The 222361-nt window shown below is 66.5% G+C and carries 214 protein-coding genes, 4 tRNA genes and 1 pseudogene (2 of these 219 running past the window's edge); 92 read left to right on the top strand and 127 right to left on the bottom strand.

Going from position 1 to position 222361, the window contains the following annotated elements; translation table 11 throughout:
- Positions 1 to 199: the final stretch of an SRPBCC family protein gene (locus tag ACSC1Y_RS06395; protein WP_435333864.1), read on the top strand. The gene continues 332 nt to the left of window position 1, outside the view; the window shows 199 of its 531 coding nt (coding positions 333-531); the start codon falls outside the window, past its left edge; it ends in the stop codon at positions 197 to 199.
- Here ACSC1Y_RS06395 and ACSC1Y_RS06400 read toward each other — a convergent pair.
- Complete coding sequence (locus ACSC1Y_RS06400; RefSeq protein ID WP_435333865.1) at positions 166 to 552, bottom strand: VanZ family protein; 387 nt, start codon at positions 550 to 552, stop codon at positions 166 to 168. The genes ACSC1Y_RS06395 and ACSC1Y_RS06400 overlap by 34 nt on opposite strands.
- 175 nt (positions 553 to 727) lie before the next feature.
- Here ACSC1Y_RS06400 and ACSC1Y_RS06405 point away from each other — a divergent pair, with 175 nt between their 5' ends.
- Complete coding sequence (locus tag ACSC1Y_RS06405) at positions 728 to 2662, top strand: aldehyde ferredoxin oxidoreductase family protein (RefSeq protein ID WP_435333866.1); 1935 nt, start codon at positions 728 to 730, stop codon at positions 2660 to 2662.
- 178 nt (positions 2663 to 2840) lie between these two features.
- Positions 2841 to 4508 carry a vanadium-dependent haloperoxidase gene (locus ACSC1Y_RS06410; protein ID WP_435333867.1) on the top strand — a complete coding sequence of 556 codons (1668 nt, stop codon included), beginning with the start codon at positions 2841 to 2843 and terminating at the stop codon, positions 4506 to 4508.
- Between the two features lie 33 nt (positions 4509 to 4541).
- Here ACSC1Y_RS06410 and ACSC1Y_RS06415 read toward each other — a convergent pair whose 3' ends face one another.
- Genes ACSC1Y_RS06415 through ACSC1Y_RS06425 form a run of 3 tightly spaced genes read right to left on the bottom strand, consistent with a single transcriptional unit; the run spans position 4542 to position 5453 of the window.
- Entirely contained in the window at positions 4542 to 4913 is a 372-nt protein-coding gene (locus ACSC1Y_RS06415; protein ID WP_435333868.1) for a DUF8048 family protein, read from the bottom strand.
- 1 nt (position 4914) lies between these two features.
- Positions 4915 to 5172, bottom strand: a complete 258-nt coding sequence (locus ACSC1Y_RS06420) for a MoaD-like domain-containing protein (RefSeq protein WP_435333869.1) — start codon at positions 5170 to 5172, stop codon at positions 4915 to 4917.
- On the bottom strand, positions 5169 to 5453 hold the full coding sequence (locus tag ACSC1Y_RS06425; RefSeq protein WP_435333870.1) for a ubiquitin-like small modifier protein 1: 285 nt from the start codon (positions 5451 to 5453) through the stop codon (positions 5169 to 5171). Before ACSC1Y_RS06425 ends, ACSC1Y_RS06420 begins: the two co-directional genes overlap by 4 nt.
- Before the next feature lie 110 nt (positions 5454 to 5563).
- On the opposite strand from ACSC1Y_RS06425, the gene ACSC1Y_RS06430 reads away from it, so the two are divergent.
- Positions 5564 to 6154, top strand: coding sequence for a riboflavin synthase (locus ACSC1Y_RS06430; protein ID WP_435333871.1), 591 nt, complete (start codon positions 5564 to 5566; stop codon positions 6152 to 6154).
- Between the two features lie 16 nt (positions 6155 to 6170).
- Here the strand turns inward: ACSC1Y_RS06430 and ACSC1Y_RS06435 are convergent, their stop codons facing one another.
- The 9 genes and pseudogenes from ACSC1Y_RS06435 to ACSC1Y_RS06475 all read right to left on the bottom strand — a co-directional run.
- Positions 6171 to 6557 carry a DUF7971 family protein gene (locus ACSC1Y_RS06435; protein ID WP_435333872.1) on the bottom strand — a complete coding sequence of 129 codons (387 nt, stop codon included), beginning with the start codon at positions 6555 to 6557 and terminating at the stop codon, positions 6171 to 6173.
- A 61-nt stretch (positions 6558 to 6618) separates the two neighbouring features.
- On the bottom strand, positions 6619 to 8370 hold the full coding sequence (arcS, locus tag ACSC1Y_RS06440; protein WP_435333873.1) for an archaeosine synthase subunit alpha: 1752 nt from the start codon (positions 8368 to 8370) through the stop codon (positions 6619 to 6621).
- A 316-nt stretch (positions 8371 to 8686) separates the two neighbouring features.
- Complete coding sequence (gene tgtA, locus ACSC1Y_RS06445; RefSeq protein ID WP_435333874.1) at positions 8687 to 10171, bottom strand: tRNA guanosine(15) transglycosylase TgtA; 1485 nt, start codon at positions 10169 to 10171, stop codon at positions 8687 to 8689.
- Positions 10172 to 10251: 80 nt separating this feature from the next.
- Positions 10252 to 10440: a hypothetical protein gene (locus ACSC1Y_RS06450; protein WP_435333875.1), complete on the bottom strand. Its 189-nt coding sequence runs from the start codon at positions 10438 to 10440 to the stop codon at positions 10252 to 10254.
- A gap of 518 nt (positions 10441 to 10958) precedes the next feature.
- A complete protein-coding gene (locus ACSC1Y_RS06455; protein ID WP_435333876.1) occupies positions 10959 to 11552 on the bottom strand; it encodes an NUDIX hydrolase in 594 nt (197 codons plus the stop codon).
- Positions 11553 to 11590: 38 nt separating this feature from the next.
- A complete protein-coding gene (locus ACSC1Y_RS06460; RefSeq protein WP_435333877.1) occupies positions 11591 to 11746 on the bottom strand; it encodes a C2H2-type zinc finger protein in 156 nt (51 codons plus the stop codon).
- A 24-nt stretch (positions 11747 to 11770) separates the two neighbouring features.
- Positions 11771 to 12664: an alpha/beta fold hydrolase gene (locus ACSC1Y_RS06465; RefSeq protein ID WP_435333878.1), complete on the bottom strand. Its 894-nt coding sequence runs from the start codon at positions 12662 to 12664 to the stop codon at positions 11771 to 11773.
- A 77-nt stretch (positions 12665 to 12741) separates the two neighbouring features.
- Positions 12742 to 13539: an ABC transporter permease gene (locus ACSC1Y_RS06470; RefSeq protein ID WP_435333880.1), complete on the bottom strand. Its 798-nt coding sequence runs from the start codon at positions 13537 to 13539 to the stop codon at positions 12742 to 12744.
- Positions 13540 to 13550: 11 nt separating this feature from the next.
- A pseudogene (locus tag ACSC1Y_RS06475) lies at positions 13551 to 14462 on the bottom strand (ABC transporter ATP-binding protein); the annotation flags it as partial.
- Between the two features lie 234 nt (positions 14463 to 14696).
- Between ACSC1Y_RS06475 and ACSC1Y_RS06480 the strand changes: the two are divergent.
- On the top strand, positions 14697 to 14945 hold the full coding sequence (locus ACSC1Y_RS06480) for a hypothetical protein (RefSeq protein WP_435333882.1): 249 nt from the start codon (positions 14697 to 14699) through the stop codon (positions 14943 to 14945).
- A 183-nt stretch (positions 14946 to 15128) separates the two neighbouring features.
- Positions 15129 to 15815, top strand: coding sequence for a hypothetical protein (locus ACSC1Y_RS06485; RefSeq protein WP_435333883.1), 687 nt, complete (start codon positions 15129 to 15131; stop codon positions 15813 to 15815).
- 165 nt (positions 15816 to 15980) lie between these two features.
- Here ACSC1Y_RS06485 and ACSC1Y_RS06490 read toward each other — a convergent pair whose 3' ends face one another.
- From ACSC1Y_RS06490 to trmY, 6 genes are all read right to left on the bottom strand, one after another.
- A complete protein-coding gene (locus tag ACSC1Y_RS06490; RefSeq protein WP_435333884.1) occupies positions 15981 to 16493 on the bottom strand; it encodes a P-loop nucleotide/nucleoside kinase family protein in 513 nt (170 codons plus the stop codon).
- 166 nt (positions 16494 to 16659) lie between these two features.
- On the bottom strand, positions 16660 to 17397 hold the full coding sequence (locus tag ACSC1Y_RS06495; protein WP_435333885.1) for a profilin-fold protein: 738 nt from the start codon (positions 17395 to 17397) through the stop codon (positions 16660 to 16662).
- A 78-nt stretch (positions 17398 to 17475) separates the two neighbouring features.
- Positions 17476 to 18258, bottom strand: coding sequence for a helix-turn-helix transcriptional regulator (locus ACSC1Y_RS06500; protein WP_435333886.1), 783 nt, complete (start codon positions 18256 to 18258; stop codon positions 17476 to 17478).
- A gap of 366 nt (positions 18259 to 18624) precedes the next feature.
- A tRNA-Pro gene (locus ACSC1Y_RS06505) sits at positions 18625 to 18697 on the bottom strand.
- Positions 18698 to 18767: 70 nt separating this feature from the next.
- Positions 18768 to 19571 (bottom strand): hypothetical protein, encoded by an 804-nt coding sequence (locus tag ACSC1Y_RS06510; RefSeq protein WP_435333887.1) that lies wholly within the window; start codon positions 19569 to 19571, stop codon positions 18768 to 18770.
- 49 nt (positions 19572 to 19620) lie between these two features.
- On the bottom strand, positions 19621 to 20217 hold the full coding sequence (trmY, locus tag ACSC1Y_RS06515; RefSeq protein ID WP_435333888.1) for a tRNA (pseudouridine(54)-N(1))-methyltransferase TrmY: 597 nt from the start codon (positions 20215 to 20217) through the stop codon (positions 19621 to 19623).
- A gap of 106 nt (positions 20218 to 20323) precedes the next feature.
- Here trmY and ACSC1Y_RS06520 point away from each other — a divergent pair, with 106 nt between their 5' ends.
- Together ACSC1Y_RS06520 and rnhB are read left to right on the top strand one after the other, a co-directional pair.
- On the top strand, positions 20324 to 21649 hold the full coding sequence (locus ACSC1Y_RS06520) for a tRNA pseudouridine(54/55) synthase Pus10 (RefSeq protein WP_435333889.1): 1326 nt from the start codon (positions 20324 to 20326) through the stop codon (positions 21647 to 21649).
- A 320-nt stretch (positions 21650 to 21969) separates the two neighbouring features.
- Positions 21970 to 22668 (top strand): ribonuclease HII, encoded by a 699-nt coding sequence (gene rnhB / locus ACSC1Y_RS06525; protein WP_435333890.1) that lies wholly within the window; start codon positions 21970 to 21972, stop codon positions 22666 to 22668.
- A gap of 15 nt (positions 22669 to 22683) precedes the next feature.
- Here rnhB and ACSC1Y_RS06530 read toward each other — a convergent pair whose 3' ends face one another.
- The 3 genes from ACSC1Y_RS06530 to secF form a co-directional block, all read right to left on the bottom strand.
- On the bottom strand, positions 22684 to 23082 hold the full coding sequence (locus ACSC1Y_RS06530; RefSeq protein WP_435333891.1) for a hypothetical protein: 399 nt from the start codon (positions 23080 to 23082) through the stop codon (positions 22684 to 22686).
- Between the two features lie 83 nt (positions 23083 to 23165).
- Complete coding sequence (locus ACSC1Y_RS06535; RefSeq protein WP_435333892.1) at positions 23166 to 24719, bottom strand: preprotein translocase subunit SecD; 1554 nt, start codon at positions 24717 to 24719, stop codon at positions 23166 to 23168.
- Positions 24716 to 25612, bottom strand: coding sequence for a protein translocase subunit SecF (gene secF, locus ACSC1Y_RS06540; RefSeq protein WP_435333893.1), 897 nt, complete (start codon positions 25610 to 25612; stop codon positions 24716 to 24718). The genes ACSC1Y_RS06535 and secF overlap by 4 nt, the downstream gene beginning before the upstream one ends.
- A gap of 118 nt (positions 25613 to 25730) precedes the next feature.
- Between secF and ACSC1Y_RS06545 the strand changes: the two genes are divergently transcribed.
- On the top strand, positions 25731 to 26045 hold the full coding sequence (locus ACSC1Y_RS06545) for a DUF7968 family protein (protein WP_435333894.1): 315 nt from the start codon (positions 25731 to 25733) through the stop codon (positions 26043 to 26045).
- Positions 26046 to 26088: 43 nt separating this feature from the next.
- On the opposite strand, the gene ACSC1Y_RS06550 is transcribed toward ACSC1Y_RS06545, so the two are convergent.
- Together ACSC1Y_RS06550 and ACSC1Y_RS06555 are read right to left on the bottom strand one after the other, a co-directional pair.
- The gene (locus ACSC1Y_RS06550; RefSeq protein WP_435333895.1) at positions 26089 to 26562 is read right to left on the bottom strand and encodes a DUF5812 family protein; all 474 of its coding nucleotides are present in this window, start codon (positions 26560 to 26562) and stop codon (positions 26089 to 26091) included.
- 16 nt (positions 26563 to 26578) lie between these two features.
- Positions 26579 to 27133 carry a DUF8056 family protein gene (locus tag ACSC1Y_RS06555; protein WP_435333896.1) on the bottom strand — a complete coding sequence of 185 codons (555 nt, stop codon included), beginning with the start codon at positions 27131 to 27133 and terminating at the stop codon, positions 26579 to 26581.
- Positions 27134 to 27249: 116 nt separating this feature from the next.
- On the opposite strand from ACSC1Y_RS06555, the gene ACSC1Y_RS06560 reads away from it, so the two are divergent.
- The 3 genes from ACSC1Y_RS06560 to ACSC1Y_RS06570 all read left to right on the top strand — a co-directional run bounded on the left by ACSC1Y_RS06560 (position 27250) and on the right by ACSC1Y_RS06570 (position 29715).
- Positions 27250 to 28542 carry a phosphoglucose isomerase-related protein gene (locus ACSC1Y_RS06560; protein WP_435333897.1) on the top strand — a complete coding sequence of 431 codons (1293 nt, stop codon included), beginning with the start codon at positions 27250 to 27252 and terminating at the stop codon, positions 28540 to 28542.
- 155 nt (positions 28543 to 28697) lie between these two features.
- Positions 28698 to 29516 carry a CPBP family intramembrane glutamic endopeptidase gene (locus ACSC1Y_RS06565; RefSeq protein WP_435333899.1) on the top strand — a complete coding sequence of 273 codons (819 nt, stop codon included), beginning with the start codon at positions 28698 to 28700 and terminating at the stop codon, positions 29514 to 29516.
- Positions 29517 to 29577: 61 nt separating this feature from the next.
- On the top strand, positions 29578 to 29715 hold the full coding sequence (locus ACSC1Y_RS06570) for a CopG family transcriptional regulator (protein ID WP_435333900.1): 138 nt from the start codon (positions 29578 to 29580) through the stop codon (positions 29713 to 29715).
- 6 nt (positions 29716 to 29721) lie between these two features.
- Here the strand turns inward: ACSC1Y_RS06570 and ACSC1Y_RS06575 are convergent, their stop codons facing one another.
- Positions 29722 to 30183: an NOB1 family endonuclease gene (locus ACSC1Y_RS06575; RefSeq protein WP_435333901.1), complete on the bottom strand. Its 462-nt coding sequence runs from the start codon at positions 30181 to 30183 to the stop codon at positions 29722 to 29724.
- A 5-nt stretch (positions 30184 to 30188) separates the two neighbouring features.
- Positions 30189 to 30434, bottom strand: a complete 246-nt coding sequence (locus ACSC1Y_RS06580) for a PRC-barrel domain-containing protein (protein WP_435333902.1) — start codon at positions 30432 to 30434, stop codon at positions 30189 to 30191.
- Between the two features lie 177 nt (positions 30435 to 30611).
- Here ACSC1Y_RS06580 and infB point away from each other — a divergent pair, with 177 nt between their 5' ends.
- Both infB and ACSC1Y_RS06590 read left to right on the top strand, forming a co-directional pair.
- Positions 30612 to 32423, top strand: a complete 1812-nt coding sequence (gene infB, locus ACSC1Y_RS06585) for a translation initiation factor IF-2 (RefSeq protein WP_435333903.1) — start codon at positions 30612 to 30614, stop codon at positions 32421 to 32423.
- Positions 32424 to 32636: 213 nt separating this feature from the next.
- A complete protein-coding gene (locus tag ACSC1Y_RS06590; protein WP_435333905.1) occupies positions 32637 to 33506 on the top strand; it encodes a hypothetical protein in 870 nt (289 codons plus the stop codon).
- A 364-nt stretch (positions 33507 to 33870) separates the two neighbouring features.
- On the opposite strand, the gene ACSC1Y_RS06595 is transcribed toward ACSC1Y_RS06590, so the two are convergent.
- The 7 genes from ACSC1Y_RS06595 to ACSC1Y_RS06625 form a co-directional block, all read right to left on the bottom strand.
- Positions 33871 to 36192: a CPBP family glutamic-type intramembrane protease gene (locus ACSC1Y_RS06595; RefSeq protein WP_435333907.1), complete on the bottom strand. Its 2322-nt coding sequence runs from the start codon at positions 36190 to 36192 to the stop codon at positions 33871 to 33873.
- Entirely contained in the window at positions 36189 to 36989 is an 801-nt protein-coding gene (locus tag ACSC1Y_RS06600) for an ABC transporter ATP-binding protein (protein WP_435333908.1), read from the bottom strand. Before ACSC1Y_RS06600 ends, ACSC1Y_RS06595 begins: the two co-directional genes overlap by 4 nt.
- A 97-nt stretch (positions 36990 to 37086) precedes the next feature.
- Positions 37087 to 37482, bottom strand: a complete 396-nt coding sequence (locus ACSC1Y_RS06605) for a DUF5811 family protein (RefSeq protein WP_435333909.1) — start codon at positions 37480 to 37482, stop codon at positions 37087 to 37089.
- 155 nt (positions 37483 to 37637) lie between these two features.
- The gene (locus ACSC1Y_RS06610; protein WP_435333910.1) at positions 37638 to 38111 is read right to left on the bottom strand and encodes a pyruvoyl-dependent arginine decarboxylase; all 474 of its coding nucleotides are present in this window, start codon (positions 38109 to 38111) and stop codon (positions 37638 to 37640) included.
- A 76-nt stretch (positions 38112 to 38187) separates the two neighbouring features.
- Positions 38188 to 39432, bottom strand: coding sequence for a proteasome-activating nucleotidase Pan2 (pan2, locus tag ACSC1Y_RS06615; RefSeq protein WP_435333911.1), 1245 nt, complete (start codon positions 39430 to 39432; stop codon positions 38188 to 38190).
- 130 nt (positions 39433 to 39562) lie between these two features.
- Positions 39563 to 41356 carry an oligoendopeptidase F gene (gene pepF / locus ACSC1Y_RS06620; protein WP_435333912.1) on the bottom strand — a complete coding sequence of 598 codons (1794 nt, stop codon included), beginning with the start codon at positions 41354 to 41356 and terminating at the stop codon, positions 39563 to 39565.
- A 265-nt stretch (positions 41357 to 41621) separates the two neighbouring features.
- Positions 41622 to 41810 carry an FmdB family zinc ribbon protein gene (locus tag ACSC1Y_RS06625; RefSeq protein WP_435333913.1) on the bottom strand — a complete coding sequence of 63 codons (189 nt, stop codon included), beginning with the start codon at positions 41808 to 41810 and terminating at the stop codon, positions 41622 to 41624.
- A gap of 227 nt (positions 41811 to 42037) precedes the next feature.
- On the opposite strand from ACSC1Y_RS06625, the gene ACSC1Y_RS06630 reads away from it, so the two are divergent.
- The gene (locus ACSC1Y_RS06630; RefSeq protein ID WP_435333915.1) at positions 42038 to 43357 is read left to right on the top strand and encodes a M28 family peptidase; all 1320 of its coding nucleotides are present in this window, start codon (positions 42038 to 42040) and stop codon (positions 43355 to 43357) included.
- Positions 43358 to 43622: 265 nt separating this feature from the next.
- Positions 43623 to 44723, top strand: coding sequence for a spondin domain-containing protein (locus tag ACSC1Y_RS06635; protein WP_435333916.1), 1101 nt, complete (start codon positions 43623 to 43625; stop codon positions 44721 to 44723).
- A gap of 211 nt (positions 44724 to 44934) precedes the next feature.
- On the opposite strand, the gene truA is transcribed toward ACSC1Y_RS06635, so the two are convergent.
- On the bottom strand, positions 44935 to 45744 hold the full coding sequence (truA, locus tag ACSC1Y_RS06640; RefSeq protein ID WP_435333917.1) for a tRNA pseudouridine(38-40) synthase TruA: 810 nt from the start codon (positions 45742 to 45744) through the stop codon (positions 44935 to 44937).
- Positions 45745 to 45861: 117 nt separating this feature from the next.
- Here truA and ACSC1Y_RS06645 point away from each other — a divergent pair, with 117 nt between their 5' ends.
- Positions 45862 to 46293, top strand: a complete 432-nt coding sequence (locus ACSC1Y_RS06645; RefSeq protein WP_435333918.1) for a hypothetical protein — start codon at positions 45862 to 45864, stop codon at positions 46291 to 46293.
- A gap of 94 nt (positions 46294 to 46387) precedes the next feature.
- On the opposite strand, the gene ACSC1Y_RS06650 is transcribed toward ACSC1Y_RS06645, so the two are convergent.
- The 6 genes from ACSC1Y_RS06650 to ACSC1Y_RS06675 all read right to left on the bottom strand — a co-directional run bounded on the left by ACSC1Y_RS06650 (position 46388) and on the right by ACSC1Y_RS06675 (position 50799).
- The gene (locus ACSC1Y_RS06650) at positions 46388 to 46726 is read right to left on the bottom strand and encodes a putative quinol monooxygenase (RefSeq protein WP_435333919.1); all 339 of its coding nucleotides are present in this window, start codon (positions 46724 to 46726) and stop codon (positions 46388 to 46390) included.
- Positions 46727 to 46777: 51 nt separating this feature from the next.
- Positions 46778 to 48088 carry a histidine--tRNA ligase gene (gene hisS, locus ACSC1Y_RS06655; RefSeq protein ID WP_435333920.1) on the bottom strand — a complete coding sequence of 437 codons (1311 nt, stop codon included), beginning with the start codon at positions 48086 to 48088 and terminating at the stop codon, positions 46778 to 46780.
- 96 nt (positions 48089 to 48184) lie between these two features.
- The gene (locus ACSC1Y_RS06660; RefSeq protein WP_435333921.1) at positions 48185 to 48775 is read right to left on the bottom strand and encodes a DUF7411 family protein; all 591 of its coding nucleotides are present in this window, start codon (positions 48773 to 48775) and stop codon (positions 48185 to 48187) included.
- On the bottom strand, positions 48775 to 49122 hold the full coding sequence (locus ACSC1Y_RS06665; RefSeq protein ID WP_435333922.1) for a DNA-binding protein: 348 nt from the start codon (positions 49120 to 49122) through the stop codon (positions 48775 to 48777). Before ACSC1Y_RS06665 ends, ACSC1Y_RS06660 begins: the two co-directional genes overlap by 1 nt.
- A 91-nt stretch (positions 49123 to 49213) precedes the next feature.
- Entirely contained in the window at positions 49214 to 49669 is a 456-nt protein-coding gene (locus tag ACSC1Y_RS06670; RefSeq protein ID WP_435333923.1) for a 30S ribosomal protein S19e, read from the bottom strand.
- A 98-nt stretch (positions 49670 to 49767) separates the two neighbouring features.
- Entirely contained in the window at positions 49768 to 50799 is a 1032-nt protein-coding gene (locus ACSC1Y_RS06675) for a lysylphosphatidylglycerol synthase transmembrane domain-containing protein (RefSeq protein WP_435333924.1), read from the bottom strand.
- Positions 50800 to 50917: 118 nt separating this feature from the next.
- On the opposite strand from ACSC1Y_RS06675, the gene thiL reads away from it, so the two are divergent.
- Positions 50918 to 51793, top strand: a complete 876-nt coding sequence (gene thiL, locus ACSC1Y_RS06680; protein ID WP_435333926.1) for a thiamine-phosphate kinase — start codon at positions 50918 to 50920, stop codon at positions 51791 to 51793.
- A gap of 271 nt (positions 51794 to 52064) precedes the next feature.
- Here the strand turns inward: thiL and ACSC1Y_RS06685 are convergent, their stop codons facing one another.
- Positions 52065 to 52721 (bottom strand): potassium channel family protein, encoded by a 657-nt coding sequence (locus tag ACSC1Y_RS06685; RefSeq protein ID WP_435333927.1) that lies wholly within the window; start codon positions 52719 to 52721, stop codon positions 52065 to 52067.
- 133 nt (positions 52722 to 52854) lie between these two features.
- Here ACSC1Y_RS06685 and ACSC1Y_RS06690 point away from each other — a divergent pair, with 133 nt between their 5' ends.
- On the top strand, positions 52855 to 53361 hold the full coding sequence (locus ACSC1Y_RS06690; RefSeq protein ID WP_435333928.1) for an LUD domain-containing protein: 507 nt from the start codon (positions 52855 to 52857) through the stop codon (positions 53359 to 53361).
- The gene (locus ACSC1Y_RS06695; RefSeq protein WP_435333929.1) at positions 53358 to 55562 is read left to right on the top strand and encodes an LUD domain-containing protein; all 2205 of its coding nucleotides are present in this window, start codon (positions 53358 to 53360) and stop codon (positions 55560 to 55562) included. The genes ACSC1Y_RS06690 and ACSC1Y_RS06695 overlap by 4 nt, the downstream gene beginning before the upstream one ends.
- Here ACSC1Y_RS06695 and ACSC1Y_RS06700 read toward each other — a convergent pair.
- The 5 genes from ACSC1Y_RS06700 to ACSC1Y_RS06720 all read right to left on the bottom strand — a co-directional run bounded on the left by ACSC1Y_RS06700 (position 55535) and on the right by ACSC1Y_RS06720 (position 60585).
- Positions 55535 to 57079 (bottom strand): Hvo_1808 family surface protein, encoded by a 1545-nt coding sequence (locus tag ACSC1Y_RS06700; protein WP_435333930.1) that lies wholly within the window; start codon positions 57077 to 57079, stop codon positions 55535 to 55537. The genes ACSC1Y_RS06695 and ACSC1Y_RS06700 overlap by 28 nt on opposite strands.
- A 101-nt stretch (positions 57080 to 57180) precedes the next feature.
- The gene (locus tag ACSC1Y_RS06705; protein ID WP_435333931.1) at positions 57181 to 58218 is read right to left on the bottom strand and encodes an NAD-dependent epimerase/dehydratase family protein; all 1038 of its coding nucleotides are present in this window, start codon (positions 58216 to 58218) and stop codon (positions 57181 to 57183) included.
- Between the two features lie 80 nt (positions 58219 to 58298).
- On the bottom strand, positions 58299 to 59699 hold the full coding sequence (locus tag ACSC1Y_RS06710) for an MFS transporter (RefSeq protein ID WP_435333932.1): 1401 nt from the start codon (positions 59697 to 59699) through the stop codon (positions 58299 to 58301).
- Positions 59700 to 59786: 87 nt separating this feature from the next.
- A tRNA-Thr gene (locus tag ACSC1Y_RS06715) sits at positions 59787 to 59858 on the bottom strand.
- Positions 59859 to 59922: 64 nt separating this feature from the next.
- Positions 59923 to 60585, bottom strand: coding sequence for a DUF7114 family protein (locus ACSC1Y_RS06720; RefSeq protein ID WP_435333934.1), 663 nt, complete (start codon positions 60583 to 60585; stop codon positions 59923 to 59925).
- A gap of 60 nt (positions 60586 to 60645) precedes the next feature.
- Here ACSC1Y_RS06720 and ACSC1Y_RS06725 point away from each other — a divergent pair, with 60 nt between their 5' ends.
- Positions 60646 to 61335: an enoyl-CoA hydratase/isomerase family protein gene (locus ACSC1Y_RS06725; protein WP_435333936.1), complete on the top strand. Its 690-nt coding sequence runs from the start codon at positions 60646 to 60648 to the stop codon at positions 61333 to 61335.
- Positions 61336 to 61396: 61 nt separating this feature from the next.
- Here the strand turns inward: ACSC1Y_RS06725 and ACSC1Y_RS06730 are convergent, their stop codons facing one another.
- Positions 61397 to 62194 (bottom strand): NAD+ synthase, encoded by a 798-nt coding sequence (locus ACSC1Y_RS06730; RefSeq protein ID WP_435333938.1) that lies wholly within the window; start codon positions 62192 to 62194, stop codon positions 61397 to 61399.
- A gap of 276 nt (positions 62195 to 62470) precedes the next feature.
- On the opposite strand from ACSC1Y_RS06730, the gene ACSC1Y_RS06735 reads away from it, so the two are divergent.
- From ACSC1Y_RS06735 to ACSC1Y_RS06750, 4 genes are all read left to right on the top strand, one after another.
- Positions 62471 to 62541 (top strand) — tRNA-Gly (locus ACSC1Y_RS06735).
- 160 nt (positions 62542 to 62701) lie between these two features.
- The gene (locus tag ACSC1Y_RS06740; protein WP_435333940.1) at positions 62702 to 63007 is read left to right on the top strand and encodes a hypothetical protein; all 306 of its coding nucleotides are present in this window, start codon (positions 62702 to 62704) and stop codon (positions 63005 to 63007) included.
- A gap of 17 nt (positions 63008 to 63024) precedes the next feature.
- Positions 63025 to 63189, top strand: coding sequence for a hypothetical protein (locus tag ACSC1Y_RS06745; protein WP_435333941.1), 165 nt, complete (start codon positions 63025 to 63027; stop codon positions 63187 to 63189).
- Between the two features lie 22 nt (positions 63190 to 63211).
- Complete coding sequence (locus ACSC1Y_RS06750; RefSeq protein WP_435333943.1) at positions 63212 to 63730, top strand: cupin domain-containing protein; 519 nt, start codon at positions 63212 to 63214, stop codon at positions 63728 to 63730.
- Here the strand turns inward: ACSC1Y_RS06750 and ACSC1Y_RS06755 are convergent.
- Together ACSC1Y_RS06755 and ACSC1Y_RS06760 are read right to left on the bottom strand one after the other, a co-directional pair.
- Positions 63706 to 63861, bottom strand: a complete 156-nt coding sequence (locus tag ACSC1Y_RS06755; RefSeq protein ID WP_435333945.1) for a DUF7331 family protein — start codon at positions 63859 to 63861, stop codon at positions 63706 to 63708. The genes ACSC1Y_RS06750 and ACSC1Y_RS06755 overlap by 25 nt on opposite strands.
- A 94-nt stretch (positions 63862 to 63955) precedes the next feature.
- Complete coding sequence (locus ACSC1Y_RS06760) at positions 63956 to 64240, bottom strand: DUF7577 domain-containing protein (protein WP_435333947.1); 285 nt, start codon at positions 64238 to 64240, stop codon at positions 63956 to 63958.
- A gap of 104 nt (positions 64241 to 64344) precedes the next feature.
- Here ACSC1Y_RS06760 and ACSC1Y_RS06765 point away from each other — a divergent pair, with 104 nt between their 5' ends.
- Positions 64345 to 65640 (top strand): aryl-sulfate sulfotransferase, encoded by a 1296-nt coding sequence (locus tag ACSC1Y_RS06765; RefSeq protein ID WP_435333949.1) that lies wholly within the window; start codon positions 64345 to 64347, stop codon positions 65638 to 65640.
- Positions 65641 to 65723: 83 nt separating this feature from the next.
- On the opposite strand, the gene ACSC1Y_RS06770 is transcribed toward ACSC1Y_RS06765, so the two are convergent.
- Both ACSC1Y_RS06770 and ACSC1Y_RS06775 read right to left on the bottom strand, forming a co-directional pair.
- Positions 65724 to 66809 carry a PQQ-dependent sugar dehydrogenase gene (locus tag ACSC1Y_RS06770; RefSeq protein WP_435333951.1) on the bottom strand — a complete coding sequence of 362 codons (1086 nt, stop codon included), beginning with the start codon at positions 66807 to 66809 and terminating at the stop codon, positions 65724 to 65726.
- 35 nt (positions 66810 to 66844) lie between these two features.
- Entirely contained in the window at positions 66845 to 67744 is a 900-nt protein-coding gene (locus ACSC1Y_RS06775; protein WP_435333953.1) for an acyltransferase, read from the bottom strand.
- 103 nt (positions 67745 to 67847) lie between these two features.
- Here ACSC1Y_RS06775 and ACSC1Y_RS06780 point away from each other — a divergent pair, with 103 nt between their 5' ends.
- Entirely contained in the window at positions 67848 to 69164 is a 1317-nt protein-coding gene (locus ACSC1Y_RS06780; RefSeq protein ID WP_435333955.1) for a glycoside hydrolase family 68 protein, read from the top strand.
- Positions 69165 to 69247: 83 nt separating this feature from the next.
- Here the strand turns inward: ACSC1Y_RS06780 and ACSC1Y_RS06785 are convergent, their stop codons facing one another.
- Together ACSC1Y_RS06785 and ACSC1Y_RS06790 are read right to left on the bottom strand one after the other, a co-directional pair.
- Positions 69248 to 71389: a GH32 C-terminal domain-containing protein gene (locus ACSC1Y_RS06785; protein ID WP_435333956.1), complete on the bottom strand. Its 2142-nt coding sequence runs from the start codon at positions 71387 to 71389 to the stop codon at positions 69248 to 69250.
- Between the two features lie 91 nt (positions 71390 to 71480).
- Positions 71481 to 72335, bottom strand: coding sequence for a hypothetical protein (locus ACSC1Y_RS06790; RefSeq protein ID WP_435333958.1), 855 nt, complete (start codon positions 72333 to 72335; stop codon positions 71481 to 71483).
- 199 nt (positions 72336 to 72534) lie between these two features.
- Between ACSC1Y_RS06790 and ACSC1Y_RS06795 the strand changes: the two genes are divergently transcribed.
- A complete protein-coding gene (locus ACSC1Y_RS06795; protein WP_435333960.1) occupies positions 72535 to 73587 on the top strand; it encodes an aldo/keto reductase in 1053 nt (350 codons plus the stop codon).
- A gap of 642 nt (positions 73588 to 74229) precedes the next feature.
- Here the strand turns inward: ACSC1Y_RS06795 and ACSC1Y_RS06800 are convergent.
- Positions 74230 to 75702, bottom strand: coding sequence for a heme-binding protein (locus ACSC1Y_RS06800; protein ID WP_435333962.1), 1473 nt, complete (start codon positions 75700 to 75702; stop codon positions 74230 to 74232).
- A 350-nt stretch (positions 75703 to 76052) separates the two neighbouring features.
- On the opposite strand from ACSC1Y_RS06800, the gene ACSC1Y_RS06805 reads away from it, so the two are divergent.
- Positions 76053 to 76580: a PadR family transcriptional regulator gene (locus ACSC1Y_RS06805; protein ID WP_435333964.1), complete on the top strand. Its 528-nt coding sequence runs from the start codon at positions 76053 to 76055 to the stop codon at positions 76578 to 76580.
- A 51-nt stretch (positions 76581 to 76631) separates the two neighbouring features.
- Here ACSC1Y_RS06805 and ACSC1Y_RS06810 read toward each other — a convergent pair whose 3' ends face one another.
- Positions 76632 to 78428 (bottom strand): site-2 protease family protein, encoded by a 1797-nt coding sequence (locus tag ACSC1Y_RS06810; protein ID WP_435333966.1) that lies wholly within the window; start codon positions 78426 to 78428, stop codon positions 76632 to 76634.
- Positions 78429 to 78557: 129 nt separating this feature from the next.
- Here ACSC1Y_RS06810 and ACSC1Y_RS06815 point away from each other — a divergent pair, with 129 nt between their 5' ends.
- Entirely contained in the window at positions 78558 to 78824 is a 267-nt protein-coding gene (locus tag ACSC1Y_RS06815) for a hypothetical protein (RefSeq protein ID WP_435333968.1), read from the top strand.
- Between the two features lie 257 nt (positions 78825 to 79081).
- Here ACSC1Y_RS06815 and lysS read toward each other — a convergent pair whose 3' ends face one another.
- Positions 79082 to 80740, bottom strand: coding sequence for a lysine--tRNA ligase (gene lysS, locus ACSC1Y_RS06820; protein ID WP_435333970.1), 1659 nt, complete (start codon positions 80738 to 80740; stop codon positions 79082 to 79084).
- 132 nt (positions 80741 to 80872) lie between these two features.
- Positions 80873 to 81589 carry a UMP kinase gene (gene pyrH / locus ACSC1Y_RS06825; RefSeq protein ID WP_435333972.1) on the bottom strand — a complete coding sequence of 239 codons (717 nt, stop codon included), beginning with the start codon at positions 81587 to 81589 and terminating at the stop codon, positions 80873 to 80875.
- A gap of 174 nt (positions 81590 to 81763) precedes the next feature.
- Here pyrH and ACSC1Y_RS06830 point away from each other — a divergent pair, with 174 nt between their 5' ends.
- The 5 genes from ACSC1Y_RS06830 (at position 81764) to ACSC1Y_RS06850 (ending at position 85941) form a co-directional block, all read left to right on the top strand.
- Positions 81764 to 82051: a hypothetical protein gene (locus tag ACSC1Y_RS06830; protein WP_435333974.1), complete on the top strand. Its 288-nt coding sequence runs from the start codon at positions 81764 to 81766 to the stop codon at positions 82049 to 82051.
- Between the two features lie 101 nt (positions 82052 to 82152).
- Positions 82153 to 82980, top strand: coding sequence for a molybdopterin synthase (locus tag ACSC1Y_RS06835; RefSeq protein ID WP_435333976.1), 828 nt, complete (start codon positions 82153 to 82155; stop codon positions 82978 to 82980).
- A 278-nt stretch (positions 82981 to 83258) separates the two neighbouring features.
- Positions 83259 to 83510, top strand: a complete 252-nt coding sequence (locus ACSC1Y_RS06840; protein ID WP_435333978.1) for a DUF7123 family protein — start codon at positions 83259 to 83261, stop codon at positions 83508 to 83510.
- Between the two features lie 361 nt (positions 83511 to 83871).
- Positions 83872 to 84999: a site-2 protease family protein gene (locus tag ACSC1Y_RS06845; RefSeq protein ID WP_435333980.1), complete on the top strand. Its 1128-nt coding sequence runs from the start codon at positions 83872 to 83874 to the stop codon at positions 84997 to 84999.
- 78 nt (positions 85000 to 85077) lie between these two features.
- Positions 85078 to 85941 carry a dihydrodipicolinate synthase family protein gene (locus ACSC1Y_RS06850; RefSeq protein WP_435333982.1) on the top strand — a complete coding sequence of 288 codons (864 nt, stop codon included), beginning with the start codon at positions 85078 to 85080 and terminating at the stop codon, positions 85939 to 85941.
- Here ACSC1Y_RS06850 and ACSC1Y_RS06855 read toward each other — a convergent pair.
- Entirely contained in the window at positions 85918 to 86661 is a 744-nt protein-coding gene (locus tag ACSC1Y_RS06855) for a TOBE domain-containing protein (protein WP_435333984.1), read from the bottom strand. The two genes, ACSC1Y_RS06850 and ACSC1Y_RS06855, sit on opposite strands and share 24 nt — an antisense overlap.
- Positions 86662 to 86725: 64 nt before the next feature.
- Between ACSC1Y_RS06855 and ACSC1Y_RS06860 the strand changes: the two genes are divergently transcribed.
- From ACSC1Y_RS06860 to ACSC1Y_RS06875, 4 genes are all read left to right on the top strand, one after another.
- Positions 86726 to 87745, top strand: a complete 1020-nt coding sequence (locus ACSC1Y_RS06860) for a substrate-binding domain-containing protein (protein WP_435333986.1) — start codon at positions 86726 to 86728, stop codon at positions 87743 to 87745.
- 37 nt (positions 87746 to 87782) lie between these two features.
- Positions 87783 to 88763: an ABC transporter permease gene (locus ACSC1Y_RS06865; protein WP_435333988.1), complete on the top strand. Its 981-nt coding sequence runs from the start codon at positions 87783 to 87785 to the stop codon at positions 88761 to 88763.
- A complete protein-coding gene (locus ACSC1Y_RS06870) occupies positions 88760 to 89713 on the top strand; it encodes an ABC transporter ATP-binding protein (protein ID WP_435333990.1) in 954 nt (317 codons plus the stop codon). Before ACSC1Y_RS06865 ends, ACSC1Y_RS06870 begins: the two co-directional genes overlap by 4 nt.
- 144 nt (positions 89714 to 89857) lie before the next feature.
- Complete coding sequence (locus ACSC1Y_RS06875) at positions 89858 to 90325, top strand: PIN domain-containing protein (protein WP_435333992.1); 468 nt, start codon at positions 89858 to 89860, stop codon at positions 90323 to 90325.
- A 30-nt stretch (positions 90326 to 90355) separates the two neighbouring features.
- Here ACSC1Y_RS06875 and ACSC1Y_RS06880 read toward each other — a convergent pair whose 3' ends face one another.
- The 6 genes from ACSC1Y_RS06880 to ACSC1Y_RS06905 all read right to left on the bottom strand — a co-directional run bounded on the left by ACSC1Y_RS06880 (position 90356) and on the right by ACSC1Y_RS06905 (position 94942).
- Positions 90356 to 91135, bottom strand: a complete 780-nt coding sequence (locus tag ACSC1Y_RS06880) for an SDR family NAD(P)-dependent oxidoreductase (RefSeq protein WP_435333993.1) — start codon at positions 91133 to 91135, stop codon at positions 90356 to 90358.
- Between the two features lie 429 nt (positions 91136 to 91564).
- Complete coding sequence (locus tag ACSC1Y_RS06885) at positions 91565 to 92128, bottom strand: XTP/dITP diphosphatase (protein WP_435333994.1); 564 nt, start codon at positions 92126 to 92128, stop codon at positions 91565 to 91567.
- Between the two features lie 127 nt (positions 92129 to 92255).
- Positions 92256 to 92528 carry a DUF5808 domain-containing protein gene (locus tag ACSC1Y_RS06890; protein WP_435333995.1) on the bottom strand — a complete coding sequence of 91 codons (273 nt, stop codon included), beginning with the start codon at positions 92526 to 92528 and terminating at the stop codon, positions 92256 to 92258.
- Positions 92529 to 92604: 76 nt separating this feature from the next.
- Entirely contained in the window at positions 92605 to 94242 is a 1638-nt protein-coding gene (locus tag ACSC1Y_RS06895; protein WP_435333996.1) for a bifunctional N(6)-L-threonylcarbamoyladenine synthase/serine/threonine protein kinase, read from the bottom strand.
- A gap of 261 nt (positions 94243 to 94503) precedes the next feature.
- Positions 94504 to 94638: a 30S ribosomal protein S27ae gene (locus ACSC1Y_RS06900; protein ID WP_435333997.1), complete on the bottom strand. Its 135-nt coding sequence runs from the start codon at positions 94636 to 94638 to the stop codon at positions 94504 to 94506.
- A gap of 1 nt (position 94639) precedes the next feature.
- Positions 94640 to 94942 carry a 30S ribosomal protein S24e gene (locus ACSC1Y_RS06905; RefSeq protein ID WP_435333998.1) on the bottom strand — a complete coding sequence of 101 codons (303 nt, stop codon included), beginning with the start codon at positions 94940 to 94942 and terminating at the stop codon, positions 94640 to 94642.
- 288 nt (positions 94943 to 95230) lie between these two features.
- On the opposite strand from ACSC1Y_RS06905, the gene ACSC1Y_RS06910 reads away from it, so the two are divergent.
- On the top strand, positions 95231 to 97834 hold the full coding sequence (locus ACSC1Y_RS06910) for a methyl-accepting chemotaxis protein (protein ID WP_435333999.1): 2604 nt from the start codon (positions 95231 to 95233) through the stop codon (positions 97832 to 97834).
- A 108-nt stretch (positions 97835 to 97942) separates the two neighbouring features.
- Here ACSC1Y_RS06910 and ACSC1Y_RS06915 read toward each other — a convergent pair whose 3' ends face one another.
- The 6 genes from ACSC1Y_RS06915 to ACSC1Y_RS06940 all read right to left on the bottom strand — a co-directional run bounded on the left by ACSC1Y_RS06915 (position 97943) and on the right by ACSC1Y_RS06940 (position 102881).
- Positions 97943 to 98488 carry a GTP-dependent dephospho-CoA kinase family protein gene (locus ACSC1Y_RS06915; protein WP_435334000.1) on the bottom strand — a complete coding sequence of 182 codons (546 nt, stop codon included), beginning with the start codon at positions 98486 to 98488 and terminating at the stop codon, positions 97943 to 97945.
- A 1-nt stretch (position 98489) separates the two neighbouring features.
- Positions 98490 to 98687 carry a transcription elongation factor subunit Spt4 gene (spt4, locus tag ACSC1Y_RS06920; RefSeq protein ID WP_435334001.1) on the bottom strand — a complete coding sequence of 66 codons (198 nt, stop codon included), beginning with the start codon at positions 98685 to 98687 and terminating at the stop codon, positions 98490 to 98492.
- A gap of 2 nt (positions 98688 to 98689) precedes the next feature.
- Positions 98690 to 99259 carry a DNA-directed RNA polymerase gene (locus tag ACSC1Y_RS06925; RefSeq protein ID WP_435334002.1) on the bottom strand — a complete coding sequence of 190 codons (570 nt, stop codon included), beginning with the start codon at positions 99257 to 99259 and terminating at the stop codon, positions 98690 to 98692.
- 3 nt (positions 99260 to 99262) lie between these two features.
- Complete coding sequence (locus ACSC1Y_RS06930) at positions 99263 to 99649, bottom strand: type II toxin-antitoxin system VapC family toxin (RefSeq protein ID WP_435334003.1); 387 nt, start codon at positions 99647 to 99649, stop codon at positions 99263 to 99265.
- The gene (locus ACSC1Y_RS06935) at positions 99650 to 100885 is read right to left on the bottom strand and encodes a translation initiation factor IF-2 subunit gamma (protein ID WP_435334004.1); all 1236 of its coding nucleotides are present in this window, start codon (positions 100883 to 100885) and stop codon (positions 99650 to 99652) included.
- A gap of 160 nt (positions 100886 to 101045) precedes the next feature.
- Complete coding sequence (locus ACSC1Y_RS06940) at positions 101046 to 102881, bottom strand: SLC13 family permease (protein WP_435334005.1); 1836 nt, start codon at positions 102879 to 102881, stop codon at positions 101046 to 101048.
- A 115-nt stretch (positions 102882 to 102996) separates the two neighbouring features.
- Between ACSC1Y_RS06940 and ACSC1Y_RS06945 the strand changes: the two genes are divergently transcribed.
- The gene (locus ACSC1Y_RS06945) at positions 102997 to 103881 is read left to right on the top strand and encodes a DUF7351 domain-containing protein (RefSeq protein ID WP_435334006.1); all 885 of its coding nucleotides are present in this window, start codon (positions 102997 to 102999) and stop codon (positions 103879 to 103881) included.
- A gap of 84 nt (positions 103882 to 103965) precedes the next feature.
- Positions 103966 to 104937 carry a DUF5787 family protein gene (locus tag ACSC1Y_RS06950; RefSeq protein WP_435334007.1) on the top strand — a complete coding sequence of 324 codons (972 nt, stop codon included), beginning with the start codon at positions 103966 to 103968 and terminating at the stop codon, positions 104935 to 104937.
- 176 nt (positions 104938 to 105113) lie between these two features.
- Here ACSC1Y_RS06950 and ACSC1Y_RS06955 read toward each other — a convergent pair whose 3' ends face one another.
- The 4 genes from ACSC1Y_RS06955 to ACSC1Y_RS06970 all read right to left on the bottom strand — a co-directional run bounded on the left by ACSC1Y_RS06955 (position 105114) and on the right by ACSC1Y_RS06970 (position 110865).
- Positions 105114 to 106040: a phosphorylase family protein gene (locus ACSC1Y_RS06955; protein WP_435334008.1), complete on the bottom strand. Its 927-nt coding sequence runs from the start codon at positions 106038 to 106040 to the stop codon at positions 105114 to 105116.
- Positions 106041 to 106173: 133 nt separating this feature from the next.
- Positions 106174 to 107001 (bottom strand): MBL fold metallo-hydrolase, encoded by an 828-nt coding sequence (locus tag ACSC1Y_RS06960; protein ID WP_435334009.1) that lies wholly within the window; start codon positions 106999 to 107001, stop codon positions 106174 to 106176.
- Positions 107002 to 107004: 3 nt separating this feature from the next.
- Positions 107005 to 108363, bottom strand: a complete 1359-nt coding sequence (locus ACSC1Y_RS06965; protein ID WP_435334010.1) for an ATP-binding protein — start codon at positions 108361 to 108363, stop codon at positions 107005 to 107007.
- Positions 108364 to 108549: 186 nt separating this feature from the next.
- Entirely contained in the window at positions 108550 to 110865 is a 2316-nt protein-coding gene (locus tag ACSC1Y_RS06970; protein WP_435334011.1) for a flippase activity-associated protein Agl23, read from the bottom strand.
- Between the two features lie 278 nt (positions 110866 to 111143).
- Here ACSC1Y_RS06970 and ACSC1Y_RS06975 point away from each other — a divergent pair, with 278 nt between their 5' ends.
- The 4 genes from ACSC1Y_RS06975 (at position 111144) to ACSC1Y_RS06990 (ending at position 115609) form a co-directional block, all read left to right on the top strand.
- Positions 111144 to 112289, top strand: coding sequence for a thiolase family protein (locus ACSC1Y_RS06975; RefSeq protein WP_435334012.1), 1146 nt, complete (start codon positions 111144 to 111146; stop codon positions 112287 to 112289).
- Between the two features lie 525 nt (positions 112290 to 112814).
- Positions 112815 to 113279, top strand: a complete 465-nt coding sequence (locus tag ACSC1Y_RS06980; RefSeq protein ID WP_435334013.1) for an HTH domain-containing protein — start codon at positions 112815 to 112817, stop codon at positions 113277 to 113279.
- 72 nt (positions 113280 to 113351) lie between these two features.
- Entirely contained in the window at positions 113352 to 114116 is a 765-nt protein-coding gene (locus tag ACSC1Y_RS06985) for an ABC transporter ATP-binding protein (RefSeq protein WP_435334014.1), read from the top strand.
- Positions 114113 to 115609, top strand: coding sequence for a hypothetical protein (locus ACSC1Y_RS06990; protein WP_435334015.1), 1497 nt, complete (start codon positions 114113 to 114115; stop codon positions 115607 to 115609). The genes ACSC1Y_RS06985 and ACSC1Y_RS06990 overlap by 4 nt, the downstream gene beginning before the upstream one ends.
- 26 nt (positions 115610 to 115635) lie before the next feature.
- On the opposite strand, the gene ACSC1Y_RS06995 is transcribed toward ACSC1Y_RS06990, so the two are convergent.
- Positions 115636 to 117318 (bottom strand): aldehyde ferredoxin oxidoreductase family protein, encoded by a 1683-nt coding sequence (locus ACSC1Y_RS06995; RefSeq protein ID WP_435334016.1) that lies wholly within the window; start codon positions 117316 to 117318, stop codon positions 115636 to 115638.
- Positions 117319 to 117454: 136 nt separating this feature from the next.
- On the opposite strand from ACSC1Y_RS06995, the gene ACSC1Y_RS07000 reads away from it, so the two are divergent.
- Positions 117455 to 117706, top strand: coding sequence for a hypothetical protein (locus ACSC1Y_RS07000; RefSeq protein ID WP_435334017.1), 252 nt, complete (start codon positions 117455 to 117457; stop codon positions 117704 to 117706).
- 18 nt (positions 117707 to 117724) lie between these two features.
- Here the strand turns inward: ACSC1Y_RS07000 and ACSC1Y_RS07005 are convergent, their stop codons facing one another.
- From ACSC1Y_RS07005 to ACSC1Y_RS07030, 6 genes are all read right to left on the bottom strand, one after another.
- Positions 117725 to 119662, bottom strand: a complete 1938-nt coding sequence (locus ACSC1Y_RS07005) for a cation:proton antiporter domain-containing protein (protein WP_435334018.1) — start codon at positions 119660 to 119662, stop codon at positions 117725 to 117727.
- A 114-nt stretch (positions 119663 to 119776) separates the two neighbouring features.
- The gene (locus ACSC1Y_RS07010) at positions 119777 to 121756 is read right to left on the bottom strand and encodes an AMP-dependent synthetase/ligase (RefSeq protein ID WP_435334019.1); all 1980 of its coding nucleotides are present in this window, start codon (positions 121754 to 121756) and stop codon (positions 119777 to 119779) included.
- 144 nt (positions 121757 to 121900) lie between these two features.
- The gene (locus ACSC1Y_RS07015; RefSeq protein ID WP_435334020.1) at positions 121901 to 123880 is read right to left on the bottom strand and encodes an AMP-dependent synthetase/ligase; all 1980 of its coding nucleotides are present in this window, start codon (positions 123878 to 123880) and stop codon (positions 121901 to 121903) included.
- A 162-nt stretch (positions 123881 to 124042) separates the two neighbouring features.
- Positions 124043 to 125986: an AMP-dependent synthetase/ligase gene (locus ACSC1Y_RS07020; RefSeq protein WP_435334021.1), complete on the bottom strand. Its 1944-nt coding sequence runs from the start codon at positions 125984 to 125986 to the stop codon at positions 124043 to 124045.
- A gap of 122 nt (positions 125987 to 126108) precedes the next feature.
- Positions 126109 to 127017: an MBL fold metallo-hydrolase gene (locus ACSC1Y_RS07025; protein WP_435334022.1), complete on the bottom strand. Its 909-nt coding sequence runs from the start codon at positions 127015 to 127017 to the stop codon at positions 126109 to 126111.
- 90 nt (positions 127018 to 127107) lie between these two features.
- Complete coding sequence (locus ACSC1Y_RS07030) at positions 127108 to 128205, bottom strand: outer membrane protein assembly factor BamB family protein (protein ID WP_435334024.1); 1098 nt, start codon at positions 128203 to 128205, stop codon at positions 127108 to 127110.
- 158 nt (positions 128206 to 128363) lie between these two features.
- Here ACSC1Y_RS07030 and serS point away from each other — a divergent pair, with 158 nt between their 5' ends.
- Together serS and ACSC1Y_RS07040 are read left to right on the top strand one after the other, a co-directional pair.
- Complete coding sequence (gene serS, locus ACSC1Y_RS07035) at positions 128364 to 129740, top strand: serine--tRNA ligase (protein ID WP_435334025.1); 1377 nt, start codon at positions 128364 to 128366, stop codon at positions 129738 to 129740.
- A gap of 63 nt (positions 129741 to 129803) precedes the next feature.
- Positions 129804 to 130070: an SHOCT domain-containing protein gene (locus tag ACSC1Y_RS07040; RefSeq protein WP_435334026.1), complete on the top strand. Its 267-nt coding sequence runs from the start codon at positions 129804 to 129806 to the stop codon at positions 130068 to 130070.
- A 50-nt stretch (positions 130071 to 130120) separates the two neighbouring features.
- Here ACSC1Y_RS07040 and ACSC1Y_RS07045 read toward each other — a convergent pair whose 3' ends face one another.
- Both ACSC1Y_RS07045 and ACSC1Y_RS07050 read right to left on the bottom strand, forming a co-directional pair.
- Positions 130121 to 130444 (bottom strand): nuclear transport factor 2 family protein, encoded by a 324-nt coding sequence (locus ACSC1Y_RS07045; RefSeq protein ID WP_435334027.1) that lies wholly within the window; start codon positions 130442 to 130444, stop codon positions 130121 to 130123.
- A 73-nt stretch (positions 130445 to 130517) separates the two neighbouring features.
- A complete protein-coding gene (locus tag ACSC1Y_RS07050) occupies positions 130518 to 131402 on the bottom strand; it encodes a redoxin domain-containing protein (RefSeq protein WP_435334028.1) in 885 nt (294 codons plus the stop codon).
- Between the two features lie 153 nt (positions 131403 to 131555).
- Between ACSC1Y_RS07050 and ACSC1Y_RS07055 the strand changes: the two genes are divergently transcribed.
- From ACSC1Y_RS07055 to ACSC1Y_RS07070, 4 genes are all read left to right on the top strand, one after another.
- The gene (locus ACSC1Y_RS07055) at positions 131556 to 133295 is read left to right on the top strand and encodes a Rieske (2Fe-2S) protein (protein ID WP_435334029.1); all 1740 of its coding nucleotides are present in this window, start codon (positions 131556 to 131558) and stop codon (positions 133293 to 133295) included.
- Positions 133296 to 133369: 74 nt separating this feature from the next.
- A complete protein-coding gene (locus ACSC1Y_RS07060; RefSeq protein ID WP_435334030.1) occupies positions 133370 to 133786 on the top strand; it encodes a hypothetical protein in 417 nt (138 codons plus the stop codon).
- Positions 133787 to 133853: 67 nt separating this feature from the next.
- Positions 133854 to 134351, top strand: coding sequence for a DUF367 family protein (locus tag ACSC1Y_RS07065; RefSeq protein ID WP_435334031.1), 498 nt, complete (start codon positions 133854 to 133856; stop codon positions 134349 to 134351).
- A gap of 239 nt (positions 134352 to 134590) precedes the next feature.
- Positions 134591 to 135544 carry a branched-chain amino acid transaminase gene (locus ACSC1Y_RS07070; RefSeq protein ID WP_435334032.1) on the top strand — a complete coding sequence of 318 codons (954 nt, stop codon included), beginning with the start codon at positions 134591 to 134593 and terminating at the stop codon, positions 135542 to 135544.
- 78 nt (positions 135545 to 135622) lie between these two features.
- Here ACSC1Y_RS07070 and ACSC1Y_RS07075 read toward each other — a convergent pair whose 3' ends face one another.
- Both ACSC1Y_RS07075 and ACSC1Y_RS07080 read right to left on the bottom strand, forming a co-directional pair.
- On the bottom strand, positions 135623 to 136285 hold the full coding sequence (locus tag ACSC1Y_RS07075) for a DUF502 domain-containing protein (RefSeq protein WP_435334033.1): 663 nt from the start codon (positions 136283 to 136285) through the stop codon (positions 135623 to 135625).
- Positions 136286 to 136338: 53 nt separating this feature from the next.
- Positions 136339 to 137178 (bottom strand): proline dehydrogenase family protein, encoded by an 840-nt coding sequence (locus ACSC1Y_RS07080; protein WP_435334034.1) that lies wholly within the window; start codon positions 137176 to 137178, stop codon positions 136339 to 136341.
- A gap of 154 nt (positions 137179 to 137332) precedes the next feature.
- Here ACSC1Y_RS07080 and ACSC1Y_RS07085 point away from each other — a divergent pair, with 154 nt between their 5' ends.
- From ACSC1Y_RS07085 to ACSC1Y_RS07100, 4 genes are all read left to right on the top strand, one after another.
- Entirely contained in the window at positions 137333 to 137878 is a 546-nt protein-coding gene (locus ACSC1Y_RS07085) for a CDP-2,3-bis-(O-geranylgeranyl)-sn-glycerol synthase (protein WP_435334035.1), read from the top strand.
- A gap of 115 nt (positions 137879 to 137993) precedes the next feature.
- Positions 137994 to 138524, top strand: coding sequence for an orotate phosphoribosyltransferase (gene pyrE, locus ACSC1Y_RS07090; RefSeq protein WP_435334036.1), 531 nt, complete (start codon positions 137994 to 137996; stop codon positions 138522 to 138524).
- Positions 138525 to 138797: 273 nt separating this feature from the next.
- Positions 138798 to 140732: a threonine--tRNA ligase gene (gene thrS, locus ACSC1Y_RS07095; protein ID WP_435334037.1), complete on the top strand. Its 1935-nt coding sequence runs from the start codon at positions 138798 to 138800 to the stop codon at positions 140730 to 140732.
- A gap of 157 nt (positions 140733 to 140889) precedes the next feature.
- The gene (locus ACSC1Y_RS07100; RefSeq protein ID WP_435334038.1) at positions 140890 to 141606 is read left to right on the top strand and encodes a phosphoribosyltransferase family protein; all 717 of its coding nucleotides are present in this window, start codon (positions 140890 to 140892) and stop codon (positions 141604 to 141606) included.
- Positions 141607 to 141661: 55 nt separating this feature from the next.
- Here ACSC1Y_RS07100 and ACSC1Y_RS07105 read toward each other — a convergent pair whose 3' ends face one another.
- Positions 141662 to 143584 (bottom strand): DEAD/DEAH box helicase, encoded by a 1923-nt coding sequence (locus tag ACSC1Y_RS07105; RefSeq protein WP_435334040.1) that lies wholly within the window; start codon positions 143582 to 143584, stop codon positions 141662 to 141664.
- A 381-nt stretch (positions 143585 to 143965) separates the two neighbouring features.
- Here ACSC1Y_RS07105 and ACSC1Y_RS07110 point away from each other — a divergent pair, with 381 nt between their 5' ends.
- Complete coding sequence (locus tag ACSC1Y_RS07110) at positions 143966 to 145414, top strand: NCS2 family permease (RefSeq protein ID WP_435334041.1); 1449 nt, start codon at positions 143966 to 143968, stop codon at positions 145412 to 145414.
- Between the two features lie 8 nt (positions 145415 to 145422).
- Here ACSC1Y_RS07110 and ACSC1Y_RS07115 read toward each other — a convergent pair whose 3' ends face one another.
- Positions 145423 to 147834 (bottom strand): DUF2298 domain-containing protein, encoded by a 2412-nt coding sequence (locus tag ACSC1Y_RS07115; RefSeq protein ID WP_435334042.1) that lies wholly within the window; start codon positions 147832 to 147834, stop codon positions 145423 to 145425.
- Between the two features lie 224 nt (positions 147835 to 148058).
- Here ACSC1Y_RS07115 and ACSC1Y_RS07120 point away from each other — a divergent pair, with 224 nt between their 5' ends.
- Both ACSC1Y_RS07120 and ACSC1Y_RS07125 read left to right on the top strand, forming a co-directional pair.
- Positions 148059 to 148319 (top strand): glutathione S-transferase N-terminal domain-containing protein, encoded by a 261-nt coding sequence (locus ACSC1Y_RS07120; protein WP_435334043.1) that lies wholly within the window; start codon positions 148059 to 148061, stop codon positions 148317 to 148319.
- 201 nt (positions 148320 to 148520) lie between these two features.
- Positions 148521 to 150173: a histidine kinase N-terminal 7TM domain-containing protein gene (locus ACSC1Y_RS07125; protein WP_435334045.1), complete on the top strand. Its 1653-nt coding sequence runs from the start codon at positions 148521 to 148523 to the stop codon at positions 150171 to 150173.
- A gap of 32 nt (positions 150174 to 150205) precedes the next feature.
- On the opposite strand, the gene ACSC1Y_RS07130 is transcribed toward ACSC1Y_RS07125, so the two are convergent.
- Entirely contained in the window at positions 150206 to 151207 is a 1002-nt protein-coding gene (locus tag ACSC1Y_RS07130) for a transcriptional regulator (RefSeq protein ID WP_435334046.1), read from the bottom strand.
- Between the two features lie 545 nt (positions 151208 to 151752).
- Here ACSC1Y_RS07130 and ACSC1Y_RS07135 point away from each other — a divergent pair.
- Entirely contained in the window at positions 151753 to 153021 is a 1269-nt protein-coding gene (locus ACSC1Y_RS07135) for a TiaS agmantine-binding domain-containing protein (RefSeq protein ID WP_435334047.1), read from the top strand.
- A gap of 40 nt (positions 153022 to 153061) precedes the next feature.
- On the opposite strand, the gene ACSC1Y_RS07140 is transcribed toward ACSC1Y_RS07135, so the two are convergent.
- The 4 genes from ACSC1Y_RS07140 to ACSC1Y_RS07155 form a co-directional block, all read right to left on the bottom strand.
- Positions 153062 to 153586, bottom strand: a complete 525-nt coding sequence (locus ACSC1Y_RS07140; protein WP_435334048.1) for an NUDIX domain-containing protein — start codon at positions 153584 to 153586, stop codon at positions 153062 to 153064.
- 11 nt (positions 153587 to 153597) lie between these two features.
- The gene (locus ACSC1Y_RS07145; protein WP_435334050.1) at positions 153598 to 154716 is read right to left on the bottom strand and encodes a pyridoxal-phosphate dependent enzyme; all 1119 of its coding nucleotides are present in this window, start codon (positions 154714 to 154716) and stop codon (positions 153598 to 153600) included.
- Between the two features lie 2 nt (positions 154717 to 154718).
- Positions 154719 to 155675: a succinylglutamate desuccinylase/aspartoacylase family protein gene (locus ACSC1Y_RS07150; RefSeq protein WP_435334051.1), complete on the bottom strand. Its 957-nt coding sequence runs from the start codon at positions 155673 to 155675 to the stop codon at positions 154719 to 154721.
- A gap of 66 nt (positions 155676 to 155741) precedes the next feature.
- On the bottom strand, positions 155742 to 156881 hold the full coding sequence (locus tag ACSC1Y_RS07155) for a hypothetical protein (protein WP_435334052.1): 1140 nt from the start codon (positions 156879 to 156881) through the stop codon (positions 155742 to 155744).
- Positions 156882 to 157044: 163 nt separating this feature from the next.
- On the opposite strand from ACSC1Y_RS07155, the gene ACSC1Y_RS07160 reads away from it, so the two are divergent.
- On the top strand, positions 157045 to 158406 hold the full coding sequence (locus ACSC1Y_RS07160; RefSeq protein WP_435334053.1) for an MFS transporter: 1362 nt from the start codon (positions 157045 to 157047) through the stop codon (positions 158404 to 158406).
- A gap of 67 nt (positions 158407 to 158473) precedes the next feature.
- Positions 158474 to 159442, top strand: a complete 969-nt coding sequence (locus ACSC1Y_RS07165) for a DUF7536 family protein (RefSeq protein ID WP_435334055.1) — start codon at positions 158474 to 158476, stop codon at positions 159440 to 159442.
- Between the two features lie 28 nt (positions 159443 to 159470).
- On the opposite strand, the gene ACSC1Y_RS07170 is transcribed toward ACSC1Y_RS07165, so the two are convergent.
- Positions 159471 to 160691: a potassium channel family protein gene (locus tag ACSC1Y_RS07170; RefSeq protein WP_435334057.1), complete on the bottom strand. Its 1221-nt coding sequence runs from the start codon at positions 160689 to 160691 to the stop codon at positions 159471 to 159473.
- Between the two features lie 263 nt (positions 160692 to 160954).
- Between ACSC1Y_RS07170 and citZ the strand changes: the two genes are divergently transcribed.
- Together citZ and ACSC1Y_RS07180 are read left to right on the top strand one after the other, a co-directional pair.
- Positions 160955 to 162091 (top strand): citrate synthase, encoded by a 1137-nt coding sequence (citZ, locus tag ACSC1Y_RS07175; RefSeq protein ID WP_435334059.1) that lies wholly within the window; start codon positions 160955 to 160957, stop codon positions 162089 to 162091.
- A 416-nt stretch (positions 162092 to 162507) separates the two neighbouring features.
- Entirely contained in the window at positions 162508 to 164766 is a 2259-nt protein-coding gene (locus tag ACSC1Y_RS07180; RefSeq protein WP_435334061.1) for a PAS domain S-box protein, read from the top strand.
- 44 nt (positions 164767 to 164810) lie between these two features.
- On the opposite strand, the gene ACSC1Y_RS07185 is transcribed toward ACSC1Y_RS07180, so the two are convergent.
- Positions 164811 to 166178 carry an MATE family efflux transporter gene (locus tag ACSC1Y_RS07185; protein WP_435334062.1) on the bottom strand — a complete coding sequence of 456 codons (1368 nt, stop codon included), beginning with the start codon at positions 166176 to 166178 and terminating at the stop codon, positions 164811 to 164813.
- A gap of 53 nt (positions 166179 to 166231) precedes the next feature.
- On the opposite strand from ACSC1Y_RS07185, the gene ACSC1Y_RS07190 reads away from it, so the two are divergent.
- Both ACSC1Y_RS07190 and ilvA read left to right on the top strand, forming a co-directional pair.
- Positions 166232 to 166687, top strand: coding sequence for a gamma-glutamylcyclotransferase family protein (locus tag ACSC1Y_RS07190; protein WP_435334063.1), 456 nt, complete (start codon positions 166232 to 166234; stop codon positions 166685 to 166687).
- A 224-nt stretch (positions 166688 to 166911) separates the two neighbouring features.
- Entirely contained in the window at positions 166912 to 168123 is a 1212-nt protein-coding gene (gene ilvA / locus ACSC1Y_RS07195) for a threonine ammonia-lyase (protein WP_435334064.1), read from the top strand.
- Here the strand turns inward: ilvA and ACSC1Y_RS07200 are convergent.
- Positions 168120 to 168443, bottom strand: a complete 324-nt coding sequence (locus ACSC1Y_RS07200) for a hypothetical protein (RefSeq protein ID WP_435334066.1) — start codon at positions 168441 to 168443, stop codon at positions 168120 to 168122. The genes ilvA and ACSC1Y_RS07200 overlap by 4 nt on opposite strands.
- Before the next feature lie 86 nt (positions 168444 to 168529).
- Positions 168530 to 169399: a hypothetical protein gene (locus ACSC1Y_RS07205; RefSeq protein WP_435334067.1), complete on the bottom strand. Its 870-nt coding sequence runs from the start codon at positions 169397 to 169399 to the stop codon at positions 168530 to 168532.
- A 79-nt stretch (positions 169400 to 169478) separates the two neighbouring features.
- On the opposite strand from ACSC1Y_RS07205, the gene ACSC1Y_RS07210 reads away from it, so the two are divergent.
- The 4 genes from ACSC1Y_RS07210 (at position 169479) to ACSC1Y_RS07225 (ending at position 170704) form a co-directional block, all read left to right on the top strand.
- Positions 169479 to 169910, top strand: a complete 432-nt coding sequence (locus ACSC1Y_RS07210) for a PaaI family thioesterase (protein WP_435334068.1) — start codon at positions 169479 to 169481, stop codon at positions 169908 to 169910.
- Positions 169911 to 169981: 71 nt separating this feature from the next.
- Positions 169982 to 170362 (top strand): Rid family detoxifying hydrolase, encoded by a 381-nt coding sequence (locus ACSC1Y_RS07215; RefSeq protein WP_435334069.1) that lies wholly within the window; start codon positions 169982 to 169984, stop codon positions 170360 to 170362.
- Positions 170359 to 170559, top strand: a complete 201-nt coding sequence (locus tag ACSC1Y_RS07220) for a DUF7981 family protein (protein WP_435334071.1) — start codon at positions 170359 to 170361, stop codon at positions 170557 to 170559. The genes ACSC1Y_RS07215 and ACSC1Y_RS07220 overlap by 4 nt, the downstream gene beginning before the upstream one ends.
- A gap of 63 nt (positions 170560 to 170622) precedes the next feature.
- A tRNA-Ser gene (locus ACSC1Y_RS07225) sits at positions 170623 to 170704 on the top strand.
- Positions 170705 to 171099: 395 nt separating this feature from the next.
- Here the strand turns inward: ACSC1Y_RS07225 and ACSC1Y_RS07230 are convergent.
- Entirely contained in the window at positions 171100 to 171375 is a 276-nt protein-coding gene (locus ACSC1Y_RS07230) for a BBE domain-containing protein (RefSeq protein WP_435334072.1), read from the bottom strand.
- Positions 171376 to 171635: 260 nt separating this feature from the next.
- On the opposite strand from ACSC1Y_RS07230, the gene ACSC1Y_RS07235 reads away from it, so the two are divergent.
- Both ACSC1Y_RS07235 and thsB read left to right on the top strand, forming a co-directional pair.
- Positions 171636 to 172361 carry an SOS response-associated peptidase gene (locus ACSC1Y_RS07235; RefSeq protein WP_435334073.1) on the top strand — a complete coding sequence of 242 codons (726 nt, stop codon included), beginning with the start codon at positions 171636 to 171638 and terminating at the stop codon, positions 172359 to 172361.
- A gap of 196 nt (positions 172362 to 172557) precedes the next feature.
- Entirely contained in the window at positions 172558 to 174201 is a 1644-nt protein-coding gene (gene thsB, locus ACSC1Y_RS07240) for a thermosome subunit beta (protein WP_435334074.1), read from the top strand.
- A 192-nt stretch (positions 174202 to 174393) separates the two neighbouring features.
- Here the strand turns inward: thsB and ACSC1Y_RS07245 are convergent, their stop codons facing one another.
- Positions 174394 to 174705, bottom strand: coding sequence for a thiamine-binding protein (locus ACSC1Y_RS07245; RefSeq protein ID WP_435334075.1), 312 nt, complete (start codon positions 174703 to 174705; stop codon positions 174394 to 174396).
- Positions 174706 to 175101: 396 nt separating this feature from the next.
- Positions 175102 to 175560, bottom strand: coding sequence for an HTH-type transcriptional regulator Lrp (gene lrp / locus ACSC1Y_RS07250; RefSeq protein ID WP_435334076.1), 459 nt, complete (start codon positions 175558 to 175560; stop codon positions 175102 to 175104).
- Positions 175561 to 175687: 127 nt separating this feature from the next.
- On the opposite strand from lrp, the gene glnA reads away from it, so the two are divergent.
- Positions 175688 to 177040: a type I glutamate--ammonia ligase gene (gene glnA / locus ACSC1Y_RS07255; protein WP_435334077.1), complete on the top strand. Its 1353-nt coding sequence runs from the start codon at positions 175688 to 175690 to the stop codon at positions 177038 to 177040.
- Between the two features lie 121 nt (positions 177041 to 177161).
- Here glnA and ACSC1Y_RS07260 read toward each other — a convergent pair whose 3' ends face one another.
- From ACSC1Y_RS07260 to ACSC1Y_RS07275, 4 genes are read right to left on the bottom strand one after another with little or no spacing between them, the layout of a single operon-like run.
- Positions 177162 to 178034, bottom strand: coding sequence for a phosphatase PAP2 family protein (locus ACSC1Y_RS07260; RefSeq protein WP_435334078.1), 873 nt, complete (start codon positions 178032 to 178034; stop codon positions 177162 to 177164).
- Between the two features lie 23 nt (positions 178035 to 178057).
- The gene (locus ACSC1Y_RS07265) at positions 178058 to 178669 is read right to left on the bottom strand and encodes a hypothetical protein (protein WP_435334079.1); all 612 of its coding nucleotides are present in this window, start codon (positions 178667 to 178669) and stop codon (positions 178058 to 178060) included.
- A complete protein-coding gene (locus ACSC1Y_RS07270; protein WP_435334080.1) occupies positions 178662 to 179543 on the bottom strand; it encodes a YihY/virulence factor BrkB family protein in 882 nt (293 codons plus the stop codon). The genes ACSC1Y_RS07265 and ACSC1Y_RS07270 overlap by 8 nt, the downstream gene beginning before the upstream one ends.
- Positions 179544 to 179597: 54 nt before the next feature.
- A complete protein-coding gene (locus ACSC1Y_RS07275) occupies positions 179598 to 180704 on the bottom strand; it encodes a tRNA (guanine(26)-N(2))-dimethyltransferase (protein ID WP_435334081.1) in 1107 nt (368 codons plus the stop codon).
- A gap of 85 nt (positions 180705 to 180789) precedes the next feature.
- Between ACSC1Y_RS07275 and ACSC1Y_RS07280 the strand changes: the two genes are divergently transcribed.
- The 3 genes from ACSC1Y_RS07280 to ACSC1Y_RS07290 all read left to right on the top strand — a co-directional run bounded on the left by ACSC1Y_RS07280 (position 180790) and on the right by ACSC1Y_RS07290 (position 182921).
- The gene (locus ACSC1Y_RS07280; protein ID WP_435334082.1) at positions 180790 to 182196 is read left to right on the top strand and encodes a PAS domain-containing protein; all 1407 of its coding nucleotides are present in this window, start codon (positions 180790 to 180792) and stop codon (positions 182194 to 182196) included.
- A 111-nt stretch (positions 182197 to 182307) separates the two neighbouring features.
- Positions 182308 to 182628 (top strand): hypothetical protein, encoded by a 321-nt coding sequence (locus tag ACSC1Y_RS07285; protein ID WP_435334645.1) that lies wholly within the window; start codon positions 182308 to 182310, stop codon positions 182626 to 182628.
- Complete coding sequence (locus ACSC1Y_RS07290) at positions 182625 to 182921, top strand: hypothetical protein (protein ID WP_435334083.1); 297 nt, start codon at positions 182625 to 182627, stop codon at positions 182919 to 182921. The genes ACSC1Y_RS07285 and ACSC1Y_RS07290 overlap by 4 nt, the downstream gene beginning before the upstream one ends.
- A 16-nt stretch (positions 182922 to 182937) precedes the next feature.
- Here ACSC1Y_RS07290 and hisH read toward each other — a convergent pair whose 3' ends face one another.
- A complete protein-coding gene (gene hisH, locus ACSC1Y_RS07295) occupies positions 182938 to 183603 on the bottom strand; it encodes an imidazole glycerol phosphate synthase subunit HisH (RefSeq protein WP_435334084.1) in 666 nt (221 codons plus the stop codon).
- 155 nt (positions 183604 to 183758) lie between these two features.
- Here hisH and ACSC1Y_RS07300 point away from each other — a divergent pair, with 155 nt between their 5' ends.
- From ACSC1Y_RS07300 to phnE, 4 genes are all read left to right on the top strand, one after another.
- Positions 183759 to 185789, top strand: a complete 2031-nt coding sequence (locus ACSC1Y_RS07300; RefSeq protein WP_435334085.1) for a DUF4350 domain-containing protein — start codon at positions 183759 to 183761, stop codon at positions 185787 to 185789.
- Positions 185790 to 185926: 137 nt separating this feature from the next.
- The gene (locus ACSC1Y_RS07305) at positions 185927 to 186952 is read left to right on the top strand and encodes a PhnD/SsuA/transferrin family substrate-binding protein (protein ID WP_435334086.1); all 1026 of its coding nucleotides are present in this window, start codon (positions 185927 to 185929) and stop codon (positions 186950 to 186952) included.
- Between the two features lie 82 nt (positions 186953 to 187034).
- Positions 187035 to 187793, top strand: coding sequence for a phosphonate ABC transporter ATP-binding protein (gene phnC / locus ACSC1Y_RS07310; protein WP_435334087.1), 759 nt, complete (start codon positions 187035 to 187037; stop codon positions 187791 to 187793).
- A gap of 161 nt (positions 187794 to 187954) precedes the next feature.
- Positions 187955 to 188869: a phosphonate ABC transporter, permease protein PhnE gene (phnE, locus tag ACSC1Y_RS07315; protein ID WP_435334646.1), complete on the top strand. Its 915-nt coding sequence runs from the start codon at positions 187955 to 187957 to the stop codon at positions 188867 to 188869.
- A gap of 4 nt (positions 188870 to 188873) precedes the next feature.
- Here phnE and ACSC1Y_RS07320 read toward each other — a convergent pair whose 3' ends face one another.
- Genes ACSC1Y_RS07320 through ACSC1Y_RS07330 form a run of 3 tightly spaced genes read right to left on the bottom strand, consistent with a single transcriptional unit; the run spans position 188874 to position 190272 of the window.
- Entirely contained in the window at positions 188874 to 189476 is a 603-nt protein-coding gene (locus ACSC1Y_RS07320; RefSeq protein WP_435334088.1) for a uracil-DNA glycosylase, read from the bottom strand.
- 60 nt (positions 189477 to 189536) lie between these two features.
- On the bottom strand, positions 189537 to 190091 hold the full coding sequence (locus ACSC1Y_RS07325) for an endonuclease dU (RefSeq protein ID WP_435334089.1): 555 nt from the start codon (positions 190089 to 190091) through the stop codon (positions 189537 to 189539).
- 7 nt (positions 190092 to 190098) lie between these two features.
- Entirely contained in the window at positions 190099 to 190272 is a 174-nt protein-coding gene (locus ACSC1Y_RS07330) for a DUF5786 family protein (protein WP_435334647.1), read from the bottom strand.
- A 117-nt stretch (positions 190273 to 190389) separates the two neighbouring features.
- On the opposite strand from ACSC1Y_RS07330, the gene ACSC1Y_RS07335 reads away from it, so the two are divergent.
- Positions 190390 to 191001 carry an MBL fold metallo-hydrolase gene (locus ACSC1Y_RS07335; protein WP_435334090.1) on the top strand — a complete coding sequence of 204 codons (612 nt, stop codon included), beginning with the start codon at positions 190390 to 190392 and terminating at the stop codon, positions 190999 to 191001.
- A gap of 72 nt (positions 191002 to 191073) precedes the next feature.
- On the opposite strand, the gene ACSC1Y_RS07340 is transcribed toward ACSC1Y_RS07335, so the two are convergent.
- The 4 genes from ACSC1Y_RS07340 to ACSC1Y_RS07355 form a co-directional block, all read right to left on the bottom strand.
- A complete protein-coding gene (locus ACSC1Y_RS07340) occupies positions 191074 to 191223 on the bottom strand; it encodes a 50S ribosomal protein L40e (protein ID WP_435334091.1) in 150 nt (49 codons plus the stop codon).
- Between the two features lie 83 nt (positions 191224 to 191306).
- Positions 191307 to 191663 (bottom strand): HVO_A0114 family putative DNA-binding protein, encoded by a 357-nt coding sequence (locus ACSC1Y_RS07345; protein ID WP_435334092.1) that lies wholly within the window; start codon positions 191661 to 191663, stop codon positions 191307 to 191309.
- Between the two features lie 145 nt (positions 191664 to 191808).
- Complete coding sequence (gene ribB / locus ACSC1Y_RS07350) at positions 191809 to 192504, bottom strand: 3,4-dihydroxy-2-butanone-4-phosphate synthase (protein ID WP_435334093.1); 696 nt, start codon at positions 192502 to 192504, stop codon at positions 191809 to 191811.
- On the bottom strand, positions 192505 to 193209 hold the full coding sequence (locus tag ACSC1Y_RS07355) for a DUF120 domain-containing protein (protein WP_435334094.1): 705 nt from the start codon (positions 193207 to 193209) through the stop codon (positions 192505 to 192507).
- A gap of 210 nt (positions 193210 to 193419) precedes the next feature.
- On the opposite strand from ACSC1Y_RS07355, the gene ACSC1Y_RS07360 reads away from it, so the two are divergent.
- Positions 193420 to 196530 (top strand): PAS domain S-box protein, encoded by a 3111-nt coding sequence (locus tag ACSC1Y_RS07360; RefSeq protein ID WP_435334095.1) that lies wholly within the window; start codon positions 193420 to 193422, stop codon positions 196528 to 196530.
- Between the two features lie 26 nt (positions 196531 to 196556).
- On the opposite strand, the gene twy1 is transcribed toward ACSC1Y_RS07360, so the two are convergent.
- A complete protein-coding gene (gene twy1, locus ACSC1Y_RS07365) occupies positions 196557 to 197546 on the bottom strand; it encodes a 4-demethylwyosine synthase TYW1 (RefSeq protein ID WP_435334096.1) in 990 nt (329 codons plus the stop codon).
- 114 nt (positions 197547 to 197660) lie between these two features.
- Positions 197661 to 198134: a hypothetical protein gene (locus tag ACSC1Y_RS07370; RefSeq protein WP_435334097.1), complete on the bottom strand. Its 474-nt coding sequence runs from the start codon at positions 198132 to 198134 to the stop codon at positions 197661 to 197663.
- 238 nt (positions 198135 to 198372) lie between these two features.
- On the opposite strand from ACSC1Y_RS07370, the gene argS reads away from it, so the two are divergent.
- On the top strand, positions 198373 to 200127 hold the full coding sequence (argS, locus tag ACSC1Y_RS07375; protein ID WP_435334098.1) for an arginine--tRNA ligase: 1755 nt from the start codon (positions 198373 to 198375) through the stop codon (positions 200125 to 200127).
- A gap of 115 nt (positions 200128 to 200242) precedes the next feature.
- Here argS and minD read toward each other — a convergent pair whose 3' ends face one another.
- The gene (gene minD, locus ACSC1Y_RS07380; RefSeq protein ID WP_435334099.1) at positions 200243 to 201160 is read right to left on the bottom strand and encodes a cell division ATPase MinD; all 918 of its coding nucleotides are present in this window, start codon (positions 201158 to 201160) and stop codon (positions 200243 to 200245) included.
- A gap of 350 nt (positions 201161 to 201510) precedes the next feature.
- Between minD and prf1 the strand changes: the two genes are divergently transcribed.
- Complete coding sequence (gene prf1, locus ACSC1Y_RS07385; RefSeq protein ID WP_435334100.1) at positions 201511 to 202752, top strand: peptide chain release factor aRF-1; 1242 nt, start codon at positions 201511 to 201513, stop codon at positions 202750 to 202752.
- Positions 202753 to 202774: 22 nt separating this feature from the next.
- On the opposite strand, the gene ACSC1Y_RS07390 is transcribed toward prf1, so the two are convergent.
- From ACSC1Y_RS07390 to ACSC1Y_RS07400, 3 genes are all read right to left on the bottom strand, one after another.
- A complete protein-coding gene (locus ACSC1Y_RS07390) occupies positions 202775 to 203191 on the bottom strand; it encodes a DUF6276 family protein (protein ID WP_435334101.1) in 417 nt (138 codons plus the stop codon).
- A gap of 56 nt (positions 203192 to 203247) precedes the next feature.
- Positions 203248 to 203937, bottom strand: a complete 690-nt coding sequence (locus ACSC1Y_RS07395; RefSeq protein ID WP_435334102.1) for a V-type ATP synthase subunit D — start codon at positions 203935 to 203937, stop codon at positions 203248 to 203250.
- 87 nt (positions 203938 to 204024) lie between these two features.
- Positions 204025 to 204240 (bottom strand): zinc ribbon domain-containing protein, encoded by a 216-nt coding sequence (locus tag ACSC1Y_RS07400; RefSeq protein WP_435334103.1) that lies wholly within the window; start codon positions 204238 to 204240, stop codon positions 204025 to 204027.
- Positions 204241 to 204298: 58 nt separating this feature from the next.
- On the opposite strand from ACSC1Y_RS07400, the gene ACSC1Y_RS07405 reads away from it, so the two are divergent.
- Positions 204299 to 204472, top strand: coding sequence for a DUF8143 family protein (locus ACSC1Y_RS07405; protein WP_435334104.1), 174 nt, complete (start codon positions 204299 to 204301; stop codon positions 204470 to 204472).
- A 38-nt stretch (positions 204473 to 204510) separates the two neighbouring features.
- On the opposite strand, the gene ACSC1Y_RS07410 is transcribed toward ACSC1Y_RS07405, so the two are convergent.
- The 8 genes from ACSC1Y_RS07410 to ahaH form a co-directional block, all read right to left on the bottom strand.
- Complete coding sequence (locus ACSC1Y_RS07410; RefSeq protein ID WP_435334105.1) at positions 204511 to 205923, bottom strand: ATP synthase subunit B; 1413 nt, start codon at positions 205921 to 205923, stop codon at positions 204511 to 204513.
- Positions 205924 to 205927: 4 nt separating this feature from the next.
- Positions 205928 to 207691: an ATP synthase subunit A gene (locus ACSC1Y_RS07415; protein ID WP_435334106.1), complete on the bottom strand. Its 1764-nt coding sequence runs from the start codon at positions 207689 to 207691 to the stop codon at positions 205928 to 205930.
- Positions 207692 to 207694: 3 nt separating this feature from the next.
- On the bottom strand, positions 207695 to 208018 hold the full coding sequence (locus ACSC1Y_RS07420) for a V-type ATP synthase subunit F (protein WP_435334107.1): 324 nt from the start codon (positions 208016 to 208018) through the stop codon (positions 207695 to 207697).
- Positions 208015 to 209076, bottom strand: coding sequence for a V-type ATP synthase subunit C (locus ACSC1Y_RS07425; protein WP_435334108.1), 1062 nt, complete (start codon positions 209074 to 209076; stop codon positions 208015 to 208017). Before ACSC1Y_RS07425 ends, ACSC1Y_RS07420 begins: the two co-directional genes overlap by 4 nt.
- Positions 209073 to 209657 (bottom strand): V-type ATP synthase subunit E, encoded by a 585-nt coding sequence (locus ACSC1Y_RS07430; protein ID WP_435334110.1) that lies wholly within the window; start codon positions 209655 to 209657, stop codon positions 209073 to 209075. Before ACSC1Y_RS07430 ends, ACSC1Y_RS07425 begins: the two co-directional genes overlap by 4 nt.
- A gap of 21 nt (positions 209658 to 209678) precedes the next feature.
- Positions 209679 to 209969, bottom strand: coding sequence for a hypothetical protein (locus ACSC1Y_RS07435; protein ID WP_435334111.1), 291 nt, complete (start codon positions 209967 to 209969; stop codon positions 209679 to 209681).
- A 201-nt stretch (positions 209970 to 210170) separates the two neighbouring features.
- Positions 210171 to 212375: a V-type ATP synthase subunit I gene (locus ACSC1Y_RS07440; RefSeq protein ID WP_435334112.1), complete on the bottom strand. Its 2205-nt coding sequence runs from the start codon at positions 212373 to 212375 to the stop codon at positions 210171 to 210173.
- Positions 212362 to 212694: an ATP synthase archaeal subunit H gene (gene ahaH, locus ACSC1Y_RS07445; protein ID WP_435334113.1), complete on the bottom strand. Its 333-nt coding sequence runs from the start codon at positions 212692 to 212694 to the stop codon at positions 212362 to 212364. The genes ACSC1Y_RS07440 and ahaH overlap by 14 nt, the downstream gene beginning before the upstream one ends.
- Positions 212695 to 212829: 135 nt before the next feature.
- Between ahaH and ACSC1Y_RS07450 the strand changes: the two genes are divergently transcribed.
- On the top strand, positions 212830 to 213525 hold the full coding sequence (locus ACSC1Y_RS07450; RefSeq protein WP_435334114.1) for a methyltransferase domain-containing protein: 696 nt from the start codon (positions 212830 to 212832) through the stop codon (positions 213523 to 213525).
- Here ACSC1Y_RS07450 and ACSC1Y_RS07455 read toward each other — a convergent pair.
- Both ACSC1Y_RS07455 and ACSC1Y_RS07460 read right to left on the bottom strand, forming a co-directional pair.
- Positions 213408 to 213980: a type IV pilin domain-containing protein gene (locus ACSC1Y_RS07455; protein WP_435334115.1), complete on the bottom strand. Its 573-nt coding sequence runs from the start codon at positions 213978 to 213980 to the stop codon at positions 213408 to 213410. The genes ACSC1Y_RS07450 and ACSC1Y_RS07455 overlap by 118 nt on opposite strands.
- 69 nt (positions 213981 to 214049) lie before the next feature.
- On the bottom strand, positions 214050 to 215273 hold the full coding sequence (locus ACSC1Y_RS07460) for a DUF7096 domain-containing protein (protein ID WP_435334116.1): 1224 nt from the start codon (positions 215271 to 215273) through the stop codon (positions 214050 to 214052).
- A gap of 152 nt (positions 215274 to 215425) precedes the next feature.
- Here ACSC1Y_RS07460 and ACSC1Y_RS07465 point away from each other — a divergent pair, with 152 nt between their 5' ends.
- The 5 genes from ACSC1Y_RS07465 to ACSC1Y_RS07485 form a co-directional block, all read left to right on the top strand.
- On the top strand, positions 215426 to 216775 hold the full coding sequence (locus tag ACSC1Y_RS07465) for a helix-turn-helix transcriptional regulator (RefSeq protein ID WP_435334117.1): 1350 nt from the start codon (positions 215426 to 215428) through the stop codon (positions 216773 to 216775).
- 89 nt (positions 216776 to 216864) lie between these two features.
- Entirely contained in the window at positions 216865 to 217662 is a 798-nt protein-coding gene (locus tag ACSC1Y_RS07470) for an electron transfer flavoprotein subunit beta/FixA family protein (protein WP_435334118.1), read from the top strand.
- Positions 217659 to 218615: an electron transfer flavoprotein subunit alpha/FixB family protein gene (locus ACSC1Y_RS07475; RefSeq protein ID WP_435334120.1), complete on the top strand. Its 957-nt coding sequence runs from the start codon at positions 217659 to 217661 to the stop codon at positions 218613 to 218615. The genes ACSC1Y_RS07470 and ACSC1Y_RS07475 overlap by 4 nt, the downstream gene beginning before the upstream one ends.
- Before the next feature lie 251 nt (positions 218616 to 218866).
- A complete protein-coding gene (locus tag ACSC1Y_RS07480) occupies positions 218867 to 219985 on the top strand; it encodes a BMP family lipoprotein (RefSeq protein WP_435334121.1) in 1119 nt (372 codons plus the stop codon).
- Position 219986: 1 nt separating this feature from the next.
- A protein-coding gene (locus tag ACSC1Y_RS07485) for a methyl-accepting chemotaxis protein (RefSeq protein WP_435334122.1) crosses the window boundary here: on the top strand, positions 219987 to 222361 show its 5' portion. It continues 55 nt past the right edge of the window; 2375 of the gene's 2430 nt are visible here — the first part of the coding sequence; the start codon lies at positions 219987 to 219989; its stop codon lies beyond the right edge, outside the window.

Raw genomic sequence — 222361 nt, forward strand, 5'->3', positions numbered from 1 at the left:
CGGCGACGGCTCGATGGGTTCGTTCGACGCGCAGGCCGGGATCACCCTGGAAGAAGACCCCGATGGCACCCGAGTCGAGTGGTCCGCGAGGGTCGACGTGGCCGGCCCCATCGCTGGTCTCGGCGAAGACGCCATCCGTCGCGTCGTCACCCACGTCGTCGAGTCCTACGTCGACCGGCTCGACGCGACCCTCGCGTAGACCGTCCACAGACCGGTCCCGAGCATCGCACCGACCGCGTTCACCACTCCATCGGTGGGGTCGAACGCCCGGGCTGGGATGGTGTACTGGACCAGTTCGATGCCGGCACCGAATCCGGCGACCAGGGCGACGACCGCAGCCGCCCGCTGCCACGTCCGGGGACGTGCAGCCCAGGCGACGACTCCTCCCAGTCCAGCGTAGCCGAGCAGGTGGTACCACTTGTCCACGCCCAGTAGCCCGAACGGACCGACACCCGCCGTGGCGTCGCCTGGTGGCGTGACCACCGATGCAGCGAGAATTGCCATCGCCATCGTTCCGGCGAGCAGCGAGCGTCCGCGGGATTCCCGCGTCATGCGCCGCGGTTCGTACGGGCGAGAGTTAGGTCCGTCGCCCTGGAGCGGGACCGTCGGCACACCCGTCTCCGGAGCCAATCCACCGCCAGACCGCGACGACGTAACCATTTATCATTACATCAGCCTCGCTAACAACCATCATGGTTCCGCCCCAATGTAATGGATAGACCTTACCATGACAGAGATTGGCGGTTTCCAGGACCACGTCGCTCGCGTCGACCTGTCGTCGGGGGACGTGAACTACGAAGGCATCGACGACGAGGACGCGAAGAAGTACATCGGGGCGCGCGGGCTCGGGGTGAAGTACGTCTTCGACCAGGGGCCGGACGTCGACCCGCTGGGGCCGGACAACCTGCTCGCGTTCATGAACGGCCCACTCACGGGCACGCAGGCCGTGATGAGCGGGCGAATCGCCGTCTGTACGAAGTCACCGCTCACGAACACGGTCACGGACAGCCACCACGGCGGCTGGTCCGGGGCACGGCTCAAGTGGGCCGGCTTCGACGGCCTCCTGTTCGAGGGCCAGGCAGACGAGCCGGTCTACGCCGTCGTCGAGGACGGCGAACTCGAACTCCACGACGCGAGCGACCTCTGGGGCAAGGGCGTCCACGAGACGCGCGATACGCTCGAAGAGCGCCACGAGGGCAGCTACGGGAAGAACATGTCCCTCATGGCCATCGGCGAAGGTGGCGAGAACGAGGTCCGCTACGCCTGCATCGTCAACGAGGACGACCGTGCTTCGGGCCGTGGCGGTACCGGCTGCGTGATGGGTAACAAAAAGCTCAAAGCCATCATCATCAAGTCCGGCACGAAGATGCCCAAGCCGAAAGACCCCGAGACGTTCCAGAAGGGCCACCAGCAGGCGATGCAGGTCATCCAGGAGTCCGACGTGACCGCCCCGAACGAGGGCGGCCTCTCGCTCTACGGGACGAACGTCCTGATGAACCTCACCGAGGAGATGGACGGGCTTCCGACGCGGAACGCGAAGTACACCTCGACCAGCTCCGAGGCCGAGGAGGACCCGAGCGAGCCGAACATCGACTCCGAGAAGGTCTCCGGCGAGAACGTCCGCGAGAACATCCTCGTCGACGAGCCGACCTGTCACTCCTGTCCCGTCGCCTGCAAGAAGGAGGTCGAGGTGACCTACACGCACAAGGGCAAGGACATGAACGTCCGCTCCGAGTCCTACGAGTACGAGTCGGCGTTCGCGCTCGGACCGAACTCGATGAACGACGACCGCGACTCCATCGCCGTGATGATCGACCGCTGTAACGACCACGGTCTCGACACCATCGAAGCCGGGAACATGATCGCGATGGCGATGGAGATGACCGAGGAGGGCAAGTTCGACGACATGGACACCGAGGGCGTCGAGTGGGGCGACCAGGAGGCGATGATCGACCTCCTGACCGCCATCGCCAACCGCGACGGCGAACTCGCCGACCTGCTCGCCGGCGGCGCGAACCACATCGCCGAGGAGATGGACGCCCACGACAACTCGCTCGCCGTCAAGGGCGAGACCATCCCGGCGTACGACCCGCGCTGCATGAAGGGCATGGGCATCGGCTACGCGACCTCGAACCGCGGCGCCTGCCACCTGCGCGGCTACACGCCGTCGGCGGAGATACTCGGCCTCCCGGAGAAGGTCGACCCCTACGAGTGGGAAGGCAAGGGACAGCTGACCGCGACCTTCCAGGACATGCACTGCATCTCCGACTCCTTCGACATCTGCAAGTTCAACGCCTTCGCGGAGGGCATCGAGGAGTACGTCCTGCAGTACAACGGCATGACCGGCCTCGACTGGTCCGAGGACGACCTGCTGACCGCCGGCGAACGCATCTACAACCTCGAACGCTACTACAACAACCTCGTCGGCTTCGACGGCGACGACGACTCGCTGCCGGACCGCTTCCTCGAGGACGGCGTCCGCGGCCAGGGCGCCAGCGAGGGCGAGTACTGCGAGCTCGAAGAGATGAAGGAGGAGTACTACGAGCACCGCGGCTGGGTCGACGGCGTCGTCCCGGACGAGAAGCTCGACGAACTCGGCATCGACTGCGGTCCCGGCACGGGCGTCAGCTCGGGCGACTCCGGCGCACCGGCCGACGACTGAACCGCGGCGACTCGAACGACACCTTCGCTTCTTTCGACCTCGCCCCGAACAGCCCTAGGGCAGCCTTCAACCGCCCGAACGACCAGTTATCGAACAGCTCAGCACACCGTAGTTATCCGCCGTAGCCGTGTAGATTGTTGCCTGAACCGGGCACGTTCGTCTGGTGAGGGGGAGTACAGTGAATCCCGATACGTGTGACGCTCGCGATGGCGTCGAGAGGAGGAGTGTACTGAAGGGGTTGGGCATACTCGGCGCACTGGCGACCGTCGGTTCGGTGAGTGCGACTCCGGGGGAACCCGACGAGAACACGGACGTGGGCGCAACGACCACACCGGTAATCGGTGACCGGAAGACACGAAAGCGACGTCGGAAGGCCGCGTACGAACAGCGCAAACACGCAGCACGGCACCAGCTGCTCGATGGACCGCTCGAAGCAGTAGTCACTAACGGCGACGAGGAGCGCTTCGGCGCGGTCGCAGCGTTCACGAAGGGAGTCACCAGCGACGCGCTGGGCGTCGCCACTCCCGCAGCATACGATGCGCTACTCGCCATGCTCGCTGGCGACGGTCCGCTCGACAGTGCGCACCTCGGTGGACCCCGGAAACTCGCGAACCCGACCGCTGCCCACTCGTTCGACGTCAGCGGTACCGACTCGCAGCTGACAGCGATGCCGCCGGCACCGGCGTTCGATAGCGACGAAACCGGCGCAGAGATGGTCGAACTGTACTGGCAGTCCTTGCTTCGAGACGTGGCGTTCGCCGACTACGCCACGCATCCGACCGCACTGCGAGCGGCGGCCGAACTCGATGAGCTGACGGGCTACACCGGCCCGAAGGGGCTCGTCGACGACCCGTCGCTCCTCTTCCGCGGAACGCTCGAGGACTGCGACGTCGGCCCGCACCTCTCGCAGTTCCTCTACCACCCCGTTCCGCGAGGGCTGGGGCACACACAGGAGCAGCGCTACACCGTCCCCACGGGAGGACCCGACTACGCGACCGGCGACGCCGACTGGCTGGCAGTTCAGCGGGGCTTCGTCCCCGACCGGACCGGACCGGTACCGACCGCGACTCGCTACCTAATCACGGGTCGCGATCTCGCGACCTACGTACACGCCGATTACGTCTACCAGGCGTACGAGGACGCGGCACTCATCCTGCTGGGCCTCGGTGTCCCACTCGACGCGAACCTGCCGACCTCGCCCGTCGAGGGCCACTTCGTCGACTTCGGCATCGCCGACGTGCTCGACGCCGTCACCGGCGTCAGCCGCCCCGCACTCCACGCGGCGTGGGTACAGAAGTGGCTGGTCAACCGGCGACTCCGGCCCGAGGCCTACGGCGGCCGAGTGCACCATCACCTGACCGGGAACGCCACGTACCCGCTTCCGACCACCCTGGTCGAATCCGACGCCCTGGCCGCCGTCTTCGATGCGCAGGGAACCTACCTGCTCTCGCAGGCGTACGCGGAGGGCTCGCCGATGCATCCGTCCTATCCCGCCGGCCACGCCGTAATCGCGGGGGCCTGCGTCACGGTGTTGAAAGCGTTCTTCGACGAAGACGCAGTGCTTCCGTCCGTCGACGACGCCGACTCACCGGGCTACACGACCGACACGCTCACCGCCCGGGGCGAACTGCACAAACTCGCGGAGAACATGTCGATCGGTCGGAACTGGGCGGGCATCCACTACCGGTCCGACGCGGCCGATGGCTACCGCCTCGGTGAAGCCGTCGCGCTGGCGTACCTCGTCGACCGGGCGCGCGCCTACGACGAGACCTACGGGTTCGACGGCTTCTCCCTGACGCGGTTCGACGACACCCCAGTCACGGTCACAGCCGACGGTGTCTACTGAGCCGTTCGACGGTCTCGCCTGCATCGACCGCCGCTACTCGCCCGCCCCTCGCGTACCGATGAAGACGCACTCTCGAATCTCCAGCGCCGCGTCGAACTCCTCGCGTCGGCCGGTCTGGCTCCCGACCCTGTACAGCTGTTCCTCGTGCGCCCGCCGGACCGCCTCGTAGGACTGCCTGTCGAACCCGAGCCGCCGCCCGATGCCAGCCCAGTGGCCCGACTCGACGAAGAAGACGACGTACTCGTCCGTCTCGTGGACGCACTCGTACTCGGCCCGGTAGTCGTCCACCCGCGACCGAAGGTCTTCCTGCACGAGGTCGACGAGTCCAGGCAGCTGGTCCGGCGGGACGCTCGCCTTCGCCGCGGCGACGAGGAGCACTTGCCCGTCGAGCGGGTAGCCGTCCATCTCAGCCGCCGGCTCGCATGGCTTTCTGGGCGAACCGCTCGACAACGTCGTCGAGGGTCTCGTCGTCGCCCTCGAACCGGACGGTCACCTCGGTGAGTTCGACCGTCGGCCCGATGGAGACCGTCTCCGAGGACAGTTCCGCCCGCCAGTCCTCGGCCTCGACGGTCTGGTCGTCGACGGCCTCTCCGCCGAGGTTCGTGAGGTAATGGCGCGCGAGCCGGACGGAGATTCCCCTGAACGACCGCTCCCGCGTCGTCATCGCGAGCCTCCCGCGACCGGCGGGAACACGGAGAGGGTGTCGCCGTCCTCGAGCGCGGTCCCGGTGCCGTTCATGTGGGTCACGTCGCGGCCGTTCTTGAGGACGCTGAGCTGTGGCCGTATCTCCTCACCGTCCAGGAGCTCCCCGTCGAGGCCGTCGAACTCCTCTTCGAGGGCGGTCAGAACGTGTGCGACGGTCACCTCGCCGTCGAACTCGCGTTCGATGGTCTTCTGGCCGACCGCCTCGCGGAAATTGGCGAAGAAACGCAGCTGCAGGTTCATTGGGCGACTAGAGCGGTGCCGGGGCAATAAAGGGAGGCGGCGACAGGACCGAGACCTCAAAATTGAGAACCATAACAGATTTTTCACAGAGGGGTGCGCTTTGAAACACGATGTATACTGGACTCGTCGTCGGCCGGGGAACGGTCAGCGCCGCCAACTCCGATTCAGAAGGCTACCTGTTACGAATAGAGACGAACGGTCACGTCCACCTTTCCCCCGGCGATAGCGTCGCTGTCTCGGGTATCTGCCTCACCGCAGAACGGACGGGGAACGGCTGGTTCGAAGCGTTCTGTACCGAGACGACTGTCGAGAAGACGGCCGTCGCGAGCTACGAAGCTGGCGACCATGTCAACCTCGAACCCCCGCTTCGGCTCGGCGAGACACTCGACGGGCACCTCGTCCGCGGGTGTGTCGAATCGACGAGCGAACTGCTTGCAGTCGACGACACGGGAACCGGCTGGCGGTTCCGGTTCGCCATACCGGACGGATTCGCAGGCTCGCTCGTCGAAGGAGGTGGCGTCACCCTCGATGGCGTGAGTCTGACGGTCGCCTCACTCGACGCGAACTCGTTCACCGTATCCGTGGTTCCTAAAACCTTCGAGCGGACCACCCTGCAGCACACCGGGCTGGGTGACCCCGTCAACTTCGAGCCGGACCTCGTCGCCAGCTACGTCGCACGGCAGCAGGCACTGGCTGACTGAGTCGGTTCCCGCCGCCCTACCTGTCGCTCAGCCGGATTCCGTCCTGTACGAGCCTGGCGTTTCGCTCGCGGTCCAGTCCGTCGGCGACCTGCTCGTACTCGTACAGCTGCTGGATGAGGTCCGCGTAGAGGTTCCGCCACGCGATGGCGTAGATTGGCGACTGGCCCCAGGCACGGAGCTCCGGAACGAAGTCGTCGAACCGTTCGACGCGGTCTTCCATCCGCTCGACCGCGTCCGCGACGAAGCCAGCGGCCTCGCGCTCCGTCTCCGACTCTGCGAGGGCGCGGTTGATGCGGTCCTCCCAGCTGGCGACGGCTCGTTGCATGTCGGCCTCGGCCGTCTGGCCGTCCTCGGGGAGCGACTCCAGGATCTGTCGAGGAACACCGAGCGAGATCTCGTCCATGTCCACGTGCTAGGGAGCGACGGTCAAAAAGGCACGTCGTCCTGTCCGGCCGCTGGTCCGACTACGTCTCCTCGACGTGACGCACCGACGTGGCCTCGCCGCGGGTGCTCTCTACCATCGCCTCGCCGTGCATCTGGGCGCGGCCGATACCGAACGCCTTCGGTCCCTGGATCACGACCTCGTCGCCGACGCGGATGTCCTCGTCGGCGTCGACGACGCCCGGCGCGAGGACGCTGCCGTGGGGGACGAAGCCGTCGATCTCGACGACCTTCGTCGGCACGTCCGAGTCGACCCAGCGCTTCGCCCCTTCGAGCGTGAGCGAGAGGGTCCCGTAGAGGGGCACCTGCGTGGCCAGCTGGGTGCCGTCCTGGTCGCGGACCTGTATCTTCGGATAGCGGCTCGTCGTCTGGAAGTCGCCGAAGACGGCGTCGCCAGCGTCCGGACCGAACTGATAGTCCGCGATGGCCCGGACCGTGTTGTGTTCGCGCTCGCGCTTCGAGTACTTCAGCTCGCCCGAGAGCGCCTCGCGGAGGTTCGCCAGACTCTCGTCGTCGGTCGGATGTTCGGCGACGGTGTACTCGATGGGGACGTCTACCTCGTCCTCGACTCGTTCGAGGATCGGACGGTAGTCCTCGGGCAGATGTGCGACGATTCGCGGATACTCGTTCCGTGCGAGGTAGCGTCGCAGGACCTCGCTGACGAACTCCAGTTCGCCAGCGGTCCAGCTCCCCGTCACGACCGAGTCGTAGTGCTGGGCCGGATAGGTCGTCTCCAGCTCCTGCGGGACGACGCCGATGGGCGAGGTCATCGAGACGACGTGTCCCCGGAACTGTATCGCGTCCATGTACTGCCGGTGGCTCTGGGACTCGCTGTAGGGTTTTCGCGCCGAACACGGGACCAGCACGAGGGGATGGCCGTCGAACCGGTTCCTGTACCGTGTAGTGATTCGCTCGGCGAACCGCTGAATCTCGACGCGGCGGAGGGTGTCCTCCGTCGTCGCGTCGAGGTCGGCCTCGCGGTAGACCGGCGTTCGCGACTCCAGGTAGCCGTACTGCTGGTCGAGTTCGCGGAACAGCGCGGTGAGCCACTGGTCCTGTCGGGCCTGTCCCTCGATGTAGTCGCGCAGACGGCCGTCGCGGATGCGACGGCGGACCCGCGAGAGTTCGGCCGCGAGCGCGTTCACGTTGTGCTCGGCACAGGCGGCGGTGTCGAACTCCTCACGCGGGACCTGACACGCCGGACAGGAGCAGGGTAGTTCGTCGAGGTCCTCGAGGAAGTACCGGTCGTCCGTCGTGAGGTACTCCCCTTCGAGCCCCTTGACACGAGCCTTGGCGGCGTCGAACAGGTCGACACCGGCGTAGGCGAGCGTCGCGACGTTCCGGGGCGTGGCGACGCCGGAGAGGAACAGTCCCGTGTCGTCCGGAATCGCGTCGCGGACGGTGAGGATGGCGTCTTTCATCCCGGCACCGTGGCCGACCGACCCCTGCGCGTCCGAGAGGACGTACGCGTCGGCACCGTAGTCCGCCGCGGTATCGGTCGATACGACGACCGCGCTCGGGTAGTCGACCTCGGGATAGTCCACGGCGAACGACTCCTGCACCTCGTCGGCGGTTCCTGCCGGGAGGCCGCGGTGGGGCAAGATCGTCAGGCGCGACTCGTCGCCGTCGGGCAGGTCGCGCTCTGCCGGCCAGAGGCTCCCCGCGTCGTCGACGACGTCGTCCACGAGCGCCGGGGTCGTCACCGGCTCCGACAGGCGGAGCTCCGCCCGTCGGGCCGCCCCGTCGCGCTCGTGTACCTCGAAGTACTGGGTCATGGACGCGTCTCGGTGGCCGACGCTCAAGGGTCTTGCTTTCCACCCCGACCTAAAGGACGGACATGTGAACGCAGAGAGTAATCGAGGTGTCACCCCAAGCGATGCGTGGGTGCAGGCGACGCACGGTGGCGACCCGTTCGACGGAGGCCACCGCGGCGAATGCGGTCCGGATGGCGACCGTCGGTCGACGGGACTACGGCGGCGCACGCTCGCACAGTGGCGCTGTGCACGTACAGGGTCGGTATCAGCCACCGATCCTCCCTCGGTTCTTTCCCCCCCTTTCGGCACTGACCCAGCGACAGGTGCGCCGTCGACGCTAGGGCAGCCGTTCGCTCCGTTCCGTGAGGTTCACGTGGTCTACCCCGTCCGGAACGAGCGCCAGCGCACTCTTCGGCCAGTCCGCGTGTGCTAACGTGAACGAGGTCTCTGGATTCAGTTCGGCGAGCCGTTTGACCCCCATCGCGGCCCGCTCGTAGGCGTCTCGGTCGAGCCGGTCCGGAAGTTCGGCAGTCAGCGGATAGGTGTTACGCAGCGCCTTCGGGAACGGCCCGAACGGCGGAACGACCTTCCACGACTCGTCGTACTCCTTGGAGTGCGAGCCCTCGGTCAGGAGGACCTCTCCCTCCGGCGAGAAGCGATCCAGCCGCTCCTGATGGCGCAGAACCTCCGGTCGGGCGGCACTCTCGTTCGAGAGATAGAAGAACGAACCCTTCGAGACCGGGTCCGTCTCCTCGAGCTGCGCCGAGTGCTGGACGAGCGCCCGGTAGCCGTCGAGCATCGCCGGGTGCGAACGGGCGCGCTCTTCGACGAGTTCGAGCAGGTTGCCCTGCCGGATGGCCTGCTTGATGCGGCGGATCTCCTCGAACGTGACGTGGAGGTTGTGCGCCGCCAGCTCCTCTTCCTGCTCGCGCTCGGACAGCTGGCGCAGCTCCGCCGGCTCGTACTCCGTACAGACCGGACAGGAGCACGGGAAGTAGTCGAGGTCGTCAAGATGTTCGGTCCCCCTGACCGTGAGGTAGCGGCCGTCACGGGCGTACAGCGCGTACGCAGCGCTGTCGAACAGGTCACAGCCCATCGCGACCGCGAGCGCGAACATCATCGGGTGGCCCGCGCCGAACAGGTGGACCGGACAGTCGTGGTCCAGTCCGCGCTTCGCCCCGGCGACCACGTCGACCATGTCGCCGTAGCGGTAGTCGTTCATCAGCGGGACGACCGCGCCGACCGGGAACACGTCGAGGTCGGTTTCGGCGGCGTGTGCCCCGGCCTCCTCGCGCAGGTCAGGGTAGGTCGAGCCCTGGACCGGCGCGTTGACCAGCATGTCGCCGACATCGATTCCCTCGGCGACCTCGAGCCGTTCCTTCGTCGTCGCGAGCTCCTCCTCGGCCCGCTCGCGGGAGACGTCCGGCGGCGTCGGGATGTCGACCGGCGTGCCGATGTCGCTCCCGATGTCGTGCTGGAACTGGAGTATCTCCTCCGTCGTCGTGTCTATCTTCCCGTACTCCGCGAGCTGGAAGCTCCCCGAGTCGGTCATGATGGCGCCGTCGAAGCCGAGCATCTCGTGCAGACCCTCCTCGAGCGCCTGCTCGCGGACGTCCTCGGTCGTCTTGATGATGTAGGAGTTCGTGATGAGGATCTCCGCGCCGAACTCCTCCGCGAGGCGCTCGGGCGGGATGGTGATGATGTTCGGGTTGATGACCGGCAACAGCGCCGGCGTCTCGACGGTGACGCCCGCGCGGGGGACCGTCAGCTCCCCGATGCGGCCACCTGCGTCGACGTCCCGAAGCTCGAAGTGGTCTCTCATTGGCCTCGGCTATCCGGGCAGCGCCGGTAAGCGTGTCGTTTGCCGGGACGGTTTGCGAGACGCGTCGCTCTCGGTGCGCCTCAGTCCTGGCGTGCGTTCCGCAAGAGCGCGAGCTCGAGCGGAAACGCGAGGAGGACGAGCCCGGCGACGAGCCAGCGGGTCGGGCCAGAAAGTGCGACGAGGACGTAGGCGAGGAGCGCCAACTCGCCGAGGAGGAGGATGCCGAGGGTCTGTCGGCTGGTCAGGCGGGACCCGTCGCTCGTGGGCATACCGGGAGTTCGACGTGGGCGACTATCAGCGTGGTGGCGATTGCGGAACCGAGATGACGTCGTCACTCCGTGATGGCGAACAGGCGGCCCTCGAACGGGTCGCCCTGCGGTGGGCCGCACACCCGCCGAGTTCGCAGGGCGTCTGTCGTTACAGGATGGGGGTTCTGGCCGCCTGTTCGTACTTGAAGTGTCGTGTGTTTTCGTGAGAGTGCGGTTGGAGAGTGGTGCGGAGGTTGGTTCAGGAAACGAATTCGGGAATCACGATAGCGACGAGAGACCGCAACAGCAACCGCACCGCCTCCACTACTCACGGCTCGCTGACGCTCGCCGCTCGCCACGAGGCGACTTCGTCGCCTCGCTTCCCTCCCCAGCCGATTCGCTCGACTCACTCCACTTCGTTCCGTTCCGTCTCACTCATCCCTCGCGCAGCTTCAGCTCGCGGCTCTCACTTCGTTCGAGCACGCTCGCCAGCGCGCGCCAGTTTGTCGTTTCAGAATTTGGTGCAACGAGAATTCGGCTCAAACGTCGTGCTGCTCGCGGAACAGCTCGTAGTACATGAGCCCGGTCACGGCCCGGCCATCCCGGATGTCGCCCGACTGGACGTCGGCGAGCAAGTCGTCGTACTCCGCCACGTCGACGCGGATGCTCTCGTTGAAGTCGAGGTCCTGTTCGTCCGCGTCCTCGCAGCCGTAGGCGACGAAGTGATGGTGGACCGAGTTAGCGATGCCGTTGGCCGGTTCGATGGTCGTCAGGTGTTCGACGCGGTCTGCGACGTAGCCGGTCTCCTCGGTGAGTTCGCGCTTCGCGGCGAGGGCGAGGTCGTCGTCCTCGGGTTCGACGGTACCGGCGGGGAGGCCGCGGTTGACGTGGCCGACGGCCTGCCGCCACTCCTCGATGACCACCACGTCGCCGCCAGTGGTGAACGGGAGGACGACCACGGCGTGGGGTTCGTCGACGTAGTCGAAATCGGTCTCGGTGCCGTCGGGCAGCGTCACCTCGTCGTGGACGACGTCGAACCCGGGGCACTCGTAGCCGACCCAGGAGTCGGTCGTCTCCCAGGCGAGCGGGTCGCGGTCTGCCGCCCCGTCGGCCGTATCGTCGGAGAGGTTCATATCGAAGCCGTGGCTCGCGGGGTAGAAAAGTCCGGCCGTCAGCGAGCTTCGAACTGGAGGTCTCGGCCGGGGTTCTCGGCGACGACCCACCAGTGGACGTCCTCTTTCGGGTGGCGTCGCGCGACGTGTTCCTTCAGGCTTCCCCCCTCGTCGAAGTCGCGGCCACAGATGTTGCAGCGGTTGTGTCGGGCCATGCAGAGAGTACGTTCCCTCGGCGCTTATCGGTGGTACTCCACGAAATCGAGGAGTTCTTCGGTGACCCGGTCGGGGGCGTCCAGCTGGACCCAGTGGCTCGCGTCGGAAATCCGGACGACGCGGCAGTCGGCTACCCACTCGTCCAGCCCTTCCGTCAGTTCCGGCACGAGCGCGGTGTCCGCCTCGCCCCAGAGGACGAGCGTGGGCACGTCGACCTGCTTCCTCGCGGTATCGCCCCGCATAAACGGGACCCGGTCCTTCACGTTCTCCCGGAACAGCGCCCGGTAGTAGTTGAGCGCCGAGGTGGCGGCTCCCGGGCGGGAGAAGGCGTGCCGGTAACGGGCGAGGTCCGCGTCGGTGAATGCGTCTTCACGTCGGGCTGCGTCACCGAACAGGTCCTCGAAGACGGCACAGTCCTTCCGCGTCAGGAACCACTCCGGGAGCCACGGCAGCTGGAAGAACGCCATGTACCACGAGCGGCGTCGCTGTTCCGGGTTGCCGCGAAGCTCCCGCTCGAACGGTCCGGGGTGCGGCGCGTTCATGATGGTGAGCGACTCGACCACGTCGGGGAACCGGGCCGCCACGTCCCAGGCGACGCCGCCACCCCAGTCGTGGCCGACAAGGTGAACCGACTCGTCGAACTGCCGGGCGAGTTCAGCGACGTCCATCGAGAGTTCCGAGATGCAGTAGGCGGCGACGCCGTGGGGCTTCTCCGAGCGGTTGTATCCCCGCATGTCGGGCGCGACGACGTGGTAGCCGGCCTCGGCGAGTTCCGGAATCTGCTCGTGCCAAGAGTACCAGAACTCGGGGAAGCCGTGGAGCAGAAGGACGGTCTCCGCCTCGGGGTCACCCGCCTCGACGTAGTGGAGGCGTACGTCGTTCACGATGGTCTGGCCGTGGGTCCAGCGCTCGGTCATACCGGTGGTTCAGGCGCGGGGGAGAAAGGACTACTCGTAGAGGGAGGGAAGGGGAGACGAGCAGTGGCGGAAGCCAGCTACTCCATCAACCCGTAGCCGCGCCTGATGAGTGCCACGTCGACGGCGAAGACGACGGCCGTGGCGACGACGAGCACGCCAAGGGAGAGCACCGGGTCGACCTCCGCGAAGTCGAGGAACCCGTACCGGACCGCGTTGACCATGTAGACCATCGGGTTGAGGAACGACAGGTCGTACCAGATGCCCGTTCCTTCGAGGGCCGAGAGCGGATAGAACACGCCGCCGAAGAAGACCAGCGGCCGGATGATGAACTGGTTGAGCACGGTCAGGTAGTCGAAGTCCCGCGCCCAGAGCCCGCCGAGTATCCCGAAGCAGGCGAACAGCGCGGCGACGAGCACGAGCGAGACGACGAGGTAGATGGGGTGGGCGACCGTCACGAGGCCGTACGCGGGGTTGAGCAGGGTGAACGAGACGCCGATAACGGCGATGATGACGGCGACGAGGACGCCCCGAAGGGTACTCGCGGCGACGTAGGCGAACGCCAGCTGGCGGTACGACAACGGCGACGTCAGCACCTCGTGGATGTACTCGTTCCACCGACCGTGGAAGATACTGAACGAGGCGTTCTCGAAGCCGTTCGAGACCGCGCCGAGGACGACGAGTCCGGGCAGGACGAACGTGATGTAGGGGATGCCGCCGGCGTACTCGCCGATGCGGCTCCCGAGGATGACGCCGAAGACGGCGAAGTAGAGCACGTTGTTGATGAACGGCGGCAGGAACGTGTTCCGGGGGCGGCGGACGTACCGGAGGATCTCCCGCTTCGTCAGCGCCCACGTGCCGGTCGAGAGCCCCATCATCGGCCGTCACCCGTCATCTCGACGAATATCTCTTCGAGCGAGGTCCGCGAGATGTCGAGGTCGAGTATCTCGTGTCCCATCGCCTCGAGTTCGTTCAGGAGCGCCGGGGCGACCGCCCCGCCCTCGGTGGCTCGAACGCGTAGCTGGTCGCCGTCGAGTTCGACGGACTCGACCCGGTCGAGCGTCCCGTTCAGCTCGGGTGCCACCGCGGGCGGGTCCCGCAGCGTGACCGTGATGATGTCCGTCCCGCGGCCCATCAGTTCGTCTGGCGTGGCGACCTCGACCTTCGAGCCCTCGTTGACGATGGCGACGCGGTCGCAGAGCCGCTCCGCCTCCTCGATGTAGTGGGTGGTGAGGAGGACGGTCGTCCCGCCCTCGTTCAGGTCGGAGACGACCTCCCACAGGTCGTGGCGTAGCTGGACATCGACGCCCGCGGTCGGCTCGTCCAGGATGAGCAGGTCCGGGTCGGTGACGAGGGCGCGGGCGAGCAGCAGCCGGCGCTTCATCCCACCCGAGAGCCAGTCGAAACGCTCCTCGCGCTTGTCGTAGATGCCGACGCGTTTCAGTGCCTCGTGCGCCCGGTCGAGCGCGTCGTCCTCCGGGATGCCGTGGTAGCCCGCCTTGTGGACGAGCACCTCCTCGATGGGGAAGAAGCGGTCGACGTTGAACTCCTGTGGCGCCAGGCCGATGGCGTCTCTGGCCTGCCGGTAGTCGTCGACCACGTCGTGACCGAACACCCGGGCCTCGCCGCCGGTCTTGCGCGTCAGACCGACGAGGATGTTGATGAACGTGGTCTTGCCGGCCCCGTTCGGACCGAGCAGACCGAAGAACTCGCCCGACTCGACCTGCAACGAGAGCTCGTCGAGCGCCCGGAGGTCCCCGTACTCCTTGACGAGGTCTGTCACCTCGATGGCGTAGGTCATTGTCGGTGCTCGGGCGAGTCGCTGGTTAAGGCCGTCGAATCCGGTTCAGGGCCTTTCAGCCGGTACTCCAGCAAAGTCCCCTTCTGGTACCTCAGCAGGGCTCCCATACCGGTACCCGAACGGCTCGTCCATCCCGCGACAACAGCCGGTTCGGGAGGGTGAAGCGACCCGTAGGTAAGCCCGGCGGCGAACAATCGTCAGCCGACCCACGGAGAGTCGAGCGGTGGACCGTCGGTGCCGCGACTGCCGGAGTCCGAGCGGCCGCACGAAACGGCCTCGAGTGACGTGACCGCGCTCGGTTCGGACGCGGATACCCGGTTCGGCGGCTTCTTCGTCGAGCAGGACGGGGATGGGACCTTCTCGTTCAACGACGAGCTCATCTCCCGCGGATACGCAACACCCGACGTCAACATCACGCAGACGGATTCGTTCGAGTTCGGGCTCGGGTTCAGCGTCGAACAGTGTCGTGGGAACGTGGCCTGAGCCACCGTTACGACACGTCCTCGAAAGGAACGAGCAGGTCGAGTCGGGCGACCGAACACATCACCGGGAACTCCTTCGAGCCTGGGGAATGGCGCAAATCAAGGGGAGCGTTATGCACGGAACTGGCGTACGTTACTCGCTAGTAACTGTCTCCACAGCGCTAGCCAGAGGAGTGGGGAGTATATGATACAAACCGACCCAACAGACACAGTACAGCCGACCCTGAACCGCCGCGTCTTCCTGACAGGACTCGGAGTCCTCGGCGCGACAGCCCTCGCCCTGCCGCTGGTGCGGGCTGGCGGTGACGACGAAGACACGGAAGGGGAGTACACGGACTTCACGCTCGTCACGGACGAGACCGGCGTCATCAGCGTCGAGGTGCCGACCGAGTGGGCACAGAAGTACTCACTCGGTGACGAGGAATCAGGACTGACCCTGATCGTCGCCCCGAACATGGAATCGTTCGCCTCGTCGTTCGAGACGGAGACCTCGCAAGTCGGCGGTGCGGGTGCGATCGTCATCTACAACCCGAACGCGACGGGTGACCCGATGCAGCTGGTCAAGTCGACGAAGGACCTGCCGAAGAGCTGCACTGCTGGTGAGGCCACCGAGTTCGAGAACGCCAACGGCCTGAAGGGCGCCCTCACCGTCCACGGTAACTGTGGCGGCGGCCAGGGCCTGCTCGTGAAGTACATCGCCACCGTCGAGGGTGCCGATGGCCTGGTCATGGCGATGATCGCCGTCAAAGACGAGAAGGACATCGCCGCTGCGGTCAACATCCTCAACACGCTCTCGGTCGAACCGACCGCGGACGAGGAGATGCCCGAAGAGGAGGAGAGCGAGAGCCCCTTCCCCGGTGGAACGCTCTGATCGAAGAGGAGCACCGCACCGGCCTCTTTTTGTCGACCGGGAGCACCGAACGAATGCAGTTCGATGTCTCAACCGGGGAACTTCATCACGTACCGGGCCGAGCACGAGGCTCACGATCCGCACGTCGGTAAATCGCTCGTCCCTTCCCGGATGCTGGTCTGGGGACTACTGGGTCGGAGGCGTCACGGTGGACTCGAAACATGCGGCCACCTGTTCCGCAGTCTCTTCCTCGCTTCCGGAGTTATCGATGGTCGTGTGTGGCATCGACAGCGGGTCGAAGATGTCTCGGTAGTACTGGTGGATCTCGAAGTCCGCGTCGCTCGCATCGCCCTCTCGGGCGGCGATACGTTCTCTGACGACGGCTTCGTCACAGGTGACCTCGTAGCAGTCGAACGGGACGTCCAGCAGCGACGCGATCGCCTTCGCCCGGAGTCTGTCAGCCTCTCGCTGGAAGGTCGCGTCGAGCACTACTCGCTCGCCCTCACCGAGCAGTTCCTTCGCTCGCTCGAACAGCGTCTCGTACACCATGTACGACTCGACCTCGGTGTAATCTGGGTCGTCGAACAGCTCTTTGCGTATCACGTCCGTCCGGAAGCGCGTCGCGTCGACTCGCTCGGCGACGTCCTCTGCGACGGTCGTCTTTCCAACACCCGGTAGCCCGCACACGATGACTAGCATGGTTGCCTGTGGTGGCGACGCCCAGGACCAAGCGGACCCTCCCGCTATCGCACCGGACCCCGGACGACACCGTCTGTCCAACCGATGGACCGAGCGCTTCATCAATGTACGGAAAACCACTCGACCCGCGCTGTCGGTCCCCCGGCCGCCCGTCGGCTCTCGTCGGTCAATCGCTCTCGGCGTCGAGCGAGACCCCGGCGAGGTCCGCCTCGAGCTTGTCGACGTACTCGTTGTACGCTCTGACGAACCCCTCGAACGCCGGTGCGTACTCTCGGACCTCGGGAGCTGACGGGGGCTCGTACTGAGACAGCAAGTAGACGCCGCCCTCGCCGCCGACGCGGAGGTAGGAGACGCGGGCCCCCTCTCGCTTCAGCTCCCAGCGCCGGCCGTCGACGGACCTCGTGAACGTCCCGTAGTCGGTCCCGTCGTACCGGTGGAGCTGGCCAGCGATCTCGTCTGCGACCTCACGGATGCGGGTCACGATGCGGTCCCGTTCGGCGACCACGGTCTCGGTGGACGCCACGCTCGGGAAGTCGAGAGAGACGTCGTCGAGCACGCCGTCGAGCGAGTCGACGTGGGTGTTGAACGATTCGACGAACGCGTCGTAGTCGTCCATCGCTCGCACGAGGTCCTCTGGCTCCGGCGGTTGCTTCGTCGAGATGACGTAGACGTCGGAGCCCGACTTCGGCGAGAAGCGGAGATACTCCAGCGCGCCGCCTTCGTACTTGACCGTCCATTCGGCCGCGTCCGTATCGAACGACCGGTGCCCGTAATCACCGCCCTGTAACAGCGCAAGCTCCCTCGCGATGGTCCCCGCGTGTTCTCTGACCTGTTCGACCACCTCGTCGCGCGAGTCGGTCGCATCACCGGTCCCCGTCACGTCCGCGTCCAGGCCGTCTGTCATCCCCTCAGAGTGAGGGACGTGACGGCATAACCCCTGTGCCGTCCGGGTATCCTACAACGACGGTGAGAACGGTCAGAACTAGCGGTTCGCGAAGGCGTCGACGGCCTCCTCCCGGTACGACTCGAACGTCTCGCTGGCCCACGCGACCGCGTCCGCCCCCGAGTTCCGGATTCCCCCCTGGATGAGCTGGTTCTCGTCGTACAGCGTGACGATGGCGGTCGACTCACCGTCCTGTTCGACGACGTACAGCCCGAACGGGACCGACTCCGACGAGTAGATGCTGACTGTCGAACTGTCCTCCGCGGCGGCCATGATGTCCGGGTACGCGTCGTACGCACGCTCGACCATCGCCGGCGTGAAGACGACCTCGACCTCGAGTTCGCCCTCGACGACGCCCCGTTCGTACAGGTCGTAGAACGCTCTCGGATCGTGGTCCGCGACCGAGAGCGCGCGGAGACGGTCCGCACTCGTCAGGGTCGACGTGACCTTGTCGACCATCTCGAGCGGCGCCGGTCCACTCGCGATGAGCACCTCGCTTCCGCGAAAGAGTGACGGGGGAAACGAGACATCGTTCGGCGCGTGTTCGAGGAGGTCCCTGGCGGTGACGATGGTGGACGCCGTCTCTCTCGCTTCGTCGACCGTCCGCCGAAGGACGTCACCCGCGACGGTCGTCCGGAAGCGTCCGTCCTCGGTTCGGGTGAGCAAGCCGGCAGCCATCAGTTCGTCCGTTGCCCGGTCGACGGTCGAGCGGGAATCGCCGAGTTCCTGGATGAGGTCTCGCTTGTGCCGGGGCACGTCTACCAGTTCGGCGAGGTAGTCGTATCGCCGGTCGACGACGGTCAGGACGTCATCGAAGTCCATCTATCGGGAAGATGTCATCGAACTACTAGACGCTTCTGGTCCACCTCTCAGCGACGTGATTACTCACCCCGTGACGAATCTCATCAAGGGGTGGCTTTTCGATAGTCGGTCGCTCTCCTATAGAAGGGGAGGCAGACGTAACACTGGAAATGTCCTCGGCGGCCGAAGGGCCGTCGTGCGCGTGTCACCGGGGGGTGCACGCGATATACTGCCTCTCCCCCTACTCGCACTGGTCGCCAACACCAGTGGGAGACCACTACTACTCTCTCATCTCTTCGTGTCCATTGGGAAGTGACACGAAAGTCCGGAGTCTGGGCTATTCAGTTCTCACATTCGGCTGCTCGTCATGTAGAAATGCGGGATAAGTGGGCCGGCGCGAATTTGAATCGCGGTTACGGCCACCCGAAGGCCGAAGGATACCAAGCTACCCCACCGGCCCGCGTATAGAACGAGGGCAGGATTACTTTTAACCCTTGCGAATCGGCGACCTTTCGCCAGCCGGTAGCAGGTTACTCGATCCGAACGAGTTCGTCGAGGTGACCCTTGAAGTTCACGTCGTGGCCGTCCACCGTGCCGACGCGAACCGCCTCGGACGAGAAGCTCGATTCGAGCCGGTAGGTCTCGCCGTCGTCGCCGGCGACGTATACCGTCGACCCGCCGATGTAGCTCGTCTCGGCGCGGTCGACGGACCCCTCCACGGTGAACACGACGGCGTCGCCCTCGCGGGATTCCCGCCGGATGTCGAAGCGGACCTCGTCGTCGAACTCAACGTCGTCCAGCCCGGACTCGAGGACCGTACCGAGGTCGCTGCTGTCGGTGTCGTCTGCCGTGTCTACCGTCTCCACCGTCTCGGCCGTCGCGGAAGCCGATTCGGACGCGGCTTCGGAGCCAGCATCGGACGCGGCTTCAGCCTCGCCTTCGACGACGTCACCGACCGTCTCCTCCGCCGGTTCGACCTCGGGGACGTTCGCGCAGAACTGGTCGAAGACGTCCGTACAGCCCGAGCAGAGGGCGTACGCGGTGTCGTCGGCGACGAGGAGCGTCCCGCCACTCACGGCCGCGTCGTTCCCGCAGAGACTGCACGAACACGACTCGGCCGCGAGGGCGGCCGCGTCGGAATCGTCGAGTTCGCGCGGCTCCATGTCGTCGGTCAGGGCCGCGATCTCGTCGAAGCAGTGCGGGCAGGCGAGCTGGTCGATGTCGGCACCGTCGCCGCCGTGGACGCGAAGCGAGTGACACTCGTCGAGTGCCGTCCGTGCGACGCGTCTGTCACAGAAATTGCAGGATGCTGGGATGCTCGAAGCGTCGGTCATCGTAGGCCATGCTACCTCCGGGCACTTAATCTGGCACGTTCTCGGCGAGTCAGAACTGTCGGTAGCCCTGCGTATCGAGGCAGTGGTGCGCCACGGTGATGGCGTGGTCGGCGTGGAGCAGGCGAGGACCGAGTCGGACGCGCAGGTCGGCCGCGTCGGCGAGCAGCGACTCCTCCTCGTCGGTGAAGTCGTTGTGGTCCGAGAGGACGAATATCGGGTCATCGGGGACCGCGGCTTCCGCGAGCGGCTCGCCGTCCTCGTGGAGCTGGACGACGGTCCCCTCGCGGGCGACCTCTCCGAGGAGCGTCTCGAAGCCGAACCGTCGGATGGAGACGCCGGGCGACGCCTCCGCGGGCATGTGGCCGATTGCGTCCTCGCGGTGGTCGAGGGCGTTCCGAACCAGCGCCGCGATGGAGCGCTCGTCCGGGTGGAGGTTGCGGACCTCGCTCCCGTCGACGGTGACGGTGTACTCGTCGCCGAGGACGAGGTGAACGCGGACGTCCTCTCTGAGGCCGTGGCTGGAGAGGAACGCGGCGTTCAGACAGCGGGCGAGCAGGTCCATGCGGCCCGCCTCGCTGGCGAGCGCGTCGAGCGAGAAGTCGGCCGTCGTCGGGGCGTCGTGGCCGAGGACGATGAACTGGCGCATGACAGACGGTGCGCCGGCCGGGGAGAAAGGCGCGTCGAAGGAGCCTGCGGCGACGGTCGAACGGGGATGACAAGGAACTAAGCCGGCGAGCGTCTGCAGTCCGGTAATGAACCTGCTCGATACGGCCAGGAAGCTGGTCGCGACCGGCCCCGTCTGCGACCCCTGTCTCGGTCGCCCGTTCGCCGACCGGAGCTTCGGCCTGACCAACGAAGAGCGCGGGAAGGCGCTCCGCGTGAGTATCGCCCTCGACGACGACGAGCCGTACGAGTCGCCCGACCGCGAGGACTGCTGGGTCTGCGAGGGCCACACCGCCCGCTTCGACACCTACGCGGAGCTCGTCGCCGACGGACTGGCGGGCGTCGAGTTCGCGACCTACCAGGTCGGTACCCGCGCCCCGCCGCTGGTCGAGGAGAACGAGAAGCTGTTCCGGGAGGACGCGGGCATGGAGGCCGACGCCGGCGAGACGTTCAAGTCCGAGTTCAACCGCGAGGTCGGCAAGCGCGTCGGCCGCCTCACGGGCACGGACGTCGACTTCGACCGCCCCGACATCCTGGCCGTCCTCGACCTCGAACGCGCCGGCGAGGACCCGTCCAGCCACGCCGTCGACGTACAGGTCAACCCCGCGTTCGTCTTCGGGCGCTACCGCAAGCTGGAGCGCGACATCCCCCAGACAGACTGGCCCTGCCGCGAGTGCGGCGGGTCGGGCGTCCAGCTCTCGACCGACGAGGGCGAGGAGCCGTGTGACTACTGCGGTGGCTCGGGCTACCTCTACGACGACAGCGTCGAGAGCTTCGTCGCCCCGCACGTCCTCGAGGCGATGGACGGCGACGAGGCGGTCTTCCACGGTGCCGGCCGCGAGGACGTCGACGCCCTGATGCTCGGCACGGGTCGCCCGTTCGTCGTCGAGGTGAAGAACCCGCGCAAGCGCGACCCGGATGCCGCAGCCCTCGAAGCCAGAATCAACGAGGAAGCCGGCGGCTCCGTCGAGGTCGAGGGCCTCCGCCTCGCGACCCACGAGATGGTCGAGCGCGTCAAGGAGCTCGACGCCTCGAAGACCTACAGGGCAGAAGTCGAGTTCGGCGGCGAGGTCACCGAAGCCGACCTCGACGCAGCAGTCGACGAACTCCACGGAACCACCGTCGTTCAGCACACGCCACAGCGCGTCGACCACCGGCGAGCCAGCCTCGACCGCGAGCGGACCGTCTACGATATCTCCGCAGCGCTCGAAGACGCGACCCACGCGACCGTCGAGATCCACGGCGAAGGTGGCCTCTACATCAAGGAACTCATCAGCGGCGACGACGGCCGGACCGAGCCCTCGCTCGCCGGCCTCCTCGGCGTCGAGGCGACCGTAACGGCGCTGGACGTGCTGAAGGTCGAGGGCGAGGACGAGGCGTTCGACGACCCGGACTACATCCGCGACGAGGAGTAGCTGCGTCTCTGAGGTGTTCTTCTGTCGATTCGCTTCCGATGTCGCCTCATTCATAGCGACGACCGGGTGGCGCGCGCTGACTCGGGTGGCGAGCGAAAGCGAGACACCGAGTCAGAAGCGTGCGAGGGATGAGTGAGATGGAGCGCAGCGGAATCGAACGAATCGGCTGGGGAGGGTGTGGTGCTGTATTCATTTCCGTCGTGATTAACGGACGGCTCGGACGAAACGACGGACGCCACGAGAGAGCGATGAACACCGCGAATCCCACCGCCGGATAGACCGCATTCTACAAGACTGCAGCACGAGAACCTCCGACCCAGATGCGATTCGGCGTCGACGAGGCCGGCAAGGGACCCGTCTTCGGGTCGATGTGGGCCGCCGCGGTGGTCGTCCCCGACGAGTCGATAGACCCAGAAACCGCCGTCCCCGAGGGGGTCGACGACTCGAAGCGACTCTCGCCCGCGAAGCGCGAGGAGCTCGCCGCTGTCATCCGCGAGGACGACCGTCTCCGAATCGGCGTCGCAGAGATCACGCCCGAACGGATCGACGACCCGGAGACCGACATGAACACGCTGACCGTCGCGGCGCACGCCGAGGCGCTGGACGACGCGGGAGTCGGCGCCAGCGAACTCGGCGGCGAAGACAGCATCGGCGGCGAACACTGCCTCTCCGGCGTCGTCGACGCGGGTGACACCAGCGAGGAACGGTTCGCTCGACGAGTAAGAGAGTTCGCCGCGGGCGACCTCTCGGTCCACGCCGAACACGGCGCCGACGAGACCTACCCCATCGTCGCCGCGGCCAGCATCGTCGCGAAGGTCGAACGCGACGCACAGATGGCCCGATTGGCCGAGGAGTACGGCGACGTGGGCTCGGGCTACCCGAGCGACCCGACGACGCGCGAGTTCCTCGAATCGTACGTCGCCGACCACGGTGCAGTCCCCCCGTTCGCCCGCGAATCGTGGTCGACCTGCCGGGACGTCCTCGCGGCGAACGAGCAGTCCGGGCTGGGCGACTTCTGAGTCCGGCCCCCCTCCTCACAGCCAGCGACTGCCCGTGACCCTCATCTCCTGCTGGTCGATGGGGTTCCCGTCCGAGTCGACGGCGACCACCACGGCGCTCCCGGTCGTCGGCAGGACGATTTCGGCGCTCGTCGCTGTCGGTTTCAGCGTGGTCGTGTAGTAGCTACTGCCGTCTTTCATCACGATGAGCTCGGTGACGCCGAGTTTGCGCGTCGCCTGCGGCCGGAGCGTGACCTTGGCCCGCGTCGTCGAGGTCGCCCACGACTCGGTTCGTGACACCGACGAGAAGACCGTCGAGTCCTCGATACCGGGTGCCTGGATGCCGATGTCGGTCGTGAGACAGCCGCCCAGGAGCGACAGCCCGGCGACGGCGAGCACCCCACCGAACCGACGACGGGTCGGTCGACTGGTCATCGAGCGAGGCTTGTCGCTGAACGGTGAAGGAGAGTCGGCCTAATATCGCGAAAACGTGAACGACGGCGGCTCGTCGACGACCGTCAGTGCTCGCCGGTCGTCAGCGACCGGAGGATGTCACCGTAGGCCGGCCGCGTGATGAGTACGCCGATGAGCACGCCGAGGATGGTCACGATGGCGAACCCGCGGAGGTCGCCCAGCGAGAGGACCGCGAGCGGCGACATCGCGATGATGGTCGTCGCGGCGGCAGCGCCGATGACCCAGAACGCCTTCCGGAAGCGCGACTGGAAGACGCGCGAGGAGCTCACCTCGCCCTCGGACATCACCTCGTCGGCGATGATGATGAGGTCGTCCACACCCGTCCCGATGACGGCGATGAACCCGGCGATGTGCGAGAGGTCGAGCGGCAATCTGACAGCGGCGACGAAGCCGAGCAGGAGCACGACCTCCGCGAGCGCGGTAACGATCATCGGCACCGCGATCTTCGGCTCGCCGTAGCGAAGGTAGACGACGCCGCTGACGGCCAGCACGGCGATGAGTCCGGTGATGAGGGAGTTCGTCTTGAACCGGTCCGCGAGCGCGGGTTCGAGCGAGTAGACCTGCGCGTTGTCGAAGTCGAGCGGGGCGCGGAGCGCACCGGCACGCAGGTTGACCGCGATGTCACGTGCCTCGGACTCGTTCGTGGCGGTCATGACGAATCGCGGGTCGTCGACGAACGTCCCCTGATTCATCGAGTTCGCGAGCGACGGCCCGAGCGAGTGCGTCGCCGTGACCTCGCCGTTGACGATGGTGACGAGACAGTAGCCCTCGCTGTTCTTCTCACCCTCGGGCACGTCACGCGGACACGAGCTCACGCCGTCGGACGTGAAGCCGGTCTGCTGGAGGATGTTCGAGAAGTCCTTTGCAGCGTCCTGCGTGAGGACGACCGGAACCTGGTGGACACCCTCCTGGCTCACCTCGGGGTCACCGACGCGGCGGAGGTCCTCGTAGGTGAGGAGGCGCTGTTCCTCCATCGTCCCGTTACTGCCGGGATAGCGCGCGTGCACCTCGACGATACCACGGTCGTTGACGAGCTTCTTCAGCTCCTCCGCGTCGCGGTTCGGTGCCTCGACGACAATGTACTTGTCGCCGTCGACGGTCGTGGCGATGGTCGCGGAACCACCGGAGAGGCCCGTCTCGGAGAGCTTCCGGTTGATGGTGTCGACGACCTGCTGCCGGGTCGCCTGGGTGACGCCGTCTCTGATGTCGTCTGTCGTGACCTGCGACCCCTCCTGCGTGGTCACGCCCTGCTGATTGAGCACAGTGGCGAACTCCTCCTTCGAGATGCTGTCGTTGAACACCTCGACGGTACCGCTCCGCGGCTGGACGTAGACGTCACGGGTCGGGATGCTGAGGTTGTCCGCGACCGCGTCGCGAAGGGCCGTCGGGTTTCCGGTAGTCGAGACGTCGACCTTCTCCGCGGTCATCCCGACGACCGGTGCCCGCAGGCGGGTCCCGCCGTCGAGTTCCAGGCCGTACTGGAGGTTCGTCGGGCCGGTCGTCTCGCCGCCCACAAGTCCGGGTGTGAACAGGATGACGCCGCTTCCGACGAGCATGAGGACGAGCACGATGACGCGCCAGTTCTCACGGAGGTTCATTGCGGGGTCACCTCCCCGAGCTTGTACCAGCGAAGCAGGCTGAGATTCAACATGTAGGTGTTCACGAGGTCGGTCGCGAGGCCGAGCACCAGTACGATACCGATGGAGGCCATCAGGTCGATGCCGAACAGGTAGGCGACGACGGCCATGACTGCCATCGCGGACAGTGAGGTGACGGTCATCGTCACACCGGTCTCCATCGCGCGGTGGACGCTCTCGTAGAACTCACCCGACCGCCGGAGGACGTGGTTGTTCAGCAGGATGTCCGAGTCCACCGAGTACCCGATGAGCATCAGCAGCGCGGCGACGGTGCCGAGTGAGAGTTTGATGCCCAGCAGGTTCATCATCGCGAGCGGGATGACGATGTCGGAGAACGCGGAGAGGACGATGGCGATAGAGGGGACGAACGACCGGAAGAACAGGAACGCGAGGATGCTCATCCCTGCGAACGCAGCAACGATGCCGTACAGTGCGGTCGTCTGGGCCGTCGACGCGAACCGTGCGCTCGTGGACTGCCGTGAGAGGACGGTGTTACAGTCCGAACAGGCGGGCTGTAGCTCGTCACGGGCCGTCTGGGCCAGCTCGTCACCCTCGGCTTCGGGGCCGAACGTGAGGATGTAGGTCGGTTCCTGGATGTTCGGTCCCTGCACTTGCTGGACCGACAGCACCTCGGCGTCGAACTTCGACGTGAGTTCGTTGCGCGGCGTATCTGTCTGTACCGTGAGTTCGGTCCCACCGGTGAAGTCGGTCGAAAGGCCGACCGGTGTGCCGAACATGACGTACCACCCGAGTAACACCACCAGCGCGACGGCGAGGAGCGCGAGGGGGACCGCCGCCAGCTGGCGGTTCGAGTACCGGGTGTAGTCGATCTCCGGTACCTCGAACTTGCTCATGGCGACCGGTCCGGTATCGGACCACCTAAGCCTTCTTATCTGCGTGTCCGCAGGCGGTTGGAAATCCCGCCCCTCGTCCCGAGTCATCCTTTTGTCCTCCCCGCCACTACGACACGGTATGACACACACCGCGACGCGAGTCGTCGTCTCCTATCCCGAGGACCTCTCCGGCTGGGGTCGCCAGCAGGTCGACACGAGCCACTTCCGGGCGTGGTTGCGGAAGAAACACGGGACCGCAGAACCGGGCGACGTGTGGGTCGAGTTCGTCGACGTCGGCTGCTGCGGCAGTACCTACGACGTGCCCTTGCGGGTGGAGGAGGTCGAGGGCGGGCCGGAGCTGACGCCGGAGACAGCTATCGAGTACACCGTCAGGGAGGCCTGTGGCGTCCAGGGTGGTTGGAAGGTACAGAGCAAGGCCGGCCCCGAGCCGTAGACGCTGGCGGCCGGGGGACGGCCGTTCGGAAGGACGAGGACCCTCAGTCCGGCAGATACCTGACGTTCAGCACGCCCTCCTCGGTCGACCGTCGAACCTCGACCCGAACCGCGTCCAGCCGGGCGGCACGGGCGACGGTCTCGTCGTCCTCGAGCACGTCCCGTGCCGCCTCCTCGGTCTGCTCCGGCGGGACGGAGATGACGTGTATCTCGCCGGTTCCGGCGCGCTCGACGCGTTCGACGTCGCCGACTTCCTGCTCCTCGGCGATCTCCATCGCCTGCGTGGTCGGCGAGAGGTCGCTGTCGACGACCTCGACGGTCCAGCGCGACGACTCCTCACGAATCTCCCAGACGACCTCCATCGGCGGCACTGGCGCGAGCGTCGCCTCGACGACCATGAGGCGCTCGAACCCATCGTTCTCGGAGAGGGTGTGAATCTGGCCGGTGTTCACGTCGCGCAGGACGACCGACCCGTCGTCGGCCTCCGTCACGAGGAACGTGGCGGTCTTCTCGGTCATACCCACAGCTACCGACTCAGGCACCTTCCGGGTTTCGTCGTCGGTCCGCGAGCACCATCGCCACCGTCACCAGCAGCGGCGGCAGGGGACTCGTAATCGGGGGCATCGCGTACAGCAGGGCGACGACCGGCGCGAATAGCCCGCTCGGGGCGGGCCGGGTGACGGTCTCGCCGTCCAGCGTGAACTCGGCCGGCATCGAGATGACGACCGCCAGGTAGACCGAGAGCAGGAACAGGTAGCCGAGGACGGCCATCTGTCGGTCGTAGCCCGTATCGCTTCCCACCCGTCGGTGTCTCCGGGCGACGAACAGGACTGGACCGAGTATCGGGGCGACGACGAGCAGGCCGACGAAGACGTACAGTGCCCGCGAGAAGGTGAACACGCCGCCCGGGCCCGCGAGGGTGTTCGCCACCTGCACCGTCAGCGCGGCGGCGAAGTAGAACGTGAGGAGCCCGGCGAGCAGGCCTCCGACGACGGCGTAGCTCCGGAACAGTCGGGAGTCGCTCGTTCGGAGCGCGTAGGGGAACGCGCCCAGGACCCCGGAGTACGTCCGCTCGGCGTCGTCTGTCATCGATCGGGGGTTGGGGAGTCGCGGGCAAAAACGGCCCGGTTATCCTACAGGGACGTCTGCCCGCGACTCGCACGCGTGAAGCAAGCGTTTTGTCCCCGCCGGGAGGCTCCTCTGATATGAAGGTAGACATCGGCAACGCGCTCGCCAGCGAGGCCTCCCCGGGCATCTCGCGCGACGCGCTGGACCGGCTCGACGAGCAGGTCGCGGTCGCCCACGAACGGATCGCAGACGGTATCGCGAACCACGAACACGGCTACGCGGCGCTCGACCTGCCCCAGACGGTCGACACAGACGCCATCGAGGCCGCCGTCGCTCCGTTCGACGACAGTGAGGCGGTCCTCAACGTCGGCATCGGCGGGAGCGCCCTCGGCGCGGCGACCATCGCCGACGCACTCGAGAGCGAGGTCGACGCCTACTTCCTCGACAACGTCGACCCCGAGCACGTCTCCGGGCTGCTCGCTGAACTCCCGCTCGAGAAGACGACCGTCAACGTGGTCTCTCGGTCCGGCACCACCGCGGAGACGCTGGCGAACTTCCTCGTCGTGCAGGACGCGATGGAAGCCGCGGGCGTCGACTGGACCGACCGGACGTTCGTCACGACCGGCGATTCCGGCCCGCTTCGGACGCTCTCCGACCGCCACGACCTCCCGTCGCTCCCGGTCCCGGACGGCGTCCCCGGTCGGTTCTCGGCGCTCTCGACGGTCGGCCTTGCCTGCGCGGCAATCCAGGGCCACGACCTCGACGCCATCGTCGCCGGCGCGGCCGACCAGCAGGCCAAGCTCTCCGGGTCGCTGTACGACTCCCCCGCCTACGCCTACGGTGCCATCTCCTACGCGCTCGACGCCCGCGGAGCGTCTGTCAACGCGATGATGCCCTACGCCGAGTCGCTCGAGACCTTCGCGGAGTGGTTCGCCCAGCTCTGGGCCGAGAGCCTCGGCAAGGACGGCCTCGGCCAGACCCCCGCCCGCGCCCTCGGTGCGACCGACCAGCACTCCCAGCTCCAGCTCTACCGCGCCGGCCCCCGCGACAAGATGGTCACGCTGGTGCGTCCGACCGAGTACGACGAGACGACCATCCCGGAGACGGAGTTCGACGACCTCGCCTACCTCGGCGGCAAGGGCCTCGGGACCCTGCTCGACGCCGAGTTCGAGGCGACCGAGGCGAGCCTCGCCGCGGCGGGTCGCCCGAACGTCCGGGTCGAACTCGACCGCGTCGACGAGTACGGCGTCGGCTCCCTCCTCTACGGGATGGAGGCCGCCTGCGTCCTCGCCGGCGAGCTGTACGGCGTCGACACGTTCGTCCAGCCGGCCGTCGAGTGGGGCAAGAAGGCCGCCCGTGGCCTGCTGGGAGGTGGCGACTTCGAGGAAGCAGATGCCGTGGCCGAGAAGACCGAGCTGCGCGTCGAGTGAGGCCATCCAACTGCTCGCCCGGTGAGGCCATCCAACTGCTCGCCGGACGGGCCCGGCACCCCCGGCGGGTACGGCGTACCGTCTTCCGGCTCGGGTGGCCCTGAGCCAAATTGACGTAGCAATTAATCTATATCGTTCCGCCGGGTAGAAAGCGCATGGACGATTCTCTCGTCGACCGGCGGGGCGCGGGCGGTGGCGACCCCCCAGCGACGACCGCCCGAACGGCGAAGTCGGTGCTCCGGTTCGCCCTGCTCGGCTTCGCCTCGCTCCCGCTCCTGTTCGTCTACCAGCTCGTACTGTACGTCGGCGGTCTCACCCTGTTCGGCGACTTCGAGACCACCGGACCCGCGGGCCAGATACTCTCCGCGCTCAGCCTCGGACTCGCGACGCTCACCCTCGCCATCGTCTACATCCGGTACTCGGGGCGGGACTGGTCGTTCGTCGACCTGAAGTTCCCCAGCCTGCGCGACGTCGGTTACGCCGTCGGCGGATTCGTCGTCCTCCTGCTCGGCTTCGTCGCCGTCTCCGCACTGTTCAACCTGCTCGGGATCTCGACGGCCCAGCACAGCACGACCGAGACCGCCAGACAGGCCGGGAACCCGGCGCTGTTGCTTCCGCTCATCCCGCTCTCGCTCCTCATCATCGGCCCCGGCGAGGAACTGCTCTACCGCAACGTCATCCAGAAATCGCTCGCGGAGAAGCTCGGCAACCCGGCGGCCGTCGTCGTCGCCAGCCTCATCTTCGCCCTGGCTCACATCCCAGCCTACGCGATGGGCGGTGCCGCCGCCACGGCCGTCGCGAGCACCCTCTTCGCCATCTTCGTCCTCTCGCTCATCCTCGGCGGGACCTACGCGCTCAGCGAGAACCTGCTCGTCCCCGCGTTCATCCACGGGCTGTACAACGCGCTGACGTTCTACCAGACGTACTCCAGTCTCGCGAACGATGCGAGTCAGGCGTTCCTCGCCTTCTTTTAACAGAGCGTCGTACATCCGTCTGACGAAGATTTATCGACATGCGGACAGTAGTACGGTGTGCATGACCAAGCGGTATTCGGTCGTCTGTGAGGACGAAGTGAGCGCGGAAATCGACCGGCTCGCACACGAGTTCGAACTCACAGAGCAGGCGGTGCTCCGACAGCTCATCGCGCGGGGCCTAGAACAGTGCGAGAACTGAAGGGGTTCAGTTCGAGGGGTTCTTCCGGGAGAGCGAACTCCCGCAGATGGGACAGCGGTCCTTGTTTTCGTCGAACTCACGGCCACAGCCCGCACACTGGAACTTCCAGTCACGGCGCTCCTGGATGCCGTCGCGCGCGATGACTTCGACGGCGACGTCGAGCTTGCTCGCGACGTTCTGCATCGCGTAGTCGTCCGTGACGAGCGTGCCGTCGAGCTCGAACGTGGCGGCGATGAGGCGGACGTCGGTGTCGGAGAGCACGTCGAGGTCGCCGGTCTCCTTCGCCGCGCGGCGGACGCGGTCGGTCGTCTGGGTGTCGGGGATGTGGATGTGCATCCCGGCACCCTCCATGGCGTCGAACCGGTAGACGCTCTCGTCTTCCAGCTCTTCTCTGACCATCGGGATGGTCGCCGTGTCTTCCGTCGTGTGGTACTCGTGGATGAACGCGGAGGAGTCGAGGACGTGCATCTACACTAGCGCTTGACGACGATGTAGTCCTTCACCGCCTGCACACGGTCGACGGGGACGCGGAACCGGTCGTTCTCGTCCTGGTCGTAATCGATGGTACGAACGGGCGTCTCCTCGTTCGGTTCGACGACGAGGTCGAACAGTTCGCCGCTCTTCAGGTCCATCGTGATGTTGTACAGCATACCGAGTTCCGTGCCGTCCGAACCCATGACGGACTTCCCGGAGAGGTTCTCGGCGAGTATGTCGGCCATATCACCCCCTTCCCCACCACGGCTATTAAACGCCACGGGGACCGACCGTTCCGTCGGCTGTCAGGTGCCGGATACGGGTCCGCAGTTCGGGCGGGCTGGCGCGAGTCGATGGGTTACGATGGAATTATACGCCACGCGAGAAACTGTGACCATAACAACCTTCTGAGGGTGCTACTCATGTCGAATTCAGACAATTCTAATACGGACACAGGTTCCGGGTCGTTACGGACACCCATCGTCGCGGTGCTCGGCCATGTGGACCACGGGAAGACCAGTTTGCTCGACAAGATACGCGGCTCGGCCGTCATCGAGGGAGAGGCGGGCGCCATCACCCAGCACATCGGCGCGACCGCCGTCCCCCTCGATGTCGTCTCCGAGATCGCTGGCTCGCTCGTCGACCCGACCGACTTCGACCTGCCCGGACTCCTCTTCATCGACACGCCGGGGCACCACTCGTTCACCACGCTCCGCTCTCGCGGCGGTGCACTCGCCGACATCGCCATCCTCGTCGTCGACGTGAACGACGGCTTCCAGCCGCAGACCATCGAGGCCATCAACATCCTCCAGGACACCCAGACGCCGTTCATCGTCGCCGCGAACAAGGTCGACACCGTCCCCGGCTGGCGGTCGAACGACGGTGCACCCATCCAGCAGACTTACGAGGCACAGTCCGACCGCGTCCGGTCCGACCTCGACGAGCGACTCTACCGCATCATCGGTGAGCTCTCCGACAACGGCTTCTCCGCGGACATGTACTGGCGCGTCCAGGACTTCCAGAAGAACGTCGGCGTCGTCCCGGTCTCCGCCGTCACCGGTGAGGGCGTCCCGGACCTGCTCGCCGTCATGATGGGCCTCTCCCAGCGCTACATGAAGGAGGCGATGGCCATCGACGTGACCGGCCCCGGCGTCGGAACGGTCCTCGAGGTCAAGGAGGAGCGCGGCTTCGGGACCACCATCGACGTGGTGCTGTACGACGGCATCGTCAAGGAGGACGACACCATCGTCGTCGGGGGCGAGAACGAGCCCATCGTCACGGAGGTCCGCGCCCTGCTCCAGCCCCGCCCGCTCGCCGAGATACGGACCGAGAGCCGGTTCGAGCGCGTCGACGAGGTAAAGGCCGCGGCCGGTATCAAGATCGCCGCACCCGACCTCGACGAGGCGATGGCCGGTGCACCCGTCCGCGTCGTCCGCGACCGCGACCTCGACGAGGTCATCGCCGAGGTACAGGCCGAACTCGCAGACGTCGCCGTCACGACGCAGGAGGAGGGCATCGTCGTCAAGGCCGACACGCTCGGCTCGCTCGAGGCGATGGCGAACGCGCTCGACGAGGCCGAGATTCCCATCGTCCGCGCCGAGGTCGGCGACATCGCGCCACGTGACATCTCCGTCGCCTCGACCGCAGACGACGACCTCCACCGGACCATCCTCGGCTTCAACGTCGACGTGCTGAAAGACGCCGAGGACCGCGCCGACATCGAGGGCGTCCGCCTGTTCACGGACGACGTCATCTACCAGCTCATCGAGGAGTACGAGGAGTTCGTCGAGGAGACGAAACGCGCCCAGCAGGACACCGTGATGGAGAACATCGCCCGGCCCTGCCGCTTCCAGATACTCCCCGACCACACGTTCCGCCAGAACAATCCCGCCGTCGTCGGCGTCGAGGTCCTGGCCGGGACGCTCAAGAAGAACATGAACGTCGTCAAGTTCGAGGGCAACGAGCCGAAACGCGTCGGCCAGCTCAAGGGCATCCAGGAGCAGGGCGAGGACGTCGACGAGGCCCGTGCGGGTGACCGCGTCTCCTGCGCCATCGACGGGCCGACCGTTGGCCGACAGATCCACGAGAACGACGAGCTCTGGATCGAACTTCCCGAGAAGCACGCGAAGATACTCGAGCAGGAGCTCAAAGAGGAGATACCGATGGACGAGCGCGAGGCGCTCTCGTTCTATCTGGAGAAGCGCCGGAAGGTCGACCCGTTCTGGGGCAAGTAACGGAGGTCCGGGAGCGACCCGTTCGGACGACCATCCTTCTGCATCGTCTGGCCGTCGCAGCCGTTCGTGCGTCCCTCGCAGGTCCCAGAGCCGACAGCTTAATCAAGCCACAACCTCACCCAGCCACTCGTCGTACTCTCACCTGGGGAGGCGGAGATGAATCACCCAAGAGAGTCAGAATCGTTCGCAGAGTCAGCGTCTGACACCCATTCGATGGGAACGACGTCCACCGACGACCGGTACACAGACACGCGCCGGTCGTTCTTGCGAAAGGCAGGCACGACGGGCGTGTTACTCGCCGTCCCGATGTCGACCAGTGTTGCGGAGGCACAGTCCCACAGTAGAGACTTCTTCTACAACTGGGACGGCAAGTACACCGGTGTGACCGATGGTGGGTCCGCGAAGTTGGAGGTGAAACTGGAGGAGGTTCGACCGAAGAAGGCGACCGTCGTCATCGACGTCAGCTACCCGAGAGCCGGCCTCCACGGAGAGGACTTCATCTACCGGGGTAAGAAAGACGTCCCGTTCAGGAAACATCCGCACATCATCGAGAACGTTCGATTGAAACACCTCAGAGGTAGCGCGACGATGGACGTGAAGCGGCTGTACCTTCACACGTGGAACACGAACGACGTCTCGGGCTACTACAGACAGTTTGGAGAGACCAGGGGGCTCGCGTTCTCGACTGGCTGGTATAATATGCTACGGAACTTCCCTGCCGTCCAACTCACCGAGTCGAACTGGACGTCGCGGTGGCCGGGGACGTACAGCGGGAGCGGCGACGGCCGACCCGCCAACCTCAGCATCGAGCGGGTCCACACCTTGTCGACGAAGAACCGCGCCGCGTTCAGGTTCACCGTCGACGGTGGCGAAGGAACCGAATCGTACTCCGGCGTCAAACGTGTGAAACGGTCGACGTCGAAGCCGCAAGAACTGAAGAACGTGCGGCTCTACTCCAGACCCGGCGGCGAAATCCGCTTCAACCGGCTCTACCTGCACCAGCTGAGTACGAATACCATCAGTGCGGAGACGAAGTGGGGCGGCACGGAGTACGGTGCGTTCTACAACCGGCAGTCCCTGTAGAGGCCGTCGGACGTCCCCTGACGGTCTTCTTTGGCTGCCGCTATCCAGTGTCTTCCTGCGCGGAGTCACGTTCATTGCAACGCCGTTCGGTTTCCGGGCGTAGCGATAGGGCGTACCGGTACGACACCGGCACTGGTTGACTTCTACCGAAGGATGCGTGGACGGCGGTGAATGGACCTGCAGACACGCACCCCCCTTGGTGAGTACGCGTCAGATGTCGTCGATAGGCACCGTCCACAGTCGAGGTCGGCCATCACTGACGGCACGACCTGTTCGGAACGAATGCTGCCAGCCGGAATGGTCTGATGCCTCGATGTCCCTGCCACTCTTGAACGGTATGTAGAAATTCTCGTCTTCGGTACGTTCAGAGGAGGAACAGCAGTGCAACCCCGAGTGCGTTGCTCACCCCGTGACAGAGCGTCGGCACGAGCAGGTTGTGCGTCCGGGCGTAGACGGTCCCCCAGACGACGGAGATGGCGAACAGCTGTGCCATGGCCATGCCGACGGCAGCCGTCGTCCCCGAGTAGACCGGCAGGTGAGCCAGCGCGAAGACGGCGGATCCGACCAGCACCGCACCTGCGGTCGTGAACGACCGGTCGAGGTTACGCTGGATGACCCCCCGGAACAGGAGTTCCTCGATGGGGGCGTTGACGAGCAGCGCCAGCGGGATGAGCGAGACGAGGATGCTGGCACCCCCGACTGCCGCGATCTGGGTGATGGTGTGGTGGGCGACCGGCAGGTCGTAGTACCAGACGAACGCGGCGACGCCCATCTCGACGGTTCCGGTCGCGGCGATACCCGCGACGATGTGCCGGAGGTCCGAGTCGGAGGGCATGTAGACGTCGATGCCGGCGAATCCGTCGCCGAATCCCTCGATGACGAGGGCGACGACGAGCAGGTAGCCGACGTAGCCCGCGACGAACAGCAGGACGAACCCGGCGATGCCGTCGAACGGGAGTATCACGAGTGCGGCCAGCCCGACGGCCGACGAGACGAGCGTCCCGAGCACCGCCACGCCGACCGCGAGGTGGATGGCGAGTCGGCGCGACCAGCGCACCCGACCGGGGTCCTTTCCGAAGCCCTCGAACGACTCGACCGCGTACCGGTAGCTTCCGTCGGTGACGAGGACGAGCACGCCGAGCAGGAACGAGCCGACGAGCAGCGGGTTCCGGTCCGAGAGCAACAGGGCGGCGCCCATACCCGCGAGGACCGTCGTCAGCGCGAGGTGGTAGACGACGGCCGTCAACGAGGGTGCGACGCTCTCGACCCGGTCGAACAGCTTGACCGGCGTGAACCGGGGCGCTACCGTCCCGATGCCGAGCGCGAACGCCGCACTCGCCAGTGTCAGCACCGTCCAGTACGCACCGATGCGGACGGCGTCGTCTGGAGCGAGCCCACCGAGCGTCAGTGCAACGGTACCGATAACGACGAGCGGGACGCCCACGACGACGCCGAGGGCGATGCGGGCCCGCATGATGGTGTGCGCCGAGGTGGACGACAGCAACAGCTGTGCGAGCATCTCCTCTTCCTCGCCCAGTGGGTTGAGACAGAACAGGGCACCGGCGAGCCAGACCCCGAGCAGGACGAGTGCCGAGCCGACGAGCACCAGCGCGTACGCGGGGAACACCACCGCCGGGACCAGCACGAGGCCGAGCATGAACACGTAGTAGAACACGTAGACGAACCGGTGCGGTGCCCGGGTGGCACGCCACCAGTACCGGGTCGCGACGCGTCGAACCGGCGAGCCGACGGGGACACGGCTGGAGACGCGACGGACCTGACCGTCGGCCGACAGCGGCGGGTCGCCGTACCAGAAGTACGGCGCGAACCGGGCGATGACGGTCAGGCTCCCCGGCAGCGTGCAGACGACGGCGACGACCGCGACGAGGGTCGCCATCGTGATGGTCTCGACGGCGGGCGTCCCGACGAACAACAGGTCCGCGTACCAGCCCAGCCGAGACAGCGGGTCGCCGGCGGGCAGCCCCGGCGTGACGATGGTGCCGGGCGAGAGCGACCCGTCGGCCATGGGTTGCGGGACCGAGACGGGGCCGCCGACCGCAGTACTACCGACGAGTACCCCGAAGCCACCGGCGACGACGGCAGCAGCGACGCCGCCGAGTGCACCCAGGAGCCGTCTGACCGTTGTCGGAAGCGGGATGCGTCGGAGCACCAGCCGTGTGAGCAGACCGAGCGCGTAGCCGAACAGGATGGCGGCGACAAACAGCGTGACGACCGCGATCGTCCCGACGACCGCGAGCACCGGCGAACCGGCACCCAGCGCCACGACGAGCACGAGCAGGACGGCGGGCAGGACGAACGCGACGGTCCACTCCAGCAGGTCGGCGAGCAACAGTCCGCGGACGAGCGTCCCCGTGGGGACGGCCGTCAGCACCATCTCTCTCGCATCGAGCGAGAGGACGCGCCGCCCCGCCTGTATCGCGCCGAGCACGACGAAGAACAGCACGACGCCCGGCAGGTAGTACCGGGCTGCCTGGACCACGCTGGAGTCGCCGGTTCCCACCGCCTGGCCGACCACGTAGGCGAGCTGGAGGAGCACGACGAGGACGGGTGCAAGCAAGAGCAGTGCCAGCACGAGCAGCGCCTCGTGGTGACGACTCCTCACGTACCGACGGCCGTTCCGCCGCATCTCGGCGCTGGCGATGCGCCAGACCACACGGCTGGTCACGCGGCCGCCTCCGTGCCGTCCGACGTCTCCTTCGTCCCCTCCGCCCCGTCGCTCTTCACATCCGACGTCAGGTCGAGGAAGACACGCTCCAGCGACCGCTCCCCGTCTGCGACGCGCTGGATGAGCTCGTCCGGCGGTCCTTCGGCCACGATGCGCCCCCGGTGGAGCACGCCGACCACGTCGGCCAGCTCCTCAACGACGGCGAGCGCGTGCGAGGAGAGGAAGACCGTCGTCCCGCCGTCGGCGAGGTCGTCGATGAGGTCGAGCACCTCGCGAGCGGCGCGCGGGTCCAGCCCGGAGGTGGGCTCGTCGAGGAACAGCACCGCGGGCTCGTGCAACAGCGCCTGGACGAGCCCGACCTTCTGTCGGGTTCCCCGCGAGTACGACTCGATTCGTTCGTCGGCCGCGCCGGAGAGGCCGACCCGGTCGAGGAGCTCGTCGATTCGCCGAGCCGCCGGCTCCGTCGGCAGGCCGCGCAGGTCGGCGACGAACTCCAGCTGTTCCCGCGCGGTGAACTCGTCGTACAGCGGCGGCTCGTCCGGCAGGTAGCCGACGTGTGGTTTCACCCGTTCGCGGTCCGCGATGGAGACGCCGACGATGGAGGCGACGCCCGCCGTCGGCGGGACCAGTGTCGTCAACATCCCCATCGTCGTCGTCTTCCCGGCACCGTTCGGACCCAGGAACCCGTAGACGGTGCCACGGGGGACGGCGAGGTCCAGCCCCTCGATAGCGACGACGGGACCGTACACCTTCCGCAGTCCTGACGCCACTATCGCGTACTCGTGCCCCCGTATCATGGGTAGAGGTTGGACGCGATGAGAAATATCTCGTTTGTCCCTACCGGTTGCTACGTGCAAGTAACGTAACTGCGGCGATTGAGAGGAACGTCCGCGGTCAGCGAGCCGTCGGCGTGACCGAATCGGAGATGGCGTGTTTCACCTGCAGGGCGGCCGTCGCGGCGAGCCCGCGTGCGACCTCGGCCTGGTCGGCCGGGTCGATGAGGTGCTCGCCCTCGAGGTCGTCTACGTCGGGAGTGAACCCCGCACTGACCGGGTTCCCGACGGGCGGCTGGACCGCGACGGTCGCCTGCGGGCCGCTCATACCCTGCGTCACGTCGCCGTCGACGACGTACTCGCTCGGAAGGAACTCTCGCGTGCGCGCCGCGATGGCCGTCACCTCGCGTCGAAGCGCCCGCTTCTGGTCTGTGGTGAGGTCGGGAACGTCCGCAGCAGCGCGTTTGCCCGCCTGCGTGATACCCGGGCGTCCGGCGTACGGCGTGTTTCCATTCATGAGGGTCGCTACCTAGCGTTAGTGGATGGACCGGTTAAAAACCGTTCGGCTGTGAATGAGTTTCGGTACCATACGGTGCAGGTTCGCAGCTCCACCCCCACAGCAGCGGGTATACCGCTCCACCCCGCACAGCAGCGGGTTCACCTCACATTCCCTCACAGCAACGGGTCGCTCGACCCGTAGACCGCCAGCACGACCGCCGTGGTGTACGTGCCGGGCTCGACCGGCGCGCTCTCGACGTGGACGGTCGGCTCGTCGAACGCCCAGTCGCGGAGTTCCTGCCCCGACTCGAGGCCACGCCGGACCCGCTCCTCGACGTCGGCGGCGTCCGTCTCGCCGGCCGCCTCGTAGAACAGGCCGCCGTCGGGGGACTGCGCCCAGCCGAGGCCGGCACTGACGTGGCCGGGCTCCGTGCCCGTCGCACGTGCCTCGACGACGGTCAGGCGCTCACCGACCGGCCCGAGGTCCGGTGCCGTGCCGACGGGTTCGACCGTCGCTCCCTTCGGGATGACGGAGGAGACGGCGACGAGGTTGTAGTTCTCGACGCCGGCATCGGCCAGTGCCGCGTCGTACGAGGCCATCTTCGTCGGGGCCGTCGCCTGTCCCCAGACGAGTCTGATGGGTTCCATACCGGACAGCAACGGATGCGCGAGAAATAGGGTTGCGGTTCGTCCCGGAGTCAGGTGGGACGGGACCGCAGACGGGTCAGTAGTGGTAGGTGGCGTGGCCCGCGGAGGGGACGTGCTCGCTGGTCGCGTCGCCCGCCTCTATCTTCTCGAGGGCCTCCTCGAAGTCGGGCTGGCGGACCTCGGTCCGGCCGTCGCGGATGGCGAACATGCCGGCTTCGGTCGCCACGCTCTCTATCTCCGCGCCGGAGTAGCCGCTGGTCTCGTCGGCCAGGTCCTCGAAGTCCACGTCGTCGTTCACGTTCATGTTCCGCGTGTGGATGCTGAAGATCTGGATGCGGCCCTCGCGGTTCGGCTCGGGCACCTCGATGAGGCGGTCGAACCGGCCGGGGCGGAGGATGGCGCGGTCGAGCATGTCGAAGCGGTTCGTCGCCGCGATGATACGGACGTCGCCGCGTGCCTCGAAGCCGTCCATCTCGGACAGGAGCTGCATCATCGTCCGCTGGACCTCGGCGTCACCGGAGGTCTTCGACTCGGTGCGGGTCGCGGCGATGGCGTCTATCTCGTCGATGAAGATGATGGCGGGTTCGCGCTCGTGGGCGAGCTCGAACAGGTCGCGCACCAGGCGCGAGCCCTCGCCGATGAACTTGCGGACGAGCTCGGAGCCGGCCATCTTGATGAACGTCGCGTCGGTCTCGGCGGCGACGGCCTTCGCGAGCATCGTCTTCCCGGTGCCCGGCGGCCCGTGGAGCAGGACGCCCGACGGCGGCTCGATGCCGACCTCGGCGAACTTCTCGGGGTCGACGAGCGGCTCCTCGACGGCCTCGCGGACCTCGCGGAGCTGTTCGTCGATGCCACCGATGTCCTCGTAGGCGACGTCGGGGCTCTCGTCGACCTCCATCGCCTGCGCCCGGGCGTCGGTCTCCTGGGCGAGGATGGTCTGGATGGAGAACGAGTCGTTGACCGCGACGCGGTCGCCGACCTGCAGTTCGTCGGTCAGGCGACGGGAGACGTCGGTCAGGACCTCCTGGTTGTTGCCGTGCTGTTTGACGACGGCCTCCTGTTCGTGCTCTTCGAGTTCCTCGACGGTCGCGATGTACAGCGAAGACGTCTTGAGGGCCTCGTTGTCGCGTTCGGTCTTGTCGACCTCCTCTTTCAGCTGTGCGCGGCGGTCGTGGGCGGCTTCGAGCTGCGAGGAGAGCTGCTCGTGTACCTCCACGACGTCCGCGAAGTGCTCGAGGAGTGCATCAAGGCGCTCGTCGTCCGACATCTCCGGGTCGAGGTCGAGCCGCGGACGGTCGGGCAACGAAGGACTCCGGGACATGAGTTATCGGTCGTATGCATGGCGCGTAAAATAGCCTTTGGGTAACGGAGTGCCCGACAAGATTGATAAGTGCTGACGAAATCGCCGGAGGGCGAACGGGTAGCTGGAGACGAGGAGACGGTCGACCTATTTAGAGCAGCGCTTCCATCTCGTCGAGGTACTCGTCGTACACGTCGAGCGCCGACTGGATGGGTGCCGGCGAGGACATGTCGACGCCCGCGCCCTGCAGGAGTTCGAGCGGATACTCGCGCGAGCCCTTCGAGAGGAACTCGAGGTAGTCGTCGACGGCCGTCTCGTTCGACTCGTCGAGGATGCCCTGCGACAGGGCGACCGCCGCGGAGATGCCCGTCGAGTACTGGTAGACGTAGAAGTTGTAGTAGAAGTGCGGGATCCGCATCCACTCGCGCGGGATGTGCTCGTCGACGTTCGCGGGCTCGTAGTACTCGGCCTTGAGGTCGCCGTAGACCTGGTCGACGGCGTCGGGGGTGAGCGCCTCGCCCTCCTCGACGAGCTGGTGGGTCTGGTGCTCGAAGTCGGCGAACATCGTCTGGCGGTAGAGCGTCGAGCGGAACCGCTCGAGGTACTCGTTGAGGACGTGGCGGCGGAAGACCGGGTCCTCGACGGTGTCGAGCAGGTGGTGCGTGAGCAGCGTCTCGTTGACCGTACTCGCCACCTCTGCCACGAAGATCTCGTAGCCGGAGTAGACGTAGGGCTGCGTCTCGCGCGTGTACTCGCTGTGGAGCGAGTGGCCGAGTTCGTGTGCCAGGGTGAACATCGACGAAATGTCGTCCTGCCAGTTCATGAGGATGAACGGCTGGGTGTCGTAGGTGCCGCCGGAGTACGCGCCCGACTGCTTGCCCTTGTTCTCGTAGACGTCGACCCAGCGGGACTCGAGCCCGTCGGCGACGCGCTGCTGGTAGTCCTCGCCGAGCGCGTCGAGCGAGTCGACGACCCACTCACACGCCTGCTCGTAGGAGACGTCCGGGCTCTCGGTCTCCGTCATCGGCATGTAGAGGTCCCACATCTCGACCTCGTCGACGCCGAGTGCCTTGCCCTTCAGCTCGGTGTGGCGGTGGAGCTTGTCGAGGTTCTCACGGACGGTGTCGACGAGGTTGTCGTACACCTCGGTCGGGACGTTCGGGCCGTCGAGGGCCGCCTCACGGGCGGTGTCGTAGTTCCGCGCACGGGCCGTCTTCACGTCCGCCTTCACCGAGTTCTTGTACGTCGCACCGACCGTGTTCCTGACTTCCGCCCACTCCTCGTAGAACCGCTCGTGGACGGTCTGGCGGAACTCGCGGTCCGGGTTCTTCAGCAGGTTGGTGAAGTTGTTCTGGGTTATCTGGACCTCGTCGCCGTCGGGCTTCTCGACGGTCGGGAACTCCATGTCCGCGTTCGACAGCATGTTGTACACCTCGCTCGCGCCGCCGGTGACCTCGCTCAGGTCGGCCAGCAGCTCCTCGACCTCTGCGGAGCGAGTGTGCGCTTTCATCCGGAGGACGTCGTCGAGGTAGTGGTCGTACAGTTCGAGCCCGTCAGTCTCCTCGACCATCGAGCGGATCTCGTCACGGGACTTCGACTGTATCTCGGGGTCGATGAACGACGCGGCACTTGAAGCGTCGGACGCGAGCGACTGCGCACGGGCCGTGTACGCCTGGTACGTCTGGTCTCGCGTGTCCTCGTCCTTGCGCATCCGCGCGTACGAGTAGACCATCGAGACCTCGCGCATGATATCGTCGCGGAGCTGGAGGACCGCCAGCAGGGTCTCCCCGCTCTCGACCGCACGCCCTTCGTACGCCGACAGGTCCTCGATGCGTTCCTCGACCGCCTCGTACGCCGCCTCCCACTCCTCGTCCGAATCGTAGATAGACTCGAGGTCCCACTTGTGCTCGACGTCTACTTCGGACCGTTCCGGGACTGAACTCATGCAACGGCCTTCGAATCGAAACGACCTAAGCCTTGTCAACCAGCCTCCCACGTCGGACGTGGTCACCGGACAGTGGGTCCGGAAGAAAGGGGGAGCAGCCAGCGTCAGGGGAACACTCTGTCGATGGTTCGGTGGACCGTCCCGATGGTCATCGGGCCCTCGAACGTCTGATTGCCGCAGTTCTCACACTCCCGGGGGCGGCCCGTGACGCATTCGACGACGCTCTTCGAGACGGTGTTTCTGCACCGATTACAGGACCAGGTCTTCATCGGCTCTCCCCCCCTTCGGGCAGCCACTCTCGCACCGTGTCCGAACCGCACTGGGGACAGGTGACGGTCTGGACGGTTGGCTCGGTCGATTCGAACGTCGCACTACAGAGGCGGCACTCGTAGTGGTACGTCTTCTCGCCGTCGTCTCCCGCGAGGGCTCGTTTGATGGACTCGATGACTGACATCGTCTCACCGTGAATCCTGTTCTTTCGTGTCGGACATGAACCCCGAGCGTCGTTCATGACGATTCCAGTCGTCTCGCACCGTTCAATCGACCGTTATCGCCGGACTCCGCTGTCGAATCTGAGGGTCAGCCGAACCCGGTCGCCCGCACTGTTCCACACCATCCCGCCACTGTTTCACACGCCACACACCCCCGAACGTTTTCCGCCCCGGCCACGCACCTCCAGCTATGACCACCCACGAGACACCGGACCTCGACGCGATACTCGGACGACTGTGGGGCGACGACACGCCCTGGCAGGTACTCTCCGACCTCTGTGCATTGCCGAACCGGCTGGCCGGCCACCCGGGCGAGGAACGGGCCGCCGACATCGTCGAGCGAGCTTTCGAGGACGCGGGCCTCACGCGAGTCACTCGCGAGACGAGCCCCATCGCCCGCTGGACCCGCGGCCACACCGAATTCTCGGTCGTCGACCCGGTCGAACGTCCGTTCGAAGCCATCGCGCTCCCCTACTCACCGGCCGGCGAGACGACCGCCAGGCTGGTCGACGTCGGCCACGGGACACCCGAGGAGATCGCCGACCGCGACGTCGACGGCGCAGTCGTCCTCGCGAGCACCGACACGCCCGCCGACCAGCGGTTCGTCCACCGGATGGAGAAGTACGGCCACGCCGTCGGTGCCGGCGCGGCAGGGTTCGTCTTCGCGAACCACAAGCCCGGCCAGCTCCCGCCGACCGGGTCGCTCCGCTTCGACGAGGAAGGTTCGATTCCCGGCGTGGGGGTCTCCGCCGAGACGGGCGAGTGGCTCCGGGAGTACGCGGACCGCGACGGCGAGGTCCACCTGTCCGTCGACGCCCACACCGACGAGGGTGAGACTCACGTCGTCCACGGCACGGTCGGTCCCGACACCGACCGGGAGCTACTCGTGCTCGCCCATCTCGACGCCCACGATGTCGGCGAGGGTGCGCTCGACAACGGCTGCGGCGTAGCCGTGGTCGTGGGGGTCGCCCGTGCACTCGCCGGCCTGGACCTCGACCAGCAGGTTCGGATCGCTGCCGTCGGCGGCGAGGAGGTGGGCCTGCTCGGCAGTCGTGCACTCGCCGACTCGCTCGACCTCGACCGACTCGACGCCGTCGTGAACGTCGACGGCGCGGGCCGACACCGCGACCTCGTGGCCTACACCCACGCACACGCGGGACTGGAATCCGTCGCCGAAGAGCTCGCCGCGGAGACGGACCATCCCGTCCACGTCGAGCCCGACCCACACCCCTGGAGCGACCACTGGCCGTTCCTCCAGGCAGGCGTCCCATCCATCCAGCTTCACTCGAAGAGCGGGGAACGTGGACGGGGCGTGACGCACACGCGAGCCGACACGAGAGACAAAGCAGATTCTCGAACGTTACGGACACACGCTATGCTCACGAGCTTACTTGTACGTATTCTGCAACGTAGAAACCTCAGACGGCTGAATCGAGACGACCTCCTGACGGCCCTCGTCGCCCAGGAATACGAGCCCGGAATGCGAGCCGCTGGCGTGTGGCCGCAGTAAACCGGTTTCGAGTTAGATACGAAACGAGGGCCGTGACGGTAACGAACCGACTCCTCATGCACTTACTATCTTTTTCCTCAAAGACTTTATCTTTTATCGGTTAAACGACTTACATCAAACACACAATTAGATTAAGATATGTTTACCTACTAACCACGCCGTAGCTACCAGTGCGAAACGCAGTTGCCCAAGTGCAGGGGGGTGCACGATGCTGGAGCGTCGGGGCGAACCAACGTGGTGAGCGACGGCGCCGTCAAAAACTACAATGAGAAAAATGAAGTCTGCCGTCAACCGGCGTACCGTTCTTTCGACCATCGGTGTGGGGAGCCTCGCGCTCGTGGGGGGTGCAGGAACTGCTTCTGCTCGCCGTGGTCTCTACGGCCGCGGCTACGCGGGACCGCTCTCTGACCCTTGTGGGACGTGTGCACCAGAACCAGTCTGTGAGCCGGAGACGTTCAAGTACGACGTCACCATCTGGAACCTGACGAACGGCCAGCCCTGGACGCCGCCCGCGGTCGCCATCCACAACCGCCGCGTGAAACTCTTCCAGGTCGGCACCACAGCGTCGCCTGAGATGATCAAGCTCGCGAAGGACGCAGACCTCGGTCCGATGAAGGAGATGCTCCAGAGCGAGATCGACTGCTTCGGTGGCGTCTTCGCGATGGGCTTCGGTGACGATGCCCTCGTCGCGGACTGTGACCCGCTCCAGACCGGCCTCAAGAGCAAGACCACCATCCAGATCGAGACCATCGAGCCCCGCGGTGTCCTCTCCATGGCGAGCATGATGCTCGCGACCAACGACGGGTTCGCCGGTGTCGACTCCGTGCGCCTCCCCATCGAATGTGGCGAGACGCTCGCGGTGCCCATCGAGGCGTTCGACGTCGGCTGTGAGTGCAACACCGAAGTCGCGGCAGACCTCGTTCCCGAGGCGTCCCTGCTCACGAACATCCCGCAGTCGGACCTCGAGGCGTCGTCCGAACAGGACCTCATCGGTGAGGGCTTCATCCAGGAGCACCCCGGCATCGGCGGCTACGCGGACCTCACCGTCGAGGAGCACGGCTGGACCGGTCCAGTCGGCCTGCTGACGGTCACCCTCGTCGACCCGTGCTGCGCCGAAGAGGCTGTCAGCCCGTGCCAGTCGTGCCCCGAAGAGGTCGACCCGTGTGCCGACCCGTGCGCAGAAGAGGTCGACCCGTGTGCCGACCCGTGCGCAGAAGAGGTCGACCCGTGTGCCGACCCGTGCGCAGAAGAGGTCGACCCGTGTGCGGAACCCGCCTGCCCGACCGGCGTTAAGCGCGGCGGCTACCGGAAGCGCACGAAGAAGACGTCCCGGTCGAAGGCGACCTACCGCCGCTCGCGCTACTGAGCGCACGCGCAGACTGACCTAACTCTCTCGCGGGACCGGCTCCCGTGACCGACGGTCGAACCGGTGGGCCAGCATCATCGCACGGATTCGCCATTCGTCGCACCCCGCGTGCTGTCCGGGTGCAACCGTCTCCTCGGCCCGCCGGCCGTCGTTCGTTCTCCGCTTGCACTCGTTCGTTCTCTGGTTCCGTTTTCCTCGACTCGATTCCTCGCTACCGCACCCGCTCACCGACGCTCCGCGCCGCCCGCGCCGCCGTCGTCGCAGTCGTTTCCTTCTCGCCGAACACCTCGCGGACGGTCTCGACGGCACGCTCGTCGGGGACGAACTCCACCCCGGGGTACGCCGCGTCGACGAGCACCAGCCCCTCCGGCGGGGCCGGCGGCACGCCCTCGTGGCCCGGAAGGGGTTCCGGCTCGAGGACCCGCGACACCTTCTCCGGCGGGGCCGCTCCCGTGGCGACCGCCCGGACGAGCGAGCCGATGCGTCTGACCAGCTCCCAGAGGAACCCGTTCGCCCTGAGCGAGAAGACGAGGAACGCGTCGTCCTGCTCGACGTTCGCGGTCTCCAGCGTCCGGACCGTGTCGTCGAACGAGGCCGCGGTGAGGTTCGCGAAGTCGTGCGTCCCCTGCAGCGCCGCGATAGCCGCCCGGGCGCGTTCGAGGTCAGCGCCCGGCGCGTACAGGTGGTACTCGTACGCTCGACTCTCGCAGTCGTATGTCGCGTGGAACTGGCAGGGAACGTCGGCGCTGGCCCAGACCCGGACGTCCGCCGGGAGCTGCGAGGAGAACGCCCGCGGCGACAGCCAGCCCGGGCAGTCGAAGGCGACGGTCTGGGCGACCGCTGAGACGCCTGCGTCGGTCCTCCCTGCCGCCGCGTAGCCGGCGGGTTTGTCCGCCTCGTGGTCGAGTACGTCGAGTTTCCGCAGGGCGTCGAATAGCGCCGACTCGACCGTCGGCACGTCCGGCTGTCGCTGGAAGCCGTGGAACGGCCGGCCGTCGTAGGCGACGCGGAAGGCGCGCATCTGAAGGGGTGTTGCTCGGGAGAGGGTTTGTAGCTGGCGCGTTCGCGGTCAGTCGTCGGCAGGACCACCGAGGGAGTCGACCACCAGAGGTAACACGCTCGCCCGCAACCATGGGCCATGGACGAGAAACTGAGTGGCCGCGAGGTCGCCGACCTCATCGGCCCGGGGCTCGCCAGGGAGCTGGGGGTCACGGAACGGGCGTTCACCGAGGCCGAGCTGAAATCGCTCACACTCGTACTGCAGGAGAGCACCGCACTCGCGGATGCGGTCGGCGACGGCGACGCCGACAGCCTCCCGACGCTGTTCACGTCAGAGTTCGTCGCCGGGCACACCGAGTTCGACGATTTCTCGTCGCTCTGTGCGGCGAGTCCCTGGGAGGAACCGGCGTCGGTGTTCACGGTGCCGGAGCCGGGCAGCGAAGCGGCCGAGGATGCGCCGGTGACCCGGCACAGCTCCTTCCTCGCGCGGACGACCGCGTTCGAGACGCCGGGCGAGATGGTCAAACAGGCGGTCATCGACCGGACGCGGCGGAACGTGGAGTCGCTGTAAGTGGCGCACCTTCGTTCACTCCCCGTCGACCCGCATCGTCGACTGTCGCCGGTACGGTTCTAATGCGGGTTTCTTGCAGAATCACAGTGCACGCTCACCACTCGTCGGGTATCGCCTCAGCCGCCGCGAACGACTTCTCGACCAGCACCTCGCCACCCTCGAGGTGGACGATCGACAGGTCGCCGTCGACCAGCCCGGGCAGTCGTTCGACGAAGGCCCGGTACTCGTCTGTCTGAACGTGTTCGTCGAGCGCCGTCTGGTCGGCGTATCGCTCGAAGACGCGGACGGTGTTGGGGTCGGTCACGTCGGCCATCGCGTGGTAGTCGAGTGTTCCCTCCATGGCCCGTGAGCGCCTGACGAGAGCCGCGGCGAGGTCGTCGAACTCGTCTCTGTGGGCGGGGTCGACGGGGATGGTGGTGATGAGACACTGCATCACACGGACCGACTCGCGAGTCGGAGAAAAGTGTTCGCTCGGTGAGAGACCCTACTCGAAGTCGCCGATGGTCGGGCGCTGGCGGTCGCCCGGGAAGTCGTCGACGGGCACCTGCACCTGGTCGCCGGACGTCATGTCCTTGATCGTGACCTCGTCGTTCGCGAGGTCCTGCTCGCCGACGATGACGACCGTCTCGGCGTTGATGGAGTCGGCGTAGTTCATCTGCGCGCCGAAGCTCCGGCCGGCAACGTCGGACTCGACGACGTTGCCCGATTCTCGCAGGGCGCGGGCGATGCGGGCCGCGACGGGCCGGGTGTCGCCGACCTGCAGGACGTAGTAGTCGGTCGAGACGGCCTCCTCGGGCCAGACGCCGGCGCGCTGGAGCAGGAGCGGGAGCGTCGAGTTCATCACGCCGGGGGCGACCCCGACGGCGGGGGTGGGCTGGCCGCCGAAGTCCTCGATGAGGTCGTCGTAGCGGCCGCCGCCGAAGACCGAGCGGGAGACCTCGCCCGCGGAGTCGAAGCACTCGAAGACCACGCCGGTGTAGTAGTCGAGGCCGCGAGCCGTCGTGAGCGAGACGTCGCAGAACTCGCGGACGCCGAAGTCGTCGGCGGCGGCGAGGACGTTCTCGAGGTTGGCGACGGCGTCGTGGACCGACTCGCTCTCGGACCACTCGGTGACCTGCGAGAGGTCGTCGTTGCCGGCGACGAGCAGGTCGTCGAACTCGCGGGCCTGGTCGTAGGAGAGGCCGGCCTCGTACAGCAGGTCGAGGTACTCGTTCTCCTCGACCTTCGCACGCTTGTCGACGGCACGGATGGCGTCGCGGGTCCGGACGTCCGCGTCGAACTCGGCGAGCAGCTCGCCGAGGATGTCGCGGTGGGAGACGCGGAACTCGAAGTCGTCGCCCGAGAGGCCGAGGTTGGTCAGCATATCGGCACCGAAGGCGAGTATCTCCGCGTCGGCCTCCGGCTCCGCGGAGCCGAAGATGTCGACGTTGTTCTGGTAGAACTCGCGGAACCGGCCCTGCTGGACCTGCTCGTAGCGCCAGAACGGGCGCGTCGAGAACCACTTGATGGGCTTCGACAGCTCCTGTTGCTTCGCGACGACCATCCGGGCGACGGTCGGCGTCAGCTCCGGCGTGAGCGTGACGAGGCGACCGCCCTTGTCCTCGAAGGCGTACAGCTCGTCGACGATGTCGTCGCCGCTCTTGTCGGTCCACATCTCGGCGCGTTCGAGCGCGGGCGTGGCGACCTCGCGGAAGCCGTAGCCGCGGGCCGTGTCCTCGACGGTGTCGATGACCTCCCGGTAGGCGGCCATCTCGTCGGGGTAGAAGTCACGAAATCCCTTGAGTCCCTCGTACATACGCCGTGGTTCGGTCACAGCGCGCTTCAAACTGTTCATCCCGAGGCGGTCGGCCGGCCGACCAGCCTCGCCCTCCTGCAGGGAGTCGTGTCAGTCCTACCGCGTCCCTTCCACGAACGTCTGGTCGTGTTCCGGGAACACGTCTTCGATTGCGGGCCCGTCCTCGCGGTCGGCCAGCAGGGCGCGCAACTCGGCCTCGTAGTCCGCCCGGCGAATCTCCTCGCTCGGGCCGACGGTCACGTCGAGTTCGGCCTCGACCAGCCGGTCGACGGCCCCGCGGCCGAAGCCCGAGAGCGGCGCGATGTAGTCGACGCCGTGGCGGTCCTCGAGGCTCTGTGCCTGCGCCCGGGAGACCGTCGGGACGCGGTCGTCTCGCCGGGTGCCGTCCGCGATGGCGTCGAAACCCTGCTCGGCGAGGCGCTCCAGCGCGTGCTCGTGGACGTGCTGGATGGCGTTGCGTGGAAAGCCGTCGGCGACGAGTCGGTCGACCGCCGACTCGGCCACGTCGGCGTCGAGCTCGAGCCGCTCGTGCGGGAATCCGACCGCTTCGGCGGCGTCTCTCGCGTGTTCCCAGTCGTCGGTCACGCCGAAGTGACCGGTCACGAGCGTGACGTCGTAGAACTCCGAACAGAGCAGCGCCGCGAGGGTGGAGTCCTTGCCCCCGCTGTAGAGGAGTCCGAGCTCCATCAGCGCCGGATGTTGAAGCTCTTGGAGTCGGGTTTGAGTTCGCGGAGGAGGTCCTTCATCTGGTCTTCGTCGATCTTGCCCTGGATACGCCCGGACCGGGCGATGGCGACGACCTGCTGTTCGACCTGCTCACCGAACTGCGGCTTGGACATCTTGACCGAGTTGAGCCGCTGACGGGCGTCGGCGGTGAGGTACTGCCGCAGGAGCGCCTGCTTCTGTGCCTCGGCCTGCTGTTGCATCGCCTCCTGGGCCTCGGCGTCGCCCTGCTGTCCCTGCTGTTCTTTGAGCTGCTCCATCTTCTCCTGTCGAAGCCGTTCGAGTTCGTCCTCGTCGGAACTGCCGCTCATACGCAACGGTAGTCGATTGTGGAGGAAAATCGTTTCGACTGTGGAGAGACGTCTCTCGGAGAGTGAACGAAACGGAAGACGCTACGTCTGCTTACGCGTACCGTTCGAGTTCCGGGCGGTCGAGGTCGGCCATGACCTCGTCGGCCGTGTTGTCGAGGAGGCTGCGGCCCTCGTCGGTGATGTTGCGGCCCTGGCCCTTCTGGGTCTGGATGAGGCCCTCGTCCTCGAGCTGCTGGAGGATGGTCCGGATGACCTTCTTCGAGCCGTTGGAGCGGTGCGAGCCACCGACGCGGTAGCGCGTCGAGCCGCGCTTCGCGCCGCCGTACTCGGTCGAGAGACGGTCGACACCGACCGGGCCGCTGTCGGCGACCTTGCGGAGGAGGGACGCCGCGCGGATGGCCCAGAAGTTGTCCTGCTCCGGGGGCAGTTCTCGGCTTGCGCCGGTCTTACTGAAGTTGATCCACTCGGGTGTCTCGAGTCGGTCCTCGAGGTCCTCGGCGAGCGCCTCGATGAGCGCGTCCGCCGGAACGTCGTACATCGTCGTCATTGACGTGTCGTTCCCTCGCGCGGGTTAAAAGACCATCGTTGTTTTCCCGTTCGGCATGGGCTCTCATCACCTGCCACGACAGCTATTCGCGTCCGTTCTCAGTCACGATCCGCGGCACCCAGCGCCGCCGTCGCTCCGCCGCCGACGAACACCGGGAACCAGTACGTCCCGAGCCGGTGGAGCAGGATGGCGGACGTGATCGTCGTCGCCTCGAAGCCCGTCACGGTCGGTAGTATCATCAAGAGGACGGTCTCGATGCCGCCGAGACCACCTGGAAGCGGTGTGATGCTGGCGACCGAGCCCAGAGGGACCGCGAGCATCGCCGCGATGAACAGTCCCTCGCCCTGGAGCCCGAGCGCTCGCATCGACAGCCAGAGACAGCAGACGAGCATCACCCAGCCGATGGTCGAGAGCGTCAGGGTCGCCAGCAGCGAGAGGCGGTCGTTCGCGACCCGCTCGATGGTCGTGAAGAAGCCCTCGATGCGCTGGCGAATCGCTTCGGCCGTCGGGGGTGTCCGCGTGGGGACGAACCGGTAGAGCCACCGGACGAGCGGCGAGAGCACGCGAACGACGGCCTCCTCGACGCGGTACCGGTTGTGCCAGCCGATGTAGGCCCCGATGGACAGGCCGATGGTCATCCCGACCATCACGACCGCCGCGTCCGCGAGCCGGTCGGTCAGCGTCACCGTGGCGGCGTAGTAGGCCAGCGCGGTCAGAGCGAGACCGACCGAGGGGACGAAGTTTATGGCATCCACACTCGCGATTGCGGCGAGGCCGGTCTCGTACTCGCTGTCGGTCTCCCGCGAGATGAGCAGCGCACTGAACGGTTCGCCCCCGGCCTGACCGAACGGGGTCACGTTGTTCGCGAAGGTCGCGGCGGCGTAGACGAGGAACGACTTCCGGACGGACATCGAGATACCGAGCGAGGAGAGCACGGACCGCAGTGCGAGCCCCCACGAGAGCAACCAGACGAGTGCGGCCACGAGGACGAGTCCGAAGGTCTCGGGGTCAGCCCGGGTGAGCTGTGTCACGACGGCGTCGAATCCGACGAACCACAGAAGTACGGCGAGGACGACGACCGCGCCGACGAACCCGGCGGCCATCGCGCGCACGTCCCAGTCACCGGCCATGCGCGAATCGTCGCCCGTGATGGGCTTGAACCCACCGACTCCTCCGCGACGGGACAGATTCGACCGTCGCGGGCGCTGGACCAATCAGTTTTTCAGCACACCCGGAAAATCCCATCCCATGGACGAACGGGCGGCCCTCTCACTGCTCGGAGACGTCGTCGGCCGGGCCGGCGACGACGCGGCGGTCGTGAACGGACAGGTGGTCACGACGGACATGCTCCACGAGCGGACGGACTTCCCCGGCGGCACCACCAGGTACACCGCCGGCTGGCGCGCCGTCGGCGCCTCGCTATCGGACGTGGCCGCGATGGGTGCCGAGGCGACCGCCGCCGTCGCCGTCTACGCCGACCCCAGCTTCGAGGAGGAAGAGCTGCGCGAGTTCGTCGGCGGCGCGAGCGACGTCTGCGAGGCCGTCGGCGCGGAGTACGTCGGCGGCGACCTCGACACCCACACGGAGTTCACCGTCGCGACGACGGCCCTGGGGACGACGAACGACCCGGTCAGGCGGTCGGGTGCCAACCCAGGCGAACTCGTCTGCGTGACCGGGACGCTCGGGCGCTCTGCCGCCGCACTCCGGCTGTTCGAGGCGGGTGAGACGGCCCGTGCGAACGACCTGTTTCGGTTCGAACCGCGGGTCGCCGCCGGCTGCGCACTCGGCCCGCACGCGAGCGCGATGATGGACTCCTCCGACGGCCTCGCACGGTCGTTGCACCAGCTTGCCGAAGCGAGCGACTGCGGCTTCGCCGTCGAGTTCGACGCCCTCCCGGTCGACGAGTCCGTCCGTTCGGTGGCCGACGACGAGGCGACCCTGCGTGACCTCGCCTGCCACTTCGGCGAAGACTTCGAACTCGTGTTCACGCTCCCGGAAGACGTCCTCGCGGCGGCTCGCGAAGCCTGTCCGACGCCGTTCTCGGTCCTCGGAACCGTGACCGACTCGGGCGTGACGATGGGCGATGAGGCCCTTCCCGACCGCGGCTTCACCCACGGCGAGTGAGCAACGGATATCGCCAGTAGAACGGCCTGAACAGCTATTCTCGGCAGGTATGACGGTCGTCTGACGCAGTTTTATAATGGTACACGGATAGCATCCACCCGGGCGCGATGTCCGACGGCCTCGAGAATCCCATCCTCAGCGGCACGCGCCCGGTTACTAACTAGCTCCTCCCGCATTCCCCCCTTTTGTGCCTCCACCCGATGAGCGGTCGGTATTCCCACTCACGAGCGGGTGGATTTCGAGAACGCTGTGAACCGAGAAAACCGTCCCCTCAGACCGCAGCGAGTGCGTTCTGAACGTCCTGGATGCTCTCGGTCTCGACGACGACGGCGATTCGGTCACCAGCCTCGATGGCCGTCGTCGGGAGCGGGATGGTCAGCGACTCGTCCGCGTGCCCGTGCGCGTAGATTCGTGCCGCCTCCGGCAGGTCGACCTCGACGACCCGCATGCCGACGAGCGGGGAGTCGGCGGGTATCTCGAACACGGAGAACTGCATCGTCTCGGTCACCTCTGCGAGGACGTTGAAGTCGCCGCCGAGCATGGCCGTCTTCGCGCCCGCCGCACCGAGGCGCTCGGGGTAGACGACCTCGTCCACGTCGCTCGCGTACTTCTCGTAGATGTCTTCACGGTAGTCCTCGTCGATGCGAAGGACCGTCCGCGCGCCGAAGTGCTTGCCCACCATGCAGGCGCTGAAGTTCACGTTCAGGTCCGGCGTGAGCGCCGCGATGGCGTCTGCGGTCTCGATACCGGCCTCGATGAGTACGTCCTCGTCCTCCCCGTTGCCCTCCACGACGGTGAAGCCGTCGTCTCTCGCGCGCTCGGCTTTGTCGTGGTCCAGGTCGACGACGGTGACGTCGTGTCCCTCCCCCTGAAGGATGCGGCAGGTTCGCGTTCCGACTCGACCGTAGCCCACGATAACGAACTTCATGGTTCACCCCTACGATGGGGGAGGGTAAAAATCCACGTCCCGCGTCGCGGTCTCGTGCCGGAGACCGGTACCGAGACGCGGGGACGGGTTCCCGTCCGCTACAGCAAAGTAGCCGCGTTCGAAACCTCGCGGCATGTCTCCGGATACCACGGTCCGGTTCACCGCTGCGGTCACCGAGTCCGGTGCGACGGTCGACACCGTCCCGGCGGCCGACGCGATCGACGCCATCGGGGCGGCGGTCGAGACGCCCGCCATCGGCGTCCCCCTCCCGTTCGCGGACGTCTCGCTCCCCTCGGCCGTCGACCGGGAGCTAACACCGGCTGCTCTCGCAGCCGCCGAGACGGGTGTCACGCCGGCTCGACTCGGTATCGCAGAACACGGGAGCGTGCTGATACGCTCCGCCAGCGAGGGCGACGAACCGGTGAGCCTCTACCCGAACCGGCACGTCGCGGTCGTCGCCGCGAGCGATCTCGTCGACGACAACCGGGCGGCACTCGACTGGCTGGCCGACGAGTTCGCCGCCGGCAGAACCTCCTACGTCTTCGCAACGGGCCCCTCCGCGACCGCCGACATGGGCGGGCTGGTCAACGGCGTCCACGGGCCGAACGAGGTCCACGTCGTGGTGGTGAGCGACAGATGAGTTCGAGTGAGGACCGGGCCGACAGACGACGGAAGGCGGAGAAGATACGCCACCTGATGCGGACGGAGGGAACGAACATCGGCCCCAGCGTCCGCGACAAGAACGCGAAGCGGTACGACGCCATCGACCGGTTCGACCGGTGGGAAGCCTGCCGCGAGGAGGCCCGCGCCATCAAGGAGGACGCCATCGAGAACCTGCCCCACCTCGTCGACACCGTCCGCGAGTCCGTCGCGGCCAACGGCGGGACGGTCTACCTCGCCGAGGACGCCGCCGACGCGAACCGGTACGTCCAGCAGGTGTGCGACGAGGCGGACGCCGAGACCGTCGTCAAGTCGAAGTCGATGACGACGGAGGAGCTCGACCTGAACGACGCGCTCGAATCCGACGGGCTGGACGTCTACGAGACCGACCTCGGCGAGTTCGTCGTCCAGCTCGCCGACGAGTCGCCCAGCCACCTCGTCGGCCCCGCGCTGCACAAGTCCCGCGAGGAGATAGCCGACCTCCTCAACACGGTCTTCGAGCCAGACGAATCGCTGGAGACCGCCGAAGAGCTGACCCGCTTCGCCCGAGACTACCTCGGCGAGCGCATCCAGGAGGCCGACGTGGGCGTCACGGGCGCGAACTTCGTCTTCGCCGAATCGGGCACCATCGCGCTCGTCACGAACGAGGGCAACGCCCGCAAGTCCGCCGTCACGCCCGACACCCACGTCGCGGTCGCGGGCGTCGAGAAGCTCATCCCCTCGGTCCGGGAGTTCGGGCCGTTCCTCGACCTCATCTCGAAGGCCGCGACCGGACAGGACATCTCGCAGTACGTCTCGTTGCTGACGCCGCCGACCGATTCGCCGACGCTCGATTTCGATGCGGATGAACTGGGCGAGGGCGGCGAGTCGGGTGACCGCGAGTTCCACCTCGTACTCGTCGACAACGGCCGGACGGCGATGCGCGAGGACGACCAGCTCCGCGAGACGCTGTACTGCATCCGGTGTGGCGCCTGCTCGAACTCGTGTGGCAACTTCCAGTCCGTCGGCGGCCACGCCTTCGGCGGCGAGACCTACTCCGGCGGCATCGCGACCGGGTGGGAGGCCGGCGTCCACGGCCTCGACTCGGCGGCGGAGTTCAACGACCTCTGTACGGGCTGTACCCGCTGCGTGAACGCGTGCCCCGTGAAGATAGACATCCCGTGGATCAACACCGTCGTCCGGGACCGGGTGAACCGCGGCGCCGATTCCGACAGCTTCGACCACCTCGTCGAGGGGTTGACCCCGGACGACGAGCCGACCGGCCTCTCGCTCGACAAGCGGCTGTTCGGCAACTTCGACACGGTAGCCAGCCTCGCGAGCAAGACGGCACCGGTCTCGAACTGGCTCGCGAGTACGGGCCCGGTCAGGGCCGCGATGGAGCGGGTCGCGGGCATCGACTGCCGGCGCGAACTTCCCAGTTTCCAGCGGGAGACGCTGGTCTCGTGGTTCGACGCGCGGGGGCCGACCGTCCCCGAATCGGAGGCGACCCGCGAAGCCGTCCTCTACCCCGACCTCTACACGAACCACGTCCTCGTCGACCGCGGGAAGGCCGCTGTCCGGGCGCTCGAAGCACTCGGCGTGCGCGTCGCGGTTCCCGACGTTCCGTCCTCCGGCCGTGCCCCGCTCTCGCAGGGGATGGTCGCGACCGCCGAGGAACACGCCCACGACGTCTACGGTGCCCTCGCCGAGCACGTCGACGCGGGCCGGGACGTGGTCGTCGTCGAACCCTCCGACCTCGCGATGTTCGACCGCGAGTACGAGCAGTTCCTCGAAGCCGCGTCGTACGAACGGCTCTCGGCGGCGAGCTACGAGGTCATGGAGTACGTCTACGGGCTCCTGGAGAACGGGGCGGACGCGTCCGCACTCGCGACCCCGCCCGCAGAGGTCGCCTACCACAGCCACTGCCAGCAACGGACTCTCGGCCTCGAGCCCTACACCGTGGCCGTTCTGGAGGAACTGGGCACGGCCGTCCGGACCTCCGACACCGAGTGCTGCGGGATGGCCGGGAGCTTCGGCTACAAGGCCGAGTACTACGAGCTGAGCATGGAGGTCGGCGAACCGCTCCGCGAGCAGTTCGAGAACGAGTCGGTCGTCGTCGCGAGCGGGACCTCCTGTACCGAGCAGCTGGGCGACCTGCTCGCGGCGGGAATCCGTCACCCGGTCGAGTTGCTGGTGCCGTAGTCGTTCGCGGCGCTCGAGGAGAGTCGAGACAGCGCCGCCTCGTCCGGCGCGTTCACGACGGTTACGCGCGACCCGTCGACCCCGACGGCGAAGGCGTCCGCGAACGGCCCCGAGTCGACGACGTAGCGGTTCGCACCTGCCTTCTCCGCACCGTGGTACCGAAGCAGCTCCCGGTACGCGTCCGCGAACTCCCGTGCTTCTGCGGGCGAGTCCCACGCCGTCCGCCAGACGTAGGCTCGACGGTCCGCGTTCTCGTAGGCGACCAGCCGGTCGCCAGCCCATCCCGCACTCGGCGGAAGGTCGTAGGAGAGCGGCGAGGTAGCGTTCACTGCCCCGTTCGCGTCCGTGTTGAGGAACTGTTCGCGCGTGACGAGCGAGCCCTGCCGGTCGTCGTACAGCGTGTAGGCGAACATCGTGGCGACGCCGGCCTCACCGACCGTGACGCCGGTCCGTCCCTCGCCACCGACTCGCTCCCACGAGCCAGACCGGCGAGGCGGGACCGCCACGTCCTCGGGCGGGTGCTCGCCGATTCGCTGGTGAATGACTGCCCGGCTCGACAGCGGCGGGTCGCCGTACAGCTTGTCGACGCCGCGCCAGCCCTCGTCGTCGTAGACGTCGCGGACCAGCTCCTCGCCCTCGGCGTAGGGGAAGTACGACAGGATGTAGAGGCCCATGTGGACGTCGGACGAGGCGGCCGAGCGGTTCGCGCTGTCGTCGCCTCTATCGCCGCCGGAGCGTCCCCCGTCACTCCCGCTGCCTGCTGGCGTGTCACCGAGGCAGTCCCACCGGCTCTCGCACCGCCGTTCGTACAGCGCATCGACGAAGTTCGCGTCGCCCTCGACCAGCGAGATGAGTCCCGTCACCTGGTCCTGGGTCGCGTTCCGGGGGAAGGGCGTCTGCCGCAGTGCGTGTCGGAACTGGTAGGCGTGGAACAGCTCCTGTGCGAGCGTCACCTCGTTCATCCGGGGCGTCTCGGATTCGGAGATGAGTACGATTCGGTCCTCCCGGACGCTGTAGAACCCCTGTACCGTCGAGGCCCGGTTCTGCGACTCCTGCTTCCCCGCGTCGGTCGATTCGCCGACGAGGAACAGCGCCTCGTACTTCGCGGCCTGCTGCGCCGCCGCAGCGTCCTGTGCGGCGGTCGGCTCGGCGCCAGAACCGCCCTCCTCGAGCGAGTCGCGGTACTCGCTTCGGTTCATCAGCGAGACGTCGACGGGGCGGTCGAACTCGACGCCCCGGACCAGTTCGACGCGGGCCATCCCGCGGGCGACGACGGCGTCGAGTTCGGACCGGTTCAGTCCGTCCTCGGGCGTGACAGCGAGCGATTCGTTCGCCCAGAAACCGCCCTCCCAGCCCTGTACGTCGCGGGGTGGGTCGGAGACCGACGGGTCGGCGGCGAGCGAGTCGTCGACGGTGCCGGGGCCGGTCGCTTCCTGGGCACCGAACTGGAGTGCGTTACAGCCGGCGAGCGCGGTCAGGAGGACGAGCGCACAGACGAGCAGCAGGCGACGTCGCATTCCTCAGACGGTTGGGAGTGGGTGCGTAAAAGGGGTCTGCCCGGAGGGAGCAGGTGTGTGAAGGGAATCTGCCCGGTGGAAGGGGGACTCTCCCGGCGCCGTCACCCCGACCGCGACGGACCGGAGGAGACGCCGCCGTCGTACTCGCTCTCGACGGACCCCAGCGCCTCGATGGCCGTCATCTCTCGCTCCCGGGGCGGCCCCAGTTCGGTGCCGTCCCGGCCCGACTCGCGGTGTTCCGCGACGGTGGTCTCGTAGGCGGTCGAGAGCGGCGTCGAGTCCCAGCCGAGGGCGGCCAGTTTCTCGGTCGAGACGAGCATCGGTTCGTCCGTGAACAGGGGAAAGTCGGCCGGTGAGAGGTGGTTCGCCACCAGTTCGCGCTCGCTGGCGAAGACCAGCTCCACTTCGGTATCGAGGGCGTTGGCTGCCAGCTCGAGCCAGCCCGAGAGGGTAGTCGCCTCGCGGTCCGCGACGTTGTAAGCCTCGCCGGCCTCCCCGTTCTCGGCGACGATGCGGAGCGCCCGCGCGACGTCCGCGACGTAGGCCCGGTGGAGCAGGCTGTCGCCGTCCCCCGGGACGAGTACCCGGTCGAACTCGTCGAGCCGGCGGAGCCAGTAATCGGTTCGCCGGGTGTAGTCGTGCGGCCCGTAGACGAGCATCGGCCGGACCAACATCGCGTTCACCCCGCGTTCTGCGGCGGCGAACACCCGTCGGTCGCACTCGGCCTTCCGCGGCCCGTAGCTCTCCATCGAATCGTCGGTCGCCTGCACGGGAGTACACTCACACAGGGACGTCTCGTCCTCGTGCATCGGTATCGGCTGCTCGCCGTAGGCCGACCCCGAGGAGACGAACACGTAGGCGTCCACCTCGGCGAAGACCTCGGTCGCGGCGTCGAGCTGCCGGGGGTACATCCCCACGAAGTCGACGACGACGTCCGGCTCCACCTCGTCGCGGGCAGCTTCGAGGGCTGTCCGGTCGTTCCGGTCCCCCTGGTAGCTGTCGACGCCGTCGGTCTCGGCGAACGGATCTGCGGACTCCCCGCGGGTGAACGTGGTCACCTCGTAGTCGTGTGCGAGCAGTTCCGTGACCGTGTGGCGGCCGATGAACCGGGTCCCACCGATGAGCAGGGCGCGTGGCATACCGACTATCGGTTCGGAGACACGATAACCGTGGTGTCGAGAGCGGTCGTGGCCGCCGCCGGCTCGCCCGTACACGGACCTCACTCGGCCCGTAATTCCTCGGGCTCCACGGCCGGCACCGCCGCTCCGTTCGGCTTTTCACCGACGGGTTCCGCGGGTACGGCTCTCGCCCGCTCGCCACCGGAGAGCGCCCGGAGCGTCGCGACCAGCAGCGCCCCCAGGACGACCAGCCCGCCAGCGACGCCGAAAGCCGTGACGTAGCCGAAGGTGGCCGCCCAGCCCCCGAGCACGCCGCCGATTCCGCCGGCGACGGCACCCAGCGCGGTGTGCAGGCCGAGCACCTCTCCCCGCACCGCTGGCGGTGCCAGGCGCGTCACGATGGCCGTGCCGACGACGGCGATGACGGCCCAGGTCGCCCCGATTGCGGCGAGTGCAGCCCCGACGATGCCGAAGCCGAGCCCCACCGCTCCCAGGCCGGCCGTGAGTGCCACCAGCGGGAACAACAGCCCGCGGACCGCGAGCGCCCCCGACTGGAGCAGGCGGACGTCGAACCGGCCGGCCGCCGACCCGGCGCGCTCGTACAGCACCGCCGAGGCGAGACTCGACACGAGGTAGAGACCGAACACCGACCCGGAGTCGAAGCCGATATCGGTGAAGTAGAGCGGTAGCGGTGCCCAGAACGCCGCAGAACCGGTGAAGAACAATCCAGCCGCGACGAGGTAGATCGCCAGCGCCGGGTCGAACCGCCGACGCAGCCGCCGCGGGTGGATGCCCCGCGTCGACCAGTATAGCCGGTTCGGCGAGAACGCGAACGTCGCACCCTTGATGCCACGGTGCGACACCGACAGGATGCGTGCGATTCGACGGACGTGCCGCTCGCTGGTGACGTGGTCGTCGGGAGCGGGCTGGGGGAGCGACCGCGCCGACAGCACGACGCTCACCCCGGCGCACGCGGCCAGGAGCCAGAACAGCGCCCGGGTGACGCCCGCTCCCGCGGCCAGCAGCTCCGCGTCGACCAGCAGAGCCCCGACGGGCGGCCAGACCGTCCCGAGGACCAGCCCACCGGCCCAGCCGTAGCCCTGGAACGTGTTCACCAGGCCGATGCGCTCGCTCCAGGCCGACTCCGGCGCGTCGTCGACGACCAGCATCGTCAGGACTGGCGTGATGGCCCCGACCACCAGCCACAGGGCCGCGTTGGCGACGATGACGACCGCGATGCTCGACGTGAACGGGATGACCGCCAGGGCCACCGCGACCGTCGCCAGCGTCGCCAGCACCAGCGCTCGCCGGTGCTGGACCCGGTTTGCCAGCCGCCCGAACAGGATGGCCCCCGGTGCCCCGATGATGGCCGCAGAGGAAGCGAGCAGTCCGAGGTCCACCGGTGTCGCACCGAGCTGGACGAGATAGAGCGGGACGAGCAGGGAAGCGCCGCCGAAGGCGACCGAGCCGAGTCCCCAGGCGTAGAGCCAGCGTTCTTTCACTGTGTTGCAGGTGTCGTTGGGGGATAATGAAACGAGTGGGGTGGTGGAGAGGAGTCCCTGTCGGAGGAAGTACGTCGAAGAGGAGTAAGCCTAGGCCGGGATTTGAACCCGGGCTCTCGTCCTTACCAAGGACGCGCTTTACCGCTAAGCTACCCAGGCACCGTACCGCTTTCGGCGCATCTTCACGTTGCCCGCTTGCATCTTTAAGGGCTTCGATTCGGAGTCACGAATCCGTCGCCGACTGGCGGACATGATCGTCGCCGCCGACTGCGTCGCCCGCGGTCGCACCGATCTGGAGCTCGTTCGCGGGCGGGAGGAAGTCCAGCCCGCCGGGCAGGCCGACCGCACCGAGTTCGGCGAGTGCGCCGACCTGTGCGAACAGCTCCGTCGTGGGGGTGCCGCCGACGGCGGTGACGCCGGCCGTCGCGGCGAGTTCGAACACGTCGCGTTCGAGGGCGTGGGGGAGGCCCTCGCCGGTCTCGCGGTGCGTGGTCTCGTCCCGGCCGAACCGGCGGACGGTCTCGACCGCCTTGCCGGCGGCGTCGGTCCGGGCGAGGAGGTAGAAGCCGCGGGAGACGAGGACGGTCGCGGCGAGGGAGTCCAGATTGGGCTGGATGTGGTCCTCGGTCGCCGCCCAGGGCTCGTCGTGGGCGAGCGTGCGGGTGAGCGAGAGGCCGTCGTAGATGAGCTGGACGCCGGCGGCGCGTTTGACCACGGCCGTGAGGTCGACGCCGTCGTCGCAGGCACGGGCACAGCGGAGCGTCAGGACGCCGGGGGCCATCGACGTCGCCTCGAGACGGGCGAGCAGGTCGTCGCGGAGCCGGTCCGGATAGATGTCCTGTAGCGCCTCGCTGGCGGCGTCCCGACACGTAGCGGCCTCGTCCATTGGCGGAGGCTAGCGGGGGGAAAGCCAAAGACCTTTGGAAACACCGGCAGACGCTGGTCTATGATTCGCAGCGAGGTCGACGGCCGCGTGACGACGGTGACCATCGACCGGCCGGCTCGTCGCAACGCGCTGACGCCCGACGGACTCGAATCGCTTGCGACCGCGGTCGAGACGGCGACGACGCCCGTGGTCTACCTCACCGGCGCAGACGGCGCGTTCTCTGCGGGCGCTGACTTCGGCGTCGTCTCGGAACTGGACCGACAGGGGACACGAGCGTTCGCCAGGCTCGGCCAGCGGGTCGCACGGACCATCGAGACGGGAGAGAGCGTGGTCGTCGCCGGCATCGACGGCCCGGCCCGTGGCGGCGGCGTCGAGCTGGCCCTGGCCTGTGACCTCCGAGTCGCGACCCCGGAGGCGACGTTCGCCGAGACCGGCGTCTCGCTGGGACTGTTCGGCGCCTGGGGCGGGACCGTCCGGCTTCCCCGGGTCCTCGGCGAGGGCGAGGCGATGGACCTCGCACTGTCCGGGCGGGTGATAGGGGCAGAGGAGGCACGACGGATGGGACTCGTCTCGCGAATCGTCGACGACCCCCGCGAGGTGGCCGACGAGGTCGCTACGAACGAGCCGGACGCCCTGGCGGTGCTGAAGCGTCGGATGCGTGACGATGCGGACCGCGAGGTGCAGGAGGCCCGGGAAGCGGCCGTCTTCGCGGACCTCGTGGAGGAGCACGCGGACGACCTGCCGCGGTGAGCGGGAGTCGGAGAGAGAGTAGCGCCGGGCGTTACAGTGACAACGGCTCGAGGACCGGTCGTTACAGCGACAGCGGCTCCGGAGCCGGCGGCATCGCCCGCTTGTGGACACTCTGGTCGAACAGCGCCCGGACGCGTTCGACGTCCGTCTCGGGGATACCGAGTTCGCGAGCGGTCGCTGCGGTCGAGACGCCGGCTTCGATGTGGAGCGCGACGACCGCGTCTACCGTGTCGTAGTCGACGCCCATCTCGTCGGCGTCGGTCTGGTCCGCCCAGAGTTCCGCCGTCGCCACCTTCTCCGCGAGGTCGTCGGCCGCGCCGAGGTAGCTCGCCAGCTGGCGGACCTGCTGTTTGTACAGGTTTCCGATGGGGTTGCAGTCGACCGCCTGGTCGCCGTACTTCGTGAAGTAGCCCGTCATCGCCTCCGCCTTGTTGCCCGTGCCGAGGACGATGCGGTTCTCCTCGTTCGCGACGTAGTAGTTCACCACGCCGCGGACCCGAGCGCGAGCGTTCCCGACGGCGGTTCGACTCTCGTCCGCACCCGGAATCGAGTCGACGAGCGCGTCGACGATTGGGTCGATCTCGACGACGTCGTACTCGATGTCCAGCTCGCGCGCCACCCGCTCAGCGTCGCTCATGTTCTCGTCACTGGAGACGGCGGCGGGGAGGACGAGCCCGCGGACGCGCTCTTTCCCGAGTGCTTCGACCGCGAGGTACGCCGTCGTCGTGCTGTCGACGCCGCCCGAGAGGCCGATGACCGCCCCATCGGCGCCCGCCGCCGCGACTGTCTCCTCGATGAACGTCACGATGTGGTCGCGCTGTGCGGCCAGTTCAGCCTCAGAGAACCGGAGGTCCAACATGAGCGGTGGTTGGGTCGGCAGGGGTTAATACGTTCGCAGACCGCCCGAAAGAGTGGACGTTCGTCCACCCGGCTCACCCCGCCGCAGTGGACCGATCTGGTCGGTTGAAGCGCTACGTTGAAGTACGACGGTGCGAAATGGTGGAGTACAGATACTACGTTGGTGTGCCAGTGTCCCCACGAGACGTGGATGACAGCTCGGCGCTCCCTGCGGTCGCGCCGGTGGTTCACGGAGTGAAACCACGTGAACCTCGGCGCAACCGAACGTAGTGAGATTGCGCCGGTGGTCCAGTGGTAGGACATTAGCTTCCCAAGCTAATAGCCCGGGTTCAATTCCCGGCCGGCGCACTTTTCCCGCGGGCCAGAGGCGATAGCCGACGGCCCGGGAAACCAGTCTCTCATTACCCTCAGACATTCACGAGACGATATCGACAGACGGCGGCGTTGTGTTAATCAAGGTGAAATAACGGTATCGGCCAATTATAGCTCGCGTATCACGTCATTAGTTATGACACTGTTGGCCGTTGGAGGTAGCAGGGGATTGGAGGAGATGTACTTCGAGACGCTGATTCACGGAGATTGTACCGCTGGACCGTCGACGACTCGCGCCGGCGTGTCCGACCGACCGAACGTCATCGGACTCCACTACGACGCGAGTAGACTACGCGAGCGCTGGCCGGCACTCGCCAGGGCGGACGTGAAGAACGATTTCGCGTCGGTCAGGGCGACGGTCGTTCGAGACTGGGAGCAAATCGACCACGCGGACCTCCGCGTCGACCCGTCCGCGGTGGTCGAACTGAGCGACGGTGACTGACCGTGCGGTTTCCGACGATGGTCCGACTCGGCGTCGGTGGCTCGTTGTTCCTCGCCGGCAGTTTCGGGCTGATGTTCCTGCTCGAGGGCCACGAGTACGTCCTCGGAGTCGTCGGTATCGTCCTCGTCTGTACGGCGGTCATGACACTGCTACTGGAGTCCGAGCTCCGCCGTGCGTACTGAGGGAGAATCACGGGAAACGACCATGGAACCAGTCATCGTAGTTGGAGGGATGTCCTGGACGATTCACGAGGACGAACTCGACTGGACGGAGACCCGCCGTGGGGAGACCCGATTCCGGCGGAAGCAGCTGACGGCGGCGACGGCTGCGGAACGGCTCGGAGCGAGCCTGTACGAACTCCCTCCGGGGAGTCGCTCGTGGCCGTTCCACTTCCACACGGGGAACGAAGAGGCCATCTACGCCCTCTCCGGGACGGGGACCGTCCGGTTCACCGACGAGGAGGCGTCCCTCGAACCGGGGACGTTCGTCTCGCTTCCGGCAGGGGAACGGGGTGGCCATCGCGTCGTCAATACGGGGACGGAGCCGCTACGGTACCTGTGCGTGTCGACGATGCGTGATCCGGACGTGACGGTGTACCCCGAATCGGAAAAACTAGGCGTGTTCGCCGGCGCACCACCGGGCGGCGACGCGGACGCGCGAACTGTCGACGGCTACTACCCGCTGGACGAGTCCGTCGACTACTGGGAGGGCGAAGAGCGGTAGTCGGACTCGGTGAGCGGTACTGTGATATCGGACTCGATCCAGGCATCGAGGTTCTCGCGGTCGTAGATGATGAGTCCGTTGACCGTCTCGCGGCCCACGTAGCGCTCCTGTTCGGTATCGGTCGTGTTCATTCGACTCGAAAACCGCTACTCGGGGGTACCGTATATGCTTGCTGGCCCAGGACGGCCGAAACGGCTTTTATGTGGGCTGAGACGGCCGCAACGCCTATACACCAGTGAGAGATTTTGCGCACGACCAGCAGTATCTGAACACTGTCGTCCGTTCGTTCTCGGTCCCACAGTGTGGGCAGTACCGGGCACCCTCGGCCTCACCTCCCCGATCGTTGGGTGGTGCGCGCGCCGGCGCCTCACCGACCGCGTACCCCTCGCCGTCGAGTATCGGACGCGAGCGTGGCTCCTCGGACCGCCGGAGGTAGTACAGGTACACCACCAGCTGTAGCACCGCGAACACGAGGAGATAGCCCACCGCCCAGTTCCAGACCTCGGTCATGCTATGGTATAGTCTGCCACGCCACTTCATTGTTGGCTTCTGTATCTCGTGAGGTACTCGTAGTGTTCCGTCAGAGTTAGGCCGCGTCACACGTATCGCGGGATATGGAACGACGGTCCCGCGTCCTGACACTCTCTGCTGTCCTCCTGGTGGTGACGGTCTACCTCGGCCTGCAAGCCGTGGTCGCAGCACCAGCCGCCACACAGGCCACCAACTCGACGGGGAACGACACCGCGAACGATTCTGTCTACGCCGCACACGCCGGAAACACCCTCATCGGGGTCCAGAGCTACGGCGACAAGTTCGAAGGCCGCGCCATCGAGGTGACACCCGATGGTACGGTCGTTTGGGAGTACGCACCGGAGAACTCCCGCGTCTTCGACACCGAGTTGCTCGCGAACGGGAACGTGCTCGTCTCCGTGGCGACGAAACGACCCGAATCAGCCTGTCCAGATGCCTTCGCGAAGGACGGCTGTGTCCACAACCGCGTGCTCGAACTCGATTACGAGACGAAAGAGGAGGTCTGGAACTACTCGTGGTACGACGTCTTCGTACACAACCACGAGGTACACGACGCAGACCGCCTGCCCAACGGCGAGACGGCCATCATCGACATGGGCAACAATCGCGCCTTCACGGTGAACGAGCAGAAGGAGATCACCTGGAGCTGGAAGGCGAAAGAACACCTCGGCGAGGGCTCGAAGTTCGACGAGCAGTACGGCAGTCCCGAGTACTCCGGCGCCGAGAACGACTGGACCCACATGAACGACATCGACCAGCTCGACAACGGGAACTTCCAGCTCTCCATTCGGAACTTCGACGTCGTCATCGAGGTCGACCGCGAGACCAAAGAGGTCGTCAGCGTGGTCGGTAAACCCGGCGAGCACGACATCCTCCACGAACAGCACAACCCGATGCGGCTGAACGGGACCGTCCTCGTCGCCGACTCGGAGAACGACCGCGTCGTCGAGTACGACGTCGAGACCGGCGAGAAGGTCTGGGAGTACAGCCAGGGCGTGCTCTGGCCGCGTGACGCCGACCGCCTCGAGAACGGGAACACGCTCATCGTGGATACGTTCAACAACCGCGTCATCGAGGTCGACGACCAGGGCGAGGTCGTCTGGGAGTACGGCGGCATCATGATGCCCTACGCTGCCGACCGCCTCGACAGTCCCGAGGAGTCCGACACGAGAGTCACCGGCCAGAACTTCACGAGCAAGGTCGAGAGCGAAGGGATCCAGAAGAAGGTCGGAACCTACGTCGCGTGGGCGCGCTTCGTCGTCCCCGGCTGGGTCGCCATCGAGGAGTACGCGGCCGCGCTCGTGGGCGTACTGGCCTCCCTCGTCATGCTGTTCGACCTCGCCATCCTCGGCGTGGGCAGGATGCGCGCGACGAACTAGCGTCCTCCTTCTGCCGGTATGCGTTTACCGGCCTACGTTCACCAGCCTACGTCTACCGGCCTACGTCTACTATCTCGACGGCATCACGGCGGCCTGACCCTGAACACCGCGTCGTCCGTCGGCGCCGGATTCCCGCGGCCGTCCTGGTTGCTCGTCGTCAGGTAGAGGTGTCCGTCGGGACCGGTGAACGTCGTCCGTATCCGGCCGAGGTCGGTGAACAGCGCCTGTTGCGTGACGACCTCGTCGTCCTCGACGACGAGTCGTCGGAGGTGTTCGCCGGCCAGCGCACCGACGAAGAAGCTCCCGCGCCACTCGCGGATGTCCCCGTCGTAGTAAGCACAGCTCGCGGGTGCGATGGTGGGCGTCCACGAGACGAGCGGGTTGGTGTACGCCGACTCACTGCTGTGGCCGGAGACCACGGGCCAGCCGTAGTTGCCACCGGCCTCGATCCGGCCGAACTCGTCGCCGTAGTCCGGGCCGTGGTCCGTGACGTACCACCGGCCGTCGACGGAGACGAGTCCCTGCGGATTGCGAAAGCCGTACGCGAAGACCGCGTTTCCGAATGGGTTCCGCGGGTGGGGGTCGCCGTCGCGAGTGATTCGGAGGATCTTCCCAGCGAGTGAATCGGTGTTCTGCGCGGCGGCCGGGTTCCCGGCGTCACCGGTCGTCACGTAGAGGGCGTTCTCCGGACCGATGGCGAGTCGCCCGCCGTCGTGAACCTGTCCGGCCGGGATGTCGTCGAACAGCACGCGTCGGACCGCGAACCCACGCGAAGCGTCCAGTTCGAGGACGCGGTTCGTCAATACGCCGTCCTCCGCGTGCGTCTGATAGACGAACGCCCGGTCCGGGTCCAGCGGGTCGAACACCAGGCCGAGGAGGCCACCCTCGCCGACCTGTTCCGTCGAACCGGTCAGGTCGCGGACGAGTCCCGTATCTCGACCGGTCAGCTGCTGGATACGACCCGGCCGTTCGGTGACGTAGAGGTCGCCCGTCCGGGGATGAAATGCCGCGCCCCACGGAGTCCGGAGGCGCATTCTGACCCGCTCGAGTCGGAGTGGTCTCGGCTCGTCCGTCGTTTCCGTCGCCGTCCCGGGAGTGAGGTTCAGACAGCCCGCGCTGACGCCACTCGCGGCCGCGGCCAACGACTTGATGACCCGCCGACGGTGCATTAAAGTCCGATAGGACTGGACCGCGTAAAAATCTGTTACTTCGACGGAGACAGGTCACGCTGGAACTCGTCGAAGACCTCGATATCGTCGGGTAGCGTGTACTCGAGCTTGCGCTCAGCCCGACGGGTCTCGTGTTCTTCGTCGACCCCGACCGCCGCGTCCTCCCAGCCGGGCTTGACGCGGACGCTCCTGGCCGGCTGTCCGACCACGACGTGGTGAGCCGGGATGTCAGTCTGGACGACCGCACGGGAACCGACGAGCGAGTTCTCGCCGATACGACAGCCGGCCCGGACGACGGTGTCGAAGGTGAGTCGGACGTCGTCCTCGACGATGGTGTGGTAGTTCTCGACGTGCGTCTGGTCGACGACGTCGTGGTCGTGGCTGTAGACGTGCGCCCCGTCCGAGATAGAGACGCGGCTCCCGATGGTGAGCTTCCCGCGGTCGTCGAGGTGGACGTCGTCGTGGACGACCACGTTGTCGCCGATGGAGATGTTGTGTCCGTAGGTGAACGTGATGCCCTTGAAGAACCGGCAGTTGTCCCCGCACTCGTCGAACAGGTGATTCGCGAGCATCTGGCGGAACCGAAGCGCGAACTCGACGTTGTCGGCCATCGGTGTGGCGTCGAACTGCCGCCAGAGCCACTGGAGGTGCTTCGACTCCTTGAACGCCTCCTCGTCCTTCTCGGCGTAGTACTCCGATTCGAGGGTCGTGTTACACGGATCGTAGCCCTGAAGCCGGACCCGCTCTGCGGCGGAGACGTCGTCACCGTTCTGCCAGCGTTCGTAGGCGTCGCGGTCGCCGTGGAGGTCGACGAGCACGTCGGTGACCACTTCGCACGTATTCTCGTCAGATGACAGTCGGTCGTCCACCTCCTCGATGAACGTTCGCACCCCTGCTTCGGCTGCATCGGGGAGGGCGACGTGACGTTTGGTCATGGAACTGCATTCGTGTGCCAGCCATATTAAAACGGAGCCCAATGGACCGGGGAAATTGCCGGAAGTGGCTGGTTCCTTTGCAGACGACGCTGATACCCCTCGTATGCACGAGCAACCGCCGCGTCTCGAGACTCCCGCGTGGACCCGCGCGCAGACCGCGGGAATCGCGCGAACCGACGATGCAGTCGCCCCGGTCATCTATCCTCCCAGCACGAAGACGGACCCCGATTACCACGTCTGGGATACGTGGCTCCTTCGAGAGCGAGACGGGAGCGTCGCGACCCCCGGCGGCTATCGCGTCATCTTCTGCCTCTCCGCACCTGCCGAACTGCTCCCCGGCAAGCGACACGACGTCGCGACTATCCGGTACTTCTACTCCGACGACGGCGAGACCTGGCACCGTGGCGGCGTCGCGGTCGAACCAGACGAAGCGTTCGGCTCGCGCCAGTGGGCCGGCTCCGCACTGCTGGACGACGACGGGACGCTGTACCTCTACTATACCGCGGCCGGCTTCGCGGGTGAGGAGGAGCTCACCTACACCCAGCGACTGGCCTGCGCCTCGGGCGGGACGGTATCGGTCGACGGAGACGCACGACAGGAATCGGGCGACGCCCTCTCGCTCGACGGCCCGTGGGAGCACGAGATACTGCTCGAGCCGGACGGCGCCCGGTACGAGACCGAGACTCAGTCGCGGGGGATGACCTACACCTTCCGCGACCCGTGGTTCTTCGAGGACCCCGAGAGCGGCGAGACCTACCTCCTGTTCGAGGCGAACACCCCCGTCCCCGAGGGTAGCGACCGCTGTGGCGGCGACCCGGCCCAGCAGGAGTTCAACGGGAGCGTCGGCATCGCCCACTCGCCCACCGGCGACCCGACCGACTGGGAGTTCCGCGACCCCCTGCTCGACGCCGTCGGCGTCAACCAGGAGCTCGAACGGCCACATCTCGTCGTCGACGACGGGAGCTACTACCTGTTCATCTCCAGCCACGTCCACACGTTCGCGCCCGGGCTGGCCGGCTACGACGCCCTGTACGGCTTCGTCGCCGACGGGCTGTTCGGCGAGTACGAACCCCTCAACGGGTCGGGGCTCGTCCTCACGAACCCCGCGAACGCCCCCTTCCAGTCGTACTCCTGGCTGGTCTACCCGCACCGCGACGAACTGCTCGTGACGAGCTTCTTCAACTACTACGACTTCGACCGGCCCTCCCTCGACGATATCGCCCTACTCCCCGACGACGAGCAGTTACGTCGGTTCGGCGGGACGCTCGCGCCCACAGTCAGGCTCGGTTACGGCGGCGAGGAGACGTGGGTGAAGGGAACCCTCTCGCACGGGCACCTGCCGGTCACGGACGAGGAACTTCCGCCGGCGAGCTTCGAAGAGCGGTACGGGAGCCGCGAGGAGGTCGAAGGAGAGTACTGAGAAGCGGCGACGAACTCTGAGAGGCGACGGAAAGTACTGAAACGGATCCGAAAACGAGGGATGACGGCCGACGGCGACTCTCGTTACCGACCAGCCGGCCACACCGACTCTAGCTCCCACGTTTCGACGTCGACGTCGACCGGGCCGTCGCGGGCGTGAACCGAGACGCCCGTCGCGTCGTTCCGGGTCGGGTAGACCCGGCTCGTGAGGCAGTGGCGCTCGTTCGCGAACAGCTCGACGACGGAGCCGTCGACGAAGACGCGCAGGTCGAGCGGGCCCGACTCGGGTATCGGCAATCGCTGTTCGTCGGTGGTTGCGGCGGGATCGCGGCTGCTCTCCGTCCGGTCGACGACGAGCTCCTCTCCCGCGTAGCGGATGGCTGTTCGTTCCGAGAGCGCGGGCGATTCGCAGACGCCGAGCTCGAACCGCCCGCCCGGCGAGACGTCGACCGTGAGTTCGAGCTCGATAGCGCCCGAGTCGCAGTCGAGTCGGCGGTGTGCGTCGGTCGGGAGTCCGAGCCGCCGGGACTCGACCTGCTCGCCGCGGAGCGCGGCGAGCTCCTCGGCGGGACGTTGTTCGAGCCGGCCGTCGTCGTCGAGCGAGAGCTCCCGGGGGAGCGAGAGCAGCCCGGACCAGCCCGCGGCCCACTGGGCGTCCATCCCGCGGGCCTCGGGCAGCCAGCCGAAGGTGAGTTCTCGGCCGTCGCTCGTCGAGAGCGACTGTGGCGCGTAGAAATCGCCGTGGTCGAGTACCCCTTCGCGTTCGACCGTGAATTCGGGCGTCGAGAGCGTCGCATCGCCGACGAAGTACCGGACCGTATCGTAGTTCGAGACGTGCAAGAGCTGGCGGTCGCCGAAGTCGAGTAGTTCCGGACATTCCCAGACGATTCCGTGGCCGTCCTCGCCCGTCAGGAGGGGACCGACGTACTCCCAGTCGTCCAGCGCGGTTCCCCGGTAGAGCAGGGCCGTCCCGCCCACGTCGCGAACACCGGAGCCGACGAGGTGGTACCAGCAGTCGTCGTCCTCGTCGCGCCAGACGCAATGGTCGCGGAACTCGGCCGACCAGTCGTCGGTCGAGAGGACGTCGAGGTCGTCGGGTGCCGCGGCGATAACGGGGTTGTCGGCGTGTTTCGTCCACGACCGGAGACCGTCGGTGCTGGTCGCGAGACACGGGAGCTGGACGTGTCCCCGTCCGCCGGTGTACAGCAGTGTGGGCGTCCCATTCTCGTCGACGACGGTGCAGCCCGACCAGCAGCCGTCGTGGTCGGGACCGTCCGGTGTCGGCGCGAGCGCGACCGGTTCGTCTCGCCAGTGGAGGAGGTCGTCGCTGACGGCGTGCCCCCAGTGAATCGAGCCGTGGAACGGCCCCGTCGGGTTGTACTGGTAGAAGACGTGGTACTCGCCGTCGTGCTCGACGAGGCCGTTCGGGTCGTTGAGCCAATTCGCGGGCGGCGAGAGGTGATAGGCAGGCCGGTGATGGTCGTCCGCGAGGTGCTCGCGCAGGCGTGCGAACCCGTCGGTCGTCGCGGGGCGGCCCCAGACGTCGCTTCCCCTGTCCGTTCCCAGCGAGCCCACCAGGTTCCGGACGAACTGCGCGTGGGCCATCTCGGCCTCGTAATCGCCGGGGTCGCGAAAGGAGAGGGCGGAGCCGACGCCGACCACGCGGCCCGCCCCGGGCTGCCACTCGACGAGCGTCCGGTGACCGACGAGGTCCTCGTCGCCCCGGACCGAGCAGGCGAGCACGTCCCCCTGCGCCGGTGCAAGCCGTTCGTACCGGGCGAACGACTGCTCGCGGTTGGGTGCGCGGACGAAGAACCGTCGGCCGCCGAACGTCTCGAACGCGGGGTGTGCGTCGTGCAACGACCGACGCAGGAAGCCCGCCCGGCCCGTTATCTCCTCGACCCCTGTCGCATCGGGTGCCACGTCGTCGAAGCCGAGGGGAGCGACGGCGGCCATCGCCTGGAGGCTCAACAGCAGGCCGCCGCCCGATTCGACGTACGCCCGGAGCGGGACCCGGATACCGGAGACGTCCACGTCGAGTGGTTCCTCGCGGTGCCACCACACCACGTCGTACGCGGAGAGGTCGACGGCGCCGTCTGCGAGTACGTCGACCGAGAGTCGGTCCGCCCGGGCCGCGGTCTCGGCACACCAGTCGTAGGCGGCGCGCTGCTCCTCGCTCGGGTTCGCGACGTAGAGACACGCGACGCGGACCGGTAGGTCGTCCATTGGCGGGAGTTACTCGGGGACGAGAAAAAGGGTTTCTCGTACGGCAAGGGCCGCGCCAGTCGGTGCCCCCAACCGGAAGTGACCCTCGAACTTACTGATACGGCGAGCAGTTGCAGCACTCCTCACCTTCAATATTGAGGTTGTGCGTGATGGTCTCTGTGCTACCAATCTGCTCGTTGAGACAATAGCTCTCGATGGTGTGGGGGAGACCGACGTTATTGTCGATGTCGGAAACCTCGAACATCATCATTGTGTGTATACGCTCACGCGCATCGTCGTTGGTGAAGCTCCAGTCATAGTTCATAGTTCTCGTGTCGCTGGAGGCTTGCTGGTACTTGTCGTATAACTGGTGCATGTCGTTGTAATACCCGACGCTGTCAGCAACCACACGATATGGCGTCGCCACCGTGTCCTCGAAGATGTCGACTCCATACTGGAAGGATTTGAAAGCTGCATCCTGTGCGAAGTCCTCGAGGTCGTAGTAATCATTCTGCTGTTCGTCGAACCGTGAGATCCACTTCGGCTCACTGTTCTCCTGTGGGAAGTCCCACTCAGCACCAGACGCCGACCCCTCATCCGGATACTCAACGGACGTGTACATCGAGGGAATATCGATCTGTGGTTCGCCGGTGTCTTTTACGTAGGCGACGCACATGTTATGAACCGGGATGTAGTACTTTATCCGGCTACTGTGGTCCATTTCGTAAGGTCCATCGACTCGGACTGTAGACGCATGGACGAATTCCTTCTCGACCATCTCGCTCGTCCCATCCTTGTCACCCCAGTACGTGGTCGTATTTACCTTCGTATTTTCGTACTGATAACAGTAACCTGCCCGCGCAGTTTCAGCCTCTGAAAGGAGGGCACCACCCGCTGCGATGGCAGCACCAGCGGAGCCAATCGATTGCAGCATGCTTCGACGGGAACGGTTATTTCCAGAACCCATGGCCAATGGATATGGCTGGAAGTGTAAATTAGTTTTGGAACAGATATTTTTGACACCAATTGAGTTCAGTCTCGTCGATTTACAGGGTTACACATTCTAAAAATGGCAACGTAATCCTGTCCACGGATGATTCTCGACCTTTCTCAGTCGCCGGGAACGAAGCACACTCGCTAAGTGGTCCGGTTTCCAAGTCGCGGGTATGCACTACCGCGAACTCGGCGATTCGGGACTGGAGGTCTCCGAGATCGGTTTCGGCGCGTGGGTCGTCGGCACGGACTGGTGGGGCGACCGCACCGAAGAGCAGGCCATCGAGATGGTCCAGTACGCCCTCGACCAGGGTATCACCTACTTCGACACGGGGGACGTCTACGGTCACGGCCGCAGCGAAGAACTCATCGGGAAGGCACTGGGCGACCGCCGCGACGAGGTCGTCGTCGCCACGAAGGTCGGCTACGACTTCTACAACAACCCGCAGGCCGGCCACGGCGAGCTCCCGAAGGAGCTGAACGGCGAGTACATCCGCACAGCAACCGAGCGGAGCCTCGAACGACTCGACTTCGACACCATCGACGTGCTCCAGCTGCACAACGCCAACGTCGACGAGGTCGACGAGGACGTCCTCGAGACCCTCGACGAACTCCGCGAGGAGGGCCTCGTCGACGCCATCGGCTGGGCGCTCGGCCCCTCCATCGGCTGGCTCGCCGAGGGAGACATGGCTATCACCGAAGAGTTCGACTCGCTCCAGCTGGTCTGGAACGTGCTCGAACAGGAGGTCGGCAACCACTTCCTCGAGACCATCGAGGAGACCGGCTCGTCGACCAGCCTTATCCCCCGCGTGCCCCACTCCTCCGGCGTCCTGAACGAGCAGGTCACCCGCGACACCGAACTCGCGGCCGACGACCACCGTTCCTACCGCCCAGACGCCTGGTACGAGACGGGCTGGGAGAAGCTCGACACGCTCCGGTTCCTCGAGCGGGACGGAGAGCGAACCATGTCGCAGGCCAGCCTCCAGTGGCTGCTCGCCCACGACGAGGTCGCCTCTATCACGCCGACCTTCCGGACCACCGACGACATCGACGAGTGGGCCGCCGCGAGCGACGTGCCGCCGCTCTCCGACGACGAGTTCGAGCGCGTCCAGAAGCTCTACACGAACGGCTTCGAGATCGACCGCGGCGACGGGATGGACACGCTCCGATCCTCGGTCGGTGGAGAGGACATCGAGAAGGCAGGAATCGACAAACACGTAGCCTGAAACGCCGTCGGCCACCACACCGAACGCACCATTAGCTTTATTCCCGTAGCAACTAGTTAAAATTGCTCTCGGCGAGGAAACGAACTCGCCACAGAGAGCGAACGACCCATCATCGCCGAATCTCGTGCCGAAATACGTCAGGCACGTCTTCCACCGACGTGTTCGACGTACCGTCCCGACAACACGTTCTTATCCCCCCTGCGTGTAGCCGTCGGGGCCGCCCGTCCGTACGCCGCCCTACCCCCGCGGCAGCACGGGTGATGGCACACAAGGCTCGGACAGCTTTTCAGTCCGAACCTGACTGTGTCTTTTGAGACTTCAGTAGAGCGCTTCTCCTAGCCCCAGTGGACGGCCGACTACGCCCACCGGCCACCGGCGACACCCACCCCCATTTCCAGTGGAAACCACTAGACTGCAGTCCGAGGGATTCGAGAATCATCACTTTCACTTTGCAGCCCGAACTTTCACTTTGCAGCCCGCACTGTCTGCATCCCGAACCGGCGACAGTCGGTCTGTTCGCAGGACGGGCGTCGTCTACACACCGTGTCAGGCTAGACGAACGCAGCGGAGTCAGCGCGGGGAAGTGAGCGGTCGACGACGGGGCGAGAAAACGACGAAATCGCAGCCAAAACGTGCCTCGACTCAGGCGAGGAAGACGTGACGCGGGCGGTCCGCGAGGACGTCCCGACCCCAGTCGACCGTGTTCGAGAAGGCGTCGGAACGGAAGAACGCCATCGCGTCCTCCTTCGACTCCCAGCGCGAGGCGATGAACATGTCGTTCTCGTCCTCGCGGTTCGCCAGTAGATCGGTCTCGATGTGGCCGTCCATGTCCACGAGCACCTCCCCTACGGTCGCGAACTTCTCCGTGAAGTCCTCGCGGTGCTCGGGCTTGACGGTGTAGAACATCCCCATCGTGCCCCAGGTGTCCGAGTCGGCATCGTCGCCGGCCTGACGGACGATGTCCGGCAGGTCGCTCAGGAACCCACTGGCGGTGTCCGCTGCCGACTGGGTCTCCCAGATGCTGACGATGGCGGTCGGGGAGTCGCCGCTGCTCTCGTAGACCGCCGTCTTGACGTGCGAGTCGTAGTGGTCGAAGTTCGACCGGAGGCCGTCGACCTCCTCGAACAGCTCGCCGGCGTCCGCCTCGGAGTAGAGGACGACCGCGTAGACATCCTCGCCGTGGGGTTTGCCGCCGTAGACACCGCGGTCTTCGAGTTCGTCGCGGACACCGGCGCCCGGGTGAGCGTCCTGTCCGTGACCGTCGGCATCACCGTGGTGGTGGCCGTGGCCGTCCCCACCGTGGGCATCGCTGCCGTGGTGGTGGCCGCCGTCCTCGGCCGGAATCGGCTCGCCCGCGAGGAACGCGCCGAGGTCCGACTGGTCCATCCGACGGCCGAAGTAGAACGTGCCGAACTCGGCGAACCGGCTCGTCGACGGGTCGAAGCGCATCTCGTACAGCAGGTCCTTGACCTCGGTCGGCTCGTCCGACCAGAGGGTGACGCCCCACTCGTGGTCGTCGAAGCCGACGCTGGAGGTGATCATCTGCTGGACCTTCCCGGCGTAGTCGCGGCCGATGTCACCGTGGCTCGCCATGTGCTCGGCTCGCTCGTCGTGGGGCATGTCGTACCAGTTGTCCTCCGGTCCGCGGCGCTTGCTCATCGGGTAGAACGAGATGTACTCCATCTCGGGGATAGCCGGGTGCAGCCGCGACCGGATGTACTTCGCCAGCCCGGAGTCCTCGTCGACCTCGCCCTCGAAGTACTCGCGGGCGCGCTCGGTGTAGCCCGACGCCTCCGTGACGGAGACGTACGAACTCGTCTGCTCGGTGAAGCCGGCGAGTTCGGTCGCCTCGAAGGCGCGTTCGAGCCGGTCGAGGTCGGCCATCGTCGGCCGGAGGTGCAGGACCAGCAGGTCGGCCTTGTGGCCCAGCACGGTGAAGATGGCCGTGCCGCCCGCCTGGGGGTCGTCGTGGGCGTCGAAGAACGCGACGCCCTCGTCGAGTACGCGCTCGCGAACTCGTTCGGGTGCGTCGCGCCACGCGTCCCAGTCCACCGTCCGGAAGTCGTGCAGTGCGTACCAGCCTTCCTCCGTCAACGGAGGCTCGCGTCGCTCCATGTCCGTGGGTTCGGGCGAGCGGGCTAATGGCTTGCTGTTCGGGGCGGGTTCGGGTTGCGAGGTGGAGACGGACACCGTGGCGCGCGCTGTGAGTCGGTCCGAACGGCAGTGAGGGACGACTTCCGAAGCCGCGCGAGGGACGAGTGGTGCGAGCGAAGCATGAGCGAGCAGCACGAGGAGGGTGGGGAGGGTGAGGAGCGGTGCGGTTGCGGTCTCTCGGTGCCATCGTGACTCGCCGGCTACTCGTCGTCACCAGCAATTCCGGTATTGCCTGAATACATCACACTGACACATTCCCCAACCCACGACGACCGAAACCCTTTCTTCCCGACCCCTGAAAGGGTGTGACGATGCGGAAAAGTGGACCCCCGAAGGGCCTCATCGCGTACCTCGTGCTCGAACTCCTCGACGAGAAACCTCGCTACGGGTACGAGATACTCAAAGAGATACGCGACATCTCGGGCGGCCACTGGGAACCCTCCTACGGCTCGGTCTACCCCATCCTCTACAAGTTCGAGGACGAGGGCTGGGCCCAGCGGATCGAGCGGGAGGACGAGCCCGACCGGAAGTACTTCGAGCTGACCGACGACGGCGAGGCCGAACTCGAAGACCGTCGGGAGGCCTCCGCGACGAAGGCCCGCGAGTTCGCCGACGTCATCCTCGGCTTCTACCACGTCTACGTCGCCTTCGCCACGGACGAACGGTTCGAGGTCCCCCACGCCGACGGCGCGTGGCGGTTCGACGACGAGTTCTCCGGGTGGATCGTCGAACAGATGATCCGTCACCACGAGCACTATTTCGGTGGCGACTTCGAGCGTATCACCGACACGCCCGAGGAGTTCTACGAGCGCCACGGCATCGAGTCGGACGACGAGTAAGGCGGGAAAACGCGGACGAATCGGGGTCTACGGTGCGCAGTCAGGACACAGTCAGGCCAGCAGCTGCGGCCCCATCACGAGGATGAGGAAGCTGAACAGCATCGTCAGCCCGACCGTCGTCGTCACCAGCCGGACCCGGCGGCGGGTCGCCCTGATGGGCAGCCGGGACATGACCGCCTCGGTCGAGGTCCGCAGGATGTGCCCGCCGTCGAGCGGGAACGCCGGGATGCAGTTGAAGAAGCCGAGCTGGACGTTGATCCAGCCGGTCCAGAACAGCAGGTTCGCGAGCAGGAACAGCCCGCCGCCGAGGAAGCCGAGCGGCCCCGTCGCGACGTAGAAGTTCGCTATCTCGCCGGTGAAGCCCGCGAAGTTGTACGGGAGCGAGCCAGACCCGCCGGAGGCGACGCCCGCGACCGGGAGGATGAGCACGAGGAGCATCTTCCCGAAGAACGACTGCGCGAAGTCGTTCAGGCTCGTCTGGTCGCCGCCACCGAGGACGCCGAGGTAGGAGTCGGCCGGGTAGAACTGCACGCCGAGGTCGGTCACCGCGAGGCCGGTGGTACCGCCTGCGACGCCGAGCACGCCGAGGTGGGACTCGCCCTCGCGGTCACCCATCGTCACCTGCCAGGTCCGCTTCTGGCCGTCCTGATAGGCGACGACCTCGACCGTCTGGCCGGGCTGGGTGCCGTCGATGGCGCCCGAGAGGTCCTCCCAGCCGACGGTCCGCGTGCCCGCGACCTTCGTGAGCACGACGTTCTCACCGGCCGGGGCGCCGGCCGCCGCGAGCGGGCCGTCCTCCTGGACCTGCACGTATGCGCCCGCGACGAACTCGGTGGTCTTCGACTCGCCGGACTGGCTGGTCGCCTGGACGGAGACCGGGCCCGAGGAGTTCTCCAGCGCCGCCTGGAACTCCGTGACGGTGTGGACCGCCGTTCCATTGACCGACTCGATGGTGTCGCCCGCGTCGAGCCCGGTCGGTCCGTTCCGGAGCGACGACCGGACCAGCACCGAGCGTGGCATCGTCCGCGTCTCCTCGCCGTTGACCTCTATCCTGACCGACTCGCCGCCCACCTCGTCTAGGAGCGTCGACAGGTGCGAGTTGTTGTCGACGGGCTGGCCGGCGACGGCGGTTATTCGGTCGCCGCCGGAGAGACCAGCCTGCGCAGCGGGAGAGCCATCTGCCACGCCGCCGACGAGCGCCCCGTCAGCGACCGCGATGGAGCCCGCGACCGGGCCGAACAGCAGCGCGAAGGCGACGATGGTGATGGCGAAGTTGTTCGTCACGCCTGCCGCGAACATCCGGGTCTGGCCGCCCCGGCTCGCCTTCCGGCGCTCCTCCTCGTCCGGTTCGACGAACGCCGCGATGGGGAGGATGGCCAGCAGACCGACGCCCATCGACTCGATGCGGATGTCCTCGACCCGGCAGAGCAGGCCGTGGCCGCCCTCGTGGACGACGAGGCCGACGAGCAGGCCGAACAGAATCTCGGGCGCGACGGACAGCGGCAGGAAATCGTTGACGCCCGGGATGACCAGCACGTTCTTCGGCTGGTTCACGGCGCTGGGGGCCGGCGGGTTCTGTATCGTCGCGATGGCACCCTGGAGCAGGAAGAGGAACGCCCCGGCCATCACGACGAGCGCGATGCCGACGCCGACGTTCGCCCACGCTCGCCAGAAGCGTTTCGGGCCGGCGAGCCGTTCGAGGAACTCCTTTCCTCGCTGTGTGTGAATGAGCAGGACGGGCCCCTGCGTCGAGACGTACGACGGGAGCCAGCCCTCGCGCTTCGCCAGCATCACCGCGAACCAGTAGGCGGCGAGGCCGGCGAGCACCAGCTGCAGCGTAGAGACCATTGGCTGTCTCTCGGGGTGGGACGGGCAAATGATTTTGGTTATGGGAGGCTCCCTCAACCGTCAGTGCGGGCGGAAGCACCCTGCCGGTCGACCGGGACCTACATGGCCGGTGCCGTCCACGTCTTACCAGTGTCACCTACGGTTCACGCACTCCGGAACGAGATTCGCGTCACAGTCGGGCGGTACGAACGGATGGAATCGACCGGCTTCACGAAAGAATCGCTCGCGGCCATCTGTGAGGCCGTCGGTGCCGACGTCTCGACCGACAGTCTCCCACCGAAGTCCGAGATGCGCGAGGCGATACGCGAGCGCGTCGCAGACATCGACGGGGACGGTGGTGGCGCGTTCCGGAAGGCGGACCTCACGGCCATCGCCGTCGAGCTGCGCGAGGAGTGAGGGTCGAGAGGAGATATTCAGGAATCGATTCAGCGAATCACGATTGCAGTGAGACAGCGACAGCACAGCACAGCAACCACACCCTCCCCAGCCGACTCCTCACTCGCCTACGCTCCGCGCAGGCTCGTTCCTCGTCCCTCGCGCGGCTTCGGCTCGCGGCCTTCGGCCACTCGCCCGCGCGCGCCAGACCGGCATATCGGAAATATCGGAAATCGAAGAACGGAAAAACGGAGAAACTGCAGAAGAACTCCCGAACCTCAGGCCTCGCGCCGTAGTCGCTTCACGACGAACTCCGACTCCAGCTTCGAGAGGAACGGCCCGAGCTGCGGGCCCTGCTCCTGGCCGAAGAACAGCTGGTAGCCGGCACCGAAGAACGAGCCCATGTCGAGGTCGCGGCGCTTCGCGGACTCGTAGATCTCGCCCTGAATCTCCTCGCCGTCGTGGCCTTCCTCGACGAAGTCTGCGAGCTGGTCGAGGGCGGCTTCCGTCTCCGCGTCGAAGTCGACCTCGGGAAGCTCCTCCAGCACGGTGTAGTTGTACTCGTTGTCGGTTCGCTTCGCCCAGTTCTCGGCGCGGCGGACGCGCTCGAAGGCGGCCTCGACGGTCGCCTCATCGGCGTCCTCCGGGATGTGGCCCTGCTTCGTCGCGTGTTCGAGCCGGGTCTGCTCGTCGGGGAACATCGAGAGCACGGCCGCGAAGGTGTAGGGCAGGCGGACGCGGTCTTCGTCGACCTCGTCGACGACGAAGGGGTAGACGCGCTCTGCGCGGGCCGTCTCCTCCTCGGTTCCCTCCTCCTCGCCGAAGTAGAGCCGCTCGAAGCGGTCGAACTCGTCGACGAGCTGGTCCATACGTTCGATGGAGAAGTCGCGGGCCTTCTTCGGGTCCTTCGCGAAGAAGAAGCGGACGACCTCCGGTTCCAGCAGGTCCAGCACCTCGTGGACGAGGATGACGTTACCCTCGGAGGAGGAGAACGCCTTCCCGTCGAGCGTGAACCACTCGTAGACCATCGGCACCGGCGGCTCGTTGCCGAGGACGTTCCGCGAGATGTCGTCGCCGGAGGGCCACGAACCCTCGGCGTGGTCCTTCCCGAACGGCTCGAAGTCGACGCCGAGCACCTGCCACTGGGCGGGCCACTCGAAGCGCCACGGGAGCTTGCCCTCGCGGAAGGTGGCCGTACCCTCGTGGCCACAGCCGGAGATGGTGTTGTCGCCGGCCTCCATGTCGGTGCAAACGTAGTCGACGGTGCCCGCCTCGGTGTCGATGTCGGTGACCGTCTCGGTTATCTTCCCGCACTCTTCGCAGATGGGGTTGAACGGGACGTAGTCTTCGTCGACCTTGTCCTGGTACTGCCCGAGGACCTCGCGGGCCTCGTCGGCGTGGTCGAGGATGAACCGGACGACGTCGTCCATAGCGCCGGACTCGTACAGCTCGGTGTTCGACTCGATGTCGAACTCCACGTCGAGCAGTTCGGCGCTGCGGGCGATGAGGTTCGAGAAGTGGTCGCCATAGGAGTCACAGCAGTCGAACGGGTCCGGGATGTCGGTGTACGGGTGGCCCAGGTTCCGGCCGAGCGCCCCGGCGTTCACGTCGCCGAGGTCGACGATGTTCCCGTCGAGGTCGGCCAGCTTCCGGGGCAGCTTGCGGAGCGGGTCGCGGTCGTCGGCGGTGAACACCTGCCGGACCTCGTGGCCGCGCTCGCGGAGCACTTCGGCGACGAAGTAGCCCCGCATGACCTCGTTCATGTTGCCGAGGTGCGGCACGCCGGAGGGGGAGATGCCGCCCTTGATGATGATGGGTTCCTCCGGCTCGCGCGCTTCGACGGCGTCGGCGATGACGTCGGCCCAGAAGACGTGTCGTGCCGCCTCGTCCCCGTCACGTGTGGAGAGGGTGTACGGACTGGTGGCGTCGTCGCTCACCGGTCGCTCACCCCGGATGGAATCGGTTGCATGGCTGTGCGTACCGCTGTGTCGCTCTTAAGGATTGTCAAGCGTCGAAAACGGGTCGAACGGGGGTCGTCTCACGTCAGTACGTGCCCCGGACGGGGCGACTCACTCCGCCCAGTAGGTCAGTTCGTCGCCGGTCCCCTTCGGGATGATGTCGGTGCCGTCGTGCTCGCCGTGGCGAACGGCCTTCAGCACGCGGTCCGGGACGTTCCCGTCGAGGACGATGCAGCGCATGCCCGAGCGCTGGATGATCTTCGCGGCGAGCAGGTCGACGGGCGCAGACGCACCGGCGGCCATCTCGATGTCCGCGATGACGTCGACGAGCTCCTCCGCCGAGAGGCGCTCGTACTTCTCCGCGTCCGCGTCCTCGTTCGGGTCGGCCGAGAACACGCCGGGAACCGAGGTCGCGTAGACGAGTAGGTCCGCGCCGACGTACTCCGCGACGGCCGCGCTGACCGCGTCCGTGGTCTGTGCGGGCGCGACACCGCCCATCACGCAGACGTCGCCGTTGCGCATGATCTCGCCGGCTTGCTCGTAGTTCCGGGCGGGTGCGGTCACGACGTTCTCGCCGAGAGCGGCGATGAGCAGGCGTGCGTTCAGCCGTGTCACGTCGATGCCGAGCTGGTCGAGTTCGATCTCGTTCGCGCCGAGGTCACGGGCGGTCCCGATGTAGTCCCGGGCGACGCCGCCACCGCCGACGACCGCGGCCACCTGGCACCCGTCCGCGACGAGTTCGTTGATGACGTCGGCGTACGCCGAGACCCGGCCAGCGTCGAGTTCCGGGGCGAGCACGCTGCCACCGATGGAGACGACTACCTTCATGTTATGCCGGAGTAGCCGACTACGTCTCTTAAGGATTGCCAAGTACGTGGCCGACACATCCGTCGCGTGATGGGTTCGAATCCGGGAGATTCTTCGGCCACCGACCGTGTCGAGCTCATGTCGGAGATTTTATAGACCGCATTCCTTATATTAGAGTGACACGTATTTCCGAGTATGTGGGGGGTGCTCGTCTCGATACTGACCGGTCTCTTGTGCTGTGCCGTGCTCTTCTACGCCACGCGTCGCCGCAGCTCGGGGAGCCTCTCGACGACCGATTTCCGCCGGGTGACCGGCCCGACGTTCGCTTCGCTCTCGTTCGTCGCCCTCGCCATCGGCGAAGAGGCCGGACAGCAGGTCGTCGGGCGGTCCATCGGAGGGTTCCTGATTCTCGTGACGCTCATCGTCGCCAAGGACGCGCTGTTCGATGGCGTCGTCTGGCTGCTTCGACTTCGCCCGCAGTGAAGTCGACGCCGGGTCGGTCTCCCTCGTGAACGACCGTCGGAGTGGTCTCACTGCCCCGCCACGGCGATACCTACAAACCACCGCCGGCCCACACTGCCACCATGCACGTACTGGGTGTCGTCGGGCCGTCCGACTCGGGGAAGACCACGCTCGTGGAACGACTGGTCGATGAGCTCGACTCGCGTGGTCGCGTGGCGACCGTGAAGCACTGTTCGACCGACCCGGACATCGACACCGACGGACGGGACACCGCCCGACACCGGGCTGCAGGGGCGACGACGACGGTGGGAATCGCCGAAGACTCCTGGATGGCGACCGGCGACGACCGAACGCTCGACGAGACGCTCGCGGACCTCGCGCCGGACCACGACTTCTGTCTCCTCGAAGGGTTCAGCGGCGCGACGGTCCCACAGGTCGTTCTCGGCGGGCGCGACCACGCGGGTGAAGCCCTGGCAGAAGGCTCCGAGGCGGACGATATCGACGTCACCGCGGTCCGCGAGGAACTGCTCGACTCCGACCCGTACGAGTGTCTCGACTCGCTCGTCGCACGGGTCAAGCGCTCTCCCGAGGCGGAGAAAGCGGGCGCTATCGCCACGTTCACGGGACGCGTGCGGGCGAAAGAACACGACGACGACTCGTTCACCGAGTCGCTGACGTTCGAGAAGTACGCGGGCGTCGCGGAGGAACGGATAGCGACGATCTGTGCGGAACTGGAGGAACGTGAGGGCGTCCTCGACGTAGTCATGCACCACCGGACCGGCGTCATCGACTACGGCGAGGACATCGTGTTCGTCGTCGTGCTCGCCGCGCACCGGCGCGAGGCCTTCCGGACCGTCGAAGACGGCATCGACCGGCTGAAAGACGAGGTCCCCATCTTCAAGAAGGAGGTCACGACCGAGGAGGAGTTCTGGGTTCACGACAGCGCGTGAGACAGAAACCGGTCCTCAACCGGACGCTGAACCCCATATTTCCACTTTATAATACTCAGAAATTATAGTCTGACGGGAGGGAATCATCGAGTCGCTTTCGAAGCGTTAGAGGCGATTCTAAAACGTCTAAAGGTCTTTGAACCGCTCGAATCGCGTTTCACAACCGGGCATGAAACGTCACTTAACCACGATTTTACTCGAAATATAACAAAACTGGCCGAAGTATCTCCTCCTTATACCATCTCGGGGGACGGAGAGGTGAGCGAGGCAAGACGAAAATGAGCGTCACACAGAATCCCTCCACCGAGACCGAACCCGCGAACAAGGAAGCCCACCTCGCGAACTACCTTCGCGAGAAGGCACGCGATGGCGAGATGTACTTCAAGTCGAAGTTCATCGCCGACGACGTCGGTCTCTCGCCGAAGGAGATCGGTGCCCTGATGGTCAAGCTCAGCGACTCCGCGACCGACCTGGAAATAGAGAAGTGGTCGTACACGAGCGCGACCACCTGGCGCGTCGAGTCCGCCTGAACCGCCCGAAGCCCCCGTCATCCCGCTTCGGAGAACACGCGTTCCCCGGACCCCGCAGAACGCGTTCCCCGACCCCACAGAACACGCTCCCACACCACCCCGCAGCCCGTCGACGACGGGTATCCACCACATCGGCCGTCACCGCTCCCACACCGGACGTTACCACTCCCAAACCAAACGTCCCGTCGCCCTGTGCGGTCCCCTCCTTCGATTTCTTCCCACCGAGTTCCCACCCAGGCGTTGACTCATCCTCGTCACCCCTTCCGCATTCCTCACCGTTCCCCCGCCCACATCGCTCCCCGGCGCAGCGGTCGTCCGCCCGCCGTGGGTTTTTACCGCAGAAGGGCGTACAACCGGGTGAATGGCCGCCAGCGAACCGTCGCCCGAGCCCGGGCCCCCGCTCTCGTCGTTCAACGACGAGTTCTACGTCGAGGAGGTCAGGACCGACGGCGACACTCTCTACTACTACGGGATGCCGCTGCGACCACCGGAGGTCGTCATGCAGAACGTCTGGCAGACGTTCCACGACGCCGGCTACGAACCACAGCTCACCACGAAGACGGGTCGCTACGTCATCGTCGCAGAGCCGAAATCGCACGGCGTCGACGGTATCCCGTGGAAGAACGTCCTGTTGTTCCTCGCCACCGTCATCTCGACGCTGTTCGTCGGAGCCCAGTGGTTCTACGTCGACCCCGTCCAGGAGCCGGTACAGGCGGTGCTGACAGCGTGGCCCTTCTCCGCCGCCATCCTCTTCGTGCTCGGAACGCACGAACTCGGCCACTACGCCCTCAGCAGGTACCACGACGTCGACGCGTCCTTACCGTACTTCATCCCGTTTCCGACGCTGCTCGGGACGATGGGTGCCGTCATCCGGATGCGTGGGCGGATGCCGAACCGGAAAGCGCTGTTCGACATCGGCGCGGCTGGGCCGCTCGCAGGCCTCGTCGCGACCGTCGTCGTCACCATCGTCGGGCTGTTCCTGCCGCCGGTGAGCCCGCCGCCCGGCTTCGACCCCGGCCCGAACGCCGTGACCATCGAACTGGCGTTTCCGCCGCTCATCCAGTTCCTCTCGATGGTCACCGGACAGCCGCTCGAGTACGCCGGCGAGCTCCAGAACGTCCACCCCGTCGTCATCGGGGGGTGGGCCGGCTGCTTCGTCACGCTGCTGAACCTCATCCCGGTCGGCCAGCTCGACGGCGGCCACATCATGCGCGCGATGTTCGGCGAGCGCCACGATACGGTCGCGACGCTGGTTCCCGTCGGCCTGTTCAGTCTCGCGGGCTACCTCCACTACTTCGAGCACCGCTCGCTCGACAACGTGTTCATCTGGATCTTCTGGGGTGGCCTCGCCGCCTTCGTCGCCGCGGCTGGCTCTGCACAGCCCGTCCGGGACGACGAGTCGCTCGATACGAAACGGATGGCGCTCGGCGTCCTCACCTTCGCGCTCGGGCTGCTCTGTTTCATGCCCGTTCCAGTCGCCATCGTCTGAGAGTGAACCGACGATGCCGGGACCGTCACGACTGCCGTAGGACGCACCCTTTTGCCTCCCGGCCGAGTCGCTCCGACCATGCGAGGAACAGGACTCCCCCTGGTGACGCCGTTCGACGAACACGAGGACGTAGACGAGACGGCCCTGCGCGAACTGGTCTCCTGGGTCGAAACCGCTGGTGTGGACTTCGTCGTCCCCTGTGGGTCGAACAGCGAGGCGGCACTGCTCTCGGCTGACGAACGCCGTCGAGTCGTCGATGTCGTCGCGGACGAGACCGATCTCCCCGTTCTGGCGGGTACCGGTCACCCGGGTCTTCGGGCGACGCTCGACGCGACCGAGGACGCCGCCACGGCCGGTGCAGACGCCGCGCTCGTCGTCACACCGTTCTACCACCAACACGACCAGGATACCCTCGAGACCTACTACCGCGACGTCGCCGACCGGAGCCCGGTTCCAGTCTACCTCTACAGCGTCCCGAAGTACACCGATACGAGGCTCGAGCCCGAGACCGTCTCGGCGCTCGCGAGCCACGAGAACGTCGGAGGCATCAAGGACTCGAGCGGCGACCTCGAGACGCTCCAGCGAATCGTCTCCGCCACCGAGAAGGAGGAGTTCAGCGTGCTCGTCGGTTCCGGCAGCGTCTACGCGGCCGGCCTCGACCACGGCGCCGACGGGGGCGTCCTCGCGCTCGCGAACGTGGTCCCCCGACTCGCCAGCGAGATATTCGACTACCACGCCGACGGCAACCACTACGCTGCGCGGGACCTGAACCGCGACCTCGTCGAACTGAACAGGGCGATAACGGCCCGGTTCGGCGTTCCGGGGTTGAAAGCGGCGATGCGTCATCGCGGGAAACCAGCCGGCCAGTCCCGCCGCCCACTCCAGCCCGTGAGCGACCAGGAGCGCGAGGAGATCGCGCTACTCCTCGACGCCGCCATCTGAGGGACCGCCGTCGCGTTCCGACGGTGCCTGGACCGCCCGAGTCGTCGTCGCCTTCGTGGTCGCGACGACGGGCCGTCCGTCCTCGAGGCCCATCCTGGCCACGCTGTCCGTCGTCACCAGCGCCGAGAGCGCCGTCTCCCCGCCGACGTCGACCGAGGCCGTCGCCACCGACTCGCCCGCTTCCACGGCCAGCACCGTCCCTGTGAACCGGTTTCGGGCACTCGTCCCACCCGCATCTGGGGCGTCATCCGGCGCGTGGAGAGTGATAGAGTCGGCCCGAATCGAGACCTGGACGTCCGTCACGGAGGGGTCTGAGGGGACGAGCGCTCGCACCGCCCCGACGGATGTCTCGACGGTCCCCAGTTCGCCATCCCGCGAGACGACCCTCCCATCGAGGACGGTCTCTTCGACGGTGGCTACACCGGCGAAGGCGGTCCGGAGTCGGTCGAACCGGCCGAGCAGGTCGCGCGCAAGCGAGGTGAGTTCGCTCCCGCCGCCGCCGGCACCGCCGCGCCGCCGCTCGACCAGACTCCCGAACCCGTCCTCGAGCGACTGGAGCCGGTCGAGCGCCCGCGCGTACGACCGACCCAGTCGGTCGGCGGCGCGGTTCAGTGAGCCCGTCTCGTCGATAGCCCGCAACAGCTCGGCATCGGCCGTGTCGAAGGTCACGTCACCGGCCCGCAGCCCGGCCTCGAACTCACCTGCAGGAGCGCCATCCATACCTGTGCTCGGGTGGCCGATGGGAAAACCGTTATGTCGGGTCCGGAACAACGGCGTTGTATCTATGTCGGAACAACGCACGACGCGACGGCAGTTCCTCGGTGCTGCCGGGGTCTCAGCAACGCTCGGACTCTCGGGCTGCATCTCCTCGTTTACGGGGGGAGGCGGCGGTTCGAATGGGATGACGGTGTTCCACGCCGGGAGCCTCTCTGCCCCCTTCGCCGACACCGAGGAGGCGTTCGAAGAGAAGACGGGGACGGACGTCACTCGCGAAGCGAAGGGCTCCGTCGGCTCGACACGGAAGATAACCGACCAGGGCCGCAAGGCGGAGGTTCTCGGCGTCGCCGACTTCCGGCTCATCCGGGACATGGTCCTGCCCGAGTTCGGGAGCTGGTACAGCGTCTTCGCGACGAACGCGATGGCCATCGCCTACACCGAGGACTCGACCGGCGCCGATGAGTTCTCGACCGACAACTGGTGGGAGGTGCTCGCCCGCGACGACGTGACGTTCGCTCACAGCGACCCCGCGGTCGACCCCAACGGCTATCGCTCCGTCATGGCGATGAAGCTCGGCGCGATGGAGTTCGACGGTGAGAGGCTGTACGACGAGTCGACCAGGGATACGCTCATCGAGAAGGCGAAGATTCCCTCCGGGACCGAGACCGAACTCATCTCCCAGCTCCACTCGGGCGAACTCGACTACGCCTGGGAGTACAAGTCAGCCGCGGCGAGCCACGACATCGACGTCATCGACCTCCAGCCCGCGGTCAACCTCGCCGTCGCCGACCAGAAACACGCCGAGCACTACGCGAAAGCGGAGGTCGAGGCCGGTGACGAGACGTACACCGGTGCACCCATCGCCTACGGCATCACCGTCCCCGACGTGGCGGAGAACCCTGACCGCGGCGCGGACTGGGTCGAGTTCGTGGCCAGCGACGAGGGCAAGGAGATACTGGAGGACAACGGCTTCTCGCCCGTCTCACCCATGGTCGTTCCGAACGGGTCGAAAGACTCCGTCCCGAAGAACGTCATGAAACACGCCGAAGCGAAGGAGCGCCTCGGCCCGCTCGAACTGAGCAACTAACGGGAGACTCTTCAGGACTCGCTCACTACCGATGTCGATGGAACATCCGACGACCAGTACGACCGGCGGACTCGCCGCCTCGCTCGGCCGTGGTTCGACCGCGCTCGCCGTCGCGACCGTCCAGCTGGTCGTCTTCGCCGTGCTCGTCGCCGTGGACACTCCCACGCTCTACGTCCCGTTCGCACTCGCCAGCGCCGCCGGCCTCGGCTACGCAAGCGGCCGCGGCTGGTTCGGCATGGCCAGCGCGACGCTCGGGACCGTCCTATTGCTCGCGCTCGCGCTGCCACTGGGGCTGTTCGTGGCCCGCCAGCGGCCCGGTCTCCTGGCCGAGACCGTGACCGATCCCGCCGTCCACCAGATGCTCTACCTCACCGTGTACGCGCCACTCGTGGCCGCAGCGGCCGCCCTCGCGTTCGGCGTCCCGCTCGCTTACCTGCTGGCCCGTGGCTTCCCCGGCCAGTCGGTCGTCGCCGCGCTGGTCGACCTCCCGCTCGTGGTGCCACACTCCGTCGCGGGCATCCTCATCCTGTTCGGCTTCGGTCGCCGGGGCGTCTTCCCCGGAATGTCCGTTCTCGGGACGATGTTCGGGATGGTGCTGGCGCTCACGTTCGTCGCGGCCCCCTTCGCCGTCAACGCCGCCCGCGACGCCTTCGAGTCGGTCGACCATCGCCTGGAGTACGCCGCCCGGAGCCACGGTGCGAACCGAGCGGAGACCTTCTTCAGGGTGAGCCTCCCGCTTGCCGGCCGCGGTATCGCCACCGGCGGCGTCCTCGCGTGGGCCCGCGGTGTCAGCGAGTTCGGCGCGGTCGCCGTCGTCGCCTACACGGTGGACTTCTTCTACCCGCCCGCGTTCGACACGCTGTCGGGAACGCACGCTCCCGTCTTCATCTACAAGACCTACACGCAAGCCGGACTGGACCAGTCCGGCGCCGTCGCCTTCGTCCTGCTCGTCCTCTCGGCCTGCATCTTCCTGCTCGTGCGCTGGCTCGGCTTCGGCAGACTGGGAGGTGCATCGTGACCCTGGACGTGTCCGTCCGGGCGCGCTTCACCGCCCCGGGTGCCGAACCGTTCACCGTCGACGCAGAACTCCAGGTCGAGACCGGCGATACGCTGGTCGTCCTTGGGCCGAGTGGGAGCGGGAAGACGCTCCTGCTGGAGTGCATCGGCGGCCACCACCCCCACGAGGGCCACGTCGTCAGCCACGGGCGCGACTGTACCGACCTCCCACCCGAAGCACGCGGCTTCGGCTTCGTGTTCCAGGACTACGCACTGTTCCCGCACATGACCGCCCGCGAGAACGTCGCGTTCGGGACCGACTACCACGACGAGGCGGGCGAACCGGACGAACAGCTCGCGGCACTCGGCGTCACCGACCTCGCCGACCGCTACCCGGACACCCTCTCCGGCGGCGAGCAACAGCGCGTCGCACTTGCGCGGTCGCTGGTCATCGACCCGGACGTGCTGCTGCTGGACGAGCCACTGTCGGCACTCGACGCGCCCACCCGGCGGAGCCTCCGTGGCGACCTCGCGCGCGTTCTCGACGGTGTGACGGCCTGCTACGTCACCCACGACCGGACGACCGCCCGTGCACTGGGCGACCGGGTCGCCGTGATGCGCGACGGACAGGTCGTGCAGGTCGGGACACCTGACGACGTGTTCGAACGACCGAAGACCGCCTTCGTCGCGCGGTTCGTCGGCGCGAACGTCCTGCCGGGCGACCTCGTCGGAGGCGAGGCCCCCCGAGTAGCGATTCGCCCCGAAGACGTCCGACTCGGTTCTGGGGACGGCGAATTCTCGGGGACCGTGACGCAGGCGGCACGCGAGGAAGCCGCGACCCGGGTCGCCGTGGACGTCGACGGCACGGTCGTCGAAGCGCTGGTGCGTGAGTCGCCCGCGGTCGGCTCGACGGTCGGCGTCGATCTGCCGGCGTCCGAGCTGGTCGCGCTCAATCGAGACGACGCACGGTGACGTGTTCGGCCGCGACGAGTAGCGTTTTCCCGGTACGGTCCATCTCGCCACACATGACCTGGGCTGCCCTCTTCGAACGAGCCGAGCCGTACGACGTCGACGAGAAGACGGTCCGCGAGACGCTCCGTGAGCGGCGCGAGGCCGATGAGTGAGTCGGCCACGCGGGTCGTCGCGGACGCGGACGTGCTCGCCGCCGATCTGCTCGTCGGCGGAGCGAGCCGGGACGCACTCGACCACGTCCGTTCGCACTCGTGGCTGACGCTGGTGGCGAGCGAACAGTTACTCGACGACGCCGAGGCCGTCATCGCGACGCTCGCCGACGCCGAGCTCGCGGCCGACTGGCGGGCACGAGTCGAGGACTGGTGCGAACTCGTCGACCATCCCACGGGAGACCATCCTGCGCTGGCCTCGGCCTACCAGGGTTCGGCCGCACACGTCCTGAGCTTCGACGAGGGGCTCGGGAGCGTCGAGGCTGGGACGTCGCTCAACGCGAAACTCTCGGTGAGTGTCCGTCCCCCGGACGCATTTGCGCGGCTGTTCGACGCAGAGAGCCTCTACGAAGGCGTCATCGGTGGTGACTATCCGGGACCGGACCGGGACCCGCAGGCCTGAAGAAAGGCAGTCTCGACGGAATCTCGTTCCTCAGCGGTCGCTGTTGACCCGCCTGGCGACGCGACGCACGACCGGTTTCGGGAGGATCCGCACGAGGGCGGTCGTGAGCTTCATCGGGAGCCCAGGCACGACGACGGCGTCGCCACTCATCACGCCCTCGTAGCCGGCCTTCGCGACTTTCTCGACCGGCTCCGTGTAGACAGAGCCGACGGCGGAGTCCTCCATCCCCGCGCGGGCCTGGAACTCGGTGTCGACGGGACCGGGACAGAGAACCGTCGCAGAGAGGGTCGTTCCGCGGAACTCCTCAGCGAGCGCTTCGGTGAACGAGTTGACGTACGCCTTGCTGGCGTAGTAGCCGGCCATGAACGGCCCGGGCTGGAAGCCGGCGACCGAGCCGACGTTCAGCACCTTTCCCTCGCCACGCTCTTGGAAGTCGTCGAGGAACAGGCGCGTGAGGGTGACGAGCGTCGTGACGTTGAGCCGGAGCTGAGTGCGCTCACGGTCGAGGTCGGAATCGGCGAAGGGGCCGTAGGTACCGATGCCGACGTTGTTGACGAGGATGCCGATGTCCAGCTCGCGCTCGTGAACGGCGTCGTACAGCTCCCGTGGCGCGGACTCGTCGTCGAGGTCCTTCTCGATGGTGGTGACGTCGACGCCGTACCGGGACTCCAGGTCCTCGGCGACCTGCTGCAGGACGTCCTCGCGGCGGGCGACGAGGACGAGGTCGTGGCCGTGCCGGGCGAACTGTCGGGCGAGCTCGCGGCCGATGCCGGCGGACGCACCGGTGACGAGGGCGGTATCGCGGTTCATGTCGGCAACGCGGGGCCGGGCGGAATTACCCCTTGGGGTTCCGGACGATGGCGAACAGGCGGTGCGGAGGGAGGGGTCGTCGCGTGTTCCGCCCGGCGTTGCACCGCACACCAGCCTGGTCCGCCGGGCGGCGGTGGTCAGGTCACGGCGAGTCTGGCGTCGTTCTGGTATTTGAAGTCTCTCGTGGGACGGAGGGTCGAGAAGCGGGTTCAAGAACCCCGTTCACGAGGTTCCGTTGACGAATCACGATTGCACCGAGAGACAGCTCCGCAGCCACACCCTCCCCAGCCGACTCCTCACTCGCTTCGCTCGCTCGTCGTCCCTCGCGCGACATCGGTTCGCGGCCTGCGGCACGCTCACCAGCGCGCGCCACGGTGTTCGAGAGGGGTTGTTCGTTCGAGAAGGGCTGTTCGCAACCGGTGTCGGAATTCAGCGCGGCCCCTTCCGCTCCGCCGCGTCCCCCGCCAGCCAGTCGGCGAACTTCGCCAGGGCGCGACCGCGGTGGCTGATGGCGTTCTTCTCCTCGGTGGACATCTCCGCGAGCGTCTTCCCGTCGTGGTCGAAGATGGGGTCGTAGCCGAAGCCGCCCTCACCGCGGGGCTCGACGATGCGCCCGGGGACCGAGCCTTCGAACGAGGTGGCCTCCTCGCCGTCGTAGTAGACCATGACCGTCCGGAAGTACGCCCTGTCGTTCGGTTCCGCGGCGACGAGTTTCGCGACGCGCTCGATACCGACGGTGTCCTCGACGTAGGCGGAGTACGGACCTGGGAAGCCGTCGAACGCCTCGCAGAACAGGCCGGTATCGTCGACGAGGATGGGTTCGTCGCCGTCGAGGTGCTCGAACGCCTCGCGGGCGCCGTGTTCGGCGATGTCGGCGAGGTCGTCGCTCTGTATCTCGGCGTAGTCGTAGTTCACCTGCTCGACCGGCTCTGTGAGGTACTCGCGAGCCTCGGCGACCTTCCCCTCGTTGCTCGTCACGAAGCGGATCGTCATGTGCGAGAGGCGGTCTGCGGTGGGCAAAGAGGCGTCGGTTGCCAGTCAGCGGTCGAGGTCGCCGGGCGAAACGGTCGGCAGGGCTGGCGCTCGAGCCGTGGAGAACACGTGAGAAGCGGCTTTTCGCTCAGTCCTCGACGACGACTTCGACAGGTTCGTCCTCTACCTCGCCCGCGCCCTTCGACTTGCCCTTCTCCATCCAGAGCATGCCGCCGGCGACGGCCAGCACGACCCACGAACGCCAGTTGGCGAGGTTCAGCGTGTATCCGACGCCGAACGGTTTCTCGACCAGCATCCCCTGCCCGGGCTTCCAGTACGAAGAGAGCATGCGGCTCAGGCTGGGGCGTTCGAAGTTGTACGGAACTCCAAGAATCTCACCGGAACTCGGCTTGTCGGCCATATGCGACGATACGAGGGGTGTGTAAAAGAAGGTTGTCGTACGATAGCTCGGTCTGCGCTCGTCTCTGGCGTTCTTCTCACTGGTATCGTCCGCGACCTTCCACGTCGTGGAGACGTCCAAGCACCGCGTCCGCCTGCGAACTCGCTTCGCGGTAGGCGGCCCTGAACGCATCCCGGAGCGGATCCGGGTCGTCCGCCGTTCCGACGAGACTCTGGTCGAAGACGTGGAGGTCCATCGCGTAGTCCTCGACGTGGTCGGTGTGGTAGCCGAGCCCGAAGTCGATGAGGTAGGTTCGGCCGGGCTCGTCGGCAGATGGCTCATCCGACGCGGTTCGCGACTCCACCCGGACGTTCCGTGTCGTCGGGTCTCCGTGGACGAAGCCGGCGTCGTGGATGACCGCGAGGTGCCGGCCGACATCCCTGACGCCCGCTTCGGTGCAGTTCTCACGGAGGTCCAGATCGCCGACGAACTCGAAGACGATGGTCGACTCGGCCGGGTCGAGGTCGCGGACGACCGGCGTCGGAACACCCTCGCGGCGGGCCTGGCTCGTGAGTCGGGCCTCCAGTACCGTCCGGTCCCGACGGAGTGTCTCGTCGAGCGCTGGGTGCCGGTACGCCTTCGGTATCCGGCGCTTCTCGACCCGGTCGTCCTCGAACGAGACGACGGCCTCCGCACCGCGAACCGTCTCGCCTGCACCCGGACTGACGTGCACGTCCTCGTCGGCGTCGCGCCAGGTTACCGCCACCTGATCCGGCCGGTAGTTCGGGTCGACCGCGGAATCCGCTATCTCTGTGGTGTCGCCAGCTCGGACCATCTTCGCACCGAGCAGGGCGATCATCCCGGCGTTGTCCCGCAGGAACCGGGGTTCGGGGGCGTAGAACGAGGCACCGCGCTCCTCGCACATCGTCTCCAGCATCTCTCGGAGTCGCGCGTTCTGTCCGACCCCGCCGCCGAGGACGAGTTCGTCGCTCCCGGTGAGCGAGAGGGCGCGCTCTGCGACCTCGGTGAGCATCGCGAAGATGTGCTCTTGCAGCCCGAAGCAGACGTCCTCGACCGAGTTCCCGTCGTCGTAGGCTTGCTTCGCCGCGCTCATGATACCCGAGAACGAGAAGTCCATCCCCTTGACGACGTAGGGCAGGTCGACGAACTCGCCCGACTCGGCGTGGGCTTCGACCTTCGGGCCGCCGGGATGGCTCCAGCCGACGTGGCGGGTGAACTTGTCGATGGCGTTGCCGACTCCCGTGTCCATCGTCTCGCCGAGGACGCGGTACCTGCCGTTCCGGTAGCCGAGGAGGTGAGCGTTGGCCCCGCTGGCGTTCAGACAGACCGGCGAGTCGAAGCCGGACCGGTGCCGACCGACCTCCAGGTGGGCGACCATGTGGTTGACGCCGACGAGCGGCACATCGAGCGTCTGGGCGAGTGCGCGGGCTGCCGTCCCGACGGTCCGGAGACAGGGCCCGAGTCCCGGTCCCTGGGAGAACGCGACGGCGTCGACGGGTCGACCGTCCCCGTCGTGCGTCTCACGAGCGTGGTCGAGCACGATTCCGACGACCGTCGGGATGGCCTCGTGCATGTGCTCTGCGGCTTCGCGCGGGTGGATACCGCCGCTCTCGGGCTCGTAGGCGTCGGACTCGATGACCGTCTCGTCGGTCGTCTCGTCGTACAGCGCGGCACTCGCACACCACGCCGTTCCCTCGATGCCGAGGACGCGCACTCAGGCCACCTCGCGACGGGTCGGACTCGCTCGCATGTCGTTGTCGGGACTGTGTCGGCGATGGAAAAGACGACTTCGGTCCGCGGGCGAGACGCCGACCGCTGTCGAGGCCGTCCACGGGACGAGGTAGCCGCTGTCGAGGCCGTCCACGGGACGAGGTAGCCGCTGTCGAGGCTGCCCACGGGACGACGCAGCGGCTGGTGAAGAGATAGAGAGAACTCGGCTGCGTTCGAACCGTGGAAAACGAAGTGGCTGTCTGCCTTACTCCCACTCGGTGTAGGAGCACTTGCCACAGTGCTTGCGGTCGCCGTAGTCGCCGAGGAAGGTGTCGCCGCAGCGCGGGCACTGTTCCTTCGTCGGCTGACCGTCGTCGTCGTAGTACTCGTGTCGGGGCATCTCAGGCTTCCTCCGCCTCTTCGGTCACGCCGATTTTGTTGCGCTCGAGCATGTGCTCGTGCTCGACTTCCTGTGCGTGGGCCGCGGAGTCGTAGACCTTCGCGAGGCCGACCGTCTTGCGCATCCCGAACTTCGTGTCGAGCTTGCGGATGACGACCTCGTCCGCGTCCTTGTTCAGCTTCGCCGCGAGCGAGTCGCGGACGGAGAGGCGCGAGGGCGTGGCGTCCTCGTGGACCATCTCGAACTTGACGTCCGTCCGGTGCAACATGGGGTTCTCCGTTTCGGAGATGATTTCGATATCCATGATATCCAGTTACCTCTAACTTCCCCTCGTCGCGGGTAAAAGGATTTCGAAGTGGTGGATTTCCGACGCCGACGAGGGCTGGTGCGTCCGAGCCCCCACGGCCCGCCGTACCGGCTGCTGACCAGGTCGAAGAATCATACGTTCTAGAACACATATCGGACGCTCTGCACACCGAACAGTGATTATCGAATCGTCCGACACGAACGACCCATCTCGTGCGTTACAGAAGTTGATGAACTCCTGATACGGGGCCACGAGTTTTATGACCTATCATGCGAGTTGGGTTGTATGCTTGGAGCACTGCGTCGGTTGGTACCATCGTTCATCCGGGAACGATACGCGCTCAAGTTCGCTATCGCGCTGGTCTTGCTCGGTGCGACCGTCGGTGCGGTCGGGCTCCTCGCGACCGAGGAGATCGGACGCGAGGTCACCGAGGGTGCGAACGAGGAGTACCGAACCGTCGCCACACAGGAGGCCCAGGAGCTCTCGACGTGGAACGACAACAACCAGAAGTTCGCCGAGTTCATCGCGACCTCGGACGTCGTCGAGAACGGCAACACCACGCAGATGAACGAACACTTCCTGCGTCGGCTCATCCAGCGGGGCAACAACCTCGTCTCCGCGATTCACCTCGTCGACGTAGGTGAAGACCGGGTCGTCGCGAGTACGAACACCGTCTCGGTGAACGAGAGCCTCTCCGACATCGAGGTCGGCGACACGGCCGGAATCGAGAGCCTCGAACCCGGCCAGACCGCGCTCCTCGACGTTCACACCGTCGGCTCCGGTTCCGGTATCCCCTCGATCACCTACGTCGCCCGGACCGAGGCCGACGATGACAGGTTCGTCTTCGTCACCGTCAACGCCCTCCAGTACGTCCCCAGCCTGAAGCACTCCGGTACGAACCAGACCACGATGGTGCTGGACGAACAGGGCCGGGTCGTCTTCGACGACGAGGCGTGGGGCGACCAGAACGAGAACTTCCTCACCCAGTACGACGAGCAGCGCGCCGGCCTGTTCAAGAGCGTCGGTGACTCGGGCGTGCTCCGCGGGGCGCTCGCGAGTCAGGCGCCATCCGGCCTCCTCGCGAGCGAGACGTACGGGATGCCGACCGACGAGGGGTACGTCGTCGGCTACGCGGAGGTCCCCGGCGACACCGAGTGGGTCGTCGCGGTCCACACGCCAGAGTCCGAAGCGTACGGCTTCGTCGCAACGGTCGACCAGTACGGCCAGTACATCACCGGCGGTATCGTGGTCCTCATCGGTCTCGTCGGCGCTGTCCTCGGACGCAATACCGCCCGCGACGTGGACCGGCTCCGTGGCAAGGCGCAACAGATGGAAGAAGGGGACCTCGACGTCGAGTTCGAGACCCACCGCGTCGACAGCATCGGGCAGCTCTACGCCGGCTTCGGCTCGATGCGCGATGCGCTTCGGACCCAGATAGAGGAGGCCCGCGACGCCCGTATCGCGGCCGAGGAGGCTCGCGTCGAGGCCGAGCGGATGAACACTCACCTCGAACGCAAGGCCGACGAGTACAGCCAGGTGATGCAGGCCTGCGCCGCCGGCGACCTCACCCGCCGGATGGACCCGGATAGCGAATCCGACGCCATGGTCGACATCGCCGTCGAGTTCAACGCGATGGTCGCCGAGATAGAGTCCACCACGGAACGGCTGACCCGCTTCGCCGGCGAGGTCGCGACCGCCTCCGAGGAGGTGACCGCAAGCGCCGAGGAGGTCCGCTCCGCCTCCGAGCAGGTCACCGGCTCCGTCCAGGAGATCTCAGACGGCGCGGAGCGCCAGAACCAGAGCCTCCACTCCGTCTCGAACGAGATGGAAGGACTGTCGACGACGACCGAGGAGATCGCGGCCTCGTCGAACGAGGTCGCCGATATCGCGGCACGGACAGCAGAGACCGGCCGCGACGGTCGTGAAGCCGCCGAGAAGGCGATCGAGAGCATGGGCAAGATAGAGTCCGAGTCCGAGAGCGCAGTGGAGGCTATCGAGGCGCTCGAAGCCGAGATGCGCCAGATAGACGAGCTCATCGAGTTCATCTCCGATGTCGCCAAGGAGACCAACATGCTCGCACTGAACGCGAACATCGAGGCCTCTCGCGGCGTGGGCGGCGAGAACGGTGGCGACGGGTTCGCCGTCGTCGCCCAGCAGGTCAAAGAGCTCGCCGCGGAGACCAAGGAGACCGCAGAGGACATCGAGTCGCGTCTCGAGCGCATCCAGGAACAGACCGAGCTCACGTCCGAGACCGTCCAGACCACCTCGAGCCGCGTTGCCGAGAACGCGAAGAGCGTTCGCGAGGCCGCGACTGCACTCGACGAGATCGCGAGCTACGCGCAGGAGACGAACACCGGCGTTCAGGAGATATCCGCAGCGACCGAGGAACAGGCAGCCTCGACGCAGGAGGTCGTCGCCATGGTCGACGAGGCGGCGACCATCTCCGAGGAGACGACCGCCGAGTCCGAGAACGTCGCCGCAGCCGCCGAGCAACAGACCACCGCGCTCACCGAGGTCAGCAACAGCGCGGGGTCGCTCACGCAGCAGGCAAGCCTCCTCAGCGAGGCACTGGACCGGTTCGAGACCGACGCCGACCTCTCCGACGACGTGCTCGGGGTCAACGACGTCGGCGAGCTGGGACCGGGTCACGCCGCCCAGGACGAGCCTGCCGGGACGAAACCGGTGGCAGACGAGCACGGCGGACACCACCCGCCAACCGACACTGTCCCCGCTCCCGAACCGTCGGCGGGGCCGGAAGACGAGGCGGGCCCGGAAGGAGCCCACTCGGAGCCCGACTACGACGCAGGCCGGGGCGATGCGGAGGAATCATCCGAGACCGAGGAGGACGACGTGTTCACCTTCGGGAACGGAGACGGGCGAACGGAGTAGCGTCGAAGCAAGCGCACCGGCCGGTACCAGACTCCTCTTTCGGTATCAATGTTCACAGTCAGCGAACGACAGGAGAGACGGCTCAGAACAATCCGTAGAACCGACAACTCAGAACAATCCGTAGAACGCGGCGTGGTCGCCGTCCATCCGGTCGAGCAGCGAGCGGATCTCCGCCTTCGACTCCTCGGTAACCCGAACGTGGACCATCCCCTCGTCCGGCTGGCCGTAGACGACGCTCGCGCCCACGGGCGCCGCCAGGACGGCCGGGAGGGTCGCCAGGTCCTCCTCGCCCTCGACGAAGATGGTCTGGGGGTCGTCGGCCGCGAGCCCCGCACGCAGTGCGACGACGAGCTCCTCGGTCAGCGCCCCGGCCGGATTCGGCACTCGAACGTCGGGGTAGACGACCGTCTCTCGGACCTCGCTGTCGACGCGTTCGCGCTTCGTCCGTTCGTCGACCAGCGCCACGTCCGGTTCGCGACCGGCCCGGACCACGTGGTAGGTGACGATGTCGCCGACGGTGACCAGGGGGCCGGAGACCTCCTGAAGAAGACTCTCCGCGTCGGTCTCGACCGGCCCCATCGGCTCTTTGAACGCGCCGCGGAGCGAGTCCGGGAGCGTGAGGAGGACGGTTCCCTCGCTGTCGTCCCCGGTCACGTCACCGGACCTTTAGCGCGTACTTGCCCGGCTCCGTGACCTCCATCTCGCGGGCGATCTCGGACTGCTCCGGGTGGTTGATGATGACGTAGCCGGCCCAGTCCTCGCTCAGCGAGGTCGAGCCACAGGCTTCACACTGGTCGTGGTCGGGCTCGTTGACCCGGTGACACTCGCGGCAGACGAGTCGTTTCTTCGCCACGGTCAGTCACCCGCCTGTGCTTCGCGGCCGCGCCGGTCCTCTTCGAGCCAGCCGTGCTTTCCGAGGCCGGGCTGTTTCGCGGTGAGCCCGATCTTCGAGTCGCGCGGGTTGCGCTCGTCGATGCTCTTGGTGACGATGCGGACCCTGACGGCGTCGTCGACGCCGAGCGTCCGGTTCGACTCGTTCGAGGAGAGCTGCTGGTTCTCTCCGTCGAAGGCGAGGTACTCGTCCGATATCTGGGAGACGTGGAGCAGTCCGTCCACCGGCCCGATGCCGACGAAGGCACCGAACTCGACGACCTCGACGACCGTCCCGTCGACGACCTCCTGCATGTGCGGGTCGAACGTGACGGCGTCGAAGTCTGCCTCGTAGTAGACACCGGGGCGGTTCGGGAGGACCGTCCCCTCGCCGATGTCGTGGACCTTCGTGACGGAGACGACGCTACCGACGTCCTCGTCCATCCGGCCCTCGAGCTTGTCCTGCAGCAGTTTCTTCACGAGTTGGGGAGAGACGTCTCCCAGCTCCTCCGGCGGCACCTCGACCGTGTCCTTCAGCCTAACGCGCTTGTACATCTGTTATGGTTGAGTGATTGCGAGTTTGTTCCTGCCCCGTAAAGCTATTACCGGAACGCCCGCGCCGAGCACCCGGTCTCGCAGGGGCAGGTCGTTCGTGACGACGTAATCGACCTGCCCTTCCTGGGCGAGTTCGACGATGGCGTCGTCGGCGTACGATTCCTCCGTGTCCACGATGAGACAGCGTTCGGTGGCCAGATCGTGGCCGACGGTCGCCGCGGTCCCCTCCTGCCCGCCTTTGTCGGCGAGCCGACGCAGCTCCTCGACGACCGCCTGCGGCGACACGCTCTCGAACGTGCCGAGCAGCCGGTCGAGTTCGTCGAACAGTCGCACGTCGAGTTCGACTGGCATCATGAGTGCGTTCGTATCGAGGGCGACCCGGGCCGTCATCTATCCCTGGAGCGTCCCGACGCCGATGAGCCGCCAGCGGGCGCCGACGCGCCGGTTGATGGCTATCTTCGCGCCATCGGAGGCGCAGACGGGCCGCTTCAGGTTGACCTCGCACTCGCCGTCGCGGGCGGAGGTGACGGCACCGACCGTGGTGGCCGTGCCGACCGTGAGCATCAGCGGCTCACCGGTGGATATCTCGTCGACCTCTTCCATGTCCTCGCCGACGACGCGGTCGAGCAGGTCGACAGACATCGTGAACTGGTTCCACGTCGGCGGGAGGCTGCCCGGCGGGCCGGCGATCTGGCCGGCGAGTGCGTCTCCCTTCGTGTACGAGGGGTCGAGTCCGGTCCCGACGCCGAGCAGGCCGCCCGGCGACACCTCGTCGACTGACTGGCCCCCGGCCTGGAGCGAACGGATGCTCGTCGTGATGGGCCGGTACTCGGTCTGGCCACCCTCGTCGACCTCGCGGCCGGGGCGGATCTCCAGTTCCTCGTCCTCGTGGAGGCGTCCGGCGACGAGAGAGCCGCCGAGGACGCCGCCGAGGAGCCCCTCCCAGGTCGTCCCCGGGCGGTTGATGTCGAACGAACGGGCGACGTGCAGCCGGGCGTCTGCGTCCGGGTCACGCTCGGGCGTCGGGATGCGACGCTCGATGGTGTCCATCAGCACGTCCATGTTGACGTTCTGGCCCGCGCTGACCGGGACGACCGGCGCGCCTTCGGCGACGGTCCCCTCGACGAACTCCTGGATCTGCTGGTAGTTGTCGCGGGCCCGCTCGGCGTCGACGAGGTCGACCTTGTTCTGGGCGATGACGATGTTCTCGATGCCGATGATGTCGAGCGCCATCAGGTGCTCCTCGGTCTGGGCCTGTGGGACGTCCTCGGTCGCGGAGACGACGAGAACGGCGCCGTCCATGATGGACGCGCCGGAGAGCATCGTCGCCATCAGCGTCTCGTGACCGGGTGCGTCGACGAAGGAGACCGTGCGGACGACCTCGGTGTCGACGTCGTGTTCGTTGCACGTCTCTTCGACGGTGTAGCATTCGGGCTCGTCGCACTCCGGACAGCGCCGGAAGGTCGCGTCGGCGTAGCCGAGACGGATGGAGATACCGCGTTTCATCTCCTCCGAGTGCTGGTCGGTCCACTCGCCACTCAGAGCCTGCACGAGCGTGGTCTTGCCGTGGTCGACGTGACCGACGAGGCCGATGTTCACCTCCGGTTGTTGGTGATTTCCTGCCATATCGAGAGTAATCTTGGCTACGTCTACCCTTGTGCGCTTGATAAACCTACTGTTCTCACCTGCGAAGCGGTGGCGTCGAGGGGGTCGAGAACCGGCGTATCCGGCACACTCCAGTCTCGGTGGACCGTCGTCCCTCGGCTACATCATCTCGCTGACGGTCTCAGCCCATCGGCGGCCAGAGGACGCCGATTCCCAGCGTCGTCACGACGAGCAACAGGAGCTGAAGCGGTGCTCCGACCCGGACGTAGTCCGTGAACTTGTAGCCGCCGGGCCCGTACACCATCAAGTTCGTCTGGTAGCCGATGGGCGTCATGAACGCCGACGAACCGGCGAAGGTACACGCCAGCAGGAACGAGAACGGGTCGGCCCCCGTCTGCTGGGCGGTGTTCACGGCGACGGGAATCATCAGCGCGACGCTGGCGACCGGGGTCACGACGTTGGCGAGCAGACTCGTGAGCAGGTAGAACAGCCCGAGTAGCGCCAGCACTGGCACTGCCTCGGATGCAGCCGAGACCACGAGGTCCGCGATGTACTGTGCGCCCCCGGTCGCCTGCAACGCGGTCGACAGCGGGAGGATGCCCGCGAGCAGGAAGATGACGTCCCAGGAGACCGCGTCGTAGGCGTCGCTGGTGTCCAGACAGTCCGTGACGACCATGGCCACGACCCCGCCGAGCGCCGTGATGACGATAGGCAGATGCGTGAACGCAGCGAGTCCGACGACGGTGAGCATGATGCCGATGGCCAGCGGCGCCTTCTCGCTGAGCTCCGGCGCTTTCCGCGGCCCGTTGTCGTGACTGCCACGGGTGATGACGAGGTCGTTCGTCTCGGCCAGGAGGTCCAGCGCGGTCGGTCTGGCGTACAGCAACAGCGAGTCACCGGCCTCCAGCGTCATGTCGGCGAGCTGCTCGTGGAAGACGGTGTTCCCTCGCCGAACCGCCATCACCGTCGCGTCGTACCGCTCACGGAAGAGCAGCTCCCGCAACGTCTCACCCTCGTGCGCCGACCCCGGCGGCAGCACGACTTCGATGAGTTCACCCCTGATCCACGGCGCGTCGAGGCTGTCGCCCGTCACCTCCTCCCTGGGGAGCTGGCGGAGGTCGTACTCCTCCGCGAAGCTGTTTATCTCCTGCAGACTCGCGCGCAGCGTCAGCACGTCTCCCGCCTGTATCTCGCGGTCGGTCGTCGGTGCGATGAAGACCTCCTCGTCCCGGATGAGTTGAAGCGCGTCGAGGTCCCGGTCGAGCTCCGTGAACGCGTCGTCGAGGCGCTGGCCGACCAGCACGGACGACTCGCGGACCATCACCTGCGCGAGGTAGTCGCTCACCTCGTAGGTGTCGGTGATGTCGAGGACGGGTTCGATGCGCTCGGGGATGAGCCCCGGTGCGACCGTCAGGAGGTAGACCGACCCGACGACGAGTACGACGAGGCCCAGCGGCGTGAACTCGAACATCGTGATGGGATGGTCGAGAATCTGCTTCGACAGCCCCGACGCGACGATGTTCGTCGCCGTCCCGATGAGCGTCAGCGTCCCGCCGAGCATCGAAGCGTACGAGAGTGGCAAGAGCAGCTTCGACGGCGAGAGGTGGCTGTCCTCCGCGAGGTCGGTCACCATCGGGATGAAGACCGCGACGACCGGCGTGTTGTTCACGATGCCGGCTAGCGGCCCCGTCGTGCCAATCGTCGCCGCGAGGACGCGCCGTTCGTCGCCACCCGTTATCTCGGCGAGGAAGACGCCGAGGCGCTCTACCACACCCGTCCGTTGGACGCCCTCGCTCAGCATGTACATCGCCATGATGGTGATAGTCGCAGCGCTGGCGAAGCCCAGAATGGCCGTGTCAGCGTCGACCGAGGTCCACGGCTCCAGCACCACCAACGCGACCAACACGGAGAGCGCGGTCACGTCCGGAGAGACCGTCTCCGTGAGGAACAGAACGAGCGCCGCGAACGTGAGACCGAAAACCACGAGCATCGCGGTCGTCGGTGGGGCCGGGAGCATGACTCGGCGTACTCTCGTCGGCGAAAAATAACTACCTCCACGAAATTGTAAGAAATTCAACCAAAGAGCGTTTCAGCGAATCACTTTACCCCTGCCCTATGAATTACCAGCTATCATGAGTAAGGCGACCATCACCGAGGGGGTCGACGACGTCAGTCCCGCCGAGGCGTTCGCTGTCATCGCCAACGAGACCCGTCTCTCCATCCTCGAAGCCCTGTGGCGCGCCGAAGAGCGGCCCGTCCGGTTCTCCGACATCCACGACGCCGTCGACGTCCGCGACTCCGCACAGTTCAACTACCACCTCCAGCAACTGCTCGGGCAGTTCGTCGTCAAGCGGGAGGAGGGCTACGACCTCCGTCACGCCGGCGAGAAGGTCGTTCGAGCCGTCCTCGCGGGCGAACTCACCGAGGACCCCCACTGGGAACCGTTCGAGATCGACGGGACCTGCGTCACCTGCGACGCGACCCTCGTCGCCGAGTACGTCGACGAGAACATCCGCATCGAGTGCCCGGACTGCGGCCACGCCCACGGCGAGTACCCGTTCCCGCCGGGGGGCCTCAACGACCGCACTCGCGAGGAAGTGATGGAAGCGTTCGACGAGCGTGTCCGCCACCTGCACTGTCTCGCCGCCGACGGCGTCTGTCCCGAGTGTGCCGGCCGGATGGCGAGCACGGTCGAGCAGGGTAGCGACTGCTGCCTCGGTCTCGACCTTCGGGTCGTCCACCGTTGCGCGCAGTGTGGCCACTCACTGTGCTCCGCCGTCGGCCTGCTCTTGCTCGACCAGTCGGACGTGGCGACCTTCCACCGGGACCACGGCGTGGACCTGCACAACACCCCGTACTGGCAGCTCCCGTGGTGCGTGAGCGACCACGCGACCGAGCTGGTCTCGGAGGACCCGTGGGGAATCGCCGTCTCGATTCCGCTCGACGACGAGGTCCTGCGCGTCTCCATCGACGGCGACCTCGAGGTCACGCAGGTCGAGCGTCGACGGGATCTGTAGCACCGTGCCGGAACCGAGCAGGTAGCGTCGTCCAGTCGCTTCTCCAGCGCGACCTTTTAGCCCCCCGCCCACGGACCCACGGCCGTGCTGGAATTCGGGTTCGAACTCGCGCTGTGTTCTCACCTCGAACGAGAGCGGGACGCTGTCGTCGCACGGCAGCTCGGCGAGGGCGTCCACAGCTCGCGCCGGGTGCTCGACGTGGTCTGCGTCGAGCCGGGCCCCGGCTTCGACGACCGGGCCGTCATCACGAACCGCGAGATTCCCGCGGCCGCCATCGAGAGCGACGTCGGCCCCGGACGCTCGCGCTACTGGCGCGACGCCTTCGATAGCAGCTCCGACTGGGCTCGAAGCCAGGTCGACCGCGCCATCGAGGTCGGTTTCTTCGAGTGCGAGCGCCGCAAGGGCCGTGACTACGTGCGCCAGAGCTGCCGCTACCCGGCCGACTGGTTCGGTCGCATCACCGCTATCGAGAACAAGCCCGACCTCGGCGCGCCCGGCGACCTGGAGACACAGCTCCTGAAGGACGTCGAACTCGGGCTCGTCGACGAGGTGGTGCTGGCGACGGCGAGTCACGTCACGGGCGCGCACCTGAACCGGTTCCCCGACGAGGTGGGCGTGTGGCGGTTCGACCCGGAGACGCTGGAGCGAACGGTCGTCCGCGAAGCGACACCACTCGGCGTGACCGGTCCGGGCGTCGAGATCGTCGAAGAACACCCCGGCTGGACGGAGGTCCGCGTGGCGAGTGCGGACGAGAAGGCGCGCGCCCGCCGCCGTCTCGCCGAGCGAGCCTACGGCAAGGGCTGGCGAAGCTACGACTTCCCGGCGTGTGGTCGCGTCGAAGAGACGTCTCTCGGCGAAAGCGGCGGCGTCCCGTTCTGTGCCTGGAAGGGCCGCGTCGTCGACCCGGGAAGCGACTGCGGCCCGGACTGTGGCGGCTTCGGGGCGGCAGACCCACCCGACGTGGACGTCGCCGGGGAGCGCGACCGGCTGACGCCGTGGGTCGCCGACCCGGATGGACTTGCCAGTCGGCAGTCGGGACTGGACCGGTTCACGTGAGCGCGGGGGAACCGACAGGAGCAGGAGAATCGACGCCCGTAGAACTGGCGAACAGGCGCCCGTAGAACTGGCGAACAGGCGGCATCGACTACTGAACGGGGTCGCCGCACGACCGCTGACCCGTCCAGGGTGATTCGTCAGGGCACACCGGCTGTGGCCCCGTTCTGGTACTTGAACTAGCTGTGCAGGCGCTCGTCGACGAGCGCGCTCGCCACCCGAACCGCGTTCTCCAGCCCGAGTTCGAAGCCGACGTCGAACTCGTCGCTGGCGAGGCTCTCCGAGATGCGCTGGCCCGCGGCCGGCCGGTCGAAGTTCGCGATGCCGCGGACGCTGAGATAGTCGTCGAGCTTCCCGAACCGCTCGAGTGCCGTCGCCGTCGCGGCGTCCTCCATCTCGGTCGCGCAGTAGGTGCCGGCGTCGTACTGGTCGCAGAGCCACTGGACCCGCTCGGCGAGGACCGAGCCGTGCCAGAACTCGTCGCCGCAGACGTTGGTGCCGACGACGACCGCAGGGTCCTCGTGAGCGCCTCGTCCCTCGAACCGGCTCCGGTGGGCTGCCGCCTTCGGGTCGTCGGCGAGCTCCACGTCACCCGCGAGGTCGGTCGCCCAGTCGAGCAGTGCCGGGTCCGGCCGGGAGACGAAGTCCGATTCGCGGTACGGGTTGAGCGCGAGCGGGACGCCGCCGTCGCCCTCGACCGCTTCCCAGCGGACCTTCACGTCCCAGTCGACGATAGATTCGGCGAGGACGACCGAGCCGATGGTGGTGTCGGTGGGCGGGCCGCCGGCGACGCCGACCGAGAGGAACAGCGTGTCCGAGAGGTCGGTCTCGGGCGAGGAGAGGACGCTGGCGACCGTCGTCGCCGTTGTCGACTTGCCCATCCCGGTCGGGAGGATGGCGAGGCCGCCATCGGCCGTGCCGTCTCCGGCACTCGTGGATTCGGTGTACTGCAAGGGTTCCGGCGCACCTGGAAGGTCGATGGTGTTCTCGAACTCGTACCGGTCGAGCCACGGCTGTCGTTCGTCGAGTATCTCGTCGCGGACGAAGGCGGGGAGGACCAGGACGGCAGGGGCGATGGGAGTCTCGGTGGCGGCGGCGTCGATCATGTCTCACGACGCGTGACGAGTGGAAAAAGGGGTTGTGACTCTCGCGGTCGTGGCTGTGCACGGTTCGCTGCTGCCTGTGCACGGTTCGCTGCTGCCCGTGCACGGTTCGGCTGTCGCAGCTGTGCGCTACGGCTCAGAGCGAGTGCGTCTCGCCGTCGAGTGCGAGCGGCTCTTCGAACGCCTGGTCAACCGGGTAGTAGTGCGCCACGTGGACGACCCGCGTCTCGTCGGCGTCGAGTTCGTCGCCGAGGGCGAGGGCACCCTCGCGGGTCATGTGCTTCGTCCCGAAGGTGTAGAAGACGTCCTCGGTCTCGCTCTCGTGCCGGCCGCCGAGCGGGTGGTACTCGCAGAGCTCGCTCGGGACGATGCCGTCGGCGAGCAGCAGGTCCGGGTCGGCGAGCACGTCGCGAGACCGTTCGGGAACGTCGTAGCTGGTGTCGCCGGACAGCGAGAGCTTCGCACCCGTCTCCGGGTCCTCGATGGTGAGTCCGTAGCACAGCAGCGGTGGGTGGTCGACCGGAACGAACGTCACCTCGAAGCCGCACGTCTCCACCGTCTCGAACGGTTCTGTCGGGTAGACCGTCACCGCGTCGAGGTAGTCGTACTTCCGCGAGACGGTCTCGGCGACGCTCTCGTCGGTCACGGGGTCGGTCTCGTTCGCGGCGAATACGTCGAGTTCGTCGAACAGCCGGTAGGCGTTGCCCAGCCCATCGAGATGGTCGAAGTGGATGTGCGAGACGATGGCGGCGTCCGGCAGGTCGACGCCCTCGCGGAGGAACTGGTGTCGGAAGTCGGGACTGACGTCGACGAGCAGCGCCTCGTCGGTTCGCTCGTTCCGGACGTAGACCGAGAACCGGGTCCGTTCGACATCTCGGCGTATCGCCTCCTGACAGGTCTCGCAGTCACAGCCGACCGTGGGCGTCCCGGTGGTGTCGCCGGTCCCGAGCAGCGTCACCTCCATGTCTCAGTGGTCGTGACTGTGGTCGTGGTCGTCGTGGTCGTGGTCGTGACCTGCGTCGCCGGAGACGCCGCCACCGCCTGCGACGAGCGATTCGTGGTCGCCGTCGATCATGTCCATGTTCTTCAGGTTGTCCCGCTCCTCGAAGTCGGCGACCGCGGCCTCGAGGTCCGCCTGCGTGAGCGTCATCCGCTCTTCGGTCAGGGCGTCGAGGACGGCCTCGCGCATGACGAGTCGGAGGTCGCTCCCGGTCAGCCCCTCGGTGATGTCGGCGATAGCTTCGGGGTCGAACTCGTCGATGTCCATCGCCCGGGTGATGATGCGGAGGATGTCGGCGCGCATCCCGTGGTCCGGCTTCGGGAAGTTGACGATCTCGTCGAAGCGCCGCCAGGCCGCAGCGTCGAGCTGGTCCGGGTGGTTGGTCGCCCCGATGAGGAGCACGTCGTCCTGGATGAGCGAGACGTCGTCGATGCTCTTCAGCAGGGTGTTGACGGCGCGCTTGATGGCGTTGTGCTCGTCGCCGCCGCGGGTCTTCGCGACGAAGTCGAACTCGTCCATGAACAGGATACATGGCGAGAGCCGCTTCGCGACCTCGAACGTCTTCTCGACGTTCTTCGCGGTCTCACCGAGGTACTGGCTCGTTATCATCGAGAGCTTGACCTCGACGAACGGGAGGTCGAGCTCGTAGGCGAGGCCCTTCGCGGCGGAGGTCTTACCGGTGCCCGGCGGGCCGACGAACAGCAGCTTCCCGATCTCGCGCAGACCGATCTCGGCGAGGTAGTCGCGGTGTTCGATGGCCTTGACGACCTTGGCTATCTCGTTCTCCTGCTCCTGCGTGAGGACGATGTCGTCGAGCGTCTGGTCGATCTCCTCGGGGGCGCGGATGTCGACGAGGTCGAGCATCTCCTCGTCCTCCTCGTCCTCGAACATCTCGTCCAGAAGCGAGTCGATCCAGACGCGGTCGGCCTGGATGGGCCGGTTCGCCTCGCGAGCGGACTCGTAGGACACGCCCTCGACCTCGTCCTCGTAGGTCAGTGCCAGCACCGGGTTCTGCTGTATCGTCAGCGTGTCCGCCCGGTCGAGGTACCAGTTCTCGGCCATCTCGGGCTGGGTGAGGTTCAACTTGCCCGTGAAGTCGTCTCGCTCCGTGAACAGGAGGTCCGAGACGGCCTCCCACGGGTGCTCGATGCCGGTCGCGGCCCGGGCGGTCTTGTTCGTGACCACCAGCGGACGCTCGACCTCGCCGTCGGTGTAGAACACCCGCCGGTAGCGCGGCGGCAGGTCGTTCTCGTCTAACTCGCGGTTCTGGGTGTAAACGTGCGACGTCAACAGGAACTCGACGACCGAAAGCGCCGCTGTACTCATTCCCCGTAGCGTATTCGCCACACGCGCTTAAGACCGTCGAAGCGCCGTTCTCCGCGGGAGAACGGGGGAACGGAAGCCGAATCGCCGATGGGTACCTCACGAGCAGTCAGAGAGGAAAGAACGGTCCGGCGGCGGGTTCAGAAGCACTCCAGCGCGGCAGTACTTGATTCGTAGTGTCAGCCAGCTCTACGCTCTCGCCGAACGGACGAGTCGACTCTGTCGCGGCGCGACAAGCGACCGGTCGGGCACGCCGATGGTGTCGGTCGCCCGCCGGTCTTCGACCCGTTCTTCGAGTGGCACGGAGGACGGCGACGACGTGACGGCCGAAGCCGACAGCGACGCCGGTTCTGCTGTCAACAGTGACGCCGATTCCGTACTCGATAGCGGCGTGAGTCCCGCCTCCGACGCTGCCGACTTCTTGATGTATATCATAAAGGGCGTCCCGGGACCGCCGCCCTCGGCCGTCCGGTCCTCGGAGAGGAACCGCTGGAACTGCCGGGCCTCGTAGCCGTTCTCCAGCATCCAGTCGTGGATCTCCTCGGCGTCCTGTCCGTTGCTGCCGTTCCCCACCGCCATCACGACAGGCGGGCGGGTCTCGTTGAGCGCCGAGAGCGAGAGCGTCGAGTCGACGTTGAAGGCGGTCGACGGGTCGCCGTCGTGGGTGGCCCGGTAGTGGTACATCTCCATGTACCACATCAGCGTCCGGCGTTCGAAGTAGCCCCCGCCGGCATGTGGCTGGAGGTTGTCGCTCTCGTTGGAGACGTAGTACTTGTTCCCGTAGAACATGACGTCGACGTCGTCGGCGTCACCTTCGGCGTAGCCGACCGTCTCGACGTCAGCGAGCGTCGGTTTCAGGTCCGTGCTCGACGACTGGGCGTACTGGATGAGCTTGTTGTCCGTGTCCTGGGGCTCGATGTAGACCTGCTGGACGGCGGGAGCGGCGATGCTCCCCGAGATGAGCAGGACGAGGATGACGGCGAGGGCGACGCCGACGCCGTCGTCGTCGGTGAACGCCTCGAGACCCCACCGCAGGACGATGCCGATGCCGACCGCGGCCGGGATGGCCAGTGGAAGGATGGCGTGCGAGGTGGCCCAACCGGCCCTGATGTCGGTGGCGATGGGGTAGCCGAGCACGCTGACGAAGCCCCAGTAGGAGGCGAGCGCGACGAGGTCACGCGGCCCGCGGGCCGAGTACCGGTCGACGACGAAGCCGATCACCGCGAAGACGACGACGACGAACGCGCTCCCGAAGAGCACGTCGACGTAGTGCTCGAAGAACAGGAGGAACGAGTGGTCCTGGTGGCCGCCGCTGGCCCAGGTGCCGGTGAACTGCTCCCACGAGCCCACGGTCGCCTCCCAGACGACCGAGCCGAACATCGAGACGTCGGCCGTCCCGATCGCGCGCCAGAGTCCGATACCCATCCCGGCCTGTTCCGGGCCGGGGAACCCGGCGACGCCCTCCTCGGTGAAGCCGCCGCCGCGGGGGGCGTAGAACAGCACGATGATGGCGAAGAACTCGACGACGAGGCTGAGCGCGAAGCCGACGGAGACGAGGTTCGCCTTCCACCAGTCGATGTGGCTATCGATGAGTTCGTCGCCTTCGAACCGTCTGGCGCGGTCCACGTTCGCCCGGAGGTCGAACGGGAGGACCCTGTCGAGGTAGGCGACGAAGACCTCGAACGGTGTCCGGTCACCGCGTGCCGGGGCGAGGATGGCCCGGTGGTCGAGGAGCAGGTACGCTGCACCGAGCCAGCACAACGGGTAGAGCAGGCTGTTCTCCTTCGTCGTCAGTGCGAGCGCGAACGTCCCGACGGCGACGACGAGGTGCCAGCGCTGTCTGTCGTCGAGGTACCGGACGAAGAAGCCGAGCGACCAGGCCGCGAAGACGACGAGCGGAATGTCCTCCCGCATGAATCGCGAGTAGTACAGCAACACGGGGTTGAACGCGAACAGGACGCCGAGCGCGACGAGCTCGGTGTCGCGCAGGTGCTTGCGGTAGAGCCAGGCTGCGAGCGGCAGCGTCGCGCCGAGGAGGGCGGGGACGAGACGCGCCGTGAAGTCCGACGGACCGAGCAGCTGGAAGACGTACTTGTTGACGTGGAAGAGAAACGGACCGTGGACGATGGGACGGTACTCCCAGACGCCGCTCTCCAGGTAGCGCAGTATCCAGTAGCCGACGCGGCCCTCGTCCTGGTGGGCGATGCGGGAGCCGAGCCACACCAGTCGAGCGGCCAGTCCGACGAGGGCGATGACGACGAGAGCGCCGAGCGCGCGGTCGCTGGAGGGGAAGGGCACGAGGCCGTCGCGGTCGGTGGTCACGTCGCCAGCCGTCGTTCCCGGGGACGCCGATTCGGCGTCCTCGGCCGCGGCCGCATCCGCACCGGATGGCGGTTCTGTCTGTCGTTGCTCCGCCGACGTGGCCGTCCGTGACGACCCGCCGTCGGCGTGGGCGGGGTCGTCCGCCGACGGTTCGTCGGGCGAGCGCGGGGACTCGTCTGACATTAATCGCTCACAGAGAGACAGCGGGTATACGCTTTTTGGGTTTCGTCGGTACGTTGACTCTCTCTCCGCTCGAACACGGGCGTACGACGACTCAGACGACATGGTTGCAACTTTCCGACCGTTGTAATCTGCTCGCCCGTTTCGAATCCGAGTGTCGAAGACGGTACAGCCGACAGACCACTCACTATCGCATTCGAGAGGGAGACAAGAATAAACTTCTTGCCCGATTACTACGGGTTCTGCCGTGATTTAAGGGGCCGGCACCCGAGGGTGAGACCATGGCAGCGAACACGCCCGTCATCGCGGCAGCGTACCGGACCCCGCAGGGGAGGAAGGGTGGCGTCTACGAGGACGTCCGCGGCGAGGACCTCGCGGTCCCGCTCATCGACGAGATACTCGCGGAGACAGGCCTCTCCGGCGACGACGTCGACGACCTCATGTGGGGCTGTGCCCAGCAGCGAGGCCAGCAGGACAACAACGTCGCACGCATCATCGCGCTCATCTCCGAGCTCGGCGAGAGCGTCCCGGCGACGACCATCAACCGCTGGTGCGCCTCCTCGATGCAGGCCGTCATCTCGGCATCCGACGCCATCGCGGCGGGTAACCGTGACTGCCTCATCGCGGGTGGGTTCGAGCACATGACGAACGTCCCGATGGAGGGCGGGATGGACGGGCGGAACTTCCACCCGGCGCTCATGGAGATGTACAACATGGCCGAGCTCTCGATGGGCATGACGGCCGAGAAGGTCGCCGAGGAGTACGACATCTCCCGCGAGGCCCAGGACCGCTACGCCGTCCAGAGCCAGGAACGCGCCCACGAGGCAACCGAGGAGGGTCGCTTCGACGACGAGATCATCCCCATCGAGACGCCCGACGGCACCGTCACGAAGGACGAGGGCATCCGGCCCGGCACCGACTTCGAGACGCTTCAGGGTCTCCCACCGGCGTTCATGAAGGACATCACGGCAGGGAACTCCTCGCAGATCTCCGACGGCGCGGCCGCGCTGCTCGTCACTTCGAAAGAGTTCGCCGAGGACAACGACCTCGAGATCCTCGCCGAGGTCGGCATGAACAACGTCGCCGGTGTCGACCCCCGCGTCATGGGTATCGGTCCGGTCCCCGCGACCCGCGGCCTGCTCGAGCGAAACGGTCGAGACATCGAGGACTACGACCTCGTCGAGCTGAACGAGGCGTTCGCGAGCCAGACCGTCTACGCCCGCGACGAGCTCGGTATCGACAACGACATCTTCAACGTCAACGGCGGCGCCATCGCCATCGGCCACCCGCTCGGTGCCTCCGGCGCTCGCCTGCCCGTGACGCTCATCCACGAGCTCCGAAAGCGCGGCGGCGGCCGCGGACTGGCGACGCTCTGCGTCGGCTTCGGGCAGGGGGCAGCCATCGAGTTCGAAGTCGAGGGCGAGTAGGCACAGCCGCCCGCTGATACATCTTTTTCAAGACACATATTTCGACAGACAGTCAAGTCGCAGACCGTTCATCTGGCTGGGTAGATTCTCGTCTCAGGACGGCTCTCGCCACCCCTCAGGAGTATACTATCGAAGAAACTGGACGAGCTTTAGAGAGTTAGATACCACGCTCTAGAAGCTGTTCTGCGTGACAGACCGGACGGCTGGATTACAGATTGTAGGACAGATATATCAGCCGGCGAGGGTCTAGCCCCATTCGATTGATAGGTCATTTACCCCGCCCATAACTGACGGCTAGCAGCAGTTCGCCGAGACCTCAGCGCGCCAATGAAACACGTATCTGAGAAACTGCACAACCCATATTCATTCTGACGTGATGAATCTCGGTTACGGGCCGGGACATAACCGCATGACTGCGCTGAGTTCGAACCCGCACCATCTGTTACCATCGTCGTTTGTTTCTGTCATGCTAATATGTGACACAGACCCACACACCTTAGATACTCCGGCCCCGTCTATACTGGCATGACCGAACAGTTCCCGAACGGGACGCGGCTGGAGCTGTGGCTGCGTCCGTCGTGCGAGTGGATGTGCAGACACGAGAAGGGCCTCGTCGAGTGTGCGAAGGAGCTCGAAGACCGTGGCGTCGTAGACGAGGTCCGTGTCGAACAGTGGGGCAAGTACGCGCCGTACTACCCCGATGACGCCACCACCGAGTCCGAGCGCCGGACGAGTGAGCGACTCGCCGACTACCGCGCGTGGGCAGACCAGACCGGGACCGAACTCCGTGCGTTCTCCCGGACCGCGGTGCTCCAACGTGGGGGCAAGCCCGTGACGATGCAGATCCTCCCGCTCGTCGCATTGGCCTCGTACGACGAGTCGGACGACCTGCTCTGGGTGGTCCCCCACGGCGAGGGAGACGAGGCTGTCAGCGTCACCCAGCGCCTCGAATCACTCGAAGCGAGCGCCGACCAGGTGCTCGTCGCCTGAGGACGGCCGATCAGTTTTCCCGCTCGCAGTTGTTGGAGTAAATTCATATCGGAGGGGACGGAACGCTCTGCCATGACCAGCCCCGCCATCGAGACGACCGCCCTCTCGAAGCAGTACGACGAGACGACGGCGGTCCGCTCGCTCGACCTCCAGATCGACCCTGGCGAGGTGTACGGTTTCCTCGGCCCGAACGGCGCGGGGAAGACGACCACCATGCGGATGCTGACGACCCTGACCCGTCCCACGAGCGGAGAGGCTCGCGTCGCCGGTGAGCCGATCACGCAGCGGGACGCAGTCACCCCCCACATCGGCTACCTCCCGGAGGAACCGCCGCTGTACGACGAGCTGACGGGGCGCGAACAGCTCGCCTACATCGCGGGCCTGCGCGACGTCCCCGACGCGGTGGCCGACGAACGCATCGACTCGCTCCTCCGTCGGTTCGACCTGCACGAGGACGCCGACCGGCGCATCGACGCCTACTCGAAGGGGATGCGCCAGAAGACAGGCGTCATCCAGGCGGTCCTCCACGAACCCGACGTCGTGTTCCTCGACGAGCCGACGTCCGGTCTCGACCCCCGGGCCGCCCGGACCATGCGCGACACCATCGCGGACCTCGCCGAACGGGAGATGACCGTCTTCCTCTCGACGCACATCCTCCCGGTCGTCGACGAACTCGCCGACAGGATCGGCGTCCTCCACGACGGCGACCTCGTGGCGGAGGGCACACCCGAAGCGCTGAAACGGCGAGCCGAGACCGCCAGCGACGACGACCAGAGCGCCGCTGGCCGGAGCCTGGAGGAGGTCTTCCTCGAAGTCACGACCGACCTCGACGGATGAAATCGCTCACCGTCGCCGCGACCGAGCTCCGCTGTACACTCCGCCGGGTTCGCGACCACCCGAAGAGCGTGCTCCTCCGGGCGGCCCTCCTCACCTTCGCAATCTATCCGTTGGTCGGCGGTGGCCCGCTCGGCGACGGATCGGGCCCAGCTGCGGCCCGGTCGGTCGCTGCCGGTGTGTGGCTGTTCGTCGCCGTGACGGCGGCCATCTCGGCACCCCGGTCGCTGGACGACGTCCGGGCTGCGGCTGCCGTGCTGCCGGCTATCGGCCTCCGACGTACCGTCCGGGCCGTCCTGGTGACCCAGCTCGTCGACTACGCACCGTTCGTCGCCATCGTGCTGCTGGCCGTCGTCGTCACGGGCGCGACCGCCGGTGCCCCGCTCGCCATCCTCCTCGGACTGGTCGCCGGGCTGGCCGCCATCGCGACGGCGGTCGTCGTCGGCACCGCGCTCGGCATCGGGTGGGGGCCACTCGTGGCGCGGCTCCCGTTCGTGCGACGGTACCCCCGCATCGTCGTGGTCGTCCCCATTCTGGGCGTCGTCGTCGCCGTGGTGAACCCCGACCTCGCCCGACGCCTGCTCACCGACCTGCCACCGGGATGGTACGCCGACCCGTTCCTGCTCGGCATCGAGGGCGCCGGTGGGGACGAGAGACGCGCCACGGCCGCCCTCGGCGGCACCCCAGTCGTGCTCGCGGTCGGGTCGCTGCTGGCCGAGCACGCCGCCGACCGGGTCTGGTTCGGTGACGACGGGCGCGTCCGCGGGTCGACCACCTTCGGGTCGCGGGCCACCGCGGTCGCCCTCGCGGTCGTCGCCCCCGTCACCCGGCGGCCGACCCGCGCCGTGGCTCGTCGAGCGTGGCTCCGCATGCTCCGCAATCCGCGCGCGCTCGTCCAGCTGGCGATTCCGCCGCTCATCCTCGCCAGCGTGGCCATGCGGGGCACCGTCGATTCCGCCGTCGGCCCCGCGTTCGTCGTCTTCCTCGCGGCGTGGAGCGGCGGCATGACGCTGACGCTCAACCCGCTCGCGCTGGAGGGGAACGCACTGCCGGCGCTGCTGACCACGCCCGTCGCGGGTGGACAGGTCGTCCGCGGCTACGTCCTCGCCGGCGTGCTCGGTGCCGTTCCCGGCCTCCTTCTCGCGGTCGCCGCCGCTAGCAGTCTCCCGACGATAGCCGCCCTATTCGTCGTCTGTGCGACCGCGTGGGGACTGGTCGTCGCGGCGTCCGGTGCCGCCGTCTCGACCGGGCTCGGCTTCCTGCTCCCGTCCCTCGACGCCCTCGCGGACGGCTCCACGTCCGGGCCGACCCGTGCGGCCGTCCTCGCGTACATGCTGACGATGGCGCTCGTCGCGGCGCCCGGACTGGGTGGACTGGTCGCGCTCCCCGACCCGGTCGGGCTGGCCGCCGTCGCGGGGGACGTCGTCCTCCTCGTCGCCGTCGGGAGTGTGAGCTACTGGTACGCCGGCCGGCAGTTCGAGACGGTGAGGGTGTAGTCAGGGGTAGGAGGGGAACGAACCGCTCAGTCGTCCGCCGGCGCCGCGCCGCTCGAGACGTTCGCGTCCGGCACCGTCCCGTCGTCGTTCCAGCCGCGGAACTCGTAGTACTCGGAGAGCGCCGTGTCGAAGCCCTGCAGGTCGTACGGGAGCGTGTCGTCGCCGCGGTCGAAGCCACGCTGGTTGTTGAAGTGGCGCTCGAGTTCGACGATGCGACCGCCGACCGCGAGCAGGTCGTCGTAGTCGGCATCGAGCAGCTTCCCGAGCGTCTCGTCGTCGACGAAATCACGGGAGAACTTGCAGACGACGCCGGAGTCGAGCACAGCGTTGTGGTTCTCCTTCGCCGCGACCTTCGGCGCCTTGCCCTCGAGGCCCTGCTTCGGGACGGCCTGGTCCTTGCCGACGAGCGGGTACTCCAGCGCGTAGAACTCGGCGTACATGTGGTCGGCGCCGCGGTTCGACGTGGCGAAGCCGAGGCCCTGTCCGTTGAGGGTCCGGCCGTCGTGTGCGGGGAACTCGAGGCCCTTGACCGACCAGTTCTCGACGCCGAGCTGGTCGTGACAGCGGGCGATGCCTTCGGCGAGGTCGTCGCCGATTCCCTCGCGGTGGGCGATCTTCTCGACCGTCTCGTGGATCAGGTCGACGTCGCCGAAGGCGTCCTCGCTTGCGAGGTAGGCCGAGACCACGTCGCCGGCCGAGATGGTGTCCATGCCGAGTTCGTCGCAGAGTTCGTTCGACTTCATGACGGCGACGACGTCGTCGACGCCCGCGTTCGAGCCGAACGCCATGACGGTCTCGTACTCCGGCCCCTCCGTCTCGAGGCCCGACTCCTCGTCCTTCGTCGGAAGCTTGCAGGCGAACGCGCAGGACGAGCAGGTCCCCTTCTTGTACTTCTTCTCCTCGACGGCGCTGCCGCCGATGCTCGAGGCACCCTCGAACTCCAGTTCGGAGAAGTAACGCGTCGGCAGCGCGCCGACCTTGTTCGCGTACTCCGTGACGCTGGTCGTCCCCTGCCGCTTCATGATGTGGTCGGACGTCGCCGCCTCGCGGTGGACGTCAGACTGGATGGGGTCGATGGTGACCTCGTGGGCCGAGTCGCCCTCGAAGGTGAGCGCTTTGACGCCCTTCGCGCCGAGGACGGCACCGAGGCCGCCGCGGCCGAACGCCCGCGTCTCGGTCGTCATGATGGAGGCGAACCGGACCTGGTTCTCACCTGCCGGTCCGATGCAGGCGACCTGGTCCTCGTCCATGTCGTGGTGCTCCTCCATGTACGCCGAGACTTCGGAGGTCGTCGCGCCTTCGAGGTCTGCGACCTCCTCGAACTCGACCCCCTCGTCGGAGACGTGGATGGCGAGCAACTCGTCGCTCTGGCCCGTGACCTCGACGGCGCTGTACCCTGTCCCGGTGAAGTTCCGTGAGAGGAAGCCGCCCGCGTTCGATGAGAGCAGGCCCCCGGTGAGCGGCGAGATGCCGGTGCAGTTCATCCGACCGGTGAACGACATCTGCGAGTGCTGCATCGGCCCCGTCGCGAAGAACAGCGAGTTGTCCGGCCCGAGCGGGTCGGCGTCGAACGGGATGCGGTCGTGTGCCAGCTTGACCCCGACACCCCGCCCGCCGATGAACGATTCGAGCACGTCGTCGATGTCGGTCTCGCGCGCCTCGCGCGCTCCGACGTCGAGCGTCAGCAGCGGACCCTTCGTGTGATTCATACCTCGAGATTGCGGGCAATTCCCGATAAACGTTGTTGAAGGAATCGGGATGCCGGACAGTCACGGTTCGCCGACTGGATTTCGCGGGCGACGCCGTAACGGCTACCCGTCCGACCGACGACTGTCCGACACCGTGATGAACTCCGCCGACCAGCCTCCCGCCGACGAAACGGTCTCGGCCGACAGCGACGCCATCGACCTGCTCGACGGCTGGCGTGCCTTCATCTCCGCGCTCGCTGGCGCGACCCACGCAGTCGTAGAGAACCCGGGCGACCTCGGTCCGTTTCCCCTGACGGTCGACGCACTGGGCGACTTCCTCCTGTTCGCGGTCCTGCTGTACCTGACGTTCACCGTGATTGCGGTGCTGTCGTCGAGAATCTGGGGCTGAGAGAACAGGACGAGTCAGCTACTCGTCCGGGTGACAGTACGCCATCGCCTCGCGCACGCCCTCGTGCCGGCCGATGATGGTGATGCGGTCGCCATCCTGCACCGTGAAGTCGGCGCTGGGGACCTGCGTGTCACCGTTCCGGCTGACGAGCGCGATGAGACAGCCCTCCGGCAGTTCAGGGCCGATTTCTCGCACCGTCCGACCGACGAGTTCACGCGACGTCACCTCTATCTCCTGGACGTCCCCGCTCTCGCCGATGTGGGTCATCCAGTTGGCGAGCGCGGGCCGTTCTATCTCGTTGTCGATGGCCCAGGCCGTCGCCATCGCCGAGGAGATGGTCCGGACGCCGAGGTCTTCGAACGCCTCGACGTTGTCCGGGTTGTTCGCCCGGGCGATGATGGTGTCGATGTCGAACTTGCTGTTGGCGAGCTGTGCCACGAGGAGGTTCGCGTCGTCGTCGCCGGTCGCGGCCACCAGTATCTTGGCGTTGTCCGCGCCCGCGGCCCGCAAGACGTCGGTATCGGTACCGTCGCCCATCCGGGCTGCGAATCCGGATTCACGGGCGATCTCGACGATCTGGGGGTTCTTTTCGACGATGACGACGTTCTCTCCACGGTCTTCGAGGCGGGCGGCGAGCTGTCTGCCGACCTTCCCACCTCCGATGACGAGTACACGCATTGGAATCACGTCCAGGAATTCAGCGATCTGTCGGGCGAGCCCGGCTTCGAGCACGACCGTTACGAGGATGACGAGGAAGACGGTCCCGACGAGCGTCTGCGCCCCGTCCACGCCCGCGTTCCCGAGTTCGATGGCGAACAGGGTCGCGACCGACGCCGGGATGATACCGCGCGGTCCGACGAGGCTGACGAACAGCCGCTCGTTCCGGGTGAACCGGTCGCCGCGCGTGCTGAAGAACACGGTCAGTGGGCGCAGCACGAGCGCGACCACGACGACGACGGCGAGACCGGCGAAGCCGAGCCGTTGTAAGTCCTCGAACCGCAACAGCGCCGCGAGCGCGATGAACACGAACGAGAGGACGACGAGGGTGACGTCACCCTTGAACTCTTCAATCTGCTCTTCGTACGGTAGGTCCGCGTTCCCGAGCAGGATGCCGGCCGTCGCGGTGGCCGCGACGCCCGCCTCGGAGTAGATCTCGTTCGCCAGCGCGAACGCGATGACCGCGCCCGCCAGCGTCAGCAAGCGAGCGTTCTGCGGAGCGTTGTCCGGCGAGAGGTCGACGTACCGGATGACGTACCAGACGACGCCGGCGACGGCCATGCCGATGAGCAGCCCGGTCCCGAGCCGCTCGGCGAACAGTCTGGCGTAGTCCTGCACCGTCGACGCCTCCGGTGCGAGGATGGCCTCGAAGATGACGACCGCCATGATGGCGGCGGTCACGTCGTTGACGATACCCTCGGTCTCCAGTACCGCCTCGACCCGGTCGCGAACCGCGACCACCTCGAGAATCGGCGTGATGACCGTCGGGCCCGTCGCCACCAGCAGCGAGCCGATGAGCGCGGAGATGCCCCAGCTCGCCCCGAGCAGGAAGCGAACCGCGATGGCGGTCCCGATGAGGGAGATCATCGCGCCGATGGTGACGAGCTTGATCGTCGCCGTCGGCGCCTCGCGGAGTTTCTCTATCTTCAGATGGAACGCACCCTCGAAGACGATTATCGCGACGGCGAAGCCGACGATGGTCGAAAGCGCCGGGCCGAACGTCTCTCGCGTGACGAACGGGTCGATCATGGGCAGCCAGCTCCCGATGCCGTCGGGACCGACGAGGATGCCCGAGATGATGAGGAAGAGCACGCTTGGAACGCGATACCGGTCACCGAGTATCTGTGAGACGATGCCCAGGCCAATGATGAGGGCGACGAGCGCGAGGAGACTGCCACCGTGGCCGTCTCCGGCACTGCTCGCGAGCGTCAACACCCCGAGACCGCGTGCTCCCTCCATGTGACGGGGAGGATGGACCCTGTTGACATAAACGACCCGTTTGCCGTCTGGTTATCCGGTTGTTGCAGTGAACCGGACGGCCGGTCGCCGGGTTCGGTGACCCGGAATCGAGCGTCACTCCGAGACTTCTACCACGTCCCGTTCGGACTGCTCGGCGTAGATTTCGTCGACCACGTCCGCGTAGCGGTCGAGGATGTTGCGGCGTTTCTTCTTCATCGTCGGCGTCATGAGGTCGTTCTCCTCGGTGAACTCCTCGGGGACGAGCTCGAACCGCTTTATCTGCTCGTGCTTCTCGAAGTGTTCGTTCACGCGGTCGATCTCCGCCTGGATGACGCCCCGGACGTAGGAGTGACGACAGAGTTCGGCGGGGTCGCTTGGAAGCGACACGTCGGCCGGCGCGTCCTCGCGAATCGCGTCGACGTTGGGAACGACGAGCGCCGAGATGAACTTCTCCCCGTCCCCCATGACGAACGCCTGCTCGATGGGGCGACTCGCGGCGAAGGCGTCCTCGAGCGGGGCAGGTGCGACGTTCTTGCCCGTCGAGAGCACGACGAGCTGTTTGGCTCTCTCACGGAACACCAGGTAGCCGTCTGGACGTTCCTGCACGATATCGCCGGTCCGGAAGAACCCGTCGTCGGTGAACGAGGCCGCGGTCTCCTCGGGTTTGTTCCAGTAGCCGTCGGTCACGTTCGGTCCCTTGACCAGCAGTTCGCCCGTGGCTCCGAGGGCGTCCGTGAACTTGCCCTCCGGGACGACCGACGTGTCGATGCGCGTCTCGATGCCGGACAGGACCGGTCCGATGGTCCCTATCTTCGGCTCCTCGGGCGGGTTCGTCGTCACGACCGGCGACGCCTCCGTCAGACCGTAGCCCTCGTAGATGGGCAGTCCCATCCCGTGGTAGAGGGTACAGAGTTCGGGGGAGAGCGTTCCGCCCCCGCTGATGAGGAAGTCGACGTTGCCGCCGAGCGCACCACGGACGTCGCTGAAGACGAGTCGGTCGGCCAGCCAGTACCGGGCCTTGAGCACCGGCCCCGGCCGGTCGGACTCGTAGTACGACCGGCTCACGTCGGTCGCCCACTCGAACACCCGCTCTTTGAACGACGATTCGGACGCCTGCTCGCGGATGGCGTCGTACATCTTCTCGTACACCCGCGGGACGCTCGTCGCGGTGTTTGGTCGGACGAGCTGGAAGTCCTCCTTGAGCGTGTCGACGCTCTCGGCGTAGGCGACGCAGGCACCCACTCCGAACATCAGGTAGTGGCCCGCGAGACGCTCGAACACGTGCGCCAGCGGGAGGTACGAGACGGTCTGGGTCGACTCGTCGACGGTCGGGAGCCCTGCACCCTTGTCCGGTCTGGGGCCGTACCGCCGGTAGGTCTGGGTGAGGTTCGACCGGAAGTTCCGGTGGGTCAGCTGGACGCCCTTGGGTTGACCGGTCGTCCCCGACGTGTAGACCAGACTCGCCAGGTCGTCCATCGCCGTCGTCTCGAGCCACGACTCGTACTGGTCGAGGTCGAAGCGTTGCTTGCCCTGCTCGTACACCTCGCCGAGGGTGTACACGCCGTCCTTGTCGGCGTGTTCGGCCGACAGTTGGTCGATCGAGATGATGAAGCGGAGGTCGAGGTCGTCGACCACCTCGAGAACGCGTTCGAGGAGGGCCTCGTTCTCGACGACGACACCCGTCGCACCGGGGTCGTCGAGCAGATAGCGCACCTGTGCGGGCGACGAGGATTCGTAGACGGTCGTGACGGCGGCACCGGTCGCCAGCAGGGCGAAGTCGGTCTGTGCCCACTCCATCCGCGTGTCGGCGAACAGCCCGATGCGCTGGCCGTGGTCGACACCGAGCGCTCGGAAACCGGCTGCGAGGTTCCGGACCACGTCTCGCATCTCGCCGTAGGTGAGGCTCGCGAACTCGCCGTCGGGTGCCGGGTCGAGCGCCCCCGTGTGTACGAGGGACCGGTCGTAGACGCCGCCCTTGTAGCGCTGGGCGGGCCGACCGGTGTGCCGCTCCGCCGTCGATTCGAACAGCTCGGCGAGGCTGTTCTCGACGGTCACCTCGTCGGAGAAATCCGCTTCAGGTGCAGTAAATCCCATGTCTGGGATTACGCATGCGCGGGGTGTAATAATAGTTTATGGCAAAACGGCTCGTGGCAGATGGAGTGAAGGTTGCGAGGAAAGGGGGGAAGGCTGCGAGGAAGGAGGGAAGGCGCCGGGGACGCCGCCACCGTCCCGTCGCGGCTACTCCGTTACGGCGTCGACACGTTCCTCGGTCGCCGTCCCGTACATCTCGTCGACGAGGGCCCCGTATCGCGCTCTGATCTTCGTCCGCTTCTTCTTCAGCGTCGGCGTCAACAGGTCGTTCTCCTCGGTCCACTCCGTCGGAACCAGCCGGAACGTCTTGATGCGCTCGTGGTGCTCGAAGTACTGGTTGACCCGCTCGATGGCACCGTCGACGAGGTCTACCGCGAACTCGTGCTCGCAGAGGGCCTCGTCGTCGTCCGGAACGGACACGCCCGCCTGCTCGGCGAGCATCCGGATACGGTCGACGTTCGGCACGACCAGCGCGGAGACGAACTTCTCGCCGTCACCGAGCACCAGCACCTGCTGGATGGTGTCGGTTTCGACGAACGCGTCCTCGAGGGGCGCCGGGGCGACGTTCTTGCCCGTCGAGAGCACGATGAGCTGTTTCGAGCGCTCGTGGAAGACGAAGTAGCCGTCCGGTCGCTTCGTGACGATATCGCCCGTCCGCAGGTAGCCGTCCTCGGTGAACGAGGCAGCGGTCTCTGCGGACTTGTTCCAGTAGCCGTCGGTCACCTGCGGCCCCTTCACGAGCAGCTCACCGGTCTGGCCGAGCGTGTCGGTGAACTCGCCCTCGGGCACGACCGAACGGTCTATCTTCACCTCGGTCCCCTCGACGACGGGGCCGATGGTCCCCACCTTCGGCTCCTCCGGCGGGTTGCCGGTCACCGCCGGCGACGTCTCGGTGAGCCCGTACGCCTCCCAGACGGGCAGGCCCATCCCGTTGTACAGCGCAGCGAGGTCGGGAGAGAGGGAGCCACCACCCGAGAGCATCGCCCGGACGTTGCCGCCGAGGGCCGACCGGATGCTGGAGAAGACCAGGCGGTCGGCGACGGACAGCTTCGCCCGCAGGAGGACGCCCGGCGTGGTGGTCCGGTTCCGTTCGCGGGCGACCTCGGTCGCCCACTCGAAGATGCGCGCCTTGACGGCGGACTCCTGTGCCTGCTCGCGGATGGCATCGTACAGCTTCTCGTACACCCGCGGGACGCCGAGGGTAACCTCCGGGCGGAGCTTCTGGAAGTCCTCCTTGAGCGTGTCCGGACTCTCGGCGAACCCGACGCACGCCCCGACGATGTACATGTGGAAGTGGCCGGCGTGTCGCTCCAGAACGTGTGCGAGCGGGAGGAACGAGATGGTCTGGGCCCCACCCGTCGACGCGACGCTATCGGGCCGGTCGGGACGCGGGCCGTACCGACGGAGCGTCTGGTTCAGGTTCGCCCGGAAGTTCCGGTGGGTCAGCCGGACGCCCTTGGGCTGGCCCGTCGTCCCCGACGTGTAGACCAGACTCGCCAGGTCGTCGACGTCGATCTCGTCGAGCCAGCCCTGGTAGGTCGCCTCGTCGAACTCCTGTCTCCCGCGCTCGTACACCTCGCCGAGCGTGTAGATACCCTCGCGGTCTTCGTATTCCGGGCCGATGTCGTCCATCACGACGACGAACCGGAGGTCCAGCGAATCGAGGACGCCGTCGACGCGCTCGAGGAGCTCCTCGTTCTCGACGACGGCCCCGGTCGCGCCCGAATCCCCGAGAAGGTACTGGACCTGCGCCGCCGACGAAGACTTGTACACCGTGGTCACGACCCCGCCCGCCGCGAGCAACGCCAGGTCGGACTGCGCCCACTCCATCCGCGTGTCGGCGAAGATGCCGACGCGCTGGCCGGACGTGACCCCGAGCGCCCGGAACCCGGCCGTGAGGTACCTGACGACCTCGCCGAGTTCGGCGTATGAGAGCGTCTCGAACTCCCCGTCGGGTGCGGCATCGACGGCCCCGTGCGTGACGAGCGACCGGTCGTAGATTCCTCCTTTGTACTTCTGTGCCGGGTCGTCGCTGTACCGCGTCACGCTCCGCTCGAAACTCCGTGGAAGTGACTCCAGCTGTATCGTCTCGCCGTCGAACCTCCCCTCGGCTTCTCGCCAGTCCATGGTACTACCCCACATAGCACCAGTGGATAAAACTTGTAGCCGGGCGTTGACAGGAGAACGGGCGACGACGGAGCCCGCGATGGAATCGGCTCGTCGCGCGAACCGGAGAAGAGAGAAGTTAGCCGACCAGCCAGCCTGCCAACCGGCCAACCAGCCGACCAGCTACTGGTCCGCGTACATCTCCTCGACCTTCTCTGCGTACCGGTCGAGGATGTTGCGGCGCTTCTTCTTCATCGTCGGCGTCAGCATGTCGTTCTCCTCGGTGAACTCCTCACAGAGCAGCGCGAAGCGCTTTATCTGCTCGTGCTTCTCGAACTCCTCGTTGATTCGCTGGACCTCCTCGTCGATACGGGCCCGCGTGAACCCGTGCTCGCAGACTGCCTCGCCGTCGGCCGGGAGGTCGACTCCCTCGTCCTCGGCCAGCGACCGGATGCGCTCGACGTTCGGGACGATGACGGCGGAGACGAACTTGCGGCCGTCCCCGATGACCATGCACTGTTCGACGACGGGCGACGCGGCGAACGCGTCCTCGATGGGCGCGGGTGCGACGTTCTTGCCCGTCGAGAGCACGATGAGCTGTTTCGAGCGTTCGCGGAACTCGAGGTAGCCGTCGGGTCGCTGGTGGACGACGTCGCCGGTCCGGAAGAAGCCGTCGTCGGTGAACGCCTGCGCCGTCTCCTCGGGGGCGTTCCAGTAGCCGTCGGTCACGTTCGGACCCGAGACGAGCAGTTCTCCGACCGTCCCGGGGTCGTCCGCGAACGGGGCCTGTTCGACGGCCGATTCGTCGACCCGGACCTCGACGTCGGGCAGGACCGGTCCGATGGTCCCGATCTTCGGGTCCTCCGGCGGGTTGACGGAGACGACGGGCGATGTCTCGGTCAGGCCGTACCCCTCCAGGATGGGCAGCCCCATTCCGTGGTAGAGGGCGCAGAGCTCGGCGGACAGCGAGCCGCCGCCGCTGATGAGGAACTCGACGTTCCCGCCGAGCGCGTCCCGAACCTTCGAGAAGACCAGCTTGTCGGCGACGGCCGCCTTCGTTCGGAGCGCGACACCAGGGTCTTCCGTCGTGTGGAACTCCTCGCCGACGCCGGTCGCCCACTCGAAGATACGGGAACTGACCGTCGAGGACTCGGCCTGCTCCCGGATGGCGTCGTAGATCTTCTCGTATACGCGAGGGACGCTCGTGGCAGCGTTCGGCCGGACGGCCGAGAAGTCGTCTTTGAGCGTATCCGGACTCTCCGCGTAGGCGACGGCTGCCCCGGACGCGAACATGAGGAAGTGGCCCGCGAGGCGCTCGAACACGTGCGCCAGCGGGAGGAACGAGACGGTCCGTGTCTGGTCGTCGATGGCCGGAAGGTCGCCCTTGTCTGGTCGAGGGCCGTACCGGCGGCGTATCTGGTTGACGTTCGACCGGAAGTTCCGGTGGGTCAGCTTGACCCCTTTCGGCTGGCCGGTCGTCCCCGAGGTGTAGATGAGGCTCGCGAGGTCGTCCATCGACTGGGCGTCTATCCAGCCCTGGTACGCCTCCTCGTCGAAGACGTCGGCCCCGCGGTCGTGGACCGCCGCCAGCGTCATCACGTCGTCTCGGTCGTCGTAGCCGTCGAGGCTGTTCATCGAGACGACGAAGTCGAGGTCCAGCTGGTCCTCGACCGCGAGCACGCGTTCCAGTTCGTCGCTCCCCTCGACGACGACGCCCGTCGCCGCCGGGTCGTCCAGCAGGTACTGGACCTGGCTGGGCGAGGAACTCGAGTACACGGTCGTAACGGTCGCACCGGCGGCGAGCAGCGCGAAGTCGGTCTGCGCCCACTCCATCCGCGTGTTGGCGAAGATGCCGACGCGGGTGTCGTGTTCGACGCCGAGGTCGCGAAAGCCGGCCGCGAGGTTCCGGACGACGGACTGCATGTCCGCGTAGCTGATCGCCCGGAACTCGCCGTCGGGTACCGTCGGCAGGACCGACTCCGTCAGACTGCGGTCGTAGACGCCGCCCTTGTACAGCTGTGCCGGCCGGTCGGCGTGTCGTTCGGCCGCCGACTCGAACATCCGGGCGAGGGTCGTCTGGGCGATGACCTCGTCCGTGTAGTCCCGTTCTGCATCGCGCCAGTTCATATCATGTCACATGGTGGAGCATGCAGATAAAAACCAATGAACTATTTTTGGGTTTTCTGTCTCACCCGTCCCGTTCCGGGCCGCTCCGAGTACGCCGCCTGCGGTCGGCCGACGGCCCGAGTTCAGGGCCGCCCGTCCAGGTATCGCAAGACACCGCGGACGTTCATCGCGGTCTCGCCGGAGGCTTTCTCCATCCCCCAGATATCTGCCATCTCTGGGTCGTCCGCGAAGTGGTCGACGACGGCCTCGTCGTCCTCCAGCTCCGCCCGCACCGCTTCGACCGTGCCGACCCACGACTCCAGCCGCTCCGGGTAGGCGTCGAGCAGGTCGTCGGCCGAGACGGGACCGAAGTGCGCGTAGAGCAGCGTCGAGGGGTCAATCTCCTTGATGGTCTCGACGTCCGAGAGTGCCTGTTCGAGGTCGAACTGCGGCGGGGGCGTCGTCTCCCGCACGTCGTCGATGCTCGGCACGTAGATGCCCGCCGCGTCGGCAGTGAACACGGCGTCGTTCGAGGGGTCGTAGAAGACCAGCTGATGCGGCGCGTGCCCCGGCGCCTCGGTGGCGTGGAGCGCGTGGTCTCCGAGTTTGAGCACGTCGCCGTCCTGCAGCTCCTCGATACGGTCTTCGTCGACCGGTTTCGGTTCGACGTACCACTCTATCTGGTCGCCGACGGCCGCCTTCGTCCCCTCCCAGAGACGGGACGGGTCGGCGAGGTGGCGGGCACCACGCTCGTGGACCGCGACCGTCGCGTTCGGACACGCCTCGGCGAGGTAGCCAGCCCCGCCCGCGTGGTCGAGGTGGACGTGCGTGACCACGAGGTACGCGACGTCCTCCCGTGCGATGTCGAGTTCGTCGAGCGCGTCGAGGATACGTTCGTAGTGTGTCCCGATTCCCGTGTCCACGATGGCCACCTCGTCCGCGTCGAGGATGTAGACAGACCCGTATCCCGCCGTGTCGTACATCCCCGTGTCGACGTAGTAGAGGTCAGTACACTCGCCAGTCGTGACTGCCGCCAGGTCACCGGGTTCCATGTCTCGAAGCGCGCACCGACCGGAGAAAAAGGTTGACACAGAGCACGGAAGCCGTCATTTCTCGGAGACGACGGGACGCTCGGCGACGGCTCACGCCTCCAGCACGACTGCCGCACCCTGGTCGGTCACCGCGAGCACCCTCCGGTCCAGCGCGACGACCGGGAGTGAGACGGCACTGCCGAGGTCGGCTTCCCAGCGGACCTCCCCACCGGTCAGCGCGACGGCGGCTACACCCGAGCCGGTTCCGACGTAGACCGTACCGCCTGCGACGACCGGAATCGACGTGGCGGCGACGTCGGCCGCCCAGTTCGGTTCACCACCTGGCGCGAGCGACCGGAGCGACCCGTCGCGACCGGCGAACAGGCGGGCACCGTCGACGACCGCCGGCGAACCGAACACCTCGCTTCCCGCCGGGAGTCGGCGGATCTCCTGGCCGGTCTCGGCGTCGAGTGCGAACAACTCGTCGGCGACGGTCGTCAACACGAGGTCCCCCGCGACCACGGGGTCGTCCGGGTCGCCACCCACGTCGGCCCGCCACTCGACCTCGCCGGAACCCGCCGCGAGCGAGACCAGCTCTCCCGCGTCGGTGCCGACGTAGGACAGCCCCCCGTGAACCGCGGGTGTCGTGACCGGCCGGCCGCCGAGCTCCACCGCCCAACGCCGTCGTCCACTCGCGTCGACCGTGTGGAGTCGACCGTCCTCGCTGCCGACGGTCGCGACGGGGCCCGTCGTCGTCACGGCCGTCACCAGGGATGACCCCGCGTCGAACGCCCACTGCTCCGCGCCGTCGACTGGTGAGCGCGAGCGGAGGACCCCGTCCGCGCCTGGGCAGAGGATACGCTGGCCGCTGGCAGCGAGGGTGGCGTCGGTCGCCGCCTCCGAGTCGGCCGACCACGAGACCTCGCCGGTCGCGGTATCGAGCGCCACCGTCTCGTCTGCCAAGGGCAGGTACGTCCGGCCATCTCTGACGACCGGCTCGGCCTGCGGCGTCGAGTCGAACGCAGTCCGCCACCGTTCCGCCGGTTCGGTTCGAGGGCCAGCTCCCCCCGCGAGGTGCGCCGAGTTCCGGGCGTCGACGCGTCGCTGCGGCCAGGTTCCTGCGATAGCGTCGCTCGACGTCTCGCCACCGCCAAGGCAGCCCGTGAGTGTACCAGCAGCGACCGTCGTCAGGAAGGCCCGTCGTCGCATCGTCTGGACCTCTGCGGGGCGGGTACTAAAGATGGGTGTCGCACGGGAGAGAGCGAGGATAGACGCATCCGGAACACCAGCAGACCGCCCGTCACGGCTGGCACACGAGACCACGGTTCCGATACGGTTTTCCGGGGTCCTCGTGAACGATTCGGCAAATGCTACATCGCCGGTTCATCCGAGAGAACCCCGAGGCCGTTCGAGCAAGTCTCGATCAGCGAGGGTACGACGTCGACCTCGACGCCATCCTGGAGATGGACGAGGAGTGGCGCGAGCTGAAAGCGACGGGCGACGACCTCCGTCACGAGCGCAACGAGGTCAGCCGAACCATCGGTCAGCTCAAACAGGAGGGCAAAGAGGAGGAAGCACAGGAGGCCATCGACAAGTCCTCTGCGCTGAAGGAGGAGCTAGAAGCCGTCGAAGAGCGTGCCGACGAACTCGACGCCGAACTCGACGAACGACTGCTCGAGCTGCCGCAGATTCCCCACGAGTCGGTCCCCGTCGGCGAGGACGAGAGCGACAACGTCGAGGAGCACCGCTGGGGGTTCGACGACCTGCGCGACCTCCCCGACGAGGTGACGCCGCACTACGACCTCGGCGAGGACCTCGACATCATCGACGAGGCACGAGGCGCGAAGACGACCGGTGCCGGTTTCTACTTCCTCAAGGGCGACGGCGCGCGGCTCGAACACGCGCTCATCCAGTTCATGCTGGACGTCCACCGCGAGCAGGACTACGTCGACGTCTTCCCGCCGGTCCCCGTCAAGTCCGTCTCGATGCGCGGCACCGGCCAGCTGCCGAAGTTCAACGAGGACGCCTACCGCATCGGCGGCGGCGAGTTCGACGACTACGAGGACGACGACCTCTGGCTCTGCCCGACCGCCGAGGTCCCCGTGACGAACATGTACCGCGACGATATCCTCCTGCGCGAGGACCTCCCGCTCAAGCACCAGGCGTACACGCCGAACTTCCGCCGCGAGGCCGGTGAGCACGGGACCGAAACGAGAGGAATCGTCCGCGTCCACCAGTTCAACAAGGTCGAACTGGTCAACTTCGTCGAACCCGAGGAGAGCTACGACCGGCTCGAAGGACTCGTCGAGGAAGCCAGCGAGGTACTCGAACGCCTCGGTCTCCCGTACCGCGTCCTCTCCCTCTGCACCGGCGACCTGACCTTCGCCTCCGCGAAGACGTACGACCTCGAGGTCTGGGCACCCGGAACCGACAGCGACGACGCCCCCGAGGGCATGGGCGGCCGCTGGCTGGAGGTCTCCAGCGCCTCGAACTTCGAGGACTTCCAGGCCCGTCGCGCCGGCATCCGCTACCGGCCGGAGCACCACGAGAGCGCCGAGTACCTGCACACGCTCAACGCCTCCGGGACCGCCGTCGGCCGCGTGATGGTCGCCATCCTGGAGTACTACCAGAACGAGGACGGCACCGTCACCGTCCCCGAAGCGCTCCGCCCGTACATGGGTGGCCAGGAGGTCATCGAGGGTCACGAGAAGGTCGGCGAGAGCGCACTCGGCAAGGGCGAGTAAGCGAACTCGCTCCGCCCAGGATACCGAGATTTATCCCGGTAGCCGCCGAATATCGAACCGACAATGTGGGCCCCCGTCTTGCAGATTGGTGCGCTGGAACTCCTCGTCATCCTCGTCGTGTTCGGGGTGCCGGCACTGCTCGTTTTGATCGCCTCGGTCATCGGCTACAAAGTCCTCACCGACAAGAACGACGGGGACGAGACCGGGGTCGCCGCTGGCTCGCGGGACCCGGCCCTCCAGACGCTGCGTGAACGGTACGCAGCCGGCGAGCTGACCGACGAGGAGTACGAACGACGTCGAGAGACGTTACTCAGAGACGACGAGAACTGACGAGAATCCTTGCTGCCCCTACCGCGTGTACGTTTCCAGCTCCTGTACCCCTACCGCGTGTACGTTTCCAGCTCCTGTACCTGCCCGTCTTCGAGCACGAACACGTCCACGAACCGGACCAGCTCCTCGTCGCCGTCGACGACCCGACCTCTGACCGCCGGCCCATCGTCCCCGCAGAACGTCGCGTCGAGTTCGTGCGAGGTGTCTGGGTTCGGTCGGTCCTCGCGCATGAACTGGACGAACGACTCGCGCCCCTCGAAGGTCCTGTCCGGCCGGTACTGGACGAACTCCGACGCGAGGACGTCACTGAGCGCCTCGTAGTCTCCATCGTCGATGGCCCGGTAGTACGTCGCGACTGGCTCGGCGAGGTCCATGGGCTCCCTTCGAGGTCGACGGAAAAGAACGGTCGGGTCGGCCGCGTGGCGAGGCCGACACGACGGCCGGAACTCAGAACGACGTCGCCGGGAACAGGCTGCTCGGCTCGCGCAACGCCTCGCCCGTGCTGGCCGACTCGTGCGCCCGCTCGGCGTCGGCGCGGTACTCCGACCCGAGGCCGGTCTCGTCCGCAGAGAGGTGCCCGGCCGAGGTCGCGTACCACCTCGCGGCCCGGCGGAAGTCGTCGCTCCGGTCCCGCGCCAGCTCCGCTGCCGACTCCACCTCGCCGGACTCCGCGAACCGTTTCGCGGACCGGAAACTCTCCGCCGCCGCGTCGAAGTACGCGACCGCCTCGTCGAAGCCATCCGCTGCACCCTCCCACGCCTCCGTCTCGTACAGCGACCACGCCGTCTCGAATCGGCCGTGGCCGCCGCGGTAGTGGTCGAACCCCCGGGCGTAGCGCTGGATCGCGGTCCGGTCGTCGCGCACGTCGTCGACCGCGGCGCGGATCTCGCCGATGTCGGGGACGACGGTCTGGTCCTCGGTCGTCCAGGCGTAGCGGACGCGCTGGCGGTCGTCGACGACGAAGACCGACCGCTGCGGAACGTTCCGGTGACCGCGCCAGTCGGGCATGCAGACGCCGTACTCCTCGGCGACCTCGCCGATGGAGTCCGACAGCAGCGGATAGGTGATACCGTTCTCCCCGGCGAACCTGCGGTGGCTGAACGCCGAATCGCCGGAGATACCGAACAGCGTCAGGTCCGTATCGAGGTTCAGCAGGTCGATGTCCTGCATCGTGCACAGCTCTTTGGTGCAGGTCGGGCTGAAGTCCGCGGGATAGAACGCCAGTACGACGACGTCCTCCCTGAGTGCGTCCGACAGGGAGAAGTCGTCGAACCGGCCGTTCTCGACGCCGGGGAGCGAGAAGTCGGGTGCCGGTGAACCAACCGAAAGCATAGCGGACGTATGCGGGGGGTCGAACTTAGCTCTGGTCGCCGAAAACGTTCGTGATAGTCTCCACTCGACTGTGGGCAGCGACCGCATCGACAGTCCGCCGACTGTAATTCGTTTCAGGGAACCGTTAACTCCGAGTCGGCCCAACCCTGTGGTATGTCCACGACCGACGACCGGTTCGTCCACGCATGCTCGCTCTCCGACCTCCAGACCGAGGGTCGGAAGCTCGTCAACAAACGAGGCCACGCAATCGCGCTGTTCTACCACGACGACGAGGTCCGCGCCGTCGACAACCGCTGCCCGCACATGGGATTCCCGCTGACTGAGGGGACCGTCGACGACGGCATCCTGACGTGCCACTGGCACCACGCCCGGTTCGAACTCTCCTGTGGCGACACCTTCGACCCCTGGGCCGACGACGTGCTCGCCTACCCGGTCGAGGTCCGCGACGGCGAGGTCTACGTCGAACCCGACCCCGAACCCGACGAGCCGCCGGCGGAGCACTGGGCGAACCGGCTGGAGACAGGGCTCGAGGAGAACCTGCGGCTCGTCGTGGCGAAGGCGACCATCGGCCTGCTCGACGCCGGCGTCGACCCTGCCGACCCGCTCGCACAGGGCGTCGCATTCGGGACCCGCTTTCGAGAACAGGGCTGGGGTCGCGGCCTGACCATCCTCGCTCTGCTCGGCAACGTCCTTCCGGCCCTCGACGAGCAGGACCAGAAGCGGGCGCTGTACACCGGCCTCCGACACGTCGCCAGTGACTGCGCCGGCCAGTCGCCGAACTTCGACCAGCCATCGTTCTCGACGCGCGAGGTCGAACCGGCTCGGCTGGAACGCTGGTTCCGCGAGAACGTCGAGGTCCGCGACTCCGACGGCGCAGAGCGCGTGCTCCGGACCGCCGTTGCCACCTGCGACCGGGAGCACGTCGAACGGATGCTGTTCGCCGCCGCGACCGACCACCGCTACCTCGACACTGGGCACACGCTGGACTTCGTCAACAAGGCCGTCGAGACGCTCGACACCGTCGGCTGGGACGCCGCGGACGACACGCTCGCCAGCCTCGTCGATTCGTTGACGCAGGCCGAACGGAGCGAGGAACGCTCCTCGTGGCGACAGCCGGTCGACCTCGCGGCCATGCTCGAAGACGCGTTCGACGACCTCGACGAACTCGTCGCCGCGGGTGAGGGTGAGAGTTGGACCGAACCCGACGACCTCCAGACGACCCTCCTCGACGACGACCCGCAGGCCATCGTCGACTCGCTCACCGACGCCATCGCGGCCGGGGCGACGACCGAACAGCTGGCGCACGCCGTGGCTCACGCCGCCGCCAGTCGGGTCGCCCGGTTCGGCACGAGCAACGAGTTCTCCGACTGGAACACGGTACACCACACGTTCACCTACGCGAACGCGGTCCACCAGGCGACCCGCCGGATAGAAGCGACGGAACTCTACCGGGGCGTCTTCGACGCCGCGGCGAACGTCTATCTGGACCGGTTCCTCAACACGCCGCCGGCCGAGATTCCGGAGCCGGGCGAAACCGGGCGCGACCCCGACGTCGTCCTCGACGACCTCGTGGAGACGTTCGACCAGGAGGGTTCGGTGAACCGAGCAGGAGAACTCGTCGGCGAGTTCTTCGACGCGGGTGGCGACCCCGACGACCTGAAACGAACCCTCGGGAACTGCCTGCTCCGCGAGGACGCGAACTTCCACACGCTCCAGGCGTACGAAGCCGGTGTCAGACAGTTCCAGCTCGCCGAGAGCGACGAGCGAGGTCGGACCGCGATGGTCGCCATCGCCCGGTACATGGCGGCGCACTTCCCGACCCGCCGAGAGGCCGAGCAGACGTTCACCATCGCCTCCCGACTGCTCCGGGGAGAGTCGATCCACGAGGAGTGAGCACGACCACACAGTGCGGGACGCGAACCGCACCCGACGCGGCGCTTTTGTCTCCCCACTTCCTCGACTCGCGTATGCTTCGCTTCGACTGTCACGGCGTCTACGGCGGCTGGGAGACCGCCGTCTCCGGGCCCTCCGACCATATCGAGTTCGCCGTCGTCCGCGACGACGAGCAGGTGTTCCACAGCTACGGCTCGCTGCACGCGCTGCTCCGACTGTACGACCTCGCACGACTTGAGCGGGCAAGCCATCCTCGCTTCCTCGGCTACGAGGTCACCGAGCGCGTCGACGGCATCACGGTCGACTTCCAGCTCCAGCAGGTGGAGACGACTTACGCGGCGCTCCGGGAAGCACTCGAACCATTTCTCGGAGCCGTGTTCGCGTCGCTCGACGAGCAGACCGTCGGCGACCGCGACGAGCACATCGACACGATACACGAGCGCGACGAGGTGCTCGTCGACCTGCACGAGCTACGTGGGGAGTTGACCTGACCGTCGGTCAGCCACCGCTCGCGCACGGCCCGAGCCGCTTTTCTCGCTCGACACGAAACGCTCTCGCGTGAACCTCCACGTCCGATACGAGGGCGACGACGACCCGAAGAAGTGCACGGCCCGGAAGCTCGCCCGGTTCGACCTGGCCGAGTTGCACCGCTCGAACCGGGCCACGCCGTACGGGGTCGTCCTCAACCCCCATGCGGAGCAGGCGCTCTCGCCGGCGGACGCCGGGGTCGGGAACCTCGTCGCGCTCGACTGCTCGTGGGAGACGGCGGAGGCGGCGATGTTCGAGATGGCCGGCGAACACCGCGCCCTCCCGTTCCTCGTGGCGGCGAACCCGGTCAACTTCGGCCGGCCGTTCAAGCTGACGACGGTCGAGGCGCTGGCTGCGGCGCTCTGCATCCTCGGCGAGCGCGAGCACGCAGAGGAGATTCTCGCGAAGTTCACCTGGGGCGAGACGTTCCTGGAGATGAACGACGAACCGCTAAGGCGGTACGCCGACTGTACCGACTCGACGGAGGTCGTCGCCGTCCAGGACGACTACCTGGCCGACGAGGAGTAAGGGTACCGGGGTCGGACGGCTTCTGGGGCGGACAGGCGACGCTCGGCCGCCCGTGCGAGGCTGCGTCGCGCACCCGCGGTTCCTCGCACGGTGACTGGCTGGGGCACGTCGTACCTGGCCCCGGCTTCGTACATGAACCATCGCCCGGCGAGACGGTCCCGGCGACCAGTTGTGGTTCGAGTGTCTGTCACGGCAAGTATCGCGGTATCTTTATTGCCGTCTCGTCTGCACTCAAGACTATGGCTACGTTCGACGAGATGCGCGACGAGAACGACGCGCTGGATACGATCTGGATGGACGGGGAGTTCGTCGACTGGGACGACGCCCAGATTCACGTGCTGTCCCACGGGATGCACTACGGGACCGGTGTCTTCGAGGGTGCGCGGTGTTACGACACCGAGGACGGGCCGGCACTCTTCCGCTGGCAGGAACACCTCGACCGCCTCTACGCCTCCTGCAAGCCCTACGACATGGAGATCGACCACGAGCCCGAGGAGCTGACCGAGGCGACGAAGACGCTCATCAGCGACCAGAACCTCCGCTCGTGCTACATCCGTCCGCTCGCCTACTACGGCTACAAGAGCCTCGGCGTCTCGCCGGGCGAGTGCCCGACGCGGACGATGATCGCCGTCTGGCCGTGGGGCGCGTACCTCGGTGAGGACGCCCTCGAGAACGGCATCAAGGTGAAGGTCTCCTCGTGGCGCAAGCACTCTTCCAGCCAGATTCCGACGAACGCGAAGACGACCGGCCTGTACGTCAACAGCCTGCTCGCCGGTGAGGAAGCCCGGCGCAACGGCTTCCGCGAGGCCATCGTCCTGAACAAGGAGGGTAACGTCGCCGAGGGTCCCGGCGAGAACATCTTCCTCGTCCGCGACGGGGAGATATTCACGCCGGGGCTCGCAGAGAGCATCCTCGACGGCATCACCCGCGACACCGTCATCACGCTCGCCGAAGAGCTGGGCTACGAGGTCCACGACGGCGCGACCATCTCCCGCGGCGAACTTCACACCGCCGACGAACTGTTCTTCACCGGTTCGGCCGCCGAGGTCACGCCCATCCGCCAGGTCGACAACGTCGAAATCGGTAACGGCTCCCGCGGTCCCGTGACCGAAGAACTGCAACAGCGCTTCTTCGACGTCGTCCACCGGCGGACCGACGACCACGACGAGTGGTTCGAGTACGTCGACGTCTGAACTACCGTCGAACGCTCCTTCCGTCTTCTCGCGTGTCGAGAGAACGGTCCGTCCCGATGGCGCGCCGTAGAGAAGTGGTTACTCGTCGTCGCCGCTGCTATTGCCCGTCAGTTCGTCGATTGGGATGTTGCCGCCGACGCGGTCGGCGTCACCGAACCCGGCCGAGAGGATGCGCGTGAGCGCGTCCTCGACCTTCTCGTCGGTCTCGGTTATCTCGTCGGGAGAGACCTCGATGACGAAGCCGGTCGTGATGTTAGGAGCGGTCGGGAGAAACAGTACTTCGCGGCCGTCGTCTGTCCTTTTTCCCGTCTTGAACGCGGTCATCCGCATCCCATTCCACGTCGTCACTTTGACCGGGGCCTGAAGGGCTTCGGTCCCGCCGAGGGCGGTCTCGGCCGCCATCTTCGAGGCGTTGTAGACGACGCGAAGGCCAGGAACGCGGTTCGCGATGTCGTCGATTATCCCTTCGAAGACGCCACCGACCGCGGTTCGCATCAGGTATCCCACCGAGAAGACGAAGACGATGAAGACGGCCAGTACTGCCAACACGCGCAACGGCTCGACGAGGTAGTTCGCGACTTGCTGTTCGAGTCCGAGTCCCGTCAGGAGTTCGACGCTGATGACTCTGTTCGGTGTGACACCCGCGATACGGGTGTAGAGCCACGCGATGACGAACGCGGTGACGAGGACGGGGATGACGACGATGAGACCAGACGCGAAGTCCCGTTTCCACGAGGACATATGGGTGGAGTATCTGTCCAGGGGGTTATGGTTCTGTTCCTATCGGTTCGTCGTCACCGCCCGAGGACCGCCCGCAGGGCGAACGTCAGGTTCTCCTTGCGCTCGCGCACACGTCGGTAGAAGTACTGGAACCACTTCCCGCCGTAGGGCGCGTACTGCCAGACCTCGACGCCCTCGCTGGCGAGGTCGACCTGTGCGCCCTCGCGCACGCCCATGAGCATCTGTATCTCGTACGGGGTGCCGTACTCCCCGTGGAGTTCCGCGGCGAAGTCGATCATCTTCGGGTCGTGACTCCCGACCGCCACCCCGTCCTCGAAGTGCTCGAACATGTACTCGAGCAGTTTCTCGTACTGCTCGTCGACCCGTGACTTCTCCTTGTAGGCCGCCTCCTTCGGCTCGTCGTAGGCACCCTTGACCAGACGGACCTTGCCCGGCAGGTCGGCGAGACGCTCGATGTCCTCCTCGGTCCGCTTGAGGTTGGCCTGGACGCAGACGCCGACGTTCCCGTCGGTCTGCGTGGTGTACTTCTCGAAGGCGTCGAGGGTCGCGTCCGTGGTGTGGCGGTCCTCCATGTCGACCCAGACGAAGGTGCCGTGTTCGTCCGCGACCTCGACGATGTCTCCGAGCAGGTCGTCGAAGACCTCCTCGCCGGCGTCGAGGCCGATCTGCGAGGGCTTGACCGAGATGCAGGCGTCGATGTCGCTCCGGCCGATGTCCTCGACGAGCTGGACGTACTCGGCGGCGTCCTCGGACGCTTCCTCGCGGTTGTCGTAGTGTTCTCCGAGCAGGTTGAGGATGACCTTGATGCCGTCCTCGTTCAGCTGTTTCGCGTGGGCAATCGCCTCGGCTGGCGACTCGCCCGCGACGAACTTCGAGGCGATAGGGGGTATCATGGCGTTATCTGCGATGGCCCGATATAAGAGGGTTGATGGTCCGGAGTCGCTGGTCCGGTCTCACCCCCGGGTCTCAAGTGGACCGCGGCGACCACGTATGAACTCGACGACAGAATCCCCGGGCGTTAAGACACCACCAGCAGTTCGAACGAATATGGAACTCGTTGCGACGGTCGCGGCCGCGTTCTGGGCGATGCTTCCCGCCTACGTCCCGAACAACGCCGCCGTCCTGTTCGGTGGCGGCCCGCCCATCGACGCCGGCCGCACCTGGAAGGGTAGACGATTGCTGGGTGACGGTAAGACCTGGCGCGGAACCGTCTTCGGCACCCTGACCGGCGTCGCCCTCGCGCTCCTCCTCTCGGCGATCAACGAACCGGTCGGAACCGCCGTCGGCGTCGACCTCCCACACTTCCCCCTCGTCGTCGCGTTCACCCTCGCCTTCGGTGCGATGCTAGGCGACATCCTCGCGTCCTTCCTCAAGCGTCGGACCGGCCGCGAGCGCGGGGCCTCGTTCCCTGGGCTCGACCAGCTCGACTTCGTCGTCGTCGCACTCGGACTGACGGCGCTCGCCGCGCCCGGCTGGTTCTGGTCGGTGTTCACCTGGCCAGTGCTCGCGGTCGTGCTCGTCATGACCCCGGTGCTCCACCTGAGCACGAACGGCATCGCGTACGCGCTCCACCTGAAAGAGGAGCCCTGGTAAGCGGCGACGAAGCCTGATGAGCTGCGACGGGGGCCGGTCGCGCCGGCAGGCCGTCCCGAACCGCCCAGCACAGAATCCACCGCGTTTATACCCTGTCCTCCCGCCTCTGTGGACAATGGCTTCCGAGGAACTCATCGCGGCCCTGAAGGCGGCCGACGCGGTCCAGTTCGGCGAGTTCGAACTGAGCCACGGCGGCACCAGCGAGTACTACGTCGACAAGTACCTGTTCGAGACAGACCCGACCTGTCTCGACCTCATCGCCGAGGCGTTCGCCGAGAAGGTCGCAGACACCGACGCGAAGCTGGCGGGCGTCGCCCTCGGCGGCGTTCCGCTGGTCGCAGCGACCGCACTGAAGGCGAAGCGACCCTACGTCATCGCCCGAAAGAAGCAGAAGGAGTACGGAACCGCCAACCTCGTCGAGGGACGCCTCGAGGAGGGTGAGGAGGTCATCGTCGTCGAGGACATCGCGACGACGGGGCAGTCCGCCGTCGATGCCGTCGAAGCGCTGCGCGACGCGGGCGCCGTCGTGAATCGCGCACTCATCGTGGTCGACCGCGAGGAGGGTGGCCGCGAGAATCTCGCCGAAGCCGGCGTGGAGATGGAAGCGCTCGTGACCGCGAGTGAGCTACTCGCCGGCGAGGAGTGACCAGCTGGACAGTCGAACGTGCCGGTGTGCGAGGCGAACCCCGACTCGCTGCCTGATATATAAAGTTCGGTTCGTGCTACCGTAGACCACTGTTTCGACCATTGATTGCTGGATTCGGTCACGTGAAACGCAACCCTTTTCTCGGAGAACCGGATATGAGGATGTACGATGGTAGGTGTCTGCTTTACAGGCCGGGCTTCGACCCGCTAACATCAAACTCCACCTACCGATTCTCGCGTTGGCAGACACCGACCAGTTCGAGGAACGTCACCCATGTCGAAATCAGAACAACAGATAGCGGTAGTGCTCCCAGACGGAACGGAACTCGCGGTCCCCAGCGACGCGAGCGTCCAGGACGTCGCCTACGAGATCGGCCCCGGTCTCGGGAAAGATACGGTCGCCGGAAAGATAGACGGCGACCTCGTCGCGAAGGAAGCACCCGTACACGACGGAGCGAGCATCGAGATAGTCACCGACCAGTCCGACGAGTACCTGCAGGTCATGCGTCACTCGGCGGCGCACGTCCTGGCGCAGGCCGTCCAGCGAGCGTATCCCGACGCGAAGCTCGCCATCGGCCCGCCGACGGACGAGGGGTTCTATTACGACTTCGACGACATCGACGTCGACGCCGCTGACCTCGCCGACCTCGAGGACGAGATGCGCGACATCATCGAGGCGGACCTCGACATCGAGCGCGAAGAGGTCAGCTACGAGGAGGCCCGCGAGCGACTCGCCGACCAGCCGTACAAGCTCGAACTGCTCAACGAGCTGGAGGCGGAGGGCAAGGCGGTCACCTTCTACTCGCAGGGCGAGTTCTCGGACCTCTGTGCCGGCCCGCACGTCGCTTCGACGGGCGAGATCGGCTGCATCGACCTGCTCGAGATCGCCGGCGCCTACTGGAAGGGTGACGAGGAGAACGAGATGCAGACGCGCATATACGGGACCGCCTTCGAGAAGGAGTCCCACCTCGAGCAGTTCCTCGAGCGCAAGGAGGAGGCCGAGCGACGCGACCATCGCAAGATCGGCAGCGAGATGAACCTGTTCTCCATCCAGGACGTGACGGGTCCGGGCCTCCCGCTCTACCACCCGAACGGGAAGACCGTCCTGCGAGAGCTCGAGCGGTTCATCGAGGAGATGAACCTCGACGCCGGCTACGAGTACGTCGAGACGCCGCACGTCTTCAAGACCGACCTCTGGAAGCAGTCGGGCCACTACGAGAACTACCACGACGACATGTTCCTGTTCGACGTGGGCGACGACGAGTACGGCCTCAAGCCGATGAACTGCCCGGGCCACGCGGCCATCTACCACGACCACTCGTGGAGCTACCGCGAACTGCCCATCCGCTACGCCGAGAACGGGAAGGTCTACCGCAAGGAACAGCGCGGCGAGCTGTCCGGCCTCTCGCGCGTCTGGGCGTTCACCATCGACGACGGCCACCTGTTCGTCCGCCCCGACCAGATCGAGGTCGAAGTCGAGGCAATCATGGACATCATCATGCAGATCCTCGAGACCTTCGGGCTGGAGTTCGAGGTCGCACTCGCGACCCGTCCCGAGAAGTCCGTCGGCAGCGACGAGATCTGGGAGCAGGCCGAGGAACAGCTCACCGCGGTCCTCGAGAATCGCGACATGGACTACAAGCTCGAAGAGGGCGACGGCGCCTTCTACGGCCCCAAGATCGACTTCGCGTTCACCGACGCCCTCGGACGCAAGTGGGACGGCCCGACGGTCCAGCTCGACTTCAACATGCCCGAGCGCTTCGACCTGAGCTACGTCAGCCAGGAGAACGAACACGAGCGCCCGGTGATGGTCCACCGCGCCCTGTACGGCTCCTACGAGCGCTTCTTCATGGTGCTCATCGAGCACTTTGCGGGCAAGTTCCCATTCTGGCTCGCGCCCGAACAGGTCCGTATCCTGCCCATCTCGGACGACAACCTCGAGTACGCCTACGACATCGCCGAGCAGTTCGGTGAGTTCCGCACCGAGGTCATCGACCGCGACGCGACCATCGAGCGGAAGATCCGCGGCGCGCACAACGACCGCGTGCCGTACATGATCATCGTCGGCGACAACGAGGAGGAAGACGGTACCATCTCCGTGCGCGACCGCAAGGAGCGCCAGGAGTACGACGTCGACCCCGCCGAGTTCCTCGCGCACCTCCAGAGCGAGTACGGCGAGAAGCGCGTCGAACCGGACTTCCTCGACTGAGCGTCCCGCTACCTGGCTGGTGCCGTCGCGGCACCTTGGACTGTTTTCGACACCGGCTTTTCTCAGGACACCGCCGAACGAGATATCCACTACCGTGGATAGTCCGTCGACAAACTGATTCGACGTATTCATACTTGTGCAACTGTGTAGGTGGGCCATGAACCGCGCAGAGAAGGCGGCCCTCCAGCTTCGGGCCGTCGACGTTCTCCAGATGCTGAAGGAGACGCGCACCTACGACGAGCTGGCAGCGCTGACGGGGCTGCCCGCCGGCGACCTGAACCGGTACGTCAACGGCCACGTCCTCCCGAGCACCGAGCGCGCCCGCGACGTCGTCGAAGGCGTCGGCCGAGACGAGCTGGCCGAGGAACTCGGCGCCCGCATCCGGGTCGACGACGAGGGCTACGTCGACAACTCCGCCGCCGTGTTCGACCAGGCGTTCCTCGACCTCGTCGCACCCGTCGCCGCCGACGCGTTCGGTTTCGACCGTCCGGACGCGGTCCTCACGGCCGCGACCGACGGCATCACCCTCGCCGCTTCGATGGCGAGCTACTTCGGCGCCGACTGCATCTACGCGAAGAAGGGCAAAGAGACCGCCGTCGAGGAGTTCATCGAGGCCCGTCAGCGCCTCCAGTCCGGCATCGAACTGACCTACTACCTGCCGGCGTCGGCCCTCGACGCGGGCGACTCCGTGCTCGTCGTCGACGACCTCATCCGCTCCGGCGAGACGCAGGAGCTCCTGCTCGACATCGTGGCCGACGCGGACGCGGACGTGGCGGGCGTCTTCGCGCTCATCGCGGTCGGCGACGAGGGGAAAGAGCGGGCCGCGGAGCGGACCGAGGCGCCGGTCGGGGCGCTGGTCGATGTCGAGCCCTGACATACTCTCTGCGCCGTCCCCCCGCTCACGGTCATCCGTCACGAACGTCTCCGTCTTACAGGTCCCGCTCGACCAGTTTCTCCCGCGTCTCTCGAATAACGCTCGCCACCCGCGAGACGTCTCTCCCGTCGTCGGCGATGTACTGCGCCAGCGACTCCGTCGCCGCCAGTAGCCACGCGGCTCGCTCCGCGATTCGTCGCACGTCGCCGGGCCCGACGCCGTAGCGCTCTGCCACCGCGTCGGCCTCGTCGCCCGAGGCCCACGCGTCGAGCATGTGCGCGGTCTTGAACACGTCCAGCCACGACTGGAAGTCGCCGTCGAAGTCCATCACCGACTTCGAGAGCTCGTTCTCGCGGCGCATCGCCTCGTCGGTGAGCCGACCCGCCTCCTCGTTTCTCGTGTAGAGTTCGGGCATGTCGGTCGTGTCGCAGACGAGTTCCAGGACCGTGAGCGGGGTGATCCTGGGCAGGTCGCTGGCGCGCTCGATGGCGTGGATGACCGACGCGCCCGTCACGGGGTCGACGTAGACCCGCGAGACGAGCCGGCCGAGCTCGGTCGCGGCGAGGCCGCCGCCGCTCCGCTCCAGCATCCCCGCCGCGTCGAGGTAGGTGAGCACGTCGTCGACGACTTCCTCGAGGCTGCCGCTCTCGCGCTGGTGGCCGTAGAACGTCTCGTCCAGCAGCTCGAGGACCGCCGTTCTGGAGTCGGCGAAGCCCGACGCGACGGTCGAGAGGACGTGGGTCCGCAGGGCGCGCTCAGAGTGGAGCTTCGAGGTGACGCGCTCGGGTTCGGCGCCGATGTAGCGCTTCCTGACGGTGTCGGCTTCGCCAGCGCCAGCGACGAGCATCGCCTCGCCGTAGGGGTCGAGATGTGGTCGGCCAGCACGGCCGAACATCTGGTGGACCTCGAGTACCGGCAGGGGTTCCATCCCGCTGCCGTCGTACCGTTCGTGGTCGCGGACCACCACGCGGCGGGCGGGGACGTTGACACCCGCGGCGAGCGTCGGGGTCGCACAGAGGACCTTCAGCTGCCGGTCGCGGAAGGCGTCCTCGACGAGTCTCCGGTGCTCCGCCGAGAGCCCGGCGTGGTGGAAGGCGACCCCGTGGGCGGCACAGCGGGCGAGGTCGATTCCCGTATCCGTGACGGCGGTCGTCCGGAGGTCCTCCGCGACCTCGGGGGCGTGGGTGAACCCCTCGTCGGCGAACTCGGCCGCGAGCGCCTGTGCGTTCTTGCGCGAGGAGACGAAGACGAGGCACTGGCCGCCGTCGTCGACGGCTTCGCGGGCGAGTGCGATTGCGGGCTGGTCGCCGCCGGTATCGACGTCACGCGATTCGCCGTCGTCGAACTCGACGGTTCCATCCGAGAAGACGCCGGTCCGGAGGTCGACCGGGCGCCAGGTGGAGTGGACGAGTTCCGCGTCGAGCCAGTCGGCTATCTCGCCCGCGTTGCCGACCGTCGCCGAGAGCCCGACGAGCTGGATGTCGGGCGTGAGCCGGCGAAGCTTGGCGATGGTCACTTCGAGCGTCGGGCCTCTCCCGTCCGCGTCCAGCAGGTGGATCTCGTCGACGACGGCGCAGTCGACGGCCTCGACCCATGCAGCACCGTTCCTGATGGCGGAGTCGACCTTCTCCGAGGTGGCGACGACGATGTCGTGTTCGGCCAACTCCTCGTCGGTCGCGTCGAAGTCGCCCGTCGAGATGCCAACGGAGACGTCGGGAAGCTCGCAGAACTCGTCGTACTTCTCCGTCGCGAGCGCCCGCAGGGGAACCACGTAGAGGGCGGGCCCGTCGCTCGTCAGCATCGCAAGCTGGGCGACGAAGGTCTTGCCCGACGCGGTGGGGACCGCCGCGACGACGCGACCGCCCTCGCAGACCCCGGCTTCGACTGCGGCGGCCTGTGGCGGGTAGAGCGACTCGATGCCCTTCGCGTGGAAGTGGTCGACGAACCGGTCGGCGAGGGGCAGGTCCACGACGTCCATTGCCTCAGGGTTGTGCCCGATGGTATAAAAAGTCGAGTCGTGGTGTCAGCGTGAGAGGTTTCCACCGCGAGCGTCGGTCGACCCCTGTTTATCCTCTCCAGTGGTGTCGTGACAGCCACGGATGTCATGTTCTCGCAATCATATTCACGTGACAGGTCGTGTCGATGGCGCCGGTGAGGGAACCGTTCGAGGGGGATGATCGGAACGGCGGTCGGGTGGGGATATCATACCCGAGCATGACAACGAAAGTCCAGGACACCGGCGTTCCGTCTGCCAGTTCCCGGGGGGAGAGAGCAAATATATACAAGTTCGTGTTCAAATCGGCGCAGAATTTCCGAAACCCTTTACTATACAAATTCTGTGGTTGGCCATACGTGCATCATGGGTTCAAGTGAGAGCACGGCCAACCAGACCACGTCCACGGGTGGGGACAGCTGGTTCGCCGACTACTTCGGCTTCGAGGAGCACGGGACCGATCTGAAAACAGAGATAGTCGCGGGTATCACGACCTTCCTGACGATGAGCTACATCGTCGCGGTCAACCCCGCTATCATGAGCGCCGCCGTGAAGATCGAGGGGTACTCGACCGGCCAGGTCATCCAGATGCTGGCGGTCGTCACCATCCTCGCCAGCGTCGTCGCGACGACGGTGATGGCGTTCTACGCGAACAGACCGTTCGCACAGGCGCCGGGGCTCGGCCTGAACGCGTTCTTCGCGTTCACGGTCGTCCTCGGGCTCGGCATCCCGTGGCAGACCGCACTCGCCGCGGTCTTCGTCGAGGGTATCGTCTTCATCATCCTCACCGCCGTCGGGGCGCGTGAGTACGTCGTTCGGCTCATCCCCGAACCGGTTAAGTTCTCGGTCGGAACCGGTATCGGCCTGTTCCTGGGCATCATCGGCCTGCAGGCGATGGGCGTCGTCACCCCCGACGAGGCGACGATGGTCACGCTCGGCTCGCTCGCCCAGAGCCCCGTCGCACTCGTCTCCATCCTCGGGCTGTTCCTCACGCTCGGACTCTACGCCCGCGGCGTGAAGGGCTCCATCATCATCGGCATCGTCGCCACCACGCTCGTCGGCTTCGCGCTGACGTTCCTCGGCGTCGTCAAGCCCGAGGTGCTGGCCGGTGCGTTCATCCAGGAGGGCGGCATCAACGCGGGGGCACTCCCCGCGGCGACCTACGACATCACGCCCCTCGTGGGCGCGTTCCTCTCCGGCTTCCAGAACGTCGAGGCGTTCACCTTCGCGCTGGTCGTCTTCACGTTCTTCTTCGTCGACTTCTTCGACACCGCCGGCACCCTCGTGGGCGTCGGACAGGCTGGTGACTTCCTCGACGAGGACGGCAACCTGCCCGACGTCGACAAGCCGCTGATGGCCGACGCGGTCGGCACCACCGCCGGCGGCATCCTCGGCACCTCGACCGTCACGACCTACATCGAGTCCGCGACCGGCGTCGAGGAGGGCGGCCGGACGGGCATGACGGCGCTCGTCGTCGCCGGCCTGTTCCTGGTCTCGCTCGTGTTCGTCCCGCTCGCGGCGGCGATTCCGATGTACGCCTCGCACCTGGCGCTGGTCGTCATCGCCATCCTGATGCTCCGGAACGTGGTCGAGATCCAGTGGGACGACATCACCCACGCGGTCCCGGCCGGCCTGACCATCATGATCATGCCGTTCACCTTCTCCATCGCGTACGGTATCGCGGCGGGCATCCTCAGCTACCCGCTGGTGAAGGCGGCCGCCGGTGAGCTGGACGACGTCTCCGCAGGACAGTGGGTGCTCGCGCTCGCGTTCCTCGGCTACTTCGCGGTACGGACGAGCGGAATGGTCGGCTGAGACGGGGTTCAGCTGTCCGGTTCCGGGCAGTCCACGCCGTCTGCGGCACACATCTCTTCTTCGTCTATCTCGTAGATGGTCACCTTCCCGCTCCGGTGCGCGACGGTGACGCCCTGCTTCGCGTCGAAGTCGTGGATACCGTACTCGGGCGATTCTGGCAGCGTCGACGCGCCGTAGCTCGTGCGCTCGTCGGGACCGACGTAGACGTACCTGACGTCGTACTCGGCCAGCAGCCGGGCCGAGGTCGACCAGTTCGCGACGTACATCTGTCTCGTGACCGCGAGCCGTTCGTCGAACGCCGCCCGTCCCCGGTAGCCAGCTTCGTGCTTCCAGCCGGCGACCGTCGGGAGCCCGCTCAGGGTGGCTGGCGCGGAGTGCCACTGGTAGAGGTCACCGCTCCCCTCGGTGAGTATCGTCGGCGTCCCTTCGCGAGCCTCCAGCCACTCGATTGCGGCATCCTCGTCCGGGGCGGCGTGTTCGACGTAAGCCGTCGAATCGAGCGTCAGGCCGTCGACGCCGCGGTGTTCGAGACCCGGGGCGACCGTCTCCGTGGCGACGAGCACGGGGAAGGCGCAGGTCGAACAGACCAGGACGACCAGCAGGAGGCTCTTCGCGACGGTTCCGGCGTTCCCGCGGAGGGTCTCCGATTTCCCGCGGAGCCTCTCCGTGTTCCCGTCGAGCGTCCCCGAATCCCCGCGACCCGTCCCGGACACGTCGCCGCCGCAGGTGGTTCGGTCGCCGACCAGCGCCGCCAGCTCCGACGCCCAGCCGGCGAGGACGGCGCCACCGGCGACGCCCCACAGCACCCACGCCTGCATGGATACCTTGTAGACGGTGTTCCAGCGGACCAGCGAGTTGAGCGGCCAGACCCGGGCGTAGGCGACCTCGACGACGAGGAGGAGGCCCGCGCCCGCGACGATCAACACGGGCGTGTAGCTGCCGCGCTGTCGGGCGAGGAGCCAGCCCCCGGCGACGAGGGGCGCGAGCAGGGTGAGCGCGGCGAAGTCGACCAGCAAGCCGGCGAGCGAGACGAGCGCGAGCGCGGCCACGGCTGCGGTCTGCGCACGGGAAGTGCCGGCCCACTCGCGGAGACGGGGCAGGACGACGACCGCGAACGGGACGACGAACAGCCCCCACGCGAGGACGAACGGGACGAGTGCGCTCCGGTCGGGCAAGAAGCCGACGCCACGACTGATCGGTGTGTGGTCGAGCAGGAAGGGGGCAGCGGTGATGACCCCGCCGAGCCCGACGGCGACGGCCGCGACGGCGGCACTTCCGAGCCGCGAGAGTTCCCGGTGAACGCGGCGGTCACCGGCCCACGATCGGAGCGGAGACGAGCGAAGCGGATGCGAGCTCGAACAGGCGACCGTGAGGAAGACGAGCCCGCAGGCGGTCGGCACGCTCCAGAGGTTCGTCAGCGCCAGCAGGCCGGCGAGCGGCGCGGCGGCTGCCAGAACGAGCCAGCGAGTCGGGTCGTCGTCGGGGGCGGTCCACCAGGAGAGACACAGCGCGACGACCAGCAGGGTGAACACCGGCGCGATGACGTGTGCGTGGAGGTCGCCGTTCACGTACTCCCACGACGGCGAGACGACGAGCGTCCCGTCGAGCACGTACCGCGTGTTCCAGAGCGACCAGTTCGACAGGCCGACGGTCTGGGTGAACGCCTGGGGATACGGCAGCCGGATGCCAGCGACGATGGCGCGACCGTAGGTCACGCCGACCGGTTCGGGGAGGAGACCGGCGGCGAGACGGGCGGCCGGCGCGAGGTTGTTGCCGAAGGCGACCAGCACGACGCCGAGCGACCCCCCCAGTCGGCGGGAGTGGCCGTTCTCGGTGGCGAGCCAGCCCGCAAGCCCGTACGCGCTCGTGGCGATGCAGGCGAAGAACGTCGGCATCGCGAGGTTGTAGGCGTAGCGAGCCTCGACGCCGGCGAGCATCGAGACGACGCCAGCGACGAGATGGCCGCCGTAGTAGTAGCGCACCCGCTCGCCGGCGAACCAGAAGTCGGCCGGCGGGAGCGCGTCGGCCCGGAGGACCGACTGGAGCAGTCCGTAGTCGAGGAACTTCTCGCCTCCCTGCGGGACCACGGCGGGATGGGCGAGTCGGACCGCGAGCATGGCCGCGAACGCGACCGCGAAGACCGCGACTGGTTCGATGGCGATACGACGAGGGACGGAGGGTGCGGCTCGACTCGCGAGGACGCTCGATCCGGCGAGGGCGACAACCGCGACGGCGACCGTCGTCCGGCCGAAGGTGACCTGACCGAGCCAGTAGGCGACCAGCGTCACGACCGCCAGCGACAGTGGGAGGGCGAACGCCAGGCCACGGTCGGGCGACCGGGGAAAGAGCGCTGCCGCGAGCGGGAGGCCGGCGAGCGTACAGAGGGCGAGTACGATGAGCCACACCACGATGGGGCTCACCAGCACGTCAGCGGGACATATCTTGCAACTGTACAAGTATCTTCTGTCGTGCTCGGGCTCCTGCCAACCGGGGGCACGGTTTGGAGTCACACGAATTCGTGTCGGAGTTTTATCACTACTTCTCGAGATTGGCGTCCGACCGGACTCGGCGTCTTCCCCGTGGTCTGGCGTGCGCGGTACACAGGACCGGGTCGCTCTTTAACACCCCAGACATACCGACGCGTATGACGAACCTCGAACTGTACTCGCTGCCCGGCTGCCCGTTCTGCGCGAAGGTGAAGTCGAAGCTCGCCGACCTCGACCTCGACTACGTCGAACACGAGGTCCCCCGCTCGCACGGTGAGCGGACCGAGGTGAAGGAGGTGAGCGGCCAGACCGGTGTCCCCGTCCTCGTCGACACGGAACACGGCATCGACGGGATGCCTGAATCGGACGACATCGTCGCCTACCTGGAGAAGACCTACGGCGACGGTTCGAGCGACTGACACGTTCGTCGAGCACGGTGGCCGTTCGGACTGCAAACCGTCGACACTCCACGGTAGACCGCCGTTCCGGCCAGTAGCTTGATTGCAGGAGCTGTGTTACTCCTTCTCGAACCGACCCTCCCGGACCGGTCAACGCGCTAGGACGGCCAGCTGACTCGCCCTCTCACCGTGCCGGGGGTGTCACCGATATCCACGAGTACCATGGCTGGAGTCACCCCCTATTTCGCCTCGCTCGTCGTCGTGGCGACGATCCTCTCCTCGATACTCCTGTTCGGCTGGTTCCGCCGACACGAACCGGCCGTCGAACCGTTCCTCGTCCTCACCGTCGGTGTCCTGCTCTGGACCGTCGGCTACGCGCTCAAGATACCGGCGACGACCGAATCCGCCTACCTGCTGTTCGACCGCGTGATGTGGCTCGGGGTGGTCGTCACGTCGCCCGCCTGGCTGGTGTTCACGCTCGACTACACGGGGCGCGAATCGGTCCTCACGAGGCGGTTCGTCGGGTTCCTCGCTGGACTCGGGGCACTCGACTACGTGCTCTACCTGTGGAACCCCGGCGGCGCTTACTACACCATCGTCTCGTTCTCACCACCACCACCGGTCGCGAGCGTCGAGTACGCGTTCGGCCCCCTGTTCTGGGCCCACCTGTCGTACCTCTACGTCGAGACGCTGATCGGGATGGGTCTGCTCGTCGGGCTGTTGCTTACCTCGACGGTCTACCGACGACGAGCCGTCGCGTTGCTGGTCGCCGTCACCGTGCCCGTATTCGCCAACCTGTTCAGCATCTTCGAACCCGTCGTCCTCCAGGTCGACCCGACGCCGTACTCGTTCGCCGTCTCGAGTCTCGCGGTCGGATTCGTCCTCTTCGACCGGCAGCTGTTCGACAGCCTCCCCGTCACCCGGTCGGTCACCGAGGAGGCCATCGTCTCGGCGTTCACCGGCGGCATCATCGTCCTCGACGCCGACGAACGCGTCGTCGAGTACAACGAACCGGCCGCCGCCATCGTCGAGAACGGGAGCTCGGTGTACGGCGAGTCGGTCGAGTCCGTCCTGCCCGTCGTCGCGGACGCGCTGACCGATTCCACCGGAACGACGAGCGTCGACGCGGTACTCGATGCGGGTGAGGGTCGTCGTCACTACTCGGCGTCCATCTCGCACGTCCACCGGCGCGACGGTACCCTCGTCGGACACGTCGTCTCGCTACACGACGTGACCCAGCGCATCCTCCGCGAGCAGCGCCTCGACGTTCTCAACCGGGTGCTCCGGCACAACGTCAGACAGGAGGCGACCCTGGTCCTCGGCCACACCTCGGCGATGGACGGCCCGGGGACCGACCAGGTGACGGAGGCGGTGGAGAACCTCGTCTCGCTGAGCGACCGTGCTCGACACGTCAGCGACGCACTGGACAGTGCCGGTCACGGACCCGAATCCGTCGACCTCGCGGTGACCGTCCGCGAGTCGGTCGCGGCCTTCCGCGACGAGCAGCCGTCCATCGACGTCTCCGTCACCGGGCCGGACAGCGCAACCGCCTTCGCCCACCCGTCGGTTCGCGAAGCTATCGACGAACTCCTCACGAACGCACATCAGCACGACCCGGGCCAGGACCCGTCGGTCTCCGTGACGGTCGCGGTCGATGCCGATGACGTGACGGTCAGCGTCACCGACAGCGGCCCGCCGATACCGGAGAGCGAACGATCCGTCCTCGCGGACGGAGGTGAGACCGCGCTCGAACACGGCGACGGACTGGGGCTGTGGCTGGTGAACTGGCTGGTCACCTCGTCCGGCGGTGACGTCCGATTCGAGCGAGAGACCGGCGGGAATCGGGTATCGATGTCGTTTCCGCGTGCTGACTGAATCGACCGGCTGCCGACAGCGGTGTCAGAGAATCAGGCTGGCTCTTCTTCGACCTCGGTCCGCTCGCGGATGAGGTCCCGTAGTTCGTCGGCGTCGCGGAGCTGTTCGACCTCCTCGCGCTCGATGATGGCCGTGCCGTCGACCGATTCGCGCTTCGAACGGTCGACGAAGTAGACCGAACGCGTCCGGGTGACGTTCCCGATGGAAGCCATGATTCGGGCGCGCTTCTCGGCCGTCTTCGTGAACGCGGAGTGGCCGGTGAGGATGGTGTCCTCGCGGACCTCGAACTCGTCGACCGGCCCCTCGTCGGCCTCGCTGTCCTCGCTGACGGTCTTGAACGGCGAGCGAAGCGTCGGGTGGACCTCGAAGCCGACGCGGGTCATCACGGTGACGATGGGCTCGTCGTCGGGGTCGGCTTCGGGGTCCTCCGGCGTCGGCTCGGCCTCCCGGACCTCCTCGGCCCCGTCGAGCACATCGACCGGTGAGGTCAACGGCGCGTCGAACAGCTCCTGCAGGCGCATCGCCACCTCGACGGAGGCGTTCATGCCGTCTTCGTACTTCGAGACCGTCCGGCGAGAGACGCCGAGTTCCGAGGCGAGTTGCCCGAGGCTCATGTCGTTCCGTTCGCGTTCGTCGGCGAGCAGGTCGCCGTCGAGGGTGACGTACAGGCCGCCCGGTGCCGCGTAGATGAGCGGCGGGACGCCCTCGATGAACAGGTCCATCGCCGTGTCGGGCGAGAGGACGGGGACGCCGTGACGGAAGTAGACCACGTCCGGTTTCAGGTCCTCGTTCCTGCTTCGCAGGCCGATGACCAGCGGTGTGGCGTCGAGATAGAGTCCGAGGCGGCGCATCTCCGCTCCGGTCGCGGCGTCGAACGCGTCGACGTTCGACAGCACCTTCACGAGCAGCAGCTCCTCGCCGCGGCGGGCCGCCACGTCGAAGCTCTTGGGACGAATCGCACACCGGTCACTCACCAGAAAGCCCGCGTCTCGGAGCATCGCAGTGAGGTTTCCGACCAGTGCATCCCGTGACATACGGGGGAATTAGCGATTCCTCGCATATATGTGTTGTGTCGAAGAGAGACGGGTCGAGTCGGGCGATTTCGGCGGGTGAGCCGACAGATTACGCCCCGGTCGAACCACCTCGCCCGAACCTTCACGTCGCTGGTGGCCGCCCTGTCGAACTGTATGACGGAAGTCGGTGCCGGTGACGGTGCGGTCCTCGACACCGCCGACAGGCTCGAGTACGCCGTGCTCGGAGTCCTCGTCCTCGCCGCCCTCGTCGTCCTTCTCACGGGCGTCCCTCACCCGTCTACGCTCTTCGCCGCGGTGTTGCTGGCGGGACTGGCGGTCGAAGCCTACCGGGACCTGCTTCGCGACGAGGAGTCCCCGTTGCGAAACTGCACGACGGGGACGTCGACGGTGCAGCTGCCGCCACCTCGGCCTACGCGCTCGAAATCTCGGTCGTCTGCGGCGGGTTCGGCGGCGCGCTGGTGCTCGTCGGGCTCTCGCTCTCGTGACCTATCGTCGGGTGCCGCGAGTCGAAACCCCCTAAGTCGTCGCCGCGCTCTCTCTACCCGATGACCGTCATCGGCCTCGACGACACAGACTCCCGCACCCGCGGGATGTGTACGACGTACGTCGCGAACCGGGTCGCGGACCGGCTCCGCGAATCGGGTGCGACCGTCAGGCGCATCCTCCTCGTGCGGCTCAACCCCGCAGTCGAGTTCAAGACGCGCGGGAACGCCGCGCTCGCCATCCACACGACGGCGGGTCTGGAATCGGCCGCGCGGGTCGCTCGAGAGGAGCTCGACGCCGCTGCCGAGGTCGACGACCCACGGACGAACCCTGGGCTCGTGGTCGCGCCGGGCGCACCCGAGTCCGTCCCCGACGAGGTGGCCTCGTTCGCGCGGAACGCCCTCCGCGACATCATCCCCGTCGAGCGGGCGGCGGAACTCGCCGACGCCGCGGGATACGCCACGGCCGGCTGGAAGAACGCACAGGGCCTCGTCGGGGCGCTCGCCGCGGTCGGTGCCTGGGCCGCCTTCGACGACTGGACCTACGAACACATCTCCTACCGCGAGCCCGAGGCGTGGGGCACCGAGCGCGAGATCGACTACGACTCGCTGTTCGCGGCCGCGGACGAGTGCTACCCCGAGACGTGGGACACCGTGGACAGGGCCGAGGGCGAGGCCGTCTGCGTTCCCCACACGCCCTGTCCCATCCTGTTCGGTATCCGTGGGGACGACCCCGACGCTTGCCGCCAGCTCGCCGCCAGCATCGACGCCGAACCGGTCCACGACGACGCCCTGTTCGTCACGAATCAGGGGACCGACGCCCACCTCGCCCCCGGCGAACTGGGGTCGCTGGAAGACGACCGGGCGTACCGGGTCGACGGCGTCGTCGCTACCGAACCCGAGACGAAGCGCGGCGGCCACGTCTTCTTCGAGCTCGAATCGGGTGAATCCGCCATCCAGTGCGCCGCCTTCGAGCCGACGAAGCGCTTCCGCGACCGCGTCCGCGCCCTCCGGGTAGGCGACCGTCTCACGGTCAGCGGCGAGGTCGGCGACGGGACGCTCAAGCTGGAGAAGTTCGCCGTCCGCGAGCTCCAGACGACGGAACTGGTGACACCCACCTGTCCCGACTGTGGCCGGACGATGAAGTCAGCCGGCCGGAACCAGGGGTACCGCTGTCGAGACTGCGGGACGAACTCCTCGGGGAAGGTCGAAACCGAGGTCGAACGCGACCTCGAACTCGGCTGGTACGAGGTGCCGCCGTGTGCCCGGCGACACGTCGCGAAACCGCTCGTCAGGGGCGGGTTCGACGCGACGGTACATCCGGAGCGGTAGCTGTCCCGAGTGCTAGCTGTCCGGAGCAGGAGTCACGAGACTACCCGAGCAGTTCCCACGCCGCCTCGAACCGCCGGTCGTGGTTCACGTGCATCGTCTCGCCACTCGCGGCGAAGGAGTCGGGCGTGAACCGGCCGACCTGTTGCACCTCGTTCCCCGCGACCGGCTCTCCGCTCGTCTCCTCGGCGCGGACCGCGAACCCGATGGAGACGACGGTCTTGCCCGGGAACGGCGTCTCCGCGAACGTATCGAGCAGCGCCAGCGCCGCCGGGTCGACCCGCACGCCGGTCTCCTCTTCCAGCTCGCGCGCTGCTGCCGCCTCCGGCGACTCCTCGACCTCCATGTGGCCGCCGGGCACCGCCCACTCGCCGATGCCGGGCTCGACGTCGCGCTGGGTGAGCAGGACGCCGTCGTCGGAGACCACGGCCACGCCGGCACACGGGACCGGGTTGTGCCAGACGATCTGCTCGCACGAGTCGCAGAACCGCCGCTCTCGGCCGTCGAACCGGCGCTCGGTTAGCTCGCTCCCACAATCGGGACAGAAACTGGCAGGATAGGTGGTCATCGAACTCGAACTCAGAGCGAGGTGAGCCCGCTCCCCGTCAGCGGAACGACCACGTCGTCGTCCTCGCCCACGACGCCCATCTCGCGGTACTTCGTGAGCGCGGCTGGCGCGACGGCGCAGGTCGGCTCGACGTAGAAGCCGCGGCGGTGCAGGGCGTCGAGCGTGTTCTCGACGATGTTCTCGCCGAGGGCGATGCAGTCGCCGTCGGTCGAGCGGAGCGCGTCGAGCAGCTGGCCCTGACGGGCGGGTTCGCGTATCTGGATGCCGTCTGCCATCTCGTTGGGGACGTCGTCGGCGACGTCCTCGGCGTCCGGCTCGCCGTGGAACCGTGCCGCGAGCGGCGAGTAACCGGCGGCCTGCGCGCCGAGCAGCCGTGGCATCGAGTCGATGATGCCGGCGCGGTGGAGCAGGTCGAAGCCGCGGTAGGCTCCCAGCAGAAGCGTGCCGTGGCCGACCGGCGTGACGACGGCGTCGGGGGCGGTCCAGTCGCGCTGGGCCGCGAGTTCGATGGCGAACGTCATCGTTCCGGCGTAGAACGCGGGGTTCCAGGCGTGGCTGGCGTACCAGCCCTCGCCAGCTTCGACCGCCTCGATGGCGGCGCGGGTGACGTCCTCGCGCGAGCCCTCGACGCGGACCGGACGGGCGCCCGAGCGCTGGATGGCCATCAGCTTCGACTGCTTGACGCTCGCGGGGACGTAGACGTCGGCCTCGATACCGGCACGGGCCGCGTAGGTCGCGATGGCAGAGCCGGCGTTCCCCGAGGAGTCCTCGATGACCTTCTCGACGCCGAGGCCGGCCGCCCGCGAGAGCGTGGTCGTCGCGCCGCGGTCCTTGAACGAGCCGGTGGGCGAGACGTACTCCAGCTTGAACTGGGCGTCCCAGTCCGGCGCGTCGACGAGCGGGGTGAAGCCCTCGCCCAGGGTGACGCGCTGGTCGACCGGGAGGAACTCGTGGAACGTCCAGAGACCGCGCCGGGTGTCGAGCTTGCTTATCGGGAGCGGATCGCCGTCGGGGAGCGGCGGGGTCTGCAGGTCGAGCGCGTGGCCGTCCTCGGGACAGCGCCACGGCTCGTCAGGGCCGGCGTCGTACTCGGTTCCGCATTCGGGACAGTAGAGGTATGGTATCGTCATCGTCAGTAGGTGTCGAGGTTGGTACCGACCGAGCAGACGTACTCGCCGGTCGCGACCTGTGGGAGCCGTCGAGTTCGCCAGAAAATACCGTCGGAGTCGGCGGTCACCTCGGCCTTCAGCTGCCCGAACGAGTCGGTGATACGGAAGATGGTGTCGCCGCGGTCGACTCGCTCGCCGATGTCGTGGGTGAACTGGACGAGGCCACCGGCCGGCGAGCCGTACTGGTCGAATCCCTTCGCGCGGGTCTGGGGTTCCACGGTGGCCGCCTCGTCGAGGAAGTCGTAGTACCGGAGGACGTTGAACAGCCCTTCGACGCCGATTTGGATGCTCTCGTGGTCGAATCCGACGGTCCCACCGAGCTCGGGGTCGATGGTCGGGATTCCCTCGTCCGGGCCGGCCCGCGCCAGCTGGCCGTCGGGACCCTTCTGGTCGAGGATGTGGCCCGCGCCGAACACCTTCGCCAGTTCGAGGCACTCCTTGTGGAGGCGGTGTCGACGGCCACAGCGGACCCGCGATTCGTGTATCATGCGACTATCCGACCCCTGGTGGAGGTCCAGGATGAAGTCGGCGTCGCGGGCGATGTCGAACGTCGCGGCCGCGAGTCGTTCGGAGGACGTCCCGTCCGGGTCGCCCGGGTACGTCCGGTTGAGCTTCGTGTCGTCGATGGGGTTCCGGTGTGAGTCTATCTGGAAGCCGTGGTAGTTGACGATGCCGACGAACCGTATCTCGCCGGCGAGTTCGGTCGGGTCTATCTGGGGGAACGCCTCCCGGATGACGCCGACGCCGTTCAGCTCGTTGCCGTCGCTCACCGCCTGCACGTAGAGGACCGGGCCGTCCCGCTCGCCGTTCACCACGGCGACGGGGAGACCGACCGGGCTGCCGTCGCGGGTCTCTCCCACGGTGAGTCGGCCCGTGTCGACCTCGCCAGGGGCCGCGCTCGCGGTTCCCAGGGTAGTCATTGGCGTAGAGAATGGTCGGTCCCCCTTTATGTGTTCGGTCTCGAAATCGGGGGGAGCCACCGATCCTTACCGCGGTAACTCGATGTTCCCGAAGTACTCCGCGCCGTTGCGGTGCATCCAGAAGCCGTACAGACCGTCGAGTGGTACTGCGTTCACGTCGGCCGGCTTGCTGTCTTCCTGCCAGCGGAACCGGTCGCCGTCCATCCAGAGATACATCGTCGTGCCGGCCTCGATGCGACGGTCGAGCTGGCGGTAGCCCCAGTTTCCGCGGCCGTCACCACCGTCACCGGTGCGGCGTTCGTAGAGGACGACGTCCGTCTCCGGGAGGATGGCGTTGCCACCCCCGTGCTCCATCTCGACGAACCGTCCATCGTCGGTGATGCGTGCGGTGACCTGTGGGGCTCGTTCGACGGCCGTCTCGAGCCACTCGGGTTTCGCCGTGTCGGTCGATCCGACGTCGGTGGTCCGGAGGTCGACCGTCCAGAGCATGAGTCTGTCCTCCTCCTCGTGGACGAACTCGAACTCGACGGTGAACCGGGAGACGACGCCCGATTCCTGGACGACGCCCTCCCCCGAGAACGAGGTTACCTCGGCCGCCTCGTACTCCTCCTTCAGCGCGGCCGGCGTGTCGACCCCCTCTGCGGAGATGCTCCACGATTGGCCGTCGTCGTTCAGTTCGGGCGCATCCCAGTCGCCCGCGAGAATCATGTTCCGGAGCCGGCGCGCCCGGCTGAGCTCCTCGAGGTCCAGTCGCCGCCGGTCCTTTCCGTAGGTCGGCTCACCCCCGACCTCCTGTCGCCAGTACGCTCCGTCGTGCGTGAGGAACATCCCGACGCCGGAGCCGTCGATAGTCTGCTGGAGAGCCCCCTCTTCACCGACCGTCACCTCGAACGCCTCCATCGTCTCTCCCCGCGTCAGGTTCACGCCGCGGAACGTCGTCGTGAACGTTGTCCGAGAGAGCGCGTTCTGGTGTGCGTCCGCGAGGAACGGTTTCACGGTGTCGCCCTGGAGACCGGGCGGAGCATCCGCAGGTGGTTCGGTCCCCGTCGCCGTTCCAGTAGCGGTCTCGCTCCGCGGGTCGGCGGCTCCCTGGTCACTCTCGTCGCCGTCCGGTGTCGTCGGTCCGCTGCCCGCCTCACTCAACCGGAGGCACCCGGCTCCCGCCGTCAGTACCCCCACCGCACTCAGCAATCCCCGTCGCTTCATGTTAGTGCGGTAGATTGTCACGATATCCTAAAAATCCGACGGCTCCGGCGACCGGAGCAGGACGCCACCCATTCGTTCGCCTCCCGAGGCCTCCAGATGCGATCTGTTCTCGCAGGGGCCTGCGACCGAACCAGTTTTCCAGCTGTCACCCGCACTCCCTCGCGTGACAGACCGCGAGGTAACGGCAGGCGAGCCACCCGGCGCGCTCACCTACTTCCGCCAGTTCTTCGCGCTGGAGCGCGACGTGTTCGTCCTCTCCGTCGCGATGTTCGCGTTCAGCCTTGGTTTCCAGATGACGGGGCGCTACATGGCGGAGTACATCGTCGCACTCGGCGGTGCCTCCGTCGTCGTCGGTCTGTACGGGAGCTTCGGCAACCTCATCTCGGCGGTCTATCCGTACCCCGGTGGAGCCATCTCGGACCGCATCGGTTCCCGGACCGCCCTGACGGCCTTCGGCCTCGCCTCGGCGCTCGGTTTCGCCGTCTGGCTGGTCGCGCCGGGCCTGTCGGTGGGCCCCGTCCCGGCGTGGGCCTGGCTGTTCGTCGGGTTGCTGCTCGCGCAGGCCTGGAAGTCGTTCGGCCTGGGCGCGACGTTCGCCATCGTCAAGCAGTCGGTCCCGGACGAGGAGCTCGCGACCGGCTTCGCCAGCACGGAAACCTTCCGTCGGGTGGCGTTCCTCGTCGGGCCGCTCATCGCCGCGGGACTGGTCGCCAGGTACGGTTTCGACCTCGGCTTCCGCTACGTACTCGCCGTCGCAGTCCTCGTCGCCCTCCTCGCGACCGTGGCACAGTACCGGCTCTACGACGCCGAGGGCGATTCCTTCGGAGAACAGTTCGCGGGTCTCTCGCAGGTGCGGGACGACCTCACCTCGCTCCCGTCGCCCCTCCGCCCCCTGCTCGTCGGTGACACGCTCGTCCGGTTCGCCAACGGGATGGTCTACGGCTTCGCCGTCCTCGTCATCACGCGCTACCTCGAGACCGACGCCACAGTTCTCGGCATCTACCTCCCGCCGGCGGCCCTGTTCGGTGTCTTCGTGGCCATCGAGATGGCGGTGGCCCTGCTGACGATGGTCCCCGTCGCGAAGGCCGCCCGCCGCGTCGGCCTCGTCCCCGTCGTCGGCCTCGGTTTCTTCGTCTACGCGGTCTTCCCGGTCATGCTGGTCAACGCGCCAGACGGAGGGGTCTCGGTGGCAGGGTTACGGTTCTCCGAGGCGGTCGTCGTCGGAGCCATCTGGGCCTTCTCCGGGCTCCGGTTCGCCGGTCTCCCGGCGCACAAGGCGCTCATCGTCGGCCCAGCCCGGCGAGGCGCTGGCGGTCGGGTCACGGGCTCCTACTACCTCGTCCGCAACGGCGTGACGATTCCGAGCGCCGCCGTCGGCGGTGTGCTCTACGGGAGTGCCGGCCTCACACTCGCCGGAACGACGCTCACCGGGCCACAGCTCGCCTTCTCGCTGGCGACGGTCGTCGGGCTCGTCGGGACGGCGTACTTCCTCGCGAGGGGCGAGGAGTTCGAGGCGTACGCCTGAGCACGGAGGGGCCGTCGGCCACTCGGATACCGACGCGAATTTGTCTCTCTCCTCCCAACCCTCGCCCGTGAGCGAGAACACCGACGTCTCCGACGGTGAAGTCACCGACGTCTCCCACGGTGAGGTCACCGAGGCCGGCGTCTCCGACGCCGACCGCTCCGACGACCGCCCGGACCGGCCGCCGACGCTCCGCTTCTTCGACGCGCTCGGGGTCCGCCGGAACGCCCGGTTCGGCGCGGCGGCGGGGCTCGTGCTCGCGTTCTCGCTGTTCGTCTTCTTCGTCGTGCTGCCGAGCCTGCAGGCCGGCGTCCGCCCGCGGACCGAGTCTCCGGTCCTGTTCGTCGTGCTGGCGTTCGTCGTCTTCGTCTCGACGGCGCTGTTCGTCGCGACGATTCTGACGGTTCGAACCGCCTTCCGACTGCTCGCCTCACCCCCGAGATGGGTTCGCCGCGGCGGGACGGTCGGGGCGCTGGGTGGATTGGCGTGGGTAGGCATCGGGCTCGCCGTCACGGCCGCTGCCCTCGGCGATTCAGGGTCGCCTGCCGAAGGGATTCATCTCTGGCTCTCGGCCACCTCGCTCCTCCTCCTTCCGGGTTCCTGGGCGGTCTATACCCGCGTGAAGCGGGTATCGGGCGGCGAAGCGCGGTTCGGGGCCGTCGTCGCGATGCTCGGTGCGCTCGCGACACACGTAGCTGCAGTGCTCGACCCGGGTCCAATCCTGGGGACCGTGTCGGAGATAACGCTGACTCCGGCCGTCGCCGCCATCACGGTCCTCGCGGTCGGCTCTGTTGTCCTGGCCGTGACGGCCAGCCCCGAACTCGGTCGTGCGGGGTCGGCTGCATCGGGATTCGCAGGGCTCGCGCTCGTCGGTCTCGGTTCGATCATCGTCGTCGAGTTCGCCACTTCGGTCGGCGCGTTCGTCGTCGTCCCGCTCGGTCTCGCGTGGCTCTCGCTCGGTTACGCGTGTCGCACCTCGCCCGAACCGGCTGGCTGGGACCCGGGCGAACGAGAAGAGACCATCCTACAGAGCGAGTAGCGGCCCTACTCCGAACCGAGTGGCGGCCCTACTCCAGGTCGTCGAGCGATTCGTCTCCCGCCAGTTCGGCGAGTCGGGTCGCGCCGGCCCGCGTCCCCTTCGCGATGAAGACGTCGCCGGCGTGGAGCTTCGTGTTCGGGCCGGGCGATATCTCCCACTCGGCACCTGCCTCGTGAGTGTGCCGTACCCCGATGACGCGCATGCCCGTCTCGGTCTTGACCATCTGCTCGCCGAGCGTGGTGCCCGCGAGCTGGCTGTCGGGAGCGACACGGAGGCGGACGATGACCTCTTCGGACTCGAAGACGGCCTCCGCGACGACCGGGTGGGTACCCATCCCGCGGAGGACGCCCTCGGCTATCTCGAGTGCGGCGTCGGAGATGACCTCCGTCGCTTCGGCGAGGTGCATCAGCCCGCGGAGGGCGACCGGGTCGTCGACCCGACTCGCCGCCTGCAGCACCCACGCCTCGAAGCGTGACTCGAGCGCGTCGACCTCGGCCTCGAGTTCGGCGACCTCCTCGGCCAGCGCGTCGCTGCCGTAGAGGACCGAGCCGTAGGCGAGGTCGACCGCGAGCTCGCTCATGTTCTTCATCAGCACGATGGAGTCGACCGCCCGTTCGAGGTCGTCGATGCCCGGTTCGACGGGTTCGGGGGCGACGAACTCGTCACCGGTGACGGTCTCGTAGACGGCCGCGACGTTCTCCTCGGAGCCACGCATCAGGACCACGTCGCCAGTTTCGAGGACGGTGTTCTGGTCGGGGCTGAGCAACCAGTCGCCACCGCGCCGGATGGCGATGATGCGGATGCCCGTCTCGGTCTCCAGGTTGAGGTCGCCCAGACTCTCGCCGGCGACGCGAGAATCGCCCGCGACTGTCGCCCTGAGGACCGTCTCGACGGCTTCCGGAAGGGCCGCTCTGAGGGCGTCCGGCAGGCCAATCTCTTCGAGGACGACCTTCGCGATGTCGCCGGTCGCGTCGCTTATCTTCTCGGTCGCGCCGACGACACCCAGTACGGGTGCGAGCTCCTCGGCGTCCTCCGGCGAGCGGGCGGCCATCATGAGGCTCATCCGCGCGCGCATCTGGAAGACGTCCATACGGTCTTCGAGTTCGAGCACCTCCTCCGCCACCTCCGCACTGCCCAGCAACACGGCCGAGTAGGAGAGATCTATCATCAGCTCGGCGGTGTCTTTCATCTCCGAGAGCACCTCCTTGACGCTCACGGGCTCGTACTCCACGTCACCGGCGTCGTCCATGGCCCAGCGTTGGCCGGGCCGCGAGAAAAGCGTTGCCCGGGGCGACCGACCGGGTGGTTCCATGCTCAACAACCACTGTATCATGTCGTGTAGGGAGGACGTCGGCCGGCATCACCGTGTCGCCGGGGTGATGCGTCGTGGTTGCGCATGACAACCAGCTTCTATTTTCCGGGGGAGAACCCCCGTAGCCGCCGGAAACAGCGTTTCGCAGGAAACGTCGTAAACGACAATGTTTTTCGGTGCAGGTTGTGAACCCCCAGAGTATGTCTGATGACCTCAAGAAAGGGCTGGAGGGCGTTCTGGTTGCCGAATCCGAACTGAGCTTCATCGACGGTGACGAAGGACGTCTCATCTACCGCGGGTACGCCATCGAGGACCTCGCCCGCGACGCCAGCTACGAGGAGGTCCTGTACCTCCTCTGGCACGGGAACCTCCCCAATCGGTCCGAACTCGACGAGTTCACCGCGACGATGGCCGAAGAGCGCCACGTCGACGAGGGAATCATGGCGACGGTCCGCGAGCTCGCAGAGCAGGACGAGAACCCGATGGCCGCGCTCCGGACGACCGTCTCGCAGCTTTCGGCGTACGACCCCGACACAGGAGCCGAGCCGACAGACGAGGACGCGAACCTCCGCAAGGGTCGCCGCATCACGGCGAAGATCCCGACCATCCTCGCCGCGTACGTCCGTCTCCGCGACGGCGACGACGTCGTCGAACCGCGCGACGACCTGAGCCACGCCGCGAACTTCCTCTACATGCTCAACGGCGAGGAGCCCGACGACGTGCTGGCAGAGACCTTCGATATGGCGCTCGTCCTCCACGCCGACCACGGTCTGAACGCCTCGACGTTCACCACGATGGTCATCTCCTCGACGCTGGCCGACCTCCACTCGGCAATCCCCGGCGGCATCGGCGCCCTCTCCGGTAGCCTGCACGGTGGCGCGAATCAGGACGTCATGGAGGCGCTCCTCGAACTCGAGGAGTCCGGCAAGGACCCCGTCGAGTGGGTGCAGGACCGACTCGATTCGGGCGAGCGCGTGCCCGGCTTCGGCCACCGCGTCTACAACGTCAAGGACCCCCGCGCGAAGATCCTTTCTGAGAAGTCCGAGGAACTCGGCGAGGCCGCCGGCACGACCCAGTGGCACGAGTACTCGGTCGCCATCGAGGAGTTCCTCGGCGAGGAGAAGGGTCTCGCCCCGAACGTCGACTTCTACTCCGCCTCGACCTACTACCAGATGGGCATCCCCATCGACATCTACACGCCCATCTTCGTGATGAGCCGTGTCGGTGGCTGGGTCGCACACGTTCTGGAGCAGTACGACGACAACCGGCTCATCCGGCCGCGTGCTCGGTACACCGGCCCCACCGACGCCGAGTTCGTCCCCGTCGACCAGCGGTAAGGAGCCCGCTCCTCTCCGCGAGGAGGGAACGGAGCGAAGCGAAGTTCCCGACGAGCGCTTTTGTCCCAGCTTTTGCCGAGCGAGCGCCAGCGAGCGCAGCGCAAAAGGTGGCCGTCGACCAGCGGTAAGGAGCCCGCTCCTCTCCGCGAGGAGGGAACGGAGCGAAGCGAAGTTCCCGACGAGCGCTTTTGTCCCACCGAGAATCCGGAGCTTCTCGAGCCTTCACTCGCGATTCTCGTGAAGACAGCTTTTGCCGAGCGAGCGCGATATCGGCGACAGTACAGGCCGCAGACAAGTGCCGCCGGTAACCACCGTTCACGGCCCCGTGACGACGGTATCTGGACATCTGGGGCCGAAACCACTTAATCGTAGTACCACGTGTTTTGTCGATAGTTGACAAGCAACAGGAGTCTCCGATGACTAGTTCCAACGTGCCGCCGCTCACCATCCTCTGCGTCGATGCCGACGCAGACCGCCGGGGGGCCCTGGTCGAGACCATCGAGGGTACGACCGAAGCGACGGTCGAGACGGCCGCATCCGCTGCTGGTGCTCGTAAGCGAGCCAGCGAGGGCGCCAGGCAGTTGGACTGCGTCCTGACCGCAGAGACGGTTCCGGACTCGACGGACGTGGGGTGCGTGAGGGCGGTGCGTGACGTGACCGACGAACTGCCGGTCGTGGTCATCGCGGACGACCGGCTCGCCGTCGCGGAGGTGGCGCTCGACGCCGGGGCGACCGACGTGGTCGAACGGGGAAATGACACGGCGACGCGGCTGGCCGCCCGCCGTGCCGTCGACGCGGCACGCTCCTACCGACGTGCGGACAGACGGTCGGACAGTGCCCGGGTAGCGACCCTGTTCGAGAACACGACCGACGCGATCGTCGAGGCGGAGCTCGACGGCGACTGTGCGATCATCACGAAGGCGAACCGGTCGTTCGGTGAGGTGTTCGGGTACGACCCGGGCGAGCTGGTCGGAAAAGACATCGACGAGGTCGTCCTGCCACCGGACCGTCAAGACGAGGGGAAGGACCTCAATCGGCGGGTCGCCAGTGGCGAGCGCGTCGAGATGGAGGGCCAGCGACTCGCCGCGGACGGATTGCGGGACTTCCTCCTGCGGAGCGTCTGCGTCGAGGACGACAGCGACCGTGCCTACTTCGTCTACACGGACATCACCGAGCGGAAGCGACGGGAAGAGATGCTGCGGATGCTACACGACTCCATCCGCGAACTGATGGTCGCTGAGACGAGAACCGACGTGGCATCGCGGGCGGTCGCCACGGGCGTCAACGTTCTCGGACTCCCGAAGACGACCATCTACCTCGCCGACGGCGACGACGAGCTGGTTCCCGCCGCGTCGACCGAGGGAGACATCGAGCGCGTTCCACTCGACCGCGAGTCGCCCATCCGTGCTGCGTTCCTCTCCGGAGAGTTCGCCGTCTGCACCCCTCCCGGGACGGACGGTCCACTGCTGGCGGTCCCGTTGATGGAACACGGGGTGCTCACCGCGGGAACGGTCCCCCGCGACGCTCTGGTCGACACGACCGTCCAGGTGGCCGAACTCCTTGGCGCGCACATCGTCGCCGCGCTCGACCGGGCGGCACGAGAGGACCTGCTCCGCGAACGAGAGGCCGAGCTGAAGGAGCAACGCGACCGGTTCGCGGCACTGTTCGAGAACATCCCAGACCCGGCCGTCTCCTACGTATTCGGGCCCGACGGGACGATGCGAGTCACGTCGGTCAACTCCGCCTTCGAGGAGGTGATGGGCTACGACGCCAAGAGCGTGGTCGGCAACGACCTCGACCAGTTCATCGTGCCGCCGGCCGGAGCGACCGAGGCGGCCGAGTTTAACGAGGAGCTCATCGACGGGAACACGCTCCACGTCGAGGTCCAGCGCCAGACCGCGAACGGGGTACACGACTTCTTGCTTCACGGCGTTCCCGTGACCCTCGGTGAACGGAGCGTCTTCGGCTTCGCCATCTACTCGGACACGACCGAACAGAAAGAGCGCGAGCGCGAACTCAGACGCCAGAACGAGCGGCTCGACGAGTTCGCCAGCATCGTCAGCCACGACCTGCGCAACCCGCTGACCGTCGCCCGTGGACATCGCGACATCCTCGCGTCGGAGTACGACCACGATTCGCTCGTCGAGCTCGAGTGGGCGTTCGACCGGATGGAGAGCCTCATCGACGACGTCCTCGAACTCGCCCGACAGGGGAAGGCGGTCGAGGACCCCGAGCCCGTCCCGTTCGGTGCGGTCGTCCACAGTGCCTGGGCGTCCTGCCACACCCGCGACGCCAAACTGTCCATCGAAGACGACTTCCCCGCCGTGCTCGCCGACGCCGGGCGACTTTCTGCGCTGTTCGAGAACCTGTTCCGGAACGCCGTCGAACACGGTGGCGAGGACGTGACCGTGACCGTTTCGCGGACGCCGAACGGCTTCACCGTGAGCGACGACGGCCCCGGCATCGCCGACACCGACGTCGACTGCGTGTTCCAGCAGGGGTTCACGACCATCCCCGACGGGACCGGGTTCGGGCTGGCTATCGTCGAAGACGTCGCCGACGCCCACGGCTGGACCGTCTGCATTGATCAGGACCACGCTTCCGGCGGTGCTCACTTCGTCTTCTCGGGCGTGACGTGGGGAGACGAGGAGCGTGCCGACTCCGACCTTCCCTGAGTGGAGAGCGGCCATCGGGCGAGCCGCCCTGGTCACGCCCGGTCCTACTCTGTCGCACTGCCGCGCTCCGACATCATCCTCGCCGCTCGGGTCGCCCAGTCGCCGCGCCAGAACCCGACGGCCACCACGAGCGCGGCCAGCGCGTAGTAGCCGATTATGCCTCCGTAGGCTCCGACGACGCCGTATCCGAGGGTGACGCCGACGACGTAGCTGAAGCCGAGGAAGAAGACGAGCAGTCCGAGGACGCGGGCCACGAACGGGGTTCGCGTCTCGCTCCCTCCCTGCAGGCAGCCGGAGAACACGACGAAGACGACGAGTCCTGGCGCGGCGAGCCCGTAGGCACGGGCGAAGGCGACCGCGTACTCGACCGTCTCGGGGTCTCGCGTGAACACCGTGACGAGCCGCGGGGCGACGGCCACGAGACCCAGCCCGATGGTGCCGACCGTCAGCAGCCCGAGGAGCCCCGTCGCGAGGCCGTCACCGCGTGCACGGCCGGGGTCGCCCTGGCCGAGCCACTGGCCGACGATGACGCTCGCGGCGACGCTGTACCCCCGCGAGAGCGGTCCGGTCACCTGCTGGTAGAGCCGACGACCGACCTGGAAGCCGGCGTTGACCTCGGTTCCGAACCCGAGCAACAGGGCGTTGAACGGGAACTCCGCGAGCGTGTCCGCGAATCCTTCGACGATTCTGGGAGCCGAGACGACGACGAGCTGTCTGGCGACGACCGGGTTCGAGGGTCGGACGAAGTTCGCACTCGACCGGCCGAGCAACACCAGTCCGCAGAGGACGGCCGCAGAGAAGACGTTGCTCCCGGCGGTGGCGAGGCCGACGCCGACGACCTCGTAGCGCTGGAAGCCGAGCAGGCCGAGGCCGAGGACGACGCTCCCGACGATGTTCAGCCCGTTCGAGACGACGTTGACGTACATCGGTGTCCGGGTATCGCCGGTCCCCTGGAGCGAGCGCGAGGCGACCAGCGACACCTGCCGGGCGGGTGCCGTCGCGAAGACGATGGCGAGGTAGGTACCGCCGAGGGAGGCGACGGTCGTGGTCGCCCCGAGGACACCGATGGCGACCTGCCCGAAGAGCAGCCCGAACAGGGCGAACGGGATGCCAGTGACGAACGCGAGCAACACCGCCTGCGTGACGGCTTCGTCGCGGTTGGCCTCGGCTCCCGAGCCTGTGTCCTGGCTGGAGAGGGCGATGGCACCGCCGCCGAGTCCGAGGCCGATGCGGAGCGGGAAGCGAGCGTAGAGGTCGGCCAGCCCGATGGCGGCGATGGCGGCCGGCGAGAACAGCCCGGTGACGATGACGTCGGTGGTGCGCATCCCGGTCCGGACGGTCTGTTCGACCATCACGGGCCACGACAGGCCGAGTACCCGCCGCCACACCGAGGTCAGCCGGGCACGGTCCATGCGCCGGCTTCTGGTGCTCGGGTCTTTTAAGCGTCGGAAGCGGAAGGTCCCGTATGAACGTGTTCGTCTACGGGACGCTGACCGACGCCGACCGCGTGGACGACCTGCTGGACGACTGGTCGTTCGGGCCGCGGGTGACGCTCCAGGGCTGTCACCGCGTGGATGGCGACTATCCGACGCTCGCTCCGGGCGGGAGCTGTGCAGGTCGCATCATCCGGGTCGACGCGATAGACACGCTGGACAGGTACGAGGGCGTCGAGCGAGGGCTGTACACTCGCGTCCCGGTGTCGTGGGCGGCACAGCCCGGGGAGGACCGGGAATCCGGTGGCGATAGGAAGGACGCTGACAACGCCGACGACGAGAGCGGGGACCCGGTCCAGGTCTACGTCGGCGACCCGGCGCGACTCGGCGTCCCCGAACCCATCGAGTGGCCCGGCGAGGGGTCGCTGTTCGAGCGGGTCGAGACGTACTGCCGAGACCATTGTTGCATCGCGAAACGGGACGAATGACGCCCGACAGACGACCGTCAGACGTCGGTTTTACCCCGCTCCAGTCTTGCGATTACACTTTCACTCTGGTTGGATTGTCTTTATAATGGTTCCCGTCCGGTCTTTACCTGCACGTCACACGCGTGCTTCCCCCGTATTTCCCTTTCAGCATCACAGCCGCGAGCGGTGCGCTGCGGGAACTGTCGTCGAAAACCATTAACGACGGGCGCGCGGACGTTCAGGGTATGCTCGAACTCGACGACGTGTTGGACGCGCTGCCCCGGGTCCGCGAGACATCTCGACACACACCCATCGAGTACTCGCACACCTTCTCGGACATGACGGGTGCGGAGGTCCACCTGAAGATGGAGAACTTCCAGCGGACGGGGTCGTTCAAGATACGCGGGGCGACCAACCGCATCATGACGCTCAGCGAAGAAGAGAGGGCCGCCGGCGTCGTCACAGCGAGCGCCGGTAACCACGCACAGGGCGTCGCCCTCGCCGCGACCCGCTCGGGCGTCGACGCGAAGATCGTCATGCCGGAGTACGCCCCCATCTCGAAGATAAAGGCGACCCAGAGCTACGGTGCCGAGGTCGTCCTCTACGGCGCGGACTACGACGAGGCCGCGGCGAAGGCACACGAGCTCGAAGAGTCGGAGGGACGGACCTACGTCCACGCCTTCGACGACCCCTTCGTGATGGCCGGGCAGGGGACCATCGGACTGGAGATTCTCGAGGACCTGCCCGAGGTCGAGACGGTCGTCGTCCCCATCGGCGGCGGCGGCCTCATCGCGGGCGTCGCGACCGCCATCAAGGCGAAGAGCCCTGAGACCCGCGTCGTCGGCGTCCAGGCGGAGGGTGCATCGAGCGTCGCCCAGTCGCTTCAGAAGGGCGAGCGGTACGAACTCGACCACGTCGACACCATCGCGGACGGTATCGCGGTCCGTGCACCGGGGTCCGAGACCTTCGAAATAATCAAAGAGCGCGTCGACGAGGTCGTCACCGTCTCCGACCCGGAGATCGCGATGGCGCTGACCTACGTCCTCGAGCGCGGGAAGACGCTGGTCGAGGGTGCCGGCGCGGCACCCCTCGCCGCACTCCTGTTCAACAAGTTCGACTTCGACGAAGGTGAAGTCGTCGTCCCGGCGATGTGCGGGGGCAACATCGACCTGAACATGCTCACGACGGTCATCATGCGCGGCCTGGTGGCGACTGGCCGGTACGTCAAGATACGGACGGTCCTGCGCGACCGTCCGGGCTCGCTGGAGACGCTCTTGCACACCATCGCCGAGAAGAAGGCGAACATCTACGCCATCCAGCACGACCGGACCTCGCGGCAGATCGGGATGGCCGACACGGAGGTCGAGGTCGACCTCGAAACGCGAGGCCACGACCACGTCGAGGAGCTCCTCGAAGCGCTGCGTGACCAGGGATACACCGTCGAAGTGCTGGTCTAGACCAGCATCGAGTTCGCCAGCAACGAGAGCAGCCCGACTGCGGCCGCGACCGACGCGAGCGTCGCTTCCGTCAGACCCTCTTCTTTCGCACGTTTCGCCCCAGCACCAGCGAACAGAGCGGTACCGGCCGCGAGGATGGCCGACGCGAGCGTCTGGTTGCCGACCGAGAGGCGGAACAACGCGCTGAGGACCACGATGAGGACGACGGTGACCGCACCGGCCGCAACTGCCCGTCCGTCCGCTGGACCGCGACTCACGGTGGAGAGACCACCAGAAGCGAGGAGTGAGACCCCAGCGAGGACGAGGAAGAGGTTGCTCATCGTGAGACGGTAGGAAAGCGGAGGACAAGTGGAGCCGACCTATTCGTTGTGGGGTCGACAGGTCGGGAGACGGCTATCTGCCGTCGTCACGGAGCGACCCGACGTGCGCCGTACGTGACCGTCAGGAACTGCCACCCGAACAGCCACATCTCGTGGGTTGCGACCAGCTCGGCGTCCGAGGTCGGCGGCGAAGGTGCACCTGGCGAGCCGACCGGCCACACCCGAAACCGTTGGCGCATCGGGAGGCGAAACTGGCCCAGTGGGGTGACGAGGAACAGTCCCGGGTCACCCGGTGCCTCGGTTGTGAGTTCGACCGCACCCGACTCGCCGAGGTGACGCATCGTCAGCACCGTCGAGAGGTTCGCGTACGGGAGCGGAACGGCGATGTTGACGAAGCGCTCGCCCCCCGCGACGTGGGTGGCGTACATCGCGACGAAGACGCCCTCGCTGGTGTCGCGGTCCGTCCGGACCCACGCCCGGGCACCGTCCCGCGGGTCGGCCGCCGGGTCGAGCCGTTCGAGGTGGTTGTCCAGCTCGACGACCCGCCGGGCGCCGGGCGCGGGTAGGTTGAGCTGTTCGAAGGCGGTGGTGAGCCGGCTCGCAAGCCACGCACCCGTCCGGAAGGGACGGTGCCACGACGCAGAGAGGGACATCTCGTACCGGCCCGTCCGTTCGTAGAAGTCCCGGACCGTCGGGTCGACGTCGTCGGGGTCGAAGTCCTCGCGAGCGAACTCGGCCATGTCGTCCATCTCGCCGGCCGGCTCCTCGCCGGTTCCGACGCCGGTACGGGCGACCCAGTCGCCGCCGACGCGACCCCGCGCGGTGAGTGGCGAGAGCGGGACGTCCGGGGCGTGTGCGCGCCGAACTCGACGGAGCGTCTCGACCGCGCCGAGGACCGCCGCGATGGCGGCGAACACGGCGAGGAGAGCGCGGAAGAGGGACTGCCTCTGTCGCATCGAGAGGAGGTTGGTCCCGGTCCCGGAAAGCCGGACCGGTCGGGGAACGCCTTTCTCGGTCGCGGGCACTGGTCCCGGTATGAACGACGAGCACTTTCGGAAGCTGGAACGGATGTACCACGAGGCGCCGATCAACCAGCAGTACGAAGGGGAGCTTACGGTTGCCGAGGGTACCGCCGAACTGGCCCTGCCAGTCAGCGAGGAGTTCTTCATCCCGAACGGGACGCCCCACGGTTCGGTCTACTTCAAAGCGCTCGACGACGCCGCCTACTTCGCCGCCAACTCACTCGTCGACGACGTCTTCTGCCTGACCACCGACTTCAACGTGTACTTCGAACGACCGGTCTCCGAGGGCCACATCAACGCCGCCGGCAGGGTGGTCAACGACAACCCGAACCAGCTCATCGCCGAGGCGGTCGCGACCGACGACGACGGGAACGAACTCGCCCGGGGCAGCGGGACCTTCCGCCGGAGCAACACCGAGCTCTCGCCCGAACTGGGGTACGAGTAGGCTACCGCGATAGTCGCGGGAACAGCACGGTCCGACGGGGTTTAAGTCGATTCCCCTCGTCGGTCTCGGCCATGAAGCGAATCATCAGTACACCGGACGCACCGGAGGCGGTGGGCGCGTACAGTCAGGCGACGACCAACGGCAGCCTGCTCTTCACCGCGGGTCAGATACCGATGACGGCGGACGGGGAGCTCCTCGACGAGGAGTCCATCACGGTCCAGACCCGCCAGTCGCTGGAGAATATCACCGCCATCCTCGAGGAGGAAGGGCTGACCACCGAGGACGTGCTCAAGGTGACGGTCTTCATGGACGACATCGGCGACTTCGACGAGATGAACGAGGCCTACAAGGAGTACTTCCTCGACAACCCGCCGGCCCGCTCGGCGGTCGAGGTCGCCAACCTGCCCAAGGGCGTCGGCGTCGAAATCGAGGCCATCGCGTCGAGCGAGTGACGCCGCGTCGGAAGTCGGCCCTGTTGTGGGGTGCCGTGGGCGTCTTCGCCTTCCTCGTCTCCTACCAGGGCTACGTGGCGCTCGGAAACGAGGGCGTCGGCTTCCTGCCGGCGCTGCTGGTGGCCCTCCTGGTGGGTGCGGCGGTGGCCGCGGCTGCTTACCTCGGTGAGGTTCGCCTGCTCGAACGCGGGCGGTAACTCCTCGCACGGCCCGTGGCGAAACAAAGCCGTTAAATGCAACACCCGGCAACAGTCGGGTGAGCCAGGATGGCCGAATGGCAAGGCGCACGCCTGGAAAGCGTGTTCCCTTTCGGGATTCAGGGTTCAAATCCCTGTCCTGGCGTTTCTGCCGAAATCAACCGACGAGCGAAGCGTCGTCTGAGCGAGACGTGATTTCGGTGAAACCCAGACACAGGGTTTGAACGTTCGAGCGAACGGCGTGAGCGAGAGAAGTTCAAATCCCTGTCCTGACGTTTTCACGACATCACACACGCGAGCAACCAGCTTGCTGTGTCGCGAGAACTGTAGATATCGTGAAGACCCAACGGCGGGGATTTGAATCGGACCGAGGTTCGGCGCGAAGCGCAGGTTCTCGAGCGTGGTTCAAATCCCTGCCCGACGCTGTGCACGCCTCCCGTCAGCCTCCCCTTTCTCGACCGCACACCCACATCGACACTCGCTCACAGACCCCCTCTGTTTCGACTGGAGATTCCGGTACGAGCGTCGGTGTCGACCCTTCTACGGCTGCCCGGTTCGCGGTTCGACGTTCAGGTTGTAGCTGAAACGGTTCCCGGGGTCGAACGTCGTCTCGACCGCGACCGGTCGCTCGTAGTTCCCGCCGAACAGCATGGCGGCCGGGTCCTCCCAGCTCGCCTCGACGGTCACCATGAACGGTCGCTTCCGGTGCCAGAAGGCGGTCGTATCCGGCGGGATGTCGGCTATCGCGCCGCCGAGATGCCGGAGGTCCACCGTCGAGAGCGAGGAAGGCGCCGACTCGCCCAGCCGGATGAGCACGTCGACCAGTTCGTCGGTGAGTTCGTCGACGTCGACCGAGTTCCAGTAGTAGCGCGGTCCGTCGGGGTCGTCGGCGTCGAGCGGCGTCCGGAGCTCGGTGTACCGGTACCGTCCGCTGAAGTCGGTGACGGGCGTCGCCAGTTCGCGGAGCGGGCGGAACGTCTTCTCGGCGTCGGCCGCTTTCGGTGTCCGCCGAGTCGGCCGCTTTCGGTGTCCGCTGAGTCGGCCGCTTTAGGTCACCTGCCCGCGTACGTGCGAGCATGTGCGGACGATACAGTCTTTTCGTCGCGCCGGAGGACCTCCAGAAGCGGTTCGGCGTCTCGGTGCCCGAAACGTACGAGTCGCGGTACAACATGGCCCCGGGACAGGACCTCCCGGTCATCCGGGCGGACACGGACGACGAGCTCTCGCTGGCGAACTGGGGGCTACTCCCGTCGTGGGCCGACGACCCCGACGACGCGCCGAAGCCCATCAACGCCCGGGGGGAGACGGTGCGCGAGAAGCCGACGTTCCGGTCGTCGTTCGCGGCGTCCGATTCCGCGAACGCGGGACGGTGTCTGGTCCCTGCCGACGGCTTCTACGAGTGGACGAAGACGCCTGACGGGAAGCAGCCCTACCGCGTGACCCTCGCCGACGGGGGGCCGTTCGCGATGGCGGGGCTATACGCGGTCTGGGAGGGCGTCGAGGCCCAGACGGGCCTCGATGCGTTCACCGGCGGTGGGGAGGCAGAGCCCGAGACGAAACGCATCGTCTCGTTCACCGTCTGCACGACGGAGCCGAACGACCTCGTCGCCGAGCTACACGACCGGATGGCGGTCGTCCTCGCGCCCGAGGACGAGGAAACGTGGCTCCACGGCGACTCGGACGAAGCCGCGGCGGTGCTCGACCCCTACCCCGCCGACGCGATGCGGGCGTATCCGGTCTCGAGAGCGGTCAACGACCCCGCGAACGACACGCCGGCGGTGGTCGAACCCGTCGACGGGTGAAGCCGGTTCGAGTATATAAAGTCTCGCGTCCACCGAACCGCCCACCGGATTTTGGTGTGGTAACACGGCACAATATCCTTGCCCAGTCGTACGCCCGTCTCCGGATTAGCGGAGAATCCTCGTCGAAGGACGGTTCAGCCGGCGGGAACAAACCCACTACCTTTTTATAGAAGCACATTCAATCCATCGAGTGACTATGAGTCAGCGAATGCAACAGGGTCAGCCGATGATCGTGATGTCCGACGATTCCCAGCGCGTCAAGGACCGCGACGCGCAGGACTACAACATCCAGGCTGCTCGCGCAGTCGCCGAGGCCGTACGCTCGACACTCGGCCCGAAAGGGATGGACAAGATGCTCGTCGACTCGATGGGCGACGTCACCATCACGAACGACGGCGTGACCATCCTGAAGGAGATGGACATCGACAACCCGACGGCCGAGATGATCATCGAGGTCGCCGAGACGCAGGAGGACGAGGCCGGTGACGGTACCACGACCGCCGTCGCCATCGCTGGCGAACTCCTCAAGAACGCCGAGGACCTCCTCGAGCAGGACATCCACCCGACGGCCATCATCAAGGGCTTCCACCTCGCGAGCCAGAAGGCCCGCGAAGAGGTCGACGACATCGCAGAGAGCGTCGACACCGACGACGAGGAGCTGCTCCGCAAGGTCGCCGAGACCTCCATGACGGGCAAGGGCGCAGAGCTCGACAAGGAGCACCTCGCAGAGCTCATCGTCGAGGCAGTCCGCGCGGTCACCGTCGAGGGGACCGTCGACATGGACTTCCTCAAGATCGAGACCCAGAAGGGCCAGGCCGTCTCCGAGTCCGACCTGCTCAAGGGCGCCGTCGTCGACAAGGACCCCGTCCACGACGACATGGCGAAGGAGGTCTCCGACGCCAACATCCTCCTGCTCGACGAGGCCGTCGAGGTCGAGGAAGCGAGCGTCGACACGGAGGTCAACGTCACGGACCCGACCCAGCTCCAGCAGTTCCTCGACCAGGAGGAGAAGCAGCTGAAGGACAAGGTCCAGGCCATCGTCGACTCCGGTGCTGACGTCGTCTTCTGCCAGAAGGGCATCGACGACCTCGCACAGCACTACCTCGCGAAGGAGGGCATCACCGCCGTCCGTCGCGTCAAGAAGTCCGACATCCGCTTCCTCCGCGAGATCCTCGGCGCCAACATCGTCTCCGACCTCGACGACATCGGCGACGACGACCTCGGCTTTGGCTCCATCGAGCGCGACGAGGAGGACGAGCTGTTCTACGTCACGGGCGACGAGGACGCCCACGGCGTGACGCTCCTCCTGCGCGGCTCCACCGACCACGTCGTCGACGAGCTCGAGCGCGGCGTCACGGACGCCCTCGACGTCGTCGCACAGACCGTCACGGACGGCCGCGTCGTCGCTGGCGGCGGTGCCATCGAGGTCGAGGTCGCCTCGCGCCTCCGCTCCTACGCCGACTCCGTCGAGGGCCGCGAGCAGCTCGCCGTCGAGGCGTTCGCCGACTCGCTCGAACTCGTCCCGCGCGTGCTCGCCGAGAACGCCGGCCTCGACTCCATCGACATCCTCGTCGACCTCCGCGCGGAGCACGAGAGCGGCAACAAGCGCGCCGGCCTGAACGTGTTCTCCAGCCAGGTCGAGGACACCTTCGAGTCCGGCGTCGTCGAGCCGGCCCACAGCAAGGAGCAGGCGTACACGTCTGCCACCGAGGCCGCGAACCTCGTCCTCAAGATCGACGACATCATCTCTGCCGGTGACCTGAGCACCGACAAGGGTGACGACGAGGGCGGCGCACCCGGCGGCATGGGCGGCATGGGTGGCATGGGCGGCGCGATGTAGATTTCGAGGAACGAGAAATCTAATCGTACGGCCGAGGTTCCCTCGGCCAACGCTGTGTGAGATAGACGCGACCGACTCACACCGCTCCGACGCTGCTGCACCGACCGCATCGCTACTATCGACGCACTTCTTTCGACGCTCCGCTGGCCAGTGGCGACACCGTCGATCCCGTCGACGAAAGCCGTCCGGTGACTACGCCGCCTTCCCTCGGAGCGCTTCCCGCGCCATCTCGACGGCCGCGACACGGTCGGCGGCGCTCTGGTCGACCTCGGGGTCGTCGTCTATCTCGATGTTCGTGACGAGTCGGCTGTCGGTCGCGGCTTCGTGTGCGGCCTGTAGAGCCGTAAACAGGTCGTCGACGGTGTCGGCTTCGACGATGGTGTCCATGCCGGTGGTCTCGTAGGTGACGCCGAGTTCGTCCAGCGCGTCTATCGCGCGGGCGATGGCTTCGGACATGTGCGATTCTCCGACGGGTAGTATCTCGAATCGGGCGATGACGGACATCTTTGTGGTTCGTTGTGTGGTCGCCGTGCGGTTCGAGGAGTCTACGCGACGAGGTGGAAAGTCGCTTGCCCGGATGGACGCGATCGGTCAGAACGTCTTGATGACCGGCAGTGATGTCACGCGGCCCCGGCCGAGCGTGTAACGCGACCACGCCGCCGGACGGACGGTGTAGAGAGTGCTTCAGTTGCGACTCGGAGCGTACACGGACAGGACCGGCCAGGGATTCCCCGTAGGCGCTCTTCCTCGTCGTTCTCGTCTTCGGGGCGTTACGTGCACCCGCGGCCGAGGTCGCAGGCGGCGTCAACGGACGCAACGCTCTCCGTACTCACCGCAGGCGGTGCAGCGCTCGCCTTCGGGTTCGACCCGGTCGCGACGACCGGACCAGGAGGGGTGACGTTACTCCTCGATGTCGAGCTCGAACTGTTCGTTCTCGCAGACGGGATTGAGTACGACGGAGGTGTTCGACTCCTTGATCTCCGGGTCGGTGAGCAGCCGCTTGATCTGGGTGTTCATGCCGTCAGTGTCCTCGAACTTGCCGATGGCGATGACGTCGTAGTCGCCGGTGACCTCGTAGACCGAGACCATCTGCTTCTCCGCGCGCAGGCGCTCCGTGACGTCCGGCAGGGCACTCCCCTCGACCTTGAGCTGGAGGATTGCGGTCACGTCGTAGCCGAGCAGGTCGTAGTCTATCTTGGGCGTGTAGCCGCGGATGACGCCCTCGTCTTCCAGAGCAGAGACGTGATTGGAGACCGTGGTGACGGAGACGTCGAGTTCTTCGGCGAGGCTGCGAAGACTGGCGTCACCGTTGTCGAGCAGGGCGTTGACCAGCTTCGCGTCGAGATTTTCGTACGTCATTACAGTCGACTCTATACCGAGGGCAGTAAAATTTTACGAACATCCATTTCTCTCAGCAGAGCTTCCAGAGTTGCGTTTAGGCGAAGGGTTTTAGTTGTGGGCTGAGTCGGTAAGAACGACGAGAAAGATGACAAGCGGCAACCTCTCCCCAGACGAGCAGACCGTTCTCGACCGTATCGAAGAGGAGAATATCGACTTCCTGCGCCTCCAGTTCACCGATATTCTCGGCACCGTCAAGAACGTCTCCATCCCTGCGAGTCAAGCCGAGAAGGCGTTCGAAGAGGGTATCTACTTCGACGGCTCCTCCATCGACGGCTTCGTCCGTATCCAGGAATCGGACATGCGTCTCGAACCCGACCCGTCGACGTTCGCGGTTCTCCCGTGGCGGAAGACCGAAGAGAGCGCGGCGGCGCGTCTCATCTGCGACGTGATGGACACCTCCTCCGGCAAGCCGTTCTCTGGCGACCCGCGCGGCGTCCTGAAGCGCGCCATCGAGCGCGCCGAGGACATGGGCTACGACATCAACGCCGCGCCCGAGCCGGAGTTCTTCCTGTTCGAGGAGGACGAAGACGGCCGTGCGACGACGAGGACGAACGACGCCGGTGGCTACTTCGACCTCGCGCCGAAGGACCTCGCCCAAGACGTCCGTCGTGACATCATCTACGGCCTCGAATCGATGGGCTTCGACATCGAAGCCTCGCACCACGAGGTCGCAGAGGGCCAGCACGAGATCAACTTCACCTACGACGACGCGCTCTCGACGGCGGACAACGTCGCGACCTTCCGGTCCGTCGTCCGCGCCATCGCGGCCGAACACGACCTGCACGCGACGTTCATGCCGAAGCCCATCCCGCGCATCAACGGCTCGGGTATGCACACGCACATCTCGCTGTTCGAAGACGGCGAGAACGCGTTCCACGACGAGAACGACGAGTTCAACCTGAGCGAGACGGCAAAGCAGTTCACCGCCGGTATCCTCGAGCACGCGCCCGCCATCACGGCGGTCTCGAACCCGACCGTGAACTCCTACAAGCGGCTCGTCCCGGGCTACGAGGCACCGGTTTACGTCGCCTGGTCCGACCGCAACCGCTCGGCGCTCATCCGCAAGCCGGCCGCCCGCGTCCCGGCCGCGAGCCGCGTCGAGGCTCGCTTCCCGGACCCGTCGTGTAACCCGTACCTCGCGTTCGCGGCGCTCATCCACGCCGGTCTGGACGGCATCGAGCAGGGTCTCGACTGCCCCGACCCGGTCCGCGAGAACATCTACGAGTTCGACGAGGAGAAGCGCGAGGAGTACGGCATCGAGACGCTCCCGACGAACCTCGGCGAGGCGGTCGACGCCCTCGAAGAGGACGAGGTCATCGCAGAGGCGCTCGGCGAGCACGTCTACGAGAAGTTCATCGAGGCCAAGCGCGCCGAGTTCAAGGACTACCTCGTCGACGTGTCCGACTGGGAGCTCGACCGCTACCTCGAGAAGTTCTGAGAGCGACGCGACGCAGAGAGCGGCTTTTTTCGGCGGATACACGTACGGCTGCCACTCGTCCGCAGAGCATCTGCGACGGCTGTTCGTCCACGGAGCGGGTCGGACGGACTGCGGCTGGCGACTACCGGAGCCGCAGCGCCGGGACCGCGACGACGGTGCCGAGGCCGACCGCCGCGGCCAGCACGACGACGAGTGGTGACTGGAAGACGAACAGGACGGCGGCACCGGCGACACAGACCAGACCAGCGGCTGCCACCGGGCCGACGACCGCGAGCGAGCGGGGCCAGGAATCCCGCGGTACCGCGACGGTCGACCAGGCGACGGTCGCGCCGAGCGTGCCCCCGAAGACGGCGAGCGCCTCGGTTTCGGTCGGGCTGAGGCCGGCCGCGACCGTCCCGAACCCGGCCGCGACCCACAGGGTGACGACCGGACGCCGGGGAGTCAGCAGCCGTCTCGTGGCCGCGAGCAGCGCGAGACCCAGCACGACGCCCGCGACCACGTCTCCCGCGTAGTGCGCCCCGAGGTAGACCCTCACGAGACAGACGGCGACGACGAGGCCGGCCGCGGTGACCGCGACACGCCCGGCTCCGAGACGGTCCCGGACCGACCGTCGAGCTGCAAGTCCACCGTAGACGACGGTGCTCGCGAGGGCGTGTCCGCTCGGGACGGCGGAACTCGTCCCGCCGGTCGCAACCTCGTACGAGGGTCTGAGCAGCCACGGGACGGATTCGACCGGGACGGGCGGGCCGACCGTCGGCCGCGGAACCGCCAGCAGGTGCTTGGCGGCGAGGACGAACCCGAACGACGCGAGGCCGAGCCCGAGCAGGCGTATCCCGGCGTCGCGGTCGCCGAACCAGTAGACGAGGACGAGCAGCCCCAGGAGGAAGAACGGGTCGCCGAGGTGTGAGACGAGTACAACGACGGGAGCGAGGGGCTCCGGAACGAGCCGTCTGAGGAGCGGTGTGAGTTCGACGAACCGGAGTGGCGACGGCATCGAGTGGGGGGAGAACGAGAGCGTCAGGACCGCCAGTCGGAGATAGCGCTCCGCGCCCGGCCGGGGATACCGAGAACCGTGAAGACGGTCCCGACGAGGATGAACAGGGTGTAGAGGCCGAGCGTCGAGAGCCAGACGACGAACATCGCGAAGACGATCCAGCCGTCGCTCTGGAGGTTCGGTGCGTAGAACAGGCCGAGCGTCATGATGGTCCCGTAGAGCAGCACGAGGTACGGGCCCCAGCCGCGGGCGTGGCCCCGGCGGAGCTTCCGCCGGACGTACCGCTTCAGGTCGCTCTCGACCTCGTCCTTGTCGACCGTACGGGACTCGACGTCCTCCTCGAACTCGTCGAGCTCCGCACGGAGTTCCGCGAGCGACTGCTTGGACGCACGGCGGCCGCGAACCTCGTCTTCGAGGTCGGCGAGGCGCTCGTACAGCCGGTCGAGCTCCTCGTCGCGGTCGCTCGGCTGGGCCGTGCTGCTTCCTCCCGGCCCGTCACCGGCGGGGTCGCGTGGCTCGCCGTCGCCGGCCGGCCCGTCACCGGTCGGTTCGTCTGACCCCCTGTCGCCGGCCAGGTCGGGCGCGTCGTGCTCCTCGTCGCGGTCCGGACCGCCCGGCGTCTCGTCCTCAGACATCGTTTTCGGTCGGTTCGTCCTGTCGCAGGCCCGCGGTTTGAAGGTGCCGGTCCACGTCCGCTGACAGCTCCGTGTCGAGGTGGCCCGTTCTGCCAGCGAGCGCCGCGTTGAGCGCGGCGCCGACCAGCAACACCAGGGCTCCGAGGTAGAGCCACGTCGTCAGGAGCAAGATAGCGCCGAAGAAGCCGTAGAGGTTCGTGGCGGCCGCCTGGTTCGCGTAGATACCGAATACGAGACCCATCACGGTCCAGGCGACGGCGGCGAAGATGGCGCCCGGGAGTGCCTCGCGCCAGTCCATGTCCGTCACGTCGGGAAAGAGATAGTACAGGGGGTAGAACGCGAACGCGAGGGCACCGAGGCTCAGAAGCGGCGCGATGAACTGACCGAACGGAAGCGGGACCAGTCCGACGATGGCGACGACGGTCGCTGCGGCGACGGCCGCAAGTCCCACGGCGGCGAGCGCGAGTGCGGCGTCGCTGAGCTGTGCGACCAGTCCCTCTTCCAGCCCGTTTCCGTAGACGGCGGAGAAGCCCCGGTCCAGCGCGCGGAACACCTTCAGCCCGGACCAGATGACGAACGCCAGGCCGACCACCGTCGCACTGGACCGGCCATCGCTCGCGGTGAGCGCCGACCGCAGAACGTCCTGGCTGGCGGGCGTGAGCGTGTCGCCGACGATGGCGACCACGTCGTCTGCGAACGCCTCCCCACCGACGACGGCCGCGATTGCAACCGCGAGAACCACGAGGGGAACCAGCGAGACGAACGCGTAGTAGGCGATGGCAGCCGCGAGGAACGTCAGCTGTTCGGCCTGCGCGAGGGCGACGACCGCGGCGACGGTACCCCGAAGCCGCTCCAGCCAGGGTGGCAGAGACACGCCTCTTGCTACGGCGAGCAGCACCAAAAAGCCACCAATGGTACGGATATCGGGTCAGTCGTCCAGCACGTCCCGCATCTCGGGGATACTGGCGTCGGTCTTGAACGCCGTCCCGCTGTAGTGGGCGCGAGCCGCATCGAATCCGGCGTCCCGGAGGCGGTCGACGAACTCGTCCATCCCGATGGCACCACGGCCCCAGAGCTTGCAGAGACGGTGCTGGTCGTAGTGACTCGGCTGGTCGAGCTCGGCGACGAGCTCGTCACAGAGTTCGCGGGCCTTCCCGGCGGTCCCCATGTCGTCCGTCACCGCCGCTTTCACCGATTCGACGAACTCGCGTTCGCGGTAGGGCCCTAGCCAGAGCGGGCCCGCCGTGACCCAGCGGTTCGACTCGCATGCGGGACACAGCTCTGGCGGATGGGCGACGAGACCGGACTCGGCTTCGCGATGGAGACAGTCCTCGCAGTGGTGGAGGTAGCCCAGCTGGTCGAGCGAGTCGTTGGCGGCCGATGCCTTGTGTGTGAGTTCGAGGTAGGTCCTGACGTAATGGCTCGTCGCGTGGGTCAGGATGGGTTCGACGCCGGTGTCGAAGCGGGCCGCGCTCCGGGCGAGCGCCCCCAGCAGGATTCGGACGCCCATCTCGGCGTGGTAGTCGGTGTTCCGCGGATGTGCGGCGTACGACCGGACGCCGGAGGCGAAGTGGGCACCGCACATGGGCGCCGTGTCGGTCGCCGTGATGCACGCGAGGTCTCGGGTGTTGGCGAACACGGCATCCGCGAAGGGCATCGGCGTCCCGAACGGATCGATGTCGACCACGTCGAAGTACTCGTCCCACAGCAGGGCGTTCACGTCACGGTGGCAGACTCGACCCTCCAGCCCGTTGGCCGCGAGGTTCTCCCGGGCGAGCGCTGCCGCCTCGGCTTCGACGTCCGTCATCGTCACGTCCCAGCCGTCGGCGGCGGCCCGGATGCCGCGGATGCCCGACGCCGTCATCCCGTCGAGGTAGGTCGCAGCGCGGTCGTCCCGGTCACGGAAGGCCCGCAACGTCGCGACCGTCAGGTCGCGGTTGAGCTCCTGTGCCGGGTTGAAGAACACCGAATCGATCTTCGACTTCCCGTCCTGCTCGGGGACGGAGACTTCCACCTGGCCTTCCGTGACGTTCATACCACGTTTCGCCGGGGGAACGAGGTAAACTGTACGATACGCAAGAGAGGTGCTTAAAAGGGTACGATGCTAACGGTACCCATAGATGGGGAGCACTGTTTGGGGAGCGGGGAATCCGATTCGAGTCCTCCACGTCGACGACGATCAGGGCTTTCTGGACGTCACCGAGGCGTTCGTTGGCCGTCTTACAGACGACATCGTCATCACTGGAACGACGAGCGCAGAGGACGCACTCGACCAGCTGAGCGGCCAGGTCGATTGCGTCGTGAGTGACTTCGATATGCCGAAAGTCGACGGGCTCGAGCTTCTCTCGCAGGTGCGTGAGATAGATCCCGACCTGCCATTCGTCCTGTTCACCGGGAAGGGGTCCGAGGAGATAGCGAGCCGTGCGATCTCCGAGGGCGTCTCGGACTACATCCAGAAGGGCCACAGTACCGAGCAGTACCAACTGCTCGTCAACCGGATCGAGAACCTCGTCGCCGGCTACCGGGCGGAACGGACCCTCGAGGAGCGCCTCCAGGCGATCGAGACGGCGAGAGAGGGTATCGGCATCATCACAAAAGACGGCGTGTACAATTACGTCAACAGAGCGTACGCGGAGCTGTACGGCTACGAACCGACGGACGTCATCGGAAACCACTGGCGGATGCTGTACGAGGAGGACGAGGTCAGGCGGTTCGAGGACGACATCCTCCCCGAACTCGAGACCATGGGAGCGTGGCAGGGCGAATCGGTAGGGAAGCGCGTCGACGGAAGCGCGGTCCCGGAGTCGGTGTCGCTGACACAGCTCCCCGACGGCGGCCACGTCTGCGTCATCCGCGACCTCTCGGAGACCCAGAACCTCACGCGGTCGCTCGCCCACGAGCGCGACCTGCTCGAACGCGTCTTCGAGACCGGCCCAATCGGCATCCTCGTGTTCGACCGAGAGGGGACCATCGTCCGGGCGAACGCCCTCGTTGCAAAACTGGTCGGGCTCTCCCTGAACGACATCGTCGGGCGGGCGAACGACGACCCCCGGTGGGACCTCAGAGACCTCGATGGGTCGAAACGGTCGAAAGACGAGTACCCCTTCCAGAAGGTCCTTCGCAGCGGTGAGCTCCTCCGCGGCGACCGGATCTCGATATCCCTACCGGACGGAACCCGTCGGCAGCTCGAGGTGAACGGCGCACCTCTTTCCAACGACGCGGGAGAGGTCGAACACGTCGTCTTCACCATCGAAGACCTCACTGCGCTCGAACGCAGCCAGACCAGGATACGAGAGGTCACCGACAGGCTGGACGACGCGGTCGCGCTCCTCGAAGACGACGTGGACGCCTCGCTGTCGGTCGCCAGGGCGCGACTGGCGCTCGCCGGTGAAGACGACGACGACAACCTGGTGACCACCAAGGGTGAACTCGAGCACATTTCGCACCTCCTCGACAAGGTGCGCGTCCTCCTCGACGAGGCACGGACCATCGAGGACGACGACCGCCACGAGGTCGTCGCCTCGTAGCGACCGAAGAGCCGAACCTGTTTTCAGGGGCCCCATCGTACCACCGCGGGTGAATAGAGTCCGGTGGTGGGTGTGACCGCGAACGAGGACCCGGTCAGCGAGTGGCAACGCATGCTCGCCGAGGCCGGGACGCTCACACCCGACGCCGTCCAGCGCATCATGCAGGTTCACGGCGACCGGGGCAGACACGCCATCGAGGCCGCCTCCGAGCGCCGGGTCAAGCGCTACCGTGACTTCACGGTCGTCGTCGGCTACGAAGACGAGTACATCGTCGAGGAGGGTGGCTGTAACTGCAAGGACGCGGAGTACAACCTCGACCCGGACGACCCCCGAGAGCAGTGCTGGCACGCGTTGGCGGTCGCCATCGCAGAGCGGGTCGACGCGGTCGACCACCACGACATGTGGTACTCGGAGGTACGAGAGTTTCTGTGAACCGCTACCAGCGCATGGGCTACACCATCGTGCTCGCCGCGGTCGGGAACCTGACGCTCGCGCTCGCGACGTTCGTGGCCGGCGACGGGACGTTGCTGTTCTCGGTCGCCCACGCCGCCGGGAGCGTTCTCCTCGCCGTCGTCGGTTTCGGGGTCGCTGCCGACCACCGCCACTACGACTGGGCGAACTCCCCGTTCGCCGACCACGGGCCGGCGCTCATCGCGGGACTGGTGGGACTCGTGGGGCTGGCGCTGTTCATCGTCGGCGTCTCGAAGCTCCTCGCCGTGCTGTGAGTCGCCACCTGCGAGACTACTGCTCGGCGCAGATGTCGACGAAGTTCCGCAGAATCGTGAGGCCGGTCTCGCCGCTCTTCTCCGGGTGGAACTGCGTCCCGAAGACGGTCCCGTCCTCGTTGGCGACGATGGCCGGGAAGTCGACGCCGTACTCGGTACTGGCGACGACGGCGTCGTCGTCCTCGGGGACCGCGTAGTACGAGTGAACGAAGTAGGCGTGCTCTCCATCTATCCCGTCAGCGATGGGGTGGTCGCGCTGGACGTCGAGCTCGTTCCAGCCCATGTGGGGCACCTTCTGGCCCTCGGCGAACCGGACGTTCGTGCCCGGGATCAGGTCGAGGCCGCGGACGTCGCCCTGACCCTCCCGTTCTGCCTCTTCGCTGCTCGTCAGCAGCATCTGCATCCCGAGACAGATGCCGAACAGTGGCTGGCCGCGCTCGGCCACCGCGACGAGTTCCTCACGGACGGACTCGGCGTTCTCCATCCCCTCACCGAACGCACCGACGCCCGGGAGGACGACGCCGTCGGCCGCCTCGAAGGCGTCGGGGTCGTCCGAGACCTCGACGGTCGCGCCGGCCCGTTCGAGCCCGCGGGTCACGCTTCGGAGGTTGCCGAGGCCGTAATCCACGACGACGACGGAGGCGAGCTCCGCGCGCTCGTCGGAGACGGTCTGCTGGCTCATGTGACTCACTCGGTTCCTCGGCGCCAAGTCGGTTTCCCTCGCGGCGGCTTCCGCCAGACTTTCGTATCGGCTATTACTATCGACTATATACGCAGATAGAGAGTGTTTATTCATAATAGTCAACTTTAAATCCTACTTCTGTGACTGCCGAATCGATGCGTCGACGACGCTTCCTCGAACTCCTCGGCATCGCGACGGCAGGTACCGCCGGCGCGGCCGTCACCGCACAGCCAACCCGAGCCGCGAGCTCGGACGTCACCTCGCTCCGGTTCCACTCGACCGCCAGTCTGTACGGGGCGGACGGCGGCCCGCTGACGGACGCGACCGTCGTTCCGGTCTGGGCCGAAGACAGCGCGAGCAACGACGACGCCGATTCGAGCAACGACGCCTTCGTCTACTGGGACTGGCGGCAGATCCCGCTCGTCGCGAGCGAAGGCGGCGTCGTCGCCTTCGGTTCCATGCTCGTCGACGACGCGAACCTCGACGGGACCTACGACAACGAGCAGTTCGTCAAGAACGTCTGGGACGAGGAGCTGGGCGGCTCGGGCACCGTCATCTGGGACGAGAGCAACGGCCAGTACTACGACCTCTCGAAGTTCTCGAGTTTCGAGTCGACGATGGAGAGCGCCGGCTACGACGTGCAGCCGACCCAGAACCTCCACAACGACCTGTCGGGTGCGGACGCGGCGGTCATCACCTCGCCCAGCACCGCCCTCTCCGACGGCGAACTCGACAGGCTCGACCAGTTCGTCGCCGACGGCGGCGTCCTGTTCCTCCACGACCAGTCGGACTACAACGACTACGACGAGACGGCGAACCTCAACGACATCACGGCCCGACTCGGCGTCTCCTTCCAGTTCAACGACGACGAGGTCACCGACGGGACGAACAACGCCGGGCAGGCCTACGAGCCGACGACGACCGTCTTCGAGGACGGCTTCGGCTACTTCGGCGGCTCCAGCGGCGGTGGCGGTGGCAGTGGCGGCGGTTCGAACCCCGACACGACGACGGTCACCATCGAGAGCCTCTCCGACGGCGATACCTTCGACGTGACGATGCCCGACGGTTCCGTCGAGAGCGTCCGCGTGCTCGGCATCGACACGCCGGAGAAGGCCAGCAACCAGTCCGCAGAACGTGCGGAGGAGTGGGAGGGCATCGAGTCCTACGACTACCTCGCCACCTGGGGTGCGAACGCGACCGACTTCTCGAAGCAGGCGTTCGACGTGGGCGACACCGTCGAGATATTCTACGACGACGAGGAGGGGCAGTACGACCCCTTCGGCCGGCTACTCGCCTACGTGCTGTACGACCAGTCGGGCGACGGGAGCCGGGACACGCTGTACAACAAGGAGCTCGTCGAGCAGGGCTACGCCCGCGTCTACGGCTCCAGCCTGACGAGACACGACGAGTTCTGGAACGCGGAGGCGGCCGCCCGCGCGAACGGCACCGGCGTCTGGGGCCAGAGCGACCCGAACACCTCGACCGAGATCCGCGACGGCAGCTACTCGGAGCTGTTCTTCCCGAAGGCGGCCGAGGTCCAGACGAGTTCGGGAGCGCTCGCAGATTCCCGCGCCCCGGTCTACGACCAGTCGGGAGCGACCCCACTCGTCGGCGTCGACTCGGGCGCGAGCGTCGCCATGGTCGGTGGCCTCACCGTCGACGAGAGCTACGAACAGGCCGAGGGCTACCCGGTCGACACCTCGAGCTACGGTAACTTCCCGTTCCTCACCAACCTCGTCGACTCGCTGACGAGCAAGACGGGGAGCATCGTCATCGACGGCGGACACGGGCAGTTCGGCTCCGATGCCGCCCTCTCGAACGAGGACGCCGCCTACTACCAGCGCTACCTCGAGGGCCAGGACATCGCCTTCGAACAGCGCAACGACCTCGCGACCGCCGACCTCTCCGGCGCACGGGCCGTCCTCGTCACGACGCCGACCACCGCGTTCACCAGCGCGGAGCAGACCGCACTGTCGGACTTCGTGGCGAACGGCGGCGCGGTCGTCCTGATGGGCGCATCGAACGGCGACGCCACCCACCTCGACGGCCTCGCCAGTGCGCTCGGGTCGGACCTTCGTCTCGGTGGAGATGTCACCGATTCCAGTAACAACCTTAACAACGACCAAACAGTTGTAACCACGTCGTCGTTCGATACCTCGTTCTCGCTGTTCGGCCCCTACAGCTAATACCGATTCCCGATTTTATTACTGTCTTGCACATTCAAGTTTTTACCGCGACAGTAGCGTGAAGGAGTCTGATTGGTCACACCGAGAGAGATTAAGAAATCTTTAAGCCGACAATCAAGAACAATGAAACGACTCCTATGGAAAGTCGACGCAAGTTCCTGATGGGTATCGGGGCAACAGGTGCGGCTGGACTCGCTGGCTGTCTGGGTGGCAGCGAGGGAGACGGTGAGAACTCGAAGAAGACGAGCAACGACGGGTCGGGCAGCACCGACTCGCCGACGTCGAGCTCTTCGAAGAAGGGCTCGGACAAGATAATGTTCGCGCTCACGCCCGCCGAGGGCGACGTGAAAATCGAGAAGCAGTACAAGCCGATGTTCGACTACATCGAGAACGAGGCGAACGTGACGGTCGAATCCACCGTCGCGGGCGACTACACGGCAGTCTACTCCGCGCTCAAGTCCGGGCGCGCCGACTTCGCCGACTCCTCGCCGTCCATCGCGCTCAAGGGCGGAAAGGAGGGCGTCACGGACGTCACGGGTATCCGCGTCGCCTACGGCGCCGAGAAGTACTTCTCGCTGCTCTACTCCATCGAGGGCAGCGGTGTGAAGAAACCGGCCGACGTCGCGGATAAAACGGTCGCGTTCGCCGACCCACTCTCGACCAGTGGGTCCATCTTCCCGCTGTACATGCTCCAGGAAGCCGGACTCGACATCGGCTCCGCCCCCAAGGGCGACGCCGAGGACTTCACCGGCAAGTGGTCCGACCACTCCGCCGCCGAGAAGGCACTCCGCACGCGTGACGAGGTCGTCGCGGCAGGGACCGGTGCCTTCGCCGCCGCCGACTACATCCCGAAGGACCAGTTCCCGCAGCGGTTCAAGGACATCTCCGCGGAGTGGGAGAGCGCCGGGTCCAAGACCAGCGAGCACACGTACAACCTGCTCAGCTGCTCCGAGCCCATCCCGCGTGCACCGATAATCAACCGCTCCGACCTGAACGGCGACGTGAAGACTCGCGTCTCCGAGGCCATCCTCTCGGCCGAAGAAGAGGACCTCATCAACGAGAACGCAGAGGAGGAACTCTGGTTCACCGGCGTGAAGAAGGGCTCCGTCGAGGACTATCAGCCGGTCCAGGACGCGTTCGACGCCATCGGCGTCGAGCTGTAAACCGGGAGAACCGGCGCGTTCGGTCATCGCCGAACGCCTATCAACACACATTCAAACCTTCACAGAGGAATTATCATCTACAATGGGTACAATACGGGTAGAGAACCTCAGCAAACACTACGGCTCGACGACGGCTCTCGATAACATCGACTTCGAGATAAAGGACGGCGAGTTCGTGGTTCTGCTGGGCGTTTCGGGCGCGGGGAAATCGACACTGCTTCGACTCCTCAACGGCCTCACACAGCCGTCCGAAGGCGCCATTTACATGGACGGCGAAGAGATCACGGGACCCCGCGACGACGTCGCGATGGTGTTCCAGCAGCACAACCTCATCGTCCAGATGAGCGCGTACGAGAACGCGCTCACCGGGTCGTTGAACCGGACCTCGTTCCTGCCGAGTGTCTTCCGCTGGCACGACCGTGAGGACAAACTCGAGGCGATTCGTGCGCTCGAGACGGTTGGCCTGATGGACGAAGCGGGCAAGAAGGTCAAATCGATGAGCGGCGGTCAGCAACAGCGCGTCGGCATCGCCCGGGCGCTCGTCCAGGACCCGACCATCATGCTCGCCGACGAACCCGTCGCAAGTCTCGACCCCGCGAGCGCCGAGACGGTGATGGCCTACCTGCGGAAGGTCGCGAACCAGCGGAACATCACCAGCATCGCCAGCCTGCACCAGGTGAACATCGCCCGCGAGTTCGGCCAGCGGTTCCTCGGCCTGCGGGACGGGAAACTCATCTTCGACGGCTACATCGACGACCTGACCATCGACGTCATCGACGAGATATACGGCAACGTCCAGACGGACGCGATTCGACGCGGGCGGGAGGAAGCAGAAGCATGAGCAGCAGCAACGACTCACTCGGAAAACGGCTCCGCGCCTACTTCGGCGTGGGCTACGACGGCGACGACCGGTTCGAACAGCGACTGACGGATATCAAGCGCTCGCGCACCATCAAGCGCGTCCTGCAGCTCGTCGGCCTGCTCGCCCTCGGCTACCTGTTCATGCAGGCCATCGACATCGTCGGCTTCAGCATCGCCGAGATACAGAAGTACTGGCCGGAGTTCGAAGCTGCGCTCGGAGAGTTCTTCCCGATGACCACCGTCTTCGGGATTCCATTCCTCGACGTCGGCGCGTACTGGGCGTTCATCTCGCAGGGGTCCCAGTTCGGCTGGCAGTTCCCGCTCAGCGGGACGTTCCCGTTCGTCCAGTCGCCGCTCACCATCACGACGACGCCCGACGCGACGTACGAGCCCCTCTGGGACCTCGCCATCGAGACGCTCGCGATGGGCTTCGTAGGAACGGTACTGGGCTTCCCGCTCGCGATGCTGTTCGGCGTCCTCGGCTCCGAGCGCGTCACCCCGTTCCCGTTCAACTTCATCTTCCGCGGAGTGATGTCGACCATCCGCGCGATTCCGGCGCTCATCTGGGCGCTCATCTACATCCCGCTCGGTGGGCTGAGCCCGTTCACGGCCGTCCTCGCAATCGGGACCGACACCGTCGGGAACATGGGTCGGCTGTTCACCGACGAGCTCGAAGAGGTCGAAGACGGCCCCATCGAGGGTATCGAGTCGACGGGCGCGAACCGCCCGCAGACCATCGTCTTCGGGATGCTCTCGCAGGTCTACACCTCCTTCATCGCGTGGGCGCTGTACATCCTGGAGATAAACACTCGTATCGCGGTGACGATGGGACTCATCGGCGCGGGCGGTATCGGCCAGGTGCTTCGCTCCGAGCAGCGCTTCTTCAACGGGACGAACATCCTCGCGACCATCCTCGTCATCCTCGTGCTCGTGGTGAGCGTCGAGATGATCTCACAGCGGACCCGTGCGTACCTCCGCGGCGAGTGGGAGCCGATGAGCATGATGGAACTGCTCGTCGGGTTCCCTCGCCGGATGGCCGAGTCGCTGACGAAGTAACTATCTAGAACTCGCCCAGGCGCGACTGCCCGCTCTCGTTCTCCTCTCGTTCCACACCCGCCAGCGACGACGCCGTCGCCAGCGTCTCCTCGAACGGCTCGCGCTGGCTCCGGTCGTACAGCGTCGCCGCGGGGTGCAGGCAGAGCAGGACCCGCCGCGGTTCGTCGCCGATGCGGACCTCCTCGACGGTTCCGGTCTCCTTCGTCACGGCGATGGAGCGTCCGAGCAGGTGCTCGCCGGGGACCTTCCCGAGCGTGACGATGACCTCGGGGTCGACGAGCGATATCTCCTCTTCGAGGTAGTCACGACAGTTCGCCAGCTCCTGTTTGCGCGGGTCGCGGTTGTCCGGCGGCCGGCAGCGGACGCAGTTCGTGATACGGACCGTCTCGCGGTCGAGACCGACGGTCCGGAGGACGTCGGTCAGCACGTCGCCGGAACGTCCCACGAACGGCTCGCCCTCGGCGTCCTCCTGTGCACCCGGTGCCTCGCCGACGAACAGCACGTCCGCGTCGTCGGGGCCGACCCCGTTGACGATTCGGCTGCGCGACTCGACGAGGCGCGGGCACCGCTTGCACTCGGTCACGCAGAGTCCGTCCATGTTCTCCATAGACGAGAGGGCGCGGCGGGCGTACCTAATCCCTGCGGACGGGAGGCGAGAGACGGCAGGTCATCCCCGCCGCAGCGAATCGCCCGCCCGTGCCGCGAACCGGGCGACTCGCAGCGGCTCGGGACGGCCGCCCTCGGGGGTGAACGCCCGGACCACGTCGCGTGCCTCGGACGGGTCGACGCCCACGGCCCTGACGTAGACAATCTCGCCGTTCACCTCGACGGGGTCGCGGCCCGGCTGGGACCGGTACGTCTCCAGCCGCCGGTCGCGTTCATCGCCCGAGAACGCCTCCATGATGGCGGTCTCGAGCCCCTGGCTCTCCTCGTACGTGACCGAGAGAACGGGACGGTCGAGGTCTCGGTGGAGGCGGCGCATGTCGAGGACGTTGTACCACGCGAGCGCGATGCCCGAGACCAGCACGTACTGGACGTCCTCGCGGCCGAGGTCGGCGTAGATGTCGCTGATGGCATCCGTCACGTCCATTCCGCCGACCGTACACGTCGCAAAAGAGAGGCCGTCGACGACCCTGCTCGCCCGTACGACCACTCCGGCGAGCGTGCTCACATCGTCGTGGAACGACTCTGCGACACCCAGCGCACGCACACCGGGCTTCATCGGTTCGCTACTCCGATTTGATGTCCTTCAGCCGGTCGAGCAGTTCGTCGTTCGAGGCGCCGTTCTCGAACTCTACTCGTCCCTCGTGGTTCGTACTTCGCGTGTCCACCTGTTCCTCGTCGAGTTCTGTGTCGATGCTCTGGTTCGATTGTTCCGACTCATCGTAGCTCCCGAAGCCCATGCGGATAGGCATAATCGTTATAGACTCAAAAAAACCACGGCCACGCGTTGGCGACGAGACACGTACGGCGTCGTCTCAGCCCGTCATCGTTTTCAGCCATCCCCGCAATGTCGAGGTATGGACGTCCACCACGTCACGGCCGATGCCGACGTGTTCACCTGCAACGCCTACCTCGTCACCGGCGAGCGGACGACACTCGTCGACGCCGGGGCGATGGAGGGCGTCGTCGACGCCGTCCGTGAACTCACCGACCAGCTCGATCAGGTCGTCCTCACCCACCAGCACGGTGACCACGTGAGCCAGCTCGACGCCGTCCTCGACGCGTTCGACTGCGACTGTTACGCCTACGGTGACCACCCGAGGCGGACCCACAACGTCGACGACGGAGACGAGGTCCGAATCGGCGACGAGACCTTCGAGGTCGTCTACACGCCGGGTCACGCCGCCGACCACGTCGCCTACGTCAGCGAGACGACCCTGTTCTCCGGCGACGTCGTCGTCCACAACGACGCCGCCTTCGACTACGGCAGCTTCGGGCGGACCGACATGGCCGGCCAGTCGCGCGAGCGGCTCATCGAGAGCATCAAACACCTGCTCGAACGCATGCCCGACTCGGTCGAGCACATGTACTCGGGCCACGGCGACGTCTTCCACGGTGACGTGACCGACGTGGTCGAGACGGCGCTGTCGAGGGCGGAGCGGCGAGAGCCGAAGTATCCGGACGAGTAGCGGACGAGGGAACGGGGGACGGAGTAGAGACTCCAGAGCGCGCGAGTTCCGAGAGGAAGGACGCGAGCCGATTCAGGCTGCGCGCTTCTCTTTGGCCTTCGGGCGCAGCTTCTGGTAGCCGCACTTTCGGCACTTCTCGGCGCGCTTCGGGTTGCGCGCGTTGCACCGCATGCAGATCATCTTCTCGAGCGACCGCTTGACCGCAGCATCGAACTTAGCCATATTCGTGACACAGGGAGGTGCGGGTAAAAGCGTTTCCGAGTCTCGCCAGGGACCGGCCCCTCAGTTCCGCGTCGCGGCACCTGCTACAGGGGGACCGTTATCTCGAGGGTATCGTACTGCGGGATGGGTCGGATCTCGCCGGCGTGGTCGACCAGGTCGAGCAGGTCGTACTGCGCCAGGATTCCGAGGACATGCTCGACCTTCTCCTGGTCGCGCCCGAGCGTGTCGGCGACGGCGGCCGCGGTGGTCGGATGTTGGTCGGAGACGACGCGGAGGATGCGGAGGTGCGACGGCGCGAGCAGTCGGCCGAGCTCCTCCTCGCTTCGGATACTGAGAGCGTCCCTGTCGCCCTTTCCGAGGCGAGCGTAGAACTCCTCCGCCGACTCGAGACGAACACAGAGCGTGTTTTCGGACCTGCCGTCGGTGTCGAGTTCCGTCATCTCACCGCCTCACCCACCGGGTCGTGACGGGTTGTCGAGCGTCCATGCAACTACTCGTCCGGGTGGCCACAAGAATTTTATGTTGGATTAGGTAGATTCACCGGAGCCAACGTGTTCCGACAGAATCAGTTCTAGCGTCCTCGCCTCAGCCCAGTCGTGCAACGAGGTCCGACCCCTCGACGTACGGGATTCCCTCCCGGTCGGCGTACGCCCGGGCATCGGCGGGGGTCAGCGCCTCGCCGGTCTCGTCGTCCAGCATCTCACAGACGACGACGGCGGGCGGCACGGCGGCCGCCTCGGCGAGCGCGACGCCGAGTTCGGTGTGGCCGAGGCGCTGGTCGAGGAGGCCCGGTGCGGCGCGGAGCAGGTGGACGTGACCGGGCGCGCGGAACTCCTCGACGAAGGGGAACGACTCGGGTGACGCGGCGGCCTCTGCCAGCTTCGTGATGGTCAACGAGCGGTCGCTATCGGGGATACCGGTGTAAGTGTCGCGGTGGTTGACCGTGAGCGAGAACGAGGAGCGCTCGTCGTAACCGAGTTCGTGGTCGGCTGCGAGCGGGTGGTCTATCTCCTCCTGGACGAACGGGAGGTCGAACGCCGCGGCGACCTCGTCAGAGAGGGCGACGCAGACGAGGCCACCCGCGTCGTTCCGCATTCGCGCGACCGCGTCGGGCGTGACGGCACCGGCCGGGTAGACGATGTCGGTCTCCCCCTCGCGGTCGGCGGCGTCGTGGATACAGACGGGCTCACCCGCTCGGAAGGCGGCGATAGCGGCGTCGACGTCCGTCTCGGTCTCCGCGCCAGTCTCGGGGTCTGACTGCGTGTGCTGACTGTGGGACATCTACCGGTCCTCCACGTAGACCGTGACGTGATCGTCGTCGGCCAGCTCGAGTGCGTCCCGGAGCTTGTCCGGCGCGATGATTTCCAGCTGGTCCTCGTCGTGGTGAGTCCGTTCTGGCGCGATCGTGTGTGCCTCCTCGTACCGTTCGCCGTCGGCCGTCTCGACGGTCGCGGGGTAACAGACGCAGGGACCGTAGGTTCGCTCGTCGTCCTCCCAGCCGTCGATGGGAACCGGGTCCATCGACTCCATCGCGGAGCGTCGACGGACGCTCTCGGGCCCGAGTTCGACGTTGAGGGTGCCGGCGAACGGTTCGTAGCCGAGACGCTCCGTGAACTGGGCCATGTATCCCGGAAGCGAGATGTAGTGGCGGCCTTCGCCCATGCCACCCGTAACGCGGCCGGTCAGTTCGATGCTCGACCGTCCCTCGAAGATGGTCCGGTAGTCCTCGTACTCGGTACGGAGGGCACGCTCGCCGGCGTCGGTGAGCGAGACCCACTGCCCGTCCGTGACGGTCTCCCGTTCGACGTAACCGGCATCTTCGAGACGCTGGAGGCGTCGAGAGGCGGTCTGGTTGGAGGCGTCCAGCCGGTCCGCGAGCCCGGCGCACGATACTTTAATCTCGCCTTCGATGGCCCCGTCGAGGGCCAGTAACTTGGCGACGGCGAGTTCGTCGTGGCCGACCGCGAACGACGCAGTCTCTGACATAGACGTGGCTTGGAACGGTCGACACATAAGCATGCCGAATATGGGATGCATTCCACAAATGTTATGCAAGGGGGCGTCGAGATGCGTACCAGAAACGAGACTCACGTTGTGAGTTCTCGCGTCCCCGCTAAAAGCCACCGGTTCCGGCGAGCCAGACACGAGCCAAAACCCTTACATCTAAAGCAATCTTTTACCTGCCCGTATTGAGTGATGCCAGGCCAACCTGCTGTGCTGTGGCTCGCACCCTCCGACGCGACCGGATTCGTCTCGGGTGACGACGTCGACTTCGAGGTCGAACGGTGCATCACGTCCACGCGGACGACCGCTGGTTCTCTCGCTGAACGCCTCCTCGACGCCGAACCGGACTGTCTGGTCTGTGCGTACGAACTCGACGGCTCATTCGACGGTCTCGACGTGGTCTCTGCGATTCGCGAGCGAGATCAGTCCCTCCCCATCGTCCTCTACACCGACTCACCGGATGGAGAGGTCGCGAGCGAAGCGACGCGTCTCGACGTCACGCGGTACTGTTACCGCGAGGAACTGGCACGCACTGTTCGAGAGCTGCTCTCGGGATTCGTCGGGTCGACGGTCACGGACCAGCGCGAAGCATTCCGGCGCTTACACGAGTACGTCACCGACGACGAGGCTGACCTCGAGACCACCGCGGAACGGCTTCTTCGCCTGGGCAGTACGTACCTCGGCCTCACCATCGGGTTCGTCACGAGGATCACCGAGGACACACAGCACGTCGTCACCGCGGTCGGTCGGCATCCGGATCTGGCGGTGGGCGAGAGCGCGCCGATCACCGAGAGTTACTGCCGTTACACCGTCAACTCCGACGAGCTCGTCGAGTTCCAGGACGCCGCGACCGAACTCGCGGACGACCCCGCCTACGACCGGTTCGGGCTTGGCTGTTACATCGGCGGGAAACTCGTCGTCAACGGCGAACGCTACGGCACCCTCTGTTTCGCCGACGAGAGCGCACGCGAGGTAACCTTCTCACCGGCCGAGCGTCAGTTCGTCGAGGTGATGGTCGACTGGTTCACCGAGGCCCTCGAACACCGGCGCGCCGACCGTAATCGCCGGGAGGCGACCGACAGACTGGAACAGGTCCTCAAGCGGATCGACGACGCCTTCGTCGCGCTGGATGCGGACTTGCGGTTCACGTACGCGAACCAGCGCGCCGGGAAGGTCCTCGGGAAGCCGGTCGGCGACCTCGTCGGCCGCGATATCGATTCTGCCCTCGATGCCCCCGAGGCGGAGTCGTTCGTAAGCGAGTGCCGCAACGCGCTGCGAACCCAGCAGCCCACCTCGTTCGAGCGCTACGCCGACGTCCTCTCGGCCTGGTTCGAGGTCAACGTCTATCCCTCCTCCGACGGGCTCTCCGTCTACTTCCGGAACGTGACCGAGCAGAAGCGTCGCGAGACCATGTTGAACGGACTGCTCGAGACGACGCGTCGTCTCATGCGGGCGGAGGACGCAGAGAGCGTCGCACAGGTCGTCGTCAACGCGGCGGTGACGGTCCTCTCGCTGGACTACGTCGTCGTCCGGCTGTACGATCAAGAACGGGACGAGCTTCATCCTGTCGCGAGCACGGCCTCCGTCGACCAGGAGATGCCACCCCGACCGACGTACAGCCGTGACGAGGGCAACCCCGGGACGGCGCTGACCGGTGGTGAGGCGTTCGACCGCGCCGTCGAACTCGGTCCCGTTCGGTCCGCACGGTACGTGCCACTCGGCGACAGGGGCGTCGTCTGCGTCGGCGCGACCGAAGCGAACCCCGTCGACGACGTGAGCAAGGGCGTCCTCGACGTGCTCGCGACGAACGCGACCGCGGCGCTCGAACGAGCGGCGAGTCAGGACCGCCTCCGCCAGTACGAGACCGTCCTCGAGAACGTCAACGACATGCTCTACGTCCTCGACGAACGCGGCCGGTACAGCTACGTCACCGAACCGTTCGCGAGCTTCGTCGGCTGTGACCGCGAGGAGCTCCTCGGACAACGACCCAGCCGCTTCCTCGAACTCGAGACCGAAGACGACAGCCCCGTCCCGGGCTTCGACCTCGACGACGACGAGAACCCGAACACCACCGGCGAGACGACCATCGTCACTGCCGACGGCGAACGGATTCCGGCGACACTCGAGCTGACGCTGTTACCGTCCGACGACGATGGGGCGTTCCCGGGAGCGGTCGTCACGGTCCACGACATCTCGGACCTCCATCGGACCCGCGAGGAGCTCGAAGCCGAGAACCAGCGCTTTCGCCACCTGTTCGAACATATCCCTGACCCGGTTGTCGAGAACACCTTCGAGGACGACGAACCACTCATCGACCGCGTGAACCCCGCGTTCGAGAGCGTCTTCGGCTACGAGAACGAGGAGGTAATCGGTCGGTCGACGAACGACCTCATCGTCCCGGACGAACAAGAGGTCGAGGCGAAACGGTTCGACGAGGCGACTGCGGACCACGACGTGGTCACCGGCGAGGTCCGTCGACAGACCGCAACCGGGGAACGCGACTTCCTCTTCAGGGGCGTCAGCTACCAGGTGGAAGACGGCGAGGCCCGCGACGGTTACGGCATCTACACCGACATCACCGACCAGAAAGAACAGAAACGACGACTGGAGGTCCTCCACACCGTTCTCCGCCACAATCTTCGGACCGAACTCACGCTCGTCCGTGGCTACGTCGACCTGCTCGAAGGACAGGTCGACGACACGTCACACATCGACGACCTCCGCGAGGCGGTGACCGCCATCGAACGTCTCAGTGCGAAAGCGCGAACCCTCGAGCGTGTCGTCTCCGCCGACGACGACGAGCCAGCGGACCTGATAGACGTGGTTCCACGCCTCCGTAACTGCATCGCCGAGGCCCGCGAACGGTATCCCGCCGTCGAGTTCGTCACGGACCTCCCCGACTCGGCGGTGGCACGTGCCGACAGTCGACTCGAACTCGCGGTCGAGAACCTGCTCGAGAACGCGGTCGAGCACGGTGTCGGACTCGACGGCTACCAGGGCGACCACCCGGAAGACGGAGCAATCGGGACGGTCACGGTCACCGCCGAGGTCGCTGGCGACGCCGTGGAGATCCGTGTCGTCGACCATGGGCCAGGAATCTCCGACCGGGAGCGAGAGCTCGTCCAGGGGAAACGCGACATCACACAGCTCGAACACGGGAGCGGCCTCGGCCTGTGGGTCGTCGCAGCCGCAGTGCAGGCGCTCGACGGCGTCCTCACATTCGGCGACCCGGACGTCGGGTGTGAGGTCGTCGTCCGCCTCCCGACGGACGATCACCAGTCGACGGACGGCCAGAAGTACTGAAACCGTCGGTAGACGCCAGACGGCAGTCAGTAGTCGACCAGCGGGTCGCGCTCCCAGAACTCGCTCTGCTTGTTCAGCTTCGGAACCCACGTATCCGAGTCGCGCGCGAGCAGGGTGACACGCGACTGGGGGACCTCCTTCAACGTGTCGTGGTCGGGCATGTGGTCCTGAACCTCGCGAGTGAACTCGACGACCTCCTCGTGGCTGGGCATCGCGGACCGGTCCAGTCTCCCGCGCGAGTGGCCGACGTGCATGTACGCCTTCAGCTCGACGAAGTCCGGGTCGGCCCGGTCGTAGAAGGCGGCGTACCAGTCCGGGTCCTTCATGTTCTCGCCCTTGACCAGCGTCGTCCGGAGGACCGTCCGCGTGTCCTCCTTCTCTGCGAGCACGTCCATCGTCTCGAGAAGTCGCTCCCACGCGTCGTCCTCGACCGCCTTGACCACGTTGTCGAAGGTGTGGCGCTCCGCGGCGTCGACCGAGACGTACAGCTGGGTCGGCTCGCAGCGCCGGAGCAGGTCCGGGTTCGTCCCGTTCGAGACGAGGAAGGTGGTGATGTCACGCTCGTGGAACTCGTCGATGAGCTCCGGCAGGTACGGGTACAGCGTCGGCTCGCCGTCGAGCGAGATGGCGACGTGGCGCGGCTCCATCGCCTGGTCGAACACCTCGCGAGGGACCTCGTCGTTGCCGCCGTAGCCCGACAGCAGCTCCCGCTGGAGTTCGAGGCTCGCGTCGGCCACCGCGGCCGGGTCGTCCCACTCCACGTCGCCGAACTCGTAGGCGTGGCCCGCGTGGTCCCGCCAGCAGAAGACGCATCGCTCGTTGCACTTGACGACCGGCGTCATCTGGATGCACCGATGGGATTCGATGCCGTAGAACGCGTACTTGTAGCACTTCCCGTCACCCGACAGCGCGTTCTTCGTCCAGCCGCAGGTCTGTGCGGCCGTGTGGTTCCGGCTGTGGTAGTTCGGGTCCGAGACCTGCATCGGTCCGCCCCCGCTCTCCTCGGAGTCGCTCATGCTGGGCGGGTTCGTCGGCCGAGGGGAAAAACGGACTGGTGCTGCGGTCGCCGACGGGAGCACGGCGGCGACGGAAGCGCGGCCGACGACGAGAGCGGTCAGAACTGACCGTGATTAGGTGAGGTTGGCGAGGAACGTGTTGTCGTCCTCGTCCTCGTCGTCGTGCTTCTTACCCTTCTTCTTGCCCTTGTCCTCGCCCTTCTTCTTGCCCTTTTCGTCCTTCTTCTCCTCTTTCTCGTCCTTCTTCTCCTCTTTCTCGTCCTTCTCGTCGTCTATCTCGCCGTCTTCTTCCTCTTCGACCCACTCGGCAACGTCCTCCTCGTCGTCGTCACCGACGACTATCTCGACCGAATCGTCCTCGGTCGTGGTCTCGGTCTCGGTGGACGTCTGCGTCGACGTCTCACCGTCACCGTCACCGTCGTCGGTCGTCGGCCGGGCCGGCTGGTCGTCTCCGCCGGACGCGGTCGACGGGTCGGCGTCTGCCACCTCGGGCGTCGACACGAAACCGGGCCCGACGAACGATACGGCGAGACCACTCGCGAGCAGCAGTACCCCGAACACCGCCAACAGCCTCTGGGGTCGGGTCATACCCGGTGCTTGTGACCGGAGGGGCTTTGCTACGGGCTGGATAAGCGTTTCTCGGTCGTCCCCAGAACCGTTTCACTCTGTTTCTCCACCGGACCACGTCCGGCGATTCCTCACTGAACGGCGCGAACAGTACGGAGACCGCCACATTCCTGCGTTCGAGAGGTTTATCAGATCAGGACGGTCTGCGGAGCCTCGACATTCAGAAACCCCTTTACCGGTGAGAACGGAACTGTGGCCTATGTTCCTGCAACTGCGGACGGAGGTCGAAGACGCCCTCACGTCGGCGCTCTCGGCGCTCGACCTCCCCACGGACGACCTCGGTATCGAGACGCCACCGGAAGACGTCCCGGCCGTATTGGCCTCGAGCGTCGCCTTCCGACTGGCCAGCGAGGTCGGCGCACCGCCGCCGAAGGTCGCGGCCGACGTCGCCGGCGAGATCGACCCGGACGACTACGAGTACGTCGGCGGCATCGAGACCCAGGGACCGTACATCAACGTCCTCCCCAGCGCAGCCTACTTCCAGGGCACGCTCCAGTCCGGGCAGGCCGACGACTACGGAAGCCTCCCTTCGAAGGACGAGTCCGTCGTCGTCGAACACACTTCCGCGAACCCGACCGGCCCGGTCCACGTCGGCCGTGCCCGCAACCCAATCGTCGGTGACGCCGTCGCGAACGCGCTGGACTACGCCGGCTACGACGTCGACCGCCACTACTACGTCAACGACGCCGGCCGCCAGATGGCCGTCTTCACGTGGGCCTACGAGACCTTCGACGAGGACGATTTCGACGCACCACCGGAGCGCGACCGCATCGAGTACGACCTCGTTCGCTACTACCGCAAGGGCAACGCGTACCTGGAGGAGGCCGACCCCGAGGACGTCGAAGAGGCCGAGGCCGAGATACAGGCCATCATGCAGGGCCTCGAGGAGGGTGACGACGAGACCCACGAGCGCGTCTCGACCGTCGTCGACCAGGTCCTTTCCGGGATGCAGGAGTGTCTCGCCCGCCTGCCAGCCGAGTTCGACGAGTTCGTCAAGGAGACGCGGTTCATGCGCGACGGCTCGACCGACGAGGTCGTCGACCGGCTCAAGGAGTCCAAGTACGCCGTCTACGAGGAGGACGCCTGGCAGCTCGACCTGAGCGAGTGGGACATCGAGAAGAACTTCGTCTTCCTGCGCTCCGACGATACGACGCTCTACACGACCCGCGACCTGGCCCACCACGAGTGGAAGTTCGCGAACTACGACCGCGCCGTCACCATCCTCGGCGAGGACCAGGCGCTCCACGCGAGCCAGCTCCGTGCCGCCCTCGACATCCTCGGCAACGACACCGAGAAGCTGACCGAGGTGCTGTACGGCTGGGTCAACCTCCCCGGCGGCGAGTCGATGTCCACCCGGAAGGGAACCGGCGTCGACCTCGACGACCTGCTCGACGAGGCCATCGACCGCGCCCGCCACGAAGTCGAGACGCGCATGGAGGACCGCATCCGCGACGACGACCTCACCGACGAGGACGTCGAGCGAATCGCGCACCAGGTCGGTATCGGCGCGGTCCGCTACGACATCGTCTCCAAGCAGCCGACGAAGGCCATCACGTTCGAGTGGGACCGTGCACTCGACTTCGAGGCACAGTCCGCGCCGTACGTCCAGTACGTCCACGCGCGCTGCTGTGGCATCCTCGACGACGCCGAGGAGATTCCGGACGAGGTCGACGCGAGCGTCCTCACCGCGCAGGAAGAGGAGGACCTGCTCCGCGTCATCGCCCGGTTCCCGGCCGTCATCGAGGAAGCCGCCGAGGACCTCGAACCCCACACGGTGGCGACCTACACGCGCAAGTTCGCGGAGACGTTCAACGCCTTCTACCGGGAGTGTCCCGTCCTGAAGGAGGAGGACGACGAGGTGCGCCAGGCGCGCATCGCGCTCGTCGACGCCTCGCGCCACACTATCGCCAACGCACTCGGCATCCTCGGGGTCGCCGCACCCCGCTCGATGTAAACACGGCGCGGCGCACGACACGAAGTTCGTTCTTCCCCCAGCCAGGCCCGGAGAACGGAGCTATCGCTCTCGCGGGTATCGTACTCGAACAGGAGACTACGGGCCGGGCGGCCGCTCAGTTGTTCGCTTCGGCGTCCGGAATCTCGACCGCGTCGTCCTCGTCGCCGTCGATTTCGGAGATGGCCGCGGAGACGTCGTCCTCGCTGGCAGCCTTCGAACCGTCTTCTGCGGCTCCGGCGTTTCCGTTGGTTCCCGTCCCGCTCGACGCCTGTGTGGCCGACGACGCACTCTGACCGAAGTAGGGTCGGTCGTCGGACGAGGCGTTGCCGACGAGTCTCGCCGCGAGGAACCGGTACGCTCTGGAGGCTGGACTCCGCGGCTCGTGGACCACCAGTGGGGTTCCCTCGTAGACGCTCTGACGGACGCTGTCGTCCTCGGGGATGGTGGCCAACAGCGGCAGGTCGAGTCGTTCGGCTATCTGCTCGTGGTCGATGTCACCGGTGGGGCGCGTGCGCGTGAGGACGAGCCCAGCCAGTGAACCGCCCGCCTTCCCGGTGAGGTCGGAGGTCTTGCGCGCGTCCTGGATGGAGGCCGGTTCGGGCGTCGAGACCAGGATGACCGCGTCGGCGAGGCCGAGCGGGAGTACCGTCTCGTGGCTCACCCCGGCGCCGACGTCGAGCAACACGAAGTCGAACTCCTCACGGAGCGCCTCGACGACGTCGCCGAGGTTCTCCGTCTGCACGCTGGCGTAGCTGTCGAGGTCGATGCCGCTCGGTACCGCCCAGATGCCGTCCGCGAGCTCGTACGTGGCGTCCATCGGGGCGGCCTCCCCGGCGAGCACCTCGTGGAGCGTTGTCGAGTCGGCGGAGAGGCTCACGAAGCCCGCGAGGTTCGCCATGCCGAGGTCGACGTCGACGATGACGACCCGGTTTCCCGCCCCGGCGAGTGCGGTACCGAGGTTCACCGTGGTCGTCGTCTTGCCGACGCCACCTTTTCCGCTGGCAATCGCGTACACCGTCTCCTGCGTGGTCATTGTAGATGGGTAGACTCCCGGATGACTAATAAAACATTGAGAGGGATGCGGTAGCACGCAGCCGTCGTGTAATATTAGTTAGCAGATGAGGGTACGACTGTCGTCGTAGAGTGGCGAACAGGCGGCGCGTTCCTCTCGACCGGCGGCGCGCCGCACACCCGCCTCGACTCGCCGGTCGGCTCCCGTCAGGACACGCCCTCTCTGGGCCCGTTCTCGTATATGAATCTGGGGCCAGGACGACAGCGGGGGACAGCCGCCGCCGACGCCGAGAATCGACATCCCGCGTCGCCTCGGTCTCGTTCGTGCGACAAAGAACAGTTACTTACCGCCTGCGTGGTCTAGAGCCACCAATGAGTGGAGACGAGGGCGAGACACCGTCCGACCGAAAGAAGTACGAGTTCCAGAAGGTCATCGAGGAGCTCCAGGACTACGAGGGGTCGGGGACGCAGCTCGTCACTATCTACGTGCCGGAGGACAAGCAGATAAGCGACGTGGTCGCCCACGTCACCCAGGAGCACAGCGAGGCGGCCAACATCAAGTCGAAACAGACGCGGACCAACGTGCAGGACGCCCTCACCAGCATCAAGGACCGTCTGCGCTACTACAAGAACCCGCCGGAGAACGGCATGGTCCTGTTCTCGGGCGCCATCGACACCGGCGGCGGCCAGACCGACATGGTCACCAAGGTGCTCGAAGGCCCGCCGCAGCCCGTCGAGTCGTTCCGCTACCACTGCGACTCGGCGTTCCTGACCGAGCCGCTCGAGCATATGCTCGCGGACCAGGGCCTGTACGGCCTCATCGTCCTCGACCGGCGCGAGGCGAACGTCGGCTGGCTGCGCGGCAAGCGCGTCGAGCCCGTCAAGTCCGCCTCCTCGCTCGTCCCCGGCAAGCAGCGCAAGGGTGGTCAGTCCGCCCAGCGTTTCGCCCGCCTGCGCCTCGAGGCCATCGACAACTTCTACCAGGAGGTCGCGGAGATGGCCGACGAGCTGTTCGTCCCCGAGCGCCACGAGCTCGACGGCGTCCTCGTCGGCGGTCCCTCTCCGACCAAGGACGAGTTCATGGACGGCGAGTACCTCCACCACGAGGTCCAGGACCTCGTCCTCGGCAAGTTCGACGTCGCCTACACCGACGAGTCCGGCCTCTACGACCTCGTCGACGCCGCCGAGGAGGTGCTGGCCGACGCGGAGATCATGGAGGACAAGAACCTCATGGAGGAGTTCTTCAAGCAGCTCCACAACGGCAACAAGGCCACCTACGGGTTCGAGCCGACCCGCCAGAACCTCGTCATGGGCTCGGTCGAGACGCTGCTCATCTCCGAGGACCTCCGCGACGACGTCGCCGTCTACGAGTGCGGCGACAAGGAGGAGTACGAGGTCATCGACCACCGGAAGAACACGCCGACCCACGAGTGCGAGGACGGCACCGAGGTCGAGGCCGAGTACCGCGAGGACGTCATCGAGTTCCTCATGGGCATCGCCGACGAGCGCGGCACCGACACGAAGTTCATCTCCACGGACTTCGAGAAGGGTGAACAGCTGCTCAACGCGTTCGGTGGCATCGCAGGTATACTGCGGTACTCGACCGGCGTCTAAGCGCCAGAGAACGGACGGCCGACTACTCCTCTTCGCTCTCTACGCCCCAGTCGAGTAGCTGTTCGAGCTGGCTCCGTCGCCTGCCGATAGCGACCACCGGACTCAGCGACGAATCCGCCTCCAGTTCCTCGAGCGCGAGCATCGGGTCGACGCCGCGGGCTTCGATGCTCGTCAACAGCTCCTCTATCTTCGGGCGGTTGAGCGCGAGCGACTTCATCAGTCCCACCACGAGCGCGATCTCCGCCGCCGCTTCCTCGTCGGCGGGGAACGCGTCACTCACCTGTGTCAGGTCGGTCGGTGGCGTGTCTCCCTCCGCGGGCTGGAGGCTGAGACACGACGTACAGATGGCTGCGGCGGCCGCCCCACCCGGTGCGTACTCGACGGCTGCTGCCGGCACGGCGAACGTGACGGTCTCGGACCGGCACTCGGAACACTGCATGGCACACCCATCACTCCCGACCGTCTAAAAACTAGGTAGCGAAACAGAAATCGAGGTCAGTTCGCGGCGACGACGCCGGCTTCCGTCTCCTCGGACTCCTCGGCCCGCGCTGCTTTCTCCTCTTCTTCCTTCTTCGCCTTGATCTTCTTCATGCGGAAGATCTCCTCGCGCTCCTGCTCTTCGAGCTTCTGCTCGATGAACTCCTGGTTCTCCTTGAGCTCGGGCAGGAGCTTGAACTCCAGCGCGTTGACGCGGCGCTTGGTCGTCTCGATCTCCGTGAGCATCTTCTTCATCGCCGTCTCGACCTCGGCGGCGAGGATGATGGAGTCGAGCAGTTCCTCGTAGGCCTCTGCGGCCTCGTCGATGCGGGCGGACGTTCCCAGCACGCCGTAGCCACGCTCGTCGAGCGACTTCTTGACCTTCGAGGACTCGATCTGCGGCACGACGACGCCCATGATGTTCTTCGACTCCGTCGTGATCTCGGGGTGTTCCTTCAGCGCCGCGGCGGCGCCGCGGACGGTGACGTCGCCCTCCATGGCGCGCGCCATGTTGATCTTCTGCTGGGCGGTGTCGTAGTTGTCCTCGAGGTTCGAACGGACGTCCTGCGCCTGGTCGAGGATGTCCATGAACTCCATGATGAGACCGTCGCGCTTCTTCTCCAGCGTCCCGTGCCCCCGCTCGGACAACTCGATGCGATCTTCAATCGCCATCAAGTTCTTGCGGGTCGGCTTGACGTCCTTGGCCATTACGAGGTGCTTGCACAGCCAGCCGGTTAACCCTTTACGATTGTCTTCACGCGCGAGCGCGTGTGGGCGGGCGCCGACGGCGCCCGCTCAACCGAGGAACAGGTCCGCGAGGTCGCCGTCGGAGGTTCCCTTGTACAGCTCGGAGTAGCCGCAGTTCGTACACGAGATGACCTTGAACCGACGGTTCTGGATGTCGAACATCTTCGAGAGACCGGAGCCGGTCGTCGAGATGGCGTCTATCTCGGTTTCCCTGTGGCCACATTTCGGGCAGCCGTCGCCGCCGCGGTCCGGTGGAGGACTCATACTTGCGCGTTCTTCGTGACTACGTAAATACTTTTTTCGCCAGACACGAATTCGAGGCATGGCCGGTACCCTCCTGTTCGCCCTGTTCGTCGCGTGCTCGCTCGCCGGGACACTGGTCGTGTACACGTTCGTCGAGGCCGAGACGGCGAACCCGACGGAACTGGACCGCGCGGAAGCCGAACGGCTGGTGAGAAACGATACCGGCGACGAAAACGGAGACCGACCGCGATAGCTCTCGACAGCTGGAGACGGAGAGAGAAAGAACCGGGATTACGCTTCGACCGTCTCGGCCGACGCGTCTTCGCGGTAGTGCTCTTCGATGAGCTCCTCGTCGATGCGGTTGAGCTGCTCCTTGGGGAGCATCGACAGCAGGTCCCAGCCGAGCTCCAGCGTCTCCTCGATGGAGCGGTCGGTGTTGTAGCCCTGCTCGACGAACTCGTTCTCGAAGCGGTCCGCGAAGTCGAGGTACTTGTTGTCCAGTTCGGACAGCGCCTCGCGACCGACGATGTTCACGAGGTCGCGCAGGTCCTCACCCTCCGCGTACGCGGCGTAGAGCTGGTCGGACACGTCGGCGTGGTCGGCGCGGGTGAGCCCCTCACCGATACCGTCGTCCATCAGGCGCGACAGCGACGGCAGCACGTCGACCGGCGGTTCGATACCCTGCGAGTTGAGGTCACGGTCCATCACGATCTGCCCCTCCGTGATGTATCCCGTCAGGTCGGGAATCGGGTGCGTGTCGTCGTCACCCGGCATCGTCAGGATGGGAATCTGCGTGACGGAGCCCTCGCGGTCCTTCAGTCGACCGGCGCGCTCGTAGAGCTGGGCCAGGTCGGTGTACATGTACCCGGGGTAGCCACGGCGACCCGGAACCTCTTCGCGGGCCGCACCGATCTCGCGCAGCGCCTCACAGTAGTTGGTCATGTCCGTGAGGATGACCAGTACGTGGTACCCCTTGTCGAACGCGAGGTACTCGGCGGTGGTGAGTGCGAGTCGCGGGGTGACCGTCCGCTCGACTGCGGGGTCGTCCGCGAGGTTCATGAAGACGACGGAGCGCTCGAGTGCGCCCGTGCGCTCGAAGTCCTCCATGAACTCGTTCGCCTCTTCTGCGGTGATACCCATGGCGCCGAAGATGACTGCGAACTCGGAGTCTTCGCCGTCGCCGCCCTCGTTCTCCTCCGGCACCGTCGCCTGACGGGCGATCTGGAGTGCGAGGTCGTTGTGCGGCAGACCGGACGCCGAGAAGATCGGCAGCTTCTGGCCACGGACGAGGGTGTTCATCCCGTCGATGGCGGAGACACCGGTCTGGATGAACTCCTCGGGGTACTCGCGCGAGTACGGGTTGATAGCCGCGCCGACGATGTCGCGGCGCTCTTCGGGGACGATGTCCGGGCCGCCGTCGATCGGTCGGCCGGACCCGTCCAGGACCCGCCCGAGGAGGTCCTCGGTGACGGGCATCTTCATCGTCTCGCCCAGGAAGCGGACGGACGACTTGCGGTCGATACCGGTGGTGCCCTCGAAGACCTGGATGGATACCAGGCCGTTCGTGGATTCGAGCACCTGGCCACGCTTGGTCTCGCCGGACGGCGTCTCGATTTCGACGATCTCGTCGTAACCGATCGGCTCGTCGACCTCGGCGAACACCAGCGGGCCGCTGATCTCTGTAATCGTCTGGTACTCCTTCATGGTCTTAGTACAGCTCCCGGAGCTGACTCCGAATGTCGTCTTCGAGCTCCTCGATGTACTGCTCGTACTCTTCCTGCACGTTCATGCGGTTGAGCCGCGGTGCAGCGTCGATATCCTGGATCTCCTCGACGGGGACGCCCGCGTCGAGTGCCTCGAACGCCGCGTCGTTGAACGTCTTGATGGCGTCGAGCATCATGTAGATCTTCTCGGGTTCGCAGTAGGTGTCCACGTCGTGGAACGCGTTCTGCTGGAGCCACGCTTCGCGGAGGTAGCGCGCGACCTCGAGGGTCAGCTGCTGGTCCTCCGGCAGCGCGTCCTTCCCGACGAGCTGGACGATTTCCTGCAGTTCTGCCTCCTCGTCGAGGACGTCGACGGCCCACTGGCGCTTCTCCGGGAAGTCCTCGCGGACGTTCTCTCGGTACCAGGGGTCGAGCTGGTCCTTGTACAGCGAGTAGGACTCGTTCCAGTTGATGGCGGGGAAGTGACGACGCTCGGCGAGGTCTGCGTCCAGCGCCCAGAACGTCTTCACGATACGCAGGGTGTTCTGCGTGACGGGCTCGGAGAAGTCACCGCCCGGCGGCGAGACTGCACCGATCGCAGACACCGAACCCTCCGTGCCGTTGATGTTCTCGAACTTCCCTGCGCGCTCGTAGAACTCGGAGAGACGCGCGGCGAGGTAGGCGGGGTAGCCCTCCTCACCGGGCATCTCCTCGAGACGGGACGAGATCTCACGCATGGCCTCTGCCCACCGCGAGGTGGAGTCTGCCATGAGTGCGACGTCGTAGCCCATGTCACGGAAGTACTCCGCGATGGTGATACCGGTGTAGATGCAGGACTCACGCGCTGCGACCGGCATGTTGGAGGTGTTCGCGATGAGGCACGTCCGCGACATCAGCGGTTTGCCCGTCATCGGGTCCTCCAGTTCCGGGAAGTCCTCGATGACTTCCGTCATCTCGTTCCCACGCTCGCCACAGCCGACGTAGACGACGATGTCCGCGTCGGCCCACTTCGCGAGCTGGTGCTGGGTGACGGTCTTCCCGGAGCCGAACGGACCCGGAATCGCCGCCGTCCCACCCTTCGCGATGGGAAACAGGCCGTCGAGGATGCGCTGTCCGGAGACGAGCGGCTCTCGCGGCGTCTTCTTCTCTGCGGAGGGACGGGCACTCCGGACCGGCCACTCCTGGTACATCGAGATCTCTTCGCCGTTCTCGAGTTCGATGACCGTCTCTTGAACCGCGAAGTTGCCGGACTCGGTGGAGGCGACGACGCCTCCCTCGTAGTTGGGCGGCACCATCACCTTGTGCTCGATGGACTCGGTCTCGGGGACGGTCCCGACGACGTCGCCGGGTGCCACCTCGTCGCCCTCGTCGACCGTGGGCGTGAACTCCCAGGTCTTCTCGAGGTCGATACCGGGTGCGTCGACACCACGGTCGAGGAACGCCGAGTTCATCTTCGCCTCCAGCTCGTCGAGCGGGCGCTGGACACCGTCGTAGATGGAGTTCAGCATGCCCGGCCCGAGGTCGACCGTCAGCGGCTCGCCCGTGTTCTCGACGGGTTCACCGGGGGCGACGCCGGACGTCTCCTCGTACACCTGAATCGTGGTCAGGTTCCCTTCGATTTCGATAACCTCGCCCATCAGCCCTTCGTCACCGACGTAGACGACGTCGTTCATCCGGGCGTCGAGGTCCGCGGCGGTCACGACCGGACCGCTCACGCTCTCGATGACGCCGTCCTCGCGGACGGAGTCGGATTCTGTTGCTTGACTCATGATTTAGTCTTCCTCCATCAGGTCGATACCGATGGCTCGCTTGATCTGGTCTCGCAGTCCGCTCTGTCCACCCTCGCCGCCGAGCGTGACGAACACGGGTTCGACGCTCGTGTCGACGATGTTCCGTGGCTCGCGCGAGAGGTAGTCGAGGTCGTCCGCGTGCATCACGACGATGCCGACGCCCTCGTCCTCCGCGGTTCGGCGCACGGCGTCGTCGAGTTCGTCGCCCTTCTCGTCGTCGGGGACGCTCTCGAACTTCCGTACGCCTGCGAGTCGGAACCCGGTGGTGAAGTCCGGACTGCCGATGACCGCTATCTCCTGGCTCATATCGTGACCAGCTCCGCTTCGATTGCTTCCTCGTCGAGCCCTGCCTCCTTGCCCCGTGCGATGGCGCGGATGTTGTCGATCTCGCGCTCCTTGGCGATGAGGTACGCCAGGACGGGACAGATGGAGAGCGGGAACACGTGCGAGAGGTGGTCTGCGTACTCCTGCAGCGCCGCGTCGAGTGCACGCTCGAAGCCGATGAGGCTCTCCGCCTCCTCGAGTTCGTTCAGCGCGCCCGACAGCTTGTCACCGTACGGGCTGTCGCGGATGCGTGCGACGAGCTCGTCCGTGTTGCTCACAAGCTGGGTGAGCTCGTCGGCGTCGAACAGTCGACCGCCCTCGATGAAGTACTCCGAGGGGTCGAGGTCCGAGCCGCTCCGTGCGAGGCGCAGGGCGTTCCGGACGTTCCGGAAGTCGATCTCCGCCTGCAGGTACTCGAGGTAGAGCGCCGCCGGACTGTCCGTGTCCTCGACCGTCCCGACCGCCTCGAGGAGGTGGTCGTAGAAGGCACGGTCGACCGCGTTCTCGAGCGGGACGAGGACGTTCTCCGCCTCGTACTGCTCCATCGCGTCGGTCAGTCCGGGCCCGAAGAGGGTTCCCTGGAGCTGCTCGACGACGTCCTCGATGGACTGCGCTTCGAGCAGTCGCTGGAGGAACCGGTCGTCGAACTCACCGGCACGGATGAGGTCTGCTTCGACCTCTTCCGTGGGGCTGTCCGCGTACAGACCGCGCAGAATCGTCTTGACGTTCCACGCGTCGAACTTGCGGAGGTAGACCGCTATCTGCTCGTAGATGTGACCGGTGGCCCACCCGAGGATGTCCTCGAAGTGCTTCGCGAGGTTCCGGTTGAGCGCGTACTCGATGAGGTCGACGCCGGAGAAGCGCGACCCGAGCGCGTTCATCTCGTCCTCGTACTCGGTCTCTTCCATGTAGCGGGCGATCTCACCCGGCCCCATGCGGACGAGCTTCCGGTAGTCCTCGTCGTCGAACAGCTTGGCTCGACGTGCCCTGACGCGGGCGTTGACGTATTCCGGATTCGAACCGCTTTCGCTCTGACTCATTGCTCGTCGAACAGCCTGGTGGATATCTCGCGGAGGTTGTCCTCCCAGACGTCTTCGAGCACCGAGTCGAACGTGTTGTTGACCCGGAGGCGACTCTCCTCGCTCTCGACGACAACGCCACCCAGGCAGTCGTACTCGCCTGCGTGGCTGAAGCCGTCGTAGTCCGCGAGGATGTCTTCGAGCAGTGCATCGTCGTCGGCGCGGCCGTAGACGGAGATGTCGTCACCGTCGTCGAACTCGGCCGCGGCGGCGTCGAGCAGTGCACGAGTCAGTTCCTCGCGCTCGTCGCCGTCGAGGGAGACGATGGCCTCCTCGACCTGCTCGCGGACCTCCTCGAGGACGTCACGGCGAGCTTCGAGGCGCATCTGCTTGGCCTCCAGTTTGGCGCTCGAGAGCTGCTGTTCGCGCTCCTGTGCTACCGTTCGTTCTGCCGCGCGCTTTGCGTCTTCGAGCGTCTCCTCGGCATCGGCTTCCGCCTCGGAGACGATCTCCTCGGCCTCGGCCTCGGCGTCTTCGCGGATATCGTCCGCACGCGCGCGGGCTTCGTCTCGTATGTCCTCAACTACTGTTTCCAGACTCATTGGTAAGAAGGTGGAGGCGGTTTAGACGAAGAGCGCGACGAGCGCGAAAATCGCCAGGGTCTCCGGCAGGACCGTCAGGAAGACCGCGATACCAGTACTGATGGAGTCCTCGGCGAGGGCGCCGACGGCCGCCGATCCGATACCACGCTCTGCGTAGCCTGCGCCGATCGCGGCGAGACCGATACCGAGGGCGGCACCGGAGCCCTTCGGAATAGCCGGGGCGTTGCCACCGGTCCCCTCCTGGAGGAGGACGGAGGCGAGTTCTGTTGCGCTGTTCAGTGCGTTCATCCCGATGTCGAGAGCTTCGAACATGATTACGTGTACCTCTAACCGAACAGTCGGTATTCCCCGTACTGGACCCATAAAACTTCCCAAAAGAAGCCGCTCTCCACCCGTGTAAACGCTAGATGGCGAGGTGAGAGGGGTTTATACTTTCGATTGTGTTTGGCCAAACTGGCCGGTCGCTCGTGAACAACAGTGAAAGAAGAGACCGCCTCGAACCGCAGGTGCAGCTCAGTCTTCGGTCGTGTGGGTGCGCTCGTAGCCGAAGGGCTCGAACGCGCGGCCGTCGCCGTCGTAGAACTTGTCGAAGAACTCGACGTACTCGAGACGGATTCCCTGCAGGCCGGCACTGGTGACACCGAGCAGCAGCACGGCGAAGTGCCCGACGACGAGGATGAGGACGCCGATGAGCGCCATCCCGATACCGCCGTGGAGCAGACCGCCGAACATGATCTCGGTCACCTCGTGGCCGTGGTGCATGTCGCCGACGTGGGGCATGTGACCCGTGGCGAAGTGCCACGAGGCGTCCTCACCGTGGCCGGTGACGTACACGCCGAAGAAGAGCAGGTTGACGACGAACGCCATGCCTGCCTTCGCCAGCAGCACCGCCGCGAGCCGCAGGTACGAGAGGACGTTGACCAGCACGTTGACGGACTCCAGCGGACCGACGACCAGTCCCGGAGCACCCATGTGCTCGAACTCACCGTACGTCATCACGACGAGGCCCAGGAAGAACAGCCCGAGGCCGATCGTCCCGAAGCTCTCCGGCAGTCCGGTGAAGCCGAGGTCGTAGGCCGGGTGCTCACCACCCAGCGTGGTGAACAGGAAGTCCGGCTTGATGCCACGCTGAGCCTTGCTCAGGATGGCCAGCCAGAGGCCGATCATCATCGTGAGCCACGAGAGGTTGTGGAGCACGACGTCCTTGATGCCGTGGCTGATGTTGTTGATGACGCCGAAGAAGTACCCCAGCGTCAGGTGCGCGAGGCCGGCGAGCAGGCTGACGAACAGCCAGGTCTGGCCGTACTGCGAGTAGTGCGGCTGGAGGCCCTTGTGCATCGGCGGCTTGCCGCCGAACAGCACGTCACCGAGGACGTGGAGGCCGAATATCTCGCCGTACAGGATACCGAACAGCATCGTGAAGCCACCCGCCCACATGGCGATGCCGCCGAGGGCCTTGATGGCGTCACTGTCGAACTTGGAGTACATCGCGAAGCCGGCCGCGGTGTACAGAATACCGTAGCCGAGGTCACCGATCATGAACCCGTAGAACACGGGGAAGGTGAGCATCAGGAAGAACGTCGGGTCGATCTCGTCGTAGCTCGGCAGGCCGACCATCTTGGTCAGCAGTTCGAACGGCTCTGCCGGCTCGGCGTTCTTCTGCATCGTCGGCGGGCTGTCGTTCATCGTGACGACGCCGCCGTCGGTCGCGGCCTCCTTGCCGCTCGCGTGCTGGCTATCTGCCTCGGGAACGGGCTCCGTGTTGTGTGCGTGACCGTCGCGGTACTCGGCGCGCTCGAGCTCCTCCACCGCGGCGTGGTCGCCGACGGTGGCGTCGATGTCGCGCTCGAGGCGGCTGACCGCTTCCGTCGGGATCCAGCCCTCGGCGACGAAGGCGCTCTCCGTCGTCGCGAACTGCAGCGGTGCCTCCGACTTCTGGACGTCGATGGTCAGGCGCTCTTCGGCGGCCATCAGGAAGCTCGCGGCGTCGAGTCGGAGGTCGTGTATCTCGTCTTCGACCGTCGCCAGCTTCGACTGGAGCTGCTGTTTCCGGTGTTTCAGCTCCTCGATGTACTCGACCGGGTCACCCTCCGCGTCCGGAACCTCCTGTCGCGTGAAGTTCGCGCGGACGAGCAGGTCGTCGAGGATGTCCTCACGGGCGTTCGACTCGGGGTACGCGAAGACGGCGACGAGGTCGCCCTCGCCGGACTGGACGTCGTACGTCCGGATGGCCTTCGCCTCCTCGAGCTCCTTCGTGACTTCCTCTACGTCACCCTCACCGACGCCGACCAGCAGCGAGTCGTAGCCGGACAGCAGGTGGAGCGGGATACCGAGCTCGGCGAACGGCGCCATCGAGTCGATCTCCTCGTCGACGTCGCGGAGCTCGGCTTCGAGCTCGTTGCGTCGGTCGTCGAGTTCGTTCGCCTCGACGCGAACCGATTCGAGTTCCTCGTCGAGTGCGTCGTCGGTGACGATACGACTCGGGCCGGCGTGTTCAGCCTCGACCCCGAGGATGCTCTTGATGGAGCGGACCGTGACGAGCTTCTCGGAAGCGGCGTCGGCCCCTTCGACGGGGTCGCCGTTCTCGAAGCCCTCCCAGGAGCCGTCGTAGTCGCTCAGGTGGACGAGGTTTATGTCGTGGACCGTCTCGATGACGTCGTCCATGACCGCCTTGGACCCCGTCACCGAGACCTTGCTCATTTTCTCAGGTCTGTACATGTACCTCCTCCTTGAATGTCTCGAGGACGTAGTCGACGACCTCGTCGGTACGACTCTCGGCGCGGGAACGGAGTTCCTCGCGTTCTTCCTCTCCCGCTTCGAGGATGCGCTCGCGTTCTTCCGCTATCTCTTCGCGAGCCTCCTCGAGGCGTTCGGACTCGAGTTCACGTGCCTCCTCCTCCGCCTCCTGGCGGATCTCTTCGGCACGTTCCCGGGCCTCGGCGATGCGCTCGTCAGCGTCGGCTTCCGCCTCCGCGACGATTTCGTCGGCCTCCGTCTCGGCCGTTTTGATGCGTTCGAGAACCTCTGGCCTCGGCATGGCTTAATCACGCGACTGTTTACACAGCGCCTATAAGGTAGTTGCGAAAGGTCGTGAGGCAGGCGCCCCGTCTCTCGAACCGGGGGCGACTCCATCGCGACAGAACTATGCCGGGAGCTTCCCAAGCCTCGGCCAATGGGAATCCTCGAGAACAAGGCGCGTGCACGGCTGTTCTACAAGTATCTCTCGAAGGTGTACGATACCATCAACCCGTTCATCTGGAACGAAGAGATGCGTACCGAGGCGATCGGGATGCTCGACATCGACGAGGACGACCGCGTCCTCGACGTCGGGTGTGGCACGGGCTTCGCGACCGAAGGGCTGCTGGCACACGAGAACGTCGACGAGGTCTGGGCGCTCGACCAGAGCCCGCACCAGCTGGAGAAGGCCTTCGCGAAGTTCGGCAAGCGCGGCGACGTCCACTTCCACATGGGCGACGCCGAGCGCCTCCCCTTCAAGACGGACAGCTTCGACGTGGTCTGGTCGTCGGGCTCCATCGAGTACTGGCCACAGCCGGTGCGGACGCTCCGCGAGTTCCGGCGCGTCGTCAAGCCGGGCGGGCAGGTACTGGTCGTCGGCCCGAACTACCCGAAGTCGACCGTCTTCCAGAAGCTCGCCGACGCCATCATGCTCTTCTACGACGAGGCGGAGGCCGACCAGATGTTCACGGCCGCCGGCTTCGAGCAGATACAGCACCGACTGATGGGCCCCGACTACGACCCGGACATCGCCATCACGACTCTCGCGCGTGCGCCCACGGACGAGAACGCGGATTCGTCCGAGGCGACCGACACCGAGCGCGACGAGAACGAGGCGGAAGCGGAGGCATGACTCTCGACCGTCGCCAGTAGCGTCGACCCGTCGTACAGTTCGACACACACGCGCGCTCCCGGCGAGAGTGCGGGACTGTTGGTGCCCGCGAGCCGCACACTCGCCGACTCTCCTGCGGTCCACTGTGAATCCGACGCCGAGTTGAACGGCCCCGTCGGCCCCGGTGCGAACCCGCGCGCCGAGAAGAACGGAACGGGCGGCTGGTACCGCAGACGTTCGTCGTCGATGGAGACCACCACCCGCAGGTCCGTCGTGTCCAGCGCATCTCCCCCCGCGTGGGTCAGCGTCAGCCGGTTCGTCACGGGGTCGGCCGTCAGCTCGAACCGGGCCTGGGACGGTGCAGGCGGTGGAGTTGTATCGAACGCACCGACGGCGACGACGCTCGCGAGCGCGAGCGTGACCGTGAGCATGAGGACGGTTCCGAGGACCGGGTTGACGGCACGAGTGGAGCGCACGGCTCCTCTGGCCGCGTCTTCGTACAAGAACTGCGGGGTGGAATCGAAGGACAGTTCGGAACCGGGCCGTCAGTTCGGAACCGTGACCGTCACGGTCCCGTCGGCCGTCTCCACGGTGACCTGGTGCTGGCCGGCCGGCGGGACGTACCAGAGGACGCCGTTCCCGTTCGTCTTCCCGACGACCTGTCCGTCGACGAGTACCGCCCCGGTCAGCGGGCTCTCACCCTCTGCCGTGCGGACGGTGAGCTTGATGGGTCCACCGTTGGCGGTGTGGGCGGCGGTGACGACGACGTCGTCCCGGGTGACGTTGGTCGTCGTACTCACCGGGAGTTCGGCGGTCCGCAGCGTCTGGTACTCGCGGTATACCTTCCGTTCGGAACCGTCGACGTAGAACCTGACGGTTCCCTGGGAGTGGGTCGTCTCGTGGAACCAGTCGCCCTGTGCGAGGAGCCACTGGGTCCCACCCTGTCCGAGATACGGGTACTCCTGCTGGACGAAGTCGAAGAACTCGCTGAGTCCGCTGAACCCGGTCGAGGCGTTGGTGTCACGGTTGTCCAGTCTGACGGCCTCGCGGAGGTACAGTCCACCGTTCGACGTCGAGGTGACCATGTGGACGACGACGCCCTGCTCGGCGCGACGGAGCTGGACCACGGGCACCTCGCGCTCGCCTTCGAGCGACTCCATCAGGGTCTGTCGAGTCTCGGACTGGTACTCGTCGACCTGCCGGTGGAGGTACCGCAGCTCGCGGCCGGTCGTGTCTTCGACCGCCGTCACGGCGGCTTCGAGCTCTTCGGCACGTTCGCCGACGAGAGCGAGCCGTACGAGCAGTTCGCGATCGGATATCGAACCGGCACCGTACGCCCGTATCGCGTCGCGTTCGGCTATTTTCAATTCCCCGATCTGTCGTTCGAGCTGCTGGACCTGTCCGTCGACGAGTGCCTTTCGGGCCTCGGGAGACGACGCTTTCGAGGTCCGCAAGGTGAGAAGTTCGACGTCCAGCCCGCGAGAGAGCCTGTCGCGGGTCATCACGACGGTCGCTCCGAAGTCGGAACCGGGGGTGGCGTACGTCTGGTCCGCGAGCGTATCGAGCGACAGCCGCCGTGTCGTGTTGTTCGACGGCACGATGGATGCGGCCGTTCGGGTATCCGTAACGGAGGGGCCATCGACGGACGACGCGAACGGGCCATCGGCCTGCCGCGAGTCAGCCTGGCCCGATGCTGGGCCCCCTGACGCCGCCAGCATCGGCGTCGTCGCGAGGAGGATGGCGAGGACGACGCACGTGAAACGTCTCATCGGTCACTCATACAGGATGGGACTACAAAAACCGGTCGGCGTGAGACGGTGTCCGCGTCGAAGCATGAGCGCGGTTGAGACGTTTCATAACGCCTGCTGATGTTTTATCTCCGATGGAAAGCGTTTTTTCCCCGGGCGATGGACGGGTTCGTATGCGGAACCTCTCCGTGCTCGTCGCCGCCCTCCTGCTCTCCACGGTTGCTGTCAGCGCTGGGGCAACCGTTCAGGGCGGCGCGCAGCCGGCCACGCAGGTCGGATCAACCGACGTTTCTGCGGTCGCCCCGTTCGAGCCTGCGGACCCGGCCACGGTCATCGAGGTCAACCTGACACAGTCAGGCGACGCGGAGTGGTCTATCACGTACCGGTACCGGTTGACTGGTGAGAACGAGACGACGGCGTTCAGGCAGTACGCGCGGGACGTCGAGGGCGGGTCGGCCGACACGCGGTTCTCACGCAGTACCTTCGAGCGGTTCGCCGCCCAGGCCTCCGCGTGGACCGGACGGAAGATGGAGATCCGGAACGCCGGCTGGAAGAAACCAAGCATCGGCCCCGTCCCCGCGTCCGGCACACCCACGACGACGGTGGCGTCCACGACTGCCGACGTGAACACCACGGCCTCCCCGACGCCGGCCGAGCCGGAGACGAAGATAGGCGAACTGACGTACACCTTCACGTGGACGAACTTCTCGAAGGTCGAGGACGACAAGATCGTCGTGGGAGACGCGTTCGGAACGGAGAACGAGACGTGGTTCCCCCGGCTGTACGAGGGACAGCGACTCGTCATCAACGAGCCCCCGAACTACGCCATCACGAACTCGCCGGCGAACAAGGGTGCCGACGACAGCTCGCTCGTGTGGGACGGCCCACAGACGTTCGACCCGGGCTACATCGAGGCGACCTGGGTCCGCGTCGACAGTCCGCCGGGGACGGACCCTGATGAGGAACCCGAGCAGGGCTTCCCGTTCCTCATCGTCGGAATCGGTGTCCTCGTCGTCCTCGTCGGAACCGGGAGTTACCTCTTCGCTCGCTGGCAGACCGAACGAGAGTTCGGTGAGCCGAAGCCGACACCCAACGGTGGGACGACGGCCGACGACGGTGACGCGCCCGGCGCCACCTCGTCGCCAACCGCTACGGTGGAAGCCGGCGAGGCCGAAACACGAGTCTCCGAGGCCGCTGGCGCAGCCGCCGACACCACTGCCGCGGGAGCGAAGGCGGCCACTGCAGACGAGGACCGCGAGGACGACTCCGAACCCGAGGAAGCAGAGGAGGCCATCGACCCCGAGCTCCTGTCGGACGAAGAACGTGTTCTCCGGATGCTCCGGAAGAACGGCGGGCGGATGAAGCAGGCCAACATCGTCAAAGAGACCGGCTGGTCGAACGCGAAGGTCTCTCAACTGCTCTCAGGGATGGACGAAGACGGCGAGATCGAGAAGCTCCGTATCGGTCGCGAGAACCTCATCACGCTCCCTGGTGAGACCATCGGTGATTTCGACAACAACTGACAGTACTCTATACATTCTCCCGGAAACAGGGAACGCCGGGCGCATCGTTTCGTAACCATTTACGTGGGTGCCTGCAGAACGTGCCTACGATGAAGGTTCTCGTCACTGTCAAGGAGGTGGCCACCGTCGAGGACGAGTTCGAGATCGATGGGACGTCCATCGACGAGACGTACCTCGAATACGACCTCAACGAGTGGGACGACTACGCGGTCGAGGAGGCCGTCCAGCTACAGGAGGCCGGTATCGCCGACGAAGTCGTGACCGTAACTATCGGCCCAGAACGCGCAGAGGAGACCATCCGCATGGCGCTCGCCAAGGGTGCAGACCGCGCCATCCGCGTCTGGGACGACGAACTCGCCGGCGTCGACCTGCTCGACGTGAACGCGAAGACGCGCATCCTCGAGGCCGTCGTGGCCGAAGAGGAGCCCGACCTCGTGCTCTCCGGCGTGCAGGCCGACGATGACGGCTTCGGCGCGACGGGCGTGTCGCTGGCCGACGCGGTGGACTTCGAGTGGGCTGCGGTCGTCAACGCCCTCGACGAGGACTCCCTCGCCGACGACGTCGCGTCCGTGCGCCGTGAGCTCGAAGGCGGCATCGAGGAGCTGACCGACGTCGAGCTCCCCGCCGTCCTCACCATCCAGACGGGTATCAACGAGCCGCGCTACGCGAGCCTGCGCGGCATCCGGATGGCCCAGAAGAAGGAGATCGCCCCGAAGACGCTCGGCGACCTCGGCCTCGACGCCGCGGCAGTCGAGAACGACCTCGAACTCGTAGACATGTACGAACCCGAATCCGAAGGGGACGCCACCTACTTCGAGGGCGGCCCCGACGAGGAAGCCGCACAACTTGCTGACCTGCTGCGCGAGAAGGGGGTGGGCGCACAATGAGTGATATTCTCGTCGTCGCCGAACACCGCCGCGGTGAACTGCGCGACGTCAGCTTCGAACTCGTCACGGCCGGCCGCGAACTCGCCGACGCGACCGGCGGCGAGCTCCACGTCGCCGTCATCTCCGGCGACGTCGACACCTTCGCCGAGCAGCTCTCGCTCGACGGCGTGGACACCATCCACACCGTCGCCGAGGGCGAGGAGTTCAACCACGACGTCTACACGCAGGTCATCGAGCAGCTGTACGACGATATCGGCCCGCAGTTCGTCGTCATGCCGAACTCCGTCAACGGCCTCGACTACGCGCCGGCAGTCGCGAACCGACTCGACCTGCCCTACGTCAGCGACCTCGTCTCGATGGAACTCGACGGCGACACGCTGTCGGCCCACCGCGAGATGTACGGCGGCAAGGTCGAGACGACGACCACCGTCCCCGCCGAACACGTCGCACTGTCCGTCCGGCCGGGCGAGTGGCCCGCCACCGAGGACGCCGGCGACGCCGCCGTCGAGGCGTTCGACGCGGACATCGACGAGTCTCTGGTTCGCTCGACCGTCACCGGCTTCGAGGAGGTCGCCGGCGGCGACGTCGACATCAGCGAGGCGAACGTGCTCGTCAGCGTCGGCCGCGGTATCGAGGAGGAGGACAACCTCGACCTCATCTTCGAGCTCGCAGACGCACTCGACGCGACGGTCTCATCCTCGCGCCCCATCGTCGACGCCGGCTGGCTGCCGAAGAACCGCCAGGTCGGCCAGTCCGGGAAGGTCGTCACCCCCGACGTCTACATCGCCATCGGCATCTCCGGGGCGGTCCAGCACGTCGCCGGGATGAAGGGCGCCGAGACCATCGTCGCCATCAACACCGACCCGAACGCGCCCATCTACGACATCGCTGACTACGGCGTCGTCGACGACCTGTTCGACGTCGTTCCGGCACTCATCGAGCAGTTCTCGTAGAGCGAGCGATACCGTCTTCCGTTTTTCAGCGATCACCCCTCGAGCGCTGCATCCCACCGCCCATCCCGTGTTGCTCGATAGCAAACCGCACATATCCTCTCGAGCAATCATATAAATTTTCAGTACGAACGCCCCATCCGGACGATACTCACAGCGCTGCCGTCCTCGGGTGGCGTGACGGACTTTCGCACTGGGTCGGCAACGTGTATCGGCAAATAGAAATAAGTGTTACAAGTGATTGGACACGTATCATGCCAAGCCAGACGACACGACGACGGGCGCTCGGGATGGCCGGTGGGGCCATCGCCGCGGCGCTCGCGGGCTGTACGTCGGCCGTGCCCGGGATGCAATCGGGCGACGGCGGCGGACCGACGACGACAGCCAGACCGAAGGTCGACCCGGGCGCGACGACCATCGGGATGTTGTACGCGACGGGTGGACTCGGTGACGAATCGTTCAACGACATGGCGAACCGCGGCGTCAAGAAGGCGCGCGTCGAGTTCGGTGTCGAGTACAAGAACGAGGTTCCGGCGAAGGTCGAGGACATGGGCAAACTCCAGACGCAGTACGCCGAGTCGACCGACCCGGCGTTCGACCTGACCGTGTGCGTCGGCTTCCTGCAGCAGTCGTCGCTGAAGAAGGTCTCGAAGGAGCACCCTGACCAGCAGTTCATGCTCATCGACTCCGTCGTCCAGCGCGACAACGTCGCGAACTACACGTTCAAAGAGCACGAGGGCTCGTTCCAGGTGGGCCACCTCGCGGGCCTGCTGACGAACCAGGGCTTCTCTGCCGGCGCGGGCCAGACCCGACTCGACCGGAAGACCGTGGGCTTCGTCGGCGGCGTGGAGTCCGGCCTCATCGAGAAGTTCGAGGCGGGCTTCAAAGCCGGCGTCGCACACGCAGACGAGAATGTAGAGGTCCTGACCTCGTACGTGGGCAGTTTCGCCGACGCCGAGGGAGGCAAGGCCGCGGCGCAGAAGATGTACGACGACGGTGCGGACATCGTCTACCACGCGGCGGGTGGCAGCGGAATCGGCGTCTTCCAGGCCGCACAGGAGAACGGCCGGTTCGCCATCGGCGTCGACTCCGACCAGTCCGCGAGTGACCCGCGCTACGCGAACGTCATCCTCGCGAGCATGGTCAAGCGCGTCGACACCGCGGTGTTCCAGGCCATCGAGAACGTCCACAACGACGAGTTCGGTGGCGGGAGCATCACCTCGCTCGGCCTCGAACAGAACGGTGTGAAGGCCGTCTACGGCAGCCCCGTCGGCGAGGAAATTCCCGACGGCGTGAAGTCGAAACTCGACGACTCCCGACAGGCTATCATCGGCGGGAGCATCGACGTACCGTCGACGATGGAGGAGAACTGACATGGGAGACGATTCCTCCCGCTCCATCGCGGCGATGCTGACACCCGGATTCATCCGGAAACGGTACTCGGTCAAGTTCGCGGTCTCCATCTTCTTCGTCGTCCTCATCATCGGCTCAATCGGTGCCGCAGGCTACGTCCAGACGAAGGACACGGTCGAGTCGAACACGCAGGCACAGCTCCAGGAGACGAGTGCGCTCCGGGCGTCGTCGCTCTCCGAGTGGACCCAGAGCATGCGCACCCAGACACGGTCGGTCTCCGCCGGTGAGGCACTACAGTCCGACGGTAACGCCGACTCGTACCTGCAGACCGAACAGTCACGGCTGTCGAACGACATCCTCGGCATCCACATGGTCAACAGCTCGACCGGCCGCGTGATGGCGAGTACCGACCCCATCGTCGGCTTCCAGCTCGAGAAGCTGGGCGTCCCGTGGGCCAACGCGAAGGTAACCTCGGGCTCGGCCGACACCGCCGACCAGGTGTGGGTCTCCGACAGCTCCTACGACTCGCCGCTGATGCCGTACACCCGCGGTGACGTCGTCGCGTTCGCGAGCGCCGTACCGAACACGGACGACCGGTACGTCGTCGTCGTCACGCGTATCCAGTCCCACCTGGAGACCATCAAGGACTCCGAGACGGACGGCCAGACCCGCATCATCAACGAGAAAGGCGGAACCGTCCTCACGCCGGGCGGCTCCATCGACCCGGCCGTCCACGAGGCCTCGCTCGACGAGGCACGCGCCACCGAGGACACCACCTTCCAGGAGGCCAACGGTCAGGTCCACGCGTACGCCCCTGTCGAGGGGACCAACTGGGTCGCCATCACCAGCGTCGACACCGAGACCGCGTTCGCCGTTCGCGACGCGGTCGGGTTCAACGTCGGCGCCATCGTCCTGAGCGGGCTGCTCGCGCTCGGCCTCGTCGGTATCGTGCTCGGTCGCCAGACCGTCACGCCGCTGGCTCGCCTGCGCGACCGAGCCAGCGAGATGGAAGACGGGAACCTCGACGTCGACCTCGAGTCGAACCGCGTCGACGAGATCGGTCGTCTGTACGACGGCTTCGCCGGAATGCGCGACTCGCTCCGGGCACAGATTCAGGAGGCGAACGACGCACGCGCCGACGCAGAGGCCGCCCAGGCGCAGGCGGAACGGCTCAACCAGCACCTCGAGCACAAGGCGTCCGAGTACTCGCAGGTCATGCAGCGGTGTGCCGACGGCGACCTCACGGCCCGGATGGACCCGGAATCGGACAACGAGTCCATGGCGGCCATCGCCCGGGAGTTCAACGAGATGCTCGCCGAGATGGACGCGACCGTGGCCCGACTCCGCTCGTTCGCGACCGACGTCGCGAGCGCGTCAGAGGAGGTTACCGCCAGCGCCGAGGAGGTCCAGAGCGCCAGTCAGCAGGTCTCGACCTCGGTGCAGGAGATCTCGGACGGCTCCGAACGCCAGCACGCACAGTTCCAGAACGTCTCCGCGGAGATGGACTCGCTGTCGACCACGACCGAGGAGATCGCGGCCTCCTCGAACGAGGTCGCGGACCTCGCCCAGCGGACGGCCGAGACCGGCCGGCAGGGACGTGAAGCCGCACAGGCGGCCATCGAGAGCATGGGAGAGATCGAGGAGGACTCGAGCGAGGCCGTCGAGGCCATCGCCGAACTCGAACGCGAGATGGAGCAGATAGACGAGCTCATCGAGTTCATCTCCGGCGTCGCAAAGGAGACCAACATGCTCGCGCTGAACGCGAACATCGAGGCCTCCCGCGGCGGCAGCGCCGGTGACGGCGACGGCTTCGCGGTCGTCGCACAGCAGGTCAAGGAACTCGCAGAGGAGACCAAGGGCGCTGCCGACGACATCGAAGAGCGCCTCGAGGGTATCCAGACCAAGACGGACCGCACCGCAGAAGAGGTCCAGAAGACCTCCGCTCGCGTCTCCGAGAACCGGACCGCCGTCGAGAACGCGGCCGGTGCGCTCGACGAGATCGCCGAGTACGCAGAGCACACGAACGACGGCGTCCAGGAGATATCGGCGGCGTCCGAAGAGCAGGCTGCCTCCACCGAGGAGGTCGTCGCCATGATGGACGAAGCGGCGACCATCTCCGAGGAGACGACGGCCGAGGCCGAGAACGTGGCCGCGGCCGCCGAGGAGCAGACCTCCTCCCTCTCCGAGGTCACCGACAGTGCGAGCAACCTCGCACAGCAGGCGTCGTTCCTCAGCCGGGCACTCGACCGCTTCGAGACCGGCGAGGCTGACGACGTCGAGTCCGTCGACCACGCGTCGCCCGACGAGCTGACCACGTCGTCCGAACAGCACACGTCGTCCGAACAGCACGCTGCGTCTGAGCAGCAGCGTCAACCGGAGCACCACCAGGAGCTGTC

The sequence above is a fragment of the Haloarchaeobius lipolyticus genome (assembly GCF_051208015.1).
Lineage (GTDB): Archaea > Halobacteriota > Halobacteria > Halobacteriales > Natrialbaceae > Haloarchaeobius.

Excerpts from the sequence above, each read along its gene's own strand:
- ACSC1Y_RS07395 (WP_435334102.1), bottom strand. The coding sequence starts at position 203,937 with ATGGCCAAGGACGTCAAGCCGACCCGCAAGAACTTGATGGCGATTGAA.
- ACSC1Y_RS06965 (WP_435334010.1), bottom strand. The coding sequence starts at position 108,363 with ATGAGTACAGCGGCGCTTTCGGTCGTCGAGTTCCTGTTGACGTCGCAC.
- ACSC1Y_RS07075 (WP_435334033.1), bottom strand. The coding sequence starts at position 136,285 with ATGTCCTCGTGGAAACGGGACTTCGCGTCTGGTCTCATCGTCGTCATC.
- ACSC1Y_RS07235 (WP_435334073.1), top strand. The coding sequence starts at position 171,636 with ATGTGCGGACGATACAGTCTTTTCGTCGCGCCGGAGGACCTCCAGAAG.
- ACSC1Y_RS07070 (WP_435334032.1), top strand. The coding sequence starts at position 134,591 with ATGGCTACGTTCGACGAGATGCGCGACGAGAACGACGCGCTGGATACG.
- ACSC1Y_RS07260 (WP_435334078.1), bottom strand. The coding sequence starts at position 178,034 with ATGCCGTCGCCACTCCGGTTCGTCGAACTCACACCGCTCCTCAGACGG.
- ACSC1Y_RS06625 (WP_435333913.1), bottom strand. The coding sequence starts at position 41,810 with ATGTCAGTCATCGAGTCCATCAAACGAGCCCTCGCGGGAGACGACGGC.
- ACSC1Y_RS07390 (WP_435334101.1), bottom strand. The coding sequence starts at position 203,191 with ATGCAGTGTTCCGAGTGCCGGTCCGAGACCGTCACGTTCGCCGTGCCG.
- ACSC1Y_RS06785 (WP_435333956.1), bottom strand. The coding sequence starts at position 71,389 with ATGGACGACCTACCGGTCCGCGTCGCGTGTCTCTACGTCGCGAACCCG.
- ACSC1Y_RS06435 (WP_435333872.1), bottom strand. The coding sequence starts at position 6,557 with ATGGACGAGATCTCGCTCGGTGTTCCTCGACAGATCCTGGAGTCGCTC.
- ACSC1Y_RS06575 (WP_435333901.1), bottom strand. The coding sequence starts at position 30,183 with ATGCACGTCCTCGACTCCTCCGCGTTCATCCACGAGTACCACACGACG.
- minD (WP_435334099.1), bottom strand. The coding sequence starts at position 201,160 with ATGACCACGCAGGAGACGGTGTACGCGATTGCCAGCGGAAAAGGTGGC.
- ACSC1Y_RS07205 (WP_435334067.1), bottom strand. The coding sequence starts at position 169,399 with ATGCGACAGAGGCAGTCCCTCTTCCGCGCTCTCCTCGCCGTGTTCGCC.
- ACSC1Y_RS06970 (WP_435334011.1), bottom strand. The coding sequence starts at position 110,865 with ATGTCAGACGAGTCCCCGCGCTCGCCCGACGAACCGTCGGCGGACGAC.
- ACSC1Y_RS07050 (WP_435334028.1), bottom strand. The coding sequence starts at position 131,402 with ATGCTTTCGGTTGGTTCACCGGCACCCGACTTCTCGCTCCCCGGCGTC.
- ACSC1Y_RS07340 (WP_435334091.1), bottom strand. The coding sequence starts at position 191,223 with ATGGCTAAGTTCGATGCTGCGGTCAAGCGGTCGCTCGAGAAGATGATC.
- hisH (WP_435334084.1), bottom strand. The coding sequence starts at position 183,603 with ATGAGCCAGCAGACCGTCTCCGACGAGCGCGCGGAGCTCGCCTCCGTC.
- trmY (WP_435333888.1), bottom strand. The coding sequence starts at position 20,217 with ATGCGCCAGTTCATCGTCCTCGGCCACGACGCCCCGACGACGGCCGAC.
- ACSC1Y_RS07145 (WP_435334050.1), bottom strand. The coding sequence starts at position 154,716 with ATGACGATACCATACCTCTACTGTCCCGAATGCGGAACCGAGTACGAC.
- ACSC1Y_RS07040 (WP_435334026.1), top strand. The coding sequence starts at position 129,804 with ATGTGGGCCCCCGTCTTGCAGATTGGTGCGCTGGAACTCCTCGTCATC.
- ACSC1Y_RS07460 (WP_435334116.1), bottom strand. The coding sequence starts at position 215,273 with ATGAGACGTTTCACGTGCGTCGTCCTCGCCATCCTCCTCGCGACGACG.
- ACSC1Y_RS07120 (WP_435334043.1), top strand. The coding sequence starts at position 148,059 with ATGACGAACCTCGAACTGTACTCGCTGCCCGGCTGCCCGTTCTGCGCG.
- ACSC1Y_RS06545 (WP_435333894.1), top strand. The coding sequence starts at position 25,731 with ATGACACACACCGCGACGCGAGTCGTCGTCTCCTATCCCGAGGACCTC.
- ACSC1Y_RS06570 (WP_435333900.1), top strand. The coding sequence starts at position 29,578 with ATGACCAAGCGGTATTCGGTCGTCTGTGAGGACGAAGTGAGCGCGGAA.
- ACSC1Y_RS06905 (WP_435333998.1), bottom strand. The coding sequence starts at position 94,942 with ATGGATATCGAAATCATCTCCGAAACGGAGAACCCCATGTTGCACCGG.
- ACSC1Y_RS06750 (WP_435333943.1), top strand. The coding sequence starts at position 63,212 with ATGGAACCAGTCATCGTAGTTGGAGGGATGTCCTGGACGATTCACGAG.
- ACSC1Y_RS07210 (WP_435334068.1), top strand. The coding sequence starts at position 169,479 with ATGAACGACGAGCACTTTCGGAAGCTGGAACGGATGTACCACGAGGCG.
- ACSC1Y_RS06875 (WP_435333992.1), top strand. The coding sequence starts at position 89,858 with ATGAGTGAGTCGGCCACGCGGGTCGTCGCGGACGCGGACGTGCTCGCC.
- ACSC1Y_RS07440 (WP_435334112.1), bottom strand. The coding sequence starts at position 212,375 with ATGTACAGACCTGAGAAAATGAGCAAGGTCTCGGTGACGGGGTCCAAG.
- ACSC1Y_RS06635 (WP_435333916.1), top strand. The coding sequence starts at position 43,623 with ATGAGAAAAATGAAGTCTGCCGTCAACCGGCGTACCGTTCTTTCGACC.
- ACSC1Y_RS06770 (WP_435333951.1), bottom strand. The coding sequence starts at position 66,809 with ATGCACCGTCGGCGGGTCATCAAGTCGTTGGCCGCGGCCGCGAGTGGC.
- ACSC1Y_RS07135 (WP_435334047.1), top strand. The coding sequence starts at position 151,753 with ATGACCGTCATCGGCCTCGACGACACAGACTCCCGCACCCGCGGGATG.
- ACSC1Y_RS06865 (WP_435333988.1), top strand. The coding sequence starts at position 87,783 with ATGGAACATCCGACGACCAGTACGACCGGCGGACTCGCCGCCTCGCTC.
- ACSC1Y_RS06790 (WP_435333958.1), bottom strand. The coding sequence starts at position 72,335 with ATGGGTTCTGGAAATAACCGTTCCCGTCGAAGCATGCTGCAATCGATT.
- ACSC1Y_RS07285 (WP_435334645.1), top strand. The coding sequence starts at position 182,308 with ATGCTCGCCGAGGCCGGGACGCTCACACCCGACGCCGTCCAGCGCATC.
- ACSC1Y_RS07105 (WP_435334040.1), bottom strand. The coding sequence starts at position 143,584 with ATGGACGTCGTGGACCTGCCCCTCGCCGACCGGTTCGTCGACCACTTC.
- thrS (WP_435334037.1), top strand. The coding sequence starts at position 138,798 with ATGTCGAAATCAGAACAACAGATAGCGGTAGTGCTCCCAGACGGAACG.
- ACSC1Y_RS07345 (WP_435334092.1), bottom strand. The coding sequence starts at position 191,663 with ATGACGGAACTCGACACCGACGGCAGGTCCGAAAACACGCTCTGTGTT.
- ACSC1Y_RS07015 (WP_435334020.1), bottom strand. The coding sequence starts at position 123,880 with ATGGACTGGCGAGAAGCCGAGGGGAGGTTCGACGGCGAGACGATACAG.
- ACSC1Y_RS06420 (WP_435333869.1), bottom strand. The coding sequence starts at position 5,172 with ATGACGACGCGGGAGCGGTCGTTCAGGGGAATCTCCGTCCGGCTCGCG.
- ACSC1Y_RS06470 (WP_435333880.1), bottom strand. The coding sequence starts at position 13,539 with ATGATGGGGCTCTCGACCGGCACGTGGGCGCTGACGAAGCGGGAGATC.
- ACSC1Y_RS06925 (WP_435334002.1), bottom strand. The coding sequence starts at position 99,259 with ATGTACAAGCGCGTTAGGCTGAAGGACACGGTCGAGGTGCCGCCGGAG.
- citZ (WP_435334059.1), top strand. The coding sequence starts at position 160,955 with ATGTCTGATGACCTCAAGAAAGGGCTGGAGGGCGTTCTGGTTGCCGAA.
- ACSC1Y_RS06630 (WP_435333915.1), top strand. The coding sequence starts at position 42,038 with ATGACCACCCACGAGACACCGGACCTCGACGCGATACTCGGACGACTG.
- ACSC1Y_RS07190 (WP_435334063.1), top strand. The coding sequence starts at position 166,232 with ATGAACGTGTTCGTCTACGGGACGCTGACCGACGCCGACCGCGTGGAC.
- thsB (WP_435334074.1), top strand. The coding sequence starts at position 172,558 with ATGAGTCAGCGAATGCAACAGGGTCAGCCGATGATCGTGATGTCCGAC.
- ACSC1Y_RS06945 (WP_435334006.1), top strand. The coding sequence starts at position 102,997 with ATGAGTAAGGCGACCATCACCGAGGGGGTCGACGACGTCAGTCCCGCC.
- ACSC1Y_RS07155 (WP_435334052.1), bottom strand. The coding sequence starts at position 156,881 with ATGAAGCGACGGGGATTGCTGAGTGCGGTGGGGGTACTGACGGCGGGA.
- ACSC1Y_RS06555 (WP_435333896.1), bottom strand. The coding sequence starts at position 27,133 with ATGACAGACGACGCCGAGCGGACGTACTCCGGGGTCCTGGGCGCGTTC.
- ACSC1Y_RS06425 (WP_435333870.1), bottom strand. The coding sequence starts at position 5,453 with ATGAACCTGCAGCTGCGTTTCTTCGCCAATTTCCGCGAGGCGGTCGGC.
- truA (WP_435333917.1), bottom strand. The coding sequence starts at position 45,744 with ATGCGCGCCTTCCGCGTCGCCTACGACGGCCGGCCGTTCCACGGCTTC.
- ACSC1Y_RS07280 (WP_435334082.1), top strand. The coding sequence starts at position 180,790 with ATGGGGAGCACTGTTTGGGGAGCGGGGAATCCGATTCGAGTCCTCCAC.
- ACSC1Y_RS06610 (WP_435333910.1), bottom strand. The coding sequence starts at position 38,111 with ATGGAACCCATCAGACTCGTCTGGGGACAGGCGACGGCCCCGACGAAG.
- lrp (WP_435334076.1), bottom strand. The coding sequence starts at position 175,560 with ATGACGTACGAAAATCTCGACGCGAAGCTGGTCAACGCCCTGCTCGAC.
- ACSC1Y_RS07010 (WP_435334019.1), bottom strand. The coding sequence starts at position 121,756 with ATGGGATTTACTGCACCTGAAGCGGATTTCTCCGACGAGGTGACCGTC.
- ACSC1Y_RS06415 (WP_435333868.1), bottom strand. The coding sequence starts at position 4,913 with ATGGACGGCTACCCGCTCGACGGGCAAGTGCTCCTCGTCGCCGCGGCG.
- ACSC1Y_RS06465 (WP_435333878.1), bottom strand. The coding sequence starts at position 12,664 with ATGACCGAGCGCTGGACCCACGGCCAGACCATCGTGAACGACGTACGC.
- ACSC1Y_RS07180 (WP_435334061.1), top strand. The coding sequence starts at position 162,508 with ATGACTAGTTCCAACGTGCCGCCGCTCACCATCCTCTGCGTCGATGCC.
- ACSC1Y_RS06755 (WP_435333945.1), bottom strand. The coding sequence starts at position 63,861 with ATGAACACGACCGATACCGAACAGGAGCGCTACGTGGGCCGCGAGACG.
- infB (WP_435333903.1), top strand. The coding sequence starts at position 30,612 with ATGTCGAATTCAGACAATTCTAATACGGACACAGGTTCCGGGTCGTTA.
- phnE (WP_435334646.1), top strand. The coding sequence starts at position 187,955 with ATGCAGGCCATCGACATCGTCGGCTTCAGCATCGCCGAGATACAGAAG.
- ACSC1Y_RS06845 (WP_435333980.1), top strand. The coding sequence starts at position 83,872 with ATGGCCGCCAGCGAACCGTCGCCCGAGCCCGGGCCCCCGCTCTCGTCG.
- ACSC1Y_RS06955 (WP_435334008.1), bottom strand. The coding sequence starts at position 106,040 with ATGATCGACGCCGCCGCCACCGAGACTCCCATCGCCCCTGCCGTCCTG.
- ACSC1Y_RS06565 (WP_435333899.1), top strand. The coding sequence starts at position 28,698 with ATGGACGATTCTCTCGTCGACCGGCGGGGCGCGGGCGGTGGCGACCCC.
- ACSC1Y_RS07450 (WP_435334114.1), top strand. The coding sequence starts at position 212,830 with ATGGGAATCCTCGAGAACAAGGCGCGTGCACGGCTGTTCTACAAGTAT.
- ACSC1Y_RS06795 (WP_435333960.1), top strand. The coding sequence starts at position 72,535 with ATGCACTACCGCGAACTCGGCGATTCGGGACTGGAGGTCTCCGAGATC.
- ilvA (WP_435334064.1), top strand. The coding sequence starts at position 166,912 with ATGCTCGAACTCGACGACGTGTTGGACGCGCTGCCCCGGGTCCGCGAG.
- ACSC1Y_RS06400 (WP_435333865.1), bottom strand. The coding sequence starts at position 552 with ATGACGCGGGAATCCCGCGGACGCTCGCTGCTCGCCGGAACGATGGCG.
- ACSC1Y_RS06930 (WP_435334003.1), bottom strand. The coding sequence starts at position 99,649 with ATGACGGCCCGGGTCGCCCTCGATACGAACGCACTCATGATGCCAGTC.
- ACSC1Y_RS07110 (WP_435334041.1), top strand. The coding sequence starts at position 143,966 with ATGGGTTCAAGTGAGAGCACGGCCAACCAGACCACGTCCACGGGTGGG.
- ACSC1Y_RS06535 (WP_435333892.1), bottom strand. The coding sequence starts at position 24,719 with ATGAACCTCCGTGAGAACTGGCGCGTCATCGTGCTCGTCCTCATGCTC.
- ACSC1Y_RS06590 (WP_435333905.1), top strand. The coding sequence starts at position 32,637 with ATGGGAACGACGTCCACCGACGACCGGTACACAGACACGCGCCGGTCG.
- ACSC1Y_RS06650 (WP_435333919.1), bottom strand. The coding sequence starts at position 46,726 with ATGCAGTGTCTCATCACCACCATCCCCGTCGACCCCGCCCACAGAGAC.
- ACSC1Y_RS06745 (WP_435333941.1), top strand. The coding sequence starts at position 63,025 with ATGGTCCGACTCGGCGTCGGTGGCTCGTTGTTCCTCGCCGGCAGTTTC.
- ACSC1Y_RS06885 (WP_435333994.1), bottom strand. The coding sequence starts at position 92,128 with ATGACGATCCGCTTCGTGACGAGCAACGAGGGGAAGGTCGCCGAGGCT.
- ACSC1Y_RS07480 (WP_435334121.1), top strand. The coding sequence starts at position 218,867 with ATGCCAAGCCAGACGACACGACGACGGGCGCTCGGGATGGCCGGTGGG.
- ACSC1Y_RS07325 (WP_435334089.1), bottom strand. The coding sequence starts at position 190,091 with ATGAAGCCCGGTGTGCGTGCGCTGGGTGTCGCAGAGTCGTTCCACGAC.
- arcS (WP_435333873.1), bottom strand. The coding sequence starts at position 8,370 with ATGACCCAGTACTTCGAGGTACACGAGCGCGACGGGGCGGCCCGACGG.
- ACSC1Y_RS06780 (WP_435333955.1), top strand. The coding sequence starts at position 67,848 with ATGCACGAGCAACCGCCGCGTCTCGAGACTCCCGCGTGGACCCGCGCG.
- ACSC1Y_RS06705 (WP_435333931.1), bottom strand. The coding sequence starts at position 58,218 with ATGCCACGCGCCCTGCTCATCGGTGGGACCCGGTTCATCGGCCGCCAC.
- ACSC1Y_RS06960 (WP_435334009.1), bottom strand. The coding sequence starts at position 107,001 with ATGGAGGTGACGCTGCTCGGGACCGGCGACACCACCGGGACGCCCACG.
- ACSC1Y_RS07185 (WP_435334062.1), bottom strand. The coding sequence starts at position 166,178 with ATGGACCGTGCCCGGCTGACCTCGGTGTGGCGGCGGGTACTCGGCCTG.
- ACSC1Y_RS07100 (WP_435334038.1), top strand. The coding sequence starts at position 140,890 with ATGAACCGCGCAGAGAAGGCGGCCCTCCAGCTTCGGGCCGTCGACGTT.
- ACSC1Y_RS07130 (WP_435334046.1), bottom strand. The coding sequence starts at position 151,207 with ATGTCACGGGATGCACTGGTCGGAAACCTCACTGCGATGCTCCGAGAC.
- ACSC1Y_RS06720 (WP_435333934.1), bottom strand. The coding sequence starts at position 60,585 with ATGGACGAGGCCGCTACGTGTCGGGACGCCGCCAGCGAGGCGCTACAG.
- ACSC1Y_RS07275 (WP_435334081.1), bottom strand. The coding sequence starts at position 180,704 with ATGAACGTCACGGAAGGCCAGGTGGAAGTCTCCGTCCCCGAGCAGGAC.
- ACSC1Y_RS07085 (WP_435334035.1), top strand. The coding sequence starts at position 137,333 with ATGGAACTCGTTGCGACGGTCGCGGCCGCGTTCTGGGCGATGCTTCCC.
- ACSC1Y_RS06455 (WP_435333876.1), bottom strand. The coding sequence starts at position 11,552 with ATGAACCTCTCCGACGATACGGCCGACGGGGCGGCAGACCGCGACCCG.
- prf1 (WP_435334100.1), top strand. The coding sequence starts at position 201,511 with ATGAGTGGAGACGAGGGCGAGACACCGTCCGACCGAAAGAAGTACGAG.
- ribB (WP_435334093.1), bottom strand. The coding sequence starts at position 192,504 with ATGTCCCACAGTCAGCACACGCAGTCAGACCCCGAGACTGGCGCGGAG.
- pepF (WP_435333912.1), bottom strand. The coding sequence starts at position 41,356 with ATGAGTTCAGTCCCGGAACGGTCCGAAGTAGACGTCGAGCACAAGTGG.
- ACSC1Y_RS06995 (WP_435334016.1), bottom strand. The coding sequence starts at position 117,318 with ATGAATCACACGAAGGGTCCGCTGCTGACGCTCGACGTCGGAGCGCGC.
- ACSC1Y_RS06740 (WP_435333940.1), top strand. The coding sequence starts at position 62,702 with ATGACACTGTTGGCCGTTGGAGGTAGCAGGGGATTGGAGGAGATGTAC.
- ACSC1Y_RS06675 (WP_435333924.1), bottom strand. The coding sequence starts at position 50,799 with ATGGCCGGTGACTGGGACGTGCGCGCGATGGCCGCCGGGTTCGTCGGC.
- ACSC1Y_RS06490 (WP_435333884.1), bottom strand. The coding sequence starts at position 16,493 with ATGCTAGTCATCGTGTGCGGGCTACCGGGTGTTGGAAAGACGACCGTC.
- ACSC1Y_RS06990 (WP_435334015.1), top strand. The coding sequence starts at position 114,113 with ATGAAATCGCTCACCGTCGCCGCGACCGAGCTCCGCTGTACACTCCGC.
- ACSC1Y_RS07245 (WP_435334075.1), bottom strand. The coding sequence starts at position 174,705 with ATGTCCGTCATCGCCCGATTCGAGATACTACCCGTCGGAGAATCGCAC.
- ACSC1Y_RS06580 (WP_435333902.1), bottom strand. The coding sequence starts at position 30,434 with ATGGCCGACATACTCGCCGAGAACCTCTCCGGGAAGTCCGTCATGGGT.
- pyrH (WP_435333972.1), bottom strand. The coding sequence starts at position 81,589 with ATGAAGGTAGTCGTCTCCATCGGTGGCAGCGTGCTCGCCCCGGAACTC.
- ACSC1Y_RS07320 (WP_435334088.1), bottom strand. The coding sequence starts at position 189,476 with ATGGAGAACATGGACGGACTCTGCGTGACCGAGTGCAAGCGGTGCCCG.
- ACSC1Y_RS07360 (WP_435334095.1), top strand. The coding sequence starts at position 193,420 with ATGCCAGGCCAACCTGCTGTGCTGTGGCTCGCACCCTCCGACGCGACC.
- ACSC1Y_RS06685 (WP_435333927.1), bottom strand. The coding sequence starts at position 52,721 with ATGAAGTTCGTTATCGTGGGCTACGGTCGAGTCGGAACGCGAACCTGC.
- twy1 (WP_435334096.1), bottom strand. The coding sequence starts at position 197,546 with ATGAGCGACTCCGAGGAGAGCGGGGGCGGACCGATGCAGGTCTCGGAC.
- ACSC1Y_RS06510 (WP_435333887.1), bottom strand. The coding sequence starts at position 19,571 with ATGACCGACGCTTCGAGCATCCCAGCATCCTGCAATTTCTGTGACAGA.
- ACSC1Y_RS07355 (WP_435334094.1), bottom strand. The coding sequence starts at position 193,209 with ATGTCAGAGACTGCGTCGTTCGCGGTCGGCCACGACGAACTCGCCGTC.
- glnA (WP_435334077.1), top strand. The coding sequence starts at position 175,688 with ATGACAAGCGGCAACCTCTCCCCAGACGAGCAGACCGTTCTCGACCGT.
- ACSC1Y_RS07045 (WP_435334027.1), bottom strand. The coding sequence starts at position 130,444 with ATGGACCTCGCCGAGCCAGTCGCGACGTACTACCGGGCCATCGACGAT.
- ACSC1Y_RS06860 (WP_435333986.1), top strand. The coding sequence starts at position 86,726 with ATGTCGGAACAACGCACGACGCGACGGCAGTTCCTCGGTGCTGCCGGG.
- ACSC1Y_RS06550 (WP_435333895.1), bottom strand. The coding sequence starts at position 26,562 with ATGACCGAGAAGACCGCCACGTTCCTCGTGACGGAGGCCGACGACGGG.
- ACSC1Y_RS07420 (WP_435334107.1), bottom strand. The coding sequence starts at position 208,018 with ATGAGCCAGGAGATAGCGGTCATCGGCAGTCCGGACTTCACCACCGGG.
- thiL (WP_435333926.1), top strand. The coding sequence starts at position 50,918 with ATGGACGAACGGGCGGCCCTCTCACTGCTCGGAGACGTCGTCGGCCGG.
- ACSC1Y_RS06695 (WP_435333929.1), top strand. The coding sequence starts at position 53,358 with ATGAGTTCGAGTGAGGACCGGGCCGACAGACGACGGAAGGCGGAGAAG.
- ACSC1Y_RS06890 (WP_435333995.1), bottom strand. The coding sequence starts at position 92,528 with ATGGCCGACAAGCCGAGTTCCGGTGAGATTCTTGGAGTTCCGTACAAC.
- tgtA (WP_435333874.1), bottom strand. The coding sequence starts at position 10,171 with ATGAGAGACCACTTCGAGCTTCGGGACGTCGACGCAGGTGGCCGCATC.
- ACSC1Y_RS06700 (WP_435333930.1), bottom strand. The coding sequence starts at position 57,079 with ATGCGACGTCGCCTGCTGCTCGTCTGTGCGCTCGTCCTCCTGACCGCG.
- ACSC1Y_RS07150 (WP_435334051.1), bottom strand. The coding sequence starts at position 155,675 with ATGACTACCCTGGGAACCGCGAGCGCGGCCCCTGGCGAGGTCGACACG.
- ACSC1Y_RS06850 (WP_435333982.1), top strand. The coding sequence starts at position 85,078 with ATGCGAGGAACAGGACTCCCCCTGGTGACGCCGTTCGACGAACACGAG.
- ACSC1Y_RS06665 (WP_435333922.1), bottom strand. The coding sequence starts at position 49,122 with ATGAGCGGCAGTTCCGACGAGGACGAACTCGAACGGCTTCGACAGGAG.
- ACSC1Y_RS06520 (WP_435333889.1), top strand. The coding sequence starts at position 20,324 with ATGAACCTGCTCGATACGGCCAGGAAGCTGGTCGCGACCGGCCCCGTC.
- ACSC1Y_RS06730 (WP_435333938.1), bottom strand. The coding sequence starts at position 62,194 with ATGTTGGACCTCCGGTTCTCTGAGGCTGAACTGGCCGCACAGCGCGAC.
- ACSC1Y_RS06690 (WP_435333928.1), top strand. The coding sequence starts at position 52,855 with ATGTCTCCGGATACCACGGTCCGGTTCACCGCTGCGGTCACCGAGTCC.
- ACSC1Y_RS07465 (WP_435334117.1), top strand. The coding sequence starts at position 215,426 with ATGCGGAACCTCTCCGTGCTCGTCGCCGCCCTCCTGCTCTCCACGGTT.
- ACSC1Y_RS07470 (WP_435334118.1), top strand. The coding sequence starts at position 216,865 with ATGAAGGTTCTCGTCACTGTCAAGGAGGTGGCCACCGTCGAGGACGAG.
- ACSC1Y_RS07400 (WP_435334103.1), bottom strand. The coding sequence starts at position 204,240 with ATGAGTCCTCCACCGGACCGCGGCGGCGACGGCTGCCCGAAATGTGGC.
- ACSC1Y_RS06495 (WP_435333885.1), bottom strand. The coding sequence starts at position 17,397 with ATGACAGACGGCCTGGACGCGGACGTGACGGGGACCGGTGATGCGACC.
- ACSC1Y_RS06855 (WP_435333984.1), bottom strand. The coding sequence starts at position 86,661 with ATGGATGGCGCTCCTGCAGGTGAGTTCGAGGCCGGGCTGCGGGCCGGT.
- ACSC1Y_RS06670 (WP_435333923.1), bottom strand. The coding sequence starts at position 49,669 with ATGACGACGATGTACGACGTTCCGGCGGACGCGCTCATCGAGGCGCTC.
- ACSC1Y_RS07265 (WP_435334079.1), bottom strand. The coding sequence starts at position 178,669 with ATGTCTGAGGACGAGACGCCGGGCGGTCCGGACCGCGACGAGGAGCAC.
- ACSC1Y_RS07060 (WP_435334030.1), top strand. The coding sequence starts at position 133,370 with ATGCTTCGCTTCGACTGTCACGGCGTCTACGGCGGCTGGGAGACCGCC.
- ACSC1Y_RS07000 (WP_435334017.1), top strand. The coding sequence starts at position 117,455 with ATGAACTCCGCCGACCAGCCTCCCGCCGACGAAACGGTCTCGGCCGAC.
- ACSC1Y_RS06485 (WP_435333883.1), top strand. The coding sequence starts at position 15,129 with ATGATACAAACCGACCCAACAGACACAGTACAGCCGACCCTGAACCGC.
- phnC (WP_435334087.1), top strand. The coding sequence starts at position 187,035 with ATGGGTACAATACGGGTAGAGAACCTCAGCAAACACTACGGCTCGACG.
- ACSC1Y_RS06450 (WP_435333875.1), bottom strand. The coding sequence starts at position 10,440 with ATGCCCACGAGCGACGGGTCCCGCCTGACCAGCCGACAGACCCTCGGC.
- ACSC1Y_RS06560 (WP_435333897.1), top strand. The coding sequence starts at position 27,250 with ATGAAGGTAGACATCGGCAACGCGCTCGCCAGCGAGGCCTCCCCGGGC.
- secF (WP_435333893.1), bottom strand. The coding sequence starts at position 25,612 with ATGAGCAAGTTCGAGGTACCGGAGATCGACTACACCCGGTACTCGAAC.
- ACSC1Y_RS07170 (WP_435334057.1), bottom strand. The coding sequence starts at position 160,691 with ATGGACGACGCCGGTGACGTGGAGTACGAGCCCGTGAGCGTCAAGGAG.
- ACSC1Y_RS06660 (WP_435333921.1), bottom strand. The coding sequence starts at position 48,775 with ATGGAGCTCGGACTCCTCTACAGCGGGGGCAAGGACTCCACCCTCGCG.
- ACSC1Y_RS07415 (WP_435334106.1), bottom strand. The coding sequence starts at position 207,691 with ATGAGTCAAGCAACAGAATCCGACTCCGTCCGCGAGGACGGCGTCATC.
- hisS (WP_435333920.1), bottom strand. The coding sequence starts at position 48,088 with ATGTACGAGGGACTCAAGGGATTTCGTGACTTCTACCCCGACGAGATG.
- ACSC1Y_RS06835 (WP_435333976.1), top strand. The coding sequence starts at position 82,153 with ATGCACGTACTGGGTGTCGTCGGGCCGTCCGACTCGGGGAAGACCACG.
- ACSC1Y_RS06460 (WP_435333877.1), bottom strand. The coding sequence starts at position 11,746 with ATGGCCCGACACAACCGCTGCAACATCTGTGGCCGCGACTTCGACGAG.
- ACSC1Y_RS07140 (WP_435334048.1), bottom strand. The coding sequence starts at position 153,586 with ATGACCACCTATCCTGCCAGTTTCTGTCCCGATTGTGGGAGCGAGCTA.
- ACSC1Y_RS06975 (WP_435334012.1), top strand. The coding sequence starts at position 111,144 with ATGGCAGCGAACACGCCCGTCATCGCGGCAGCGTACCGGACCCCGCAG.
- ACSC1Y_RS06980 (WP_435334013.1), top strand. The coding sequence starts at position 112,815 with ATGACCGAACAGTTCCCGAACGGGACGCGGCTGGAGCTGTGGCTGCGT.
- ACSC1Y_RS07370 (WP_435334097.1), bottom strand. The coding sequence starts at position 198,134 with ATGACCCGACCCCAGAGGCTGTTGGCGGTGTTCGGGGTACTGCTGCTC.
- ACSC1Y_RS06910 (WP_435333999.1), top strand. The coding sequence starts at position 95,231 with ATGCTTGGAGCACTGCGTCGGTTGGTACCATCGTTCATCCGGGAACGA.
- ACSC1Y_RS06760 (WP_435333947.1), bottom strand. The coding sequence starts at position 64,240 with ATGACCGAGGTCTGGAACTGGGCGGTGGGCTATCTCCTCGTGTTCGCG.
- ahaH (WP_435334113.1), bottom strand. The coding sequence starts at position 212,694 with ATGCCGAGGCCAGAGGTTCTCGAACGCATCAAAACGGCCGAGACGGAG.
- ACSC1Y_RS07425 (WP_435334108.1), bottom strand. The coding sequence starts at position 209,076 with ATGAGTCAGAGCGAAAGCGGTTCGAATCCGGAATACGTCAACGCCCGC.
- ACSC1Y_RS06830 (WP_435333974.1), top strand. The coding sequence starts at position 81,764 with ATGTGGGGGGTGCTCGTCTCGATACTGACCGGTCTCTTGTGCTGTGCC.
- ACSC1Y_RS06880 (WP_435333993.1), bottom strand. The coding sequence starts at position 91,135 with ATGAACCGCGATACCGCCCTCGTCACCGGTGCGTCCGCCGGCATCGGC.
- ACSC1Y_RS07125 (WP_435334045.1), top strand. The coding sequence starts at position 148,521 with ATGGCTGGAGTCACCCCCTATTTCGCCTCGCTCGTCGTCGTGGCGACG.
- pyrE (WP_435334036.1), top strand. The coding sequence starts at position 137,994 with ATGGCTTCCGAGGAACTCATCGCGGCCCTGAAGGCGGCCGACGCGGTC.
- pan2 (WP_435333911.1), bottom strand. The coding sequence starts at position 39,432 with ATGTCCCGGAGTCCTTCGTTGCCCGACCGTCCGCGGCTCGACCTCGAC.
- rnhB (WP_435333890.1), top strand. The coding sequence starts at position 21,970 with ATGCGATTCGGCGTCGACGAGGCCGGCAAGGGACCCGTCTTCGGGTCG.
- ACSC1Y_RS07020 (WP_435334021.1), bottom strand. The coding sequence starts at position 125,986 with ATGAACTGGCGCGATGCAGAACGGGACTACACGGACGAGGTCATCGCC.
- ACSC1Y_RS07030 (WP_435334024.1), bottom strand. The coding sequence starts at position 128,205 with ATGCGACGACGGGCCTTCCTGACGACGGTCGCTGCTGGTACACTCACG.
- ACSC1Y_RS06900 (WP_435333997.1), bottom strand. The coding sequence starts at position 94,638 with ATGCCCCGACACGAGTACTACGACGACGACGGTCAGCCGACGAAGGAA.
- argS (WP_435334098.1), top strand. The coding sequence starts at position 198,373 with ATGTTCCTGCAACTGCGGACGGAGGTCGAAGACGCCCTCACGTCGGCG.
- ACSC1Y_RS07300 (WP_435334085.1), top strand. The coding sequence starts at position 183,759 with ATGCGTCGACGACGCTTCCTCGAACTCCTCGGCATCGCGACGGCAGGT.
- ACSC1Y_RS06805 (WP_435333964.1), top strand. The coding sequence starts at position 76,053 with ATGCGGAAAAGTGGACCCCCGAAGGGCCTCATCGCGTACCTCGTGCTC.
- ACSC1Y_RS06940 (WP_435334005.1), bottom strand. The coding sequence starts at position 102,881 with ATGCTCCCGGCCCCACCGACGACCGCGATGCTCGTGGTTTTCGGTCTC.
- ACSC1Y_RS06985 (WP_435334014.1), top strand. The coding sequence starts at position 113,352 with ATGACCAGCCCCGCCATCGAGACGACCGCCCTCTCGAAGCAGTACGAC.
- ACSC1Y_RS06810 (WP_435333966.1), bottom strand. The coding sequence starts at position 78,428 with ATGGTCTCTACGCTGCAGCTGGTGCTCGCCGGCCTCGCCGCCTACTGG.
- ACSC1Y_RS06600 (WP_435333908.1), bottom strand. The coding sequence starts at position 36,989 with ATGATACGGGGGCACGAGTACGCGATAGTGGCGTCAGGACTGCGGAAG.
- ACSC1Y_RS07430 (WP_435334110.1), bottom strand. The coding sequence starts at position 209,657 with ATGAGTCTGGAAACAGTAGTTGAGGACATACGAGACGAAGCCCGCGCG.
- serS (WP_435334025.1), top strand. The coding sequence starts at position 128,364 with ATGCTACATCGCCGGTTCATCCGAGAGAACCCCGAGGCCGTTCGAGCA.
- ACSC1Y_RS07335 (WP_435334090.1), top strand. The coding sequence starts at position 190,390 with ATGGACGTCCACCACGTCACGGCCGATGCCGACGTGTTCACCTGCAAC.
- ACSC1Y_RS07005 (WP_435334018.1), bottom strand. The coding sequence starts at position 119,662 with ATGGAGGGAGCACGCGGTCTCGGGGTGTTGACGCTCGCGAGCAGTGCC.
- ACSC1Y_RS07025 (WP_435334022.1), bottom strand. The coding sequence starts at position 127,017 with ATGGAACCCGGTGACCTGGCGGCAGTCACGACTGGCGAGTGTACTGAC.
- ACSC1Y_RS06775 (WP_435333953.1), bottom strand. The coding sequence starts at position 67,744 with ATGACCAAACGTCACGTCGCCCTCCCCGATGCAGCCGAAGCAGGGGTG.
- ACSC1Y_RS06430 (WP_435333871.1), top strand. The coding sequence starts at position 5,564 with ATGTATACTGGACTCGTCGTCGGCCGGGGAACGGTCAGCGCCGCCAAC.
- ACSC1Y_RS07305 (WP_435334086.1), top strand. The coding sequence starts at position 185,927 with ATGGAAAGTCGACGCAAGTTCCTGATGGGTATCGGGGCAACAGGTGCG.
- ACSC1Y_RS06765 (WP_435333949.1), top strand. The coding sequence starts at position 64,345 with ATGGAACGACGGTCCCGCGTCCTGACACTCTCTGCTGTCCTCCTGGTG.
- ACSC1Y_RS07080 (WP_435334034.1), bottom strand. The coding sequence starts at position 137,178 with ATGATACCCCCTATCGCCTCGAAGTTCGTCGCGGGCGAGTCGCCAGCC.
- ACSC1Y_RS07215 (WP_435334069.1), top strand. The coding sequence starts at position 169,982 with ATGAAGCGAATCATCAGTACACCGGACGCACCGGAGGCGGTGGGCGCG.
- ACSC1Y_RS06645 (WP_435333918.1), top strand. The coding sequence starts at position 45,862 with ATGGACGAGAAACTGAGTGGCCGCGAGGTCGCCGACCTCATCGGCCCG.
- ACSC1Y_RS06500 (WP_435333886.1), bottom strand. The coding sequence starts at position 18,258 with ATGGACTTCGATGACGTCCTGACCGTCGTCGACCGGCGATACGACTAC.
- ACSC1Y_RS06800 (WP_435333962.1), bottom strand. The coding sequence starts at position 75,702 with ATGGAGCGACGCGAGCCTCCGTTGACGGAGGAAGGCTGGTACGCACTG.
- ACSC1Y_RS06840 (WP_435333978.1), top strand. The coding sequence starts at position 83,259 with ATGAGCGTCACACAGAATCCCTCCACCGAGACCGAACCCGCGAACAAG.
- ACSC1Y_RS07410 (WP_435334105.1), bottom strand. The coding sequence starts at position 205,923 with ATGAAGGAGTACCAGACGATTACAGAGATCAGCGGCCCGCTGGTGTTC.
- ACSC1Y_RS06935 (WP_435334004.1), bottom strand. The coding sequence starts at position 100,885 with ATGGCAGGAAATCACCAACAACCGGAGGTGAACATCGGCCTCGTCGGT.
- ACSC1Y_RS06725 (WP_435333936.1), top strand. The coding sequence starts at position 60,646 with ATGATTCGCAGCGAGGTCGACGGCCGCGTGACGACGGTGACCATCGAC.
- ACSC1Y_RS07435 (WP_435334111.1), bottom strand. The coding sequence starts at position 209,969 with ATGTTCGAAGCTCTCGACATCGGGATGAACGCACTGAACAGCGCAACA.
- ACSC1Y_RS07200 (WP_435334066.1), bottom strand. The coding sequence starts at position 168,443 with ATGAGCAACCTCTTCCTCGTCCTCGCTGGGGTCTCACTCCTCGCTTCT.
- ACSC1Y_RS07405 (WP_435334104.1), top strand. The coding sequence starts at position 204,299 with ATGGCCGGTACCCTCCTGTTCGCCCTGTTCGTCGCGTGCTCGCTCGCC.
- ACSC1Y_RS07475 (WP_435334120.1), top strand. The coding sequence starts at position 217,659 with ATGAGTGATATTCTCGTCGTCGCCGAACACCGCCGCGGTGAACTGCGC.
- ACSC1Y_RS07055 (WP_435334029.1), top strand. The coding sequence starts at position 131,556 with ATGTCCACGACCGACGACCGGTTCGTCCACGCATGCTCGCTCTCCGAC.
- ACSC1Y_RS07330 (WP_435334647.1), bottom strand. The coding sequence starts at position 190,272 with ATGGGCTTCGGGAGCTACGATGAGTCGGAACAATCGAACCAGAGCATC.
- ACSC1Y_RS06605 (WP_435333909.1), bottom strand. The coding sequence starts at position 37,482 with ATGAATGGAAACACGCCGTACGCCGGACGCCCGGGTATCACGCAGGCG.
- ACSC1Y_RS06405 (WP_435333866.1), top strand. The coding sequence starts at position 728 with ATGACAGAGATTGGCGGTTTCCAGGACCACGTCGCTCGCGTCGACCTG.
- ACSC1Y_RS06530 (WP_435333891.1), bottom strand. The coding sequence starts at position 23,082 with ATGACCAGTCGACCGACCCGTCGTCGGTTCGGTGGGGTGCTCGCCGTC.